General features: G+C 72.8%; 199 protein-coding genes, 3 tRNA genes and 2 riboswitches (2 of these 204 only partly in view). Of the genes, 107 read left to right on the forward strand and 95 right to left on the reverse strand.

The features are described 5' to 3' along the window. Positions 1 to 87 carry the beginning of an ATP-binding protein gene (locus tag HDA43_RS16740; protein WP_179821797.1) on the reverse strand. Its footprint begins 879 nt before the window's first position, so the window shows 87 of its 966 coding nt (coding positions 1-87); it begins with the start codon at positions 85 to 87; its stop codon lies off the left edge, out of view. Between the two features lie 105 nt (positions 88 to 192). On the opposite strand from HDA43_RS16740, the gene HDA43_RS16745 reads away from it, so the two are divergent. Further along, the gene (locus HDA43_RS16745) at positions 193 to 513 is read left to right on the forward strand and encodes a DMT family transporter (RefSeq protein WP_179821799.1); all 321 of its coding nucleotides are present in this window, start codon (positions 193 to 195) and stop codon (positions 511 to 513) included. A 10-nt stretch (positions 514 to 523) separates the two neighbouring features. On the opposite strand, the gene HDA43_RS16750 is transcribed toward HDA43_RS16745, so the two are convergent. The 5 genes from HDA43_RS16750 to HDA43_RS16770 form a co-directional block, all read right to left on the reverse strand. Next, the gene (locus HDA43_RS16750) at positions 524 to 940 is read right to left on the reverse strand and encodes an RrF2 family transcriptional regulator (RefSeq protein ID WP_179821801.1); all 417 of its coding nucleotides are present in this window, start codon (positions 938 to 940) and stop codon (positions 524 to 526) included. A gap of 4 nt (positions 941 to 944) precedes the next feature. Then, complete coding sequence (locus tag HDA43_RS16755; RefSeq protein ID WP_179821803.1) at positions 945 to 1,964, reverse strand: ABC transporter permease; 1,020 nt, start codon at positions 1,962 to 1,964, stop codon at positions 945 to 947. Further along, positions 1,954 to 2,682, reverse strand: coding sequence for an ABC transporter ATP-binding protein (locus tag HDA43_RS16760; RefSeq protein WP_179823336.1), 729 nt, complete (start codon positions 2,680 to 2,682; stop codon positions 1,954 to 1,956). Before HDA43_RS16760 ends, HDA43_RS16755 begins: the two co-directional genes overlap by 11 nt. A 197-nt stretch (positions 2,683 to 2,879) precedes the next feature. After that, positions 2,880 to 3,947 carry an ABC transporter substrate-binding protein gene (locus tag HDA43_RS16765; RefSeq protein WP_179821805.1) on the reverse strand — a complete coding sequence of 356 codons (1,068 nt, stop codon included), beginning with the start codon at positions 3,945 to 3,947 and terminating at the stop codon, positions 2,880 to 2,882. A 170-nt stretch (positions 3,948 to 4,117) separates the two neighbouring features. Next, on the reverse strand, positions 4,118 to 5,461 hold the full coding sequence (locus HDA43_RS16770; protein WP_246424007.1) for an LCP family protein: 1,344 nt from the start codon (positions 5,459 to 5,461) through the stop codon (positions 4,118 to 4,120). A 283-nt stretch (positions 5,462 to 5,744) separates the two neighbouring features. On the opposite strand from HDA43_RS16770, the gene HDA43_RS16775 reads away from it, so the two are divergent. Next, the gene (locus HDA43_RS16775; protein WP_179821810.1) at positions 5,745 to 6,749 is read left to right on the forward strand and encodes a hypothetical protein; all 1,005 of its coding nucleotides are present in this window, start codon (positions 5,745 to 5,747) and stop codon (positions 6,747 to 6,749) included. Then, entirely contained in the window at positions 6,736 to 8,196 is a 1,461-nt protein-coding gene (locus tag HDA43_RS16780; RefSeq protein WP_179821812.1) for an MFS transporter, read from the forward strand. The genes HDA43_RS16775 and HDA43_RS16780 overlap by 14 nt, the downstream gene beginning before the upstream one ends. 38 nt (positions 8,197 to 8,234) lie before the next feature. On the opposite strand, the gene HDA43_RS35080 is transcribed toward HDA43_RS16780, so the two are convergent. From HDA43_RS35080 to HDA43_RS16795, 3 genes are all read right to left on the reverse strand, one after another. Further along, positions 8,235 to 9,665 (reverse strand): sensor histidine kinase, encoded by a 1,431-nt coding sequence (locus HDA43_RS35080; RefSeq protein ID WP_179821814.1) that lies wholly within the window; start codon positions 9,663 to 9,665, stop codon positions 8,235 to 8,237. Positions 9,666 to 9,761: 96 nt separating this feature from the next. Then, positions 9,762 to 9,950 carry a helix-turn-helix domain-containing protein gene (locus HDA43_RS36720; RefSeq protein WP_218911753.1) on the reverse strand — a complete coding sequence of 63 codons (189 nt, stop codon included), beginning with the start codon at positions 9,948 to 9,950 and terminating at the stop codon, positions 9,762 to 9,764. A 94-nt stretch (positions 9,951 to 10,044) separates the two neighbouring features. After that, entirely contained in the window at positions 10,045 to 11,481 is a 1,437-nt protein-coding gene (locus HDA43_RS16795) for an LCP family protein (protein WP_312873322.1), read from the reverse strand. Positions 11,482 to 11,725: 244 nt separating this feature from the next. Between HDA43_RS16795 and HDA43_RS16800 the strand changes: the two genes are divergently transcribed. Both HDA43_RS16800 and HDA43_RS16805 read left to right on the forward strand, forming a co-directional pair. Beyond that, positions 11,726 to 12,238: a GNAT family N-acetyltransferase gene (locus tag HDA43_RS16800; RefSeq protein WP_179821816.1), complete on the forward strand. Its 513-nt coding sequence runs from the start codon at positions 11,726 to 11,728 to the stop codon at positions 12,236 to 12,238. 223 nt (positions 12,239 to 12,461) lie between these two features. Further along, the gene (locus HDA43_RS16805) at positions 12,462 to 14,222 is read left to right on the forward strand and encodes an ABC transporter ATP-binding protein (RefSeq protein ID WP_179821817.1); all 1,761 of its coding nucleotides are present in this window, start codon (positions 12,462 to 12,464) and stop codon (positions 14,220 to 14,222) included. Between the two features lie 148 nt (positions 14,223 to 14,370). Here HDA43_RS16805 and HDA43_RS16810 read toward each other — a convergent pair whose 3' ends face one another. The 6 genes from HDA43_RS16810 to HDA43_RS16835 form a co-directional block, all read right to left on the reverse strand. Then, entirely contained in the window at positions 14,371 to 15,165 is a 795-nt protein-coding gene (locus HDA43_RS16810) for a glycoside hydrolase family 16 protein (protein WP_179821820.1), read from the reverse strand. Between the two features lie 1,938 nt (positions 15,166 to 17,103). Then, positions 17,104 to 17,811, reverse strand: coding sequence for a hypothetical protein (locus HDA43_RS16815; protein WP_179821822.1), 708 nt, complete (start codon positions 17,809 to 17,811; stop codon positions 17,104 to 17,106). Between the two features lie 68 nt (positions 17,812 to 17,879). Beyond that, complete coding sequence (locus tag HDA43_RS16820) at positions 17,880 to 18,872, reverse strand: MinD/ParA family ATP-binding protein (RefSeq protein WP_179821824.1); 993 nt, start codon at positions 18,870 to 18,872, stop codon at positions 17,880 to 17,882. Between the two features lie 50 nt (positions 18,873 to 18,922). Then, positions 18,923 to 20,857: a hypothetical protein gene (locus HDA43_RS16825; protein WP_179821826.1), complete on the reverse strand. Its 1,935-nt coding sequence runs from the start codon at positions 20,855 to 20,857 to the stop codon at positions 18,923 to 18,925. Continuing rightward, positions 20,854 to 22,782 (reverse strand): hypothetical protein, encoded by a 1,929-nt coding sequence (locus tag HDA43_RS16830; RefSeq protein ID WP_179821828.1) that lies wholly within the window; start codon positions 22,780 to 22,782, stop codon positions 20,854 to 20,856. The genes HDA43_RS16825 and HDA43_RS16830 overlap by 4 nt, the downstream gene beginning before the upstream one ends. 63 nt (positions 22,783 to 22,845) lie before the next feature. After that, positions 22,846 to 23,772: a DUF8094 domain-containing protein gene (locus tag HDA43_RS16835; RefSeq protein ID WP_179821830.1), complete on the reverse strand. Its 927-nt coding sequence runs from the start codon at positions 23,770 to 23,772 to the stop codon at positions 22,846 to 22,848. A gap of 43 nt (positions 23,773 to 23,815) precedes the next feature. On the opposite strand from HDA43_RS16835, the gene HDA43_RS16840 reads away from it, so the two are divergent. Then, positions 23,816 to 24,181: a hypothetical protein gene (locus tag HDA43_RS16840; protein WP_179821832.1), complete on the forward strand. Its 366-nt coding sequence runs from the start codon at positions 23,816 to 23,818 to the stop codon at positions 24,179 to 24,181. 411 nt (positions 24,182 to 24,592) lie between these two features. On the opposite strand, the gene HDA43_RS16845 is transcribed toward HDA43_RS16840, so the two are convergent. Next, entirely contained in the window at positions 24,593 to 26,185 is a 1,593-nt protein-coding gene (locus HDA43_RS16845) for an MFS transporter (RefSeq protein ID WP_179821835.1), read from the reverse strand. Between the two features lie 219 nt (positions 26,186 to 26,404). After that, entirely contained in the window at positions 26,405 to 29,875 is a 3,471-nt protein-coding gene (locus HDA43_RS16850; RefSeq protein WP_179821836.1) for an AfsR/SARP family transcriptional regulator, read from the reverse strand. Between the two features lie 291 nt (positions 29,876 to 30,166). Here HDA43_RS16850 and HDA43_RS16855 point away from each other — a divergent pair, with 291 nt between their 5' ends. The 3 genes from HDA43_RS16855 (at position 30,167) to HDA43_RS16865 (ending at position 32,640) form a co-directional block, all read left to right on the forward strand. Continuing rightward, the gene (locus HDA43_RS16855; RefSeq protein WP_179821838.1) at positions 30,167 to 30,568 is read left to right on the forward strand and encodes a DUF7144 family membrane protein; all 402 of its coding nucleotides are present in this window, start codon (positions 30,167 to 30,169) and stop codon (positions 30,566 to 30,568) included. 64 nt (positions 30,569 to 30,632) lie between these two features. Beyond that, on the forward strand, positions 30,633 to 31,610 hold the full coding sequence (locus HDA43_RS16860; protein ID WP_179821840.1) for an NAD(P)-dependent oxidoreductase: 978 nt from the start codon (positions 30,633 to 30,635) through the stop codon (positions 31,608 to 31,610). A gap of 52 nt (positions 31,611 to 31,662) precedes the next feature. Then, the gene (locus HDA43_RS16865; RefSeq protein WP_179821842.1) at positions 31,663 to 32,640 is read left to right on the forward strand and encodes a DUF5996 family protein; all 978 of its coding nucleotides are present in this window, start codon (positions 31,663 to 31,665) and stop codon (positions 32,638 to 32,640) included. 137 nt (positions 32,641 to 32,777) lie between these two features. On the opposite strand, the gene HDA43_RS16870 is transcribed toward HDA43_RS16865, so the two are convergent. From HDA43_RS16870 to HDA43_RS16885, 4 genes are all read right to left on the reverse strand, one after another. After that, entirely contained in the window at positions 32,778 to 33,836 is a 1,059-nt protein-coding gene (locus HDA43_RS16870; RefSeq protein ID WP_179821845.1) for a glucose 1-dehydrogenase, read from the reverse strand. After that, entirely contained in the window at positions 33,833 to 34,444 is a 612-nt protein-coding gene (locus HDA43_RS16875) for a MarR family winged helix-turn-helix transcriptional regulator (protein ID WP_179821848.1), read from the reverse strand. Before HDA43_RS16875 ends, HDA43_RS16870 begins: the two co-directional genes overlap by 4 nt. A 154-nt stretch (positions 34,445 to 34,598) precedes the next feature. Continuing rightward, on the reverse strand, positions 34,599 to 37,637 hold the full coding sequence (locus HDA43_RS16880) for an FAD-binding and (Fe-S)-binding domain-containing protein (RefSeq protein ID WP_179821850.1): 3,039 nt from the start codon (positions 37,635 to 37,637) through the stop codon (positions 34,599 to 34,601). A gap of 5 nt (positions 37,638 to 37,642) precedes the next feature. Continuing rightward, positions 37,643 to 39,409 (reverse strand): thiamine pyrophosphate-dependent enzyme, encoded by a 1,767-nt coding sequence (locus HDA43_RS16885; RefSeq protein ID WP_179821852.1) that lies wholly within the window; start codon positions 39,407 to 39,409, stop codon positions 37,643 to 37,645. 143 nt (positions 39,410 to 39,552) lie between these two features. Between HDA43_RS16885 and HDA43_RS16890 the strand changes: the two genes are divergently transcribed. Together HDA43_RS16890 and HDA43_RS16895 are read left to right on the forward strand one after the other, a co-directional pair. Continuing rightward, a complete protein-coding gene (locus HDA43_RS16890; protein WP_179821855.1) occupies positions 39,553 to 40,647 on the forward strand; it encodes an enolase C-terminal domain-like protein in 1,095 nt (364 codons plus the stop codon). A gap of 79 nt (positions 40,648 to 40,726) precedes the next feature. Continuing rightward, positions 40,727 to 42,529, forward strand: coding sequence for a glycoside hydrolase family 15 protein (locus tag HDA43_RS16895; RefSeq protein WP_179821857.1), 1,803 nt, complete (start codon positions 40,727 to 40,729; stop codon positions 42,527 to 42,529). Between the two features lie 88 nt (positions 42,530 to 42,617). Here HDA43_RS16895 and HDA43_RS16900 read toward each other — a convergent pair whose 3' ends face one another. Continuing rightward, the gene (locus HDA43_RS16900; protein ID WP_179821859.1) at positions 42,618 to 43,478 is read right to left on the reverse strand and encodes a 3-methyladenine DNA glycosylase; all 861 of its coding nucleotides are present in this window, start codon (positions 43,476 to 43,478) and stop codon (positions 42,618 to 42,620) included. Positions 43,479 to 43,717: 239 nt separating this feature from the next. On the opposite strand from HDA43_RS16900, the gene HDA43_RS16905 reads away from it, so the two are divergent. Next, positions 43,718 to 44,089, forward strand: a complete 372-nt coding sequence (locus HDA43_RS16905; protein ID WP_179821860.1) for a hypothetical protein — start codon at positions 43,718 to 43,720, stop codon at positions 44,087 to 44,089. Between the two features lie 167 nt (positions 44,090 to 44,256). On the opposite strand, the gene HDA43_RS16910 is transcribed toward HDA43_RS16905, so the two are convergent. Next, positions 44,257 to 45,273: a YeiH family protein gene (locus HDA43_RS16910; RefSeq protein WP_179821862.1), complete on the reverse strand. Its 1,017-nt coding sequence runs from the start codon at positions 45,271 to 45,273 to the stop codon at positions 44,257 to 44,259. Positions 45,274 to 45,344: 71 nt separating this feature from the next. On the opposite strand from HDA43_RS16910, the gene HDA43_RS16915 reads away from it, so the two are divergent. From HDA43_RS16915 to HDA43_RS16925, 3 genes are all read left to right on the forward strand, one after another. Beyond that, positions 45,345 to 46,262: a LysR family transcriptional regulator gene (locus tag HDA43_RS16915; protein WP_179821864.1), complete on the forward strand. Its 918-nt coding sequence runs from the start codon at positions 45,345 to 45,347 to the stop codon at positions 46,260 to 46,262. Positions 46,263 to 46,453: 191 nt separating this feature from the next. Next, positions 46,454 to 47,668: an ammonium transporter gene (locus tag HDA43_RS16920; RefSeq protein WP_179821866.1), complete on the forward strand. Its 1,215-nt coding sequence runs from the start codon at positions 46,454 to 46,456 to the stop codon at positions 47,666 to 47,668. 19 nt (positions 47,669 to 47,687) lie between these two features. Then, entirely contained in the window at positions 47,688 to 48,431 is a 744-nt protein-coding gene (locus HDA43_RS16925) for a YoaK family protein (RefSeq protein WP_179821869.1), read from the forward strand. A 66-nt stretch (positions 48,432 to 48,497) separates the two neighbouring features. Here the strand turns inward: HDA43_RS16925 and HDA43_RS16930 are convergent, their stop codons facing one another. From HDA43_RS16930 to HDA43_RS16975, 11 genes are all read right to left on the reverse strand, one after another. After that, a complete protein-coding gene (locus HDA43_RS16930) occupies positions 48,498 to 48,755 on the reverse strand; it encodes a fluoride efflux transporter FluC (RefSeq protein ID WP_312873324.1) in 258 nt (85 codons plus the stop codon). Positions 48,756 to 48,849: 94 nt separating this feature from the next. After that, entirely contained in the window at positions 48,850 to 49,143 is a 294-nt protein-coding gene (locus HDA43_RS16935; protein WP_179821871.1) for a fluoride efflux transporter FluC, read from the reverse strand. Beyond that, positions 49,140 to 49,364, reverse strand: a complete 225-nt coding sequence (locus HDA43_RS16940; protein ID WP_179821873.1) for a FluC/FEX family fluoride channel — start codon at positions 49,362 to 49,364, stop codon at positions 49,140 to 49,142. The genes HDA43_RS16935 and HDA43_RS16940 overlap by 4 nt, the downstream gene beginning before the upstream one ends. A gap of 44 nt (positions 49,365 to 49,408) precedes the next feature. Continuing rightward, positions 49,409 to 50,296, reverse strand: a complete 888-nt coding sequence (locus tag HDA43_RS16945) for an urease accessory protein UreD (RefSeq protein WP_312873326.1) — start codon at positions 50,294 to 50,296, stop codon at positions 49,409 to 49,411. Between the two features lie 65 nt (positions 50,297 to 50,361). Further along, positions 50,362 to 50,997: an urease accessory protein UreG gene (gene ureG, locus HDA43_RS16950; protein ID WP_179821875.1), complete on the reverse strand. Its 636-nt coding sequence runs from the start codon at positions 50,995 to 50,997 to the stop codon at positions 50,362 to 50,364. A 25-nt stretch (positions 50,998 to 51,022) separates the two neighbouring features. Then, entirely contained in the window at positions 51,023 to 51,733 is a 711-nt protein-coding gene (locus tag HDA43_RS16955; protein WP_179821877.1) for an urease accessory protein UreF, read from the reverse strand. Continuing rightward, positions 51,730 to 53,451, reverse strand: coding sequence for an urease subunit alpha (gene ureC, locus HDA43_RS16960; protein ID WP_246424009.1), 1,722 nt, complete (start codon positions 53,449 to 53,451; stop codon positions 51,730 to 51,732). Before ureC ends, HDA43_RS16955 begins: the two co-directional genes overlap by 4 nt. Positions 53,452 to 53,457: 6 nt before the next feature. Then, positions 53,458 to 53,907, reverse strand: a complete 450-nt coding sequence (gene ureB / locus HDA43_RS35085) for an urease subunit beta (RefSeq protein ID WP_246424010.1) — start codon at positions 53,905 to 53,907, stop codon at positions 53,458 to 53,460. After that, entirely contained in the window at positions 53,897 to 54,727 is an 831-nt protein-coding gene (locus tag HDA43_RS16965) for a sirohydrochlorin chelatase (RefSeq protein ID WP_179821879.1), read from the reverse strand. Before HDA43_RS16965 ends, ureB begins: the two co-directional genes overlap by 11 nt. Next, complete coding sequence (locus tag HDA43_RS16970; RefSeq protein ID WP_179821880.1) at positions 54,724 to 55,032, reverse strand: urease subunit gamma; 309 nt, start codon at positions 55,030 to 55,032, stop codon at positions 54,724 to 54,726. The genes HDA43_RS16965 and HDA43_RS16970 overlap by 4 nt, the downstream gene beginning before the upstream one ends. A 34-nt stretch (positions 55,033 to 55,066) precedes the next feature. Then, positions 55,067 to 56,101 (reverse strand): urea transporter, encoded by a 1,035-nt coding sequence (locus HDA43_RS16975; protein ID WP_312873327.1) that lies wholly within the window; start codon positions 56,099 to 56,101, stop codon positions 55,067 to 55,069. A gap of 310 nt (positions 56,102 to 56,411) precedes the next feature. On the opposite strand from HDA43_RS16975, the gene HDA43_RS16980 reads away from it, so the two are divergent. Beyond that, positions 56,412 to 58,265, forward strand: a complete 1,854-nt coding sequence (locus tag HDA43_RS16980) for an APC family permease (RefSeq protein WP_179821881.1) — start codon at positions 56,412 to 56,414, stop codon at positions 58,263 to 58,265. A 209-nt stretch (positions 58,266 to 58,474) separates the two neighbouring features. Here the strand turns inward: HDA43_RS16980 and HDA43_RS16985 are convergent. Next, positions 58,475 to 58,560, reverse strand: a tRNA-Leu gene (locus tag HDA43_RS16985). A gap of 163 nt (positions 58,561 to 58,723) precedes the next feature. Between HDA43_RS16985 and HDA43_RS16990 the strand changes: the two genes are divergently transcribed. From HDA43_RS16990 to HDA43_RS35090, 3 genes are all read left to right on the forward strand, one after another. Further along, positions 58,724 to 60,031 (forward strand): M20/M25/M40 family metallo-hydrolase, encoded by a 1,308-nt coding sequence (locus tag HDA43_RS16990; RefSeq protein ID WP_179821882.1) that lies wholly within the window; start codon positions 58,724 to 58,726, stop codon positions 60,029 to 60,031. A gap of 111 nt (positions 60,032 to 60,142) precedes the next feature. Then, a complete protein-coding gene (locus HDA43_RS16995; RefSeq protein WP_179821883.1) occupies positions 60,143 to 60,763 on the forward strand; it encodes a hypothetical protein in 621 nt (206 codons plus the stop codon). 239 nt (positions 60,764 to 61,002) lie between these two features. Then, entirely contained in the window at positions 61,003 to 63,012 is a 2,010-nt protein-coding gene (locus HDA43_RS35090) for a chaplin family protein (protein WP_179821884.1), read from the forward strand. A gap of 369 nt (positions 63,013 to 63,381) precedes the next feature. Here HDA43_RS35090 and HDA43_RS35095 read toward each other — a convergent pair whose 3' ends face one another. Then, positions 63,382 to 63,567, reverse strand: coding sequence for a DUF5703 family protein (locus HDA43_RS35095; protein WP_189247016.1), 186 nt, complete (start codon positions 63,565 to 63,567; stop codon positions 63,382 to 63,384). A gap of 157 nt (positions 63,568 to 63,724) precedes the next feature. Between HDA43_RS35095 and topA the strand changes: the two genes are divergently transcribed. From topA to HDA43_RS17040, 8 genes are all read left to right on the forward strand, one after another. After that, complete coding sequence (topA, locus tag HDA43_RS17005; RefSeq protein WP_179821885.1) at positions 63,725 to 66,388, forward strand: type I DNA topoisomerase; 2,664 nt, start codon at positions 63,725 to 63,727, stop codon at positions 66,386 to 66,388. Between the two features lie 322 nt (positions 66,389 to 66,710). Continuing rightward, positions 66,711 to 68,081 carry a metallophosphoesterase gene (locus tag HDA43_RS17010; protein ID WP_312873329.1) on the forward strand — a complete coding sequence of 457 codons (1,371 nt, stop codon included), beginning with the start codon at positions 66,711 to 66,713 and terminating at the stop codon, positions 68,079 to 68,081. 233 nt (positions 68,082 to 68,314) lie between these two features. Then, entirely contained in the window at positions 68,315 to 70,399 is a 2,085-nt protein-coding gene (gene tmk / locus HDA43_RS17015) for a dTMP kinase (protein ID WP_179821886.1), read from the forward strand. A 21-nt stretch (positions 70,400 to 70,420) separates the two neighbouring features. Continuing rightward, positions 70,421 to 71,602, forward strand: coding sequence for a DNA polymerase III subunit delta' (locus tag HDA43_RS17020; RefSeq protein WP_179821887.1), 1,182 nt, complete (start codon positions 70,421 to 70,423; stop codon positions 71,600 to 71,602). Between the two features lie 772 nt (positions 71,603 to 72,374). After that, positions 72,375 to 73,118 (forward strand): hypothetical protein, encoded by a 744-nt coding sequence (locus HDA43_RS17025; RefSeq protein WP_179821888.1) that lies wholly within the window; start codon positions 72,375 to 72,377, stop codon positions 73,116 to 73,118. Next, on the forward strand, positions 73,115 to 74,269 hold the full coding sequence (locus HDA43_RS36420) for a glycosyltransferase family 4 protein (protein ID WP_179821889.1): 1,155 nt from the start codon (positions 73,115 to 73,117) through the stop codon (positions 74,267 to 74,269). Before HDA43_RS17025 ends, HDA43_RS36420 begins: the two co-directional genes overlap by 4 nt. A gap of 212 nt (positions 74,270 to 74,481) precedes the next feature. Beyond that, on the forward strand, positions 74,482 to 75,036 hold the full coding sequence (locus tag HDA43_RS17035) for a SigE family RNA polymerase sigma factor (RefSeq protein ID WP_179823347.1): 555 nt from the start codon (positions 74,482 to 74,484) through the stop codon (positions 75,034 to 75,036). Then, the gene (locus tag HDA43_RS17040) at positions 75,033 to 75,722 is read left to right on the forward strand and encodes a permease-like cell division protein FtsX (protein WP_179821890.1); all 690 of its coding nucleotides are present in this window, start codon (positions 75,033 to 75,035) and stop codon (positions 75,720 to 75,722) included. The genes HDA43_RS17035 and HDA43_RS17040 overlap by 4 nt, the downstream gene beginning before the upstream one ends. A gap of 108 nt (positions 75,723 to 75,830) precedes the next feature. On the opposite strand, the gene HDA43_RS17045 is transcribed toward HDA43_RS17040, so the two are convergent. After that, on the reverse strand, positions 75,831 to 77,042 hold the full coding sequence (locus HDA43_RS17045; RefSeq protein WP_179821891.1) for an RNA-guided endonuclease InsQ/TnpB family protein: 1,212 nt from the start codon (positions 77,040 to 77,042) through the stop codon (positions 75,831 to 75,833). A gap of 110 nt (positions 77,043 to 77,152) precedes the next feature. On the opposite strand from HDA43_RS17045, the gene HDA43_RS17050 reads away from it, so the two are divergent. From HDA43_RS17050 to HDA43_RS17060, 3 genes are all read left to right on the forward strand, one after another. Next, positions 77,153 to 77,995: a PSP1 domain-containing protein gene (locus HDA43_RS17050; RefSeq protein ID WP_179823349.1), complete on the forward strand. Its 843-nt coding sequence runs from the start codon at positions 77,153 to 77,155 to the stop codon at positions 77,993 to 77,995. Between the two features lie 178 nt (positions 77,996 to 78,173). After that, positions 78,174 to 78,950, forward strand: coding sequence for a class I SAM-dependent methyltransferase (locus HDA43_RS17055; protein WP_179821892.1), 777 nt, complete (start codon positions 78,174 to 78,176; stop codon positions 78,948 to 78,950). Positions 78,951 to 79,122: 172 nt separating this feature from the next. Continuing rightward, positions 79,123 to 79,977 (forward strand): alpha/beta fold hydrolase, encoded by an 855-nt coding sequence (locus HDA43_RS17060; protein WP_179821893.1) that lies wholly within the window; start codon positions 79,123 to 79,125, stop codon positions 79,975 to 79,977. A gap of 206 nt (positions 79,978 to 80,183) precedes the next feature. On the opposite strand, the gene HDA43_RS17065 is transcribed toward HDA43_RS17060, so the two are convergent. Further along, complete coding sequence (locus HDA43_RS17065; RefSeq protein WP_179821895.1) at positions 80,184 to 81,461, reverse strand: DUF4407 domain-containing protein; 1,278 nt, start codon at positions 81,459 to 81,461, stop codon at positions 80,184 to 80,186. 404 nt (positions 81,462 to 81,865) lie between these two features. On the opposite strand from HDA43_RS17065, the gene HDA43_RS17070 reads away from it, so the two are divergent. Together HDA43_RS17070 and HDA43_RS17075 are read left to right on the forward strand one after the other, a co-directional pair. After that, positions 81,866 to 83,380 carry an alpha/beta hydrolase gene (locus HDA43_RS17070; RefSeq protein ID WP_179821897.1) on the forward strand — a complete coding sequence of 505 codons (1,515 nt, stop codon included), beginning with the start codon at positions 81,866 to 81,868 and terminating at the stop codon, positions 83,378 to 83,380. Between the two features lie 257 nt (positions 83,381 to 83,637). Then, positions 83,638 to 83,714, forward strand: a tRNA-Thr gene (locus tag HDA43_RS17075). A gap of 12 nt (positions 83,715 to 83,726) precedes the next feature. On the opposite strand, the gene HDA43_RS17080 is transcribed toward HDA43_RS17075, so the two are convergent. After that, the gene (locus tag HDA43_RS17080; protein ID WP_179821899.1) at positions 83,727 to 84,071 is read right to left on the reverse strand and encodes a hypothetical protein; all 345 of its coding nucleotides are present in this window, start codon (positions 84,069 to 84,071) and stop codon (positions 83,727 to 83,729) included. Positions 84,072 to 84,223: 152 nt separating this feature from the next. On the opposite strand from HDA43_RS17080, the gene HDA43_RS17085 reads away from it, so the two are divergent. Continuing rightward, positions 84,224 to 84,490: a hypothetical protein gene (locus HDA43_RS17085; RefSeq protein ID WP_179821902.1), complete on the forward strand. Its 267-nt coding sequence runs from the start codon at positions 84,224 to 84,226 to the stop codon at positions 84,488 to 84,490. Between the two features lie 26 nt (positions 84,491 to 84,516). Beyond that, positions 84,517 to 84,684, forward strand: coding sequence for a hypothetical protein (locus HDA43_RS17090; protein WP_179821905.1), 168 nt, complete (start codon positions 84,517 to 84,519; stop codon positions 84,682 to 84,684). 106 nt (positions 84,685 to 84,790) lie between these two features. Here the strand turns inward: HDA43_RS17090 and HDA43_RS17095 are convergent, their stop codons facing one another. After that, the gene (locus tag HDA43_RS17095) at positions 84,791 to 85,873 is read right to left on the reverse strand and encodes an AF_0692 family protein (RefSeq protein WP_179821908.1); all 1,083 of its coding nucleotides are present in this window, start codon (positions 85,871 to 85,873) and stop codon (positions 84,791 to 84,793) included. 296 nt (positions 85,874 to 86,169) lie between these two features. Between HDA43_RS17095 and HDA43_RS35105 the strand changes: the two genes are divergently transcribed. Both HDA43_RS35105 and HDA43_RS17105 read left to right on the forward strand, forming a co-directional pair. Continuing rightward, positions 86,170 to 87,414, forward strand: coding sequence for a sensor histidine kinase (locus HDA43_RS35105; RefSeq protein WP_312873330.1), 1,245 nt, complete (start codon positions 86,170 to 86,172; stop codon positions 87,412 to 87,414). Positions 87,415 to 87,475: 61 nt separating this feature from the next. Further along, a complete protein-coding gene (locus HDA43_RS17105; RefSeq protein ID WP_312873331.1) occupies positions 87,476 to 88,162 on the forward strand; it encodes a response regulator in 687 nt (228 codons plus the stop codon). Between the two features lie 114 nt (positions 88,163 to 88,276). Here HDA43_RS17105 and HDA43_RS17110 read toward each other — a convergent pair whose 3' ends face one another. Further along, positions 88,277 to 88,945 carry a class I SAM-dependent methyltransferase gene (locus HDA43_RS17110; protein WP_179821910.1) on the reverse strand — a complete coding sequence of 223 codons (669 nt, stop codon included), beginning with the start codon at positions 88,943 to 88,945 and terminating at the stop codon, positions 88,277 to 88,279. 273 nt (positions 88,946 to 89,218) lie between these two features. Here HDA43_RS17110 and HDA43_RS17115 point away from each other — a divergent pair, with 273 nt between their 5' ends. Continuing rightward, positions 89,219 to 90,334: an alpha/beta hydrolase family protein gene (locus HDA43_RS17115; RefSeq protein ID WP_179821912.1), complete on the forward strand. Its 1,116-nt coding sequence runs from the start codon at positions 89,219 to 89,221 to the stop codon at positions 90,332 to 90,334. On the opposite strand, the gene HDA43_RS36725 is transcribed toward HDA43_RS17115, so the two are convergent. Together HDA43_RS36725 and HDA43_RS17120 are read right to left on the reverse strand one after the other, a co-directional pair. Beyond that, complete coding sequence (locus HDA43_RS36725) at positions 90,280 to 90,681, reverse strand: phosphotransferase (protein WP_376770479.1); 402 nt, start codon at positions 90,679 to 90,681, stop codon at positions 90,280 to 90,282. The two genes, HDA43_RS17115 and HDA43_RS36725, sit on opposite strands and share 55 nt — an antisense overlap. 4 nt (positions 90,682 to 90,685) lie before the next feature. Further along, the gene (locus HDA43_RS17120; protein ID WP_179821915.1) at positions 90,686 to 91,480 is read right to left on the reverse strand and encodes an SDR family oxidoreductase; all 795 of its coding nucleotides are present in this window, start codon (positions 91,478 to 91,480) and stop codon (positions 90,686 to 90,688) included. Between the two features lie 104 nt (positions 91,481 to 91,584). Between HDA43_RS17120 and sigJ the strand changes: the two genes are divergently transcribed. Next, positions 91,585 to 92,469: an RNA polymerase sigma factor SigJ gene (sigJ, locus tag HDA43_RS17125; RefSeq protein WP_179821918.1), complete on the forward strand. Its 885-nt coding sequence runs from the start codon at positions 91,585 to 91,587 to the stop codon at positions 92,467 to 92,469. A gap of 95 nt (positions 92,470 to 92,564) precedes the next feature. Here the strand turns inward: sigJ and HDA43_RS17130 are convergent, their stop codons facing one another. Further along, positions 92,565 to 93,341: a class I SAM-dependent methyltransferase gene (locus HDA43_RS17130; RefSeq protein ID WP_179821921.1), complete on the reverse strand. Its 777-nt coding sequence runs from the start codon at positions 93,339 to 93,341 to the stop codon at positions 92,565 to 92,567. Positions 93,342 to 93,517: 176 nt separating this feature from the next. On the opposite strand from HDA43_RS17130, the gene HDA43_RS17135 reads away from it, so the two are divergent. Next, positions 93,518 to 94,027 carry a COG4315 family predicted lipoprotein gene (locus HDA43_RS17135; protein ID WP_179821923.1) on the forward strand — a complete coding sequence of 170 codons (510 nt, stop codon included), beginning with the start codon at positions 93,518 to 93,520 and terminating at the stop codon, positions 94,025 to 94,027. A 66-nt stretch (positions 94,028 to 94,093) separates the two neighbouring features. Here the strand turns inward: HDA43_RS17135 and HDA43_RS17140 are convergent, their stop codons facing one another. From HDA43_RS17140 to HDA43_RS17170, 7 genes are all read right to left on the reverse strand, one after another. Continuing rightward, the gene (locus tag HDA43_RS17140; protein ID WP_246424012.1) at positions 94,094 to 94,462 is read right to left on the reverse strand and encodes a maleylpyruvate isomerase N-terminal domain-containing protein; all 369 of its coding nucleotides are present in this window, start codon (positions 94,460 to 94,462) and stop codon (positions 94,094 to 94,096) included. A gap of 127 nt (positions 94,463 to 94,589) precedes the next feature. Beyond that, positions 94,590 to 95,744 carry a C45 family autoproteolytic acyltransferase/hydrolase gene (locus HDA43_RS17145; RefSeq protein ID WP_179821926.1) on the reverse strand — a complete coding sequence of 385 codons (1,155 nt, stop codon included), beginning with the start codon at positions 95,742 to 95,744 and terminating at the stop codon, positions 94,590 to 94,592. Beyond that, positions 95,741 to 96,700, reverse strand: a complete 960-nt coding sequence (locus HDA43_RS17150) for an ABC transporter ATP-binding protein (RefSeq protein ID WP_312873334.1) — start codon at positions 96,698 to 96,700, stop codon at positions 95,741 to 95,743. Before HDA43_RS17150 ends, HDA43_RS17145 begins: the two co-directional genes overlap by 4 nt. Continuing rightward, positions 96,697 to 97,698 carry an ABC transporter ATP-binding protein gene (locus HDA43_RS17155; RefSeq protein ID WP_179821929.1) on the reverse strand — a complete coding sequence of 334 codons (1,002 nt, stop codon included), beginning with the start codon at positions 97,696 to 97,698 and terminating at the stop codon, positions 96,697 to 96,699. Before HDA43_RS17155 ends, HDA43_RS17150 begins: the two co-directional genes overlap by 4 nt. Then, positions 97,695 to 98,585, reverse strand: coding sequence for an ABC transporter permease (locus HDA43_RS17160; RefSeq protein ID WP_179821932.1), 891 nt, complete (start codon positions 98,583 to 98,585; stop codon positions 97,695 to 97,697). The genes HDA43_RS17155 and HDA43_RS17160 overlap by 4 nt, the downstream gene beginning before the upstream one ends. Beyond that, entirely contained in the window at positions 98,582 to 99,529 is a 948-nt protein-coding gene (locus HDA43_RS17165; RefSeq protein ID WP_312873336.1) for an ABC transporter permease, read from the reverse strand. The genes HDA43_RS17160 and HDA43_RS17165 overlap by 4 nt, the downstream gene beginning before the upstream one ends. Positions 99,530 to 99,584: 55 nt before the next feature. Continuing rightward, positions 99,585 to 101,231, reverse strand: a complete 1,647-nt coding sequence (locus HDA43_RS17170; RefSeq protein WP_179821935.1) for an ABC transporter substrate-binding protein — start codon at positions 101,229 to 101,231, stop codon at positions 99,585 to 99,587. Positions 101,232 to 101,419: 188 nt separating this feature from the next. Between HDA43_RS17170 and HDA43_RS17175 the strand changes: the two genes are divergently transcribed. Next, positions 101,420 to 102,457 (forward strand): LacI family DNA-binding transcriptional regulator, encoded by a 1,038-nt coding sequence (locus HDA43_RS17175; protein ID WP_179821937.1) that lies wholly within the window; start codon positions 101,420 to 101,422, stop codon positions 102,455 to 102,457. Positions 102,458 to 102,558: 101 nt separating this feature from the next. Here the strand turns inward: HDA43_RS17175 and HDA43_RS17180 are convergent, their stop codons facing one another. Both HDA43_RS17180 and HDA43_RS17185 read right to left on the reverse strand, forming a co-directional pair. Beyond that, on the reverse strand, positions 102,559 to 104,076 hold the full coding sequence (locus HDA43_RS17180; RefSeq protein ID WP_179821939.1) for a glycosyltransferase family 39 protein: 1,518 nt from the start codon (positions 104,074 to 104,076) through the stop codon (positions 102,559 to 102,561). A 206-nt stretch (positions 104,077 to 104,282) separates the two neighbouring features. Further along, positions 104,283 to 104,456 carry a hypothetical protein gene (locus HDA43_RS17185; protein ID WP_179821942.1) on the reverse strand — a complete coding sequence of 58 codons (174 nt, stop codon included), beginning with the start codon at positions 104,454 to 104,456 and terminating at the stop codon, positions 104,283 to 104,285. Between the two features lie 25 nt (positions 104,457 to 104,481). Between HDA43_RS17185 and HDA43_RS17190 the strand changes: the two genes are divergently transcribed. The 5 genes from HDA43_RS17190 (at position 104,482) to HDA43_RS35110 (ending at position 111,819) form a co-directional block, all read left to right on the forward strand. Continuing rightward, positions 104,482 to 105,048 carry a CGNR zinc finger domain-containing protein gene (locus HDA43_RS17190; RefSeq protein ID WP_179821944.1) on the forward strand — a complete coding sequence of 189 codons (567 nt, stop codon included), beginning with the start codon at positions 104,482 to 104,484 and terminating at the stop codon, positions 105,046 to 105,048. A gap of 152 nt (positions 105,049 to 105,200) precedes the next feature. Beyond that, positions 105,201 to 106,811, forward strand: coding sequence for an ATP-binding cassette domain-containing protein (locus HDA43_RS17195; protein WP_179821946.1), 1,611 nt, complete (start codon positions 105,201 to 105,203; stop codon positions 106,809 to 106,811). 145 nt (positions 106,812 to 106,956) lie between these two features. Beyond that, complete coding sequence (locus HDA43_RS17200; protein ID WP_179821948.1) at positions 106,957 to 107,760, forward strand: hypothetical protein; 804 nt, start codon at positions 106,957 to 106,959, stop codon at positions 107,758 to 107,760. 176 nt (positions 107,761 to 107,936) lie between these two features. Then, positions 107,937 to 109,673 carry a sigma-70 family RNA polymerase sigma factor gene (locus tag HDA43_RS17205; protein ID WP_179821951.1) on the forward strand — a complete coding sequence of 579 codons (1,737 nt, stop codon included), beginning with the start codon at positions 107,937 to 107,939 and terminating at the stop codon, positions 109,671 to 109,673. Between the two features lie 193 nt (positions 109,674 to 109,866). Continuing rightward, positions 109,867 to 111,819: a C40 family peptidase gene (locus tag HDA43_RS35110; protein ID WP_246424014.1), complete on the forward strand. Its 1,953-nt coding sequence runs from the start codon at positions 109,867 to 109,869 to the stop codon at positions 111,817 to 111,819. A 148-nt stretch (positions 111,820 to 111,967) separates the two neighbouring features. Here HDA43_RS35110 and HDA43_RS17215 read toward each other — a convergent pair whose 3' ends face one another. Then, the gene (locus HDA43_RS17215) at positions 111,968 to 112,459 is read right to left on the reverse strand and encodes an inorganic diphosphatase (RefSeq protein ID WP_179821953.1); all 492 of its coding nucleotides are present in this window, start codon (positions 112,457 to 112,459) and stop codon (positions 111,968 to 111,970) included. A 141-nt stretch (positions 112,460 to 112,600) separates the two neighbouring features. Here HDA43_RS17215 and dacB point away from each other — a divergent pair, with 141 nt between their 5' ends. From dacB to HDA43_RS17270, 11 genes are all read left to right on the forward strand, one after another. Further along, positions 112,601 to 113,947 carry a D-alanyl-D-alanine carboxypeptidase/D-alanyl-D-alanine endopeptidase gene (dacB, locus tag HDA43_RS17220; protein WP_246424015.1) on the forward strand — a complete coding sequence of 449 codons (1,347 nt, stop codon included), beginning with the start codon at positions 112,601 to 112,603 and terminating at the stop codon, positions 113,945 to 113,947. Between the two features lie 202 nt (positions 113,948 to 114,149). Then, positions 114,150 to 115,364, forward strand: coding sequence for an Rv3626c family coenzyme F420 biosynthesis-associated protein (locus tag HDA43_RS17225; protein ID WP_179821956.1), 1,215 nt, complete (start codon positions 114,150 to 114,152; stop codon positions 115,362 to 115,364). 61 nt (positions 115,365 to 115,425) lie between these two features. Continuing rightward, a complete protein-coding gene (gene tilS / locus HDA43_RS17230) occupies positions 115,426 to 116,439 on the forward strand; it encodes a tRNA lysidine(34) synthetase TilS (protein WP_179821959.1) in 1,014 nt (337 codons plus the stop codon). Between the two features lie 11 nt (positions 116,440 to 116,450). Continuing rightward, positions 116,451 to 117,008, forward strand: a complete 558-nt coding sequence (gene hpt / locus HDA43_RS17235) for a hypoxanthine phosphoribosyltransferase (protein WP_312873339.1) — start codon at positions 116,451 to 116,453, stop codon at positions 117,006 to 117,008. A 282-nt stretch (positions 117,009 to 117,290) separates the two neighbouring features. Continuing rightward, positions 117,291 to 119,267, forward strand: coding sequence for an ATP-dependent zinc metalloprotease FtsH (ftsH, locus tag HDA43_RS17240; RefSeq protein ID WP_179821962.1), 1,977 nt, complete (start codon positions 117,291 to 117,293; stop codon positions 119,265 to 119,267). Positions 119,268 to 119,269: 2 nt separating this feature from the next. Continuing rightward, positions 119,270 to 119,854: a GTP cyclohydrolase I FolE gene (gene folE, locus HDA43_RS17245; protein ID WP_376770480.1), complete on the forward strand. Its 585-nt coding sequence runs from the start codon at positions 119,270 to 119,272 to the stop codon at positions 119,852 to 119,854. A gap of 389 nt (positions 119,855 to 120,243) precedes the next feature. After that, positions 120,244 to 121,095: a dihydropteroate synthase gene (gene folP, locus HDA43_RS17250; RefSeq protein WP_179821965.1), complete on the forward strand. Its 852-nt coding sequence runs from the start codon at positions 120,244 to 120,246 to the stop codon at positions 121,093 to 121,095. Further along, on the forward strand, positions 121,092 to 121,532 hold the full coding sequence (locus HDA43_RS17255; RefSeq protein ID WP_179821967.1) for a nuclear transport factor 2 family protein: 441 nt from the start codon (positions 121,092 to 121,094) through the stop codon (positions 121,530 to 121,532). The genes folP and HDA43_RS17255 overlap by 4 nt, the downstream gene beginning before the upstream one ends. Next, on the forward strand, positions 121,529 to 121,915 hold the full coding sequence (gene folB, locus HDA43_RS17260; RefSeq protein WP_179821969.1) for a dihydroneopterin aldolase: 387 nt from the start codon (positions 121,529 to 121,531) through the stop codon (positions 121,913 to 121,915). Before HDA43_RS17255 ends, folB begins: the two co-directional genes overlap by 4 nt. Then, complete coding sequence (folK, locus tag HDA43_RS17265; RefSeq protein ID WP_179821971.1) at positions 121,912 to 122,409, forward strand: 2-amino-4-hydroxy-6-hydroxymethyldihydropteridine diphosphokinase; 498 nt, start codon at positions 121,912 to 121,914, stop codon at positions 122,407 to 122,409. The genes folB and folK overlap by 4 nt, the downstream gene beginning before the upstream one ends. Beyond that, complete coding sequence (locus tag HDA43_RS17270; protein ID WP_179821974.1) at positions 122,406 to 122,870, forward strand: DUF3180 domain-containing protein; 465 nt, start codon at positions 122,406 to 122,408, stop codon at positions 122,868 to 122,870. Before folK ends, HDA43_RS17270 begins: the two co-directional genes overlap by 4 nt. Positions 122,871 to 122,973: 103 nt before the next feature. Here the strand turns inward: HDA43_RS17270 and HDA43_RS17275 are convergent, their stop codons facing one another. Beyond that, a complete protein-coding gene (locus HDA43_RS17275) occupies positions 122,974 to 124,200 on the reverse strand; it encodes an NADH-quinone oxidoreductase subunit D (RefSeq protein WP_179821977.1) in 1,227 nt (408 codons plus the stop codon). Positions 124,201 to 124,217: 17 nt separating this feature from the next. Then, positions 124,218 to 125,576: an aminotransferase class V-fold PLP-dependent enzyme gene (locus tag HDA43_RS17280; RefSeq protein WP_179823366.1), complete on the reverse strand. Its 1,359-nt coding sequence runs from the start codon at positions 125,574 to 125,576 to the stop codon at positions 124,218 to 124,220. A gap of 205 nt (positions 125,577 to 125,781) precedes the next feature. After that, positions 125,782 to 125,897, reverse strand: a riboswitch (SAM riboswitch). 123 nt (positions 125,898 to 126,020) lie between these two features. Here HDA43_RS17280 and HDA43_RS17285 point away from each other — a divergent pair. Then, entirely contained in the window at positions 126,021 to 127,220 is a 1,200-nt protein-coding gene (locus HDA43_RS17285; RefSeq protein ID WP_179821979.1) for a cytochrome P450, read from the forward strand. A gap of 155 nt (positions 127,221 to 127,375) precedes the next feature. Here the strand turns inward: HDA43_RS17285 and HDA43_RS17290 are convergent, their stop codons facing one another. The 3 genes from HDA43_RS17290 to HDA43_RS17300 form a co-directional block, all read right to left on the reverse strand. Beyond that, positions 127,376 to 128,557, reverse strand: coding sequence for an NAD(P)/FAD-dependent oxidoreductase (locus HDA43_RS17290; protein WP_179821982.1), 1,182 nt, complete (start codon positions 128,555 to 128,557; stop codon positions 127,376 to 127,378). Between the two features lie 9 nt (positions 128,558 to 128,566). After that, positions 128,567 to 128,782 carry a sigma factor-like helix-turn-helix DNA-binding protein gene (locus HDA43_RS36425; RefSeq protein WP_312873340.1) on the reverse strand — a complete coding sequence of 72 codons (216 nt, stop codon included), beginning with the start codon at positions 128,780 to 128,782 and terminating at the stop codon, positions 128,567 to 128,569. A gap of 84 nt (positions 128,783 to 128,866) precedes the next feature. Then, positions 128,867 to 129,019 carry a hypothetical protein gene (locus tag HDA43_RS17300; protein WP_179821984.1) on the reverse strand — a complete coding sequence of 51 codons (153 nt, stop codon included), beginning with the start codon at positions 129,017 to 129,019 and terminating at the stop codon, positions 128,867 to 128,869. 168 nt (positions 129,020 to 129,187) lie between these two features. Between HDA43_RS17300 and HDA43_RS17305 the strand changes: the two genes are divergently transcribed. Beyond that, positions 129,188 to 129,922 (forward strand): SAM-dependent methyltransferase, encoded by a 735-nt coding sequence (locus tag HDA43_RS17305; protein WP_179821987.1) that lies wholly within the window; start codon positions 129,188 to 129,190, stop codon positions 129,920 to 129,922. A gap of 93 nt (positions 129,923 to 130,015) precedes the next feature. Here HDA43_RS17305 and HDA43_RS17310 read toward each other — a convergent pair whose 3' ends face one another. Then, a complete protein-coding gene (locus HDA43_RS17310; RefSeq protein WP_179821990.1) occupies positions 130,016 to 130,303 on the reverse strand; it encodes a hypothetical protein in 288 nt (95 codons plus the stop codon). A gap of 171 nt (positions 130,304 to 130,474) precedes the next feature. Then, complete coding sequence (locus HDA43_RS17315; protein ID WP_179821992.1) at positions 130,475 to 130,750, reverse strand: hypothetical protein; 276 nt, start codon at positions 130,748 to 130,750, stop codon at positions 130,475 to 130,477. A 779-nt stretch (positions 130,751 to 131,529) separates the two neighbouring features. Between HDA43_RS17315 and HDA43_RS17320 the strand changes: the two genes are divergently transcribed. Further along, on the forward strand, positions 131,530 to 132,309 hold the full coding sequence (locus HDA43_RS17320; protein ID WP_179821994.1) for a GntR family transcriptional regulator: 780 nt from the start codon (positions 131,530 to 131,532) through the stop codon (positions 132,307 to 132,309). Positions 132,310 to 132,458: 149 nt separating this feature from the next. Then, on the forward strand, positions 132,459 to 132,965 hold the full coding sequence (locus tag HDA43_RS17325) for a DinB family protein (RefSeq protein ID WP_179821997.1): 507 nt from the start codon (positions 132,459 to 132,461) through the stop codon (positions 132,963 to 132,965). Positions 132,966 to 133,130: 165 nt separating this feature from the next. On the opposite strand, the gene HDA43_RS17330 is transcribed toward HDA43_RS17325, so the two are convergent. The 3 genes from HDA43_RS17330 to HDA43_RS17340 form a co-directional block, all read right to left on the reverse strand. Then, on the reverse strand, positions 133,131 to 134,072 hold the full coding sequence (locus HDA43_RS17330) for a CU044_5270 family protein (RefSeq protein ID WP_179821999.1): 942 nt from the start codon (positions 134,070 to 134,072) through the stop codon (positions 133,131 to 133,133). After that, positions 134,069 to 134,692, reverse strand: a complete 624-nt coding sequence (locus HDA43_RS17335; protein WP_179823368.1) for an RNA polymerase sigma factor — start codon at positions 134,690 to 134,692, stop codon at positions 134,069 to 134,071. Before HDA43_RS17335 ends, HDA43_RS17330 begins: the two co-directional genes overlap by 4 nt. A 284-nt stretch (positions 134,693 to 134,976) precedes the next feature. Further along, a complete protein-coding gene (locus tag HDA43_RS17340) occupies positions 134,977 to 136,116 on the reverse strand; it encodes an SAM-dependent methyltransferase (RefSeq protein WP_312873405.1) in 1,140 nt (379 codons plus the stop codon). 214 nt (positions 136,117 to 136,330) lie between these two features. Here HDA43_RS17340 and HDA43_RS17345 point away from each other — a divergent pair, with 214 nt between their 5' ends. From HDA43_RS17345 to panD, 3 genes are all read left to right on the forward strand, one after another. Then, positions 136,331 to 137,221 carry a Rossmann-like and DUF2520 domain-containing protein gene (locus HDA43_RS17345; RefSeq protein WP_179822002.1) on the forward strand — a complete coding sequence of 297 codons (891 nt, stop codon included), beginning with the start codon at positions 136,331 to 136,333 and terminating at the stop codon, positions 137,219 to 137,221. Then, complete coding sequence (gene panC / locus HDA43_RS17350; RefSeq protein ID WP_179822004.1) at positions 137,212 to 138,069, forward strand: pantoate--beta-alanine ligase; 858 nt, start codon at positions 137,212 to 137,214, stop codon at positions 138,067 to 138,069. The genes HDA43_RS17345 and panC overlap by 10 nt, the downstream gene beginning before the upstream one ends. 177 nt (positions 138,070 to 138,246) lie before the next feature. After that, positions 138,247 to 138,684 carry an aspartate 1-decarboxylase gene (gene panD / locus HDA43_RS17355; protein ID WP_179822006.1) on the forward strand — a complete coding sequence of 146 codons (438 nt, stop codon included), beginning with the start codon at positions 138,247 to 138,249 and terminating at the stop codon, positions 138,682 to 138,684. 149 nt (positions 138,685 to 138,833) lie between these two features. On the opposite strand, the gene HDA43_RS35965 is transcribed toward panD, so the two are convergent. From HDA43_RS35965 to HDA43_RS17370, 3 genes are all read right to left on the reverse strand, one after another. Next, on the reverse strand, positions 138,834 to 139,391 hold the full coding sequence (locus tag HDA43_RS35965) for a TetR/AcrR family transcriptional regulator (RefSeq protein WP_179822008.1): 558 nt from the start codon (positions 139,389 to 139,391) through the stop codon (positions 138,834 to 138,836). Beyond that, entirely contained in the window at positions 139,384 to 140,247 is an 864-nt protein-coding gene (locus HDA43_RS17365; protein ID WP_246424017.1) for an alpha/beta fold hydrolase, read from the reverse strand. The genes HDA43_RS35965 and HDA43_RS17365 overlap by 8 nt, the downstream gene beginning before the upstream one ends. Before the next feature lie 188 nt (positions 140,248 to 140,435). Further along, a complete protein-coding gene (locus HDA43_RS17370; RefSeq protein ID WP_179822011.1) occupies positions 140,436 to 141,164 on the reverse strand; it encodes an SDR family NAD(P)-dependent oxidoreductase in 729 nt (242 codons plus the stop codon). 293 nt (positions 141,165 to 141,457) lie between these two features. On the opposite strand from HDA43_RS17370, the gene HDA43_RS17375 reads away from it, so the two are divergent. From HDA43_RS17375 to HDA43_RS17390, 4 genes are all read left to right on the forward strand, one after another. After that, positions 141,458 to 143,989, forward strand: coding sequence for an L-aspartate oxidase (locus HDA43_RS17375; protein ID WP_179822014.1), 2,532 nt, complete (start codon positions 141,458 to 141,460; stop codon positions 143,987 to 143,989). Between the two features lie 5 nt (positions 143,990 to 143,994). Beyond that, the gene (locus HDA43_RS17380; protein ID WP_179822017.1) at positions 143,995 to 144,777 is read left to right on the forward strand and encodes a type III pantothenate kinase; all 783 of its coding nucleotides are present in this window, start codon (positions 143,995 to 143,997) and stop codon (positions 144,775 to 144,777) included. A gap of 24 nt (positions 144,778 to 144,801) precedes the next feature. Beyond that, positions 144,802 to 146,304 carry a bifunctional lysylphosphatidylglycerol synthetase/lysine--tRNA ligase LysX gene (gene lysX / locus HDA43_RS17385; RefSeq protein WP_179822020.1) on the forward strand — a complete coding sequence of 501 codons (1,503 nt, stop codon included), beginning with the start codon at positions 144,802 to 144,804 and terminating at the stop codon, positions 146,302 to 146,304. Positions 146,305 to 147,091: 787 nt separating this feature from the next. Then, complete coding sequence (locus HDA43_RS17390) at positions 147,092 to 147,259, forward strand: helix-turn-helix domain-containing protein (protein WP_362799447.1); 168 nt, start codon at positions 147,092 to 147,094, stop codon at positions 147,257 to 147,259. Positions 147,260 to 147,345: 86 nt separating this feature from the next. On the opposite strand, the gene HDA43_RS17395 is transcribed toward HDA43_RS17390, so the two are convergent. Continuing rightward, on the reverse strand, positions 147,346 to 148,395 hold the full coding sequence (locus tag HDA43_RS17395) for a C40 family peptidase (RefSeq protein ID WP_312873342.1): 1,050 nt from the start codon (positions 148,393 to 148,395) through the stop codon (positions 147,346 to 147,348). Between the two features lie 5 nt (positions 148,396 to 148,400). Then, positions 148,401 to 148,554, reverse strand: a riboswitch (cyclic di-AMP (ydaO/yuaA leader). Positions 148,555 to 148,892: 338 nt separating this feature from the next. On the opposite strand from HDA43_RS17395, the gene HDA43_RS17400 reads away from it, so the two are divergent. From HDA43_RS17400 to HDA43_RS17420, 5 genes are all read left to right on the forward strand, one after another. Continuing rightward, entirely contained in the window at positions 148,893 to 149,486 is a 594-nt protein-coding gene (locus HDA43_RS17400) for an amino-acid N-acetyltransferase (RefSeq protein WP_246424018.1), read from the forward strand. A gap of 124 nt (positions 149,487 to 149,610) precedes the next feature. Next, positions 149,611 to 151,002 carry an RDD family protein gene (locus HDA43_RS17405; protein ID WP_179822025.1) on the forward strand — a complete coding sequence of 464 codons (1,392 nt, stop codon included), beginning with the start codon at positions 149,611 to 149,613 and terminating at the stop codon, positions 151,000 to 151,002. A 1,328-nt stretch (positions 151,003 to 152,330) separates the two neighbouring features. After that, entirely contained in the window at positions 152,331 to 152,660 is a 330-nt protein-coding gene (locus HDA43_RS17410) for a histone-like nucleoid-structuring protein Lsr2 (RefSeq protein WP_179822029.1), read from the forward strand. A gap of 289 nt (positions 152,661 to 152,949) precedes the next feature. Next, positions 152,950 to 155,457 (forward strand): ATP-dependent Clp protease ATP-binding subunit, encoded by a 2,508-nt coding sequence (locus HDA43_RS17415; RefSeq protein ID WP_179822031.1) that lies wholly within the window; start codon positions 152,950 to 152,952, stop codon positions 155,455 to 155,457. Positions 155,458 to 155,859: 402 nt separating this feature from the next. After that, on the forward strand, positions 155,860 to 156,810 hold the full coding sequence (locus HDA43_RS17420; RefSeq protein WP_179822033.1) for a sugar phosphate isomerase/epimerase family protein: 951 nt from the start codon (positions 155,860 to 155,862) through the stop codon (positions 156,808 to 156,810). Positions 156,811 to 156,825: 15 nt separating this feature from the next. Here the strand turns inward: HDA43_RS17420 and HDA43_RS17425 are convergent, their stop codons facing one another. Next, on the reverse strand, positions 156,826 to 157,701 hold the full coding sequence (locus tag HDA43_RS17425; RefSeq protein WP_312873343.1) for an HhH-GPD family protein: 876 nt from the start codon (positions 157,699 to 157,701) through the stop codon (positions 156,826 to 156,828). 112 nt (positions 157,702 to 157,813) lie between these two features. Here HDA43_RS17425 and HDA43_RS17430 point away from each other — a divergent pair, with 112 nt between their 5' ends. Beyond that, the gene (locus tag HDA43_RS17430) at positions 157,814 to 158,482 is read left to right on the forward strand and encodes a hypothetical protein (RefSeq protein ID WP_179822038.1); all 669 of its coding nucleotides are present in this window, start codon (positions 157,814 to 157,816) and stop codon (positions 158,480 to 158,482) included. A 45-nt stretch (positions 158,483 to 158,527) separates the two neighbouring features. Here HDA43_RS17430 and disA read toward each other — a convergent pair whose 3' ends face one another. Then, a complete protein-coding gene (disA, locus tag HDA43_RS17435; RefSeq protein ID WP_179822040.1) occupies positions 158,528 to 159,610 on the reverse strand; it encodes a DNA integrity scanning diadenylate cyclase DisA in 1,083 nt (360 codons plus the stop codon). Positions 159,611 to 159,695: 85 nt separating this feature from the next. Beyond that, positions 159,696 to 161,096 carry a DNA repair protein RadA gene (radA, locus tag HDA43_RS17440; protein ID WP_179822042.1) on the reverse strand — a complete coding sequence of 467 codons (1,401 nt, stop codon included), beginning with the start codon at positions 161,094 to 161,096 and terminating at the stop codon, positions 159,696 to 159,698. Positions 161,097 to 161,198: 102 nt separating this feature from the next. Between radA and HDA43_RS17445 the strand changes: the two genes are divergently transcribed. Next, complete coding sequence (locus tag HDA43_RS17445) at positions 161,199 to 162,455, forward strand: NACHT domain-containing protein (protein WP_179822044.1); 1,257 nt, start codon at positions 161,199 to 161,201, stop codon at positions 162,453 to 162,455. Between the two features lie 117 nt (positions 162,456 to 162,572). Here the strand turns inward: HDA43_RS17445 and trxA are convergent, their stop codons facing one another. The 3 genes from trxA to HDA43_RS17460 all read right to left on the reverse strand — a co-directional run bounded on the left by trxA (position 162,573) and on the right by HDA43_RS17460 (position 164,088). Then, complete coding sequence (gene trxA / locus HDA43_RS17450; RefSeq protein WP_179822046.1) at positions 162,573 to 162,887, reverse strand: thioredoxin; 315 nt, start codon at positions 162,885 to 162,887, stop codon at positions 162,573 to 162,575. Then, positions 162,884 to 163,279 (reverse strand): MerR family transcriptional regulator, encoded by a 396-nt coding sequence (locus HDA43_RS17455; protein WP_179822048.1) that lies wholly within the window; start codon positions 163,277 to 163,279, stop codon positions 162,884 to 162,886. The genes trxA and HDA43_RS17455 overlap by 4 nt, the downstream gene beginning before the upstream one ends. A 107-nt stretch (positions 163,280 to 163,386) precedes the next feature. After that, positions 163,387 to 164,088, reverse strand: a complete 702-nt coding sequence (locus tag HDA43_RS17460) for a class I SAM-dependent methyltransferase (RefSeq protein ID WP_179822050.1) — start codon at positions 164,086 to 164,088, stop codon at positions 163,387 to 163,389. Between the two features lie 229 nt (positions 164,089 to 164,317). Here HDA43_RS17460 and HDA43_RS17465 point away from each other — a divergent pair, with 229 nt between their 5' ends. From HDA43_RS17465 to HDA43_RS17490, 6 genes are all read left to right on the forward strand, one after another. Next, on the forward strand, positions 164,318 to 165,130 hold the full coding sequence (locus HDA43_RS17465; protein WP_179822053.1) for a sugar phosphate isomerase/epimerase family protein: 813 nt from the start codon (positions 164,318 to 164,320) through the stop codon (positions 165,128 to 165,130). A 27-nt stretch (positions 165,131 to 165,157) separates the two neighbouring features. Continuing rightward, on the forward strand, positions 165,158 to 165,820 hold the full coding sequence (locus HDA43_RS17470; protein ID WP_312873344.1) for a TetR/AcrR family transcriptional regulator: 663 nt from the start codon (positions 165,158 to 165,160) through the stop codon (positions 165,818 to 165,820). Positions 165,821 to 166,025: 205 nt separating this feature from the next. Continuing rightward, entirely contained in the window at positions 166,026 to 168,200 is a 2,175-nt protein-coding gene (locus HDA43_RS17475; RefSeq protein ID WP_179822055.1) for a (Fe-S)-binding protein, read from the forward strand. A 269-nt stretch (positions 168,201 to 168,469) separates the two neighbouring features. Next, positions 168,470 to 169,264 (forward strand): hypothetical protein, encoded by a 795-nt coding sequence (locus HDA43_RS17480; protein ID WP_179822057.1) that lies wholly within the window; start codon positions 168,470 to 168,472, stop codon positions 169,262 to 169,264. Beyond that, positions 169,261 to 170,409: a glycosyltransferase gene (locus HDA43_RS17485; RefSeq protein WP_179822059.1), complete on the forward strand. Its 1,149-nt coding sequence runs from the start codon at positions 169,261 to 169,263 to the stop codon at positions 170,407 to 170,409. Before HDA43_RS17480 ends, HDA43_RS17485 begins: the two co-directional genes overlap by 4 nt. An 18-nt stretch (positions 170,410 to 170,427) precedes the next feature. Then, positions 170,428 to 170,709, forward strand: a complete 282-nt coding sequence (locus HDA43_RS17490) for a metal-sensitive transcriptional regulator (RefSeq protein WP_179822061.1) — start codon at positions 170,428 to 170,430, stop codon at positions 170,707 to 170,709. 504 nt (positions 170,710 to 171,213) lie between these two features. Here the strand turns inward: HDA43_RS17490 and HDA43_RS17495 are convergent. Together HDA43_RS17495 and HDA43_RS17500 are read right to left on the reverse strand one after the other, a co-directional pair. Then, positions 171,214 to 172,602 (reverse strand): hypothetical protein, encoded by a 1,389-nt coding sequence (locus HDA43_RS17495; RefSeq protein WP_246424019.1) that lies wholly within the window; start codon positions 172,600 to 172,602, stop codon positions 171,214 to 171,216. A gap of 142 nt (positions 172,603 to 172,744) precedes the next feature. Next, positions 172,745 to 173,296, reverse strand: coding sequence for a gamma carbonic anhydrase family protein (locus HDA43_RS17500; RefSeq protein ID WP_179822065.1), 552 nt, complete (start codon positions 173,294 to 173,296; stop codon positions 172,745 to 172,747). 138 nt (positions 173,297 to 173,434) lie between these two features. On the opposite strand from HDA43_RS17500, the gene HDA43_RS17505 reads away from it, so the two are divergent. Then, the gene (locus HDA43_RS17505) at positions 173,435 to 174,718 is read left to right on the forward strand and encodes a coiled-coil domain-containing protein (RefSeq protein ID WP_179822068.1); all 1,284 of its coding nucleotides are present in this window, start codon (positions 173,435 to 173,437) and stop codon (positions 174,716 to 174,718) included. A 259-nt stretch (positions 174,719 to 174,977) separates the two neighbouring features. Here HDA43_RS17505 and HDA43_RS17510 read toward each other — a convergent pair whose 3' ends face one another. The 3 genes from HDA43_RS17510 to HDA43_RS17520 form a co-directional block, all read right to left on the reverse strand. Beyond that, positions 174,978 to 175,196 carry a hypothetical protein gene (locus HDA43_RS17510; RefSeq protein ID WP_179822071.1) on the reverse strand — a complete coding sequence of 73 codons (219 nt, stop codon included), beginning with the start codon at positions 175,194 to 175,196 and terminating at the stop codon, positions 174,978 to 174,980. A gap of 126 nt (positions 175,197 to 175,322) precedes the next feature. Next, on the reverse strand, positions 175,323 to 176,075 hold the full coding sequence (locus HDA43_RS17515) for a GntR family transcriptional regulator (protein WP_179822073.1): 753 nt from the start codon (positions 176,073 to 176,075) through the stop codon (positions 175,323 to 175,325). Between the two features lie 458 nt (positions 176,076 to 176,533). Then, positions 176,534 to 177,232, reverse strand: a complete 699-nt coding sequence (locus tag HDA43_RS17520) for a dienelactone hydrolase family protein (RefSeq protein ID WP_179822076.1) — start codon at positions 177,230 to 177,232, stop codon at positions 176,534 to 176,536. Between the two features lie 240 nt (positions 177,233 to 177,472). On the opposite strand from HDA43_RS17520, the gene kynU reads away from it, so the two are divergent. Beyond that, on the forward strand, positions 177,473 to 178,705 hold the full coding sequence (gene kynU, locus HDA43_RS17525) for a kynureninase (RefSeq protein ID WP_179822079.1): 1,233 nt from the start codon (positions 177,473 to 177,475) through the stop codon (positions 178,703 to 178,705). Positions 178,706 to 178,801: 96 nt separating this feature from the next. Here the strand turns inward: kynU and HDA43_RS17530 are convergent, their stop codons facing one another. From HDA43_RS17530 to HDA43_RS17545, 4 genes are all read right to left on the reverse strand, one after another. After that, a complete protein-coding gene (locus HDA43_RS17530; RefSeq protein ID WP_179822081.1) occupies positions 178,802 to 180,058 on the reverse strand; it encodes a hypothetical protein in 1,257 nt (418 codons plus the stop codon). A 263-nt stretch (positions 180,059 to 180,321) separates the two neighbouring features. Next, complete coding sequence (locus tag HDA43_RS17535; protein WP_218911757.1) at positions 180,322 to 180,702, reverse strand: MmcQ/YjbR family DNA-binding protein; 381 nt, start codon at positions 180,700 to 180,702, stop codon at positions 180,322 to 180,324. Beyond that, positions 180,695 to 181,762 carry a DUF2293 domain-containing protein gene (locus tag HDA43_RS17540; protein ID WP_312873346.1) on the reverse strand — a complete coding sequence of 356 codons (1,068 nt, stop codon included), beginning with the start codon at positions 181,760 to 181,762 and terminating at the stop codon, positions 180,695 to 180,697. Before HDA43_RS17540 ends, HDA43_RS17535 begins: the two co-directional genes overlap by 8 nt. A gap of 110 nt (positions 181,763 to 181,872) precedes the next feature. Next, positions 181,873 to 183,606 (reverse strand): pyruvate dehydrogenase, encoded by a 1,734-nt coding sequence (locus HDA43_RS17545; protein WP_179822088.1) that lies wholly within the window; start codon positions 183,604 to 183,606, stop codon positions 181,873 to 181,875. Between the two features lie 388 nt (positions 183,607 to 183,994). Here HDA43_RS17545 and HDA43_RS17550 point away from each other — a divergent pair, with 388 nt between their 5' ends. Next, entirely contained in the window at positions 183,995 to 184,351 is a 357-nt protein-coding gene (locus HDA43_RS17550; RefSeq protein ID WP_179822091.1) for an STAS domain-containing protein, read from the forward strand. A 190-nt stretch (positions 184,352 to 184,541) separates the two neighbouring features. Here HDA43_RS17550 and HDA43_RS17555 read toward each other — a convergent pair whose 3' ends face one another. After that, entirely contained in the window at positions 184,542 to 185,777 is a 1,236-nt protein-coding gene (locus HDA43_RS17555; RefSeq protein WP_179822093.1) for a DUF2795 domain-containing protein, read from the reverse strand. Positions 185,778 to 185,954: 177 nt separating this feature from the next. On the opposite strand from HDA43_RS17555, the gene HDA43_RS17560 reads away from it, so the two are divergent. Then, positions 185,955 to 186,048: transfer RNA gene (locus HDA43_RS17560), tRNA-Sec, on the forward strand. 134 nt (positions 186,049 to 186,182) lie between these two features. Here HDA43_RS17560 and HDA43_RS17565 read toward each other — a convergent pair. The 3 genes from HDA43_RS17565 to HDA43_RS17575 all read right to left on the reverse strand — a co-directional run bounded on the left by HDA43_RS17565 (position 186,183) and on the right by HDA43_RS17575 (position 188,286). Beyond that, a complete protein-coding gene (locus HDA43_RS17565; RefSeq protein ID WP_179822095.1) occupies positions 186,183 to 186,587 on the reverse strand; it encodes a YbaB/EbfC family nucleoid-associated protein in 405 nt (134 codons plus the stop codon). Between the two features lie 179 nt (positions 186,588 to 186,766). Beyond that, the gene (locus tag HDA43_RS17570; RefSeq protein ID WP_179822098.1) at positions 186,767 to 187,783 is read right to left on the reverse strand and encodes a hypothetical protein; all 1,017 of its coding nucleotides are present in this window, start codon (positions 187,781 to 187,783) and stop codon (positions 186,767 to 186,769) included. Beyond that, complete coding sequence (locus HDA43_RS17575; protein WP_179822101.1) at positions 187,780 to 188,286, reverse strand: hypothetical protein; 507 nt, start codon at positions 188,284 to 188,286, stop codon at positions 187,780 to 187,782. Before HDA43_RS17575 ends, HDA43_RS17570 begins: the two co-directional genes overlap by 4 nt. Before the next feature lie 258 nt (positions 188,287 to 188,544). On the opposite strand from HDA43_RS17575, the gene HDA43_RS17580 reads away from it, so the two are divergent. From HDA43_RS17580 to nrfD, 9 genes are all read left to right on the forward strand, one after another. After that, positions 188,545 to 189,459 carry an SseB family protein gene (locus HDA43_RS17580; protein WP_179822103.1) on the forward strand — a complete coding sequence of 305 codons (915 nt, stop codon included), beginning with the start codon at positions 188,545 to 188,547 and terminating at the stop codon, positions 189,457 to 189,459. After that, a complete protein-coding gene (locus HDA43_RS17585; protein WP_179823380.1) occupies positions 189,459 to 189,845 on the forward strand; it encodes a UCP033725 family protein in 387 nt (128 codons plus the stop codon). Before HDA43_RS17580 ends, HDA43_RS17585 begins: the two co-directional genes overlap by 1 nt. 243 nt (positions 189,846 to 190,088) lie before the next feature. After that, on the forward strand, positions 190,089 to 190,496 hold the full coding sequence (locus HDA43_RS17590) for a YbaB/EbfC family nucleoid-associated protein (protein WP_312873347.1): 408 nt from the start codon (positions 190,089 to 190,091) through the stop codon (positions 190,494 to 190,496). Between the two features lie 5 nt (positions 190,497 to 190,501). After that, the gene (locus HDA43_RS17595) at positions 190,502 to 190,855 is read left to right on the forward strand and encodes a hypothetical protein (protein ID WP_179822106.1); all 354 of its coding nucleotides are present in this window, start codon (positions 190,502 to 190,504) and stop codon (positions 190,853 to 190,855) included. Positions 190,856 to 190,955: 100 nt separating this feature from the next. Next, the gene (locus tag HDA43_RS17600; RefSeq protein ID WP_179822108.1) at positions 190,956 to 200,918 is read left to right on the forward strand and encodes a WXG100-like domain-containing protein; all 9,963 of its coding nucleotides are present in this window, start codon (positions 190,956 to 190,958) and stop codon (positions 200,916 to 200,918) included. Between the two features lie 44 nt (positions 200,919 to 200,962). Beyond that, a complete protein-coding gene (locus HDA43_RS17605) occupies positions 200,963 to 201,490 on the forward strand; it encodes a hypothetical protein (RefSeq protein ID WP_179822111.1) in 528 nt (175 codons plus the stop codon). Between the two features lie 63 nt (positions 201,491 to 201,553). Continuing rightward, the gene (gene fdh, locus HDA43_RS17615; RefSeq protein ID WP_246424020.1) at positions 201,554 to 204,742 is read left to right on the forward strand and encodes a formate dehydrogenase; all 3,189 of its coding nucleotides are present in this window, start codon (positions 201,554 to 201,556) and stop codon (positions 204,740 to 204,742) included. Then, positions 204,735 to 205,616 (forward strand): 4Fe-4S dicluster domain-containing protein, encoded by an 882-nt coding sequence (locus HDA43_RS17620; protein WP_179822116.1) that lies wholly within the window; start codon positions 204,735 to 204,737, stop codon positions 205,614 to 205,616. Before fdh ends, HDA43_RS17620 begins: the two co-directional genes overlap by 8 nt. Before the next feature lie 4 nt (positions 205,617 to 205,620). Further along, positions 205,621 to 206,622 carry an NrfD/PsrC family molybdoenzyme membrane anchor subunit gene (gene nrfD / locus HDA43_RS17625; protein ID WP_312873348.1) on the forward strand — a complete coding sequence of 334 codons (1,002 nt, stop codon included), beginning with the start codon at positions 205,621 to 205,623 and terminating at the stop codon, positions 206,620 to 206,622. Positions 206,623 to 206,638: 16 nt separating this feature from the next. Here the strand turns inward: nrfD and HDA43_RS17630 are convergent, their stop codons facing one another. Both HDA43_RS17630 and HDA43_RS36430 read right to left on the reverse strand, forming a co-directional pair. After that, a complete protein-coding gene (locus HDA43_RS17630) occupies positions 206,639 to 207,304 on the reverse strand; it encodes a response regulator transcription factor (RefSeq protein ID WP_179822118.1) in 666 nt (221 codons plus the stop codon). Beyond that, a complete protein-coding gene (locus tag HDA43_RS36430) occupies positions 207,301 to 208,497 on the reverse strand; it encodes a sensor histidine kinase (protein ID WP_179822121.1) in 1,197 nt (398 codons plus the stop codon). The genes HDA43_RS17630 and HDA43_RS36430 overlap by 4 nt, the downstream gene beginning before the upstream one ends. Positions 208,498 to 208,656: 159 nt before the next feature. On the opposite strand from HDA43_RS36430, the gene HDA43_RS17640 reads away from it, so the two are divergent. Then, entirely contained in the window at positions 208,657 to 209,349 is a 693-nt protein-coding gene (locus HDA43_RS17640) for a hypothetical protein (RefSeq protein WP_179822123.1), read from the forward strand. Between the two features lie 131 nt (positions 209,350 to 209,480). Here HDA43_RS17640 and selD read toward each other — a convergent pair whose 3' ends face one another. Continuing rightward, on the reverse strand, positions 209,481 to 210,554 hold the full coding sequence (gene selD, locus HDA43_RS17645) for a selenide, water dikinase SelD (RefSeq protein ID WP_179822126.1): 1,074 nt from the start codon (positions 210,552 to 210,554) through the stop codon (positions 209,481 to 209,483). Positions 210,555 to 210,705: 151 nt separating this feature from the next. On the opposite strand from selD, the gene selA reads away from it, so the two are divergent. The 5 genes from selA (at position 210,706) to HDA43_RS17670 (ending at position 217,052) form a co-directional block, all read left to right on the forward strand. Further along, positions 210,706 to 212,088, forward strand: coding sequence for an L-seryl-tRNA(Sec) selenium transferase (gene selA / locus HDA43_RS17650; protein WP_312873349.1), 1,383 nt, complete (start codon positions 210,706 to 210,708; stop codon positions 212,086 to 212,088). Continuing rightward, positions 212,088 to 214,022, forward strand: a complete 1,935-nt coding sequence (locus tag HDA43_RS35975; protein WP_179822131.1) for a SelB domain-containing protein — start codon at positions 212,088 to 212,090, stop codon at positions 214,020 to 214,022. Before selA ends, HDA43_RS35975 begins: the two co-directional genes overlap by 1 nt. A gap of 49 nt (positions 214,023 to 214,071) precedes the next feature. Next, positions 214,072 to 215,292 (forward strand): formaldehyde dehydrogenase, glutathione-independent, encoded by a 1,221-nt coding sequence (gene fdhA / locus HDA43_RS17660; protein ID WP_179822133.1) that lies wholly within the window; start codon positions 214,072 to 214,074, stop codon positions 215,290 to 215,292. A gap of 329 nt (positions 215,293 to 215,621) precedes the next feature. Then, positions 215,622 to 215,792, forward strand: coding sequence for a DUF3073 domain-containing protein (locus HDA43_RS17665; protein WP_179822136.1), 171 nt, complete (start codon positions 215,622 to 215,624; stop codon positions 215,790 to 215,792). 417 nt (positions 215,793 to 216,209) lie between these two features. Further along, on the forward strand, positions 216,210 to 217,052 hold the full coding sequence (locus HDA43_RS17670; RefSeq protein ID WP_179822138.1) for an SDR family oxidoreductase: 843 nt from the start codon (positions 216,210 to 216,212) through the stop codon (positions 217,050 to 217,052). 90 nt (positions 217,053 to 217,142) lie between these two features. Here HDA43_RS17670 and HDA43_RS17675 read toward each other — a convergent pair whose 3' ends face one another. Next, on the reverse strand, positions 217,143 to 218,432 hold the full coding sequence (locus HDA43_RS17675) for an endonuclease Q family protein (protein WP_179822140.1): 1,290 nt from the start codon (positions 218,430 to 218,432) through the stop codon (positions 217,143 to 217,145). A 282-nt stretch (positions 218,433 to 218,714) separates the two neighbouring features. Here HDA43_RS17675 and HDA43_RS17680 point away from each other — a divergent pair, with 282 nt between their 5' ends. Next, a complete protein-coding gene (locus HDA43_RS17680; protein WP_179822143.1) occupies positions 218,715 to 219,086 on the forward strand; it encodes a sensory rhodopsin transducer in 372 nt (123 codons plus the stop codon). 71 nt (positions 219,087 to 219,157) lie between these two features. Here HDA43_RS17680 and HDA43_RS17685 read toward each other — a convergent pair whose 3' ends face one another. After that, positions 219,158 to 220,069: an alpha/beta fold hydrolase gene (locus HDA43_RS17685; protein ID WP_179822145.1), complete on the reverse strand. Its 912-nt coding sequence runs from the start codon at positions 220,067 to 220,069 to the stop codon at positions 219,158 to 219,160. A gap of 301 nt (positions 220,070 to 220,370) precedes the next feature. On the opposite strand from HDA43_RS17685, the gene HDA43_RS17690 reads away from it, so the two are divergent. Genes HDA43_RS17690 through HDA43_RS17700 form a run of 3 tightly spaced genes read left to right on the forward strand, consistent with a single transcriptional unit; the run spans position 220,371 to position 222,182 of the window. Continuing rightward, the gene (locus HDA43_RS17690) at positions 220,371 to 221,093 is read left to right on the forward strand and encodes a CPBP family intramembrane glutamic endopeptidase (protein ID WP_179822147.1); all 723 of its coding nucleotides are present in this window, start codon (positions 220,371 to 220,373) and stop codon (positions 221,091 to 221,093) included. Positions 221,094 to 221,097: 4 nt separating this feature from the next. After that, positions 221,098 to 221,436, forward strand: coding sequence for a PadR family transcriptional regulator (locus tag HDA43_RS17695; RefSeq protein WP_179822150.1), 339 nt, complete (start codon positions 221,098 to 221,100; stop codon positions 221,434 to 221,436). Further along, positions 221,433 to 222,182 (forward strand): DUF2812 domain-containing protein, encoded by a 750-nt coding sequence (locus HDA43_RS17700; RefSeq protein WP_179822153.1) that lies wholly within the window; start codon positions 221,433 to 221,435, stop codon positions 222,180 to 222,182. Before HDA43_RS17695 ends, HDA43_RS17700 begins: the two co-directional genes overlap by 4 nt. 141 nt (positions 222,183 to 222,323) lie before the next feature. Here HDA43_RS17700 and HDA43_RS17705 read toward each other — a convergent pair whose 3' ends face one another. Beyond that, entirely contained in the window at positions 222,324 to 223,133 is an 810-nt protein-coding gene (locus HDA43_RS17705; protein ID WP_179822156.1) for a class I SAM-dependent methyltransferase, read from the reverse strand. Between the two features lie 126 nt (positions 223,134 to 223,259). Here HDA43_RS17705 and HDA43_RS17710 point away from each other — a divergent pair, with 126 nt between their 5' ends. Then, entirely contained in the window at positions 223,260 to 224,468 is a 1,209-nt protein-coding gene (locus tag HDA43_RS17710) for an amidohydrolase family protein (protein WP_179822158.1), read from the forward strand. A gap of 121 nt (positions 224,469 to 224,589) precedes the next feature. On the opposite strand, the gene HDA43_RS17715 is transcribed toward HDA43_RS17710, so the two are convergent. After that, positions 224,590 to 225,105, reverse strand: a complete 516-nt coding sequence (locus tag HDA43_RS17715) for a MarR family winged helix-turn-helix transcriptional regulator (protein ID WP_179822160.1) — start codon at positions 225,103 to 225,105, stop codon at positions 224,590 to 224,592. 622 nt (positions 225,106 to 225,727) lie between these two features. Between HDA43_RS17715 and HDA43_RS17720 the strand changes: the two genes are divergently transcribed. From HDA43_RS17720 to HDA43_RS17730, 3 genes are read left to right on the forward strand one after another with little or no spacing between them, the layout of a single operon-like run. After that, positions 225,728 to 226,600, forward strand: coding sequence for a DUF559 domain-containing protein (locus HDA43_RS17720; protein WP_179822163.1), 873 nt, complete (start codon positions 225,728 to 225,730; stop codon positions 226,598 to 226,600). 34 nt (positions 226,601 to 226,634) lie between these two features. Continuing rightward, positions 226,635 to 227,291, forward strand: coding sequence for a hypothetical protein (locus HDA43_RS17725; RefSeq protein WP_179822166.1), 657 nt, complete (start codon positions 226,635 to 226,637; stop codon positions 227,289 to 227,291). Beyond that, positions 227,288 to 230,587, forward strand: a complete 3,300-nt coding sequence (locus HDA43_RS17730) for an ATP-binding protein (protein WP_179822169.1) — start codon at positions 227,288 to 227,290, stop codon at positions 230,585 to 230,587. Before HDA43_RS17725 ends, HDA43_RS17730 begins: the two co-directional genes overlap by 4 nt. Positions 230,588 to 230,660: 73 nt before the next feature. Here the strand turns inward: HDA43_RS17730 and HDA43_RS17735 are convergent, their stop codons facing one another. After that, positions 230,661 to 230,686, reverse strand: partial view of a hypothetical protein gene (locus HDA43_RS17735; protein WP_179822171.1) — the 3' end only. The gene runs 181 nt beyond the window's last position; only the last 26 of its 207 coding nucleotides appear in the window; the start codon falls outside the window, past its right edge; it ends in the stop codon at positions 230,661 to 230,663.

Here is a 230,686-nt window from a genome sequence, read left to right on the forward strand (position 1 = left end):
CCCGCCCCTGGCGGCGACGTATCTCGCGAACAGTGCGGACAGGGTCGTCTTGCCGCTGCCGCCCTTACCGACGAATGCCACCCTCACGTCAACGATCCAATCATGATTATGAAAACCGTTTCACTCCGCTGGAGCATCATGCCACGAAGGGTGGGTGAGCGGGGGCAGAACCGCTGTGAGAGGCTCTGCCAGATGACGGTCGCATGGGTGGTGCTGGTGCTGTCGGGGCTGATGGAGACCGCGTGGGCGGTGGCCCTGGACCGGTCCCAGGGGTTCTCCCGGCCGGTGCCCAGCCTGATCTTCGTGGTGACGCTGGTGCTGAGCATGATCGGGCTGGGGTACGCGCTGAAGTCGATCCCGGTCGGTACGGCCTATGCCGTGTGGGTCGGGATCGGTGCGGTCGGCACGACCGTCGTCGGCATGGCGTGGCTCGGCGAGCCCACGTCGGTGGCCAGGATCGCCTGCCTGGTGCTGGTCGTCGCCGGGGTCGTCGGCCTGAAGGTCTTCCACTGAGCCGCGCGGCTCAGGGCACCGGTTCCCCGTGGCCGCCGGGGATGGCGTTCCGGGTGATGTGGGCGATGGTGATCTCGGAGAGCAGGGTCTCCTCGTGCTCGCGAAGCACACTCCAGACGTGCGCGATCGGCCGGGCGACGCCGGGGTAGTCGTCGTTCCTGAAGTGCTCGGGCCTGCCCTCGATCACCATGATCACGTCGGCCAGGGTGATCTTCTCGGGGGGCCGGGCCAGCCAGTAGCCGCCGTCCGGGCCGCGCTGGCTGTGGATCAGGCCGGCGCGGCGCAGCTGTAGCAGGATGTTGTCCAGGAACCTCCGCGGGATGTTCTGCGCCGCGGCGACCTTCTCCGCGGGCACGGGCCCCGGGCCGGTGGCGGCCAGCTCGGCGACGGCCCGCAGGGCGTACTGGGTCCTGGCGGAGACGCGCATGCCGTCAGGCGCTCGTCCGGGCGAGGCCCCAGCGGCGGCGCAGCGAGGTGTCGGCCGCCTCGAACAGCAGGTCCACCGCGATGCCGATGACCAGGATCACGATCATCGTGGAGAGCAGGCCGGCCGAGTCGGCGAGCTCGCGGTCGAAGAACAGCCGCTCGCCCAGCGACGACTGGTGAGCGATGATCACCACCAGCTCCCCGGCCATCAGCGACCGCCAGGCGAAGGCCCAGCCCTGCTTCAGCCCGGCCAGGAACGACGGCAGCGACGCCGGCAGGATCACGTGGCGGTAGAGCTGCAGGCGGCGGAAGCCGAGCACGTGCCCGGCGCGCAGCAGGATGGGCGGCGTGTAGTCCACCCCGGTGATCAGGCCGTTGGCGATGGACGGCGCCGCGCCGAGGATGACCACGAACGTGATCGCGCTCTCGGTCAGCCCGAACAGCAGGATGGCCAGCGGGAACCAGGCGATCGACGGCATGGTCTGCAGGCCGGTGATCAGCGAGCCGAAGGCGGCCCGCAGCACCCGGACCCGGGAGACCAGGGCGCCGACGACCAGGCCCGCCACCACCGAGACGGCGAAGCCCGTCACCGCGCGGCGCATGGTCACGCCGATCGCCTCCCAGTACTCGCCGGTGGTCAGCCGGTCGAGGAGGACCGGGGCGACGTCGGCGGGCCCGGCGAAGACGTACTCCGGCCAGAAACCGGCCCACACCACGCACTGCCACACCGCCAGCACGATGGCCACGGCCAGGGCCATCGGCCACAGGCGGCCCCAGACGCGGGCGGCCGGGCCGCCGGACGACTCGCCGCCCAGCTCCAGCGCGTCGAGTCCGGCGAGCTGCCGGGCGTGGGCGTCGGCGGGCGCGCGGTCCGCGCCGCCGGTGACCGCGGCACCGGAGGTGGTACCGGTGACCTCGCCGTCCGCGGTGACCGCGGTGTCCCCGGGAGGCGCGGCGCCGTCGGCGCCGATCGCGGTGTGACCGGTGTCGTCGACGCCGGTGGTGACTTCGGTGTCAGCGGCCATGGCGCATGACCTCCTCCCGGAGCCGGCCCGTCACGGCGCCGGCGATCTCCGCCACCTCGGCGGAGTCGGTACGGCGGGGCCGTTCGAGCGTGATGGGGAAATCCTCGACGACCCGCCCCGGACGGCTGCTGAGCAGCACGACGCGGTCGCCGAGCCGTACGGCCTCACGGACGTTGTGGGTGACGAACAGGACGCTGAGCCGGCGTTCCCGCCAGATCCGCTCCAGCTCGTCGTGGAGCAGGTCGCGGGTCATCGCGTCCAGCGCGCCGAACGGCTCGTCCATCAGCAGGACGTCGGCGTCCTGGGCGAGCGCGCGGGCCAGGGAGACCCGCTGGCGCATGCCCCCGGACAGCTCGTGCGGGCGCTTGCCGCCGAAACCGCCCAGGTGGACGGTCTCCAGGAGCGCCGCCGCCCGCTCACGCCGTTCCCGGGAGGCCACGCCCTGGACCCGCAGCGCCATCTCGACGTTGGCCGAGACGGTGAGCCAGGGGAACAGGGCCGGCTCCTGGAACATCATCGCGATCTTCCGGCCGCCGGTGCCGATCCGGCCGGCCGTGGGGGTGTCCAGCCCGGCGACCAGGGAGAGCAGCGTGCTCTTGCCGCAGCCGGAGGCGCCGAGCAGGCAGACGAACTCGCCCGGGGCGACGGAGAGCGTGACGTCGTCCAGGGCGTGCAGCCCCTTCCTGCCCTGACCGTAGACCTTGGAGACACCGTCCAGTCGGACGGCGGGCCCGGCGTCTCCGACGGCCCCGGTGCCCTCGGCGTCCCCCGGACGGGCGGTCCCGGGGGCCGAGGCGCCCGGGGCGCCCTCGGTGCCCTGGCCGTGCCGGCTGTTCCGGGCGCGTTCCCTGAGCGGAGTCCTCACGTCCTCCTCCTTCCGATCGGCGGTCGCGGTGGGTTCGACGGGCTCACAGCTCACCTGTCGGCGATCTCCGGGCGGCCCTTGGCCTTGTGGATCCGGTTGAGGACCGACAGGTCGTAGATGCCGTTCAGGTCGACCGGCTGGAGCAGGCCGATCTTGATCGCGTGGTCGGCGCTGGCGGTCAGCGAGGAGGCGATGGGGTCGTCGGTGAAGGTGATGTTGGCGAAGGCGCGGTCCAGGACCTCCTGCTTGAGCGGCTTGCCGGTCAGCTCGGCGAGGGCCGCGTTCACGGTCTTCGCGGCGTCGGCCGGGTCGGCCTCGATCGCCGCGTTGGCCTCGACGTGCCCTTCGAGGAGCTGCCGGACCGTCTCCGGGTGCTCGGCGGCGAAGTCCTGGCGGACGATGAGGTGGGTGATCACGAACTGCTTGTCCGGCCACAGGTCCCGCTCGTCGACGAGGACCCTGCCCTTGCTCTCCAGGACCAGCCGGCTGGCGAACGGCTCCGGCACCCACGCGCCGTCGATGTCGCCGGTGGCGAAGGTCTGCAGGGTCTGGGAGTTCTCCTGGGGGACGATGCCGACGTCGCCGCCGCCCTTGGTGTCGGTCTTCAGGCCCTTCTGCTGCAGCCAGTAGCGCAGGGCGACGTCCTGGGTGTTGCCGAGCTGGGGTGTGGCGATCTTCTTGCCCCGCAGGTCCTCGACGCTCTTGATCTCGGGCTTGACGACCAGCGAGACGCCGCCCGAGGCCGCCCCGGCGATGATCTTTATGGCCTTGCCCTTGGACTTGGCCCAGGCGTTGATGGCGGGGTTGGGGCCGATGTAGGTGGCGTCGACCGCGCCCGAGAAGATCGCCTCGATCGCGGCCGGGCCGGCGTTGAAGGTGCTGGTCGTGAGCTTGGTCGAGCCGAGATGCTTGGTGAAGAGGCCCTTCTCCACGCCGACCAGCGCCGTGGCGTGGGTGATGTTGGGGAAGAAGCCGAGCCGCACCTCGGCGAGCTTGTCCCCGCCACCGGAGGCGGTCGCGGTGCCCGCCGTCTCCGATCCCCCGCAGGCGGCCGACAAGGTCGTGAACGCCAGTGCGGCCAGCGCCGCCACCACCCCGCGAGCCCTGCGAGCCTTCATGGCCACTCCTAATTCCTACTAAACAAGTCGGCTATGCGTATATAAAGGCCGACTCTACCCACCTGTCAAGTAGGAAAATGGCACGCCCCGGTCACGCCGCTCTCCGGCGGGCGCCGGGCGCCGGGCGCGAGGGGTCGCGCGACGCCCGCCGTCCCGGACGGCCTCGCGGGTCAGCCGCAGACGGAGTCGAGGACCGTCGCGGTGTTCGGGCGGAACCGCTGGGAGTCGTCGCGGTGCGCGACGACGGGGGGAACCGGCCTGGCCAGGGTCGCCGCGATCTTGTGCTTGATCAGGTCGTAGTCGGGGTACGCGGTGTTGATCAGCGGCGGGACGAACTGCAGGGTCCGGATCTTCGACTGCTTCACCTTCTCCGCCAGCTCGACCAGGTTCGGCAGCAGCCCCTGCGGGATGTCGGTGGAGACGGCGTGCATCGTGGCGTCGGCCAGCTTCTCGAAGCTCCGCAGGACCGTCACCGGATCGGCCTGCTTGGCGACGGCGTTCATCAGGCACTTCTGCCGGCCCATCCGGACGTAGTCGTCACTGTAGGTGCGGGCCCTGCCGTACCAGAGGGCCTGCTCGCCGGTCAGCCTGCGGGTGCCGGCGGGGATCAGGCCCTCGTTCTGCCGGCCGTACACGATGGGGTCCCTGACGGTGACCCGCACGCCGCCCATCGCGTCGATGATGTCGGCGAAGCCGAACATGTCGACCATCGCGTAGTAGTGGACCGGCAGGCCGGTGATGCCGCTGACGGTCCTCTTCAGCAGCGTGGGGCCGCGGTGCCCCCGGGGAACGCCCGGGACGACGTCGGGGTGGTCCTCGGCGTACTGCCAGACCTCGTTGAGCAGGCCGGGGGTGTAGGGCGGCTCGCCGCCGAAGCCGTAGGGGAAGTGCTGGCGCGCCGGGCCGGGCGGCATCGGGACCTTCTCCAGGTTTCTCGGCAGGCCGAACAGCACGGTGTCGCCGGTATGGGTGTCGATGCTGGCCACGGTCATGCTGTCGGTGCGCACGCCGATCCGGTTGGCCGCGGCGTCGCCGCCGATCAGCAGGATGTTGATCCGGTCGCGGCCCTGCCAGGGGTCCACCGGGATGGGCGCGCTGTTGGCGGTGAAGATCGAGGTCACGACGTGCTGGGAGACGTAGGCGAGCCGGGCCGCGTACGCCATGGGGGCGACCACCAGGGCGCACAGCACGCCCACGGCGAGGGCCGACAGCAGCCGGGCCGGGCCGGACAGCGACTCCGGTCTGACGAGTTGGTAAGAGCGCACGGTCACGGTCACGGTCGCGGCGGCGAACAGCAGCGCGGCCAGCCCGAAGACCCACAGCCAGGCCGGCTGGACGATCAGGGCGAGCAGCTCGGCCCGGGAGGTGAGAAGGAGGATCGCTACCCCCCCGACGAGGGTGACGAAGGTCCCCATCAGGGCGATGCCGGCCGCGCGCCGGCCGGCCCACAGGTGGGCCAGACCCCACAGAACGGCCGACCCCAAGGTGATCGCCAGGCTCGGCCCAATGTTCAAACGACCCCGTTGACCTGCCATCTCTCTAACATCTCCCGTCCGTTGGCCCCAGGCGTCACAGGTTAGTAACGGTTTTCGGATGAATGCGCTATGAGGCGGTGCGACGCGCGGGGAAGTCCGAGTCAAGGTTCGTTGGGAGGTCCCTGCCGTTTCCGGTGATTGCCCTCATCCAAATCGCGGCCAAAAGAGAGACATATGCGGTTTTGCGCGGCGAATTCGGGGATTTCCCGCTAAGGGGCGGTGAGGGGGGCCGGTGCGGGGAGCGATCAGCGCTTTTTCGATCATGTTCGGTTGCGCGCTCACCCCGTTCGCGCTCGCCGGTTTCTGGGTGGCGGACGAGATATCCGGCTCCGGCCGCTACGTGGCGGACGTCGCGCCGACGGCGGCCGACCCCGCGGTCCGCGACGACGTCGCCGACCGCGTCACCGCCGCGATCTCCCGGTCGCTGCCCGGCATGGACCGTCCGGCCACCGCGGACCTCGTCCGCCGGTCCGTGAACGCGGTCGTCACCGGCGGCGACTTCCCCGCCGTGTGGGCCGAGCTGAACCGGGCGGCGCACCGGCGGTTGGTCTCCGTGCTGCGGGACGGACCCGGCCGGGCGGCTTCCGGATGGATCGTTCCCTGGCGGGCGGCTTCCGGTCCGGGCGGGAACACCGGCGACACCGGGAACGCCTGGGATGCCGGGGACAGCGTGGACCTCGACCTGACCCCGGTGTACGGCATGGCCCGGCGGGAGCTGGCCGCGGCCGGGCAGGCGGACGCCTCCCGCCTGCCCGACCTGCACCCGCGGATCGAGCTGCTCCCTGTGCGGGCGCTGCTCGGCGCGCGGACGGCCTGCGACTGGCTGGTCCGGCTGAAGTGGGCACTGCCGCTGCTGCCCCTGCTGCCGCTGGCGGCGGGGGTGGTCCTCGCGGGCGACCGCGAGGAGGCGCTCAGCGGCGCCGGGTTCGGGCTGGCCGCGAGCATGGTCGCGCTGGCCGCCGGGCTGGCCGCCGTCCGCTCGCTCTGCCTGCCCGTCCCGGCGGACGGCGGTCCCCCGTCCTCCGCCGTCTACTCGATCTTCGACGCGCTCGCCCTGTTCCCGAGGATCGGCCTGCGCGTCGTCTTCGCGGCGGGCCTGATCACGGCCGGGGTGGTCGCCATCGTCCGCGAGCACCGGTCCTCGCGCGAGCCGCCCCCGGCGCCGGACCCGGACCCGGACCCGGACCGTTCCGAGGCCTCCACCCTGGTCCGGGGTGGCATGAGATGTTCTTCACAGGGTAGCCGGTGGCGCCATGAGCGACGTTGAGACGGGGACGGTGACCACCAAGGTCCCCGCGCGGCTGGACCGGTTGCCATGGTCACGATGGCACTGGATGATCATCATCGGCCTCGGGACCGTCTGGATCCTCGACGGGCTCGAGGTGACCATCATCGGGAACCTCTCGGCGCAGCTCGCCAAGGAGGGCAGCGGCCTGGCGATCACCCAGGCCCAGGTCGCCGGTACGGCGGCGGCCCTCTACGTGGCCGGCGCCTGCGTGGGAGCACTCTTCTTCGGCTGGCTCACCGACAGGTTCGGCCGTAAGAAGCTGTTCATCATCACGATGGTGGTCTACCTGGTCGCCACCGCGGCGACCGCCTTCTCGTTCTCCGCGTGGTGGTTCTTCCTCTTCCGCTTCCTGACCGGGTTCGGCATCGGCGGCGAGTACGCGGCGATCAACTCCGCCATCGACGAGCTGATCCCCAGCCGCCACCGCGGCCGCATCGACGTCGTCATCAACGGCAGCTACTGGCTCGGCGCCGCCGGCGGCGCGCTGCTGACCGTCCCCCTGCTCAACGACCTCCCGGTCAACATCGGCTGGCGTGTCGCCTTCGGCCTGGGCGTGGTCCTCGGCCTCGGCATCCTCCTCGTCCGGCGGCACGTGCCGGAGAGCCCCCGCTGGCTGTTCATCCACGGCCGGGGCCGGGAGGCGGAGGAACTGGTCGACGGCATCGAGGAGCGCGTCGAGACCGAGAAGGGCGAGCGCCTCTCCGAACCCTCCTCCTCCATGACCATCCACCAGCGCCGGTCGATCGGATTCGGCCAGATCGCGCACACGATGGTCGCCCGCTATCCCAAGCGCACCGTCCTCGGCTTCTCGCTGTTCATCGGGCAGGCGTTCCTCTACAACGCCATCACCTTCGGGTACGCCCAGATCCTGTCGACGTTCTTCAAGATCGACACCAACACCGGCTACTTCTTCGCGGTCATCGCGGTCGGCAACTTCCTCGGCCCGCTGCTGCTGGGTCACCTGTTCGACACCGTCGGCCGGGTGCCCATGATCTCCGGCACCTACATCGGGTCCGGGGTGCTGCTGCTCGGCACGGCGTGGCTGTTCAACCAGGGCGTGCTGACCGCCGTCACGCTGACCGCCTGCTGGTGCGTCGTGCTCTTCTTCGCCTCGGCCGGGGCGAGCGCGGCCTACCTGACGGTCAGCGAGATCTTCCCGATGGAGACCCGGGCCATGGCCATCGCCTTCTTCTACGCGATCGGCACCCTCGTCGGCGGTGTCGCCGGGCCGCTGATCTTCTCGCACCTGGTCGAGAGCGGCAAGCCGGGTGACACGGCCCTGGCCTTCGCCATCGGCGCGGTCCTGATGATCGCGGCCGGGCTGGTGGAGGTGTTCCTCGGGGTCAAGGCCGAAGGCAAGAGCCTTGAGGACATCGCGGAGCCACTGACCAGCGCGTCGGCCAAGAACAGCACCGCGGCGGCCTGAACCGGCCTTCCGGGCCCGCCGTACGGCGGGCCCTTCGCCTAGCCTCGCCGGGCCCTGCCCGGCTTTCCCGGCCGGTGCGCGTCCCCCGTGCCGCCGGGCGGCATCTCCACGTCACCGGAAAGCGGCAGCCGCAGGACGAACCGGGCGCCCTCCCCCCGCAGCCGGTCCGTCGCGTACAGCCTGCCCCCGTGCGCCGTCGCGATCTCCCTGGCGATGGACAGGCCGAGCCCCGTCCCGCCGGCCTCCCGGCTGCGCGCGGTGTCCAGGCGGGTGAACCGCTGGAAGATCCGTTCCCGGTCGGCCTCCGGGACGCCCTGGCCGTCGTCGACGACCTCCAGCACGGCGTCGTCCCCGTTCTGGCAGACGTTGACCTCGATCATGCCCGCCGCGTGCCGTTCGGCATTGGCCAGCAGGTTGGTCAGGACCCTGCTGAGCTGGAGCCGGTCTCCCCGGACGACCACGCCCGGGTGCAGCCGCATGAGCACCTCGTGCCGGGACGGCCGCTGCTCCATCTCGCCGGTGACCAGCTCCGCCAGGTCGACGCGCCGGGGTTCGGGCCGCGCCCCGGCGTCGAGGCGGGCGAGCGTGAGCAGGTCGTCGATGACGGCCTGGAGCCGCTCGGTGTCCTTCAGCGCCGACCGCATCGTCAGCGCCGAATCCTCGTCCTCCGGGTCGGCCAGTGCCAGCTCCAGCTTGGTGCGCAGGCCGGTCAGCGGGGTGCGCAGCTCATGGGAGGCGTCGGAGGCGAAGCGGCGCTCCATCTCCCTGGCGTGCTCCAGCCGGTCGAGGGTCCTGTTGATCGACTCGATGAGCGTGTTCAGCTCGCTGCCGGAGGCGGGCACGGCTATCCGGTGGCTGAGGCCGGAAGCGGCGATCTCCGCCATCTCGGCGCGCATCCGCCGCACCGGTTCGAGGGCCCTGCCGACCAGCCACCAGGTGCCCCAGCCCACCAGCCCGAGGAGTACGAGGCAGAAGGCGGTCAGCACGCCCTCCAGGGTGTGGCCGACCAGCAGGGGCGGTCTCTGCTCGGCCGCGTAGACCATGACGTCGCCGTGCGGGGAGAAGCTGCCCTGCAGGCCGACGACGACGAAGCACGTCCGCCCGGCCCCGGGAACCGTCACGCAGGGCTCGTCCACCACGCGGGTGTCGTCCGGGCCGGGCCACACGCGGCTGATCGGCGGCATCCCCCGCATCATGGGGCTGGCCGCGACGACCCGGCCGGCGCGGTCGACGGCCTGGAGCCGGCCGACGGTGTTCGTGGGGATGATCCCGTCGGGCAAGCCCCGGCGGACCTCCCTGACCGCCACCCGGGCCGCCTGGGAAGCGTTGTCCGTCACGGTGCCCAGCGCCTTGTACCGCAGGCCCGCCGACATCGCGAGCACGCCGATCCCGAGCACCAGCGCGAAGATCAGAACGGTGATGAGCGTCGCCCGCCCCTGTAAGGAACGCGGACCTCGCCAAACGGCCACGGACCTCCTCCGGTCTCCTTCCGGTCGGACACTCACCGAACACTAGGAGCCGGGCATCCATCGGGGAGGTAAAGAGGGAATGCCTTTCGTGGCTTTTTACGCAAAAAGGACAATATCCCGTAATTCACCCCGGAAAGCGACGCCGAGCCTTGGATACGCCTTGCAGAGGTGGTATCCGACCGTGTGGGGGCTGAGGAAGAGCCGGGCGGCGATGTCCCGGTTGGACAGGCCACCGGCCGCCGGCCGTACGATCTGCAGCTCCTGGGGGGTGAGGCGGGCCGGCACGCCGGGGGCGGGAGCCTCGGGCGCGGCGGATCCGGTCGCGCCCAGCTCCCGTGCAACATGGGTGGAACCCTAGTTATTCGCCCGAATTGAGGGATCAGGCGCCCGCGCAGGAGTCATGGGTGGCGTCGAACCCCTTCAGGCTGTCGGTGTCGTTCGTCCTGAGGGGCTTGAGACCCTTCCAGTCGTCGCCGATGGTCAGGATGAGCCTCGACGTGGTCGCCCGGGGCACCGCCCGGCCGGTGGAGGCGAGCAGGTCGCGGCTGAGCGTGGGGACGCCGGGCTCACCGTTCGGCGAGTACGTGATCGTGGTCTTCGGGTACGGCTTACGCGGCGCGTCACCGATCTTGTAGATGTGGTAGCCCCGCTCCTCAAGCTGGACGGCCACCTGCGACCCCAGGCCGGAGCGGTTCGTCCCGTTGCGCACCTCGACCTGGATCTTCGAGCGGGAGACCTTGGTCTGCCCGCCCTTGATCCCGGACCCGGCGAACGTCCGGTCCCGCGCGACCATCTGGAACAGCGTCCGGCTCTGCGGCTGCACCCACTCCACCCGGCCCGGGTGAGTGGCCGAGTATCTCCAGGGCGTGGTGACGAAGTGGATCTGCCCGGCGGCCATGCCCTTGGCACTCGTCGCCAGGTCCTTCATGACGCCCGTGGTGAGGCCGGAGTCGGTGGTGACCGACTTGGTGGCCGCGTCCAGGAAGCCGAAGAGCCTGGTGGGATCGGTGAGCGTGTCGCCGCTCATCACCTTCTTGATCATGGAGGCGACGAACATCTGCTGCCGCTGGATGCGCCCGATGTCGGAGCCGTCGCCGAGGCTGTAGCGGACGCGGACGTAGCCGAGCGCCTGCTCGCCCATGAGGACCTGCCGTCCGGCGGGAAGGTTGAGCAGGGCCTTCACGTCGCGGATCGGCTCCGGGAGGCAGACCTCGACGCCGCCGACCGCGTCCACCATGCTCTTGAAACCGGTGAAGTCGACCTTCACGAAGTGGTCGATGCGGATCCCGGTGAGCGACTCGACGGTCTTCCAGGTGCAGCCGATCCCGCCGAAGTTGAACGACTCGTTGATCATGCCGATGTGCGCCCGCTGGCCCTGCAGGCCCCCCGTGGCCTTGCAGTCGGGGAGCTGCACCATGGAGTCGCGGGGGAAGCTGATGACCATGGCGTTGTCCCGCTTCGGCGAGATGTGCGCCAGCATGATCGTGTCGGTCCGCTCGCCGACCTCCCGGCCGTACTTGGCGTTCTTGCCGTTGCGCTGGTCGGAGCCGACCACCAGGACGTTCATCGCCTTGGTCGCGATCTTTGCGGGTCGCGCGCCCAGCTCCTCGGCTCCGACCTCGACCCGCTTGACGTTCCCGTTCAGCTTGACGTAGGCGGCGGCCGCCGTCCCGGCCACCGCCACCACGACGGCGGTGCCGCCGGCCACCGTCCACCGGAGCCACCGGCGGCGGCGCCGCCCGGCCCGCGCCGGGGGCTGCGCGGGCGCGGTCTGCGCGGAAGGTTCCGCGGGCGCGTCCATCGACCCGTTGCTCACGTGACTCCCAAGGGGACTGGCCGGGGCGCACGCCCTCGGCTGGGGCCGGATTCCGGCAGAGGGAGTGTACAGATCCCAGGTAAAAGTCAAGTAAGGATTGCGCATATACCCTTTTGACCTTTGGCTAGGCGTTCGTGAAGAACGAGGTGTTCTGGCCGGTCGCGGACCCGGGCGGAACGGGGGTGCCGAGGTGCGCCCGCCGGGGCGGTGGGGCCGGAGTGGGCGGCCTTGTTATGATCCGCCGATGATTATCCGAGTCGGCGGTCTTGCCGACGTCCCGGCGGTACTGGCGATGTTCGACGGCGCGGTGGCGTGGCTGACCGCACGGGGCCGTACCGGGCAGTGGGGCAGCGAGCCCTTCTCCACCAACCCCGTCCGTGTCGAGAAGGCCACCGCCTGGGCCGCCTCGGGCGGGATGCGCATCGCCGAGATCGACGGCCGGCCCGCCGGCTGCCTCGTCGTCGGGCCCGCGATGGAGTACGTCTCCCCGGCGGCCGAGCCCGAGCTGTACGTGCAGGTCCTGATCAACGACCGGCGGTTCCACGGCCGGGGCGTCGGCGCCGCGCTGCTGGAGCGGGCCGTGACCGAGGCGGCGGAGCTGGGCGTCTCGCTGGTCCGGGTCGACTGCTACGCCGGGGACGACGGCCGGCTGGTGCGCTACTACGAGAGCCAGGGCTTCACCAGGACCGAGACGTTCACGGTGGGCGAGTGGCCCGGTCAGATACTGGAGCGGAGGCTTCCCGTCGCGACGGGCTGACCGGGGCGGCCGCCGGGCACGGCAGGGTGCGTTCGCGGGGCGGCGCCGGGCACGGCAGGGCAGGGCCGGGTGCGTTCACGGGGCCGGATAGGGGCGTTCGCGGGACGGTACGGGGCGCGGCCGGGTGCCTCGCGGGCGCCATGCTTCGGTGGCGGGGCGGTCATATACAGGAAATATCGACAAGAGAGGATTGGGGCTGGGTTTACCGTCTTATGGGGGTTTCGTGAACACTGCTCTCGATCATTCCTATCGGGGCGAACATCCCGTCCGTACCCTCGCCTACCTCTTCAAGGAAGACCGGTTCAAGCTCGTCGTCGCGGTCTTCGCCTTCCTCTTCAAGCACAGCCCCACCTGGCTGCTGCCGCTGATCACCGCGAACGTCATCAACATCGTGATCGGCCACCGCCCCATCGTCGAACTGTGGGGCAACACGGCCGTCCTGCTCGCCCTGCTGCTCCTCAACCACCCCTTCCACCTCCTCTACGTCCGCTGCATGCACGGCGCGATCCGGCGGGTGGGCGTGAACCTGCGCTCCGCGCTCTGCCGCCGCATGCAGCAGCTCTCGATCGGCTACCACTCCCGGGTCAGCGCCGCCGTACTCCAGACCAAGGTCATCCGGGACGTCGAGAGCATCGAGCAGACCAGCCAGCAGGCGAGCGACATGGGCCTTTCGGCCCTCACCACGCTGGTCGGCGGCCTCGTGGTGATCGCCTTCCGGGTGCCCGCCGCGATCCCGGTCCTGCTGGTGGTCGTGCCGACCGCGGCCTTCCTGGTGATGCGGCTCCGCACCCGCCTGCGGGAGGACAACGAGAGCTTCCGCCGCGAGGTCGAGACGCTCTCCAGCCGGATCAGCGAGATGACCACCCTCATCCCCATCACCCGGGCGCACGGCCTGGAGCGCGACGCGCTGCACCGCGTGGACGGCACGCTGACCAAGGTGCTGCGCAAGGGACTCAAGCTCGACCTGCTCAACGGCAGCTTCGGCGCCCTCGCCTGGATCCTGCTCAACGCGCTGGGCGTCGCCTTCCTGACGGGCTCCGCGCTCATCGCCTACTACCAGGTCATCCCGATCACCGCCGGCGACGTGGTCATGCTGACCACCTTCTTCACCACCCTCACCTCCGCCGTCACCTCCCTGCTCAGCCTGACCCCGGTGATCAGCAAGGGGCTGGCGTCGGTCCGGTCGATCGGCGAGGTGCTCCAGGCCCCCGACCTGGAGCACAACGAGGGCAAGGTGAAGATCGACTCGGTGCGCGGCGAGGTGGAGTTCCGCGACGTCGGGTTCTCCTACGGCGAGCCCGGCGAACCCCCCGCGGTCACCGGCCTCACCCTCAGGGCGGTGCCCGGCGAGACGATCGCCCTTGTCGGACCGTCGGGCGCGGGCAAGTCGACCGTGCTCAACCTCGTCATCGGCTTCCTCCGGCCGACCTCCGGCCGGATCCTGCTCGACGGCCGCGACATGGAGACGGTGGACATGCGGACCTACCGCCGTTTCATGTCGGTCGTGCCGCAGGAGTCGATCCTGTTCGAGGGCAGCATCAGGGAGAACGTCACCTACGGCCTGGCCGACGTCTCCGAGGAGCGGCTGACGCGGGCCCTGCGGGACGCCAACGCGCTGGAGTTCGTCGAACGGCTGCCCGCCGGGCTCGACACGGTCGTCGGGGAACGCGGGGCCCGGCTGTCCGGCGGCCAGCGGCAGCGCCTGGCCATCGCCCGAGCCCTGATCCGCGACCCGCGCGTGCTGATCCTCGACGAGGCGACCTCCGCCCTGGACTCCCGGTCGGAGGCGCTCATCCAGCAGGCGCTGGCCCGGCTGGTCGCCGGCCGTACGGTCTTCGTCGTCGCGCACCGGCTGTCCACGATCCGGAACGCGGACCGCATCGCGGTCATGCGGGACGGCGGAATCGTGGAGGTGGGAACCCACGAGGAGCTGATGCGGCTGCGCGGCGTCTACGCGGGACTCCAGCAGGCCCAGCTCGCCTGACGCGGCGAAGCCGGGAAGAACGAAGCCGGGAACGGCGGAGCCTGTAACGGCGGGGCCGGAAAGCGGGAACGGCGGGGCCGGAAAGAAGGAAGGGCGCGGAACGGTCGTCGTCCCGCGCCCTATACCGGTCAGGTCGCCCGGCGGGGGATCAGCCCGTGCCGGCGGCGTTCAGCGGATAGACCCGCAGCCAGTCGACCTCCATCCACGCCTCTCCCTCGGTGCCTCCGCCGGGGAACCAGTCGAGCTGCAGGCACGGCTGCATCACACCGGTCGTATGCCTGGCCGAGCGGAACCACTCCTTGCCGTCGATGTAGCCGACCGTGCCCTGCGGGCTGACCTCGACCGCGTAGGTGTGCCAGGTGGTCACTTCCACGTCGGAGTAGGACTGCTCCTCGCCCTGCGGGGTCTGCAGGTAGAAGTTGGGGCGCCACTTGCCCGGGTGGTCGTACACCCCCAGGAAGTCGATCTCCTCGCCCGTGGTGCTCAGCACGTCGCCCCCGCCGTCCCGCGGCCACAGCAGGGCGAGGGGGCGGTAGGCGGTCGCCCCGCCCTCGTACATCCGGACCCGGGTCTCCCAGCGTCCGTACGTCTGCTCGTGGCGGGCGCCGATCCCGGCCGTGGTGCCGTCGGCGCGGCCGTAGAGGTAGAGCGAGCCGTTGCCGACGTAGAGCTGGTCGGGGGAGCGACGGCCCTTGCCGGCGTGGCCGGCCGAGTCGTAGATCACCCAGTCGGCCGGGTCGAGGACGCCGTCGAACTCCGCGCACCACGACGGCGTGCCCCAGCCGAGGGTCCCGGCCGCGCTCGCCTGGCCGGTGGGGGCCGGGCCGCAGACGGCCTTTGCGGCGCCGGACGCCGCCGCGCCGGGGGCGGCGGCGATCACGCCCGCCGCCAGCGCGGTCACCAGGCCGAGTACGGCCGTCCGCGCCGGTAATCGATGGTTCATGGCTGCTCCTTGGAACTGGCACAGAGCGCCGAGGGACTGAAGCCCCAGCAACCGGCCTTGACCGGTGTCACGGGCCGCGGGACGGACCCGCTCGGCGCGAGGGGAACGGAGTATGCGGGTGGCGCGAAGGCCCACCGGGGCGCCCAGGACGTCGCCTGAGGGTCGGTGGCCGGAAGCGGCGCGGCGGAGCCGATCGTACGGCCATGCCAGGGCGCGAGACTCCAACATGCCGAATCCCGCCACGACGCGCAGTCTCCGGAACCCGCGATCCCCGAGGTGAAGAAGGAGCGCGCCAGCGGGGGCAGCGGCAGAACCGGCCTGGTCGCGGGGACTCCGAGGATGGACGCGGGTGAGTCGGCGCCGGACTCGGCGGCCGGCTGACCGGTGGAGAACGCCGGGGTGGTGGGGGTCACAGCGGGGGTGGGGAAGGGCACCGCGGTCGGATCGGCCGTGGGCCACGCCGTACGCGCGGGCGGGACCGGGTCGGGAACGGCGGGCACGTCACCGGTGACGTCGGTTTCACCCGCGTCATCGGCGGTCGGGACGGGAGAGGGCCTCGCCGGGTCCTTCGGGGCCTTCCTGGACGCCTTTCCGGACCGGTCCGGGGCGCCGTCCCCGGGCGTGGCCTTCTTCGACGACTCCTTGGCGCCCTTCCCGGACGGTTCCTTCGCCGACTCTCCGGCGTCCTTCTTCCCAGAAGCCTTCTTTCCGGACTCCTTCTCGGAGGACTCCTTCGTTCCCTTACCGGCTTTTTCCCCTTTTTCCTGTGAGGTGTCCCTGGAGGTTCCCTTGCCCTTCTCTCCGGACTTGCCCTTCTCCTTCTCCGTGTCCTTCTTCCCCGAGTCGTCCTGCCCGGTGGAACTCTCGCCGCTCTGGGACGGCTTGGGCTCCGCCGGTTTCTGGGACTGCTCGGGCGTCTGCGGGGCCGGGGACTCACCTCCCGAGGACGGAGGCTGCGCCGTGGTCTCGGGCGTGGCGCTGGGAGCCGGGGCGGGGGAGTCCTTCTTGCCCCCGTCACCGGGGTCGGGCGCGTCCTTGCCCTTGTCGTCGGAGTCGGGCTTGCTCCTGGTGTCCGGCTGCGGCGCGGTGCTCCGGACCGCGGCACGAGCTCGGCCGGTTTCCGGAAGCGTCGAGAGGTGCGGCTCGGGATCGGAACTCCTGGACGCGTTCCGCTTCGGCGCGGACTTCTCCGTGGCGTCCCGCGTGGTGCTCCGTTCGGTCCGCTCGGTCTCCCGCCCGGCGTCGCGGTCGGCGTCACGGCTGGAAGGGCGGCCGGAGCCGTCCGTCGTCCTCCGGCCGGTGCCGGGGGAGCCCTCCGCCTTCCTCGGCGCGGATTCGGACCGGGTGGCCGGCCCGGACCGGGGCGCGGAGCGGGACTCGGGCGCCGGATCGGACCGCGGCGTCCGATCGGAGCCGGACCGGTGTGCCGTACCGGACTCGCGGGCCGGGCCGGACTCGCCGCTCCCGCGGGAGCGCGAGGACGTGCCGGTCTCCGCGCCGGAGGAGCCGCCCCCTCCACTCCGAGGCGCCCTTTCCGTTGTGGGTTCGTCGCGGGAGGAGCCGCCCCCTCCACTCCGGGGCGCTCTTTCGGTGGTGGGTTCGTCGCGGGAGGAGCCGCCCCCTCCACTCCGGGGCGATCCTTCTATGGTGGACGACTCGTCGCGGGAGGAGCCGTCCGGTGGCGCGGGCGCGCGTTCCCGGCCGCCGGGAGGGGGTTCACCCGGGGCGATGGCGGAACCGCCGGCCGGGTCGGATGACGACGCGCCGGTCCAGCCCTGGTCGGCCTTGGCGTACCAGGGCTGGGCGACGACCGCGCCGACCGCCGCGGAGACCCCTGCCAGGAGGAGGCCGGAGACCAGGGTGACGCGGCGGGGTGAGCTGCGTGGGGACATGTGCGGTCTTCCTCGTTCCGTGGGCGTTCTACGCGTTCCAGGCGTTCTACGGGGTGGAATCGGGATCGGGAGAGGGGTCGGGAGCGGACAGGGACTTCCAGCCCGCGGCGGTGAACTCCGGGGTTCCGGGCAGGGCGACGGCGGGCAGGGCGCCGGGGGACGGGTCCGGGATGTTGACCCAGTCGCCCTTCCCCCCGGCCCGCATGTCGGGGTGCCAGGTCATGATCAGGTTCATGGCGTACGGACTGGAGTAGATCGGGTCGGTGTCCTGGGTGCCCTTGGTGGCGGTCACCTGCACCAGCACGGACACCTGGATCTGGTCCTGGGCGCGGACCCGCCACTGGACCCCGATCGTCCGCGTCCGCATGGCGGCGCCGTCCGGGAGAGCGCCGGTCTTCGGCAGGCCGAGCGTCTCTCGCCAGCTCGCGACGGTGTCGCGGGCGCCGGCGCGGGCCGCCTCCTGCTGGTCGGGCGGGACGTACAGGACCGCGGCCTGCTCGGCCTGGGCGGCGTCCAGCGTCCAGGCCGCCTCCAGGGTCGCCGCCGCCGCCGAGACCGCGCCCAGCTCGGTGTGGGGGAACCCGACGGGGTAGCCGGCCTGACCCTCGTACCCGGAGGGGGTCGCGAGCACGACGGAGTCGGTGGCGGCGTTCGTCACCCGCACCGTCGGGGGCTCGGCCCCGGGCCGCAGCACGTGCCACGCCCAGACCGCGGCGAGGATCGCCCCGACGATCGAGACGACCACGATGATCATCCGTCGGGGGGAGCGGGACGGTGATCCCAGATCCCAGTCGAGATCGGCGTCCTCGGGAACGGGCGGCACTAGCGGCTCCGGTCGGGACGCTGGCCGAACGCCTGGCCGGCCGCCGCCGCCAGGCGCAGGTACGCCCCCCGGGTCGTGGGCCGCAGCCGGGCGAGATCGACCTCCGCGCCCTCCTTGAGGTGCGGGTCGTAGGGGATGCGGACCACCGCGCGGCAGCGGGAGGCGAAGTGCCGCTCCAGCAGCGACAGGTCGACGTCGGTCTTCGGCTCCACGGCGTTCAGCACGACGATGGCGTTCTTGACCAGGTCGGCGTGCCCGTGGGCGGTGAGCCAGTCGAGCGTGGCGGCGGCCGAGCTGGCCCCGTCCACCGCGACCAGGGTGACCAGCACGATCTGGTCGGCCAGCTCCAGCGTCGCGTCCATGGCGCCGTGCAGCAGGCCGGTACCGCAGTCGGTGATGCAGATCGAGTAGTAGCGCTCGATGATCCCGGCCACCGTACGGTAGTCGTCGGCGTTGAACGCCTCGCTCACCGCGGGGTCGGTGTCGGACGCGAGGACCTCCAGGCGGGCCGACGACTGGGAGGTGAAGGCGCGCGCGTCGGCGTAGCGGAGGATGTGCGGGGCCTCGGCCAGCATGGTGCGGATGGTCGCGGCCGTCTCCGACTTGACCTTCAGGCCGAGGGTTCCGCGGTCGGGGTTGGCGTCGATGGCGATGACCCGGTCACCGCGCAACGAGGCGAGCGTGTTGCCGAGCGCCACGGTCGTCGTGGTCTTGCCCACCCCGCCCTTGAGGCTCATGACCGCTATCCGGTGGTGCCCGCTCGCGACGGGCGTCTGGGCCTGGGCCATCAGCGTGCGGCGCTCCAGTTCGGCGGAGGATTCGGCCGGGGTGATCCGGCCACCGGAAAGCCTCCAGACGAGCCGCCGCCATCCGCCCGTGGGCTCGGGGCGGCGGTTGGTGAGCAGGTGTTCCGCGGTGAGCGGGATCACGTCGTGGAACTGCTCGGCCGGGCCGTGCGGCGAACGCTGCGTCCTCGGGGGCGTCTCCGTCATAGCCGGGGTCCTTTCGCGTAGAACTTGCATGAGGCTGGGGGACGGGGCGGTCAGCAGGTTCGCCAGCGCACCGTCGTGGTCACCGAGTCGTCGGGGCCGAACACGGTCAGGGGGGCGGAGACGGAGGCGGGGACCCCGCACCACTGGCGGACCCGGAGGGCGCGCAGCGCGATCACACTCGTCTCGCCCTGCCGCAGCGTGCCGCTGGACGGGGTCACGGCCAGTCCGGGAGCCGAGATCCGCCACTCCAGCGGCTCGCCCGTGAGGGTGAGGAGCAGGCTGCCCTGTCCGAACTCGTCCAGCGTCACGACGGGCGGCACGCGCAGCCGCCCGGCGAGCCCGCCCGAGGGTGCGGGGGCGGTGCCGGCGGCCGTGGGCGGGGCGGTCTCGGACCCGGTGGCGGCGGACGACTGCAGGGGACCCGCCGGGTCCTCGGAGCCGATGACCGGCCCGAGGAGGCTCATCCCGGTCAGCGTGCCGGCCGTGCCCGCGACCACGATGATGGCGACCTTGATCGTCGTGGTGCGGAGCCTCGTCCCGGCCCACGACATCGCCTCGGCGAACCGGACCCCGGCTCCGAACCGGATCCCCTCCGGCCCGTCGTCCGGTCCGTCGTGCGTCCCGGCGTCCGTCCCCGCCCGCGTGCCGCGCCCGCCCGGCGGGGTCCGGCCGGTGACCGCGGGCATGGAGGGGACGGTGGCCGCCGCGTCCTGCGTGCGGGTCTCCCGCGTCCACGACTGGGAGAGCAGGGCGTTGTAGAGCGGGGTGTCCTGGCCGGGTGGGGGCGGGGACGGCGGCCGGGTCTTCGGCGGTGACGGCGGCGCGGGTGTGGAGCGGTCCGGGAGGGCCGGCCGGTAGGGGTTCCTGGAGCGGTCCTGGCGCTCGGGACGCGGCGCGGCGCGGTCGGCCTGCTGCCGTTCGGGGCGGACCGGCATGTAGGGGGGCCTGGCGCGACCCGGCCGGGGACGCCGTACGGCGATGCCGGGCATGGTGTCCTCCTGCGACCTCGGCACCGGGCCGGGATCGGCCGCTCCGGCTCCGGCGGTCTCCGCGGACGGCGGCGCGACGGGTGCGGGGGGCACGGCGGACGCGGCGGACGCGGGGGGTGCGGCGGGCGCTGTGGGCGCGACCGGCGCGGGCATGGGAGCCGCGGGAGCGGTGGATGACGCGGGTGCCGCGGTTCCCGGGCCGGTCTCCCCGCCCGGTGGCGGGGTCGGGGCGGCGGAGGCGGCCCTCGGCGCCGGCGGCCGCGTGGCGGGCCGGAGGGAGTCCAGGAGTCGCTGCCTGACCTCGGCGGTCAGCGGCGTGACCCGGGGGTGGGCGATCATCTGCGGGACGGTGTAGCGGATGTTGATCGGCCGCGTGCACACGGTGCACCGCACCATGTGGGACAGCAGGTCCTCGCGGGCCTCCGCGAACTCCGTGGCGGGCGGGACCGTTCCCGCGCGGGGGAACACGCGCTCGGCCAGCGGGGCGAGGTCGGGGCAGGTGGAACGGCCGTGGGCGAGGGAGTCCAGCCCGCTCACGAGGGTCTCGATCAGGTCCTGGGTGCGGGTCGTGAGCCCGGGGACCTCCTCCATGGAGATCGACAGCGCGTGGACGAGGTCCTCGGTGGTCAGCTCGTGCCGGTACATCAGCCGGAGCGCCTCTGCGCCCAGCGGATCGACGATCGTCCAGGCGCGCTCGATCAGCCGGCGTTCCGGCATTCCCGGCATGTCAGCATCCGGCACGTACCCCGCCCGGTAGCCGGGCGAGATACGGCACTCCCGCCGGAGGAAGGCCAGCAGGCGCCCCCGGGGCGTGACACCCAGGGGCGCCGGTCCGCTCCGGCACGCGGCCAGCGCGGACGACGCCGCCGCCACCGCCCGGTCGGGCGGGAGGTGGCGGACGGCGTAGTCGATCAGGTGTGCGCCGTGCTCGCCCACCCAGGCCGCGGCCTGGCCGGGACCGAGCACGGCGCGCCCCGCTCCGGGGGACGTGCTCATGAGCCCGAGTACTCGCCCTGGTCCTGCTCGACCTGACCCGGTTCGACCTGGTCCTGCTCGGTCTGGCCCGGTTCGACCTGGCCGGTGCCGGGCTGAGCGGGCTGGACGTCGGACGGGTCGGTCACCACGAGCTCCAGGTTGCGTTCGGGAAGGCCGGTGAACTTGGTCCAGTTGCTGACCTGGCCGGGAGCCGGGTCGGCGTACAGCCAGCGGACGAACGCGGGCCACGCGCACGAGTCACGCGGTACCGCGAAGCCCCTCCGGGACGTGTCCAGGTTCGCGAGCTCGTCCTCGGAGTAGTTCCGGCACTCGGGGGTGCCGGGCGGGGCGATGTTGAGGTCCCACACGCCGTTCTCGTCGGTGTAACGCATGTTCTTGTCCAGCCCCAGGGCCTCCTGGGCCCGCCGCATGAGCTCCGGGTCCCGGAAGATCGGCAGGGTGGAGGCGGAGGGGTCGGGGGCCTCGCTTCGGGGCGCGGACCGGTCCGCCGGAGGCCGCGCGTCCTGGCCGGTCGGCGGGACGTTGTTCGGGTCGGCGTTCGGGTCGGTGTTCCGGTCGTTCGGCGGGACCGCGTCCTGGCCGGTGGGCGGGAGCGCGTTCTGGTCGACCGGCGGGAGCTGTGTGTCGTCGGCGGGCGGGAGATGGTCCTGGGGAGAGGGCAGGGGGACCGGGGTGATCCGGGCGGAGGGCCGCGGGTCCACCGGCTGCCGGGCGGAGCTCGCCGGCTGCGGGGCCGGGTTCGCCGGCGTCGACGGGCCCGCGGGAACGATCGGCCTCATGGTGCTGTTGGGCGCCGCCGGGGTGAGGACGCCGGTCGGCCGCGTGCCGATGGGCGCGTCGGAGGGCCGGTTCGCCGTGCGCGGGTCGGCCGGTGGCTGGGTCGCCATGCGGCGGTCGGCCGGTGGCTGGGTCTCCACCCGGGGGGCGCTCGGTGGCTGGGACGCCGTGTGGGGGTTCCCCGAGGGCCACGCCTTCACCCGCGGGTCGGCCGACGGCCGGCCGGATCGCCGGTTCCACCGCGACCGGTCGTTGGGCGAGGGCTGGGCCGTACGGATCGAATAGCCGTCACGCGGGGAGCGGCCCCGATGGTCGTGGTCGCCCTTCCGGGGGGAACGCGGGTACGCCGACGGCGGCGGGGTCCGGGAGCCTTCGGACGGCCGCGCCACGTCGGGCCCGTCCGAGGGAGGGGTGCCGGGTCCGTTCGAGGGAGGGGTGCCGGGTCCGTTCGAGGGGCGGGCGTCGTTCCGCGGGGAGGGAGGCGGCGGAGGAGGCGCGATGACCTCCTGCTTCTGCTCGGCGGCCGGCTGCTGGATCTTGCTGCCGTTCTCGGAGAGGTTGCGGCCCACCTGCTCCGTCGGGGCGGGCTTGGGAGGCGGCGGCGCTTTGGGGGCGGGGGCCTGCGGCTGGGCGGCCACCTGGCGGGTGTTCGCGGGAGGCTGCTGCACAGGGGCGGCGTCCTGCTGCTGCGCGCGCGGGGCGGCCGGCGGGTTCGGCACGGGCTGGGTCTTCGTCTTCTCGCTGGCCTTCGGCGCGGAGCTCTCCTTGGGGGGCGGAGCCGACTTGGCGGCGTTCTCCGGAGTGCCCGGGCGCAGCAGTGCACCGACCGCTCCCGCCACGGCCGGGAGCGCGACGCAGCCGCTCGCCCCGCCCGCGATCGCGTGTCCGTCGGTGGTCGCGGCCAGGCAGACCTTCGTGTTGCCGGTGGCGGCGCCCTGGGCGGCCTGGCCGCCTCCGGAGAGCCGGCCCGCGCCGGACGCCCCCAGGGCGGTCCAGGCACCGATCCGGTCGTCCAGGCGGTAGGTGCCCGCGACCAGGCGCATCCCTCCTGCTTCGGAGGGGCCCGCGGAGTCGGACCGAGTGGCGATGACGGCTCCCAGCCCGGCGCCGGCCCCGAACACGCCGATCGCGACACTGGCGGTGATCACCGTCGCGCGTGAGGCCCTACGTGAGGGTGTCATCATGAACGTTCCTCTTCTTTCGGTGGTACGTCAGTCGCCGTGGCCCTCCAGGACCTCGCTCCAGTCGCCCAGCACGCGGACGGGATCGGGGGAGCCGGCGGGGGGGATGTAGGTCACGTACATGCGGCCGTAGGAGGCCCGCGCCGAGTGCGCGAAGGACCTGTTGCCGGTGCGCACGGCCGCCGCCCCCTTCAGCGCGACCCGCGCCCCCGGCCGTTCGACCTTGCGCGTGTCGGTCGAGCGGGCCCCGTACCAGACCAGGGCGCCCCCGTCGGCGGTCCGCAACGCGCGCACCGGGCCCTCGGGCAGGTACGACAGCGTGAGGCTCCAGCCGGCGTCCTCCAGCTGGGCGCGCTCCTCCTGCCAGAACAGCGCGATGTCGCTGGTCCACGGCCCGTCGGCGAACATCGGGTCGATCTCGGCCCGCTCCATGCTCGCCAGGTGGGCGTCGACGACCTGGCGCGGGGTGGCGACCAGGCCCGTGGCGTTCTCGGACAGGCTCGTGGCGTAGCCGTCGTCGTCGGTCGCGATCACGGGGAACCGGTCGGGGGTGGGCCGCGTGTCGGCGGCGGAGGCCACCAGCCGCCAGCCGTCGGGGGTGGAGCTCATCAGGTCGGCGACCCGGCCCACTCCGGGCTTGGTGGAGATCGCCACGAACCAGTCGGGGCGGCCCGCGACGTGGCGGGGGATCCACACACGCGGGTTGGGCCATATTCCCGCGGCCACCGAGCTGCCTTCCATCTCCGCGGTTTTGAAACCGGCCCGGGTCATCTGCACCGCGAGACCGCCCTCCAACTTGCCCATCGCGGCCTGGTCGAGGTCTCGCTGGGCGGCCGACAGCCCGCGCTGGTAGTCGCTGTGGATGCGATACGCCTGTTTGGCGGTGAGCTGGGCCGAGCCGCCCTTGGCCGAGGAGTCGGCCGGGGAGGGGGAGGAGACCGGGGGAGGAGGCACCACCGCCCTGGTCTCCGTTCCCTCGCCGGCGTCGGTCTTGGGCGCCGTGGACGGCGGAACCGCGGGTTTCGTACCGGCCTTGCCGGGCTTGTCGTTCTTCTCGGGTTTCTCGGGTTTCTCCGGTGTGCCGGACGAGCTGGGAGCGTCCGGCTCGGGGGACGAGGCGGGGACGGAGGGAGAAGGGGACGAGACGGATTCCGACGGGGAGGCGGAGGCCGGGGAAGACCTCGGCCCCCAGTCCGCGTCGGGCGGCGCGGATGACGGATCCGCGGCCAGCGCGCCGGGGCGAGGGGTGTTCGAGGTGGTCAACCAGACCCCCGCGCCGATCAAGATCACCAGAATTGCACCGAACAGAATGAGCTTCCGTGGGTCGAATGCGAGCAGCCGCGACGGGTGCCAGTCCGACAGGTGATCGAATTCCTGTCCACGGGAAGATCCTGCGGGGTAGGCGGAACCAGCGTTCCTATCTGGGAAATCTGATGCGCGCCATGACATAGGTCCAAATATTAGACTGACCGTGATCCATAGGGAAGGTAAAGGGGGCGGGTAATCATCACTTATGGTTATTAGGTTTTAATTAGTTCTTAATTCTTATAAGTGACTGTCCGAAATCCCGGCCCGCTGGCCCGTTCCATGGGTGGCGGACGCGTCCGGGCCCCGCCGGCCGGCCGTGACGGGTGCGGCGTCCTGGGGGTTCGGCCTTTCTTGTTATCCAATGTTCATCTCCGGCGGGTTTGACGTTCCTCTTGTAGTGAATTGCCACTCTTGTGGGGGATCGCCGTACCGACGGGCGGCGCCGCATTCACGGTTCCGGCCTCGGCTCTCAGGCCGGCGACCGATATGAACGGCCTTCGTATTCCGGGCCGCCGGGGTGCGCCCCGCCTCGGTCGTCGAGGACCACCTCGGGGATCACCTTGGGGACACCGCGCAGGGCGAACAGCACCGCCACCGCGAGAAGCGCGAGAAGCGCGGCGGCGGTCAGCACCGTCAGCTGCATGGCGGTGACGAACGTCCGCCGTGCCGCCCCGGTGACCGCCCCGGCCAGCGCCGGAGGCAGGGCGGCCGCGGTCTCCAGCGCCCCGCCGAGCGACTCGCCGATCTGACGCGCCGCCTCCGGCGGCACCCCGGAGGGCAGTTCCAGGCGGCCACGGTAGACGCTGTTCAGCACACTTCCCAGTACGGCGATGCCCAGCGCGCCGCCCATCTCCTGCGCGGTCTCCGCGATCGCGGACGCCGCGCCCGCCCGTTCCCTGGGCACCGAGGCCAGGACGGTGTCATTGGTCACCGTGAAGGCGAGGCCCGTGCCGGTGGAGGCGACCAGCATCGCGGCCAGGAGGTACGCGTAACCGGTGCCGGCGTCCATTCGGCCGTACATGAGGAACCCCGCGGCGGTCATCGCCAGCCCCAGGGCGGCGACCCGGGCCCGGCCGACGGTCATGACCAGACCGGAGGCCAGGGTCCCGCCCAGCGCCGCCCCCAGGCCGCCGGGCAGGCTCGCCAGCCCGGAGACCAGCGGTGACCAGCCCCGGACGAGCTGGAAGTACTGGGCGAAGGTGAGGGACGACGCGAGCATCGCGAAGACCCCGATCATGTTGGCCCCGATCGCCCCGGAGAAGGCGCGGCGGCGGAAGAGCCGGACGTCGATGAGGGGCTCGGCCAGCCGCGTCTGGCGCCGGACGAACAGGATGAGCGCGGCGGCGCCGAACGCCCCCGCCCCCCAGACCTCCGCTCCGGTGACGCCGTCGTGGGCGGCGGTCTTCAACGCGTAGATCACGGCGACGACGCCCGCGGCGGACAGCGCCACGCTCATCGCGTCGATCCGGCCGGGGCGGGGGTTGCGCGACTCGGGGAGCACGAAGGCGCCGGCCACCACGACCAGCGCGGCCACCGGGACGTTGATCAGGAAGACCGAGCCCCACCAGAAGTGGTCGAGCAGGAGCCCGCCGGCCAGCGGACCGACGGCGAACCCCAGCGCCGAGACGCTGCTCCAGACGCCGACCGCGGTGGCCCGCTCCCTCGTGTCGGTGAAGACGTTCCGGATGATCGACAGTGTGGACGGCATGATGGTGGCGCCCGCGACACCGAGCAGCGCCCGGGCCGCGATGAGCCACGCCGGGGTCGGCGCGTACGCGGTCAGCGCCGAGGCCGCCCCGAAGGCGGCCATGCCGAACAGCAGCAACCGCCGCCGCCCGATCCGGTCACCGATGTTGCCCATGGTGACGAGGAGCCCGGCCAGCGCGAAGCCGTACACGTCGGCGATCCACAGGAACTGGGTGGCGGAGGGCCGCATGTCCTCGGCCAGCCTGGGCGCGGCCAGGTGCAGCACCGTGAGATCGACGGAGAGGAGCAGTATGGCGAGGCAGGCGATCACCAGCGTGCCCCACCTGCGTGACGGGGAGATCGTGGGGGAGGTCATGGACGCAGCGTCGCGGGTCTCTCCTACGGCCGGCTGACCGGACGCTGACGGGCCTCCGACGGCCCGTGGACCACGGTCCGGGCGACGGTGACCTCTGACCGCGGGTGGCTCGCGGTCCGGGCGGCGGCGATCCTTCGACCGTGAACGGCTCGCGGTCCGTGGGGCCTTCGGCGAGGCGCGAACCGCGGTCCGGCCGGCGGCCGGACCGCGGCGTGCGGGTCACCGCCCGGACGTGGACGGCAGCCCGCCGCCGGCGCGGATCCGGTCGAGGGCGGCGAGCGCCCGGCCGACGGTGAGGCCGCCGCCCCGCCGGTGGGCCGCCTCGAACCTCGCGTCACCGACCAGGGAGCGGGCCCCGGCTCCGACCCGGGCGATGTCCGGGTCGTTCGGGCCGTCCGGTGCGGAGGCGCCGCACAGGGCCACCCCGAGACCCAGCAGGAAGGCGGCCCGTTCGCCGTCCCCCTCCAGCAGGGCGACGCCCGCCAGACCTTCCGCGGCGAGGGCGGCCAGCGGCGGGTTGCGCCGCCATGCCGTGCCGGAGAGCACCGAGAGGTGCCGGTCCAGCGCCTCGCGGGCGTCGCCCTCCATCTCGGCGAGCCGGCCCAGGGCGATGCGAAGCCGCCCGCGCACCTCTTCGGCCAGGTGCCCCTCCAGGTCGCATCCGGCGAGAGCGGCCTTGTAACAGGCGCGGGCCTCGGTGAGGTCGCCGCGGATCCGGGCGACCTCACCGAGGCCGAGGCGGGCGCCGGCCAGTGCCGCCGGATCACCCGCCCGGCGGGCGAACCCGGCCGCGCGCTCGTATCCGGCCCGAGCGCCGTCCAGGTCTCCCGCCCGTACGTCCAGCTCGGCGCGACGGCACAGCAGGTCGGCCAGGTCGGTGGTGGCGCCCAGCTCCTCGGCGAGGGACATGGCCTCGCCGACCAGCCCGGCGGCTCTGCCGTCGTCCCTCCGCCAGATGGCGAGCTCGGCCAGCGAGGTGAGCGCGGTGACCGTTCCCCAGCGGTCGCCGATGGACCGGGAGTTCTCCAGGGCCGCCTCGAAACCACGCTCGGCCTCCACCGGCCGCCCGTTCGACCACCAGTGGTAGCCGAGTCCGAAGTTGATCAGCGCGCGGGTCCACGGGTCCGGGCCGAGCCGGTCCATCCGCCGGATGGACCGCAGGTGGTGGTCCTCGTCCGGCAGTCCGAGGACCACCGCCTGGACCACGAGGGCGAAGGGCTGCCGGGGCATCCCGTCGAGGCCGGCGAGGATCGACCGGGCGGCCTCGACGTGAGGCTTGAGCCCTGGGTCGTACCCGCCCGCCGACGCCGCGAGGAACACGCACAGGGCGTACTCCTCCTCCGCGCCGGCCGGGGGGTGAAGGCCGATCCGGCCGAGGAGCCGCCGGGCCGGGGCGGCCGCCTCGCCCCGCAACCCTCGCAGCCACCAGTACGGGGTCAGGGCCGACAGCAGCCGCAGCGCGAACACCGGATCGAAGGAGCCGCGGGAGCCGAGGGATCTGGAGGAGCCGGCAGGACCGGAGGTTTCCGGGGAGCCCGGGAACCCCGGGGCCCCCGGAGGGAGGACCGCCCGGTGCATCGCGGCGCGCAGGTCCTCGTACTCCCGGTCCAGCCGCCGCAGCCATTCGAGCTGCCCGGCGTCGCGCAGGTGCGGGTCGGCGGACTCCGCCAGGCCGAGGAAGTACTCGCCGTGCGCCCGGCGCAGCGCCTCCTCCTCTCCCGCCTCGGCGAGCCGTTCGGCGCAGAAGGCGCGGATCGTGTCGAGCATCCGGTAGCGGTCGCCCACCACCTCCACCAGCGACTTGTCCACCAGACCGGCCAGCAGGTCGATCGCGTCGGGCAGCCCGGTCACCCGTTCGACGGCCTCCAGCGTGGCGCCGCCCGCGAAGACCGTGAGGCGTCCGGCCATCGTCCGCTCGTCCTCGCCGAGCAGGTCCCAGCTCCACTCCACCGCCGCCCGCAGCGTCCGGTGACGTGGCTGGGCCGTACGGCTGCCGCGGGACAGCAGGCGGAAGCGGTCGTCCAGCCGTGCGGCGACCTCGGCGGCCGTCAGCGACCGCAGACGGGCCGCGGCCAGCTCGATCGCCAGCGGCAGGCCGTCGAGGGCCCGGCAGACACGCAGGACCGCGTCCGCCTCGGACTCCACCGCGTACCCGGGTCGTACGGCCGCCGCCCGCTCGGCGAACAGCCGGACGGCCGGGAAGCCGAGCGCCTCGGCGGCGGGGGTCTCCGGGGGCGGGAGCGCGAGCGGGGGGACGGGGCACAGCGTCTCACCGGTGATGCCGAGCGGCTCGCGGCTGGTGGCGAGGACTCGCAGCCCGGGGCAGCCGCCCAGGAGCCCGGCGGCCAGCGCGGCGGCGGCCTCGACCACGTGCTCGCAGTTGTCCAGGACGAGCAGCGTCCGCCGCTCGGCGAGCGCGGCGACCATCCTCGCGACCGGATCGGGCACGGCTCCGCCCGGGGTGGGCAGCATCCCGGGTTGGTGGAGTCCCAGCGCGCCGAGCACCGCGTGGGGCACGGCGGCGCCGTCGGTGAGCGGCGCCAGCTCGACGAAGCAGACATCGTCGTGACCGTGCGCGGCCGCCTCGACCGCCAGTCGGGTCTTGCCGGTGCCGCCGGGTCCGGTGAGTGTGACGAGGCGGGCCCCGGTGAGCAGCCCGCGGATCCGCGCCAACTCGTCCGCGCGGCCCACCAGGGGTGTGAGCTGCGCGGGCACGCCGGCCCGCGCGGTCACGCCGTCCCCGGAGGGTGGGCTCCGGTCTCCGGCCGAGGGGAGGTCGCCGGACGGACCCCGGTCCCCGGCCGGGGGGACGTCCGGTCCGGGAACGGGCAGGGCGGCCCGGAGGACGGACAGGTGGATCGCGCTCAGCTCCGGCGACGGGTCGGCGCCGAGTTCGTCGGCCAGCCGCGTGCGGACGTCCTCGTAGACCGCGAGCGCCTCGGCCTGCCGGCCGCACGCGTACAGTGCGCGCATGAGCTGACCGCGTGGTCGCTCGCGCAGTGGATGGGCCGTGACCAGCTCCCGGAGGTCCGTGACCAGCGTCCGGAGATCCGCGGTCGGCTCGCGGCGCCGGCCGAGGGCGAGCCGGGCCTCGGCGTGGTCCTCGGCGACGGCGATCCGCGCCTCCTCCAGACGGGCGGCCGCCGCGGCGGCGAACGGCGCGTCCAGGACGTCGGCCAGGGCGGGCCCCCGCCACAGGCCCAGGGCCTCGCCGAGCAGTACCCCGGCCCGCTCGTGCTCCCCCGAGACCAGGGCGGCGCGGCCCTGCCGGGCGAGCCGCTCGAAACGGTGCGCGTCCACGGCTTCGGGCGGTACGGCGAGCCGGTAGCCCGCGGGGTGGCGCGTCACCATCCCGCCGCCGCTGCCGTCCGCGGTGCCGTCCACATCGTCATCCGTGCCGCTGCCCGTGCCGCCGTCCGGGTCGTCGCCCACGGCTCCGGCCGTACCGCCGCCCGCGTCGGCGGCGTCCAGCAGGTGGCGGAGCCGGGAGATCTGCGCCTGGAGGGCGTTGCCGGCGCCCGCGGGCGGGTCGGCACCGTACAGGCCGTCGATGAGCCGGGCCGTGGTCACCACCCGGCCGGGGGTGAGGAGCAGGAGCACCAGTAGCGCGCGCAACCGCGGCCCGCCGACAGGCACGGGGCGCCCACCGGTGAGCCGTACCTCCGTCGGGCCGAGGATGCCGAACCGCACGACTCCGATTCTCCATCATGGGCGCCCGGACAGGGCGTTCCGGCGGCCGGAGGATCACCGGGACGCCCCGGAGCCGACGGCCCGCCGGGGGGACGCCGCTGATGCGCCGTCAGGGAATCGGAAAGAACCCGACAAAGCGGTGAAATGGCGAAAAACGGGGGAATTGTCTCTTGGGGGTGCTGTTCTTCGGCATCGAGTCTTCGGCGTGCCGAGGGGTGCCGAGGGGTGCCGAGGGATGGGCGCCGGCGCGGGGACGGCCCTCACGGCGACCCGCGGGAAACGGGGGTCGGCATGGCATACGGCGCGCGGGCGAGCGGCTGGCTCGGCTGGATATGGTTCGCCGCGGTGATGATGATCCTGGTGGGCGTCTTCAACGTCATCACGGGCCTGTCGGCCATACTCCGGGGAGCCCTCTACGTGCAGACGGGCGACCAGGTGCTGGTCCTCAACCTGCCGGCGTGGGGGTGGATCCACCTGATCCTCGGCGTTCTCCTGATCGCCGTGGGCATCGCCCTCATCGCCGGGCAGCCGTGGGCACGCGTCGTGGCGGTCGTGCTCGCCGCGCTGAACGCCATCGAGCACATGCTCTTCATCCCCGCCTATCCCTGGTGGTCCCTGATCGTCATCGCGATCGACATCCTCGTGATCTACGCCCTGGTCGTGCACGGGCACGAGATGGAGAGAACGGCCTAGCAGCCGTCGGCGGTCACGGCGCGACGGGACGGCCGCGGAACCGGCGGCCTGGGAGGAGCGGCACATGCGGGTGGCGGTGCTGGGAACGGGGCGGATGGGCGCGGCGCTGACCCGGCGGCTGCTCGCCCGCGAACACGTGGTGCGGATCTGGAACCGTACCCGGGGCAGGACCGGAGAGCTGGTCCGGGCCGGAGCCGAGGAGGCGTCCAGCCCCGAGGCGGCCGCCCATGGCACCGACGCCGTCCTGATGACGCTCACCGACGACCGGGCGTGCCGCGACGTCCTGGCCCGTCTCGCGGCGCACATGGGCCCCGACCCGCCGGTCGTCGTCGGCATGAGCACCGTGTCACCGGCCACGGCCCGGGAGTTGCGGGAGATGACGCCGGAGCGCCGGTTCGTGGCCGCCCCCGTCGTCGGGGGACCGGCCGCGCTCGCCGCCGGTCAGGCCATGGGGCTGCTGAGCGGGGATCGGGAGGTCATGGGCCGGCTTCGGCTCCTGTGGCCGGACGTCTTCTCGGTCCAGCGTTACTGCGGGGAGGACCCGGGCGCCGGCCTGGTCTACAAGGTCCTCAACAACCACCTGCTCATGTCCGGTGTGGCCCTGGTCTCCGAGGTGGTCGCCACGGGACAGGCGGCCGGGGTCGACGAGAGGATGCTGCACGACTTCCTCTACCAGTGGTCTACCGTCGCCCCCGGCATGCGCAACCGGCTCGACGACATCTTCCACGGCGACCACGAGGGCTGGTTCACGACGCGTCTCGGCGCCAAGGACCTGCGGCTCGTGATCGAGCTCGCCCGGTCGCTCGGCCTCGACCTGCCGATCGCCCGGACGGTCGAACGCCGTTACGAGGAGGCGGCCGCGAGCGGCTGGGGGGACGCCGACCTCGGCGCGGTCGTGGAACTGCTCCGCTCGGAGCACCACTCCGAACACCCCCCGGAACACGAGACCACGGAACACGGGACCGCGGAGCACGCGACCCCGGAACACGAGACCACGGAAGACGAAACCCCGGAACACGAGTCCCCGGAACACGGCACGTGACGACGCCCCGGACTCCGGGACGAGAAGACAAGAGGAAGAGAGGAGCGGTGTGATGGCCGAGCGTGGGAACGGATGGCCGGCGCTGCCGGTGAGCGGATGGCAGCACACCTACGACACGCTGCACATGTACGCGCAGGTGGTCGGGAAGATCTCGCTCGCCCTGCGACCGATGGTCAACCACTGGTGGCAGGTGGCGTTCCATCTCACGGCCCGGGGCCTTTCCACCGGCCCGATCCCGTACGGCGAGCGCACCTTCGAGATCTGCTTCGACCTGCTGGACCACTCCCTGCACATCGAGACCTCCGACGGAGGGAGCCGCACGATCGCGCTGGGCGGCGCGGTGCGCGACTTCTACGCCGAGGTCCTGCGCTCCCTGGCCCACCTCGGGGTGGACGTCGAGATCCGCACGATGCCGGTCGAGTTCGCCGACCCCGTACGGTTCGACCGGGACGACCGCCACTCCACCTACGAGGCGGCGCAGGTCCAGCGGTTCTGGCAGGTGCTCCTGCGGGTGGAGGAGGTCTTCGCCGAGTTCCGGGCCCGGTTCACCGGCAAGTGCAGCCCGGTGCAGTTCTACTGGGGGGCGTTCGACCTGTCCACCACCCGCTACTCCGGCCGGCCCGCCGAACCGCCGGCCGACGCCGACCCCGTCACCAGGCTGAGCTTCAACGCCGAGCAGAGCGACCTCGGCTTCTGGCCGGGCGGAACGTGGATCAACGGCGCGCGGATCGACCAGCCGGTGTTCTACTCCTACGCCTATCCCGAGCCTCCCGGCTTCCGCGACCGGTCCGTCCTGCCCGAGGCGGCCTACTATGACGACGCCTTCGGCGAGTTCGTGCTGCGCTACGACGACGTCAGGAACGCCCCCGACCCCCGCCGGGCGATCCTCGACTTCGCCCAGTCCACCTTCGAGGCCGCGGCGCGCCTGCAGGACTGGCCGGCCGAGGCGCTCCAGTGGGCCCAGCCCCCGCCCGCCGGCCGGGCCGCGGGCCGGGCGCCCGCCGCCTCGGGCTCCCGGAACGCCCGCTGACGGCACACCGCCCGCTGACGGCACACCGCCCGCTGGCGGCACGCCGTCCGCGCCGTGTCCCCGCCCGGTGGCACCCCGGCCGTGCCACCGGGCGGCCTCCGGACCCGGGCGTGCCCGGCCCGTGCGGCGTGCCCGGATCAGTCCTCGAAGGTGATGACCACCTTGACGTCGTCGGGTTCGGCGGTGAACGCCTCCGCGAACCGCTCCAGCGGCACCCGCCGGGTGATGAGCCGGCCGAGCCAGTCGCGGTCGGCCTTGGCCAGCGCCTCGGCGGCGGCGGCGTAGTGGTCGAGGTTGGCGTTGACGGACCCGATCACGGCGTCGTTCTCCAGGACGATCTCCCGGTTCAGGCCGCCCGCGTCGACCGTCAGCCGCCGCCCGGACGGGGAGACGCCCGTCAGGCAGACGATGCCGTAGGGCACCGTGGCGGTGATGGCGTCGAAGACGACCCGGCTGACCCCGGTCGCCTCGATCACGATGTCGGGCTTGACGGTGGCGGCCGCGTCGGAGAGGTCACCGGAGTGGTAGGTGGCCCCGAGGTCGGCCACGAGCCGCGGCTTGGGTCCCTCGGTGACCACGTCCAGGACGTGGACGTCCAGGCCGCGCTGCACGCCCAGCAGCGCGGCCAGCAGCCCGATCGGCCCCGCGCCGGTGACCAGCACCGCCTCCGGCTCGAACCACGACCGGCCGCCGACCTTCTCGACCTGCTCCCACGCCTTGGCGACCACGCTGGTCGGCTCCATCAGCACGCCGACCTCGCCGAGGTCCGGGTCGAGCTTGACCGCGTAGTCGGTCTCCACGGTCCAGGATCGGCTGCCGTAGCCGTCGAGATCCTTGATGCCGCGTTCGGTGTAGCGGCCGTTGCGGCACATGTCGAACTGGCCGCGCGCGCACGCGCCGCAGGGCACCGGGTCGGGGCGCCGCACCACGCCGACCACGAGGTCCCCCGCGGAGAAGCCGCTGCCGTCCGGTGCCCGCCGTACGCGGCCCAGGGACTCGTGGCCGATCACGAGGCGGTCCCGGCCGGCCGGCGCCGTGCCGTAGTCGCCGGCCGCGATCTCCCGGTCGGTCCCGCACACCCCGAGGGCGAGCGCGTCCACGAGGAGGTCGTTCTCGCCGGGCTCGGGGTCGGGGACGTCGGTCACCGCCAGCGAGTCCTTCCGCTGCGGTACGACGGTCAGGGCGCGCGTGGTCACTGGTTCCTCCTGGTGGTCCGGTCGGTGTACGGCGGGTCCGAGGCGTGCCCGGCGCCGGGTTCCTCATCGGTCCGCGCGGCGGGCTCCTCGCCGGTCCATGCGGCGCCGGGCTCCTCGTCGGTCCGCGCGGCGGCGGGTTCCTCGTCGGTCCGCGCGGCGGCGGTGAACTCGGTGAGGGCTCCGGCGAGCGCCCGCCGGGTGCCGGGCGGCAGGCGGGTCAGCGCGGCGGCGATACGGCGGCGGCGGGCGGCACGCAGGTGACCGATGGCCCGGCGGCCGGCCGCGGTGACGTCGATGCTGATCTCACGGCGGCTGTGCGGGGACAGCAGGCGGGTGAGCAGCCCGGCGTCGTCGAGCCGGGCGACCAGCCGGCCGGCGGCGGAGACCGACACGGCGAGGTGGGCGGCGAGCGCGCTGAGGTTGAGGGGGCCGTGCCGGTCGACCGCCAGCAGCACGCGCAGCTGGGTGACCGACAGGTCGCTGTCCTCGGCGACGGCGTTGAGCGTCATCTCCACCAGGGCGAGCGACGCCTCCTCGACCCGCCAGGCCTCCTCGGCCAGGCCGTTCCGGGGTCCGGCGGCGGTGTCGCGGGCTTCGTCGGTGTTCATCGCGCCTTTCTCGGGTGGGCCGCCGGTCGCGGACGCCGGGGGCTCCCGGCGGGTGCGGCCTCGGGTGACCGCCCGCGCGGCGCGTCCTCTCCGGTCCCGGGGTCGCGGCCCGCGACGGTCACCGACGTGGTGAGTTCCCCGTGCTCCACGGTTCTCACCTCCCGCCGCGAACCGGCCGCGTCCCGTCCGCCCCCGCCCGCGTCGCGTCCGCTCCCGCCTGGTCCGCACGCGTCCCGGACCCGTCCGCCCGTGTCCCCTCGGCCCGGTCCCGCCCGGCGGCGGCGAGGACCTCCGCCAGGTGCAGCGCCCGGCGGCCGGTCCCGGCCTGTTCGAGCTGGGTCCGGCAGCTGAACCCGTCGGCGAGGACCAGCGTGTCCGGCCCGGCCGCGCGCACGGCGGGAAGCAGCTCCTGCTCGGCGCAGGCCATCGACACCTCGTGGTGGCCGGCGGTGAAGCCGAAGTCCCCGGCGAGGCCGCAGCAGCCGCCGACCACGTCGAGACGGACCCCGGCGCGTTCCAGCAGGCGGCGGTCGGTGTCGTAGCCGAGTACCGAGTGGTGGTGGCAGTGCGGCTGGGAGACCGCCGTCCCGCCGATCCGCGGCGGCTCCCACCCCTCGGCGCCGGTGAGCAGCTCGGCCAGCGTGCGGGTCTGCTCCGCCAGCCGGGCCACGTCCCGGTCGTGCGGGAACAGCCCGGCGGCGTCGTCGCGGAACACGGAGGCGCAGCTCGGCTCCAGCGCGAGGATCGGCACGCCGCGGCGCAGCAGCGGGGTGAGCGCGCGCACGGTACGGCGCAGCACCCGCCGGGCCACGCCGAGTTGGCCGGTGGAGATCCAGGTCAGTCCGCAGCACAGCGTGCGGGGCGGGACGAGGACGCGGTATCCGGCCTCCTCCAGGACGTCCACCGCGGCGCGGCCGATCCGCGGGGCGAAGTTGTCGGTGAAGGTGTCGGGCCACAGCAGCACCGGCCCGCGCTCCCCGCCACCGCGCGGGCCGCGCCGCCGGTACCAGTCGCTGAAGCGGGCGCCGGCGAAGGCCGGCAGGGTCCTGGCCGGATCCACGCCGCCCAGCCGTTTGAGCAGCGCCGCCGTGCCGGGCCCGTGGGCCAGCGCGTTGGCCGCCCGCGGGGCGAGCGCGGCCAGGCGCGCCCACAGCGGCAGCCAGCCCATCGAGTAGTGGGCGGCCGGGCGGAGCCTGCGGGCGTAGTGGTGGGAGAGGAACTCGGCCTTGTAGGTGGCCATGTCGACGTTCATCGGGCAGTCGTGCTTGCAGCCCTTGCACGCCAGGCACAGGTCGAGGGCGTCCCGTACGGCCTCGGAGCGCCAGCCGTCGCCGACCGGCGAGTCGGCGTGGCCGCCGAGCATCTCGAACAGCAGCCGGGCGCGGCCCCGGGTGGAGTGCTCCTCCTCGCGGGTGGCGCGGTAGGAGGGGCACATGACGCCGCCGTCGTGCCTGCGGCACTGGCCGACGCCGACGCAGCGCATGACGGCGCGCTGGAAGCTTCCGTCGTCTTCGGGGTAGCCGAAGTGGACGCGCGGGTCGGCCGGGGTCCAGCCGGTGCCCAGCCGCAGGTTCTCGTCCACCCGGTAGGGGGCGACGATCTTCCCCGGGTTCATCCGGTCGCCGGGGTCGAACACCGCCTTGATCCGGCCGAACGCCGCCATGACCGTGTCGCCGAACATCCTGGGCAGCAACTGCCCGCGCGCCTGCCCGTCGCCGTGCTCCCCCGACAGCGACCCGCCGTAGGAGACGACCAGGTCGGCGGCCCGGCCGAGGAAGGAGGTGAAGGCGGCGATGCCGTCGGCGGTGACCAGGTCGAACGGGATGCGGGTGTGCACGCAGCCCTGCCCGAAGTGCCCGTACAGCGAGGCGGCGCCGTACCCGTGATCCTCCAGGAGCCCGCGCAGGTCCCGCAGGTAGCCGCCGAGCCGTTCCGGTGGCACGGCCGAGTCCTCCCAGCCCTCCCACGTCTCGTGCATGCCGGGGACGCGCGCGGTGGCTCCCAGCCCGGACTCGCGGAGCTCCCACAGCTGCTTCTCGGTCCTCTCGTCGTCGAAGAAGGCGACGTGCGGCTCGTGCTCGGTGCCGCCGAGGTCGTGGGTGAGGGCGCGGGCCCGCTCGTCGGCCTCGCGCTGGGAGCCGGCGCCGAAGGACACCATCAGCCAGCCGCCGCCCTCGGGCAGCCGCTTCACGGCGTCGGGGTGCATGCCCTTGCGCCGTTCGTAGTCGATCAGCTTGTCGTCCACGCCCTCCAGCTGCAGCGGACGGTGGGCGGCGATGCGCGGCACCGCGTCGGCGGCGGCGATGATGTCGTGGTAGCCGAGCAGGACGAGGCTCTCGGCGGCCGGGGCCGGCACCAGGCACAGCTCGGCCCGCAGTACGGCGACCAGCGTTCCCTCGGAGCCGACCAGCGCCCTGGCCAGGTGGAAGTCCCCGCCGGGCAGGAGCTGGTCGATGTTGTAGCCCGACACCCGCCGCGGGATGTCGGGGAAGCGGCGGCGGATCTCCCCGGCGTCGGCGGCGACGATCTCCCGCAGCTCGCGGTAGATCTCCGCCCGCCGGCCGCCCCCGGCGAGGATCCGCGCGTACTCCTCGTCATCGGTCGCGCCGACCCACATCCGCGTGCCGTCGTAGGTGAGGACCTCCAGGCGGCTGACGTTGTCGGCGGTCTTGCCGTACGCCTGCGCGGTCGATCCGCAGGAGTTGTTGCCGATCATCCCGCCGAGCGTGCACTGGGAGTGCGTGGAGGGCCGGGGCCCGAACATCAGCCCCGTCGGCGCCAGCCGCGCGTTGAGGACGTCGAGCACGATCCCCGGCTCGACGACGCAGGTCCGGGCGTCGGCGTCCACGGAGACGAGGCGGTCGCAGTACTTCGACCAGTCGATCACCACGGCGACGTTGCAGGTCTGCCCGGCCAGGCTGGTTCCGCCGCCCCGCGAGGTGACGGGCGCCCCGTGCTCCCGGCAGACCGCGATCGCCTCGGCGGCGGCCTCGACCGTGCGGGGCACCACCACGCCCAGCGGCACCTGCCGGTAGTTGGAGCCGTCGGTGGAGTAGGCGCCGCGGCTGCCGGGGTCGAACCGCACCTCGCCGTCCACCCGGGCGGTCAGGTCGCGCTCCAGGTCGCGCACCCGCACGTACGGCTGGGCCGGGCGGGCCGTGACCGGCGCCGGAACCGGGATGACCGGGCTCATCGCGCTCACCTCCCCAGTTGGGAGATCTTGTCCTTGAACAGGGTGGTGGCGATCGCCGCCCGGTGCGGCTGCCCCCTGAGGAACGCCTCGGCGAACTTGATCGCCTGGTCGTGACCGACCTTGCCGGGCATCGGCGGCTCGTTCGGGTTGACGTCCACGTCCACCAGGGCGGGACCGTCGTGCGCGAGTGCCTGCCGTACGGCCTCCTCGACGTCGCCGGGGGCCTTCACCTTGCGGCCGTAGGCGCCGCAGGAGCGCGCCCAGGCGGAGAAGTCGGAGGCCGGCTCGGCGAACCGCACGCCGTGTTCGGGGTAGCCGAGCACCATCTGCTCCCACAGGATCTGGCCGAGGGCGTTGTTGTTGTTGATCACGACTTTGATCGGCAGCCGGTGCTGCGCGGCGGTGAGGAACTCGGCCATCAGCATCGCGAAGCCGCCGTCGCCGACGAACGCGATCACCTGCCGGCCGGGGAAGGCGTGCTGCATCGCGATCGCGTACGGCAGGCCGGGCGCCATCGTGGCGAGGTTGCCCGACAGGTAGAACCGCCGGTCGCCCCGGATCGTCCAGTGCCGCGCCGCCCAGGTGGCGATCGTGCCGGAGTCGCAGGTGAGGATCGCGTCGTCGGCCGCGGCCCGGTCCACGCAGCCCATCAGGTACTGCGGGGCGATCGGGTCGCGGTCGGGCGACTCCAGGGCCGCCATGTCGGCGCGCCAGCGGTCCATCGCCCGCCGGTACTTCTCCAGGTGGCCCCGGTCGTTCTTGCGCCTCAGCAGCGGCAGCAGCGCGGCCAGCCCCTCCTTCGCGTCGCCGATCATCGGCACCTGGGTCGGCATGCGCACGCCGGCCCGCGTCGGGTCGGCCTCGATCTGCACCACGCGGACCTTGCCCGGCTCGGGCAGGTGCTTGGTGTAGGGGAAGTTGGTGCCGACCATGAACAGGGTGTCGCAGTCGTCGACGAGGTCCTCCCCGGGCCTGGTGCCCAGCAGGCCGATCCCGCCGACCGCGTAGGGCGAGTCGTCGGGGATGACGGCCTTGCCGGGCAGCGTCTTGATCACCGGGGCGCCCAGGACGTCGGCGACGGCCAGCACCTCCTCCCGCGCGTGCAGGGCGCCGGCCCCGGCCAGGATCGCCACCCGCTCGCCGGCGTTGAGCACCCGGGCGGCGGCCTCCAGGTCCTCGGGGCGCGGCATGCCGGGCGCGGGCAGGTAGACCGGCGCGGTCGCCGGGGGCCGCGCCGGGGCGACGTGCTGGTAGGGGTCGGCGTCGGCCGGGGCCACCTGCACGTCGTTGGGCAGGCACAGGTGGGCCACGCCGCGCCGGGCGTAGGCGGTGCGGATCGCGAGGTCCACCACCCCGGGAAGCTGCGCCGGGTTGTCCACGACGAGGTTGTACTCGGCGAGATCGGCGTACAGCCGGTCGAGGTGGACCTCCTGCTGGTAGCCGGTGCCCAGCACGCTGGTCTCCTGCATGCCGGTGATCGCCAGCACGGGCTGATGGTCGAGCTTGGCGTCGTAGAGGCCGTTGAGCAGGTGGATGCCACCGGGCCCGGAGGTCGCCAGGCAGACTCCGATGCGCCCGGTCGCCTTGGCGTGGGCGGTCGCCATGAACGCGGCGGCCTCCTCGTGGTGCACGAGGACGAACCGGACCCGGTCGGTGTGGCGGCGCAACCCTTCCATGATCCCGTTGATGCCGTCGCCGGGCAGGCCGAAGACGGTGTCGACTCCCCAGGCGGCCAGTCGTTCGATGAGCACTTCGGAGGCGATGTCGGTCATACATGCGAGCGTGCGCCGGGCGGGTGCCGCCAAACGTTCGCCGAATGGAAAGTCTCGCCTTTTGCCGAGATTTGCCGTTGATCAAATGTCCCGGGGATATGGCGGCCCGGCTTCCGGCGGGAGGCTACAGAGGGGGAGGCGTGATGACGGCGATCAAGGAGATACGCGCCGCGGCCTACCGGGTGCCGACCGACCGCCCGGAGGCGGACGGCACCCTGGCCTGGGACGCGACGACGCTGGTGGTGGTGGAGGCCGACGCGGAGAACACAACCGGCACCGGCTGGACCTACGCGCCCGCGGCCGCCGCGGTCTTCGTCACCGAGGCCCTGGCCGGTACGGTGGCCGGCGCCGACGCGATGGACATCCCCGCGACCTGGACGGCGATGACCCGCCGGGCGCGCAACGCCGGCCGCCCCGGGGCCGCCGGATACGCGATCTCCGCGGTGGACGTCGCCCTGTGGGACCTCAAGGCCCGGCTGCTGGGCACGCCGCTCACCCGCCTGTTCGGCGCCGCCCGCCCGGACGTGCCGGTCTACGGATCGGGCGGGTTCACCACCTACGACGACGACACCACCCGCGCGCAGCTCCGGCACTGGGCGCACGAGCTGGGCATCCCCCGCGTGAAGATCAAGATAGGTGAGTCCCGCGGCACCGCCCCCGGCCGCGACCTGCACCGCGTCGCCGTCGCCCGCGAGGCCGTCGGCCCCGGCACCGAGCTGTACGTCGACGCCAACGGCGGCTACACCGCCAAGCAGGCCGTACGGCTGGCCTCCCTCCTCGACGGCCAGGGCGTGAGCTGGTTCGAGGAGCCGGTCTCCTCCGACGACCTGGCCGGGCTGCGCCTCGTGCGCGAGCGGATCGGCGCCGACGTCGCCGCCGGCGAGTACGGGAGCGACCTGACCTACTTCACCCGGATGTGCCAGGCGGGCGCCGTGGACTGCCTGCAGATCGACGCCACCCGCTGCGGCGGCTACACCGGCTGGTTCGGCGCCGCCGCGATCGCCGCCGGGCACCATCTGGAGGTGTCCGCGCACTGCGCGCCCAACCTGCACCTGCCCGCCGCCGCGGCCACCCCCGGCCTGCGCCACGTCGAGTGGTTCCACGACCACGCGCGCATCGAGGCCGAGCTGTTCGACGGCGCCGCCGACCCCGCCGGGGGGACCGCGCGCCCCCGAGCCGACACTCCCGGCCACGGCCTGACCCTGAGGCCCGGCGCCGCCGGCCACCGCGTCGCCTGACCGGGAAGGCCACCGGGGATCGGCGGGGACACGGGACAGACCAGAAGGCGGCACGGGACGGACCGGCAGGAGGCACGGGATGCGGATCGAGGACTACGCGCTGGTCGGCGACATGCACACCGCCGCCCTGGTCGGGCGGGACGGTTCGGTGGACTGGCTGTGCCTGCCGCGCTTCGACTCCGGGGCCTGCTTCGCCGCGCTGCTGGACGGCCCGCGCGCCGGACGCTGGCTGCTGGCGCCGGCCGGCCGGGAGACCTGCACCGGACGCCGCTACCGCGGCGACACGCTGGTGCTGGAGACGACGTGGGACTCCCCGGACGGGTGCGTGCGCGTCGTGGACTTCATGCCGGCCCGCGGCGAGGCGCCCGACCTGGTGCGCGTCGTCGAGGGCGTCCGCGGCCGGGTCGAGATGCGCACCGAGCTGACACTGCGCTTCGACTACGGCCGCGTCGTGCCCTGGCTCCGCCACGAGGGCGGCCGGCTCGCCGTCGTGGCCGGCCCGGACGCCGCCTGGCTCCAGTGCCCCATCCCGCTGTGCCCCGACAAGAAGGCCCACCGGACCACCGCCGCCTTCACCGTCTCCGCCGGGGACCGGGTGCCGTTCGTGCTGACCTGGCGGGAGTCGTGGCTGCCCCGCCCCGACCGGACCGACGCCGAGGAGTCCCTGACCGCCACCGAGCGGATGTGGACCCACTGGCTCTCGGACTGCCGCTACGACGGGGAGTACGGCGAGGCCGTCCGGCGCAGCCTCCTCACCCTCAAGGCGCTGACCTACGCCCCCACCGGGGGCCTGGTCGCCGCCCCCACCACCTCCCTGCCCGAGCGGCCCGGCGGGACCCGCAACTGGGACTACCGCTACAGCTGGCTGCGGGACGCGACCTTCACCCTGCAGGCGCTGATGCACGCCGGGTACGACGACGAGGCCACCGCCTGGCGCGACTGGCTGCTGCGGGCCGTCGCCGGCGAGCCCGCCGACCTCCAGACCATGTACACCCTCGACGGCGGCCGCCGGATCCCGGAGTGGAACCCCGACTGGCTGGCCGGCTACGAGGGGGCGCAGCCGGTGCGGATCGGCAACGCCGCCTCCGCCCAGTTCCAGCTCGACGTCTACGGCGAGATCATGGACTGCCTGGAGCTGGCGCGCGACGCCGGGCTCAGGCCGAACGACGACGCGTGGGACCTCCAGCTCGTCCTCATGGACTACCTGGAGGGCGCCTGGCGCAAGCCCGACAACGGGCTGTGGGAGACGCGCGGCCCGCGCCGCGACTTCGTCCACTCCAAGGTCCTCGCGTGGGTCGCGGCGGACCGCATGATCTCCGCCGTCGAGAACCACGGCCGCGAGGGCCCCGCGGACCGCTGGCGGGCGCTGCGCGAGGAGATCCACCGGGACGTCTGCGCCCGCGGCTACGACCCCGGCCGCAACACCTTCACCCAGTACTACGGCTCGACGGGCCTGGACGCCGCGCTGCTGCTCATCCCCAGGCTCGGCTTCCTGCCGCTCGACGACCCCCGCGTCGCCGGGACGGTGGACGCGGTACGGCGCGAGCTGTGCGAGGACGGCTTCGTCCATCGCTACCGTTCCGGCACCGGGGACGTGGACGGCCTAATCGGGGGCGAGGGGGCCTTCCTCGCCTGCTCCTTCTGGCTGGCCGACGCGCTGGCCCTGCTCGGCCGCCGGGAGGAGGCCCGGGAGCTGTTCGACCGGCTGCTCGCGGTCCGCAACGACGTCGGCCTCCTCGCCGAGGAGTACGACGCCGTCCACCACCGCCAGCTCGGCAACTTCCCGCAGGCCTACAGCCACGTGTCGATCGTCAACACCGCGGTCGCGCTGGCCGGTGACAGTCGCACCCGCCGCGCCCGCGGACACCCGGGCGGCTCCTGACCCCGCCCCCGGACGGCCCGCCCCGGCCGACAGGACCGGTCCCACGTACGGCCGGCATCGGTCGTCCGGGCGCGCGGAGTCAGGGAAGTCAGATGCGGGCGGCGCCGGCCATCAGCCGTTCGCAGACGTCCAGCAGGCGGCGGCGCAGCGGCCGGGCCCGCTCGGCGAACCCCCGCTGCTCGGCGGCGTACTCGGCCCGGCCCTCGGCCGTCTCGATCCGGATGGGCCGGTAGCCCAACCGGCCCAGGTCGTACGGGCTGGCCCGCATGTCCACGGCGCGGACGTCGCGGGCCAGCTCGAAGCAGTCGGCGACCAGCTCCCCGCAGACCAGCGGCGACAGCTTGTAGGCCCACTTGTACAGGTCCATGTTGGCGTGCAGACAGCCCGGCTGCTCCAGTTCCGGCTGCCGTTCCCGCGTGGGCTGCAACGCGTTCAGCGGGCGCGCCTCGGGGGTGAAGAAGCGGAACGCGTCGTAGTGGCTGCACCGCACCCCGCGTTGCTCCACGATCCGCGCGATCTCCTCCCCGGGCAGCCGCAGCGGCCAGGCGCCGTGCCGTACCTCCTCCGCCCGGTAGACCATCGCCCACTCGTGCAGGCCGAAGCAGCCGAGGAACGCCGGCCGGGACGCGGTGGCGGCCAGCAGCCGCGCGATCCACTCGACGGAGGATCCGCGCCGGTCCATCAGCGCCGCCACGTCGAGCGTCGCCCCCTCGGGGGTGTCGACGTAGTCGCGGCCGAGGTCGCGCGCGCCCCTGAGCAGCACATCCGCGCCCGGATGCCAGCGCCGCAACCGTCCGGGCCGATGCCCGTAGTAGGTGAACAGGAAGTCCTCGACCGGGTGGGCCTCGCCCCGCGACCTGCGCGCCAGGTGCGGCGCCACCCACGCCTCGACGCGCCGCTCGTAGGCCGCCGCCCGGGCCCGCCACTCCTCCGGCTCCAGAACTTCCACCGCTGCATGGTATGCGCGCCCGGACGGCGTCCGCCGCACGGCCCGGATCCGCGCTCCCCGCGGGCCCGGGGCCCCGGCGGGCCGATGCCGCCGAGCGGGCCCTCCGGCGCCGCGCTCACGCGCCCGCGACCCCGTCATTGATTGCCGACCGTTGACCCACTCGCGTCCAGCTCCGTGATCAACGGTTCGATAACCTGGCGATCGTCACAGATAGTGACAGTGAGTGGACAGGAGGTCATATGACTGTGATCCGCCGGCTCCTTCTGGCCGGTTCCGTCTGTGCCACGCTCGCCGTCGCGGCGCCGGTCGCCGCCTCGGCGGCCGTCACCGCCCCGGCCCGTCCGACCGGCCTCACCCAGGCCGGTTTCACGGCGGGCGGCCCCGGTTGGGGCGTCCCCGGTGGTGGGTTCGTCCGTCCCGTCGGGGGCTTCTTCCCGCCCGGCGCCGGCTTCGTCCGTCCCTGGGGTGGGTTCGTCCGCCCCGTGGGCTACTGGGGTCCGCCGGTCGTCGGCGGCTACTGGGGCGGTACGGCCCTCGTCGGGGGCGTCTGCGCCCCCTCGTACTACCCCGGCTACGTCGGCTACACCGGCTACAACGCCGCGTGCTGCTGATCCGGGATCCGCTCGCGGATGACCGGAGCTGAGAAGTCCGCGTCGTCGCCCCTGTTCACCGGCGGTTCCCGCCGGTGAACAGGGTCTCCTGCCCGGTGTGCTCCGCCGGGGCGCCCGGACCGCGTCTCTCCGCCCATCCCCGCTCATCCCGGCCCACCCCGGGCCGGTCACGCCCCGGGTGTGAGGACCATCACGCCGCCGAGCGCCACCAGCGAGATGAGGACCGTCGACAGGGCGCCGAGCACGACGGCCCGGCGGCCGGTGCGCGTCAGCGCCCGCAGGTTGACCGCGGTTCCCATGGCGAACAGCGCGGCGGTGAACAGCAGGGTCTCGGCCGTCTTGAGCGGCGCCAGCCAGGCGGTGGGCAGGGCGCCGAGGCTGCGCAGCGCGACCATCGCGAGGAAGCCGGCCACGAAGAGGGGGACGATGGGCGGCTTCCCGCCCGTCCGGGGCCCGGCCGTACGGCGGCGCAGGACGCTGACGCCGGCGATGAGCGGGGCGAGCAGCACGACCCGGGTCAGCTTGACGACCACGGCCGTCGCGAGCGCCGCCGTGCCGGCCGTCTGCGCCGTGGCCACCACCTGGGCCACCTCGTGCACGCTCGCCCCGCTCCAGACGCCGAAGCTCTCCGCGGGAAGGCGCAGCATTCCCTGGAGCAGCGGAAAGGCGACGATGCAGACGGAGCCGAACAGGGTGACGAGGGCGATCGCGGTCATGACGTCCTCCTCCTCGCCGTCGGCCACCCCGTTCATCGCGGCGACCGCGGCCGCGCCACAGATGGCGAAGCCGGTGGCCACCAGCAGTGAGAGGTCGCGGCCCAGCCCGAGGCGGCGTCCGAGCCACCACGTGCCGGAGAAGGCGATGGCGACCGTCGCCACCACCAGGAGCACCACCGGAAGCCCGAGCGCGAGGACGTCCCGTACGGCGAGCTGCGCGCCGAGGAGCACGACGCCGAGCCGGAGCAGCCGTCTGGAGGTGAACGCGAGGCCGGGCCGCAGGGCCGCCGGGCACGCTCCGAGGTTCGCCATGAGGGCGCCGAGCACGACCGCCGCCATCAGCGGGCTCACGGTGGGTAGCAGGGCGTTGATCCCGGTGGCCGCCGCGACACCGGCGGCCGACACGGCGAGTCCGGGCAGGAGGGGGCGGATGCCGGTGGCGGGTGCAGGCGCGGTGGGCAGGGTCATGTCCGCATTTCTGCCAGGTGTGATGTTGGTCCGGTAGCCACCGATTTCGTGGCAGGTCATACGGTGACCGCATGAGCAACGCGCGATGGCCCGACCTGGCGAGCCTCGAACTCCTGCTCCTGGTTGCCGAGCAGGGCAGCGTCGGCAAGGCGGCCCGGCTGCACGGCATCACCCAGGCGTCCGCCAGCCGCCGGCTCGACACCCTGGAGCGGGAGCTGGGTCTGACCCTGCTGCGCCGCTCGACGACCGGCTCCCGCCTCACCCCGCAGGGCCGGATCGTCGCCGACCAGGCCCGGGTGGCGCTGGCCGCGGCGGACGGTCTGCTGGCGAGCGTCCGGGACCTCCGCCGGGAACGCGACGCGCTCGTGCGGGTGGCGGCGAGCATGACGATCGCCGAATACCTCATGCCGGGCTGGCTGGCCGCGCTCCGCCGTACCCTGCCCGGCGTCGAGGTGAGGCCGCGCGTGGTCAACTCGGACATGGTCTGCCGGCTGGCGCGGGACGGTGAGATCGACGTGGGCTTCATCGAGTCGCCGTTCCTGCCGCGGGGGCTGAGCACCCGGTACGTCGCCTACGACCGCCTCATCGTGGTGGTGGGACCCCGCCATCCCTGGGCGCGTCACCCGGTCCGTCTGCGCTTCGCCGATCTCGCGGCCACCCCGCTGGTGGTGCGGGAGCCGGGGTCGGGCACGCGCTCCGCCCTCGACCGCGTCATGGCCGGGCGGATCACCGTCCCGCCCGCGCTGGAGCTGTCCTCCAACGCCGCGGTGAAGGTGGCGGTGGAGGCCGGTGCCGCCCCGGCGGTGCTCAGCGCGCTCGCCGTCGCGGCCGAGCTCCGCGAGGGGCGGCTGGTCGAGGTCCCCGTCGCGGGGTTCGACCTGCGCCGGCCGCTGCTGGCGGTCTGGCGCAGGCGGACGCGCCTCCCCGGCGCCGCCGCCGAACTCGTCCGCCTCGCCGCCGCCTCCGGCCGGCCCGCACCATCCTCCTGACCGTGGAATCACGGGCCCGCCCGGAGTGAAAACCCTTGTTCCTCACGAAAGCCGGATAAAGCATTCGGAGGATATCGGGAAGGGTAAAGCCCCGATGGATGAAGCTTTGTTCGTGGCGCTTCAGGAAAATGTTTCGTGTGTCCATTGAATGCCCATGTCTAATGGTGTTGGCGGGGACCAGGAGCTTGGGCATGAAATATGGGCTGAACACCGGCGATTCCGCATGGGTGCTCGTCAGCTTCGCCATGGTGCTGCTCATGACGCCGGGCCTCGCCCTCTTCTACGGCGGAATGGCCCGGGCGAAGAACCTCGTCAGCGTCCTGTACATGAGCTTCGTCTCGATCGCGGTGGTGACCGTCATCTGGTTCGCCTACGGGTTCGGCCTGGCGTTCGGCGAGGACGTGGGAGGGCTCGGCCTGATCGGCTGGGGCGAGTGGGAGTTCTTCAAGACCACCCCGTCGGTCCTGCGGGGCGTCATCCCGATGTACGTCTTCTCGCTCTTCCAGCTCGTCTTCGCCATCATCACGCTCGCGCTGGTCAGCGGTTCGGTCGCCAACCGCGTCAGGCTCGGGCCCTGGATGGTCTTCGGTGCGGTCTGGGTGACCCTGGTCTACCTGCCGGTCGCCCACTGGGTGTTCTCCAGGGACGGCTGGATCAACAGGTGGGGGGTGCTGGACTTCGCCGGCGGCCTGGTCGTCGAGCTCAACTCCGGGATCGCGGGCCTGGCGCTGGCGCTGGTGCTCGGGCCGAGCCTGTCCTTCCGCCGTGAGGGGCCACCGGAGCCGAAGAACATCCCGCTGGTCATGGCGGGCATGGGGCTGCTGTGGTTCGGCTGGTTCGGGTTCAACGGCGGATCGGCCCTGACGGACGGCGCCCTGGCGGCGAACGCGGTGGTCAACACCATGATGTGCGGCTGCGTCGCGATGCTGGTCTGGATGCTGTTCGAACGGATCCGGTTCGGGCGGTTCTCCAGGCTGGGCGGCACGACCGGCGCGCTCGCCGGCCTGGTGGCCATCACCCCGGCCTGCGGGTACGTCAACCTCTTCGGCGCGACGATCATCGGAATCGTCGTCGCCGTCGTCTGCACCTACGCCGTGGAGGTCAAGACGACCGTCGGATACGACGACACCCTGGACGTCGTCGGCATCCACGGGGCCGGCGGCATCGTCGGCGTGGTGCTGCTCGGGCTCTTCGCCACCGGCAAGTACGCCAAGCCCGTCGCCGGTGTCCTCTACGGCGGCTCGGTCTCCCTGCTGGGCAAGCAGGTGGTCGCCGTCCTCGCCGTCGGCTTCTACACCTTCGTGCTCACCTACCTCATCGGCAAGGCCGTGGAAGTCCTGTTCACCTTCCGCCCGAGCCCCCGCGAGGAGACCGCGGGCCTCGACACCGAGCTGCGGATCGGATGAGACCGGCCGGCGCGGGGCCGTGACCGGCGACGGCACGCGGGGCGGCGGCCGGGCCGACGGGCCCCTGCCGTACGTGCTCGTCGCGCTCGCCTTCACGACCGGGATGATCGACGCGGTGAGCTTCCTGGACCTCGGCCAGATCTTCGTCGCCGCCATGACGGGGAACGTCATCATCCTCGGCCTCGGCCTCGGCCTCGGCCTCGGCCTCGGCCTCGGCCTCGGCCTCGGCCTCGGCCTGGCCGGTCACGGCACGCCGCTGCCCTCCGCGCTGTCGCTCATGTCCTTCGCGGCGGGAGCGGCCGGCGGCGGCAGAACCATCCTGTCGTGGCCCGGGCACCGGCACCGCGGCCTGCTGCTGGCCGCCGGCACCGCGGTCCAGACGGTGCTGGTCTGCGGCGCCTCGATCCTGGCCTCCCGGTACGGGTTCGCCGATCCCCGGGCGCGATGGCCGGTCATCATGATGCTCGCCTTCTCCCTGGGCTGGGAGTACGCGGTCGTACGTGGGATCAGGGTGTCCGACCTGAACACCACGGTCGTCACGACCACGCTCACCTCGCTGTTCGCCGAGTCCGTCGTGCCCGCCAGGCAGGGCCGGAGACTCGTCTCGATCTGCGCGCTGCTGGCCGGCGCCCTGGTCTCGGGCACGCTGCGGCGGTTGCTCTTCCCGGTGGCCCCGCTGTGGACGGCGGTCGTCATCCTCACCGGATGCACCCTGATCGCGTACGTCGCCGCCAGGCGTCCCGGCGCGGAGCGCTGGCGCTGAGGACGCCTTCCGCGGATCGGCGCGGACCCTCCTCTCCGGCGGCCGTCACACCGCCCGGCCCGGCCGTCACACCTCCCGGAACAAGACGTACAGGAGCGTGAGGACGACGAAGCCGAGCACCATGGAGACGAGCACGTTCGTCACGGCCCTGGCGTACTCACCGTCCTGGAAGAGGTGGACGGTCTCCAGCTCGAAGGTGCTGAACGTCGTCAGCGCGCCGCAGAAGCCCGTGCCGGCCAGGGCCTCCGCCCCGATCCCCACGCCAGCTCCGTGCAGCGCCCCCAGAATCCCCGCGCCCAGGAGGTTGACCGTCAGGGTCCCCACGGGAACGCCTTGCCGAACCGCCTCTTGACCGCCGCGTCGAGGACGTAACGCAGCACGGCGCCGAACGCCCCTCCGATGAGCACCAGCAGGAAGATCATGACGACGCGCCGCCTTCGGACCCGTCCGTGCGGTGCGGCACCAGCCCTCCGAGCAGGAGCCCCGCCACGATCGCGATCCAGCCGCCCACCACGCTGACCACCGCGTAGGTGACGCTCAGGTCCCAGCTCCCGGCGCGGCCGAGGGCGTGTATCCCGTCGATGAGATGGGAGAACGTGGTGAAACCGCCCAGGTAGCCGGTCACCAGCAGCGGGCGGGTGAAAGCATGCGGCCGGCCCTTGAGCAGATACGTCGTCAGCGCCCCCATGAACAGGCAGCCGAGGAGGTTCACCAGGAGGGTCCCCCAGGGAAAGCCTCCCTGCCCCCGGGCATCGCCTCGGTGATCAGATGACGCAGCAGGGCCCCGATCGCTCCTCCGACGGCGATGTCGAGGAGCGCGCCGGACCGGACCCCAGGATGGCGGGGCGGCCCCTCCTTGTGCCGGTCCAGGACGGACGCCTCGGCTCTTTCGCGGTGGAGCAGATGCCCCTCCGCCCTTCCCGGGGACTCCATGGCCTCCTCCAGGTCTTCTCGCCGTCGAGAGCGCCGGGCCGGCGTCAGCGTCCGCGCGGGGCGGGCGCCGACGCTCCCGGCAGCAGCCCGCGGACGGCGTCCAGGGCCTGCTCGAAGGCGGCCTCTACCTCGGGCGACCGCTCCCCGAGGACACGGGCCCAGGCGCCCCGCTCGCCCGGCAGGACACCGGCCCCGGCCCGCGACCCGGTGCGGGTGAGCACCTCGTGCATCGCGTCGGCCAGGACCCGCGCGGGTCGCGCCCCGGTGACGACGTACAGGGACGCCAGGACCCCGTACCGGTCCATCACCGCCGGTCCCGTCACCGCCCGTTCCCCCGGCACCAGGCGGAGCGGGTCGGCGAACAGCAGCCGCCCCGCGGTGTCGCGTACCTCGACGTCGCCGCAGTACGCCGTGTACGCGTGCCGTTCCCCCCGGGCGAGCCGGCCGGCCAGCAACGTCTCGCCCAGCACGACGGTGGAGTCGGGGTGGGCGGTGACGTCGATCCGCTGGTAGTACCGCGTGCCGCCGAACGGGATCGTCCTGTCCGGCAGGTATTCCAGGTGACCGCCGGGCCCCACGGTGAGGTGGACGAGCTGCGTGGCGTAGTCCTGCTCCATCCGGTAGAGCCGGGTGGCGCCCTGGGTGGTCAGGTGCACGGCCGCTCCCGGCCCGCAGGAGACGTCGACGCGGTAGCGGTCCCCCTGGAGGACCCCGCCTCCGGACGACATGATCATGACGTACGGCAGGCCCGGGACCTCGGGGTCACGGTAGAGCGGCCGGGTGATGTGCAGCGGCGCCTTCTGGTAGTGGCCGGTCAGCTCCGTCCGGTCACCGATCCGCTCGAACGCGAGGTCGAGGATCCCGACCTTGCCGGGACTGCCGACCGGCAGCATGTCCGGGGTGCCGGCGTGCCGCCGCACCGGTTCGGGCACCCAGCGGGGAAGGTACCACTCCGGTGAGAGGCGGTCGCCGGTCCTCCGTGAGCCGTCCACCGTCCCTACGCCGGCGAGCTGCACGCCGCTCCCGCCCGCGCCTCGATGAAGTCGACGACCTGGGGGACCCCGGTGCCGGTGAGGCAGTCGGTCAGCGCGACCGGGCCGTCGCCGCGCACCGCCCGCGCGTCCCGTTCCATGACCTTCAGGTCGGTGCGGACGTACTGAGCTATGTCGATCTTGTTGATGACCAGCAGGTCGGAGTCCGTGGTGCCCGGACCGCGCTTGCGCGGCATCTTCTCGCCCTCGGCGGTGTCCAGGACGAAGATGTACACGTCGGCCAGCACCGGGCTGAAGGTGAGCGTCAGGTTGTCGCCGCCGCTCTCGAACAGCAGCATGTCGAGGTCGGGGAAGCGGTCGAGCATCTCGGCCGCCGCCGCCAGGTTCATGGTCGGGTCGTCCCGGACCGCGGTGTGCGGGCAGGCCCCCGTCTCGACACCCACGATCCGCTCGGGGTCGAGCGTCCCGGCCAGCGTACGGCGGACGTGCTCGGCGTCCTCCTGGGTGTAGATGTCATTGGTGATCACGCCGATGCGGTGCCCCCGGGCCTGCAGGTGGGGGACCAGCGCCTCGATCAGCGCCGTCTTGCCGGATCCGACGGGGCCGCCGATCCCTACCTTGAAGACCTTCTCCAGCTCCATCTCGTTCCTCTCCCGTACGAACGGATCAGGTGGCGAACAGGCGGGCCTCCGCCCGCTCGTGCGCGGCCGAGACGACGTCGGCGAGGGGCACCGAGCCGTGCAGGTCCCGCGGATCCTCGGCGGCGAGCGCCGTCCGCGCGACCCGCGCGAGATCCGGGCGGACCTCGCGCAGCAGCCCCTGCGCGCGGCGGAAGTCGGTACGGCCCAGCCGCACCGCCGCCGCCGTCCAGCTCGCGGCGAAGGCGTACAGGTCGGCGGCGACCGCGTGCGCCACCGGCACTCCGAGCCCCGCGTAGAGCGCGCCGACCACGACCGCGTGATTGCCCGGTGTGGCCTTCTCCGCCACCAGCTCCGCCAGCCGGGCGGCCTCCGGCACCGGGAAGGCGAAGACCGCCGTGTCGAGGACCTGCCGGCCGGTCCGCACCGAGGCGGCCCGCTGCTCGCGGTTGAGCTTGATCGCGTGCAGCCGCCGGTCGACCTGGACCAGCCGCTCCCAGTCCCCCTCGCCGGCGGCGCGGTGCGCCAGCACCAGGGCCGCCGCGTCCGCCGGGCCCACCGCGTTGTACAGCAGGTCGGTCAGCAGCTCACGCAGGTTCTCCGGACCGGTGATCCGGAGCTGGACGTACCCTTCCAGCCCGTGCGACAACGTGTACATCCCGCTGGGGAAACCGGAGTCGGTGAGCTGGAACTGGGCCAGCAGCGGGTCCAGGTCGCCGGCGCCGGGAGATGCGCTCATGCCAGGAAGTACAGCCGGTTCAGCGGCAGCTTCTTGGCCGGCTCGATGTGCGCGGGCTCTCCGTCGACGGTCACCCGGTAGGTCTCGGGATCGACCTCGATCCGGGCGAGTGTGGAATTGCGAATCATGTGGCGCTTGTCGACGGTCCGGCACTGCCGTACGGGCCGGATCAGCCGCTGCAGGCCGAGCCTCTCCGGCACGCCCGCCTCGATCCCGGCGCCGGACATGAAAGTGACGCAGGTGCTCGACAGCGCCCTGCCGAAGGCCCCGTACGTGGGGCGGTAGTAGACCGGCTGCGGTGTCGGCAGGGACGCGTTCGGGTCGCCCATCTGGGCCCAGCTGATCAGGCCGCCCTTGACGATCATGGCGGGCTTGGCCCCGAAGGAGTGGATCGGCCACAGCACGATGTCGGCGAGCTTCCCGTCCTCCAGCGAACCGATCGTGTCCGCCATCCCGGAGGCGCGGGCCGGGTTGATGGTCACCTTGGCCAGGTAGCGCAGCACCCGGAAGTTGTCGTTGCGGGAGGAGTCCTCCGGCAGCGTCCCCCGCTTGTCCTTGTTGTGGTGGGCCACCTGGAAGGCCCGGGTGAACGTCTCGCCCACCCGGCCCATCGCCTGCGAGTCCGACCCGATGATGCTGATGATGCCCAGGTCGTGCAGCACGGTCTCGGCCGCGATGGTCTCGGCGCGCACCCGGCTCTCGGCGAACGCCACGTCCTCGGGCACGTCGTAGCTGAGGTGGTGGCAGACCATCGTCATGTCCAGCAGTTCGTCCACCGAGTCGGCGGTGTACGGCAGCGTCGGGTTCGTGGAGGCCGGGAGCACGTTGGGCTCGCCGGTGACCCGCAGGATGTCGGGGGCGTGCCCGCCGCCGGCGCCTTCGGAGTGGTAGGTGTGGATCGTGCGGCCGTTGATCGCGCTGATGGTGTCCTCGACGTAGCCCGCCTCGTTCAGCGTGTCGGTGTGGATGTTGATCTGGATGTCGAGCTCGTCGGCGACCGACAGCGCGCAGTCGATGACGGCGGGGGTGGTGCCCCAGTCCTCGTGCACCTTCAGGCCGCAGGCCCCGGCCCGGATCTGCTCCTCCAGCGGGGCCGGCAGGCTGCTGTTCCCCTTGCCATACACCGCGATGTTGATGGGGACGGCCTCGTAAGCCTGGAGGATGCGGGAGATGTTCCACGGGCCGGGCGTGGTGGTGCAGCCGCGGGAGCCGTCCGCCGGGCCGGTGCCGCCGCCGACCAGCGTGGTGATCCCGTTGCTCAGCGCGTGCTGGGCCTGCTGGGGGGTGAGGAAGTGGACGTGCGTGTCGATCCCTCCCGGCGTGGCGATGAGGTTCTCGCCGGAGATCACCTCGGTGCTCGCGCTGACGATCAGACGCCGGTCGACCCCGTTCTGGGTGTGCGGGTTGCCGGACTTGCCGATGCCGGCGATCTTCCCGTCCTTGACGCCGATGTCGCCCTTGACGATGCCCAGCACCGGATCCATGATCACCGCGTTGGTGATCACCAGGTCCAGGGCGACCGAGCTGTCCGAGGCCGGGTCGGCCGACATCCCGTCCCGGGCGGTCTTGCCGCCGCCGTACTGGGTCTCGTCCCCGTAGTGCCCCTCGGTGTAGTCCTTCTCCACCTCGGCGATGAGGTCGGTGTCCCCGAGATGGAACCTGTCGCCCACCGTCGGCCCGTACATCGTCGCGTACTGCTTGCGGCTCATCGTGGCCATGGCGGTTCAGCCCTTCTTCCCGGAGCTCGTGGATTTCGACTTCCCGGCCGGCTTCTCCCCGGACGCGCCGGACGTGCCGGACGCGCCGGGCTCGTCGTGGTAGCCGCGTTCGCGCATCCTCCTCAGCGCCCTGCGGTGCGCCTCGCCGGAGCGGATGCTGCCGTTGAGGAGTCCGCCGAAGCCCACCAGCCGCTGACCGCCGCCGTACTCGACCAGGGTCACCTGCTTGGTGTCCCCGGGCTCGAACCGGACGGCGGTCCCGGCGGGAATGTCCAGGCGTTTGCCGAACGCCTGGTCGCGGTCGAAGCTCAGCGCCCGGTTGACCTCGAAGAAGTGGAAGTGGGAACCGACCTGGACGGCGCGGTCGCCGGTGTTGTGGACCGTGATGGTCACCCTGGGCCGGCCGACGTTCAGCTCGATCTGTCCTTCGCCGTACATGTAAACGTCATCCGACATGGGATGCCGCCCCCTTCAGGTTCGCCGTCACCGGCACGGACGGGTCCCGATGACGATCTGTGTGGTCGTGCTCGTCGCGGTGGCCGTGACCGTGCCCGTGTTCACCGCCGTGTTCGTGGCTGTGGCCGTGTTCGTGGTGGACGGTCGCCAGCCCGTCGTCGCCGTACCGGTCCCACCGGTGTTCCGCCTCGGCCACCCGCTCGCGGACCAGCGTGGCGAGCGAGGCGGGCCCCAGGAGCGGGCCCGCGGTCCGGACGCCGGGCCGCGGGGCCACCGGAACGAACGAGGCGGGCACCAGCACGACGCCGTCGGCCCCCAGCCGCAGGCAGCGCTCCACGCCCTCGTCCACGTCCGGGTCACCGCCGATCAGCGCGACCTCCACCCAGCGCACGGAGGTGTACTGCCGCACCAGCCGCGCCACCCTGAACAGTTCCGCGTCCGGCTCGGGCCCGGCAGCGGGCGCCACCAGCAGCACCGCCTGCCGCGGCGGCCCGTCGCGCAGCGCCCGGGTCACCGCACCCCTGATCCAGCCGACCAGATGCCCGGTCGTGCCCAGCGGCCCGGCCAGCAGCAGGTCCCCCGGCGCACGCTCACGAGCCGCCCACCTCAGGGTCTGCGCGACGACGGCCGGCAGTTCCGGGTCCCGCCCGAGCGTCATCGGCACCGCCACGATCCGGTCGCGGCCGACGAGCGCGGCGTGCAGGTCGCGGCCCACGGCGCGGACCTCGGGACCTCCCGGTCCCACCGGGCCGGGCAGGCACCGGCCGTCCCGGCTCTCGTGCCCGCCGACCAGCAGGACCCTGCGACGGTCCGGCCTCACTTCCCGCCCACCGGGTCGTGGCAGGAGACCAGTTTGGTGCCGTCGTCGAAGACCGCCTCCACCTGGATCAGCTTCAGCATGCCGCGCACACCGGGCAGGACGTCGTCGGGCCCGACGATCTGCTTGCCCAGCTCCATGCACTCCGCGACGGTCTTGCCGTCCCGGGCCGCCTCCACGATCGCCGAGCTGATCAGCGCCACCGCCTCGGCGTAGTTGAGCTTCAGGCCCCGATCCCGGCGTTGCTGCGCCATCTGCGCGACGGTGAAAATGACCAGCTTGTCCATTTCCCGCGGTGTGAGGTTCATCGGTGGTCCTTTCCGCGCCCGCGGCCGTCGACGGTCATCCGGCGCGCTTGATCTTGTTGAGCATCGGGACGGCGACGAGGAACACCCAGGTCACAAGCACGAACGGCCAGGTGAGAGTGTGACCTCCGACCACCTCGAACAGATTGCCGACAGCGGCTGTCAGCCCCGCCGCCGACACGGTGCCGATCACGGCGTAGGCGGCGCTCGCCGGGGTGACCGCGATGAAGGTGCCGAACAGCGCGAGCCCGGTCAGCGTGGAGTTGTAGCCGTACAGTCCCGCTCCCAGGTCCGCGGCCTGCGCGCCCAGCGCCCAGCCGGTGAGCAGGCCGATCAGGCTGGACACGAACGCCACCAGTCCGGTCATCCATCCGCTGACGAACAGCCCGGCCAGGAAGACCACGCCGACGTACCACTTGTTCTGGAAGAACACCTGGCCGACGCCGTTGAACGTGCCCTGCCAGAAGTAGGTCCAGCTCATCGCGGTGCCGGGAGCGGTGGCGGACGGCGGGGCCGCGCCCGCGTGGCCCGCCCAGATCCGGTGGAAGGACGGCCCCCCGATCACCATCACCGAGGTGATCACACAGAAGGGCGCGGTGAGGGTCGGCAGGCGGTACGGCGTGAGGAGCACGTTCAGCGCCGAGGTGAGCACGCTTCCGGCGATCGCGCCGACGATGACGAGCGCGACCGTCATCCACCGGACGTCCAGATAGAGCACCAGGCTGACACCGATCAGCGTGCCGCAGAAACCCTCCAGGCCCGGCCAGACCCGGTCCGGCCATGAGACGCCGAGCAGATAGGCGGTGAGCGTGGCGACCACCGTCCCCAGCAGCCCGAAGACACCGAACCGCCAGCCCCCCACGAACAACGCGAGAAGGAACACCAGGCCGGTCCAGAGACTCGACTGGAAATCGACCTGTGCGACACCCTTCGGAACGGTGCGCAGAAAGTCGAGGCCCCGCGGTCTCTCCGGGTGGGTCGTCTGCTCCTCCGGATCCGGTGCTGCGGGTGCCGAGGACAAAGACGCCAACCCCTTGGACTCCGACGGTGTGACAGGACGCGGGGATCCCACGCGCTGCGGCGATGATTCCCGGACCCCCGGACCAGCAAAAACCGCAAGAGGTCACGCTCTGGTCAATCATTTTATTCATTGCATTGACCAGATATGCGGGTATTAACCACGACTGAGGTCGCCGGCGAATTCGGGGAATCCGGACGGACGTCGAAACGTAAGTGGGAAAATGTCAACCAGCGAAAAGCCAAGAACGCCCGTGCCGGCGGGAAACGGAAGCCCTTCCCGGCCCTTCTCCGCCGCAGGTCCCACGATCAGGAGAACGGCCGGCCGGAGGACGGGCTCCGGGGCGTCATGAAGGCCTCGTGACATGCCCTCACTCCCGCGGTGGAAGCGCCTGGGCTCCAGGGCCTCGGCCGCCCACCGCAGGCTCCAACTGCGCCACGGCGAAGGAGACAGGCAGCATCTGACCAGCCTGGAGGGACTGGCCGCGCTGTCGCTGGACGCGCTCAGCTCGGTCGCCTACGGACCCGAGGAGATCGCAATCGTCCTGGCGGGCGCCGGCGCGTTCGCGGTGGGCGGCACGCTGCCGATCACTTTGGTCATCGTGGGACTGCTCATGGTGCTCGTGCTCTCCTACCGCCAGGTGATCGCCGCGCATCCCCAGGGCGGCGGCTCCTACGGGGTGGCCAAGGAGAACCTGGGCGAACGGGTGAGCATGCTGGCCGCCGCGGCGCTCATCGTCGACTACGTGCTCACCGTGGCGGTCAGCCTCGCGGCCGGGGCCGCCAGCCTGGCCTCGGCCTTCCCCGTTCTGGCCCCGTACCTCACGGAGACCTGCCTGACGGGGCTGGCACTGCTGACGGTCCTCAACCTGTACGGGATCTCCGACAGCGCGCGGGTGCTGATGGCGCCGACCATCCTGTTCGTGGTGTGCATCGCCGGCGTCGTGATACTGGGGCTGGCCCGCTCCCGGCCGGTGGCGGTGGTGGGAGCGCCCATGGTCGTTCCCGTGACCGAGACGCTGGGAGCGCTGCTGATCCTGAAGGCGTTCTCCTCCGGCTGCTCCTCACTGACCGGCGTCGAGGCCATCGCCAACGGCGTTCCCATGTTCCGCGAGCCCAGGACCGTGCGGGCACGGCGGGCCGAGCTGGCCCTCGGACTGCTGCTCGGCTCGATGCTGCTCGGACTGGCGGTGCTCATCCACCGGGACCACGTGCTGCCCCGGGAGGGGGTCACCATCCTCTCCCAGCTCACGGCCGGCTCCTACGGCACCGGCTGGGCGTACTACATGACCAGCATCGTGGTCACGCTCGGCCTCGCCCTGGCCGCGAACACCAGCTTCGGCGGCCTGCCGGTCCTGCTGAGCCTGCTGGCCCGCGATGACCGACTGCCGCACCTGTTCACACTGCGGACCGAACGCCCCGTCTACCGCTACGGCGTCGCGGTCGTGGGGGTCCTGGCCGCCGTGCTGCTGATCGCGGTGGGCGGACTGACCCACAAACTCATCCCGATGTTCGCCATCGGGGTGTTCATCGGCTTCACCATCAGCCAGGTCGGCATGGTCAGGCACTGGTGGAGCCTGCGTCCGCCCCGCTGGCTCGGCAACGTGCTGCTCAACGGCATCGGCGCCCTGCTCACCTGCGTCGCCGCCCTGGTGCTGCTCGTCTCCAAATTCAGGGAGGGCGCCTGGGTGGTCGTCATCGTCGTCCCCCTGCTCATGCTGCTGTTCGTCCGGATCCAGCGTTACTACACCGAGGTCGGCGCCGAGCTGGGGACACACCGGATACCGGCCAAACCCGCCGGGCCCGCCGAGACGGCCGGCCGGGAGAAACTGGTCATCATCCCGGTCGGCGCCGTCACCGCCATGACGGAGCGGGCCCTGAGCGCGGGCCTGGCGCTCGGCGGAGAGGTCGTCGCCGTCACGGTGTGCTCCGACTCCGCGGGCGCGGACCGCATACGCGGGCAGTGGGCGAGGTGGGACCCGGGCATCCGGCTCGAGACCATCGTGAACCCCCACCGCACGGTGGTGCATCCCGTTCTGGAGTACGTCCGCGCGGCGGACGAAACGGGCAGGTGGGTGATCGTCCTCATCCCCCTCATCGAACCGAGGCATTTCCGCTACCGGATACTGCACAACCAGCGTGGTCTCTTCATGGCCCTCGTGCTGCGGGAGCACCTCGACGTGGTCGTCGCCCTGCTGCCCTTCCGGCTCAAGATGTGACCGGACGGCGAGCCGGCGGCACCCCGCCACGGACCGCCCCTCCCGGTGCGTCCGCCCCCGCCGGACGCCGCCGGAAACGCTCCGGGCGGCGGGCCTCGTCGGGAAGGTCACGACCTGCGGCATGCCGGATCCTCGATCGGTTCACGACCCGGGAAAGCACGAAGTCCTGGCCGCTCTTCCGGCGACCAGGACTCCTGAGCTATCGAATGTGTCCGAGGGGGGACTTGAACCCCCATGCCCCGCAAAGGGCACTAGCACCTCAAGCTAGCGCGTCTGCCTATTCCGCCACCCGGACGTGGTGCCTGCACGAGAGACCGTCATCGCTCGTCGGCGGATTTAGGTTAGCAAACTCTTGGGCGTGCGTCATATCGGTTGCCCGGCGGCCCTCCCGGTGATGCCCCGCGGCCCCGGCGGCGGCAGGATGGGAGGGCAAGCCGTACCAAGCGTAAGGAGTCGACATGACCGTGCTCAGTGGCGAGGACGAGGTCGCCGAGCTGTGTCGTGACCTGATCCGGATCGACTCGACCAACACGGGGGACAACACCGGCCCCGGCGAGCGGGCCGCCGCCGAGTACGTCGCCGGGAAACTGGCCGAGGTCGGGCTGGAGCCCCGGATCCTGGAGTCGGACGACCGCCGGGCGAGCGTGATCGCCCGCATCGAGGGTGAGGACTCCTCCCGTGGCGCGCTCCTCCTGCACGGGCATCTCGACGTCGTCCCCTTCCACGCCGAGGACTGGACCCACCACCCGCTCAGCGGGGAGATCGCCGACGGCTGCGTCTGGGGACGCGGCGCGGTCGACATGAAGAACATGGACGCGATGATCCTCGCGGTCGTCCGGCAGCGGCTCAGCGAGGGCCGCCGCCCGCCGCGGGACGTGGTGCTGGCGTTCACCGCCGACGAGGAGGCCGGCGGCGCGTACGGCGCGCAGTGGCTGTCCGAAGAGCACCCCGAACTGTTCGAGGGCTGCACCGAGGCGATCGGCGAGGTCGGCGGGTTCAGCGTCTCCCTCGACGACGACCGCAGGCTCTACCTCATCGAGGCGGCGGAGAAGGGCATCGCCTGGATGCGGCTGACCGCCCGCGGCCGGGCCGGTCACGGCTCGATGCTCAGCGCCGAGAACGCGATCACCGAGCTCGCCGAGGCCGTCGGCCGGATCGGCCGCTACGAGTGGCCGGTACGGCTCACGCCCACGGTCGAGACCTTCCTCGTCGAGACCTCCCGGGCGCTGGGGGTGGAGCTCGACCTGGACGACGCCGAGGCGACCGTGGCCAAGCTCGGCCCGCTGGCCCGGATGATCGGCGCGGTGCTGCGCAACACCGCCAACCCGACCATGCTGCAGGGCGGCTACAAGGCCAACGTCATCCCGCAGACCGCGACCGCGCACGTGGACGGGCGATTCCTGCCGGGCTACGAGGACGAGTTCTTCAAGACGATCGACGAGCTGCTCGGCCCCAACGTGACCAGGGAGTTCGTCTACCACGACATCGCCCTGGAGACCGGGTTCGACGGGCCGCTGGTGCGCGCGATGGCCGACGCGCTGGCCGCGGAGGACCCGGGGGCGCTGGCCGTGCCGTACACGCTGTCCGGCGGCACGGACCTGAAGGCGTTCAGCAGGCTGGGCATGCGCGGATTCGGCTTCGCGCCGCTGCGGCTTCCCGCCGACCTGGACTTCTCCGGGATGTTCCACGGCGTGGACGAGCGGGTGCCGGTCGACTCCCTGCAGTTCGGCGTACGGGTTCTTGACCGTTTCCTGGACGCCTGCTGAACCGATCCTCGGAAAAGCATTACGGTGACTCGGTGTAGTGCTAACGTAGCTTTCCGTTGATGGGGGCGGACCATGCGAAAAGCAGGTCCACCAGAGCTTCGAGGAGGCTGCGTGGCACGCGTGCCGTATGGGCGGTGGGGGGCGTTCTCGCCCGCCGTCCGGCGCGTGCCCGCGGCCGTCTCCGTTGACGGCGCGGTCTTCGCGCGGGATGACCGGATGGCGCGGTTCGCGGCCGGCTCCCGGCTGATCGTCAGGCGAGCGCTCTCCATCGGCGGCCTGCTGGCCGCCGGATGGCTGCTCGCGGTCGTCTTCGGGCTTCTCGGCGCCGCTCCGGCCGCCGCGGACACCACCGCGGCGGCCGGACCGGCCGGTTCGCGTGCCCCCGTCTCCGCCGCTTCCGGACCGGCCGTCAAGGCCGGTGTCTTCCCCGCGGAGAGCGGCACGCCTTCGGCGTCGGGCGACGCCGAAGCGATGGCCGGGCGAGGCGTGGACGGGCTCACCAGCCAGTCCGGGCCGGTGTCCCCGGCCCCCGCCGCCGTTGACCACGGCTCCGGCACCGATGGGTTCCTGCCCCAGGGCAACGGTGGTTCCGGCCCCTCCGGGCCGGGTGTGGGGGATGTCGCGAGGTTCGTCTACGACCCGCGGCCCATGGTGCGGCGCGCCCCGCTGGCGTGCGTGCTCCCCCCTGTCGTCCGCACAGCGGCGGACGACCCCTCCTTCTCTCCTGACTGACGCCGTGTCCCGCGTGCCCGGGTTTCCCCACCGGACACGCTCACCGGCCGCGGAGCGCGTCATGGCCTCCCCTCTCCGGGGAGTCGCTCCGCCCGCCGGACGACCGGTGATCTCCAGTTCCTCGTGACGGCCGTCGGGGCTTTCCGCTGCACGCGTTCCCGTCAGGTTCTCGCGCGGCCTCGCATGCCCGCCACGAGACGTCAGGCATTCCCCCCGAACAACCGCAAGGAGCATCAAACATGCGTACGTGGGTTAAGGGCTCGACCCCCGCGGCACTGCTCGCGCTGGGTGTCATGACACTCGGCAGCGGTACGGCTTTCGCGGACACCTCCGGTGACCATTCGGTCGGCGGTGGCAACCAGGTCAACCTCCCGATCACCCTGCCGATCGACATCAGCGGCAACGCCGCCGCGGTCGCCGGGAAGTCCCGGGCGGGCTCCACGGGCGGCGCCTCCGCCGGCGCCCCGAACACCACCGGCGCCACCGGCGGCGGCGTCCCCGGAGAGACCTCCGGCAGGGGCAGCGTCCTGGGCGGCAACCAGGTCAACGCCCCGATCACCGCGCCCATCGACGCCTGCGGCAACGCGCTCTCCCTGTTCGGCCGCTCCGAGGCCGGCTGCCGGGGCGGCGCGTCGGTCTCGCGGGGCGGTGGCGGCGGGGCGGGTGGCAACCGTACGAACGGTGACCACAGTGTGGTGGGCGGTAACCAGGTGGTCGCGCCGATCACCGCTCCGGTCGATGTGTGCGGCAACTCCGTCGCGGTCGTCGGCCGGGCGGCCGCGGGGTGCCGGGGTGGTGCGTCCGTTCACGGTTCCGGCGGGGGCAGCGGTGCGGGGGGCAACGTGACCTCCGGGCGCGGGTCCGTGCTGGGCGGTAACCAGGTGGTCGCGCCGATCACCGCTCCGATCAACATCTGCGGCAACTCCGTCGCCGTCATCGGCCGGGCCTTCTCCGGCTGCGCCGGCGGAGCCAAGGTCGGTGACGACGGTCCCGGCGGTCCCGGTCACCCGGGTGGTCCCGGTCACCCAGGTGGTCCCGGTCACCCCGGCGGTCCGGGCAAGCCTGGTTACCCGGGCGGTCCGGGCCAGCCCGGCGGTCCCGGTCACCCAGGTGGTCCCGGTCAGCCCGGTGGTCCGGGTAAGCCTGGTTACCCGGGCGGGCACGGTGATCCCGGTAAGCCGGGCGGCCACGGTCGTCCCGGGCAGCCGGGCGGACACGGCCGCCCCGACGGTCCCGGTCACCCGGGTCGTCCCGGCCACCCCGGTCAGCCGGGTGGCCCGGGTCAGCCCGGCGGTCCCGGTCAGCCTGGTGGCCCCGGTCGGCCCGGCGGTGACGGCGGTTCCGGTCCGCGTCCGGGTTCCACCGGAAACGACACCGACGGCCGGTTCAGCGTCGGCGGCGGTAACCAGGTGGTCGCACCGATCACCGCACCGGTCGAGACCTGCGGCAACGCCGTCGGCAATGCCGCGGCCGGTTGCCCGGGCGGGGTGTCCGTTCCCGGCTCCGGCGGGGGGCGCGGCACCGGGGGTGCGGGGGGCAATGTGACCTCCGGGCGCGGGTCCGTGCTGGGTGGCAACCAGGTGGTCGCGCCGATCACCGCTCCGGTCGATGTGTGCGGCAACTCCGTCGCGGTCGTCGGCCGGGCGGCCGCGGGGTGCCGGGGTGGTGCGTCCGTCCACGGTTCCGGCGGGGGCAGCGGTGCGGGGGGCAACGTGACCTCCGGGCGCGGGTCCGTGCTGGGTGGCAACCAGGTGGTCGCGCCGATCACCGCTCCGATCAACATCTGCGGCAACGCGGTCGCCGTCCTCGGTGACGCCGCCGCCGGCTGCCTGGGCGGCTCCCACGCCGGTGGGCCGGGGCACTCCGGGGCCTCCGCGATGCCCACCGCCGCCCGGGCGGGCCGTACCGCGCTACTGCCCGAGATCCCCGTCCTGCCGGGCGCCCGCGGGGCCGCCCAGCACTCGGGCCGCGGATCCGGTCAGAACGCGGGTCGCGAGTCCGGCCTGAACGCGGGTCGCGGGGTCGCGCAGCACCCGGGCCGCAAGGCCGGCGCTCCGGACGCGGTCACCTCCGCCCCGGTCGGCCGTGCGCTGCCCGCCGGCGACCTCGGCCTGATGAGCGCCGCCCGGCCCGCGGGTGTGGCCGGCATGAACTCCGGCGCCCTGGCCGCCCTTCTGGTCGGTGCCATGGCCGCTCTCTCCGCCACCCTGCTCGCGGCCACCCGCCGCTTCCGGCTCGGTCGGAAGTAACGCCGAGGCGGTCCGGAACCAGCCGGAGCGGCGATCCGGACCCGGGGCCGGACACAGAGTCGGGCCCGGGGCCGGACTCAGGGCCGGACACAGAGCCGGACCCCAGAGTCGGAAGTCGACCGCCGGACGACGGGGCGGGAAGCGAGACGGCAGGTAATACATCAGTAACTCTTTGGTCATGTCCCCTCAGAGCCGCTGGGGGAGACGCGCAGGCGCTCCGCCGCCGGTGAGAGGAACCGCGGGCCCAGGCGGCCCGGGTTCCGATCGCCGGGCGGAGCGGGAGTGCTTTGCCCGTTCCGGGGGCGCGGCCCGGGGCGGGCAAAGCCATGTCGGTCCGCCGCCTTCGCGGGTCACGGGGACCGCGGCCGGTCACATCGTCCTGGCCACACGTATGATCTTGCGACGCAACCGGACGTCCCTGCGGCCGTCGGGATACAGTCGCAGACGGTCGAGCTCCCAGCCGCCGTATTCTGCGTGTTCGGTCAGGATCTGGCGGGCCGTGTCCCGGGTCGTACCGCGCGGAAGGTGGAGAACCAAGTAGGAGTAGTCCAGCACAGCGATTAGTCTCCGAGGATGGGCTGGGGGACGTCAGCACTCATAGGGCTTTATTGTGCGTCCTTGCGGCTTTCCTTGGGAGTGCGCCCGATCTGGATCGGGTAACCCGAGGGGAAGTGAACGGGGAACGAATGCGAACAGCGAGGTAGGAAGCAGCGTGCCAGCCAAGAACGGCAACGCCGGCGGAACCCGCCTGGTGATCGTCGAGTCGCCTTCCAAGGCGAAGACCATCGCCGGGTACCTCGGCCGCGGCTACATCGTGGAGTCCAGCATCGGGCATATTCGCGACCTCCCCGAGAAGGCCGACGACATCCCTGAGAAGTACAAGGGCAAGTCGTGGGCCCGCCTAGGCGTCAACGTGGAGCATGAGTTCGAACCACTCTACGTGGTCAACCCGGACAAGAAGGCCCAGGTCAGCAAGCTCAAGCAGCTCCTCAAGGACGCCGACGAGCTCTACCTCGCCACCGACGAGGACCGCGAGGGCGAGGCGATCGCCTGGCACCTGCGCGAGGTGCTCAACCCCAAGGTCCCGGTGCACCGCATGGTGTTCCACGAGATCACCCCGCGGGCGATCCAGGAGGCGGTGGCCAATCCCCGGTCGCTGAACCTGCGGCTGGTCGACGCCCAGGAGACCCGGCGCATCCTCGACCGCCTCTACGGCTACGAGGTCAGCCCCGTCCTGTGGAAGAAGGTCAAGCCCCGCCTGTCCGCCGGTCGCGTGCAGTCCGTGGCGACCCGGCTGGTCGTCGAGCGCGAGCGTGAGCGCCTGGCCTTCACCAGTGCGACCTACTGGGACCTGCAGGCGCTGTTCGACACCGGCCGCGACGAGTCGCCGAGCGAGTTCACCGCCACGCTGACCGGCGTGGACGGCAGGCGCGTCGCCCAGGGGCGCGACTTCGCCTCCACCGGCACGCTCAAGAGCGCCGGCGTGGTCCACCTGGACGAGGCCGCCGCCCGCGCCCTGGCCGCGCGGCTGGACGGCGCCGCCTACCGGGTCGAGTCCGTCGAGCGCAAGCCGTACACCCGCAAGCCGTACGCGCCGTTCCGGACGACGACGCTGCAGCAGGAGGCCAGCCGCAAGCTGGGCTTCTCGGCGAAGTCGACCATGCAGATCGCCCAGCGCCTGTACGAGAACGGCTTCATCACCTACATGCGGACCGACAGCATCACGCTGTCGGAGACGGCCGTGGCCGCGGCGCGCAACCAGGCGATCAACCTGTACGGCGCCGCCTACGTCCCTGACAAGCCGCGCGTCTACACCAGCAAGGTCAAGAACGCCCAGGAGGCGCACGAGGCGATCCGTCCCTCCGGCGAGGTGTTCCGCACGCCGGGCGAGACCGGGCTGACCGGTGACATGTTCCGGCTGTACGAGCTGATCTGGCAGCGGACCGTCGCCTCGCAGATGAAGGACGCGGTCGGCGAGTCGGTCACCGTCAAGGTGGGCGGCACGTCCAGCGCGGGCGAGCGGGTGGAGTTCAGCGCCTCCGGCCGGACGATCACCTTCCACGGTTTCCTCAAGGCCTATGTCGAGGGCGCCGACGACCCGGCCGCGGCCCGCGACGACGCCGAGCGGCGCCTGCCCAACCTCGCCGAGGGCGACCGCCTCACCGCGGCCGAGCTCAAGGCTCTGGCGCACGCCACCAAGCCGCCGGCGCGGTACACCGAGGCCACGCTCGTCAAGGAGCTTGAGGACCGGGAGATCGGCCGTCCGTCGACCTACGCGTCGATCATCGGAACGATCCTGGACCGCGGCTACGTGTTCAAGAAGGGCACGGCGCTGGTGCCGTCCTTCCTGGCGTTCGCCGTGGTCAACCTGCTGGAGCGGCACTTCGGCCACCTCGTCGACTACGACTTCACGGCCGACATGGAGAAGGTCCTCGACGACATCGCCAACGACCGGGCGGAGCGGGTGCCGGAGCTGCGCCGCTTCTACTACGGCGACGGCGGAGAGGGCGACGAGGGGCTCAAGGAGCTGGTCACCGACCTCGGCGAGATCGACGCCAGGGAGATCAGCTCCTTCCCGATCTCCGGTACCGACATCATGATCCGGGTGGGCCGCTACGGCCCCTACCTGGACCGTGACGGCGTCCGGGTGAACGTGCCGGAGGACCTGGCGCCCGACGAGCTCACCGCCGAGGTGGCCGAGGAGCTGTTCTCCCGCCCGACCGGCGTCCGCGAGCTGGGCCGGGACCCGGCCACCGGCAACCTGATCGTGGCCAAGGACGGCCGGTTCGGCCCGTACGTGACGGAGATCCTCCCCGAGGAGCCCCCGGCCGAGGGCACGAAGAAGAAGACGAAGAAGGCCGACGCCCCCAAGCCGCGCATCGAGTCGCTGTTCAAGACGATGTCCCTCGACACCGTCACCCTCGACGACGCCCTGCGCCTGCTGTCGCTGCCCAGGCTCGTCGGCGAGCTGGACGGCGAGGAGGTGAGGGCGCACAACGGCAAGTTCGGGCCGTACCTGAAGAAGGGCTCCGACTCGCGGTCGCTGGCGTCGGAGAACGACCTGTTCACGGTCACCATCGAGCAGGCCAAGGAGCTGTTCTCCCAGCCGAAGACCAGGGGGCGCCGTGCCGCCGCCGCGCCTCCGCTGCGCGAGCTCGGCGCGGACCCGGTCTCCGGCAAGCCGATCGTGGTCAAGGAGGGGCGGTTCGGCCCCTACGTGACCGACGGTGAGACGAACGCCTCGCTGCGCAAGGGTGACGAGGTCGAGCAGATCACCACAGAGCGGGCCGCCGAGCTGCTGGCGGACCGCCGCGCCCGGGGCCCGGCGCCGAAGAAGCGCCCCGCCGCCCGCCCGAAGGCCAAGACCAAGACCTGACGGCCGGGGCCGTGCCGCTGGAGCCGCCGCGTACCTGAGGGAGCTCTCAGGTACGCGGGAACGCGCCGCCTGTGTCCGGCGTTCTCGAAAGCACGCCGGACATACCGGGCACGCCGGGTCGCGGCGCGGTCCGGCGTGAGTACAGCGGTCGCCCGATCACGGTGCGGCCCGGTGCGAGTACGGCGATCACCCGGGTCACCGTGCGGTCCGGTGCGAGCGCGGCGGTCGTGCCGGGGCGATGTGACCCGGCGCGGGCACGGCGGCGGAATACGGCGGGCGCGGCGGTGGGTATGGCGGGCGCGGAGAGCGAGCGGTGGCGGGCGTGGGTTTCATAGCGATGGTCCTGACGGTGGTCGTGCTGGTCCACTACTACCTGTGGCGCCGCCTGGTGAAGGACACCACCACCCCCGGGCGGGCGCGCGTCGTGCTCACCGCGGTGCTGATGGCCCTGGCCGCGCTCCTCATCGTGATGCGGGCCGGTGAACGGCTGGCGTGGGGCCACCTGCTGGCCTGGCCGGGTTACCTCTGGCTCGCCGTGATGTTCTACCTGTTCGTCTTCCTGGTGGTGCTGGAGATCCCGCGGGCGCTGGCCCTGCTGGCCGTACGGCGGGCCGGGCGGAGGGCTCCGGAGCCGGGGCGGGAACCGGAGCGCGTGGCCGTACCGGCGTCCGCGGGGTCCGCGGGGTCCGCGGTGGCCGTGCCGAGGGCCGCGGACGTCGCGGATTCCCCGGACGCGACCGGGTCCACGGGCGCGGAGGGCTCCCAGGACACGACGCGGCACCCCGGCGCGGCGGGCGCCTCGGACGCCGGGGGAGACCCGGCCGGACCGCGCGGTCCGGCCGGGGCGCCGGTGGGGCGCAGGCTCTTCATCGGCCGCACGGTCGCCGCCGTCGCCGGGGTGGGCGCGCTGGCCGCCGTCGGGAGCGGCGTCCGCACCGCGCTCGGCGACCCGGTGATCGAGTCGGCCGGGGTCAGGCTGCCCCGGCTCGACCCGCGGCTGAACGGGCTGCGCCTGGCCGTGGTCAGCGACATCCATCTCGGTCCGCTCACCGGGGTCGGGCACACCGAGCGCATCGTCCGCATGATCAACTCGTTGGAGGCCGACGTGGTCGCCATCGTCGGCGACCTGGTCGACGGGACGGTGGCCGAGCTCGGCCCGCAGGCCAAACCGCTGCGGAACCTCGAATCCCGCTACGGCTCCTACTTCGTCACCGGCAACCACGAGTACTACACCGCGGGCGGCCCCGGCGAGTGGATCGAGGAGCTCCGGCAACTCGGTGTCCGACCGCTGCAGAACGAGCGCGTCGAGATCGCCCACGCGGGGGCCGTGCTGGACCTCGCGGGGGTCAACGACATCTCCGGCGGCCCGGCGGACGGCGCGTCCGGCGGCCCGGACTTCGAGCGCGCGCTGGGCGGCCGGGACCGCTCCCGCTCCACGGTCCTGCTGGCCCACCAGCCGGTCCAGGCGGACGAGGCGGCCCGGTACGGCGTGGACCTCCAGCTGTCCGGCCACACCCACGGCGGGCAGATGGCGCCCTTCAACCTGCTCGTCTCCCTCCAGCAGCCGATCGTCTCCGGGTTCGGCCAGGTGGGCGACACCCGGGTGTACGTCACCCGGGGCGCGGGCTTCTGGGGGCCGCCGGTCCGGGTGGGGGCGCCGCCGGAGATCACGCTGCTGGAGCTGCGCGGCTGAGCGGCCCGGCGGGCGGACGAGGGCAGGGGACGCGGGCGAGGGCAGGGGGGCGTCCGCCGCGCCTCGTGGCCGCCGGACGCGAGACGGCGCGGTCCGGCGGGTGAGATGAAAGGTGGGGTGAAAACGGTCGGGGCGGGCGGGTGGTGCGTATCACCCGGCTCATCACTCGGATGGGCATATCGGCTCGACCGGTGTTCTCCCCAGCCAGGCGGGCGTCTCGATACGCTGAGACCATGACCACCCCTGGCCCGAGCACCGCACGACGCAAGCCGCCTCACGTGCTTGCCCACACACCGTTCCGCAAGCTGTGGACGGCGATGTCGGTGTGCAGCCTGGGAGACTGGCTCAACATCATCGCGCTGACCGCCCTGGCGGGTAACCTCACCGCCGGGCAGGGGTACACCACGCAGAGCCTGGCCATCGGCGGCGTCTTCGTCGCGAAGATGCTGCCGGCGGTCCTGCTCGGCCCCGTCGCGGGCGCGTTCGCCGACCGGTTCGACCGCCGCCTGACGATGTTCACCTGCGACCTGCTCAGGTTCGCGCTGATCCTGTCGATCCCGCTGGTGCTGTCGCTCACCTCGGTCGGCAACTACCAGTGGGTGATCATCGCCACCCTCCTCGTCGAGTGCGTCAACCTCTTCTGGGTCCCGGCCAAGGACGCCACGGTCCCCAACCTGGTGCCCAAGGACCGGCTGGAGTCGGCCAACCAGCTCAACCTCCTGGTCACGTACGGCACCGCCCCGGTCGCCGCGCTGCTGTTCGCGGTGCTGTCGGTCGCCGACGACGCGCTGGGCCGGTTCATCCCGTACTTCTCCGGCCGTGACACCTACCTGGCGCTGTTCATCAACGCCGTCGCCTACCTGGTGTCGGCCGTCATCGTCTTCACGCTCAAGGAGATCCGGAGGGTCCCCTCGGGGGACATCGTGATCTCCACGCCGTCGGTGCTGCGGCAGATCGTCGAAGGCTGGCGGTTCGTCGGCGGCAACCGGGCGATCCGGGGGCTGATCATCGGCATGCTGGGCGCGTTCGCGGCCGGCGGCGCGGTGGTCGGCGTGGCCAAGATATACGTGGGCGCGCTGGGGGGCGGCGACGCCGCCTACGGCGTGGTGTTCGGCGCGGTCTTCCTCGGCATGGCCGGCGGCATGTTCTTCGGGCCCAGGCTGCTGCGGGAGCTGTCGCGGCCGAGGCTGTTCGGGCTGTCGATCATCGTCGCGGGGCTGGTGCTCGCCGCGGTCGCGGTCGTCCACAACCTGGTGATCGTGGTGATGCTCACGGTGGTCCTCGGGGCGTGCGCCGGAACCGCCTGGATCATCGGCTACACCATGATCGGGCTGGACGTGGAGGACGGCCTGCGGGGCCGTACGTTCTCGTTCCTGCAGTCACTCGCCCGGGTCACCCTGCTGCTGGTGGTCGCGGTGGCGCCCACCCTGGCCGGCCTGTTCGGCAGGCACCTGGTCCGGGTGCGCGGCGAGACGGTGTACCAATTCGACGGCTCCAACCTGGTGCTGCTGGTCGGCGGGCTGCTCGCGACGGTCGTCGGGTTCCTCGCGCTGCGCCAGATGGACGACCGCAGGGGAGTCCCGATCCTGACCGACCTGCTGGCGGCGGTGCGCGGCGAGCGGTTCGTCCCCGAGGTCGCCGAGCAGCCGCGCGGGATGTTCATCGCGTTCGAGGGCGGCGAGGGGTCGGGCAAGACCACCCAGTCCCGCCTGCTGGCGATCTGGCTGCGCGACCAGGGTTACGACGTCGTGCAGACCCGCGAGCCCGGCTCCACCAAGGTCGGCATGCGGCTGCGCGCGATCCTGCTGGACGCCGTGCACCAGGGGCTGTCGGCCCGCTCCGAGGCGCTGCTGTACGCGGCGGACCGGGCCGAGCACGTCGAGAAGGTCATCCGCCCGGCCCTCCACCGGGGGTCGATGGTCGTCTGCGACCGCTACGTCGACTCCTCGCTGGCCTACCAGGGCGCCGGGCGGTCCCTGAAGAAGGAGGACGTGGCGAAGGTCAACGAGTGGGCCACCGGCGGACTGGTCCCCGACCTGACCGTGCTCATCGACACCCCGCCGTCCATCGGGCTGACCCGGCTCGGCGGGGCCGCCGACCGGATCGAGTCCGAGCCGCTGGAGTTCCACGAGCGGGTGCGCCGCGAGTTCCGCGCGCTGGCCGCCGCCCACCCGGACCGCTACCTCGTCGTCGACGGCACCCTCGACCAGAGGGTGATCTCCGAGATCGTGCACGACCGGGTGCGCGAGATCCTGCCCGACCCGGTCCCCCGGGAGGCGGAGGACGCCACCAGCACCATCCCGGTCATCCACGACTGATCCCGGCGGTAGGTTGGTCGGGTGGGAGTCTTCGATGACCTGGTGGGCCAGGAGCGGGCGGTCGAGACGCTCCGCAGGGCCGCCGCGTCGGCGGCCGAGATCCTGTCCGGAGGTCGCGGGGCGGGGATGACCCACGCCTGGCTGTTCACCGGTCCGGCCGGGTCCGGCAAGGAGGAGGCCGCGAGGGCGTTCGCCGCCGCGCTGTTCTGCCCCGACCAGGGGTGCGGCCACTGCGACATGTGCCACCAGGTGACCGTCGGCTCCCATCCGGACCTGGAGGTGGTCCGCCCGCAGGGGCTCTCCTACGGGATCAAGGACACCCGCCAGCTCATCCTCCGCGCGGCCGGAGCCCCGACGCTGGGCCGCTGGCGGGTCGTGCTGTTCGAGGACGCCGACCGCGCCACCGAGGGCGCCTCCAACGCGCTGCTCAAGGCGATCGAGGAGCCGCCGCCGCGGACGGTCTGGCTGCTGTGCGCGCCCTCCCCGGACGACATGATGATCACCATCAGGTCCCGCTGCCGGGTGGTCACGCTCGTCACCCCGCTCGCCGCGGCCGTCGCCCACATGCTGGTCACCCGGGAGAACGTGCCGCCGGAGACGGCGGAGTTCGCGGCCAAGGCCGCCCAGGGGCAGATCGACCGGGCCCGCAGGCTGGCCCTGGACGCCGAGGCGCGCCGGCGCCGCGAGGCGGTGCTGTCCATCCCCGCCTCGCTCGCCGGCGTGGCGGAGTGCGTGACGGCCGCCGAGCGGCTGGTGAAGACGGCCGAGGAGGAGGCCGCCGCCGTCACCACGGCGCTGAACGAGTCGGAGACCACCGAGCTGCGCAAGGTCTACGGCGAGGGCTCCTCGGGCAAGGGGCTCAACAGGGGGCTGATCCGCGGCGGCGCCGGGGCGCTCAAGGAGCTGGAGGACCGGCAGAAGTCCCGGGCCACCCGGACCAAGCGCGACGTCATCGACACGGCCCTGCTCGATCTGGTGGCGTTCTACCGCGACGTGCTGGCGGTGCAGTTCGGCGCCCCCGTCGAGCTGGCCAACGACGACCGCCGCGCCGACCTGGAGAGCCAGGCCCGCTCCGCCACCCCCGAGGAGACCCTGCGCAGGATCGACGCGATCATGCTGTGCCGGGAGCGGCTGGCGGCCAACGTCAACCCGCAGATGGCGGTGGAGGCGATGACCCTCTCGCTGCGGTGGCCCGTTTCCTGACCCGGTCCCGTTCCCGGTCCTGATCCCGGTTCGGGTTCCTCCGCTTCGTCCTGGGTTCTGTCGTTGACGCGGCTTCAGAGCCCGTTCTCCGGTTTCGACCCGGGTTCCGGTTTCCTTTCCGGTGCCGACGCGGTCTCCGGTTTCCGGGCGGTTCATTTTTTTCGTGATTTCGCTGCTTCCAGCGATGTTTTCACAGGTCAGCGGCCGGTACCGAGTGCGTGGCCGGGCGGGGTCCGTTTCTGGTCCGCCGAAGCATGCAACCTTATGGATGGCTTTTGAGTCTTTAAAGGTATGCAGTGTGATTTTCCGGGATTGTCGCACCGGGGAGCCGAGACCGCGGCCGGCGCGTTCCGTGCCGGGGACGCCGCCCGGCTCCGGGGCGAGGCGCCCGGTGGTACGGCGCCGCCCCGTGGCGTGACATCCGGCGGTGCGGATCGCCCCGGGAATCGGGGTGCGGCGCCCGGCGATGCGGGTCGCCTCGGGAGTCCGGGTGCGGCGTCCGGTGGTGCGGACCGTTCCAGGGGTCGGGGTGTGGCGCCCGGCGGTGTCCCGGGCCCCGCGACGGGCGCAGGGCGGGGCGGCGCTCGCGTCGCCGTACTGATCGGTGGCGTTTTTTCGCGTCAAATCCCCTCGAAGGGGAAGTGAAGATCGTTAGAATTCCCAGCGAATTTATACACACTTGTTGCCAATTTAAGTTCTATGCGTGCTCTACGGGGTGAGCAGGCAAGACGGGGGTTCCTCAGTGGGTACGGGAACGCAGGGCGGAGCGGCCGTGGCCGGAGGCAGGAGAGCCGTCACCGGCAGGGTGGACGGCGACGACGTCCTGAGGGTCGAGTGGCCGGACCCGGACGGCGGACGGTCCGGGGCGGAGGACGGGGACATCGTCCTGCGGCACGCCGAGACCGGCGAGGAGCACGCCGGCACCGCCCTGGCCGGGCTGGCGCCGGGCATCTGGGTGGTGTCGTACCGGGGCGAGCCCATCGCCACCGACGACCCGGGTTTCTCGCTGGACGGTCTGATGGCCTACGCCGCCATGCCCCGCGAACGGGAGATCCGGGCCTTCCGTACCTCGGTCGGCACGCTCGCGCTGACCGTCCGGGAGGTCCGGCCGTACGTCGAGGTGACCGGTGTCGTCTCCGACGACGGAGTGGTCGGGGTGACGGGCATGATCGCCTACGGCGAGCCGATCGAGGGCCCCGCCCGGCTGGTGGCCGTTCCGAGGAAGGGGGCCGAGCCGGTCGGCGGCCCGGGAGCGTTTCACGGGCGGAGCTTCGAGGGCGGCGTCCGGATCGAGCCGATGGCCGACGGGCAGCGCCGCCGCCGGACCTTCTGGGACCTGTACGCCGAGGCCGACGGAGCGCGGCTGCCGCTGGCGGCACGCCTCGACGACGTCACCGACAAGAAGACCAAGGTGCGCTTCCCCGCCCAGCACGTGGGACAGGTGCGGGTGCGGCCGTACTACACCGACACCGACTCCCTGGCCGTGGCCCTGACCATCGAGGAGGAGGGCACGTGAAGATCTCCTTTCTGATCCTCAACGCCTACGGCATGGGCGGGACGATCCGCGCCACCTTCGACCTCGCCACCGAGCTGTCCCTGCGTCACGACGTCGAGGTGATCAGCGTCTTCCAGCACCTCGACCGGCCCTTCCTGCGGCTCGGCCCCCGGGTGCGGCTGCGCTCGCTGGTGGACCTGCGGGAGGGGGCCCGGGTCCGCTGGCCGTACACGAAGCGGGCCGAACGGCTGAGTGGGCAGGAGAGCGCGCTGATCCACCCGGAGGAGCGCGCCTACGCCTCCTTCAGCGCCTGGAGCGACGACGTGCTCAGACGCGAGCTGCGGCGGCTCCGCACCGACGTGCTGATCACCACTCGGGCCGGGCTGAACATCATGGCCGCCAGGTTCGCGCGCCGGAAGGTCGTCACCATCGCCCAGGAGCACCTGCACTTCGAGGCGCACAAGCCCGGCATCTTCCAGGAGATCCGGGAGTGGTACCCCAACCTGGACGCGGTGATCACCCTCACCGAGGCCGACGAGCGGGACTACCGCGCCATGCTGGGCGGCGGGCGGACGCGAGTGATCACCATCGGCAACGGCCTGCCCGCCACGCCCCGGCCCCGCTCCCGGCAGGAGAACAGGATCGTGCTGGCCGCCGGGCGGCTGGTGCCGGTCAAGGGCTACGACCGGCTGCTGAAGGCGTTCGCCCAGGTCGTCCAGAAGCGGCCCGACTGGAAGCTGCGGATCTACGGCGAGGGCCGCTCCGGCGACAAGCTGGTCCGGCAGTCCGTCAAGCTGCGCCTGCACAACAACGTCACGTTCATGGGCCCGACCGAGGACATCGAGGGAGAGCTCGCCAAGGCGTCGATCCACGCGGTCAGCTCCCGGTTCGAGGGCTTCGGCATGACCATCATCGAGGCGTTCTCCTGCGGGGTGCCGGTGGTCAGCTTCGACTGCCCGAGAGGGCCGCGCGAGATCATCACCTCCGGTCACGACGGCTTGCTGGTCCCGGCCGACGACGTCGACGCGCTGGCCGAGGGGCTGCTCCGGATGATCGACGACGAGGAGGGCCGGCATCGGATGGCCCGCAACGCGCTGGAGACGGCCGCGCGCTACGACATGTCCGTGGTCGCCGAACGCTGGGAGCGGGCCTTCGCCGAACTGGCCGGCTGACGCGGCGCCGTACGGTGAGCCGCCGTGCCGTCGTGTCGCCGTACGGCGAGCCGCCGTGCCGCCGTACGGTGAGCCGCTGGGAATCCACCGGGGCCGCCCGAGGATCCGCCGGGCCGCCGGGGCTCGCTGAGGGATCCACCGGGAAGGTCGCCGGAAAATGTACGCCGGACCGAGCAGCAGACGGCCCGGTCCGGCGTCTCTGTGACGTGACCATGTCATTCTCGGGGACGACCCCGGAACCGAAGACCGAGGCTCCTCCCCGTGCGGAGCGCCCGGCGAGGGACCGCGTCGACGTCGCGGGACTGTTCGCCGAACACCACCTCGGCCTGGTGCGGCTGGCCCTGCTCATGGTGGGCGACCAGGCCACCGCCGAGGACGTCGTGCAGGAGGCGTTCGCCCGGACGCACGCGGGACGGCTCCGCCTGCGCGATCCCGGGCGCGCGCTGGCCTACGTCCGCTCGGCGGTGCTCAACGGGGCCCGGTCGGTGCTGCGGCGCCGGGCGGTGGCGTTCCGGCGGGCCGCGCCGTACGAGCCGTCCGTCTGGTCGGCCGAACACGCGGCGCTGCTCGGCGAGGAACGCCGAGAGGTCCTGACGGCGCTGCTCGGCCTGCCGAAGCGGCAGCGCGAGGCGCTGATCCTGCGCTACTACCTCGACCTGCCCGACCAGGAGATCGCGGAGGTCATGGGCATCAGGGCCGGAACGGCCCGGTCCACCATCGCGCGCGGGCTGGCCGCCCTCGCCCGGACGCTCGGGGAGGAATCATGAGCACCGACCGGAACATCACCGAGGACCGCCTGCGCGGAGCCCTGTCGGCCGCCGCCGGGACGGTCGCGGACGTCCGCCCGCTGGCCGTACCCGTCCGCCGGCGCACGCGGCTCCCGATGCGGGTCGCCGCCGCCGCGCTGGCCGTCACGGCCGTCGCCGTCGGCGTCACGAGCCTCGCCGCACCCTCTTCGCGGCCCGGGGAGGCGATGGTCGTCGCCATGGCCGCGGGCGGTACCGGGCCGTCGGGGATGGCCGACGTCTCGGTCTTCCTGTGCAAGGACCAGGACCCCTTCCCCAACTGCGGGGGTAAGGGGATCATTGAGGCGGAACGGGAGGAGCTGCGCCGGACGCTGGCAGGCCGGCCCGAGGTGGAGAGCATCACCTTCGAGGATCAGCGGACGAACTGGGAGAACTTCCGGCGACAGAACGCGGACAACACCACGCTCCTCAACGTGATCCGCCGCGAGGACATGCCCGAGGTATTCCGGCTCCGGGTCAAGCCGGGTACGGACTCCCTGGCCCTGACGCGGGCGGCGGGCGGGCTACCCGGTGTGTCCAACGCCGTCGACACCCGGTGCCTGCTCGAGAGGATCCCCCCGTGGGGGACGATCAAGCGCATGCTCCCGTGGGGGGACGACCCGCAGCAGTGTTCCTTCCCCGGCTTCACCCCTCCGGACGGGGAGTGACGGTTCGTCCCGGCTGAGCGGAGAATCCGGGGGTCCGCTGCGGTGGTCCGGCGCGTAGGGTGGCGGGGAGGGCGCCAGCCGTACCCCCTGCAGTTTGGAGCCTCTTGACTACTCTCCGCCCTGAGGGACGGGGACTCCGGCCCTCGCGGGCTGGAGTTCCTGCTTCACCGGCGACCGCACCCGGGAGGACCCGGAGTGTCTGACGTCACCTCCACAGGCCGACACGGCAAGACCTGCCGCCAGAATGTTCTTCGCGGCGTTGACGTCCCGGTCGTGCCGGGTGCCGCAGGACGGGCACTGCCACGTCCGGGTGCCGAGCGAGAGTTCGGCGAGCAGGTGCCCGCACGCCGAGCAGGTCTTGCTGGACGGGTACCAGCGGTCGATCACGATCAGGTGGCGGCCGTGTTTGGCGGCCTTGTACTCCAGCATGCGGCGGAAGGCGCCCCATCCGCAGTCGGAGATCGCCTTGGCCAGGCTCCGGTTGCGGACCATGTTCGCCACCGCGAGGTCTTCGATCACGATCACGTCGTGGTCGCGGACCAGCCGGGCCGAGGTGCGGTGCAAAAAGTCGGCGCGGGAGGCGCGGACCTTGCGGTGCGCGCGGGCGACCTTCGCCTTCGCTTTGGCCCGGTTGCTGCTACCGCGCTGTTTGCGGGCCATGCGCCGCTGGTAGCGGGCCAGGTTGCGCTCCCGCTCGGTCAGGTGGCGCGGGTTGGCGATCGTCTCGCCGTCGGAGGTGACGGCGAAATCCTTCACCCCGACGTCCACACCCACGACCCGGCCGGTCGCCGGGGCCTGCTCCGGGTCGTCGACATCGACGGCGAAGGAGGCGTACCAGCGCCCATCCGGGTCACACGAGATGGTCACCGTGGTCGGGTCGATGGTGGCCGGGTCGATGTCCGGCCAGGACCACACGAACGCCAGGGGCGCGTCCATCTTCGCCAGGAACAGGCGACCGTCGCGGTAGCGGAAGGCCGAGCGGGTGTACTCGGCGCTCTGGCGGCCGGTGCGGGACTTGTAACGGGGGTACTTGGCGCGTCCGGCGAAGAAGTTGGTGAAGGCGACCTGCTGGTGGCGGATGGCCTGCTGCAGCGGGACCGACGACACCTCGTTCAGCCACGCCAGCTCATCGGTGGCCTTCATCGCCGTCAGATGGGCGTTGGCCTGGGTGAAGTTCGTCGTGACCCCTTCGCCGTGGTAGCGGGCGTGCCGCCAGGCCAGGGTGCGGTTCCACACCACGCGTACGCAACCGAACGTGCGGCTCAGCGTGGCCGCCTGCTCGGGGGTGGGGTAGGCCCGCACCTTGTAGGCCGTACGCACATTCGAATCTTATTAGAAGTCGCTGTATCCGGTAAGCCGTTTGGCACTGTGCCGCGTTTCCTCCCGGCTCTGAAGGACCGGGTTTCCACGCTCAAGGAGTTTCGATGAGCATGATCATGGCGGTGAGTTTCACCCGCTACGGCCGTCTTTACTACCTCGACCCCGGCGAGCACAGCCCCAAGGTCGGCGACAAGGTGCTCGTGCCGACCGACGCCGGGCCCGAGGTGGCCGAATGCGTGTGGGCTCCGCAGTGGACCAGCGAGGAGATCGGTGACCTGCCGGTGTGCGCGGGCATCGCCGGCGAGGAGCACCTGACACGCGACGAGAGCAACAGGCGGCGGCGCGCCGAGGCCAGAAGCGTCTCCAAACGGCTCATCAAGCGGCACACCCTGCCGATGAAGGTCGTCGGCGTCGACTACCTCGACGCCGACAACGTCTACACCGTCTACTTCTCCGCCCCGCACCGCGTCGACTTCCGCGCCCTCGTCCGCGACCTCGCCCGAAACCTGCGCGCCCGGGTCGAGCTGCGGCAGATCGGCCCGCGTGACGAGGCCCGCCTGCAGGGTGGCATCGGCCCGTGCGGCCGCGACCTGTGCTGCGCGACCTTCCTGAAGGACTTCGAGCCCGTCTCGGTGCGGATGGCCAAGGACCAGAACCTCCCGGTCAACCCGATGCGGATCGCGGGGGCGTGCGGACGGCTGATGTGCTGCCTGAAGTACGAGCACCCCCTCTACATGGAGGCCAACCGCACGATGCCCCGGGTCGGGTCGAAGGTGGACACCCCCGAGGGGCCCGGCACCGTCGTCGGGCGCAACGTCCCCTCCGACTCGGTGACGGTACGGCTGGACGAGGGCGGCCGCCGCTGCGCCTGCCCGTCGGCCTCGGTCTGCTCACCCCGCAAACAGCACGACGCGATGTACGGCACGGCACCGGAGACCGCCTCCGGAGGTTAGACGGACTCCGGAGGCCGGGGCGGGTGCGGCGGGAGGTCGGCGCCGGCGCCGGGGCGGAGGCCGGCTGAGCCGCGAGACCGGGGTGGACGGCGCCCGCGCGATGACGGCGGGCCGGCGTGTGTTCCGACACGGGGAAATCCGTTGGACGATCCGCCCGGAGGGCTGTCAGCCTCGGAACATGGTTGCGGAGGCGGCGAAGCGATCGTTCGACGATCTGGTGGCGGAGGCCGAGTCGGTCTCGGTCGACGGCTGGGACTTCTCCTGGCTGGACGGCCGGGCGACCGAGGAACGGCCCTCCTGGGGATACTCGCGGCTGATGGCCGAGCGCATGGCGCGCGCCCACGCCGCACTGGACGTCCAGACCGGTGGCGGTGAGGTGCTCGCGGGCGTTCCGCGGCTTCCCGCCGTGACGGTCGCCACCGAGTCCTGGCCGCCGAACATCACCCGCGCCGCCGCGAGGCTGCGCCCGCGCGGGGTCGCGGTCGTCGCCGACGACGACGAGCCGAGGCTCCCGTTCCAGGACGGCGCCTTCGACCTGGTGACGAGCCGCCACCCGGTGACCACCTGGTGGGAGGAGATCGCCCGGGTGCTCCGGCCCGGCGGGACGTATCTCTCCCAGGAGGTCGGCTCGGGGAGCGTCGGGGAGCTGACGGAGTTCTTCATGGGGCCGCAGCCGCACGGCACCGCCCGCGACCCCGAGCGGGCCCGGGCCGCCGCCGAGGACGCCGGCCTGGAGGTGCTCGACCTCAGGTGGGAGCGGCTGTCCACCGTCTTCCACGACGTCGGCGCGGTGATCTACTTCCTCCGGAAGGTGATCTGGATCGTCCCCGGCTTCTCCGCCGGCCGTTACCGCGCCGAACTCCGGGAGCTCCACGACCGCATACAGGACGAGGGGCCCTTCGTCGCGTACGCGACCCGCTTCCTCATCGAGGCCCGCAAACCCCTTCCCGCCTGAGGCGCGTTCCGCTGAGCCGGGACCGGGCGGTCGGCCCTTGGGCCTCACGCCAGACGGTCCCGGACCCGGCGTGAGGCCAGGAGGCCGCCGGGCCTCACGCCGGGTCCGGAGTGCTCCGCTCCCGGTGAAGAAGGCTGGGCGGCGCGAAGGAGGGGCCGGTACGGTCCCGGGCATGACGAAGATCCGGATCAACGGGGCCGAGTTCGGATACGACGAGGCCGGCGACGGCCCGGCGGTCGTGCTGGTGCACGCCGGCTGCGCCGACCGGCGCATGTGGGACCACCAGTTCCGGGCGCTGGCGGAGACCCACCGGGTGATCCGCTACGACTGGCGGGGGTACGGCGAGACCGACGCCGCGACCGGTGACTTCTCCCACCATGACGACCTGCTCGCACTGCTCGACGCGCTGGGCGTGGAGCGGGCCGCGCTGGTCGGCGGCTCGGCCGGCGGCGGGATCGCCCTGGACACCGTGCTCTCCGCGCCCGAGCGGGTGACCGGGCTCGTCCTGGTCGCCCCTGCCGTCTCCGGTCACGAGTGGCCGGCGTCGATGCTCGCGCGGTACCGGGAGTGGGTGCACGACGTGATCGGAGTGGACCGGCTCCGGTGGTACCGCCAGGGGAAGGCCGAATCCCTCGACGAGGCGGAACTGGAGGCGTACTCGGCGGCGGAGACGGAGTTCCTGGTGGCCGGGCCGGACCGCGACCGCCACGACCTCACCCCCGAGGTGTGGGCGGCGGCGCTGGAGATGGACCGGCTGCTGAACCGGCGGTCCTGGACCGAGGGGCCGCCTGCCGCCTCCCGCAAGCTGGACCCCCCGGCGAAGGGCCGGCTCGATGAGGTCAGGGTGCCGACCCTGATGGTCACCGGCCTCGCGGACGGGCCGGAGATCCTGGAGCTGGCCGATCTGGTGACACGGGGGATCAAGCAGGCCCGCCGGGTCGACATCCCGGACACCGGCCACCTGCCGCCGCTGGAGCGCCCTGCGGAGTTCACCGCCGCCCTGAAGGACTTCCTGTCGGCGCTGTAGAGCGCCCCTGGGACCGGGACCGGGACCGGGACCGGGACGACGGCGACGGGAACCGCGGGAGGGGGCGGGGTCGCAGATGCGGGCCGTGGGACCGTAGCGGCAGGCCATGGGGTCGTGGAGGCGGGCCGTGGGGTTGTCGCGGCGGGCCGTGGGGGGAGGCCGGTGCCGTGGCCGTGGGTCGTGGAGGCCGCGCCGTACGGGCGGGGTCAGGGGAGGAGGCCGGCGCGGGTGCCGGCGGTGGCGTCCAGCGCGCGGTGTTCCCGGCGGCGTCGATCCGCGCCGCGCCGCGCGCGCAGCTCCAGTTCCTCCAGACGAGCCTCGGTGTCGAGCCGGACGCGCCTGTTGTAGACCATCTCCTGCGCCTGGTTCGTCCGGTCCACCATGCGGTCGTAGGCGGTCGTCCCGCTCATGATCTTGACGAGGACGGGCAGGCAGTCGACGAGGATCAGGAAGAAGCGGAGCAGCCACGTCGCCTGCCTGAGGTAGACGTTCGTCGCGGTGACCTCGTGCAGCGCCCGCATGCGCTCCAGCAGGCCGACGGGGTCGTCCTTGCCGGGCATCGCGGCCAGCCGTTCCTCGACGCGCGCGTCCAGCCGCCGTTCGAAGTCGGCCTGCCGCTCGGCGAGCGGGCCGCGCAGTGCCGATATCCGGCCCTCCAGTCTCTGGAGCTTCCGCTGGTTCTCCCCCAGCCCGCTGCGGTCCATGAAACGCTTGGCGGCGGCGTCGAGGCGTCTGCAGAGCGGCCCCATGCCCCTCCTGCCGCTCAGGCCCTCACCGCTTTCACCGGCGCATTCGGCCGTCGCCTGGTCCACCAGCCTGTCGTACCGATCCCGGTCGGCGGCGACCTGCGTCCGCAGCGTGCCGGCGTCGCGTTCCAGGCTGCTCAGCCGGTTGAGGTCGGCGTCGGCCGTCGAGGTCAGCAGCCTGGCGTTCGTGCAGTCCCGGTGGCCGGAGGTCCTGCCGGGCACCCGCGAGTTGCACTCCAGCAGCCGGTCGCGTTCCGCGATCAGCGCGGTCTCGCGGCCGTTGATCACGTGCTGGACCACGGCGGTCTCGAAGACCCGCAGGACCAGGGGCTCGGCGATGATGAAACCCAGCACCACCGCGACGAGCAGCCGGGGGACCAGCAGCATCAGCCTGGCCCGCCAGGTTCCGGTGACGGTCGAGACGAGCCAGCGGTCGAGGTTGAGCACGATGAGCGCCCACACCACGACGGGGATGAGCATGGCGACGTGGGCGCCGCCCAGGACCTGGCTCAGCGCGAACCACATCGAGATCCCGGCGACGACGGCCGTTCCCAGGACCACGCCGCCGAGGCCGACGTAGCGGGTCCGCTCCAGCGGTATGCGGCCCAGGACACCCTCGTCCACGCCCGCCAGCGTCCGCAGTCGCCTGCCCAGGCCGGGCCGTCCGGCGGCCACCTCGTCCGCGGCCCTCGAACCGCCCGGGGTGGCGAGGGGGCGTGTGAAATGGCTGCTTCCCATGGATTCTTTCCGGTTTCCCGCGCGTCGCCGCCGCTACCTGGTCGGAGTCACCCGGATGGGTGAGGGGCGGGACGTTCCTCGTCAGTGGGAATGCGTCCAGCCGGTTATGAAGAATGAGACTCAGAATGCATTGGTTCATGTTCGTACCACGCTCATCGCTATCGGCCGATGGTGACCCGCGCGGCTGGGGAAAACGTTACTTTGGGCCGAACAAGCGCCTCATGGATCGACAAACGGGGCGGTGCCGGATGCGCCGGTGGGTGTTCCATGGCGTGGCGGGTGGGGTTAGCGTGGTCCTCGCCGCCCGTCCGGGCGGGTGCGGACGCGGCGCGGCGACCCTCCTTCCCCAAGGGCGGGCGCGGTTCGCCGGGTGATCCGGGGCCCCAGGTCTGGAGGACGAAGCAGTGCGTAGACGTGCCGGGCACCCACCCTCCGAGGTTCCGGCCGCCTCCCGGGCCGTCACCGCCGTCGTCGCGGTCCTCACGGCGCTGGCCGTCCTCGCCACCGGTTGCACCGGGGTGACCAGGCCGGACACCGGGCTCGCGTGGAAGGACTGCGGCGACGGCTTCGAGTGCGCGAAGCTGCCCGTGCCGCTGGACCACGGAAAGCCGGACGGCGAGCGCATCGAGATCAGCGTGATCCGGCTCCCCGCCACCGGCCGCCGCATCGGCTCGATCCTCATCAACCCCGGCGGTCCGGGCGCCTCGGGCGTCGAGTACGCCCGCAGCGCGCGTTCCGTGCTGAGCGACGCGGTCCGCGCCCGGTTCGACGTGGTGGGGTTCGACCCGCGCGGGGTCGGCGGGTCCTCGCCCGTACGGTGCCTGTCGTCGGGCGACCTCGACGCCTATGTCGGCCTGGACGCCTCCCCCGACTCCCCGGCCGAGGTGGCCGCCCTGGAGGAGGGCTCGCGGAAGTTCGCGGCCGGCTGCCAGGCCAGGTCGGGGCGGCTCCTGCCACACGTCGGCACGGCCGACGCGGCCCGCGACATGGACCGCCTGCGCGCGGCCCTCGGAGACAGCCGCCTCACCTACCTCGGCAAGTCGTACGGCACGCAGCTCGGCGCGGTCTACGCCGACCTGTTCCCCGCCCGGGTCCGCGCCCTCGTGCTGGACGGCGCCGTGGACACCTCGCTGTCCCCGATGGCGATGAGCGCCGCCCAGGCCCACGGCTTCGAGGTCGCCCTCGACGCCTTCCTGGCCGACTGCCTCACCGCCGACGACTGCCCGTTCACCGGCACGGTGAAGTCCGCCCGGCGGGAGGTCGCCGACCTGCTGCGCCGTGCCGACCGGAACCAGCTCGCGAACCGGATCGGCGACGACCGCCAGGTCAGCGAGGCGTGGGCCACCCTGGGCCTGATCACTCCTCTCTATGACCGGCAGGCCTGGCAGGTGCTCCGCCAGGCGCTGGGCGAGGCGCTCAAGGGCGACGGGACCCTGTTGCTGCGCATGGCCGACCTGATGATCGACCGTAAGGAGAACGGCGACTACTCCAACCAGACCGAGGCCAACATGGCCATCAACTGCGTCGACGCCCGCTACCCCGCCGGTCCGGCCGGTTCCGCCGCCTTCGCCAAGGCGGCGGACCAGGCGGCGGAGAAGGCACCGCTGTTCGGCCAGTACGCCACGTGGGGATCGCTGCCCTGCGTCTACTGGCCAGTCAAGGGGAAGCCCCTGGACCGGACCGACGCCCCCGGCGCCGCCCCCATCATGGTCGTCGGCACCGAGCGCGACCCGGCCACGCCGTACGAATGGGCGAAGGCCCTGGCCGACGAGCTCTCCTCGGGCGTGCTGGTCGGCTTTGACGGCGACGGGCACACCGCCTACCTGACCGGCTCGTCCTGCGTCGACCGTCTGGTGGACGACTACCTGATCGACCTGAAGGTCCCCCGGGACGGGACCCACTGCCCGAAGATCGGCTGAGCGGGGCGGCGGCCGGCCTGAACGAGGGTCCGAACTAGGGGAGAACAGCCGGCCTGAGACACGGGAGCGGTCGGCTTGAGGTACGGGAGCGGTCGGCCTGAGCACGGAGGCGGTCGGTCGGGCGGGAGATGGCCGGCCGGCTAGGGGGAGCCGGATGGCAGGGACCGGATACGGGGGGGCGGATATGGGGCCGCTCGGGGGAGCGAACGGTCGCGGAAGCCTGTAGACTGCCATAGGCCGTGTGCACCACACGGCATGCCGCCTTAGCTCAGTCGGCCAGAGCACTTCACTCGTAATGAAGGGGTCTCGGGTTCGAATCCCGAAGGCGGCTCCAGGTCAGAGGCCCTCACCGGGATCCGGTGAGGGCCTCTGTCGTATCTATCTGCGTGACTACGCCCTCAGGCAAGGTCTTCGAGCGGCCGCTCCGGTTCGGTGAAAGGCCATCCTCAGGCTGCCGCTTCCGGGGCGTCCACTCCTTCGGATTCAGCTCATTGTTCTGGAGGACCTTCCGGAAGGCGCGTCGTACGTTGTGCGCGTCCAGGTGGGTGCCGACGTTCGGCGCGAACACAAGGCCGTGCTCCTGCCAACGCTTCCCGGCAGCCTCGCGCTCCAGCTCCCGGCGCTCCCGATGCTCTTGGAGCGAGACGTCCGCTCTGGTCACCGCCGGTTCTCGGATGCCCTCCACCTGCACGGACGTCGCCTCGACAAAGATCTTCCTCCGAGGTCCGTCAGATGATCCAGGGTGCATGCCCCGTTCTTCCCGCCCGTTGTCAATCTCCCTTGCGGGAGAGCCGGCCGGCCCTCGGGAGGTTCCGGATCCGGGGCTGTGCCATGCTCAGCGGCGTGACCTCGGTGAAGTCCCTCAAGGCCATGTGGTTCGGAATCGCTGCGCTGACTCCCTACATCCTGATGAAGACCTATTGGGCGTTCGGCGGGAACGTCGGCCGGCCGGCCGGTGATCTCGGCGCTGGGATGCGCGCCAACGGCGCGCCCGAGGTGCTGGTGTGGATGGAGCAGCACGGGATCGACTTCACCGTGCTGGGCGCCCTTGTCGGGGTGTTGCTGCTGGCGGCGCTGGCCCGGCCCTGGGGCGAGCGGCTGCCGCGCTGATCCTCGCCCCCTACGGTCTCGCCACCTTGATCGCCTCCGCTGTCGGCTTCACGATCGGCGACGCCGAAGGCTGGTCCTCCTGGGTCGGTTACGTGGGCGGACTCGCCTTCGCCGGCCTGGGCGTCTCGCTCGCCCTCTGCACCCGCTCCTACCAGCGCCGTACCCGCCCCTCGGCCGTCCTCGCGCACTCCTGAGCATCTTCGCCCCGTCCGCCCACAGAGGAAGCTGAGAGCAGGGACGCGAAGCCGTGTCGCGGCTCGCGAGGCGTCCATCGCCCGGGACCCGGGGTGTTCGGTGCCGTCACCGCGTACGCCGAGTGAGCAGGGCCAGCAGGCCGATCATGACGAGTCCGAGCGCGGCCAGCGACACGCGGTCGGTGGTGTTCTCGCCGTTGGCGATCACTCCGAACACGGTGTGCGCCACGAGCGCCCCGCCGGCCAGCGCCAGGCTGTGCCGGTCGTGCCACCCGCCGTGCGCCGTCCACCGGCGCAGCAGCATCCCCGCCGCCACCGCCAGGAGCGCCGCCACCACCATCGGGACCACCACCCAGCCGCCCTGGGTGAAGGCCGGGTGCCGGGCGCCGCCGAAGGGGAACAGCAGCGCGAGATATCCGAACGCCACCACCCCGGCCAGGCACGCGACGACGGGCGGCGTGGGAGCCGTCCGGGACGCGACGACCGATGGCACGGGAACCGCCCCGGGCGCGGCGCTCGGCGGCGTGGGAGCCGTCCGGGACGCGGCGGACGGCGGTGCGGGGACCGGCCGGGGTACGGCGACCGGCGGGCCCGGATGGCGGGGGGCGAACCGCAGCGCGAGTACCGCGAGCGCCGCGATCGCCGGCACGAATGCCGCCAGGGCCGCCGGCGGTGCCTGGTAGCCGGGGTCGATGAAGGCCGTCGTCCACCGCAGCAGCAGGGCGCCCAGCACGAACACCACCCCCGCCACGACCAGCCCGGTCCGCCCCAGATAGGGCCGATGGCGAAGATCCGAAAAGAGGAGATCCACCAGCAGGATCGGCAGCGCCACGCTGAAGACCGCGTGGTAGGGGATGTTCAGTTCGGTGTAGGCGCTGTTGAGGCCGAGGATCCTGGGCGCCCAGTCGGCCACGCCGTAGATGGTCGGGCTGGTGAGCGCCTGCAGCGCCAGCCCTTCCTCCACGATTCCGTACGCCGCCCCGAGCAGCAGGACGGCGGGCCAGCCCCGGCCGGTACGGCGTACCAGCTCGCGGATCAGTACGGTGCCGGCGCCGTAGATCGGCATCCACAGCAGGAGCAGCCACGCCTGGCGGAGAGGCGGATTGCCGAGCGTGAGCTCGGCGACGACCGGGGTGAGCCCGGCCAGCAGGAGCGCGGCCCACCGGCCGCGTGCTCGTGAGGTGACCATGCGCCCACGGTCTCCCGCGGCGGGTGCGGCGCGCTGCTGCCGCCAGACCGGTCCGTGACCTCTTCGGTCGCTTCCCGGCGGTGACTTTGGTTGCCATGGCGGGGGCGGCGACGGCGACCTTGGTCGCTTATCAGGCGGAAGGCCGGCGGATACGCTCTGCGGTTGTGTTCGCAGCACAGGGCCGGGACGGGGGCCGCCGCGACGGCGAGCCTCGGAGACACGGAGAAGCCGCAGACGGCGGGGGCCCGGGACGGGACCGCGCAACCGCAGGTGGCGACGGTCCGGGACAGGAGCGCGTGACCGCAGCCGACGACGGCCCGGGGCGGGACCGCGGAGCCGCGAGCGGCGGCGCGACCGGGAGCCGCCGGGGCCCGGGGGAGGACCGGCGGCCGGGTTCGGGGCGGTCGCGGCGAGACCGGGTGGTCGGGGCCGGCGGCGTCGTGCTCGCCGTGGCCGGGGCCGCCGCGGTGGTCTGGGGGGATCTGGTCCCGGGGGCGCCCGGCTGGTACCTGTGGGCCGACGTGGCCGGTGGGGTCCTGGCGTGCGCGGGGATATGGCTGTGCCGCCGGTGGCCGGTGGCCGCACCGCTGGCCGTCATCGCGCTGTCCGTCCCGGCCGCGGCCGCGTCGGTGGCCGCGGGGATCGCCACGCTCTTCGCGGCGCTGTACCGGCGACCGCCCGCGGCCGTCGCGGTGGGGATGGCGTGGGTGGCGGCGACACTGGTCAGGTTCGCCTGGCGGCCGTCCGGGCTGGCGCCGTACCCGGTGTGGGCGCTGGTCGGAGTGCTGTTCGGCGGGGCGATCACCGGCTGGGGCATCGTGGCCAGGACCCGGCGGGAGCTGCTGGCGTCACTGGCGGAACGGGCCCGCCGCGCCGAGGCCGACCAGCGGCTGCGCGCGGAGGAGGCCCGGCGCGCCGAACGCCTCGGCATCGCCCGCGAGATGCACGATGTGCTCGCCCACCGGCTGTCGCTGCTGGCGGTGCACGCCGGGGCGCTGGAGTTCAACGCCGGCGCCAGGCCGGACGAGGTCGCGGACGCGGCCGGGGTGATCCGGGCCAGCGCCCACCAGGCACTGCAGGAGCTGCGCGCGGTCATCTCCGTGCTGCGCGAGAGCCCGTCGGCCGAGCTTCCGCTGACCGGGCTCGCGCCGCTGGTGGAGGAGTCGCGGCGGGCCGGGATGCGCATCGAGCTACGTGAGCACGACGTGCGCTTCGCCGACCTGCCGGAGACGACCCGGCGCACCGCGTACCGCGTCGTACAGGAGGGGCTGACCAACGCGCGCAAGCACGCGCCCGGCCGGCCCGTCACCGTCGTGGTCTCCGGTGCGGCCGGCGGCGAGCTGACGGTCGAGGTGCGCAACCCGCCGCCCGCCGGGCGGGCGGCGGCGGGGCTGGCCACGACCGGAGCCGGGGCCGGGCTGGCCGGGCTGGAGGAACGGGTCTCGCTGGCGGGCGGGCGCCTGGAGCGGGGACGCACCGACGGCGGCGGGTTCCGGCTGGCGGCGCGGTTACCATGGCCACGTGAGCGGCCCCGTGAGTGAGCCGGCGAGCGGGTCCACGGGTCCGCCCGCGAGCAGGTCCGCGAGTGCGTCCGCGGGTGAGGTGGCGAATGCGTCCCCCGGTGGGCCCGGGAGCGCGTCCGCCGCGATCCGGGTGCTCATCGTCGACGACGACGCGCTCGTCCGCGCCGGGCTGACGCTGATGCTCAGGGGCGCGCCCGCCCTCCAGGTGGTGGGTGCGGTGGCCGACGGCGCGCAGGTCCAGGCCGCGGTCGGTGAGTACTCCCCCGACGTGGTGCTGATGGACATCCGGATGGCCGGCATCGACGGCATCGACGCGACCCGCAGGTTGCGTGCTCGTCAGAACGCGCCGGAGGTCATCATCCTGACCACGTTCGACGCCGACGAGTACGTCTTCCGGGCGCTGCGCGCGGGAGCCGGCGGGTTCCTGCTGAAGGACACGCCCCCCGAGGGGATCGTCGAGGCGATCCGGCGCGTCGCCGCCGGCGAGCCCAGCCTGTCGCCGAGCGTCACCCGGCGGCTGATCGCCCATCTGCTGCCCGAGGAGGAGGATCGGCGGCGGGCCGATGCCCGGCGGGTGCTGTCGGCGCTCAGCGACCGCGAGCGGGAGGTGGCGCTCGCGGTCGGGCAGGGCAAGACCAACGCCGTCATCGCCGGTGAGCTGCACATGAGCGTGGGAACGGTCAAGGGCTACGTCTCCCGCATTCTCACCAAGGCGGGCCTGGACAACCGCGTCCAGCTGGCCCTGGCCGTCCACGACGCGTCATAGACAGCGGCCGGTCCCGGTCTCGCGCCTGTGGCAGAGGCGGAGAGACGGGTCTCTTCCCGATCGGCGTGAGACATCAGCGGCCACGTACGACGACACCGTCTTTCGTCGGCGGCCTTATCCGGCGAAGTCCGGGCGGGCGATCACGACGTACCTCTCGTCGTCGATCGGCTTGCCCCACAGCGCCGGATCGGTGAGCTGCTCGACGTGGACGATGCGGGCCCGCTGCTCCAGCGTCTCGATCAGCCGCGCGGCGGGGACGCCGCCGAGCCAGGGCAGCGGCGGGGAGCCGGGCACGTAGGGGTCGTCGCCGCCCGGGGCGTTCCAGCGGCCCTCCACGAGGATGAGCCGCCCCCCGGGGCTGAGCAGGCCGAGCCAGCGGTCGAGGGCCTCCCGCGGGTCGGGAAGCGTCCAGACGAGGTGCCGGACGAGGATCACGTCGAAGGTGTCGTAGGCGGCGACGGGCGGATTGCCCGCGTCGCCGACCATGAAGGGCACGTCGAAGCCCGCCGCGGACAGCTTGCGCCCGGCCTGCTCGATCATCCGGGGTGACAGGTCGACCCCGGTGGGACGGTGCCCGAGTTCGGCGAGCAGCAGGGTCAGCGAACCGGTGCCGCAGCCCAGATCCAGGACATCGGCGGGGTCGCCGGGAAGCCATTCGGCGAGTCGTCGCGTCCACGCGGCACGCACCTGCCGATCCCGCAGGCCGTGGTCGGCTTCGTCGTCGAAGGCGTCCGCCACGGTGTCCCAGAAGGCGGCGATGGGTGCGAGGTCTGACGTCGGCATGGGGAGACCCTCGCAGGCGTCACCGACAAAATCGGGAGTCCGGCCGGGCGGACAGCCGGGGTTCCGGCGATGGGAGTGGACCGGCATCTGGACCGCGCAAGTAGAGCGCCGGCACGGCGCTCCACGATCCGGGGCGCCCGATCTCAAGAGGTATACGCCGTTAACCTACTGGTGTACGTTGTATACATAGGCGTCGCGGAATCGGAAGGCGCGCCGGGCCGGGCGAGCTCGTCTTCAGGGAGCTGTGCGAACGGGACGTACGGAGGATTCTCAATGGCCTCAGTGTTCAGGAAGGCCCTGGTCATCGTGCTTGTGCTGGTGGTGGGCGCGGTCGCGTCCGGTGCCTGGTTCGGCAGCGAAGCCGGCGTGAAGGTCGTTCGCTACGGCGAGAGCAACACCAACGTACTCGCCGTGGGGGATGGAACGGTCACACTGACCGAAACGCACGAGACGATCAAACCCGGCACCTATTGGCTGGGGTGGACGGGCGCGTACACCATGCTGGGCGGCATCGTGACGCGGTCGCCGGGAAGGGTCACGCGTCAGGTGCTGCGCGGGCCCATGCCTTCTCAGGGGACACCGGGATACTTCGGCAATGTCCCACCGGGTGATCCCAAAGTGGCCTGGGGCATCGACTTCTCCGAGATCATGATTCCGACGGAGCTGGGACCCGCCCCCGCCTGGTACGTACCCGGCAGAGGCACCACGTGGTTCGTGGCCGTGCACGGGCAGAACGGGCGGCGCAAGGCCGAACTCAAGGTCCTTCCCGTGGTGCACGACCTCGGACTGCCTTTCCTGGACATCAGCTACCGCAACGACGAAGGCGCGCCTGCCTCCCCCGACGGTCTGCTCCACCTGGGCGACTCGGAGTGGCGTGACCTGGAGGCCGCACTGCGCGAGGCGCGGCGGTTGGGGGCCAGGCGGTTCGTGCTGTACGGAACGTCGATGGGCGGACAGATCATCGGGCAGCTTCTGGCCAGGTCCGAACTGGCCGGTCTGGTCAACAAGGTGATCATGGACGCGCCGATGATCGACGTACGGATGACGGCCGAGCAGGGTGCGTGGAACCACCACCTGCCCGCGTTCGTCGCCTCGCTGTCGAACCAGGTCGTCCGGTGGAGGACCGGCGTGGAGGTGGACCGGCTCAGCCTCATCCGCCACCCGCCGAAGGTCAGGCCGCCGCTGCTGTTGATCCACACCACTCCGGACACCGATCATCCGATCGAGGAGGCCCGCGGCCTGGTGGCCACGGGCCGGCGACTGGGCTGGAACATCACCTTCGAAGAGTTCGCGCGGGGCGAGCACACCGAAGCGTGGAACGTCGACCGGGCCCGTTACGACCACGCGGTACGCGCCCACCTGGCGGCGGACCGGCCCGGCAACGGATGAACGGTCCGGTGCCGACCGGAGGCGATCAGCACCGTCCGGACGGCAGTGACGCCCTGCACGCCGACCCGGTGACCCCTCGGGCCGACACCAGGACCGCGCGTGTTCGTGGTCGGTGAGGACCTCGCCGATCGTGTGCCGGGCGAGTGCCGCAGGTGGTCGGCGGACGGGTTCTCGCCGTCGAGCCACCGGTGGACGGACCAGGGCCTCGGGAAGAACTCGGTGGGCTCACCCCTGCCGGGCGGCACCGGGACGTCCACGGGAAGGAGCGGGGCGAACCGCGGCAGCCACCGCAGATCCTTCTCGACCTGGGCACCGGACCCCGGCCTGCGGGGCAGCCGTACGGACATGCCGTCACCGGGCCTGGCCCGCCCGCTCCGCCAGGAAGTCCTCCCAGGTGCGGCGGCCGACGGCCCGGTCGAGGGCGAGGTTGGCGCCCTCCCGGTAGGCGGCCGCGGCCTTCCCGGGGGTCCTGACCTGCATGATCAGTCGGCGCTTGCCGGTGGCCCGCAGGTAGTCGCGGGCCAGTTCGGCCATGCCGTACACGCGTGGGCCGGCGATGTCGGGCACGAGGCCGGCCGGCTCGCCCAGCGCCAGTTCCACCAGCCGGTCCGCCACCTCGCCCGCGTCGACCGGCTGGAACCGGGCGCCGGCCCACAGCGGCATCACCGGCAGCTTGGCCATCTGCCCCAGCGTCGTCAGGATCCAGTCGTGGAACTGGGTGGCGCGCAGGGTGGTCCACGGCACGCCGGACCCGGCCACGACGCGCTCGGCCTCCCGCTTGGCGGCGAAGTAGCCGAACATGGCGCGGTCCACGCCGCTGACGACCGGGACCCGGTCGGCGCCGACGACCGAGATGTACACGAGGTGCCCGGCGCCGGCCCCGGCCGCCGCCCGAGCCAGGTTCCGGGCCTTGACCTCGTCGCCCTTGGCGCTCCCGGCGCAGTGCACGATGGTCTCGACCCCCTTCAGCGCCGCGTCGAGTCCCTCGCCGGTGCTCACGTCGCCGGTCACGTACTCGATGCCGTCCGTGGGCCCGTGGTCGCGGCGGCTCAGTACCCGCACGTCGCGGCCGGCGTTCCGCAGGAGCGGCACGACGAGGCGTCCGAGGGTGCCGGTGCCGCCGGTGACCAGGATGGGTGACGTCATGATCTCTCCACGTTCGTCCGGTCCGGGAGGTGATCTCCCAGTCGTTTCGACCCGTTTTCGGGGGCCTACTGTTGTGACACGCCGCGAGGAAGGAATGTGACACGGTGGACGAACGCAGCCTGCTGGCCGAGCGTTTCGAGGAGCATCGGGCCAGGTTGCGGGGGGTGGCCTACCGGATGCTCGGTTCGGTGAGCGAGGCCGACGACGCGGTCCAGGAGGCGTGGCTGCGTCTCGACCGCGACGGCGCCGACGGCGTGGAGAACCTCGGCGGGTGGCTGACCACGGTGGTGGCGCGGGTGTGCCTGAACGTGCTGCGCTCGCGCGAGCAGCGGCGCGAGGACCCCTTCGAGGCGCACATGCCCGACCCGGTCGTCAGCCCGGAGTCCGGGACCGACCCCGAGCGCGAGGCGGTGCTGACCGACTCGGTCGGGCTGGCGCTGCTGGTGGTGCTTGAAACGCTGTCACCGGCCGAGCGGCTCGCGTTCGTGCTGCACGACATGTTCGCCGTGCCGTTCGAGGAGATCGCCCCGGTGATCGAGCGGTCCCCGGCCGCGGCGCGGCAGCTCGCGAGCCGGGCGCGCCGCCGGGTGCGCGGGCAGGCCCCGGTGCCCGATCCCGACCTCGCCCGGCAGCGCGGCGTGGTAGACGCGTTCTTCGCCGCCGCCCGCGACGGCGACTTCGACGCGCTCGTCGCCGTGCTGGACCCGGAGGTCGTGCTGCGGTCCGACGGCGGTACGGCGCGCGCCCGCCACACCGTCACGTTCCGCGGCGCGCGGACCGTGGCCGGGCAGGCGGTCACCTTCGGACGGTTCTCCCCGTTCGTACGGCCCGCGCTGGTCAACGGGGCCGCCGGGGTGGTCGTCGCCGCGAACGGGCGGCCGCTGTCCGTCATGGCGTTCACCGTCACCGGCGGGCGGATCGCCACCATCGACGTGCTGTCCGACCCCGACCGCCTGAACCGGCTCGACCTGCCGCTCCTCGGCGGCTGATCCCCTGGATCTCCGGTAGCGACCGTGAGGTGGCGGCGAACCCCGGGGCGCCGCACTTCTCCAGGGACCCCAGGAGCGTTCCACGAATCGCCGTGTCAGGGTCTGCGGGCGATGAGGACGTCGGTGACGTCCTCCTCCTCCCAGTCCGCCCCGCCCGGGTTCGCCGCGGCCAGCGCCTCGCGCAGCGCCTCGGTGAACGCGGGCAGCCGGTCGCCGAGACGCGCGGGCGAGGAGTAGGAGAACGACAGCTGCAGGCCCACGATGTCCTCGGCGGAGCGGCGGATCACGCGGGTGAAGCACCGGGACTCCATCCGGCGGAACGGCGACTCGCGCAGCACGTCGTCGTGGTGCCGCCCGGTCTGCTCGTAGGACTCGCTGTTCGCCCGCCACTCCAGCCCGAAGTCCCGCCGTACGGCCTGCGCCACCGGCTCCCAGGGGGGTTCCTCCGGGTCGTGGACGGGACCGACGAGGACGACCGCGCCGTGCGCGGGCAGCAGCCGGTCGAGGTCGTCGAGCACCCGCTCGCGGTCCATCCAGTGGAAGGAGCGGCCCATGACGACGTGGTCGATCCGGCCGAGCGGCAGCTCGTCGAGCATCGAGGAGTCGCCTCGCACCCAGCGGATCCCGGGGACGCCGTGCCGGGCGCCCTCGGTGAGCATCTCCTCACTGGGATCGACGGCCACCACCTCACCGGCCCTGGCCGCGAGGGGGATGGCCAGGGTGCCGGGCCCGCAGCCCAGGTCCAGCACCCGCGACGCGGCGTCGAGGGCCAGCTCGCCGGCGATGTGCTCGACGACCTCTGACCCGTAGTCCGTACGGTGACGCGCGTAGTAGGTGGCGGCACCGGCGAACAACTCAGCCCGGGAGATCATGTCTTCAGGGTAGATGCGCGGGCCGTGCGGGTTGATTGCCGATTGCCGTATCAGCCGGGGAAGCGACGGCAGGGGCGGGTAAAGGCATGGCCAAGCGGTTCGTGTCGCGGAGCCGGATGCGGATGATCACCTGTGTCCTGGCAGGAGTGTCGATCACACTCTCCTGGAGGCCGGAGATGAAGAAAACACTCCCCATAGGCGTGCTCGCTCTCGGGCTGCTCGCGGCCGGCTGCGGCGCGGGCGAGGCGGGGGCGACCGGGCCGGTCGCCGCGGACCAGGTCAAGGCGTCACCCACCCACGTCGGGCCGTCCGTCTCGCCGACCACCCGGTCCCGGGTCGGGCTGGGCGAGACGAGGCTCGGGAAGGTGCTGACGGGCGCCGGGGGCCGCACCCTGTACCTGTTCGAGAAGGACCGGAAGGACAGGTCCAGGTGCTATGACGACTGTGCCGGGGTGTGGCCGCCGTACCTCACCGGGGACCGGCCGCGGGCCGGGAACGGCGTCAGGGCGTCGCTGCTCGGCACCGTCCGGCGGACGGGCGGCACGAGGCAGGTGACCTACGGGGGCCACCCGCTCTACTACTACGTCAAGGACCATCGGCCCGGTGACGTCACCGGCCACGATGTGGAGAGCTTCGGCGACGAGTGGTACGCCGTCGGCGCGAACGGCAGGAAGGCGGAGGACTGAGGTCGGCCCCGGGACCCCTGGCCGCCGGCTCAGGATGTCCCGGGGACTCTCCGGCCGCCCGCGGGCTCAGGCGCCGACGCCGAGCCGGGCGGGCAGCTTGTTGGGCGGGACGGGGACCGGGACCTCCTGCTCGTCCTCGCCGACCGTCGCCCAGGCGTCGGCGGAGGCCCGCATCGCCTCCTCGGCCACCGTCTCGGGGGAGGCGGCGAGCCTGCCGGAGGGCGCGAACGGGTTCTCGGCCGGGCCGGGCCCTCCGGTGATGAACGAGGCGAAGCCGATCTGGTCACCCGCGGCGTGCTGGAGCACCTGGGTGACGTTCCACTCCGCGCACGGGGTGGGCCGGTCCCAGTCCCCGGCGGCGACCCCGCGAACGGCGTCGCGCAGCGCCCGGTGGGCCTCGGCCAGCACGGTCCACGTGGTCGCGTTCTCGTTCATCTCGTTTTCCCGCTTCTCGGCTCCGGCCGGGCCGGCACCGCCTCTCCGGCGCGATCCGTTGCGTCGATCATATCAGAACGGAATGCTCCATTCCGTAAATCGGCCGTTCAGATCCGAGCGCCGGAGCTCACCCCGTGGGGACGGCGAGCGTCTCCCACGTCCCGGGCCCCGCCGTGCAGGGGCCGCCGTCGTGCACCTGGAACAGGCCCGCGGCCGGTTCCACCAGCACCGTGGCGAGGGTCGCCCACCGGGTGCCGAGCCGTCCACCGGCCGGGGCGTGGCAGCAGACCTCGGCCCCGTCACCGGGGTGGGCGGTGAGCAGGGCTGCGAGGTCGTCGGGGCCGGCGATCCCGTCGCGCCCGCGGACCCGCTCGCCCAGCACGCGCAGCCGGTCGTAGGTCTCCGGCTCCAGCCGCCCGCGGTGCTCCCCGGCGGCCAGCACCGGGTCCTGGAAGTGGTTGGTGCGGACCAGCCAGCCCTCGGCGTCCGGGTGTACCACCGCGGCGCCCGCCGGGCTGACCTCGACCGACGCGGCCCGGCCGGCGGTCACGACCGTCATCACGGTGGAGGCGGAGACCGGGGCGCCGGTGATGACGGCGATCGCCTCGTCGAACGACGTCGCGGAGCCGAGCGCCCTGCGGGCGACGAGGTGGACGGGCACGCCGCCCGCGCCGTCGCCGGCGTGGCCGAGGATGTTGAACAGCACGCCCACCCCGGCCTCGTTGAGCCCGATCTTCCCCAGGATGCCGTACTCGGTGATGCCGGTGAACGCCAGCGAGCCGCCGTCCGCCGGGTCACCCGCCGCGCCGCGGACCGACTGCGCGTGCCAGCCGTCGGCCAGCTCCTCGTGCCAGTCCCAGCTCTGACCTCCCACGGTACGGCCGGCCGCGCCGCTCGCCGTGCCGTCTCCGCCGGAGGTCCCGGAGCGGGAGGCCCCCACGTGGACCACCGTGGAGCACTCGCCCGCGCGGGGCGCGGCGGCCTCCGACAGGATCTCGGTCCGGGCGTTGAGCGCGGCGACGACCCACAGCGGCACGTCCGCGCCCTCGGCCACACCCTCCATCTCCTCGGCGAGGTCCGGCGCCCACGCGCGGGTGGCCGCGACGCTCGCCAGCGCGAGCGCGGGGACGTCGAGCGACCTGCCCCCGGCCGCGGCGGTCGCGTCGAAGAGCTCGGCGTACGTCCGCCAGGTCCGGGCGATCTCGGCGGCGGCCCGGCGGCCCCGCTCCCGGCCGCGGGCGCGGGGGCGGGTCTCCTCCAGCCGCAGGTGCGCGCGGTTCACGCCTCCACCTCCGCGGCGTCGCGGCCGATGGCGCGGACCGGCCGCCATCCAGGCCGGGGCGCGCTGTCGCGCAGCAGCCTGGTGTAGGGGTGCTGCGGGTCGTCCAGCACCTGGGTCGTGCTCCCGCGTTCCACGATGCGGCCCTGTCGCATGACGACGACCTCCTCGCTCACCTGCCGTACGACGGACAGGTCATGGGTGATGAACAGATAGGTGAGCCGGCGGTCCCGCCGGATCTCCGACAGCAGGTTCAGGACCTGGGCCTGCACCGACACGTCGAGCGCGGCCACGGCCTCGTCGAGCACGAGGACGCGGGGTTCGGCGGCCAGCGCCCGCGCGATCGCCACCCGCTGCCGCTGGCCGCCGCTCAGCTCGCCGGGCAGGGACCGGGCGTGCGCGGGGCGCAGACCGACCTGTTCCAGCAGCTCCTCGACGCGGCGGCGCGCCTCGGCGCCGGTGACCCGGTGGTGGGCCGCCAGTACCTCCGAGATCGCCGACCCGGCGGTGCGGCGGCGGTTCAGCGACCCGTTGGGGTCCTGGAACACCATCTGGATGTCCCGGGCGCGGGCCCGCCGCTCGGCCCGGCGCGGCCGCCGGGCCACCGGACGTCCGGCGAGGACGACCTCCCCGGCGTCCGCGGCCTCCAGCCCGACGAGGATCCGGGCCAGGGTCGACTTTCCCGATCCCGACTCGCCGACCACGGCCAGGCAGCTTCCGTCGGCCACGGTGAGGCTGACGTCGTCGAGGGCGTCGACCGTACGGCGCCCCGAGCCCCGGCCGGTGACGAACCGCTTGCACAGCCCGCTGATCTCGATGACGTTCCCGCCGGAACCGCCCGCGCCGCCCGGACCTTTCGCGCCGGAACCCCCGGAACCGCCCGCGCCGGCCGTACGGCGAGAGCCGCCGCCCGCGCGGCCGATGACGCCGCCGTCCGTGCCCTTCACGTCGTCGTTCACGCCGTCGCCTCCGTCCCCGTCGCGTGGGCCAGCTCGCCGGCCAGTTCCTCCTCGCGCGCGCACCGTACGGCGCGGTCCCCGTCCCGGACGAGCGGGATCTCGCCGTCGGTGCACCCGGGTTCCGACCAGGGGCAGCGGCCGGCGAACGCGCAGCCCCCACCGACCTCGTAGGCGGCGACCGGCCGCCCCGGGATGACGGGGAGCACCGGGGCCCGCGCGGTGAGGCTGGGCCGGGAGTCCAGCAGCAGGCGCGTGTACGGGTGCCGCGGCGCCGCGTGGAGCCGTTCCGGGGTCGAGATCTCGACGATCTCCCCGGCGTACATCACGGCGATCCGGTCGCACACCGCCGAGGCCAGCTCCAGGTCGTGGGTGACGAAGATCATCGACATGCCGCGTTCGCGCCGCTGCTCGTCGAGGATCGCCATGACCTCCGACTGCGTGGTCACGTCGAGCGCCGTCGTCGGCTCGTCGGCGAGCAGCAGCCGCGGCGAGCCCGCCACGGCGGCGGCGATGACGACCCGCTGGAGCATGCCGCCGGACAGCTGGTGGGGGTAGGAGTTCATGCAGCGGTCCACGTCGGCGATCCCGACCTGCGCGAGCAGGTCGCGGGCCCGGCGGGTGGCCGTCCGCTCGTCATCCCCGCGCGCGTCGCACAGCCCCTCGACGAGGAACCGTGAGACACGCAGCAGCGGGTTCAGCGCGGCCCGGGGGTCCTGACTGATCATCGCCAGGGACTCGGCGCGGACCCGGCGCAGCTCCGCCGGGCCGAGGCCGCGCACGTCGCGGCCGTCCAGCAGCACCCGGCCGGCGACGTGGGCGCCGCGCGGCTCGGTCCGCAGCACGGTCCGCAGCGTCATCGACTTTCCCGAGCCGGACTCGCCGACCAGGCCGAGCGCCTCGCCGGGCGCCACCGACAGGGAGACTCCGCGCAGCAGCGTCCGGTCCCCGGAGGGGTGCGGTACGGCGAGACGGACATCGTCGAGTTCGAGAACGCTCATGCCCTGCCTCCTGCGGCGCGGCCGCCGAGCCGTTCGCCGATGACGCTGAACGCGGCCACCGCGACGACGATGCACGTGCCCGCGAGCAGGCTCTGCTGCGGGTACCCCTGCAGCAGGGAGTCCTGCCCCTGGGAGACCATCAGTCCCCAGTCGGCGGTCGGCGGCTGGACGCCGAGACCGAGGAACGACAGCGCGGCCAGGTCGATCATCGCGTAGCCGAAGTTGATGGCGGCGCCGGTCAGGATCTGCGGCGCGATGTTGGGCAGCAGGTGCCGCCCGCTCACCGTGACCCCGGACAGGCCCTGCAGCTCGGCCGCCTGGACGTAGGGGAGCCGCCGTTCCCGCAGCGCGACGCTGCGCAGCACGCGGGCGGTGTAGGGCACGTACGCCATGGCGAGCGCGACCGTGGCCTGCGCCATGCCGGTCCCGAACACCGCGACGACGATGATCGCCAACAGCAGGTTCGGGAAGGCGAACAGCAGGTCCAGCACCCGGCCGATGAAGGCGTCGACGCGCCCGCCGAACCAGGTGGCGACGAGCGCCAGCAGGGTGCCGCCGACCCCGGCGATCACCACGACCGCGGCGGCGCCGAGCAGGCTGGTCCGCGCGCCGTACAGCAGCCGGGACAGCAGGTCGCGGCCGGACTGGTCGGTGCCGAGCAGGTGCTCGGGGCCGGGTGGGAGGTAGCGCTGGACGATGCTGCCGATGTCCGGCTCGTACGGCGCGAGCACCGGCGCGAGCAGCGCGGCCAGCACGAGCAGCGCCGCGACCGCGACCGCGGCGACGCCGAGCGGGCCCAGCCGCCCGGACAGGCCGCCGCCGGGCCGCCGTCGTCCGGCCGGGCCGCCGGGTCGCCGGGCGGGCGGGGCGGAGACTGCGGTTTTCACGCGCTCTCACCTCCGAGCTGGACGCGCGGGTCGATCACCGCGTAGAGGACGTCGATCACGAGGTTGACCACGCCGAACACCGCGACCAGGACGAGTGCGACGGCCTGGACGACGGCGAAGTCCTTCTGCTGCACGGCGTTGATGAGCAGCGCGCCGACGCCGTCGAGGGTGAAGGCGTGCTCGACGACCGTCGCGCCCGCGACGAGCGCCGCGATGTTCACCCCGACGATCGTCGTCACCGGCAGCATGGCGTTGCGGACGATGTGCCGGCGGGCCACCGTACGCCACGGGACGCCGCGGGCCAGCGCGACGGAGACGTGCTCGGTGTCGCGCTCCTCCACCACGGCGGTGCGGGTGATCCTGGCGACCACCGCCGCCGCGGGCAGCGCGAGCGCCACCGCCGGCAGCGTCAGGTGCAGTATCCGGTCGGAGAAGCCGGAGCCGGCCCCGAAGACCGGGAACCAGCCCAGCGTCACGGAGAAGACGCTCATCAGCAGCAGCGCCGCGAAGAAGGTGGGGACCGCGAAGCCCACGCTGGAGCCCAGCAGCACTGCCGTGTCGAGGAGGCCGCCGCGCAGTCCGGCCACCACCCCGGCCACGACGCCGAACACCACGATCAGCAGGGCGGCGTAGGCCGTGAGCCAGACGGTCGTGGGGATGCGCGAGGCCAGCAGCGAGGCGACGTCCTGGCGGGTGGTGAGGGACTCGCCGAGGTCGCCGGTGAGCACGCCGGTCAGCCAGTGCCAGTACCGCAGCAGGAAGGGGTCGTCCAGGCCGTACTGGGCGCGGATCGAGGCGAGGACCTCGGGGCTGACCGTCCGGCCCTGGACGAGGAAGCTCTCGGGGGTGCCGGGCGCGAGGTACATCGCCCCGTAGATGACGAAACTGGAGAACAGGAGGGTGACGGCCAGCGCGCCGAGCCGCCGGATCACGAAGCGTTGCACGAGGACTCCGTTACGAAGGCCCGGGGCGCGTCGCCGCGCCCCGGGCCGGTCGTGGTCAGGCCGCCCCCAGGCTCGCCGCCCAGGGGGAGTAGAGGTAGACGAACGAGGCCGGGACCCCGGTCACCCGCTTGTTGAGGAACAGCTGGACGGCCGGGGCCGCGATCGGGATCCAGGGCGTCTGCTCCATGACCTTCGACTGGATCTCCGTCGTGACCTTGGCGCGCTCGGTGTCGTCGGCGGTGGCCGCGGCCTTCCCGATGAGGTCCTGCACCTGCGGGTCCTCGTAGCCGTTGAAGTTCTGCGAACCGCCCTTGGCCGCGATCGTGCGCAGGAAGGCGAGCGGGTCGGGGATGTCCATGTAGTTCGTCGTCATGAACCCGTCGTATCCGGCGCGCGCCTTGGCGTCGGAGAAGAAGGCGCCGTACTGCGCGCTCGGCACGCCCTTGGGCTGGATGGTGAGGCCGAGCTCACGGCCGGCGTTGGCGACCTCCGACAGGATGTCGGCGTAGAACTGGCGCTCGCTGGGGTAGGCGATGACGATCGGCGCGCCGCCGGTCTTGCCCGCGACGAGCTTCTTCGCCTCCTCGATGTTCTTCCTGGTGTCCGGCAGGGCGTCGTAGGCGGGCCCGAACACCTCGTCGCCGTAGGACCAGCCGCCGCGCGGCACCAGCGAGCGCGACGCCTGGGCGGTCCCGGCGAACACGGTCTGGGCGATCGCCTCGCGGTCGGTGGCCATGGCCAGCGCGCGCCGTACCGCCGGGTCGCCGAGGAGGCCGTTGCCGGTGCTGATGACGGCGACCATCTGCAGTGACCTGCCGAGGTACAGCTTGCCGTTCTGCGACGCCGACAGCCGGTCCAGCGCGCCGACGGGCACGTCGTAGGACCCGTCGATGGCGCCGGTGTCGAGCGCGCTCGCGATGGCGCCCGGGTCGACGATGAACTGCAGGTCGAGCTGCTTGGTCTTGGCCTTGCGGGCCGCGTCCCAGTAGGCGTCGTTGCGGTCCAGCGTGATCTTGGAACCCTTCTGCCAGGAGGCGACCTTGAAGGGGCCGGTGCACATGACCGATCCCTCGGGCGTGCCGTATTTGGCGCCGGCCTTCTCCCGCTGGGCCTTCTCGACGATCACGCCGACGGGCGTGACCATGTAGGAGTTGAGCGTGGCGTCGGGCTGCTTCAGCCGGATCGTGACCTCGTGGTCACCGGTCTTCTCGATCGAGTCGATGTTGCCGGTGATCTGGTCGGACGCCCAGTAGCTGCCCTCGTCGGGGTCGAGGTGGCGGCGGAGGCTGAACACCACGTCGTCGGCGGTCATCGGCTCGCCGTCCCAGAAGGTCACGCCCTCGCGCAGGGTGTAGACCCAGGTCTTCGGGTCGGGGTTGGTGACCTTCTCGGCGAGGTTGGGCTTCACCGAGTAGTCGGGGTCGAGCCGCATCAGGCCCTCGCAGAGGTTGGCCACGACCGTGTTCTCGGGGTAGTTGAACGCCTTGATCGGGTCGAGCGACGCGGGCTCGCCGAACGGCAGGTTCCACGTGGCCCTGTCCAGCTCGCCCTTCGCCGCGGGGGTGGTGACGAGCAGGTCACCGGTCTGCCGCGCGGCCGCCGGGCCGGCGGGGGCGGCCGGGCCGCCGGCCGTTCCGCCGCCGCACGCGGACAGGCCCAGGCCGAGCGTGACGGCGAGGGCCGCCGTCGCACGTATACGCATCCTCAGTCCTCCGAACACTTCAGAAGGGGGTCGGCCCCGCAGCGGGGCGGTGGGTGATCGCTCGTCGCGGGGCAGTGAGTGGCCCCTGCGACGCGATCGGCGGCGGTACCACGCACAAAACGTTTTGGAAAATGGACGGTACCGGAGAAAAACCCCTAGTAAAAGGTTTTGTGTCCTACTCTTTACCTATGTCGAAGGAGGCGCCGCCCCCCGCCGCGCGCGCGACGATCAGAGACGTCGCCCGCGAAGCCGGAGTCTCGGTCACCACGGTCTCCCACGCGCTGAACGGCAAGGGCACGGCCTCGGAGGAGACCCGCCGGAAGGTGCTCGCCGTCGCCGAGCGGCTGGCCTACCGCGCCCACCCCATGGCGCGGGGCCTGCGCCGCGGGCGCACCGGCGTGCTCGGCCTCGACATGCGCCCCCTCGACGCCATCGGCTCCTACATCCCCGAGGGCGTCGACTACTTCGTACGGTTCGCCGGCGCGGCGGCGGTCACCGCGCTCGACCACGGCCTCGGGCTCATGCTGGTGCCCGACCTGACGCGCTCGGACGTCTCCCGGGCCGCCCTGGGCGTGGACGGCTACGTCATCGGCGACCCGACGCGCGACGACCCGGTCCTCACCCGGCTCCTCGACGCGTCCGTGCCGGTCGTCGCGGTGGGCCGCGACCCCGGACGGCCGGACTTCACCGACTGGGTCGGCACCGACGACGCCCGGGAGACCGAGCGCATGCTCGACCTGCTGCGCTCGCGCGGCGCCCGGCGCGTCGCCTTCCTGGCCGGTACGGACGACAACGCCTGGAACGTCGACGCCGAGCTGGCCTACCGGGAGTGGACCGCGCGCCACGCCATGCCGGCGCGGATACTGCGCGTCCCCGAGGCGGCCGGCGAGGACGGCGGGCGCGACGCCGCCCGGCGGCTGCTCACCGGCGCGGGGGAGCGGCCCGACGCCGTCCACTGCCAGACGGGCCGCCACGCGTCGGGCGTGCTGGCCGAGGCCCTGCGGCTCGGCGTGGCCGTGCCGGACGACCTGCTCGTGACGGCCGGGTCGGACGCGCAGCAGACCCGCATCGCCTCTCCCGCGATCACCGCGCTCGACCTCGCGCCGGAGGAGTCGGGCCGGGCGGCCGTCGAGCTGCTCATCGCCCGCCTCAACGGGGAGCCGGCCGACGGGCCGGTCGTCATCCCCGCCCGGCTGCACGTCCGCGCCTCGACCGGCCCCGCCTGACCGCCGTCCCCGGGCCATCGTGCCGGGCGGTCGCTTCGAGCAGGCTGGAGCGGTTACCGGGGACGGTCGCCGATCACCGCTGGCCGCGGCGCGGGCCAAGGTCAGCTGTAGTGGCGGGCCTGCGGCCACAGCCGGTCCCACGGGGCCACCGGGTCGCGGCAGACGAGGATCGGCAGGTGCTGCTCCTCGTTGGACAGGCCGACACCGTTGTCGATCCGGCCGCGCCGCTCGCACGAGGCGAACGACCGCGCGTAACCGGCCGGGTCGTCGGTCACGACCACCGCGACCCGCGCCGAGGTGGGCGGCGGGCCGTACCGGTAGAGCTCGTTGTGGCCGCTGTAGACGGCGGGCAGCCCGTACCGCCGGGCGTAGCGGGTCAGCGCGCCGGCCTCGCCGTAGTTCTCGGTGAGGAGCACGGCCCGCGCCCGGTCCGCGGGCGGCAGGTCCCGGACCACGGCGGCGACCCGCGCGGCGAACTCCGGCCAGCCGACCGACTCGCGCGCCACCTCGTTCAGCGCGGCGACCGGGGTCCCCTCCAGGGACGCGGGCGGGACGACCGGCAGCGCGACGACGGCCGACACGAGCGCGCCGGCGGCCAGGAACCCGCCGAGCAGCGCGCGCCGTCCCGCCCGCCCCGGCGGTCGCTCCGTCGCCCGTCCCGCCGCCCGCTCCGCCGTCTCTTCCGCCGGCCGTCCCGCCGCCCGCTCCGCCGTACGCCCCGCGCCGGACATCCAGCGTTCGGCGGGGCCGCAGCCCGCCGCGAAGAGCAGCACGAGCAGGCCCGCGACGTAGTCGGCACGCCCTCCCGAGTACAGCACCAGCGCGCAGGCCACCGGGTAGGCCAGGGCGAGGCACCGCAGGCGCGGCTCCCGCCACAGCCGTACGAAACCGGCCACCTGGAGCACGGCCTGGACCGGCCCGAGCAGCAGGATCTGCAGCGGCACGAACATGACCCGGTTCTCCGCGCCGTCGTCCGCCTCCAGCGCCGCGGCCATCTGCAGCTGCGGCCAGCCGTGCGTCGCCTGGTAGACCAGGTTGGGCGCGGCGAGCACCAGGGCCACCAGGACGCCGAGCCAGAGCCGGCGGTCCCGCAGCACGTCGCGCGGGCCGACGGCCAGGACACCCACGCCCACGGCGACCAGGAGCAGCACGACGAGCTGCCGGTTGTAGGTCGCGACGCCCGCGACGGCCCCCACCGCGAGCCACCAGCGGCCGTCGCCCCGCAGCGCCCGGACGCAGAACAGGATCGCCGCGACCCACAGCGGCAGGTCGGCGCTCAGGGTGAGCAGGGTGTGCCCGGCGACCAGGACCAGGGTCGTGGCGGCGACGCCCGCCGCGGCGACGATCCGGGCGGTCCGTCCGCCGCCCAGTTCCCGGGCCAGCAGGGCCGTCAGGACCACCACGAGGGCCGCGGACAGGGCGGGGAGGACGCGCAGCGCGGTCACGCCGTCCCCGAACAGCCCGATCGAGACGCGGGCGATCATCGGGGTCAGCGGCGGGGTGTCGAAGTATCCGAGCGCCGGGTGCTCGCCCAGCAGGCGGAAGTACAGCTCGTCACGGTGGTACCCGTAGCGGGGGCTCACCGCCAGCAGCGCGGCGAGGGTGGCCAGAGCGGTCACGGCGACGGGCACGCGAGCGGAACGGGGGGTTTCCGGCACCCCGCCATCATCTTCCTCCGGCGCCGTCATGACCATGGGGTACGGCCGGCCCGGCGGAGGCGCCCGGGAACCGCTCGGGCGACCGGGCCGTCTCCGGCCGTGCCGCCCACTCCCCGGAGCCTCCGCCGAGGCCGTCCCACGAGGAGACCCCGCTCCACGATGAAGCCTCACCCCATGGTGAAGCCGATCACCCGTCCGGCCAGCACGACCAGCCACCGGCCGCACCCGCACCGCGCGTAGCCCACCGTCCCCTCCGCGCTGCCGTGGGTGGAGGCCGTGACGCCCGCCCGCCCGCACGCCGGACAGTCGGGACCCGTTTCCGCCGCGATCTCGTCGATCATGCCACCAGCGTGATGTCATTGTTCAATGCATTTCAACCCTTACGGCGGCGCCGCCGCCCAGCTCGCCGCCGCGCTGGTGAACCTGGAGCCCGGCACCCCGCCTGAGACGATCACCGAGGTGCTGCGGGAGCACGACTACCGTCCCTTCCGGCAGGTGAACCCCACCGAGGCGGCGGAGCTGCTGCGCTGGGCCGACCGGCTGCGCCCGGTCTTCGCCGACGCCGACCTCGACCGCCGGGTGGAGGCGGTCAACGCCCTGCTGGCCGTCACCGTCAGCCGGCCGTACATCTCCCGGCACGACGGCCGCGCGCCGCACCTGCACTTCGCCCACGAGCGGGGGCCCATCGTCGACCGGCTGCGGGCCTACACCGCCTCCGGCCTGGCCCACGCGATCTGCGAGGACCACACCCGGCTGGGCGTGTGCGACCGCCCCGGCTGCGACGTGGCCTACGTGGACACCTCCCGCAACGGCCGGCGCCGCTTCTGCGGCGTCCGCTGCGCCAACCGGGTCTACGTCGCCGGCCACCGGAGCCGTACGGCCGGTGCGCCGACCGGGTCCACGCGGCCGGCCACCGGAGCCGTACGGCCGTGACCTCGGACGGCTTGAGCCGGCTGTGACCCGCCTTCCCTCCGCCGCGCACCGGGCACGACGGCGCGTACCAGATCGCCGTCACCCGAAATCCGGATGCCCGTCATCGAAACCGGCATGTACTCTTCCCGGGAGCTTGAGAGAGGGAAAACGCCGTGGGACACGTCGAGGTCGGGCATCTGACGTATGTGCTGCCGGACGGGCGGCCGTTGCTGAACGACGTGTCGTTCCGGATCGGCGACGGTGTCAAGGCCGCGCTCGTCGGCCCCAACGGCGCCGGAAAGACCACGCTCATGCGGCTCATCGCGGGCGACCTCCAGCCGGTCGACGGGAGCGTGGCGAGCTCCGGCGGGCTCGGGATCATGCGGCAGTTCATCGGCGGCATCCGCGACGGGCGGACCGTCCACGACCTCCTCCTCAGCGTCGCCCCCGAACGCGTACGGCAGGCCGCCGAGCGCCTGGAGGCCGCCGAGCTCGTGATGATGGAGCGCGAGGACGAGAAGGCCCAGATGCGCTACGCGCAGGCCATCACCGACTACACCGACGCGGGCGGCTACGACATCGAGGTGCTCTGGGACACCTGCACGATGGCCGCCCTCGGCGTGCCGTACGACCGGTGCAAGTACCGCGAGGTCAACACGCTGTCGGGCGGCGAGCAGAAGCGGCTGGTGCTGGAGGCGCTGCTGCGCGGGCCCGACCAGACGCTGCTGCTGGACGAGCCGGACAACTACCTCGACGTGCCGGGGAAGCTCTGGCTGGAGCGGGCGCTGCGCGAGACGCCCAAGACCGTGGTGCTGGTCAGCCACGACCGGGAGCTGCTGGCCAACGCCGCCGACCGGATCATCACCGTCGAGTCGGGCAACATCTGGGTGCACGGCGGGGGCTTCCGCACCTACGCCCAGGCGCGCCGGGAGCGCAACGAGCGCCTCGACGAGCTGAAGAGGCGCTGGGACGAGGAGCACGCCAAGCTGAAGCAGCTGGTCAACACGCTGAAGAACAAGGCGAAGTACATGGACACCATGGCCGCCGCCTACCACTCCGCGCAGACCCGGCTGCGCAGGTTCGAGGAGGCCGGCCCGCCCGAGGCCGCGCCCAAGGAGCAGTTCATCAGCATGCGCCTCAAGGGCGGCCGGACCGCCAAGCGGGCGGTGATCTGCGAAGGCCTGGAGCTCACCGGCCTGATGAAGCCGTTCGACCTGGAGATCTGGTACGGCGAGCGGGTCGCCGTCCTCGGCTCCAACGGTTCCGGCAAGTCGCACTTCCTGCGCCTGCTGGCCGGCGAGGACGTCCGGCACACCGGCGTGGCCAGGCTCGGAGCCCGGGTCGTGCCCGGCCACTTCGCCCAGACCCACGCCCGCCCGGAGCTGATCGGCCGGACGCCGTGCGAGATCGTCATGACCGAGCACGCCCGGCTGAAGAACGAGGCGATGAAGGCGCTGGCCCGCTACGAGCTGGCCGGGGACGTCGCCGAGCAGCGGTTCGGGACTCTGTCGGGCGGGCAGCAGGCGCGGCTGCAGATCCTGCTGCTGGAGCTGTCGGGCACGACGCTGCTGCTGCTCGACGAGCCGACCGACAACCTCGACCTCGCCAGCGCCGAGGCGCTGCAGGAGGGGCTCGACGCCTTCGACGGCACCGTGGTCGCGGTCACCCACGACCGCTGGTTCGCCGACGACTTCGACCGCTACCTGGTGTTCGGCTCCGACGGCAAGGTCTACGAGGCCCCCGAGCCGGTCTGGGACGAGAGCCGGGTGGTCCGCGCGCGGTAGGGCCGCCCGGACCCGCGGCCTGCCCGCCGATGCCGGGACGCAGGCCCGGGATCCGCCCCCGGCCACCGATCGGAAACGGTAAAGAATGCCGCCGTTCCCCGTGTGTCCCCTGGGGGACGTCCCGAATACGGGTTATCACCATGGGGTGACGCACAGCACCCGAATCGTCGGCGTTATCGCCCTGCTGCTCCTGGCCGGATGCTCCTCCGGCACGGAGAAGCGGCAGGCGGCCCCGCTCCGGCCGCTCACGGTCAGGGAGCAGGTCTCCTCCGTCGTCAAGGGCGACGACGGCTACGTCGTGAACTGGGCCGGGGTGCTCTCCAACGCCAACCCCTGGCACTTCGGGGAGCACGTGGTGGCCACGGTGGTCGCCAAGGACGCCCTGGGCCGGGAGATCGTGCGGACCGAGCAGCAGCTGGACGCGGTGCCGCCGGGCGGGACGCTCCCCTTCAGCGGCCAGACGACCGCCGCGCGCAAGCCCTCGCAGGTCACCGTCACCTACGGCTCCGCCCAGTGGCGCCCGGCCGCCCGGATCGTCTCGGCCTTCGAGGACTTTCCCGTCACCGGCGTCCTGACGGCCCGGCAGGACCACGGCTACCTCGTCACCGGGTACGTCGGCTCGCCGTACCGCCTGCCGGCCGGGAACCTGGTGGTCACCGCGCTACTGCGGGACCGGGACGGCAGGCTGCTCGGCGGGGGCAGCACGTTCGTGGACGACGTCCGGGCGAACGCCAAGCGCAGGTTCATCCTGAACATCCAGAGCGTCCAGGACACCGGGAAGATCGACCGGGCCGAGGTGCACGCCGGCACCTGGGGGTCGACCAGCCGCCCGTACGACGCGCTGGCCCTCGGCGGCATCGTCCCGGTCAACACGGCCAAGCCGACCACGGCGCCCTTCGCCAAGGACCGGGGCAGGCCCGCCACGCTCACCGCCGACGCCCGCCCCTGACGACCCGGCCGCGTCACGGATCCGGCGGATCACCGTGAACCCCCGCAGTCCAAAGGGACCCGTCCCCGAGGCCGGAGAGGACCGGTTGTCCGCTTCGCCGACGGAACGTTGACAACGGCCGTCAACGCGAAGGAATCGGTAGAACTTTCAGTTACCAATCGTTTACCGTCTGTCACATGGACAACGGTGTTCTGGTCGAAGCCCTCCGCGGGCGTGAGCCCGGCGCTCTCGCCGCGCTGTACGACTTCCACGCCCCGGGCCTCTACCAATACTGCTGGTTCATGCTGGGCGGCCCCGACGGGGCTCAGGTGGCGCTCCGCGACACCATGATCACCGCGGAGGCCCGCGTCCACGAGCTCGCCGACCCCGGCCTGCTGCGGGCGTGGCTGTACGCACTCGCTCGGGGGGAGTGCGTACGGCGACGCCCCGCGGCCGGCCCGGAGCCGGGGATGCCGGGCCCGGCGGCCGCGGACCTCGCGGCCCCCGGCCCGGAGGCCCCGGCTTCGGCGGCCCCGGCTTCGGAGGCCGCGCGGCCCGGCTCCCCGCGATCCGGAGCCGCCGCTCCGGCGTCCCCGGGGGACGGCGCCACCGGCCCGGCCGCGTCGGCGTGGCGCGCCGTCCGCAGCCTGTCCCCGCAGGACCAGGAGGTCCTCGAACTCCTCCACCGGCACGGGTTGTCCGTCGCCGACCTGGCAAGGGTGCTGGGGGTGCCGGTCAGGCGGGCCGGCGCGATGGACGACGCGGCGCGGGAGCGGCTCCGCGACGCGATCACGGTGGAGGTCCTCGCCCACCGGGGCCACCACGACTGCGCGGACCTGGCGCGGTCTCTGGACGGACCACCCGGCCGCCTCACCCCGCAGGCCCGGCGGCGGGCCGCCGGCCACGTGAGCGGCTGCGACGCCTGCGCCCCGCACCGGGCCCGGCAGGTCTCCGCGGGCAAGGTCCTCGCGGTCCTGCCGCCGGTCGTGCCGCCCGGGACGCTGCGCGTGCGGGTGATGAGCTGCTTCACCGACCCCGACCTCGTCCCCTACCGCCGCTACGTCGCCCGGAGGGCCGGTCTGCTCGACGCCGCCGGGTTTCCCCGCCGCCCGGACCACCGGAAAGGCCGCGGGGCTCGCGTTGTGGCCGGCGCGGTGGCTGCGCTCGCGGCGACGGCCGCCGTGGCGGTGATGTCCGTCCAGCTCATCGGTGAGTTCGGCGAGGACGCCGCCGGCGCGCCGGAGACGCGGCCGGTGACGGGGGAGCCGCCCGGCACCCTCCTGTCGCGGGCCCCCGGCCCGGCCGGTCCTCCGGCGGTCCTGAGATCCCTGGACGGGCGGGAGGCCGCACGATCGGCCGGGTCCGGGCCGCCCCGGCCGATCGTGCCGATCGCCTTCACCGGGCCCGGAGGGGCGGACGACCGGCACGTCGGGGGTCCCGTTCCGGAGCCCCTGCCACCACCGGTCCCCACTCCGGCCCCCACCCCGGGCCACGAGCCGGCCCCCACGCCCACGGCCGGACCCACTTCGGCACCCACCTCAGCACCCACCGCGGCGCCCTCCGCGCGGCCCACCCGGACCGGGGCCACCGGCGGAGGCCCGACCGGCGGCCCGATCATCGGGCCCGGTGGCACCGACGACCATGACGGCCATGGCGGGCATGGAGGCCCTGACGGCTCCGGCGGACGACCCGGTGGTTCCGGTGACCCCGACGGGTGGCCCGGCTCCCACCGGCCCGGCCCGCCCGCGTCCGAGTGGCGTCCTCCGCGGCGCGACGTGCCGCGGGAGCATCACTCGCGAGGGCATCACCACGCGGACCGGCCCGACCGGCCCTGTCCGCCCGGCTCCCGGCCCACCCCGGCCACCCCGGATCAGCCCGCCGTGCCCTCGGGGCCGGAGCGGCCCGCCGCTGCTTCGGAGTGGCAGCGTCCCTAGATCTCGCCGCGCGCCGCTGGACGCCCCGGCGGTTCCGGCGACCCCGACGGGTGGCCCGCCTGTCCGGCGGATCGCTCACGTTACGTGAGTTGAATGTGTGCGCAGAGTGACGAATGGGAATCCTGAGGCAATCAGTGATCACGCTGTGACGTGCATCGGCACAGTGCCACACGGTGATTCGGAGATTGGACGCATGCGTTCCGCGGGGAAGAAACGACGCCACTGCCACGCCGTGGCGATGGCGGGCCTGGCCTGCTGCCTGATCACGGGCGCGGGATTGCCCGTCCACGCGCGGCAGGGCAGGCCGGGCCCGTCCGCCGACGAGGTGGCGGAGGCCCGGTCCAGAGCCGTCGAGCGAAATAAACAGGCGCGCGCGGCCGCCGACCGGCTCGCGAGCGCCCGGAAGGGGGCGGCCGAGCTGGCCGCCAGAGTGAGGAGACTGACCGAGATCCATGACGGCGAGCTGGCCGAGGCGGCCCGAGCACGGATGCTGGCCGAACAGGCGGGTGAGCGGGCCCGCGAGGCCGAGGCCGAGCTGGAACGGGCCGGGTTCCCCGACCGGTACGGAGCCCTCGCCTCAGCGGTCCTCCCATCCCGGCCCCCCTTTCCGGTCCTCTCCCCGGCAGGTCCCCCTCCACCCCCGGCGGGACCCCCGCAGCACCCCTCCCTTCCCGCCCCGGCGGGCCTCTCACCGCGGCTCGCCCTCCCCGGGATGAACCCTCCGCCACCAGCCGGCTTCTCCGGTACGGAGCCCTCGCCGTGGCCGCCCTCCTCCGGTGCGGACCTCTCGCCACGGCCTCTCTCCTCCGGCGCGCGGTCCGTCCCCTCAGGCGCGGACCTCCTCACGCGTTCCCTCCCCGTCGGCGGGGGCCTTCCGGCGCCGTCCGCCGTTCCCCTCGCGGGCGACTTCCCGGCCGGGTTCACGGTCCCCTCACTCCAGGAGACCCTCGCCTACGGAGCGGAGGGAGCGCCGTCGACGGGCGAGAGGCTCGACGGGCTGCGGCGGGCCCGGGACTTCTTCCTCGCGCTCGGCGCCCGCGCCGAGGACGCCCGGGTACGGCATCAGGCGGCGGCGAGCCGGGCCGCCGCCGAGCGGGCGGTGGCCGAGGCGGACGCGGCCGCCCGGCTGGCCGAGGTGCGGCGGATCACGGCCGAGCGGACCCGTCTGTGGGACAGGGCTTCCGCGGCCAGGAGCGCCGCGGCCCGCCTCGCCGGACAGCGGCGCGCCACGCGGGGCCGTACCGGGCACGCCGGACATGCGCCGGCCGGCCGTACCGGGACCGTACGGCATGCGGCACGCGGCCGTACCGGGGGCGTGGGGCCGGTGGGTCCCCTGGGGTTCGTCCGGGGCGGGTCCGCCGGCCCGTGGGCGTACGGCGGGATCAGGCTCGTACGGCGCGCGGTGCTGGGTCGTACCGGAGGTCCGGCCGGATGGGCAGGGGCGGCCCGGTGGACCCGGCGGCCGGCGGGGGCGCTCAGGACGGGGCACCCGGCCGGAGCCCGTGTCGGCGGGAGTCGTTTCGCGGAAGGCCGCGTGATCGGGGCCCGTGCCGCCGGGAACCGCCTCGCCGGAGGCCGGGTGATCGGGGCCCGCGCCGCGGGAGGCCGCGTGGTCGGAAGCCGCCTCGCCGGAGGCCGCGTGGCCGGGGAACGTGTCGCCGGGGCCCGCGTGATCGGAGGCCGTACCCTGCGGGGGCGTTCCGGGGGCGACTCCTGGGGGAGGGGCGCGGGCGGCGGATGGCCGGAGCCGGACTGGTGGCTCGACCCCGCTCCGTGGCAGATGCCCGGCGACGTCGTCGCCGACTGGGCGCTCACGCAGCTCGACAAGCCGTACGTCTGGGCGGCCAGCGGGCCCCGCGGCTACGACTGCTCGGGGCTGGCCATGCGGGCGTGGGAACGGGCCGGGATCAGGCTGGACCACTGGACGGGCTCCCAGTGGACGTCGGGACGGCACATACGGCTCGACCGGCTCCACCGGGGCGACCTGCTGTTCTTCGGCCGGCTCACCGGAAACCCCGCGGACGTGCGGCACGTGGGGATCTACATCGGCGGAGGGCTGATGGTGCACGCCCCGCAGACCGGGGACGTCGTGCGGATCGCGCCGATGTGGCGCGGTGACCTCGTCGGCGCCACCCGCCCGGCGTGACGCCCGGTGGCCGTCCGTTCAGCCGTCGGCCCGGCCGCGCCGGCCAGACACCGCCTGCCCGGCGGTCGTCCGTCCGGCGGACACCCGCGCCGTGACCGCCGGCCCGGCGATCGCCCGTCTGGCGACCGCCGGGCCGGCGACCGTCCGCTCAGTGCTCGCCGGCGGTCTCCGCCCGCTTGATCGAGCGCGCGATCTCCTCCTCGGCCTCGACCCGGCCGACCCAGTTGGCGCCCTCGACGGACTTGCCGGGCTCCAGGTCCTTGTAGACCTCGAAGAAGTGCTGGATCTCCAGCCGGTCGAACTCCGCCACGTGGTGGATGTCGCGGATGTGCTCCATCCGGGGGTCGGTGGCCGGGACGCACAGGACCTTGTCGTCGCCGCCCTTCTCATCGGTCATGCGGAACATGCCGACCGCGCGGCACTTGATCAGGCAGCCGGGGAAGGTCGGCTCCTGGAGCAGCACCAGCGCGTCGAGGGGGTCGCCGTCTTCACCGAGGGTGTTCTCGATGAAGCCGTAGTCTGCGGGGTACTGCGTGGAGGTGAAGAGCAGCCGGTCGAGCCTGATCCGTCCGGTCTCGTGGTCCACCTCGTACTTGTTCCGCTGTCCCTTGGGAATCTCAACGAGAACGTCGAACTCCACCGCTGTTCCTCCGCTCAAGCCCCCGGGTACACCCGGATGGGCATTAGTGTCTCGTAGGCGTTGAACCTGTTGGGTACCGTTTGGCGAAAGGTCGGCGACGTGATGCGGCGCGAGCGGTTGGTGGCCTTGGTCACTCTCGTCTTGCTGCAGCTTTTCGTCGTCGCGGCCGGTGCCCACCTGCTCACCAGCGACCTGCTGACCAAGAAGGCGCCCGAGTCGACCGCTTCGGCCGAGCCGCCTCCCGTCCCGGTCGTCACCGCGGGTCCGGTGCTGGTCTCGGGGGGGAACGGACCTCTCCCTGCCAAGGGTACTTTGACCGGGGCTCTCACCAAGGCGCTGGGGGACCCCGCACTGGGCAAGAGGGTCGGCGGAGCGGTCCTCGACGTCCAGACCGGTGGTGTGATCTTCGCCGGCGACGCCGAGACGGGCATCACCCCGGCCTCCACCACCAAGGTCGTCACCTCGGTCGCCGCGCTGGCCTCTCTCGGGCCGGACGCCAGGCTGAGCACGCGCGTGGTGCGGGGGGCGACCGCGAACTCGATCGTCCTGGTCGGCGGGGGCGACCCCACGCTCGCCGGTCCCAAGCCGCTCGCCGGCCCGGTCTACCCCGTGCAGGCGTCCCTGCCGGTCCTCGCCCGGCGGACGGCCAAGGCCCTGAAGGCGGCCGGGATCACCAAGGTCTCCGTGACCTACGACGACAGCCTCTACACCGGCCCGCGCGTCCCTCCGTCCTGGAAGCCCAACTACATTCCCGACGGCGAGGCCGCCCCGGTCACGGCCCTCATGGTCGACGAGGGCAGGGTCACGCCGGGCGTCCGCCAGCGGGTCGCCGACCCCTCCCGGACGGCGTACCGGGTGTTCACCACCCTGCTGCCCAAGTACGGCGTCGCGGTCTCCGGCGGCGGCGCCACGCGGGGCAGGGCCCAGGCCGGCGCCCAGGAGATCGCCAGGGTCGACTCCGCGCCCGTCTACGCCCTGGTCGAGCGGGCACTGACGCTCAGCGACAACGACCTGGCCGAGGCGCTGGCCCGGCAGGTCGCCCTCAAGGAGGGCCTGCCGGCCTCCTTCGACGGCGGGGCGGCGGCCGTGCGGAAGGTGCTGGCCAGGCTGGGTGTGACCCAGGGCGTGCAGGTCTTCGACGGCAGCGGGCTGTCCCCTGACAACCGCATCGCCCCGGCGAGCCTGGCCCGGCTGGTCGCGCTGGCGGCCTCCCCGGCCAACCCCCACCTGCGTTCGGTGATCAGCGGCATGCCGATCGCCGGGTTCACCGGCACCCTCGGTCACCGCTTCACCAAGAACCAATCCGTCTACGGCCTGGTGCGCGCCAAGACCGGCACCCTCAACGGCGTCAACACCCTGACCGGGGTGACGACCACGCGGGAGGGCCGGCTGGTGGCGTTCGCCTTCATGGCGGACGACGTCCCGCCCGGGTGGGGCAAGGCGGAGGCGGCCCTCGACAGGCTCGCCGCGAGGGTCGCCGCGAGCTGACGCCCGCCATGGGCTGACGCCCGCCGCGGGCCGGTGCCCACCGCGCGTGCCGCGGCCGGGACGGCTCCGGCGCCCGCCGCGGAGCCGCTCAGGGGTGGCCGGACCGTCGCCGGCGGCCGATTCCCACGACTTCCCGCGGCTTCCCACGACGTGGACGACGCGGATGGCGCGATCGGGACGCTCACCACGTACGGTGGACGGTATGCAGGTGATCGACTGGGATCTTGCCGTAGCGACCGGAACGCGCCTGGTGCGCCCCGGGCCGCAAGTGAGCCGAGAGGAGGCCCGCCAGGCCGTCGCGCAACTGCGGCGGCTGTCCCGTGAGGCCGAGGGGCACGTCCGCGAGTTCACCCGAATCGACACCGAGACCGCGCCACAGCCGGCGACGATCGTCGACCGTCCCGGCTGGATCAAGGCCAACGTCGCCGGTTTCCGGGTGGTGCTGGAACCGCTGACCGACCGGCTGGCCGCCCGCGGGGCGCAGACCCCGGCGATCGTGACCTCGATGGGCGCGCGCGTCACCGGCGTCGAGGTCGGCGCGGTGCTGGCCTTCCTGGCGTCCCGCGTCCTCGGCCAGTACGAGCTGTTCCTGCCGCCGGATCCCAGGGGTGAGGCGCCCACCGGCCGCCTGACCCTGGTCGCCCCCAACATCGTGCACACCGAGCAGGAGCTCGACGTCAACCCGGACGACTTCCGTCTCTGGGTCTGCCTGCACGAGGAGACCCACCGGGTGCAGTTCACCGGCGTTCCGTGGCTGCGCGAATACGTCCGCTCCCAGACCACGCAGTTCCTGCTCGCCTCGGACATCGACCTGAGCACGCTCCTGGAGCGGTTCCGCTCGGCCGCCGACGCGGTGGCCGACGCCGTCCGGGGCGGCGAGGGCAACCTGATCGACGCGATCCAGACGCCCGAGCAGCGGGCGATCCTCGACCGGCTCACCGCGGTGATGACCCTGGTCGAGGGGCACGGCGACTACGTCATGGACGCCGTCGGGCCGTCCGTGGTCCCCTCGGTCGCCGAGATCCGCGGCAAGTTCCACCACCGCCGCGAGGGCGGTTCGCGGTTCGACCGCACGATCCGCAGGCTGCTCGGGATCGACCTCAAGATGAAGCAGTACGCCCAGGGCTCCGCCTTCGTCCGCGCGGTCGTCGACCGCGTGGGCATGGACGGCTTCAACAAGGTCTGGACGTCTCCCGAGACCCTCCCCACCACGGACGAGATCGCCCACCCCGAGCGGTGGGTGGCCAGGGTGGCCGAGGCGAAGGCCGTTCCCGGAGTCGGCGGCGGCACTCCCCTTCCGGCGGGTGGCGACGGCGCCGCCCCGAAGACGGGCGACGCCGGAGAGAGCGCCCCAGGCGCCGGAGACGGCACTTCGGACACCGGGGACACCCCGAAGCCCGACGGCGCCGAGGGCTGACGACGGGCCTCGGCGAGGCCGGTGGCGCCGACGGTCGCCCCGAGGCCGGACAATGGCGGGCATGGGTCCGCCTCCGGCCGTCGCCGACGTCCGCCGTGCCGTACGGCACGCGCTGGGTGATCTGGCGCCCGGTTCCCTCGTGCTCGTCGCGTGCAGCGGCGGCGCCGACTCCCTGGCGCTGGCCGCCGCCACGGGTTTCGCCGCGCCCCGCGCGGGCCTGCGCGCCGGCCTGGTGACCGTCGACCACGGCCTGCAGGAGGGCTCCGCCGCCCGGGCCGCCGACGTCGTACGGCTGGCGCACGCCCTCGGGCTCGACCCCGCCGAGGCGCCGGCCGTCCACGTAGGCACCGCCGGGGGACCTGAGGCCGCGGCCAGGGAGGCCCGGTACGGCGCGCTGGCGGAGGCGGCGGGGCGGCTGGGCGCCGCGGCCGTGCTCCTCGGGCACACCAGGGACGACCAGGCCGAGACCGTGCTGCTCCGCCTGGCCAGGGGCAGCGGCACCCGGTCGCTGGCGGGCATGCCGGCCCGTGCCGGGCTGTACCGGCGGCCGTTCCTGGAGCTGGGCAGGCGGACGACCGCGGCGGCCTGCGCCGCGCTGGGCCTCGTCCCCTGGGAGGACCCGCACAACGTCGACGACCGCTACGCCCGCGTCCGGGTCCGGCGGCGGCTGCTGCCCGCCCTGGAGGAGGAGCTCGGCCCCGGGGTGACCGAGGCGCTGGCCCGGACCGCGTCCCTGTGCCGGGACGACGCCGACGCCCTCGACGGCTGGGCGGACGAGGTCTACGCCCGCGCCGCCGTCGCCGATTGCGCTCTTAGCGATATCGGTGGGGTCGCGCTGGCCGTACCGGAGCTGGAGAAGGCGCCCGCGGCGGTCCGCCGGCGGGTGCTGCGGCGAGCCGCGGTCGAGGCGGGCTCGCCTCCGGGCACGCTGGCGGCCGGGCACGTCCTGCGGATCGACAGCCTGGTCACCGGCTGGCGGGGGCAGCGGCGCGTGGAGGTCCCCGGGGGGATTGGGGTGGTCCGCCGGTATGGCACCCTGGTGTTCGCCAGACAGCCAGCCAGTCCCGCTTCGTAAGGAAATCCCAGGTGGACGCAGCCGACATGGACAAGGATCTCGCTCGGGTCCTCATCTCCGAGGACGAGCTCCAGGCCAAGATCAAGGAGTTGGCGGCCCGGATCGACGAGGACTACGCGGGCCAGGACCTGCTGATCGTGGGCGTGCTCAAGGGGGCGGTCATGGTCATGGCCGACCTGGCCAGGGCGCTGCACCTGCCGGTCCAGATGGACTGGATGGCCGTGTCGTCCTACGGCGCCGGCACCAAGTCCTCGGGTGTCGTGCGGGTGCTGAAGGACCTCGACACCGACATCGCGGGGCGTCACGTGCTGGTCGTCGAGGACATCATCGATTCCGGCCTGACCCTTTCCTGGCTGGTCCACAACCTGAAGTCGCGCAACCCCGCCTCGGTGGAGATCTGCGCCGCGCTGCGCAAGCCGGACGCGGTCAAGGTTCCGATCGATGTGAAATACATCGGATTCGACATCCCCAACGAGTTCGTGATCGGGTACGGCCTGGACTACGCCGAGCGCTACCGGAACCTCCCTTTCATCGGGACTCTCGCGCCGCACGTGTACGGAGAGGCCTGAAAAGTACGCCCTGCGCGAAGCGGGCCGTCCGAAAAGGCGACATCGCCCGCTGCGGCAGGGAACACACACCCACCTGACGTACGTTGGTAGGGCAAAGCCGGTGCTGCCTGAGCGGTTACCCTGCGCGGCACGCCGGTGTACCTTCGGACTTCTAAGAGAAGGCCTACAGCGCCGTCTCTGGGTAGTCAGTTGGAAGCGGTTAGGGATGCCGCAACCCCGGGCTCGCCCGGGGTCTCCAGGCCATGGTCAGGAAGGGACGGGCCCGCCGGGGTTCCGCATCGGATGGATCTCAAGCGATTTACACGTGGGCCACTGCTGTGGATCCTGGGCATCGTCGTCTTGCTCTTGCTCGTCAGCACCATGTGGGGTGGCGACGGCAGCTTCGAGAAGAGGGACACGTCCCAGATCGTCAGCTGGATCAACGAGGGCAAGGTCTCCAACGCCAAGATCATCGACAAGGATCAGCGCATCGAGGTCACACTGGCCGACGGCAAGCGCTACTACTCCTCGTGGGTGACCGGCCAGGGAGTCCAGCTCGCCGACCAGCTCCAGACAGCGCAGAATGCCGGAAAGCTCTCCAAGGGCTACACCGTCGACGTGCCGAAGGAGAACATCCTCGTCGGCCTCGTGGTGAGCTTCCTGCCGATCATCCTCATCGTCCTGATCTTCTTGTTCGTCATGAACCAGATGCAGGGTGGCGGCTCGCGGGTGATGAACTTCGGCAAGTCGAAGGCCAAGCTCATCACCAAGGACACCCCCAAGACCACCTTCGCCGACGTCGCCGGCGCGGACGAGGCCATCGAGGAACTGCAGGAGATCAAGGAGTTCCTGCAGGCCCCGGCCAAGTTCCAGGCGATCGGCGCCAAGATCCCCAAGGGCGTCCTGCTGTACGGCCCGCCCGGAACCGGCAAGACCCTGCTCGCCAGGGCGGTCGCCGGTGAGGCCGGGGTGCCGTTCTACTCGATCTCCGGTTCCGACTTCGTCGAGATGTTCGTCGGCGTCGGCGCCTCCCGGGTGCGCGACCTGTTCGAGCAGGCCAAGGCGAACGCCCCGGCGATCATCTTCATCGACGAGATCGACGCGGTGGGCCGTCACCGCGGCGCCGGTCTCGGCGGCGGTCACGACGAGCGCGAGCAGACGCTGAACCAGCTCCTCGTCGAGATGGACGGCTTCGACGTCAAGGGCGGCGTGATCCTCATCGCCGCGACCAACCGGCCCGACATCCTCGACCCGGCGCTGCTGCGTCCCGGCCGGTTCGACCGCCAGGTCACCGTCGACCGCCCGGACCTGGAGGGCCGCAAGGGCATCCTCAAGGTCCACGGCCGCGGCAAGCCGTTCGCCGAGGGCGTCGACCTCGACGTCATCGCCCGCCGTACCCCCGGCTTCACCGGCGCCGACCTGGCCAACGTGATCAACGAGGCCGCGCTGCTCACCGCCCGCGCCGACCAGAAGCTGATCACGATGGAGACCCTTGAGGAGTCCATCGACCGCGTCATGGCCGGCCCCGAGCGCAAGTCCCGGGTCATGTCGGACCAGGAGAAGAAGATCATCGCGTACCACGAGGGCGGTCACGCCCTGGTCGCGCACGCGCTGCCCAACTCCGACCCGGTCCACAAGATCACGATCCTGTCCCGCGGCCGCGCCCTCGGTTACACGATGACGCTGCCCATGGAGGACAAGTTCCTCGCGACCCGCTCGGAGATGATGGACCAGCTCGCGATGCTGCTGGGCGGCCGCACGGCGGAGGAGCTCGTGTTCCACGAGCCCACCACCGGCGCCTCCAACGACATCGAGAAGGCCACCTCCATCGCCCGGCGCATGGTCACCGAGTACGGCATGAGCGAGCAGCTCGGCGCCCGCAAGTTCGGCACCGGTCAGGCCGAGGTCTTCCTGGGCCGCGAGATGGGCCACGAGCGCGACTACTCCGAGAAGATCGCCTCGGCGATCGACGAGGAGGTCCGCCGCCTCATCGAGTCCGCGCACGACCAGGCGTGGGAGATCCTCGTCGAGTACCGCGACGTGCTCGACAACCTGGTGCTGGAGCTGATGGAGAAGGAGACCCTCTCCCGCGAGCAGGTCCTCCAGATCTTCGCCCCGGTGGTCGTCAAGGAGAAGCGACCCTCCTACTCCGGTTACGGCAAGCGGCTGCCGTCCAACCGCCCGCCGATCCTCACCCCCAAGGAGCAGTCCGGCAACGGCGCGCTCCCGGCGGGTACGTCGGGCGTCTACCCGGACACCGCCCCGAGGGACGGTAGCTGAGCGTGGAAGTCGAACAGCCGGTGAGCGTCGACTCGGCCCGGATCGAGAAGGCCGTCCGCGAGATCCTCATCGCGATCGGTGAGGATCCCGACCGGGACGGCCTCCAGGAGACCCCGGCCCGGGTCGCCCGCGCCTACGCCGAGCAGTTCGCCGGACTGCGGCAGAGCCCGGAAGACGTGCTGACCACGGTCTTCGACGTCGACCACGACGAGATGGTGCTCGTCAGGGACATCGAGGTGTACTCCACCTGCGAGCACCACCTGGTGCCGTTCCACGGCGTCGCCCACGTCGGCTACATCCCCAACCAGAAGGGGCAGGTCACCGGCCTGTCCAAGCTGGCCAGGCTGGTCGACGTGTACGCCCGCCGCCCGCAGGTGCAGGAGCGGATGACCTCCCAGATCGCCGACGCGCTCATGCGGGTGCTGGAGCCCCGGGGGGTCATCGTCGTGATCGAGTGCGAGCACCTGTGCATGACCATGCGCGGTGTCCGCAAGCCCGGCGCGAAGACGATCACCTCGGCGGTGCGCGGCGACTTCCGCAACAGCGAGAAGACCCGCGCCGAGGCGATGTCGCTCATCATCCACTGAGCCCACCGAGCCCCCTGAGCCCACAGGATCCACCGGCCCGCCCGTCCACCGGGTCCGGGCCCCGAAGCCCCGCCGGAGCCGCCCCCGCGGTTCCGGCGGGGCTTCGCCGTACGGTACGGGCGAAAGGCTGTCGAGCCTCCCCGGATCGGGTTAGTATCGCCACACCTGCCGACCGTCCGGCATGCTCCGAGTTCCTGTTCCGAGCGCTTCCTCGATCGGCTGGCCGGGAAAGGCGACCCACGCGGAAGATGATCGCGAGAAGTGCCGTCCACCGCCCTCCGCGCCGTCCCGGCGCCTCCCGTCCCCCCGACCGGCCGGAACGGACCCGTCGTCCCGCAAGCCGGACCCACGATATGGGCGAAGTATGGGGAACGCCTAGGCTTGTCGGCATGACTACGTGGAAGGTGCCGGGGGTGCCCGGTCTCGGCCGGTGCCTGGTGATGGGCGTGGTCAACGTGACCCCCGACTCGTTCTCCGACGGCGGCCGCTGGTTCGACCCGAAGGCGGCCGTGCGGCACGGTCTGGAACTGGTCGAGCAGGGCGCCGACATCGTCGACGTGGGAGGGGAGTCCACCAGGCCCGGCGCGGCGCGCGTGCCGCTCGACGAGGAGCTGGCCCGGGTCGAGCCGGTCATCCGGGAGCTCAGCCGCGAGGGTGTCGCGGTCAGCGTCGACACCATGCGGGCCGAGGTCGCCCGGGCCGCCGTGGACGCCGGGGCCGTGCTGGTCAACGACGTCAGCGGCGGGCTGGCCGACCCGGAGATGCCGAGGGTCGTCGCCGCGACCGGCGTGACGTACGTGGTCATGCACTGGCGCGGCCACAGCCACGCGATGGAACGCCGCGCGGTCTACGACGACGTCGTGTCCGAGGTGCGCGAGGAACTGGCCAAGCGGGTGGCCTCGGTGCTGGCCGAGGGCGTCGCCGAGGAGCAGATCGTGCTCGACCCGGGGCTGGGCTTCTCAAAGAACGCCGAGCACAACTGGGCGGTGCTCGCCGGGCTCGACCGGCTCGCCGAGCTCGGCCACCCCCTGCTCATCGGGGCGTCCCGGAAGCGTTTCCTGGGGCGGCTGCTCGCCGAGCCGGACGGTACGCCACGGCCCTTCGACCGCAGCGACGACGCCACGCTCGCCGTGACGGCCATCGTCGCCCGGGAGGGGGCGTGGTGTGTGCGGGTGCACAACGTACGCCCGAACGCGGACGCCGTCCGCGTCGCCGCCGCCCTCCAGGGAGCGAGATCATGAGCGTCGACACCACCGCCGTCGAGACGGTCAACCAGGCGTTCTACACCGCGATCGAGAACGCCGACCTCGACCGGATGACCGAGATCTGGGCCGACGACATGGACGGCCGGCAGGTGAGCTGCGTGCATCCCGGGTGGCCGATCGTGTCGGGCCGCCCGGAGGTGCTGCGCTCCTGGGCGCTGCTCATGGCGAACACCCCCTACATCCAGTTCGTGCTGACCGACGTCCGGGTGATGGTGATGGGCGACGTCGCCATCCTCACCTGCGAGGAGAACATCCTCACCGCGGGCGACGAGGGTGATTCCAGCTTCGCCGCGGGCAAGGTGGTGGCGAGCAACACCTTCGTCAGGACGGCGGAGGGCTGGCGGCTCTGGCTGCACCACGGCTCGCCCGTGCTGCAGAGCGACGACGACGAGGAGGAGGACGAGGCGGCGTGACAGACCCGACCGGCACCGACCGGATCAGCGTGCGGGGGTTGCGGGCGAGAGGGCGGCACGGTGTGCTCGCGGCCGAGCGGGAGCTGGGCCAGGAGTTCGTGGTGGACGTCACGCTCTTCCTCGACACCGCCCCCGCGGCGGCCACCGACGACCTGACGAGGACCGTGCACTACGGCGAGCTCGCCCAGGAGCTGGTGAAGGTCGTGGAGGGCGAGCCGGTCGACCTGATCGAGACGCTCGCCCAGCGCCTGGCCGACGTCTGCCTGGCGTATGAGGCGGTGGAGTCGGCCGAGGTGAGCGTGCACAAGCCGGCTGCGCCGATCCCGCTGCCGTTCGACGACGTGGTCGTGACGATCAGGAGGAGCCGGGAGGGCCGCGGATGAAGGTCGTGCTGGCGCTCGGCAGCAACCTGGGCGACCGCTTCGACACCCTGCAGGGCGCGCTGGACGCGCTCTTCGACGCGCCGGGGTTCGGCTTCGTCGCGGTGTCGCCGGTCTACGAGACCGACCCGGTCGGCGGCCCCGAGCAGGGCCATTATCTCAACGCGGTGGTGATCGCCGAGAGCTCCCTGGACCCCCGGGCGATCCTCGAACGCGCTCAGAGCGTGGAGAACGCCTTCGGCCGGATCCGGATGGAACGCTGGGGGGCGCGCACCCTCGACGTCGACCTCATCATGGTGGGGGACGTCGTCTCCGGCGACCCCGAGCTGACGCTGCCGCACCCCCGGGCGCACGAGCGGGCGTTCGTGCTGGTGCCGTGGTCGCGGGTCGATCCGGAGGCGACGCTGGCCGGGCGGCGGGTCACCGACCTGCTGGCCGGGCTGGACCAGAAGGGCGTACGGCTGCGCGCCGATCTGACGCTGCAGAGGCCCGAGTGAAGCCCAGCCGCCCCGACGTGATCGTCGGGCTCATCGTCGTGTTCGGCGTCCTCACCTGGATCGCGCTGAAGCCGTTCTACTCGTCCCTGCCGACCGTGCCGTGGACGGCGATCCTGACGGTCTTCCTGCTGGCGATCGGCGAGGCGTACACCGGGTGGATGACCAGGGCCCGGATCAGGCGCAGGCCGGGCACCAAACCTGTCGAGCCGATGGCGGTGGCCCGCCTGGCGGCCCTGGCCCAGGCGTCGGCGTACGGCGGAGCCGTGTTCGCGGGTGTCTTCGCCGGGTTCGCCTTCTACACCGCCGACCTGCTGGAGCAGGGTGTGCCGCGCCGCGACTTCTTCATCGCCGGCGGCTCGTTCGTCGGGTGCGTGGCGCTGATCTGCGCGGCGCTGTACCTGGAGCACTGCTGCCGGGTGCCCAAGGACCCCACCGAGAAGGGCCAGGAAGCCGGGCGCTGAGATCCGCGTCCCGGCGACCGGCCGGGTCCGGCGTCGTGGTCCGCCGGTTCGCCGGGGCGCCGTCCGCCGGGCTACCGGAGACGCCGGGTCCGGCGCCGCGGCGTCACTTGTCGATGTCGCCGACCACGAAGAACATCGAGCCGAGGATGGCCACCATGTCGGAGACCAGGTGGCCGGGGAGCGTCTCGCGCAGCACCTGGACGTTGTTGTAGGAGGCCGAGCGGAGCTTCAGCCGCCACGGGGTCTTCTCGCCGCGTGAGACGAGGTAGTAGCCGTTGAGGCCGAGCGGGTTCTCCGTCCAGGCGTAGGTGTGGCCCTCGGGGACCTTGAGCACCTTGGGCAGGCGCTGGTTGATCGGTCCCGGCGGCAGATCGCGCAGCCGCTCCAGGCAGGCGTCGGCCAGGTCGAGGGATACCTTCACCTGCTCCAGCAGCACCTCGAACCGGGCGTGACAGTCGCCGGCCTCCCGGGTGACGACCCGAACCGGCAGCTCGCCGTAGGCGAGGTAGGGCTCGTCCCGGCGCAGGTCCATGTCCACCCCGGAGGCGCGGGCGATCGGGCCGCTCACGCCGTACTGCATGATCGTCTCGCGGTCCAGGACGCCCACCCCTCGGGTGCGGGCCAGGAAGATCTCGTTGTCCACGATCAGGTTCTCGATGTCGGGCAGCCGCCGCCGCACGTCGGCGACGGCCCGCGCGGCGCGGTCCGACCAGCCCTCGGGCAGCTCCTCCTTCAGGCCGCCGACCCGGTTGAACATGTAGTGCATCCGCCCGCCGGAGACCTCCTCCATCACGGCCTGGAGGGTCTCGCGCTCGCGGAACGCGTAGAAGACGGGGGTGATCGCGCCGAGTTCCAGCGGGTAGGAGCCGAGGAACATCAGGTGGTTGAGCACCCGGTTCAGCTCGGCCAGCAGTGTGCGGGTCCAGACGGCCCGGGGCGGCGTCTCCATGCCGAGCATCCGCTCCACCGCGAGCACCACGCCCAGCTCGTTGGCGAACGCCGACAGCCAGTCGTGCCGGTTGGCCAGCACGATGATCTGCCGGTAGTCGCGCACCTCGAACAGCTTCTCCGCGCCGCGGTGCATGTAGCCCACGATCGGCTCGGCCGAGCTGATCAGCTCGCCGTCCAGGGTGAGCCGCAGCCGCAGCACCCCGTGGGTGGAGGGGTGCTGCGGTCCGATGTTGAGGACCATGTCCTCGGTGGCGAGCTCCTTGCCCCGCGCGCCGGGAGCCGCCGGCCCGTCAACCGGGACCGGCCGTACGGCCTCCGCCCCGGCCCCGATGCCCACGTGCAGCTCCCGGGACGCCCCCTCGGCGTGACGCTCACTCATAGGGCCATGTTCCCACGTCAGCGCCGCGCGGCAATCTCCCGCAAAGCGGACACCAGCCGGTCCACGTGCTCGTCGGTGGTACCGATGCCGATCGACGCGCGGACGGCCGAGGCGGCCCCGTCGTCGCAGCCGCCGTCCGCGGTGTCCTGGACGTGGGTGTCCTGGACGTGGGCGTTCTGGAGGCGGGTGTCCGGGCGGTGGGTGTCCCGGGGGTGGGCCTCCGGGCGGTGGGCGTCCAGGAGGTGGCGGACGAAGGGGTGGGCGCAGAACTTGCCGTCCCGGACGCCGATGCCGTACTCGGCGGACAGGATCTCGGCGACCTCGCGGGCGGTACGGCCGGCCACGGTGAAGGAGACGATGCCGACGCGGGGGTGGGCGGGGTCCCACAGGGACAGCTCGCGCACGCCCTCGATCCCGGCGAGTCCGGCGCGCAGCCGGGCGAGGAGGCGCTCCTCCTCGTGGATCAGCGCGGTCCAGCCGGTGGCGGTCAGCGCGTCGCAGGCGGCGGCGAGGGCGACGGCGCCGAGGACGTTCGGGGTGCCGGCCTCGTGGCGGGGCTCGGGGTCGTCGTGCCAGTCGATCTCCCAGCCGTCCGCCTCACCCGTCTGGGGGACGTTCACCGCCCGCACCGCGCCCCCGCCGCGCAGGTACGGCTCGGCGCCGGACAGCCAGTCCGGGCGGCCGATCAGCGCGCCCGTGCCGAACGGGGCGTAGAGCTTGTGACCGGAGAAGACCACGTAGTCCAGGTCGAGCGCGGTCAGGTTGATCGGACGGTGCGGGACGAGCTGGGCGGCGTCCACCAGGACACGGGCGCCGTGCCGGTGGGCGATGTGCGCCAGCGCGGCGATCGGCCACAGCTCCCCGGTGACGTTGGAGGCGGCGGTCACGACCAGCAGCTTGGGGCCCTCGATCTCGGCGAGCGCCCGGTCCGCGCCACGGACCGCCTCGCCCGGGAACGCGGGCGGTGCCAGCCGTACGGTGTGCCGCCAGGGCAGCAGCGAGGCGTGGTGCTCGGTGTCGAAGACCACGACCGTGGTCCCCTCGGGCAGGCAGCGGGCCAGCAGGTTGGTGGCGTCGGTGGTGTTGCGGGTGAAGACCACCGCGTCGTCCGGGCGGGCCCCGGCGAAGGCGCGGACCGTGTGCCGGGCCCGCTCGTAACGGGCGGTGGTGAGCTGGGAGGCGTAGCCCGCGCCGCGGTGGACGCTGGAGTAGGCCGGGAGCGCGGCGGCGACGGCGGCGCTCACCGGCTCCAGACAGGGCGCGCTGGCGGCGTAGTCGAGGTTGGCGTAGGGGGCCAGCCGGCCGCCGCGGACCGGCACCTCAAGGTCCGCGCCGAGCACCGCGGGGATCCGCCGACCCTCGGGCGCGCGGGTCACGGGGACGGCGGCGGCCGGGGGCGTGACGGTTCCGGCGGTGGGGGCGGTGGTCCGCGTGGTGCGAACGGCATCGGCGACGTCGCCGGAAGCGGGGGTGGGGGTGGGGGTGGTGTCGGCGGGGGCGGTGGAGGCGAAGATCGTCAGTGTGGACACGCCGGCTCTCCTTCGAGGTCATCGGACCCCAAGCCACGGCGTTGGTGCGTGGAGCCCGCGCTTGCCCGGCGCACCTCGCGCCGGACCAGGTCCTCACCCGGGGCACCCCGCCGCGGACGCGAGGGTTGCCGGCCAGCTAGCCGGGGCTTGTCGCTGGCACTCATGACCTACCGGGGACTATAACCGACCACCGCGGTCCCGCCGCAAGCTCCGCGTCTCGGAATGCGGACATGCGTTCCCCGGATCTCCGGGGTCTTGGGGCCCGGCTACCTGGGACATTACGATGTCTACGTGCACTTTGATCCTTGGAATCCGGAATTCGTCGCCCATCCCTACGACGTCTACGACGAGCTGCGGCGTGAGCGGCCGGTCAGCTTCTTCGAGCCGACCGGCCAGTGGCTGATCGCCCGGCACGCCGACGTCAACGCGCTGCTGCGCGACCGCCGGCTGGGCCGGTCCTACCTGCACGTGGCCACCCACGCCGAGTTCGGCAGGCCGGACGACCCGGAGTTCCAGGACCCGTTCTGGCGGGTGGTCAGGGCCGGGATGCTCGACGTCGAGCCGCCGGTGCACACCCGGCTGCGGCGGCTGGTCTCCAAGGCGTTCACCCCGCGCATGGTCGAGGCGCTGCGCCCCAAGGTCGCCCGGATCGCCGGCGAACTGGTTGAGGCGTTCGCCGAGCGCGGCGGCGGCGACCTGATCTCCGAGGTGGCCGAGCCGCTCCCGGTGACCGTGATCGCCGAGATGCTCGGCGTGCCCGAGGCCGACCGGCACCTGCTGCGACCCTGGTCGGCCGACATCTGCGGGATGTACGAGCTCAACCCCTCGACCGAGGCCCAGCACACCGCCGTGCGCGCCGCCGAGGAGTTCTCCGCCTACCTCGTCGAGCTGGCGCGTGCCCGCCGTACCGACCCCGGCGACGACCTGATCAGCGCGCTGGCCCAGGTGGTCGACGAGGGCGACCGGCTCACCGAGGAGGAACTGGTCGGCACCTGCGTGCTGCTGCTCAACGCCGGGCACGAGGCCACGGTCAACGTCACCGGCAACGGCTGGTGGTCGCTGTTCCGCAACCCGGCCGAGCTGGAACGGCTGCGCGCCGACCACGGCCTGCTGCCCACCGCGATCGAGGAGCTGATGCGCTGGGACACGCCGCTGCAGATGTTCGAGCGCTGGGTGCTGGAGGACATCACCGTGGGCGGGGTGGACATCCCGCGCGGCACGGAGGTGGCGCTGCTGTTCGGTTCGGCCAACCGCGACCCCGAGGTCTTCGCCGACCCCGAGCGCCTCGACGTGGGACGGGTGGACAACCCGCACATCTCCTTCGGCGCGGGCATCCACTTCTGCCTCGGCGCTCCGCTCGCCCGGATCGAGCTGATCGAGTCGTTCGGCGCACTGCTGCGCCGGGCCCCGAAGATGGAGCTCACCGCCGAGCCGTCCTGGGGCCCCGGCTACATCATCCGCGGCCTCACCGCCCTCAACGTGACGATCTGACCCCGCCCGTGCGTCCCGCGGAGGTCGAATCGGCTCGCGTCTTTCGCGGAAGGGCGCGGACCGGTCGGCCCGGGTGGTTCGCTCGTGCTCGGAGGGCGGGCGGGCGAGCGGGTGGTCACGCTCGCCCGGCGGCTCCGCGTCGGTGGCGCTCTCCGTCATACCCGGGTGGGGAGCCGGGTCGCCGCCGTGTCGGTGGCCGTGAGGTGGCGGCGGCGGCTCGGCATCATCATGGTCGGGTGGGAGACGCTCCAGGCCGCGCTCGCGCAGATCATCTCCTTGATGCGGGCGGCGGTCCGGCCCGTGATGACGGTGGACGTGACCTGATCGTCAGGGGTCACGAACTGGAGGATCCCATCGCGGCGTCCGAGGCTGATGCACTGCCCGAAGTAGCCGATCGTGGTCTGGGGAACCGTGCGGCCGGTCAGGCGCGCGGCGATGACGTCGGCCGCCAGCCAAGCCATCGGGTTCCCTGAGGCACATGACATCCGCAGCGGCTTGCCGCCCGCTCCTTCGGCGAGCGCGGCGTCGCCGACGGCGTACACGTCGGGGTGGGAGACCGAGCGCATGCCGGCGTCGACGATGATCCGGCCCGTGTCGGACACCTCGAGGGTGGTGGCGGCCGCGATCGGGTGCGCGGTGAACCCCGCGGTCCACACGGTCACCTGGGCCGGGATCTTCGCGCCCGTGCCGGTGACCACACCGTCGGCTTCGACGCGGGTGATGTCGGCGCGGTCGTGGGCGGTGATGCCGAGCCGGTCCAAGGCGCCGCGCAGGTGGCGCTGGGCCTTGTCGCTGAGCCAGTCGCCGACGCGGCCGCGGGCGGCGATCGCGACCTTGAGGCCGGGGTGGGCTTCGGCGATCTCGGTGGCCGCCTCGATGCCGGTCAGGCCGCCGCCCACGACCAGCACGGTCCCGCCGGGCGTCACCTCGCTCAGGCGCGCCCGCAGCCGGAGGGCGGCCTGCTTGCCGGCCACGTTGTAGGTGTGCTCGGCGGCGCCGGGGACGCCGTGATCGGCGATGACGCTGCCCAGGGCGTACACGAGGGTGTCGTAGGCGAGGGTCTCACCGCCGAGATCGACGGTCTTGGCTTCCACGTCGACGGCGGTGACCCGTGCGGTCCGGACCTGTACGCCGGTGCCCGCGTAGAGGTCGCGCAGCGGGCGGGGCTTCAGGTCCTGTCCGCCGGCGAGCTGGTGCAGGCGTACCCGCTCGACGAACTCCGCATCGCCGTTGACCAGGGTGATCTCGACGTCGTCGCGGTGCAGCCGCCTGGCGAGGCGGCCGGCGGCGTTGGCTCCGGCGTATCCGGCTCCCAGGACGACGATGCGGTGCTTCATGGCTGGCTCCTATCCGGTTGCGTTCACCTCCTGAACCGGGCAGGTACGCCATCCCTGACAGTGAATGAGTGTGATCCGGGTCACCAGTTCTCCGCCAGCGGGTTTCGATTCGGTGATGTCCAGAATCTCCGCGATCTCGCGGTGCGCGTACCCGAAAGCCTCGCGCAGCACATACACCACGCGCTCATTGGGGGACAGCCGCTCCATGAGGGTGAGCATCGCCATGGAGAACGACCGCCTCCAGGCGGCCCCTGGAGCTCCCGAACAGATCGACCTCGTGCGTGCGGAGCGACATCGCCTCATGATCGGTCATGCGCGCAGACCACGTCCACCCGCCTCGACCGTGCCGGAGAGCGCTTCGACCGGTTCCAGGGTGAAGGCGCGGAACTCGTCCACAGACAGATGGCGAACCCAGGGGAAGACATCCGACGCGGCGATGGCCGGCGCGTGCGGTGGGGCCATGCTCGATCAACGTAAGGAACAGCCGCGGCACAGTGGCCGGCGTCCGTTCGCGTTCCTCTTCGCGGGCCGCCATCGGGCGGATCGCGTCCTGGAGGTGTCGGATCTCAGGGGTTTTCCGCGCGGAAAACCCTTCGCGGTGGTTCCGATCGATCTCCTACAGTGCGCTCCATGACCAACCCTCCCCCGCTGGCGGCGGGCACCCGGCTGGATTTCAACGGGCCGCTGTCCGCCGAACGAGCCGGCAGGCTGACGACCGTCCTCGCCGCCGCCAAGCCGTCGACCGTGCTCGATCTGGGCTGCGGATGGGGCCATCTGCTGCTGCGCGTGCTGGAGGCCGTGCCGAAGGCGCGCGGGGTGGGCGTCGACATCCGCGGACATGATCTTGAGCGCGGGCGGGCCGACGCCGCCGCTCGCGGTCTGTCCGACCGTGTCACCTTTGTCGAGGGCCCGGCCGAGGAACACCTCGGCAACGCCGACCTGGTGCTGAACGTCGGCGCCTACCACGCTCTCGGCGACGTTCCGGAAGCGCTGCGTACGTTGCGCACCCTGGTCAACCCGGGCGGCCGCCTGCTGTTCGGCGCCGAGTTCTGGGAGCGCGTCCCCACGGAGGGTGAACTGGCCGGAATGTGGCCGGGAACCTCCGTGGACGACTGCACCGACCTGGCCGGCCTCGTGGACCGGGCCACGGCCGCCGGATTCCGGCCGCTGCGCATCGAGACCGCCACCGGTGACGAGTGGGCGGAGTTCGAGTCGGGTTTCACCGCCGAGGTGGAGGAATGGCTCGTGGCCAACCCCGACCATCCCGAAGCCGAGGCCACCCGCGCCAAGGTGGACCAGCATCGCTCCTACTGGCTGCGGGGCTACCGCGACGTGATGGGTTTCGCCTTCTTCGTCCTGGGCTGACCCACGGCACGGTCCGGCGCCGCCTTCCCCGGTTTCACGGCCGGGCGCCGACCCCGCCGGCGGTCGCCCGATGTCCTCCGTACGGGCGCTGGACTAGGCGAAGAGTTCGTCGATGGTGTCGACCGTGCCGGCGCGGCGGCCCCATCGCTCGATCTGTGCCGGGTCGGTGCATTCGAGGATGCGGGCACGGGCGTCTTCGGGCACCTCGACTCCCCGCCCGGCCAGGACGTGCAGCAGCATCTTGGCTTCGCCTTCGGCGATGCCCTGAGCCTTGCCCTGTCCGAAGTAGTGGCGGGCGTATTCGCTCTTGTACTCGCGTGTGCCGGTGCGCATCATCGCCTTCAGGATCTGCCGGGCCGCTACCGGGAGCATGGCCAGCACTTCGTCAATATAACCTTGGGCCTGGTCGAACTCGATGTGGTCGAGTCCTTGTCGCCGACGGCGCAGCCGTCTCTTCAAAAGAGATCGTTTCCGAGGCCCGTTCCTGGAGGCATGGCGGTGTGGGACGGGGGCGCTCCGCGCCGCCATGCCGGTTCAGGGGGCGGTCACGTGTTACGGCGTGCCGCCGTACCGATCCTCGTGCCGACGCGGTGGGACGCCGGTTCGCGGACCGGGCGATCGGGCTACCTCTCCCATGGTGTCCTGCGGGCCGGGTCCCCGGGCCGCCTCCTCCTGCCGGATGACCTCGGCTCGGAGTTCCTCGAAGGTGTCGGCGTCCACGGTCCGGTACGGCGGGCCGTCCCACCGCGACCCCTCGACGAAGGGGAGCTCCCGGCTGGCCCAGAACCGTCCGGCGTCGCTGCGGATGATCCGCCACCCGGGAATCACCGGTCGGGGTTGTACGGTCTCGGGCTGTTCCACGGTTCAGACCTCCGTCATCGTGTCCAGGGCCTGTCCGTACGTCGGTGGCGTCGGACGGGTCGGTTCCAGGGGCCGCGCGGATCTCTCCGCTCGTTTCGGCGGTGATGCGGGTTCCACCGTTTGTGTCGGTGATCGCACGGTTTTCGCTGTTCGCGCCGATGCCGGGAGGAAAGGGGGCTGCCACGCCCCGGGGTTCCTGCGGGACGAGGCCCTGAGGGGCGAACCGCGCGTCCAGAGGGTGCCGGGCCGTGGGCTCCTGCCGTACGGAGGCCGGGGTCCGCCGGACGGCCGGGGCGGTCGGTCCGGGGCGGCGCTGGGTGGGGACCAGGGGGATCGCCTCGGCCGGCGCCACGGCAGTGGGCGGCGCGAAACGCGGCACACGCCTCGGCCCCAGCCGGTGGCGCGCCTCCATCCGCTCGGTCATCAGCTCGCCGGACGGCTGCGCGTAGTCGTGGTCGGTGATCCGGCCGGGGCAGCCGTGTTCGTACGGCGGGTGCCCGCACCGGGCACACCCCATCGGCATCGGCGGCTCGTCTGCGAAACAACCGCATCTACCGGCCACGGCCCGGTCGAGCACCGAAGCACTAGTGTTCGTCATGGGCCAGGAGTCACTTCCTGATCAAGGGCCTGTCAGGCGTTGCGAGCGTCCTGGCGGGTCCATATAAGTGTCGTAGGACACCCAAAGTTAGGGCTGGTCAGGCTTGTCGTCAAGGAAATGGCCTACGACACTTCGGTAGGGTGCCCATATGCACCCAGATCCTCAGTCACCCGCGCAGCGCATCGTGGCCGATCTGCGAGACGACATCGCGGCCGGTCGTCTGCCCGCCGGAGCGAAGTTGCCCTCCGTCCGGGATCTCGCCGAGCGTTACGACGTTTCCCGCAGTACGGCGAGCAAGGCACTGATCCTGCTCAGAAACGAAGGGTTGGTGGTCACCCGGCACGGTTCGGGCGCCTACGTGCGCGAGGCGTATCCGATCCGCCGATTGGGACCGGATCGCTACGCGCGGCACCGCTGGGAGCAGACCGGCGTCGAGGCGTTCGCCACCGGTGTCCCGGGCAGTGACTCCACCCGGCAGCAGGGGCACCAGACGCAGGACGTGTCCCTGGTCACCGCCGACGAACCGGTCGCCGCCGCGCTCGGTGTCGAGGTGGGATCTCCGGTGTACGAACGGGCACGTGTCATGACCCGTGACGGCATTCCCACTCACACGATGACCTCGTACTACCTCCCCGCCCATGTCGAGGGCACGCCTCTGGTCGATCCATCACCGGGGATCGCCGGACCGGGCGGCGGATTCCGTGTGCTGGCCGACCGGGGTCTTCCCCCGCATGAGATCACCGAGGACATCCAGGCGCGTATGCCCACCGCTGAGGAGACGCTCCTCCTCGATCTTCCGTCAGGGGAACCGGTCGTGGAGGTGCGGCGCGTCACCCGTACGGCCGGCGGGCAGGTGGTCGAGTACGCGCGTGGTGTGCACGCGGCGAGCCGGTTCGTGTGGTCGTACACCTACGCCATCCCCGACTGAACCTTCCGGAAGGCACCGGAACGGCGTCCGGGGTGTCCCGGGCGCCGACGGCGTGCCGCTATGTTCTCCAAGGGCGGCGTGGGCGCGTTCCGGTGTTCAGAGCCGGTACGGCCCGGCGCCGGGGAACCGGTGACCGGAAGGGGCGGGCAGTGACCACGGAGCGGATCGGGCCGCCGTTGACCGCGGGGGAGCGCGAGACGCTGCGCGCCTTCCTCGACTACCACCGCGCGACGCTGGCCATGAAGTGCGACGGCCTGTCCGACGAGGAACTGCGGCGGCGGTCGATGCCGCCCTCGACGCTCTCGCTGCTCGGCCTGGTGCGCCACATGGCCGAGGTGGAACGCACATGGTTCCGCAAGGTCATCAACGGCGAGGACATCCCGCTCGTCTGGTCGGACGAGGGCGACTACCAGGTGGCCTACGACGCGAGCACGGCCACCCGCGCCGAGGCGTTCGACGCATGGCGGGCGGAGGTCGAGCACTCCCGCCGGATCGAGCGGGAGGCCGAGTCGCTCGACGTGACGGCGTACAACCCCAGGTGGGGTGAGAAGGTTTCGCTGCGGCTGGTGATGCTGCACCTGATCCACGAGTACGCCCGCCACAACGGGCACGCCGACTTCCTCCGCGAGGGCATCGACGGGACCGTCGGCGCCTGAGGGACCACCGCACCCGCCACATCTGTCGCACCCGCCGTACGGGACGGACACGCCACACGGGACGGACATGACCGTACGGGACGGACGCGCCCCCGCCGTCCGACGCCGCCCCCGCGACCGTCGCGCCCGGCCGGGGCGCCCTTCACCGGTGTTCGTCGTGTCCGATCAGGGGGTCTGCCCGGGTTCGTCGACGACGCCGGAGCCCAGCACCGACATGGCGGCGGTGTCGTCGCCGGTCACGACCTTCGTGCCGAGGTAGCGGTAGTCCCGGGCGTCGAGGATGTAGTACCCCTTGCCCGCCGGTCCGAGGTCGAGCACGACGCCGATCCCCGGGCGACCGTCCCCGTCCGTGGCGTTCTCCTCGATCCTGACGTTCGGGATCTTCGCCAGGGCCCGGTACATCGCCGCGGTCTTCTCCGGAGGGATCATGGGACCGAATTTGAGGTACCACCCGATCGTCCCGAACGCCTTGACGTCCGTCTCGGTCCCGGCGGGGCAGTTGGGCTGGCAGATCGACAGCGGGGACATGTCCCGATCCATGCCGCGGAAGTGGGCGAGCAGCGCGTCCGGATCGGTCGGCAGGGCGTCCACGTCGCGCTGGGTCGTGGCGGGGTTCATCGGTCCTTTCTCCCCCTTTCCGATCTTGAGCTCCCCGCCCTCCTCCCGGACGGCCGTTCTCTGCCCGTCCATCCGGGCCCACATCTCGAACGTCGGCAGGTCACCGTGCGGGAAGTGCTGTGACTCCTTGCGGTAGACCCACTGGTCCGGGCGGATGTCGGCGGCTTCGGCACGGGCGGCGACGAGCGCGGCGTTCTCAAGGACAACGGCCGCGCTGGGCGGCCGGTCGGCTGACGGCCCGGCGATGGTCGGCCGGTCCTGCGGTTCCCCGATCCCGCCGGCCTGGACCGCGACCACGGCGCCAGCCGCGAGGACCGCCCCGGCCAGGGCGAGACCCCAGCGCGGGCGGAACGCCAGGCGAGCGGGCCGTCGGCCGGGGGACGGGGAACCGCCGCGGATCTCGGTGAGCAGGCGGCGCTCCTCCGCGTGCACGTCGGGCCGGTGTGGAACCTCGTCCCGCAGGTTCCTGACGATTTCGATCTCGTTCATCCGATCTTCCCCTCGCTCTCGATGGCCGGGTCCATGCCGCCGAGCGCCCGGCGCAGCCTCTCCCGGGCCCGGCTGATCCGCGAGCGCACCGTTCCCACCGGGACGCCGAGCGCCAGCGCGGCCTGCTCGTAGTTGAGGTCGCCCCAGGTCACCAGCAGCAGCGCGTCCCGGTACGGCCGGGAGAGGCCCGCCAGCGCGGCGGCGAGCCGGCGTCGCTGCCCGTCCGCGGTGACCCTCCGGTCGACCTCGTCGGTGAACGGCTCGACCACCGGGTCCATCCCCGTGCGGCTCAGCGCCCGGTACATGCTGATCTCCTGGCGGCGGTGGCGCCTCATGAGATTGGTGGCGATGCCGTACAGCCACGGCCGCGCGTCGCCGTAGGCCGGGTCGTACGACTCCCGGCGCTGGAAGGCCAGCGTGAAGGTCTCGGCGACGATGTCCTCGGCCGGGTCCTGGCCCAGCCGCCTGATGACGTAGCGCTTGAGCGCCGGCGCGTGGCGGGCGAACAGCACGGCGAACCGTTCGGGTTCGTATCGGGATCGTGCGATCGCCGCGGCGTCGTCGATCTCCTCCGGGTCCGGGGGCCGAGGTGGTGTCGCCGTTCGGCTCTCCTGTCGCATCTGGTGCCTCTCGCTGTCTGTCATGACACCGGTGATTGCCACGGGCCCGATCCCCGGTTCCCGGAAAAACCGAGGTTCCTGAAAATCGAGGTCCCTGGAAAGCCGGTCAGGCGGGACCGGAGGGGCCGGGTGACCCGGTCGGCACCGGAGGGGAGGGACGGCTCAGTCGACGCGACAGGATCGGCGGGGCCCACTCGGGGACGAGCCGGAGAAGGCCGGCACGCTCGGGGACGAGCCAGGTCCGACCGGCACGCTCAGGGGTGAGCCAGGGCCGATCGGCCCGCTCAGAGGCGCGACTGGACCAGCCAGCCGAAGTCGCCCAGACCGCCCGTGGCGATCAGCTCCGCCTCCTGGGACGCCCTGGTGAGGGCCTGGAGATAGCCGCGCGGGTCGGTGCGGGCGAGCTCGACGGGCGGGCGGGTCCCGGTGACGCCGAGATCCAGGAGGGCCCGGCGCTGGGTGGTCAGCGTCGTGACGACAGCCCCGACACCCTCAGCGTCTCCGACGTCTCCGACGCCCCCGACGCCTCTGACGTCTCCGACGCCCCCGACGCCCCCGACGCCCCCAGCGTCTCCGACGCCCCCGACGCCCCCGACGCCTCTGACGTCCCCGGCGTCTCCGGTGGTCTCGGCGCCGGCGTCTCGTGCTCCGGTGGCCCCGGCGCGTTCCCCGGCCGCCGCGCAGGCGTCCAGGGCCACGTGGGCGGTGATGTCGCACGACCCGTCCGGCACCGGCGGGACCAGGGATCCGTCGCGGTAACCGGTCAGCGTGCCGTACGGCGGGCGCCCGGCCTGGAAGTGCGCGTAGTCGATCGCGACGGCCTCCCCGGCGGCCAGCCGTACGATCACCGAGGCCCACGCCTCGTCGCGCGGCCTGCCGATCTCGGCCCGCTCACCGGGCGAGTGCATCGGCCACCAGCGGGCCAGCCAGGCGAGGTCGGCGTCGCAGGGGGAATCCCCGAGGCGTTCCGCGCCGCTCGCCGGGTCCACCATGACCAGCCGGGGACCGTCCGCCGTCTGCTCGGCGACGTCCAGGGGCACGTTGTCCAGCCATTCGTTGGCGATCACCAGGCCGCGGACGCCGCCGGGTACGGCGTGCGCCCACCGGATCTCCGCCGGGAGCGGGAGCGGCCGGGACGCGAGGTCCACCCCGGTCACCCGCAGTCGCTCGCGGAGGCCGGGCGGCGCGGCGGCGAGCACCCCGGCGGCCAGCTCACCCTCCCCGGCGCCGACGTCCACCAGGTCGACCACCGGCGGGTTGCCGAGCGCGTCGTCCACCGCCACCAGCCGGCGCAGCACCGCCTCGGCGAAGACGGGGGAGGCGCCGACCGAGGTCCGGAAGTGCCCGGAGGGGCGCTCCCGCAGGTAGAAGCCGTTCTCGCCGTAGAGCGCTTGCTCCATCGCGACGCGCCAGGTGAGCCACACGCTCACGACGCTACAGGTCCGGCGGGCTCCGTGGATCGATGATCACCGGGACGTGTGACGTACGGGTTCGGCGGACCGTGGCCGGTGATCCACTGAGCGTGCGGCCGTACGGCGCGGGCGTGCGGGCACGTGCCGGTGCGTGGGCGGGAAAGCCACGCCCGTTACTCTGGTCAACTGGACACGGAGCCCCCGATGCGGTCAAGGACGGGACAACATGGACGCAGGTGATCATCCGGCGCGCCTGGCCGTCGGGGTGGTCGGGGCGGGCCGGGTCGGCTCGGCGCTCGGCGCGGCCCTGGCGCGGGCGGGCCACCGGATCGTCGCGGCGAGCGGCGTCTCCGACTCCTCCAGGGAACGGGCGGCCGAGCGGCTCGGTGTCGCCCCGTCCCGCCCCGAGGAGGTGGTGGCGCGGTCCGACCTCGTCCTGCTGACGGTCCCCGACGACGTCCTGCCGGGCCTGGTCTCCGGCCTCGCCGGCACCGGCGCCGACCTGCGCGGCAAGATGGTGGCCCACACCAGCGGCGCGTACGGCCTGGCCGTGCTGGACCCGGCCGCCGAGGCGGGCGCGCTGCCGCTGGCGCTCCACCCGGTGATGACCTTCACCGGCCGGGACGACGACCTGCGCCGCCTCGTCGGCATCTCCTACGGGGTCACCGCGCCCGGTCCGCTCCGCCCGGTCGCCGAGGCGCTGGTCATCGAGATGGAGGGCGAGCCGGTCTGGATCGAGGACTCCGACCGGCCGCTCTACCACGCCGCCCTCGCCGGCGCCGCCAACCACATGGTCACCCTCGTCGCCGAGTCCGCCGACCTCCTGGGGCGGATCGGCGTGGAGCAGCCGGGCAGGATGCTCGGCCCGCTGCTGGGCGCCGCCCTGGACAACGTGCTGCGGCTCGGCCTCGCGGGGCTGACCGGGCCGGTGGTGCGCGGTGACGCCGGGACGGTGCGCAAGCACATCGACGCCCTCATCCTGGCCGCCCCCGAGGCGGCGGACGCCTATGTGGCGCTCGCTAGGCTCACGGCGGACCGGGCGCTGGCGGCCGGGCTGCTCAAGCCCGAGGCCGCCGAGCGCCTCCTGGACGCGCTGGGAGGCAACATATGGACGTGATCGTGGCGCGCAACCGCGCCGAGCTGGCCGAGGCGCGCCGGGCGCTCGGGGCGCACGGCGGGATCTCCCGGGGTACGGCCGAGCTGGCACTGGTGCCGACGATGGGCGCGCTGCACGAGGGGCACCGCTCGCTCATGCGGCTGGCCCGGGAGCGGGCGGACCACGTGGCCGTGAGCGTCTTCGTGAACCCCCTGCAGTTCGGCCCGAACGAGGACTTCTCCCGTTATCCCCGGACGTTCGACGCGGACCTGGAGGTGTGCGCCGCCGAGGGGGTGAGCCTGGTGTTCGCCCCCTCCGCCGACGACATGTACCTGCCGGACCGGCAGGTCGGCGTGTCGGCGGGGCGGATGGGCACGGTCGCCGAGGGCACCTTCCGGCCGGGCCACCTCGACGGCGTGCTGACCGTGGTGCTCAAGCTGTTCAACCTGGTACGGCCGGACGTGGCGGTGTTCGGCCAGAAGGACGCCCAGCAGCTCGCGATGATCCGCCGGATGGTCGCCGACCTCGACGTGCCGGTCGCGGTCGTCGGCGGTCCCACGGTCCGCGAGGCCGACGGCCTGGCGCTGTCCAGCCGCAACCGCTACCTGTCCGACGACGATCGGCGGGCCGCGCTGAGCCTGTCCCGGGCGTTGTTCGCGGGGGCGGAGCGGCGGACGCCCGCGGAGATCCGCGGGGCCGCGCGGGAGGTGCTGGACGGTGAGCCGGCGGTGTCCCTCGACTACCTCATCCTGGTCGACCCGGCCACCTTCGAAGAGGTCGGCGACGACCACGTGGGGGAGGCGATCCTGGCCGTGGCGGCGAAGGTGAGCTCCACCCGGCTGATCGACAACGTGACCGTCACGCTCTGACGCCGCCGTGCGCCTCCCGGGCGCGGGCCTCGGCGGCACCCCCGGTCCCGCCTCGCCGTGGGGGCCGGCCGGGAACGGGGCACGCGGCCGGGCGGAGCCCTGGGCGGGCTCGGATATATTCCGCATCAGGCGTGCACGCCACGGGGCGGCGCGACCGTACGGAAGGGCTTTCGAGGCATGCTTCGGACCATGCTCACCTCCAAGATCCACCGGGCCACCGTCACCCAGGCCGACCTGCACTATGTGGGATCGGTGACCATCGACGAGGACCTGCTGGACGCCGCGGGACTGCTCCCCGGTGAGCAGGTGCACATCGTCGACATCGACAACGGCGCCCGGCTGGTGACCTACACGATCCCCGGCCCCCGCGGCTCGGGGATCATCGGCATCAACGGCGCCGCCGCCCGGCTCGTCCACGTGGGCGACCTGGTGATCATCATCGGGTACGGCCAGATGGAGGACGCCGAGGCGCGGAGCTTCCGGCCCCGGATCGTCCACGTCGACCGCGGCAACCGGGTCACCGGCCTGGGCCACGACCCCGCCGAGGCGCCGGATCCGGTCGTCCCGGGGGCCGAGGACCTCCTGCGCGGCGACGAGCGGCACGTCCCGGCGTAGGCGTCTCGGCGGGCCTCGGGCTTCCGGTCACCGCGGATTCCGGGACCGGCCGTGGTCCGGGTCCTTCGACGCCGTGACGAGCCGTGCCTTCCGGCGTGGGCGTTCCGGCCGGCCTCGGGGTCCCGATCTCCGTACGGGACGTTCCGAGGTCAGGGCCGGGGCGCGCGCAGGCCGGCGGTGATCATACGGGTGAGCAGCTCGTAGGTGTCGTCGAGTGACTCGGGCAGGCCGAACGCGCCCGCGGCCTCCAACAGGACGAAGCCGTGTACGGCCGAGCGCAGGCAGCGGACCGCGTGGACCGACCCGGAGTCGGTCAGCCCGTAGGAGCGCAGGGCCGCGAACATGACGTCCACCAGGCGTTCTCCCGCCTCGGCCACGCCCGGCTGCGGGCTCTGGATCATGGCCTCGTAGCGGCCGGGGTGGGTCCGGACGTATGAGCGCCAGGCGGCCATCAGGGCGTGCAGGGCCTCGTCGCCCGAGCGGCCGAGCACGGCGTCGCCGATGCGGGCCGAGATCTCGCTCATCACGTGTGCGGAGAGGAGTTCGCGCAGCTCGGCCAGGTTCCGCACGTGCTTGTACAGGGACGGCGTGGCCACCCCGGCCCGGGCGGCCACCGCCGACAGGGTGAGGGCGGCGGGGCCCTCCTCGTCCACGACGCGCAGCGCGAGGCCGACGACGGTCTCTCGGGACAGGGAGGCCCTAGGCACGGGTGTGCTCCTTCAGGAAAGGCAGCATCGCGGCGGCGACCTCCTCGGGGAACTGGGCGTGCGGGTAGTGCCCGGCGCCTTCGATCATCACGTACGACCCCTGCCCCTCCGGCAGGGCGGCGACGATGGCGCGGGCCTCGGCCTCGGGGTCGGCCCAGTCGGGGTCGAGGTCGCCCATCACGACGAGGGCGGGACGCCGGAGTTCCGGCAGGGCCTCGCCGGCGTCGTTCGGGGCGGCGAAGCCCATCGACGAGACCACGGCCATCCGGCCCGGCCTGCGCAGGTCGGTCTCCAGGGAGGCGAGGTAGTCCGTCCAGTCGGCGGGCTTGACCCCGGGGACGGCCACATCGAGGTAGCGCTTCCACAGGCCGGGGCTTTTGAACATGGCCGCGCCCAGGAGCCGCAGCATGCCCGCGCGGTGGCGGCGGACCCGCAGGAGGCCGCCGAGGTCGAATTGCTGCGGGCGGGTGAACGGACCGATCTCGACGACGGCGCCGACCAGGTCGGGTCGTCGCGCGGCGGCGATGGTGGCCGCGCCGCCGGAGAACGAGTGGCCGACGATCACGGCGGGGCCGCCCAGGTGCTCGATCAGCGCGATCAGGTCGCCGGCGGTGTCGCTACGGGTGTAGGAGGACCAGCCGAGCGTGGACTCGCCGTGCCCGCGCAGGTCGGCGGCCGCGACCCGGTATCCGGCGGCGGTGAGCCGGGGGATGAGGAAGCGATACGCCTCCCTGCTGTCGCCCATGCCGGGCGACAGGACGACCAGCGGGCCCTCCCCGGCCACCCGGTACGCGATCTCGCCGCCGTCGATCTTCAGCGTCTCGACCATCGTCCGCCCCTCTCGGATAATCTTCATAGCCTGAAAGCTAATGCAATTAGCCTGCGGGGTCAAATGTCGGCTTCCGGGGGAGAATCCGCCCATGTCGGCGACGGCGACGACGGTGAGCGGATCCGGCCGGACGGGCCAGGTGGGACCGCCGGTACGGTCCCCGCCCGGCGCGCCGGTGATCTGAGGGTCGGTGGTGTTCGCCGGATCCGGGGCCCCTACATGCCTCCCGCCACCCGCAGGATCGCCCCCGTCGTGTAGGAGGCGTCGGCCGAGAGCAGCCAGGAGACGGCTCCGGTGATCTCCTCCGGCTGCCCGGCGCGGCCCATGGGGATGGTGCCGGCGAGCTTCGCCGGGCGCTGCGGGTCGGCGTGGAACTCCGTCCAGATGATGCCGGGGGCCACACAGTTGACCCGGATGCCGTCGGCGGCGACCTCCTTGGCCAGGCCGACGGTCATGGTGTCCACGGCGGCCTTGGTGGCGGCGTAGTGGACGTACTGGCCGGGGCTGCCGAGGGTGGCCGCGGCCGAGGAGATGTTCACGATCGCCCCGCCGCCGGTCCGCGACATGTCCCGTACGGCGCGGCGGGCGCACAGCAGGTAGCCGAGCACGTTGACCTCCAGCGCGCGGCGCATGCCTTCGGCGTCGGCGTCGGCGAGGCGGCCGTTGCCGCCGCTGATCCCGGCGTTGTTGACCAGCCCGGTGACCGGGCCGAGCTCGGCGGCGGCGTCGAAGAGGTGGTCCACGGAGGTCTCGTCGGCGGTGTCGGACGGGACCGTGAGGCAGCGGCGGCCGGCCGTGCGGACGGTCTCGGCGACGGTCTCGGCGGCGGTCGCGTCGGAGCGGTAGCCCACGACGACGTCGTGGCCGTCGGCGGCGAGACGGGCGCAGATCGCGGCGCCGATGCCGCGGCTGCCTCCGGTCACGACGGTGACGGGCTGGCGCATGACGGACCTCCAGGGGCGACGGGCCTCGCTCGGACCTTCCGGGGGGCCTCGATGAGAAATGATCATCTGATCATCCCATGAAAGACCCTCTGCGAGCCAGGGCCGGAGACGTCCCGGGGGCCCCAGGCCGGGGCCGGAGGCGTCCCGAGGGGTCTGCGGGCCAGATGCGGAGGCGCCCCGAGGAGGCCGCGGGTCGGCGTTGGGGGCACCCCGGGGAAGAAGCATCGCCCGGCACCCGTTATCGTCACATTGACGAAATCAGGTGCCTCTACCCATCCCACAAGGAGGCGGCAATGACGATCCCGGCCATCCCCCAGAGGCTGACCGCGCCCTCCCCGGGCTGGACGGTCGAGGCCGACGTGGTCGTGGTGGGCTCCGGCGTCGCGGGCCTGACCCTGGCCCTGCGGTACGCGGCCCTCGACCCCGCCGCCAGGGTCCTGGTCGTCACCAAGGACGTGCTGTCGTCGGGATCCACCCGCTGGGCGCAGGGCGGGATCGCCGCCGTGCTCGACCCCGGGGACACCCCCGAGGAGCACCTGTCCGACACCCTCCTCGCCGGCGTCGGCCTCTGCGACACCGAGGCGGTGCGGGCCATGGTGACCGAGGGCCCGGACGCCCTACGCCGGCTGATCGCCACCGGGGCGCGATTCGACACCGACTCCGCAGGCGGGCTCCAGCTCACCCGAGAGGGCGGCCACCGGCGTGACCGCATCGTCCACGCGGGCGGCGACGCCACCGGCGCCGAGGTGCAGCGGGCCCTGGTGCAGGCGGTCCGGGAGTCGGCGATCGAGGTCATCGAGCACGCCCTCGTGCTCGACCTTCTCAAGGACGCCGAGGGCCGGGCGGCCGGGGTCACCCTCCATGTCATGGGCGAGGGCGAGCGCGACGGTGTGGGCGCCGTCCGGGCCCGCGCCGTGGTGCTGGCCACCGGAGGCATGGGCCAGGTGTACGCCGTGACCACCAACCCCGTCGTCTCCACCGGCGACGGCGTGGCCCTCGCACTGCGCGCCGGAGCCGTCGTGCGCGACCTGGAGTTCGTCCAGTTCCATCCGACCGTGCTCTGGCTGGGCGAGGAGGCCACCGGCCAGCAGCCGCTGATCTCCGAGGCGGTCCGCGGCGAGGGCGCGGTGCTCGTCGACGCCGACGGCACCCGCTTCATGCAGGGTGTCCACGAGCTGGCCGACCTCGCCCCCCGCGACGTCGTGGCCAAGGCGATCATGCGGCGGATGCGCGAGACCGGCGCCTCCCACATGTACCTCGACGCCCGCCACTTCGGCGAGCACAAGTGGCGCACCCGCTTCCCGACGATCCACGCGGTCTGCCTGGAACACGGCATCGACCCGGTGACCCAGCCCATCCCGGTCGCGCCCGCCGCCCACTACGCCAGCGGCGGCGTCCGCGTCGACCTGCGCGGCCGTACCGACGTGCCGGGCCTGTACGCCTGCGGCGAGGTGGCCTGCACCGGCGTGCACGGCGCCAACCGGCTGGCCTCCAACTCGCTCCTCGAAGGGCTGGTCTTCGCCGAGCGGATCGCCGCCGACATCCACGCCGTACGGCCCGCGCCCGGCACCCCCGTCCCCGACGAGCGGCCGTCCGGCCTCGCCGACCCCCGGACCCGCCCCCGGATCCAGGCGCACATGAGCCGGGGCGCGGGCGTGCTGCGCGGCGAGGAGTCGCTGACCGAGGTCGCCAGGGCCCTGCTGGGCGCGCGGTGGACCCCGGTGGCGGTCGAGCCGTGCACCGAGTCGTGGGAGGCCACGAACCTGCTGACCGTCGCGTCGGCGCTGGTCGCGGCGGCCCGCAACCGGGAGGAGACCCGCGGCTCGCACTGGCGCGAGGACTTCCCCGACCGGAATGATGCCTGGTGGCTGGGCCACCTGGACCTGACCCTGACATCGGAGGGAATGACGATGACGTACGTGCCCCACGAGCGGCGCGCGACCGGGCTGCCGCCGCGGGTGGCGGCCGACCTGGCCGAGGCGGGCCTCGACCCGGCCGAGGCGGAGGCGGTCGTCACGGCCGCGCTGCGGGAGGACCTCCAGGAGGCCGGCGACGTCACCAGCGCCGCCACCATCCCCGCCGGCCGTACCGACACCGCCGACGTGGTGGCCCGCGCGGACGGGGTGGTCTGCGGGCTGGCCCTCGCCGAGGCCGTCTTCTTCCGCGTCGGCGGGGACGACGTCGTGGTCGAGCGCCGCGTCAAGGACGGTGAGCGGGTATCCCGCGGCGACGTGCTCATGACCGTCACCGGCCCCACCCGCGACCTGCTGACCGCCGAGCGGACCGCCCTCAACCTGCTCACCCACCTTTCCGGCATCGCGACCTTCACCGGTCGCTGGGTCGAGGCCGTGGCGGGCACCGGCGCGCGGATCAGGGACAGCCGCAAGACCCTGCCCGGCCTGCGGGCGCTCGCGAAGTACGCCGTCCGCTGCGGCGGCGGGGTCAACCACCGCATGTCGCTTTCGGACGCCGCCCTGATCAAGGACAATCACGTCGTGGCCGCCGGCGGGGTGGCCGAGGCGTTCCGGGCCGTCCGCGACGCGTACCCCGGGCTGCCGATCGAGGTCGAGGTCGACCGGATCGACCAGATCGAGCCGGTGCTCGCCGAAGGAGCCGAGGAGATCCTGTTGGACAATTTCAGCGTGGAAGACCTGGCGCGGGCCGTACGACTGGTGGGCGGCAGGGCACGACTGGAGTCCAGCGGGGGTCTGACCCTGGAATCGGCGCGCGAGGTGGCCGCGACCGGCGTCGACTACCTCGCCGTGGGCGCGCTCACCCACTCGGCGCCCGCGCTGGACATCGCCATGGACCTTCGAGGGAACTGATACTGATGCTGCTCGCCATCGACGTCGGCAACACCCACACCGTTCTCGGCCTGTTCGAGGGCGAGGAGGTCATCGAGCACTGGCGCATCGCCACCGACGCCCGGCGCACGGCCGATGAGATAGCCGTGGTGCTGCAGGGCCTGCTCGGCCAGTCGCCGCTGCTCAAGGGCACCGACGTCGACGGCATCGTCATCTGCTCCACGGTGCCGTCGGTGCTCAACGAGATGCGGGAGATGTGCCGCCGCTACTACGGCGACGTCAACGCCGTGATCGTCGAGCCCGGCGTCCGCACCGGCGTGCCCGTCAGGATGGACAACCCCAAGGAGGTCGGCAGCGACCGCATCGTCAACGCGCTCGCCGCCATCAACCTGTACGGCGGGCCCTGCGTGATCGTCGACTTCGGCACCGCGACCTCCTTCGACGCCGTCTCCGCCAAGGGCGAGTACGTCGGCGCGGTCACCGCGCCCGGCATCGAGATCTCGGTGGACGCCCTGGCGGCGGCCGGCGCGCAGCTGCACAAGGTGGAGCTGGTCCGGCCGCGCTCGGTGATCGCCAAGAACACCGTCGAGGCGCTCCAGGCCGGCATCATCTACGGCTTCGCCGGGCAGGTGGACGGGATCGTCGAGCGGATGACGGCCGAGCTGGCCGACGACCCCGACGAGGTCACGGTCGTCGCCACCGGCAGCGCGGCGCAGCTCGTGGTGGGGGAGGCCCACTCGATCGACGTCCATGAGCCGTGGCTCACTTTGATCGGGCTCAGGCTGATCTATAACAGAAACGTTTCCTAGCCGGACATCGGTACCCTTGGCTGTGTGACCGCTGACCTGACGAACCCAGCCGACGATCTGCCCGAGCAGATGCGCGTGCGCCGGGAGAAGCTCGACCGCCTCCGCGCCGAGGGTGTCGATCCCTACCCGGTGACCTTCCCGCGCACCGCGACCAACGGCGAGATCCGCGAAAAATACGCTGATCTCGCCGCTGACACCGCGACCGGCGACAAAGTGGGCGTCACCGGCCGCGTCATGCTGTCCCGGACGGGCGGCAAGCTCTGCTTCGCCACCATCCGCGACGGCTCCGCCGACCTCCAGGTCATGATCTCCCTGGACAAGGTGGGTGAGGAGTCCCTGGCCGCGTGGAAGCGCGACGTCGACCTCGGTGACCAGATCGGCATCGAGGGCGAGGTCATCACCTCCCGCCGGGGCGAGCTGTCCATCCTCGCCGACAGCTGGGCGATCACCTCCAAGTGCCTGCGCCCGCTGCCGGAGAAGCACGTCGGCCTGACCGACCCCGAGGCGCGGGTCCGCCAGCGCTACGTGGACCTCGTCGTCAACGACGAGGCGCGGAAGATGGCCTACACCCGCAGCGCCGTCGTGCGGGCGATCCGCGACTTCTGGCACGGCGAGGGCTACCTCGAGGTCGAGACGCCGATGCTGCAGCGCATCCACGGCGGCGCTTCGGCCCGGCCGTTCAAGACGCACATCAACGCCTACGACATGGAGCTCTACCTCCGCATCGCGATCGAGCTCTACCTCAAGCGGCTCGTGGTGGGCGGCATCGAGAAGGTCTTCGAGATCAACCGCAACTTCCGCAACGAGGGCGCGGACGCCACGCACAACCCCGAGTTCACGATGATGGAGGCCTACGGCACCTATCTCGACTACAACGGCATCGCCGACCTGACCCAGCGGATGATCCAGAGCGCGGTCGTGGCCGCGCTCGGCCACTCCGTGGTGGTCCACGAGGGGCAGGAGATCGACCTGAGCCTGCCGGAGTGGCCGCGGATCACCGTCTACGGGTCGGTCTCGGAGGCGCTGGGCGAGGAGGTGACGACCGAGACGCCGCTGGAGCACGTGCGCAAGCTCGCCGACGCGCGCGACCTCCGCTGGGACCCGAAGTGGGGTCAGGGCAAGCTCGTCCAGGAGCTCTTCGAGGAGCTGGTCGAGCACACCCTCATCCAGCCCACGTTCGTCATGGACTACCCGCTGGAGACCTCCCCGCTGGCCCGGACGCACCGGGACAACCCGCTGCTCACCGAGAAGTGGGACCTGATCGGGTTCGGCACCGAGCTCGGCACCGGCTACTCGGAGCTGAGCGACCCGATCGAGCAGCGCCGCCGCCTCACCGAGCAGTCGCTGCTCGCCGCGGGCGGCGACCCCGAGGCCATGCAGCTCGACGAGGACTTCCTCACCGCCCTGGAGTACGGCATGCCGCCCACCGGCGGCGTGGGGGTCGGCGTGGACCGCCTCGTCATGGCCTTCACCGGCAAGAACATCCGCGACACCATCCTGTTCCCGCTGGTCAAGCCCACCGGCTGAGCGTCGCCGGCCCGGTCGGGCCGGCCGGTCCCGCCGGACGAGCCCGCGGTCCCCATGGGCCGCGGGCTCGTTCCGTTGCCCGGGAGCCCCGGTCGCCCGGTGGTTTCCGGCGCACCTTCCTGCGCCTTCCCGCGTCTTCTCGCACCTTCCCCTGGCTTCCCGCGTCTTCTCGTGCCTGCCGTGGCTTCCCGTGGCGCGGAGGCGTCATTTCGCCGACGATCCGGATGACGGGCGATCCGCCCCCCCGGGAATGCCGGAAAGCCGGTTTCATCCGACATCCATTGCCCGGTGATTTTCTCGGCGCCGTCAGGGGAAGCGGCCGAGGGCCCGCGGTCGACGGGGATGCGCGACGCGCGCCGAGCAGGTCGTTTTTCCGGGGAAATGCGGAGTGCGGCGGCCGTACGGCTCGTCCCGGCGGCTGGCCCCGCGGCGTGGCCCGCGGCACGGTTCCGCAGGGCGGATCATGGCGATGACCTCGGATGCGACGGCGGTTCGGCGGCACGACTTCCGGGCCGGCTGCCTCTTAATCACAATGGGCCCGACATATCATGAGTACTTCATGTAACGCCTGCTCTGTCAATAGTGCGCATCACCTCTATGAAGAGCAGAGCTTGACGACCTTTGAACGGGGCGTTTACCGTTCCTGACGGGCGACATCGATTCCAGCGTGCTCACGCCTGAGTCCCGTTGCGGGGGGAGTGGCTAGATGGCATATCCGGAAGTGGATTCCCGCCGCGGCGAAAGCCTTCCGGGTACGGAGGATATCGATCTCAGCGAGGAGGATCTCGTGCTCCTGGCCGAGCTGGCCAAGGGCGTCACCGTCGACAGGGTGGGCCGCCGCCTCGACATCAGCGGCCGGACGGTCCGGCGCAGGCTGCGCGGGATCTGCGACCGCATCGGCGTGGCGACCGCGATCGAGGCCGTGGCCTGGGCCGCCCGCCGCCGCCTGATCTGACGTCCTACGCCCGGCCGGCTCAGCCGTGGACCCGGCCGAGTTCGGCCGTACGCCCGGCCGGGTTCAATCCGTATGTTCGGCCGGGTTCAGTCGGCGACGCGCACGCCCCCGGCGAAGGGCCGGTTGCCCATGGGCGCGATGCGGACCACGTCGCCGGTCTGCGGGGCGTGGACCATCAGGCCGGCGCCGACGTAGATCCCGACGTGGTGCAGGTCGCTGTAGAAGAAGACCAGGTCGCCGGGGCGCAGGTCGTCCCGGGAGACGTGGGTGCCGGCGGTCCACTGGTCACCGGTGTAGTGGGGCAGGCTGATGCCGACCTTCTGGTAGGCCCACATGACCAGGCCCGAGCAGTCGAAGGAGTTGGGCCCCTCGGCGCCCCAGACATACGGCTTGAGCTGCTGGGTGAGCGCCCAGCGCACCGCCTCGGCGGCCTTGCCCTGGCCCACGATCGGAACGCTGAGCCTGGTGGCCCGGCCGCGCATGTTCTCGGCGCGGTCGCGGACCTCCCGGTAGAGGCTGCTCTCCAACCTGCCGACCAGACGCTCGATCTTGGAGCGCTTGTCGCCGAGCTCCCCCAGGAGTTTCTTGACCTCGGCGGACCGGGCGGTGGCGCCGGCCCGGGCCTGCTCGGCGACCTTGAGCGCCCGGGCGACCTGGGCGACCTCCTCGCTCTGCCGCTGCTGGAGGGCGTAGCTGGTGGTGGCCTGGTCGAGGAAGGAGTCGGGGTCGCTCGACTGGGTGAAGGCGAGCGTGGAGCCCAGGCCCCCCGACATGTAGGCGCTCTGCGCGAGGAGGGTGGCCTTGGCGCGCCGGGACTCCAGCTCCGTCTCGCTGGCGGACAGGTTCTTCTTGGCCACCTCGGCGGCGCGCTGCGCCTGCTTGAGCTTCACCCGCGCGCCGTTGTACTGCTCGCTGAGCGTCTCGACCTCGACGTGGAGCTTCTCGACCTGCTTGGCGAGCTGCTGGAGGTCGGGCTTCGGGTCCGCGCCGGCGGACGTCAGGGGGGCGCCGACGGCGAGGAGGGTGAGCGCCAACCCGATGAACGCCGCCCGGCCGGGAAGGCGGCGGGAGGCGCGCTCCCGCATCGGGACGTGTCCGGCCGGACGCCTACTGCCACGGCTCGGCGTGCGCTTCACCAACAGGCTCCTCTCGTGGCCGCCTACCGGGTTAGCTGACGGGTTCGGGCCGGAGGCAGCCCTACCGAGCGCGCCGGTGGCGGCTCGGATTCACCCCTGGGGACGCGTGGAGGGTGGGTCCCCGGCTCCCCGGGTCCGGGGATTCGGCGGGTCAGCTTTTCGGGGGACGCTGACATCGAGCACGGACATTAGTGCAATTGGAGGTTCATGCTCAACCAGAACCACAAACTCGGTAGAGCTTTCACAACCGGAAAGTCACGGGCGGATCACATACTTTCATGATCCAGGTACCTGTCAACCTGGACCTATGCCGTTCCGAGCGGCATACCGCCTATGTCATCGCAGTTCCCGGTCCATGCCGAGGGTGAATGGCCGCCGTCACCGGCGTTTCCGGCCGGGCGGGACGGCGGTGACACCGTGCGCCGGGCGGTGCCGTTGTGACGGAAGTTACGGCTGGACCGTAATGGGGGTGCGCCGAGGACGTACGCTGATCGGTCATGGAGCAGGTTGCGGGACACTCCCCGGCGCCGGGGGCCCGGGAGCGCGAAACCGGGACGACGGCCGGGTCCACCGGGTCCGCTGGAATCACGGTCCGCCGCGCCCGCACGCCGGACGTGCGGGCGATCCGGCGGCTGGTCGACACCTACGGCGGCGCCGGGCCGCGGCTGCTGGAGAAGGCCACGGTCACCCTGTACGAGGACGTCCAGGAGTTCTGGGTGGCCGAGCGGGACGGGGCCGTCGTGGGCTGCGGGGCGCTGCACGTCCTGTGGGAGGACCTCGCCGAGATCCGCACCGTCGCCGTCGATCCGGAGTGCCGGGGCCGGGGCATCGGCCATCTGATCGTCTCGGCGCTGATCCGCACGGCCGGCGAGCTCGGCCTGCGGAGGGTCTTCTGCCTCACCTTCGAGGTGGACTTCTTCACCCGCCACGGTTTCCGGCGGATCCAGGGCACGCCCGTCTCGCCCGAGGTCTACGCCGAATTGCTCGCCTCCTATGACGAGGGCGTCGCCGAGTTCCTCGATCTGGAGCACGTCAAGCCGAACACCTTGGGAAACACGCGGATGTTGCTCCATCTGCCGCCCGAGCTCTGACCCGGTGACCCAGGTTACGACTGTGACAAAAGGTGACTCTCGGACGCCTATCTCGATACCTTGTGCTGCAACGTGCATGTGAGTCTTGAACGCGCCACATGCGTAGTCGAAGTGAGGTGACGCGGTGACCACCGGACAGCCGCCGTATCCGCAGGATGATCCCGACCGCGACCGCACACCGTCGGGACACTCCGGATACGGCTCGCACGACATGGGCAGAGGCCCCGACGAACACGATCCCGACGCGACAATCGTGGGATATCGGACGGACAACACCGGTCCGGGACAGGGCCAGCCCGGCTACGGTCAGCCCGGCGCCTACGGCCAGGGCGGACAGCCGGGGTACGGCGGTCAGCAGCCGTCGTACGACCAGGGCGCCTACGGCCAGCAGGGTTCCCAGCCGGGGTACGGCCAGCAGCCGTCCTACGACCAGCAGCAGGCGTACGGCCAGCAGGGCGCCCCGGGCTACGGCCAGCAGCCGTCCTACGGGCAGCAGGGCTCCCAGCCGGGTTACGGCCAGGGCGGGCAGCCCGGCTACGGCCAGCAGCCGTCGTACGACCAGCAGCAGTACGGCCAGCAGGGCGCCCAGCCGGGAGCGTACGGCCAGCAGGGTTCCCAGCCGGGGTACGGCCAGCAGCCGTCCTACGACCAGCAGCAGGCGTACGGCCAGGGCGCCCAGCCCGGCTACGGCCAGCAGCCGTCGTACGACCAGCAGCAGTACGGTCAGCAGGCCTCCCAGCCGGGGTACGGCCAGCAGCCGTCCTACGGCCAGCAGAACTCCCAGCCCGGCGGCTACGGCCAGCAGCCCTCCTACGACCAGGGCGCCTACGGCCAGGGCGGGCAGCCGCAGTACGGCCAGCAGCCCTCCTACGACCAGCAGCAGGCGTACGGCCAGCAGGGCTACGGCGCTCAGCCGGGGTACGGCCAGCAGCCCTCCTACGACCAGCAGCAGGCGTACGGCCAGCAGGGCTACACCCCGCAGTGGGGCGGCGGCCACGCCCCGGGCGTGTCGGCCCCGCTCGCCGAGTGGTGGCAGCGCCTGGTCGCCCGCATCATCGACGCCCTGATCCTGGCGATCCCCACGTTCGTCATCACGCTCGTGCTGACCGGGATCCTGGTCACCGCCCCGTCCTTCAACATGGAGACCGGGGAGTACAGCGTCGGGAGCGGGACGTTCCTCGCCACCTTCCTCACCGGCCTCGTCGGCGGGCTGATCTACTTCGTCTACGAGTTCCTGATGCTGAAGGCGAAGGGGCAGACCGTCGGCAAGATGGCCATGGGCATCAAGGTCGTGCCGGTCGGCGGGACGCCCCAGGCCGAGGGGCTCCCCTCGAACAAGGCCATGAGCCGGGCGGGCGTCCTGTGGGGCCCGTCCATACTGCGCGGCATTCCCTTCGTGGGCTTCATCATCGGGATCTTCTCCCTGGTGAACGTGCTCTGGCAGCTGTGGGACAAGCCGCTGCACCAGTGCCTGCACGACAAGGCCGCCGCCACGACGGTCGTGAAGACCAGGTAGTTCCGGCAGTTCCCGAAAAACGGGGCCGGCGGGTTGAACCGCCGGCCCCGTTTTTTCGTGTGTGGAGGGAAACGAGCGGGGTAACGGCACTCCGGAAGGGACGGTAACGGCGTCCGGAGGCGGTTGTGGCGGGGTGTGAACCCGGGCGTGTCCGTGCGGGGCGTTGTGGGCCTTCTTCCGGGCTTCCCCGGGGAGGGCGTTATGGAGCCTTCCAAGTGTGCGTCCGGTCACGACAAACCCCGTGGATCGGCCGTGCCGTCACGCCGGGTGCCTATCGGGCGTCAATGGGGTGACAGTTACCGGGGGAACTTCCGTGACGTCCGGCGAATGGCGGACGACGGGCGGGCCGTGCCGCGGCCGCCCGCGACTTCCCGCGTCTTCTCCCGGCCCGGCGGGGGAATGCCGGTGCGCCTTCCCGTCGCGCCCGGGAAGGCGTTCTCGCGGATCCGGCCCGGGTTAGCGGGGCGTCACCGGCCCGGCGGTTTGGTGGTTATAAGGGCTACGACTATGTTCCTTGCGCCCGGGGGGCCGTAGGCTTGGGAAGAAAGCGATGAAGATCCGTCTTGTTCCGCGGGACGAAGGCGTACCGCGGAACCGGCCGCGCACCGAAGAGGGCGAGGCCCGGCGGGGCTACCCGGGTGTTCCCGTCCTCTTGACATTACCGCCGCCGACCCGGCGATGATGATCCGGAGCTTCGGCAAGATCTTTTCTGTTACGGCCGGAAAACCCTTGTGAGCAGGGGGTTTCCGGGGTCGTCGGGAGGGGGTCGCTGTCAAGTGGCTGTAGTTGACATTGGTTTTTCGGCGGAGTGATCATCAGATGATCGTCCTGTCGGTTTTTTCCCCTCGGCTTTACGGACGGCAACCGGTAAGACGGCTGGAGAGAAGCATTAAGGTGGAGATGGGCGGTCCCGGGGGCCCGTGCCGCCCCCCGGTGACGCTAAGGTCGTCCCTGGGCGGGCGCCCACGGTCCCGGCGGCTTCCTGTCCGCGGGCGGGCCACGCCGTCCCGGGAATTCCACGGTCCCCAGAAAGTCACCCACGCTGCGGAGCGAGGACGAATGAACGACGTATTGTCCGCGTTGATACCCCCGGTGGTCGTCGGCGGGGCCTTCATCTACGGAGTGGTCAAGCTTCTTCGCAGTGAAGCCGCCGGCCGGCGTCCGGCAAAACGGGAGGAGACCGCCGGGTCCCAGGACGGATGATCGCGGCCGTCCGGTTCCGGTCGGGTTCCCAGGAGAATCGCCGGGGTCCCGGAATTGCCGCCCCCCGATGGCGGGTATATGTTTGGCTAGCGAATGAAACAATACTCCGCGAAAGGATTGCGTAGATGGCCAAGCAGATCCAGGAGATTCTCATCGACGACCTCGATGGGGGCGAGGCCAATGAGACGGTCGCCTTCGCGATTGACGGCACGAGCTACGAGATTGATCTCAGTGAAGTAAACGCGAAGAAGCTCCGCGACTCCCTGTCGCCTTTCGTGCAGAGCGCCCGCCGTTCCGGCGCGGCTCCGCGTCGCCGCCGCGCCGGCGGCAGCAGGGCTCTCACGCGGGAGAAGAGTGCCGACATCCGGGCTTGGGCGAAGTCGCACGGCCTTAATGTCAGCGAGCGCGGCCGTATCGCCTCCAAGATCGTCGAGCAGTACGAAGCGGCTCACTAGCGAGTGTCGCGCGACTGCTCGCGGGATCGTTGAATCATGCGGTTATGGCGGCCACGGTGGGGTCCGGTGGCGGCCATGACCGCATGGCGCGTTTGATCGTCTATAAACGTCGTTCGCTTGCGGCGTAGCGGGAACATCTCACCCCCGGTAAGTAGTTGGATGGAGGGTGAACGCCCTGCTCCCGGGGAACGTCTCGTTCATAGAGCGGTCGTCTGGGCGGGGCTACCATGCGGGATGACAGGGCCCGGATATCCCGGACCTGCCTGACCGCTCTGTGAGGAGCGACGAGATGTTCGAGAGGTTCACCGACCGCGCACGGCGGGTTGTCGTCCTGGCCCAAGAAGAGGCCCGGATGCTCAACCACAACTACATCGGTACGGAGCACATTCTTCTTGGCTTGATCCATGAAGGTGAAGGCGTTGCCGCCAAGGCTCTGGAGAGCCTCGGCATCAGCCTCGAAGGTGTGCGTCAGCAGGTCGAGGAGATCATCGGCCAGGGACAGTCCGCGCCTTCGGGGCACATTCCCTTCACCCCGCGCGCCAAGAAGGTCCTTGAGCTGTCGCTCCGAGAGGCCTTGCAGCTGGGACACAACTACATCGGCACCGAGCACATCCTGCTCGGCCTCATCCGTGAGGGCGAGGGCGTGGCAGCCCAGGTGCTGGTGAAGCTGGGGGCGGACCTCAACCGCGTCCGGCAGCAGGTGATCCAGTTGCTCCACGGTTACCAGGGCAAGGAGCCGGCCGCCGCGGGCGGTCCGCAGGAGTCGGCGCCGTCGACCTCCCTTGTGCTGGACCAGTTCGGCCGCAACCTGACGCAGGCCGCCCGTGAGGGCAAGCTCGACCCGGTCATCGGCCGCGACAAGGAGATCGAGCGGGTCATGCAGGTCCTCTCCCGGAGGACCAAGAACAACCCGGTCCTGGTGGGTGAGCCCGGCGTCGGCAAGACCGCCGTCGTCGAGGGCCTGTCCCAGAAGATCGTCAAGGGCGAGGTTCCCGAGACGCTCAAGGACAAGCAGCTCTACACCCTGGACCTCGGCGCGCTGGTGGCGGGCTCCCGCTACCGCGGTGACTTCGAGGAGCGCCTCAAGAAGGTGCTCAAGGAGATCCGCACCCGCGGCGACATCATCCTGTTCATCGACGAGCTGCACACGCTCGTGGGCGCGGGCGCCGCGGAGGGCGCGATCGACGCCGCCAGCATCCTCAAGCCGATGCTGGCCCGCGGCGAGCTGCAGACCATCGGCGCCACCACCCTCGACGAGTACCGCAAGCACCTGGAGAAGGACGCCGCGCTGGAGCGCCGCTTCCAGCCGATCCAGGTGGCCGAGCCCAGCCTCAGCCACACGATCGAGATCCTCAAGGGCCTGCGCGACCGTTACGAGGCCCACCACCGGGTCTCGATCACCGACGGCGCCCTCGTGGCCGCCGCGCAGCTCGCCGACCGCTACATCAGCGACCGGTTCCTGCCCGACAAGGCGATCGACCTGATCGACGAGGCCGGCTCGCGCATGCGCATCCGCCGCATGACCGCGCCGCCGGACCTGCGCGAGTACGACGAGAAGATCGCCAACGTGCGGCGCGACAAGGAGTCCGCGATCGACGCGCAGGACTTCGAGAAGGCCGCCGCGCTGCGCGACCAGGAGAAGCAGCTCCAGCTCAAGCGTGAGCGCCGGGAGAAGGAGTGGAAGGCCGGCGACATGGACGTCGTCGCCGAGGTCACCGAGGAGCTCATCGCCGAGGTCCTGGCGACCGCCACCGGCATCCCGGTCTTCAAGCTCACCGAGGAGGAGTCCCAGCGGCTGCTCCGCATGGAGGACGAGCTGCACAAGCGGATCATCGGCCAGGACGACGCCATCAAGGGCCTGTCCCGCTCGATCCGCCGCACCCGCGCCGGTCTGAAGGACCCGCGCCGCCCGGGTGGCTCGTTCATCTTCGCCGGCCCGTCCGGCGTCGGTAAGACCGAGCTGTCCAAGACGCTGGCCGAGTTCCTGTTCGGGGACGAGGACGCGCTGATCATGCTGGACATGTCCGAGTTCATGGAGAAGCACACCGTCTCCCGGCTGTTCGGCTCGCCTCCCGGCTACGTCGGATACGAGGAGGGCGGCCAGCTCACCGAGAAGGTGCGGCGCAAGCCGTTCTCCGTGGTCCTCTTCGACGAGATCGAGAAGGCCCACCCGGACATCTTCAACTCGCTGCTGCAGATCCTGGAGGACGGTCGCCTGACCGACGCCCAGGGCCGCGTGGTGGACTTCAAGAACACCGTCATCATCATGACGACCAACCTCGGCACCCGGGACATCTCCAAGGGCATCGGGGTGGGCTTCGCGAAGTCCAACGACACCGAGTCGAACTACGACCGGATGAAGGCCAAGGTGCAGGAGGAGCTCAAGCAGCACTTCCGGCCCGAGTTCCTCAACCGCGTCGACGACATCGTGGTCTTCCACCAGCTCACGCCGAAGGAGATCATCAGCATCGTGGACCTGATGCTGGCGCAGGTCGCCGAGCGTCTGAAGGACCGCGACATGGGCCTGGAGGTCTCGCCGGAGGCCAAGAAGCTGCTGGCCGACCGCGGTTACGACCCGGTGATGGGCGCCCGGCCGCTGCGCCGGACGATCCAGCGCGAGCTGGAGGACACGCTGTCGGAGAAGATCCTGTACGGCGAGCTCCGTCCCGGCCAGATCGTCAAGGTCTCGATCGAGGGCGAGGGCGACGCCGCCAAGTTCGTCTTCGTCGGCGAGGCCGCGCCGACCGACCGGGTCCCCGACTCGGCGGCCGCGATCGCGGAGCCGATCCAGCACTGACCCGGTCCGGATCGGCGCCGGCCCGGCGCCGATCCGGCGGTGGTGCGACGTGGTGGCACAACTCTGAGCGGACCCCCCGTGAGCAGTCTCACGGCGGGGTCCGCTCTTTTGTTCCGGAAGAAGGTATACCGCCACCGTAAGTAGTACTACACTCTGTAGAGTGATTCGGCCGGCTCATCGGCGTGACCTGGTTCGGCGGTCACGACGTCGTGACCGGTCCTGACGTCAGCCCGCCGACGTACCGACGTATCGGCTCCGGGGATGACGCGGGGACCGGGGCCCAAGCGGGAAGCTCGGCGGATCCGGTCGAACCCTCGGCGGCAAAGGACCCGCCGGCCCGCGGCTCGGGTTTCCGTGCGGGCGTCCGGGATCGCCGTACAGAGCACGTCTTGGAGGCATCGGATGCGTTTGCGGCACGAGGACGGGACGCTCGTTCACCTGTCCTACAACGCGGGCGTGCATCCCGCTGAAGACCTGGAGAACCTCATCGCCCACCTGACCCGGTACGCGGTGCCGGTGCGCAAGCGCCTGGGCGTCGACCGGATGGGCGTCGGCCTCTGGCTGTCTCCGGGGGTGGCCGACCACCTCATCGCCGACCGGATCGAACTGGTACGGCTGCGCCGCTCCCTGGAGGAGCGCGGCCTGGAGGTCGTCAGCCTCAACGGCACCGGCGGGCGCAACCAGGACGCCCCCGGCCCCGACTGGGCCAAGCCCGAGCGCTACCGCTACACGATGGCGCTGGCCAAGATCCTGGCCTTCCTGCTGCCGGAGGACGTCCGCTTCGGCAGCATCTCCACCATCCCCATCGGCTGGCGCCGCGACTGGCCGTCCGACCTGCACGCGATCGCCACCCGCCGCCTGGAGCGTCTCTCGCGTGAGCTGCGCGGCCTGTACAGCGTCACCGGCAAGACCATCAGGGTCGGCTTCGAGCCGTGGCCCGGCTGCGTGCTGGAGACCACCAAGCAGGCCCTCGACCGGGTCTGCGACATCGACTCCGAGCACCTCGGCGTCTGCCTGGACGCCTGTCACCTCGCCGGCGGCGCGGAGGAGCCGGGCACGGCGCTGCGCGGCCTGGCCGACGCCGGCGCCCCGGTGGTGAAGCTCGGTCACGTCCACAACCACGTGAGCGACGCCCGCCGGGAGCTCCCGAGCACCCGCTCGATCCTAGAGGACACCCTCACCGCGATGCTCTCCGGCGCGGTGAACGGCACCGCCCACATCGAGGTCGAAACCCACGACCTGGCCGTGCCGGTCCGTGCCAAGGGCCCCGGCGCGCTGGTCACCGCCCTCGCCGACGAGCTCGACTGGGCCCGCACCAACCTCACCGCGCTCGGCCTGCGCCTGGCCGCCTGAGCGCCGGTCGGCGGTTCAGCCGGGCAGGCGGTAGGTGCCGTCGTCCAGTACCTCGGCCAGCCCGTCGGCGACGAGGCCGTCCAGGGCGCGTTCCCGCTGTGTGTCGCTCTCCCAGACCGCGTCCAGGGCGGCCTTGGGGACCGGGCCGTGGGCCTGGCGCAGGACCGCCAGCAGGCGCCCCCGGCACTGGCGGTCGGTGCCCTCGTAGGACTGCCCCCGGCGGGCGGGCCCGTCGTAGGGCGGCTTGCCGGCCAGGCGCCAGGCGCACAGCGCGCTGACCGGGCAGTCGGCGCAGCGCGGAGCCCGGGCCGTGCAGACCAGCGCGCCCAGCTCCATGACGGCGACCGCCCAGACGGGCGCCTCGTCCGGGCCGGGCAGCAGCGACTCGGCGAGCCTGCGCTCGGGCGGCGTGGTCGCCTTCGGTGGATACTCCTCGCCCCGCACGGCCCGCGCCAGGACCCGCCTGACGTTGGTGTCCAGGACCGCGTGACGGCCCCCGAAGGCGAAGCTGGCCACCGCGGCCGCGGTGTACTCGCCGACGCCCGGCAGCGCCAGCAGGGTGGCGTGGTCGGACGGCACCTCCCCGCCGTGCCGCTCGGTGATCGCCCGCGCGCAGGCGTGCAGGTTGAGCGCCCGGCGCGGGTATCCGAGGCGTCCCCAGTGGCGCACGGCCTCGCCGGGAGGCTCCTTGGCGAGGGCGGCGGGCGTGGGCCAGCGCTCCATCCACTCGGTCCAGATGGGCAGCACCCGGACCACGGGCGTCTGCTGCAACATGATCTCGCTGACCAGGATCGACCAGGGGGAGGCCCCGGGGGCCCGCCAGGGGAGGTCGCGGGCGTGCTCGGCGTACCAGCCGAGCACGGGGTCCAGGAGAGGGTTCGACTCGGGCACGCTTCGACGATAGTGCGGGGCGGAGACCGCCTGCCCCCTTCCCGCCGACGCGAAACGCGTGACAGCGGCGGGTCTCCCCTGCCACCCCACCCACGGTCCCCATACTGTACGCATGGACCCGGACACTTTCCGTAGCGGAATAGGGGCGGACGTCTACTGGCGGCGCCGGGTGGTCGCGCTCATCGGCGTGCTCGTGGTGGTCGCCGTCGTGGCCTGGGCCTGCTCGTCGAGCAAGCCGGAGCGTCCGCGGAAGGAGGGCTCGGCCGACCGGCCGGCCGGTCCCGACGCGGTGTCGGCCGCCCTGCCGACCGTGACGGTCACCTCCTCCCCCGGGACGCCGTCCCCGCCGTCACCGTCCCTGTCGCCGTCGTCCTCAGCGGACGGGCGGCCCGGCGGCTCCTGCTCCCCGGCCGACCTCGTGCTGAGCGTGCGCGGGACGGGGGAGATCTACGGACCGGGCGTCCAGCCGAAGTTCCTGCTCACCCTCGTCAACACCGGCCAGACGCCGTGCCGGGCCGACGTCGGGCCGCGGGCCATGGAGGTGCGGATCACCTCCGGCGCCGACCGGGTGTGGTCCTCCGCCGACTGCGTCAGCGGCGGGGCCGACGACTTCCACCGGCTGGAGCGGGGCGTGCCGTACGTCCGGGAGGTCGTCTGGGACCGCCGGCGGTCGGGCGCCGACTGCGCGGTCGAGGGCGCGGCGGCCCGGCCGGGCACGTACGTCGCGGCGGTCGGCACCCCGAGCCTCAAGGGCGACAGGGCGGTCTTCCACCTGAGGTGACGGAAAAGCCCGGCGGGTTCCGGCCCGTACGGTTCCGCGACGGGGTCAGACGTAGCGCTCCAGGATGGAGGACTCGGCGAGACGGGAGAGGCCCTCGCGGATGTGGCGGGCCCGGGCCTCGCCGACGCCGCCCACCTCCTGGAGGTCGCCGATGCTGGCGGCCAGGAGCTTCTGCAGGCTGCCGAACTGGTCGACCAGGCGGTCGACGACCGTGCCCGGCAGGCGGGGGACCTTGGCCAGCAGGCGGTAGCCCCGGGGGCTCACCGAGGTGTCCAGGGCGTCGCTGCCCGGATGGCCGAGGACCCGCGCGACGACGGACAGGTCGAGCAGGTCGCTGGAGGAGAGCTCGTCGAGGTGGTGCAGGGCCTCGGCGAACCCGCGCCGGCGGCCCTCCGTGGGGAGGTAGTCGCGCACGATCAGCTCGCGGTCGGTCTCGGTGCCGGCCACCAGCTCGTCGAACTGCAGGGAGAGCAGGCGGCCGTCGGTGCCGAGCTCCACGACGTATCCGGCGATCTCCTCGGAGATGCGCCGGACCATCTCCAGGCGCTGGGCGACCACCGCGACGTCGCGGACCGTCACCAGGTCCTCGATCTCCAGCGCCGAGAGCGTGCCGGACACCTCGTCCAGGCGGTGCTTGTAGCGCTCCAGCGTGGCCAGGGCCTGGTTGGCCCGGGAGAGGATCGCCGCGGACTCCTCCAGCACGTAGCGGACGCCGTCGAGATAGAGGGCGATGATCCGCATGGACTTGCTGAGGGTGATCACCGGCAGGGACGTCTGCACGGCCACCCGCTGGGCGGTGCGGTGCCGGGTGCCGGACTCGTCGGTCGGGAGGGACGGGTCGGGCATCAGGTGCACGGCCGCGCGGACGATCCGTAGATCGCCGGAGTTGAGCACGATGGCGCCGTCCATCTTGGCCAGCTCGCGCAGCCGCGTCGCGGAGAACTCGACGTCGAGCTCGAAGCCGCCGCTGCAGATCTCCTCGACCGTGCGGTCGTAGCCCAGCACTATCAGGCCGCCCGTCTGACCGCGCAGGATGCGCTCCAGGCCGTCGCGGAGGGCGGTGCCCGGTGCGACGGCGGCCAGGACGGCTCTGCGGCGCTCGTCCAGTCCTTTGTACGTCGTTGCCACTTGACCCCCGTGGTCTGCGCGTCAGGCCCAGCTTACCCACGAAGCCTCACCGGAACCCGGAGAGAGCGGGTCCTCAGCCGGAGTCTCAGGTGACGTGGGTGAGCGCGTCCCAGACGTTCTCCGCCTCGATGACGTCGAAGCCGGGTGCGAAACCCGCGGCCCGGCCGCCGACCGGGACCAGGGAGCGGTCCGCGCCCTTGCGCCGCCCGCTGTCCAGGGAGCCGGCCGGGACGAGGGCGCGGGTGAAGCCCAGCCGGGCGGCCTCCGACAGGCGGCGCCGTACGTCGCGCACCGGGCGCAGCTCACCGGCCAGGCCCACCTCGCCCATCACGACCAGCCCGGACGGCAGCGCCTTGTCCCCGGCCGCGCTCGCCACCGCGAGCATCACCGACAGGTCGATCGCCGGGTCGTTGAGCTTGATGCCGCCCACGGTGGCGGTGAAGACGTCGCAGCCGCCCAGCTTGGCGTTGAGCCGCCGCTCCAGCACGGCCAGCACCATCGTGACGCGGTAGGCGTCGAGCCCCGAGGTGGAGCGGCGCGGCTGCTGGGCCTCGGTCCGGGCGACGAGGGCCTGGACCTCGGCGGGCAGCGGCCGGGTGCCCTCCAGGGTGACGGTGACGCACGTGCCGGGCACGGGGTCGGTGCGGTGGGAGACGAACAGGCCGCTGGCGTCGGCGATGCCCTCGATGCCGTCCTCGTGCAGGTCGAAGCAGCCGACCTCGTCGACGGGACCGTAGCGGTTCTTGATCGCGCGGACCATGCGGAGCCGGGAGTGGCGGTCGCCCTCGAAGTGGAGCACCACGTCGACCAGGTGCTCCAGCGTGCGGGGGCCCGCGATCGAGCCCTCCTTGGTGACGTGGCCGACCAGGACCGTGGACATGCCGCGCTCCTTGGCCAGCCGGACCAGGTTGCCCGCGACCTCCCTGACCTGGGTGACGCCGCCGGGCACGCCGGTCGCCTGGGCCGAGCCGATGGTCTGCACCGAGTCGACGACGAGCAGGTCGGGCCGGACCTTCTCGACGTGCGTGACCAGGGCGCCCAGGTCGGTCTCGGCCGCGAGGTAGAGGTGCTCCTGGATCGCGCCGATCCGGTCGGCCCGGACCCGCACCTGGGCGGCCGACTCCTCGCCCGTGATGTACAGCACGGTCTGCTGCCGGGCCATCTTCGCCGCGGCGTCGAGCAGGAGCGTGGACTTGCCGATGCCGGGCTCCCCGGCCAGCAGGATCACCGCGCCGGGCACCACGCCGCCGCCGAGCACTCGGTCGAGCTCGGGCACGCCGGTGCCGCGAGCGTGCGCCACCTCGGCCTTGACCTGCCCGATCGGGACGGCCGGGGCCGACACCGCCCCGGCGGAGGCGACGTGCACGCCGGCGCGCGCGGTCTCCTCCTCGACGGTGCCCCAGGCCTGGCACTCACCGCAGCGACCCACCCACTTGGCGGTCTGCCAACCGCACTCACCACAGCGATAGCCGACCTTCTTAGCCATGGCCGCACGCTACCGGCATCGACCGACAACTTTCACCCGTCCGCGGCGCGCGCCGGGCGGGAGGGACTGCCGCGGCCGGGCGGCGGCGCGTACGATCTGGCCATGTCCGGACGGTTGGTGACGATCGTGACGCTGGTCGCGCTGCTGGCGGCGTGCGGTACGGCCGGCCGGTCGCCCTCGGCCGGGGAGACGCCCGGAACGGCCGGTCCGGGCCGGGGATCGCCCGGCGTGACGACGGCCCCGCGCGCCCCGGTCGCGTCGCCGTCGCCCGACCCTTCCGCGCCCCCGTGGACCCAGACCGAGGTGAGCGAGTGGGGCGGATCGATGACGAGCGCGCTGGCGTTCGCCGCCGACGACGTCTGGGCGGCCGGCACGGTGGACGAGGGCGAAACCCTGATCACCCACTGGGACGGCCGCGCCTGGCGCGAGGTGGCCCCGCCCGTCCGGAGGCGGGAGGAGGTCTTCTTCCGGCTGCTGGCGGCGTCGTCCCGCGACGACCTGTGGGTGTTCTCCGACGACGGGCGCGCCTGGCGCTGGACGGGCACCGGGTGGGCCGCCCGGGGCGGCCTGGGCGGCACGACGGGCGCAGACGGCACGAGCGGTACGGCGGGCACGAACGGCACGGCGGGGCCGGACCGTACGAACGGCACGGGCACGGGCGGCACGGCCGGGTCCGGCGGGCTCCGGCTGCGCGCGGCGGCCGTCGCGGGGCCGCGCGACGTGTGGACGGCGGGCACGACCCGGGGCGACCTCGCGCGCCCGTTCCTCGGCCGGTGGGACGGCTCGGGCTGGTCGGAGCCGCCGCTGCCGCCCGGCGCGGAGGTGAACGACCTCGGCGCGCTGTCGCCCCGCGACGTGTGGGCCGTGGGCCGGTCGGGCGGCCAGGCCATGATCATGCACTGGGCGGGGGAGCGGTGGGACCCCGTACCGGCGCCGCCCGTGCCGGGCGCGCGGGGCGCGGTCCTGGACCGCGTGCTCGCGGTGTCGCCGGACGAGGCGTGGGCGCTGGGCACGGCCGAGGTGTCCGACCAGGAGAGGCGCCAGTTCCTGCTGCGCTGGGACGGGAGCCGGTGGAGCGAGGCCGGACCTCTCCCGCAGGGCACGCGCCTCACCGCCGTGGAGTCCGACGGGCACGGTGGGATCTGGGCCGGCGGCGAGAGCCGGGGCGCCGGGGACGGGGAAAGGACGATCCTCCACTTCGACGGCGCGGGCTGGACGTACGGGAGGACGCCCGGCACCCAGTCGGGCCCCGTGGTGAACGACCTCGCGCGGTCCCCGGACGGCGACCTGGTCGTCGCGGTCGGCGGCAACCCCGACTACGACGAGGACAGCGAGGCCTGGGTCTGGACCCGGCGCTGAGCCATCAGGCCCGCGCGGGACGCCCGGACCTTCCGGTCCCGGCGTCCGCGTGCCCCGGCCTCGACCCGGCTCCGTCCCGTGGGGGACCCGCCACCGTGAGGGTCCGCGGGGCGGAACCTAGATGTGGCCCTCCAGGTCGGCGAGGAGGAGGCGCTTGGGCTTGGCTCCGACGATCTGCCGGACCACCTCGCCGCCTTTGTAGAGGTTGAGCGTGGGCAGGCCCGTGACGCCGTAGCGGGCCGCGATCTCCGGGTGCTCGTCGGAGTTCAGCTTGGCGATCGTGAGGCGGTCGCCGTACTCGGCCTCGATCTGCTCCAGGACCGGCGCGATCATCCGGCACGGCGGGCACCACTCGGCCCAGAAGTCCACCAGGACGGGCTTGTCGCTCTCCAGCACCTGCTCGGCGAAGTTGTCGGTGGTCAGATTGATCATGATTCTCCCTCGTTCCGGTCGGGAGGCGGCCCGAACATGCATCCCGGGCACGCCGCGCCGAGCTGGGCGGCCACCTCGGCCCGGCGTGTGAGCAGCGTGTGGATCTCGCCGTCGATCTCGGCCAGCTTGCGCCGGTAGACCTCCACCGACTCCGGGCACGAGGCCCCCGACTCGTGCCCGGCCCGCAGGCACGCCACGAACGGCCGGGCGTCCTCCAGCGTGAAGCCGACGGTGAGCAGCGACCTGATCTCGGTGACCAGCCGCAGGTCCGCCTCGCTGTACTCGCGGTAGCCGTTGGCGGCGCGCCGCGCGGTGATCAGCCCCTGCTGCTCGTAGTAGCGCAGCGCCCGGGTGCTGACCCCGGCACGTCTGGCGAGCTCTCCGATCCGCATCCGGACCTCCTCACCCGTCACGGTAGGCGTTGACGTCAGCGTCAAGGTCAAGCCGTACGGCGGGCGATCCCGTTCCCGGCCCCCGGGCCCGCCCTCGCCGGCCGGGGTCAGAAGCGCCGCCAGCGCAGCACGTTGGGGTAGTCGATCTCCAGACCGGAGGTCTCGGCGACGGCCTGCTCGGCGACCTCGGGGGTGAACTCGATGCGCAGCACCGCCTCCAGGTCGGCGCGGCGATCGAAGGACATGCGCAGGTCCAGCGGCCGGCTGTGCCATCCCTGACGGGTCCAGAAACGCTCGACGGCCTCGGCGGAGTAGGAGGCGGGGACCGAGCGGCTGAACCAGCGGCCGAACGCGCCGCGGGTGGCGTCCAGGTCGATGACGAAGGCCGCGCCGCCTCGCCGTACGACGCGGGAGAGCTCGGCGAGGCCGGGTTCGCAGCCGGGGCCGAAGAAGTAGGCCCAGCGGGCGAAGGCGACGTCCACCGACGCGTCCGGGAGCGGCAGGGCCTGGGCGGTGGCCACGTGGACCTCGACGCCGGGCAGGGCCCGGCAGCGGCGCCGGGCGAGCTGGGCGAGGCCCTCGTGCGGCTCGACGCCGATCACGCGGGAGGCCGTGGCCGCCAGGGAGGGCAGGTGGTAGCCGGTCCCGCAGCCGATGTCGAGGACCGTCGCGCCGTCCCACGGCCGGATGGCGGCCATCGCCGCCTCGGCGCGCCCCTCCGGGTCCACGGCGCGGTTCTCCAACTCGTAGACGTGCGGGGTGTTCCAGATGTTCGGGCTGGGGATGGCGCCCCTCAACGGCCTCGGCATGCGTTCACGGTAGCGGTGTGTTCTCCGTCGCATCCGCGAGGCCGACTCCACAGGTCGCCCGGCGCGCTTAGGCTGGCAAGGTGAGCGAGCGAAGCGGATGGGACGCCGGGCGCGGGGAGGCAAGCCCGCGCGCGTCCCGGGTAGGCGGTCCGGAGACCCCGGCGGACGTGCGGACCGGTGGACGCCGCGACGCCCGTTCGTGCGAGCTCCGAACCGGAGGGAAAGACAGATGAGCGTTGTCCGGGAATCCAGTGCGAAGATCGCTTTGTCCACCGCGTCGGTTTACCCCGAACGCACCCCGGACGCCTTCGAGCTGGCCGCGCGTCTCGGATACGACGGTGTCGAGATCATGGTGGGCGCCGACCCCGTGAGCCAGGACGTCGACGTCCTGGAGCGTCTGTCCGACCACTACCAGCTGCCGATCCTGGCCATCCACGCCCCCTGCCTGCTGGTGACCCAGCGGGTGTGGGGCAAGGACCCCTGGGCCAAGCTCCAGCGGGCGCAGCGGGCCGCCGAGCGGGTCGGGGCCCGGACGGTCGTGGTGCATCCGCCGTTCCGCTGGCAGCGCGACTACGCGCGCGAGTTCGAGACCGGCCTGGCCCGGATGCGCGAGGAGACCGACATCGTCTTCGCGGTGGAGAACATGTTCCCGCTGCGGGCCAGGGGCAACGAGGTGGTGCCCTACTCGCCGGGCTGGAACCCGGTCGACTACGACTTCCCCCAGGTGACGCTGGACCTGTCGCACACGGCGGTGTCGGGCGTCGACGCCATGGAGATGTTCGGCAAGCTCGGCGACCGGGTCGCCCACCTGCACCTCGCCGACGGCCTCGGGACGGCGAACAAGGACGAGCACCTGGTCCCCGGCCGGGGGAACCAGCCGTGCGCGCCGATCCTGGAGCGCCTGGCGGGCAGCGGCTTCGGCGGTCTGGTGGTGCTGGAGATCAACACGCGTAAGGCGGCCAGCCGTACCGATCGGATCGACGACCTCACCGAGGCGCTGGCCTTCGCCCGCCGTCACCTCACCGCGCCCTCGAAGGCCTGAGGGACGCGGGGACGTAGGGACGTGGGCGTGAGGGACGCGGGACGCGCCGGTGACACGGCGGACACCGCGGGCGGGGCCGGTGGGACCGGCGGCGTGGAGGACGCGTCGGCGGTCAGGCGGCGTCCGGGGCGCAGGCCGGGGTCGGCGGACACCCGGGGGCAGATCCTGGCGGCGGCGCGTCAGATCTTCGCGGAGAAGGGGTTCGACCGGGCGACCGTCCGGGGGATCGCCCGGCAGGCGGGGGTGGACCCGGCGCTGGTCCACCATTACTTCACGAGCAAGGCGGGGATGTTCGTCGCCGTCATGGACCTGCCGCTGAACCCCGAGGAGGTCGTCCCGGTCCTCATCGACGGGCCGCGCGAGGAGGTCGGCGAGCGGATCGTCCGGTTCGTCCTGACGCTGACCGCGGACGCGGAGGCGCGCCAGCCGCTGCTGGCCATGATCCGTACCGCGATGACCAACGACCAGGTGGCCGCCATGGTGCGGGAGTTCTTCACCGAGGAGCTGCTGGACCGGGCCGCCCGGGGCCTCGGCATTCCGCGGATCCGGATGGAGGCGGCCTTCTCCCAGATGTTCGGCCTGATCGTGATGCGGCACGTGCTGCTGCTCGATCCGCTCGCCTCGGCCGGCGTCGAGGAGCTGGTCGCGCTGTTCGCGCCGGCGATCCAGCGGTATCTGGACGGGGACTGACCGGCCCGCCCGGGTCCGCCGTACGGCTCCCGCCGCGCCCGTAGAGCATTGTTCTGGACGCGGATTGACCGTATGGTGACCACGGTCACCGCGGGTCCGGGACGGACGACAAGTTACCGATGGGTAAGATCCGTGGTAACCCGTCGTCACCCTGGATGACCGGCGGTCGTACGCTGGCAGCCAAAGCCGTCTGTGGGAGGACCCCGTGCTCTGGGTAGCGGTCATCGGGCTGGTCATGACAGCCGTCGCGGTCACACTCGCCGCGCGTCGCGTGCTGTTCCTATACAACCTCGCCACCGCCGGGCCACCCGCGCCCGAACGGATCGAGTACGCCAGGAACAACGTGGGCGCGGAGATCAAGGCCCAGCTCGTCGAGGTCTTCGGGCAGAAGAAGCTGCTGAAGTGGACCCCTTCGGGCACCGCCCACTTCTTCGTCATGTGGGCGTTCTTCATCCTGGCCACCGTCTACCTTGAGGCGTACGGCGCGCTGATCCAGGGCGGCGTCACCGGCCGGCCCGACTTCCACATCCCGCTCATCGGGACCTGGCCCGTGCTGGGCTTCCTGCAGGACTTCATCGCGGTCGCCGCCCTGATCGGGCTGGTGGCCTTCACGGTCATCCGGATCAAGAACTCCCCCAAGAAGCTCGGCCGCAAGTCGCGCTTCTCCGGCTCGCACCTCGGCGGCGCCTGGCTCGTCCTCTTCATGATCTTCAACGTGATCTGGACGATGTTCCTCTTCCGCGGCGCCGCCTTCAACACCGGCAACCTGCCCTACGCCTCCGGGGCGTTCGCCTCCGAGGCGGTCGCCGCGCTGCTGCGACCGCTGGGCGCCACGGCCAACGAGGTGCTGGAGGGCGTCGGCCTGCTGCTGCACATCGGCGTCATGCTGGTGTTCCTCGTCATCGTGGTGAACAGCAAGCACCTGCACATCTTCACCGCGCCGCTGAACGTGATGTTCTCCCGCCGCCCCGACGGCAACGGCCCCGCCCAGCCGCTGCGGATCGACGGCAAGGTCGTCGACTTCGAGGACGAGGACCTCGACGGCGACCGGCTGGGCCGTGGCAGCCTCAAGGACGTCAGCTGGAAGGGCTTCCTCGACTTCTACACCTGCACCGAGTGCGGCCGCTGCCAGTCGCAGTGCCCGGCCTGGAACACCGACAAGCCGCTGTCGCCGAAGATGCTGATCCTCGACCAGCGCGACCACGCCTTCAAGATCGCGCCGTACCTCATGGCGACCGAGGAGCAGCGCGCCGACCTGCACGAGGACGTGCTCGCCCTGCTCGAAAAGCCGCTGGTCGGCGAGGACGGCGTCATCCACCCGGACGTGCTGTGGTCCTGCACCAACTGCGGCGCCTGCGTCGAGCAGTGCCCGGTGGACATCGAGCACATCGACCACATCCTCGACATGCGCCGCTACCAGGCGATGGTGGAGTCCAACTTCCCCACCGAGGCCGGCGTCATGGTCCGCAACCTGGAGAACAAGGGCAACCCCTGGGGGATGTCCGAGATGAAGCGGGCCGACTGGATCGAGGAGCTCGCCTCCCGCGAGGACGACCCCATCGAGATCCAGCTCGTCGACGAGAAGATGCCCGAGGACACCGAGTACCTCTTCTGGGTCGGCTGCGCCGGCGCCCTGGAGGACCGGGCCAAGAAGACCACCAAGGCGGTCGCGGAGCTGCTGCACGTCGCGGGCGTGAAGTTCGCCGTGCTCGGCCCGATGGAGGCGTGCTCCGGTGACCCGGCCCGCCGCCTGGGCATGGAGTACCTCTTCGACATGCTGGCCAAGCAGAACATCGAGACGCTGAACGAGGCCGGGGTCAAGAAGATCGTCGCGACCTGCCCGCACTGCTTCAACACCCTGGCCAACGAGTACCCGCAGCTCGGCGGGACCTTCGAGGTCGTCCACCACACCCAGCTGCTGGCCAGGCTGGTGGACGAGGGCCGGCTGGTGCCGGTCACGCCGATCGACGAGAAGATCACCTACCACGACCCCTGCTTCCTCGGCCGCCACAACAAGGTCTACTCCCAGCCGCGCGACATCATGGCCAAGGTGCCGGGCGTGCGGACCCAGGAGATGCACCGGCACAAGGACCGCGGCTTCTGCTGCGGCGCCGGTGGCGCGCGGATGTGGATGGAGGAGCGGCTCGGCAAGCGCATCAACACCGAGCGTGTGGACGAGGCGCTGACCACCGACCCCGACACCATCTCCACCGCCTGCCCGTTCTGCCTGGTCATGCTGGGCGACTCGATCAACGAGAAGAAGAACGCGGGCGAGGCCAAGGAGAGCCTGGAGGTCGTGGACGTCTCCCAGCTCCTGATCAGGTCCATCAAGGGACAGCCCGCCGAGCCGCCGGTCGAGCCGGCCGGGACGGCGGTCTGAGGCTCGGCGCCGCGGTTCCGAAGAGGTTCGGACCACGTTCCGGAGAGGCTCCGGAACGTGGTCCGGTGAGGCCCGGGACCCCGCTCAGGCGGGGCCCCGGGCCTTACTCCGTGGAGGCGGCATGACCACGGTCCGTGTTTGCCCGGCGCACTGACAACCGGTCAAGGTGGCGAGAAAAGGACATCGGGTCTGAAACTCTTTCTCCACATAACGGGTAAATCACGGTAACCTCAACGTCGCACAGCTCATTCGACGGGAGGGGGCCGGTGATGCGCGTCATCGTCACCGACGCCGAAGTCACCCTGGCCGACGTCCTGTCACTGCGCGTGGCGGCCGACGCGCCGCTCGCCGGTCACGCCGACCTGGTCCTGCGCCACCGGGCCACCGGGACCGAGCGCCGGGTGCCGCTGGGGCCCTTCGGGACCGAGGCGCGGGACGCGACACTGGCGGTCTCCCTCGCCCCGCTGTCGCTGGACCCCGGCCGCTGGGACGCCTACCTCGAACGCGGCGAGACACGCTCCCGGATCCACAGCGTCGATCCGGGCTTCTCCCTGGACCGCCTGGAGACCTACGCGCTGGGCCGCCGTACCCTGGCCTACCGCTGCTACCGCACCCGCACCGGCTTCCTGGCCCTGCGGGTGGACCGGGCCGCGCCCGCGGCCGAGGTGCGGGCGGTGTGGTTCCGGGAGGGACGCTTCGAGGTCACCGGAGTCCTGGCCTTCACCGGGCTCGACGACGACGAGTCACGGCACGAGGCGCGGCTCGCGCTGCGCCGCAGCCGGCCCGACGCCGCGCTGACGGTCGGCGCGACGGTCCAGGGGGTGCGCTTCCACGCCGCGCTGTCCCTGTGCGACGTGCTGGCCGCCGCGCCCGAGCACCCCGGCACCTGGGAGCCCTCGCTGGAGGTGGACGACCTGGCCGAGCCGCTTCGCCTGGGATCCTGGCTGGACGACGTGGACGGCAAGCGCCGCCGCCTGCACTACCCGGCCGCGCGGATCGACGGGGTGCCGATCCGGCCCCGCTACACGCTGGACGACGAGCTCAGGATCGAGGTCGGCGGGTGAGGATCTGCCTGCTCGTCCCATCCGTCTACGGCATGCGCGGCGACGCCCGGTCGGTCGTCAACCTCGCCGGGGAGCTCTCCCGGCGGCACGACGTGGAGATCCTCAGCGTCCGCCGCCACCGGGAGCGGCCGTTCTTCCCGGTGGCGGCGGAGGTGCGGCTGTCGTGGGTGGTCGACGACCGGCCCGGCGTGCGGCACCTGCTCCCGCCGGGGCAGGTCCGCACCGACGTCGCCCTGTGGCGGCGGCTGCGCTCCCTCAAGACCGACGTGCTGATCAGCACCAGGCCGGGCCTGAGCGTCCAGGCGGCCAGGCACGCGCCCCGCGACGCCGTACGGATCGCCCGCGAGTGGGGCCGCCCGCCGGTCACCGCGTCGATCAGGCGGTTCTACCCCAGGATGGACGCGGTCGTCACCGCCACCGAGACCGGCCGCGCCGAGTGGGAGCGCCTGGTCGAGGGGACGGTCGGGGTCACCACGATCCCGGACGCGCTTCCCGACGGCCCCTGGCCGCGCTCGCGGATGGACAACCGCCTCGTCGTGGCGGGCGGGCGCTGGGTGCCGGCCAAGGCGTACGACCTGCTGATCCGCGCGTTCGCCACCGTCGCCGACAAGCGCCCCGACTGGCGGCTGCGCCTGTACGGCGGGGGCCCCGAGGACCGGCGGCTGCGCACCCTGGTCGCCGACCTGGACCTGCACAACCACGTGTACTTCATGGGCACCACCCCCGACCTCGCCGGCGAGTTCGCCAAGGCGTCGATCGTGGCGACGACCGCCAGGGCCGAGGGGCTCGGGATGACCGTGATCGAGGCCCTGGCCAGCGGGGTGCCGGTGATCGGGTTCGACGGCCCCGGCGGGGCGGGGGAGTTCGTGACCGACGGCCGCAGCGGGGTCCTGGTCCCCCCGGGGCCGGGCGGGGAACGGGACGGCGCCGGGCCCGCCGGGGAGAGCGGGGACCGGGGCGGCGCCGGGTCCGCGGGGGAGAGCGAGGTCCGGGCGTACGCGTCCGCGCTGCTCGCCCTCATCGACGACGAACGGCGGCGCCGGGAGCTCGCGGCCGGCGCGCTGGCCGCCGCCGCCCCGCACCGGGCCTCCTCGGTGGCCGAGCGCTGGGAGAAACTGATCGAGGCCGCCGCTCGCCCCGCCTGACGCGGGTACCGTTGGGACATGCATGGGTACAGCGCAGACAAGCAGGCCTATCTGACCCGCCTGCGGCGGATCGAGGGGCAGATTCGGGGCCTGCAGCGGATGGTCGAGGAAGACTCGTACTGCATCGACATCCTGACGCAGGTCTCGGCGGCCACCCGGGCGCTCCAGGCGGTGGCGCTCGGCCTGCTGGAGGACCACGTCCGCCACTGCGTCGCCGACGCCATCAACAGCGGAGGCCCGGAGGCGGAGGAGAAGGTCAAGGAGGCATCGGCGGCCATCGCCCGTCTCGTCCGGTCGTGACTAGTCACCCGGCGGCCGGGAAGGTCACCCGGACAAGGGCGTCCCGGACCCCTTCGAGGGAGCCCGGGACGCTTTCCGGTCTTCCGGACGGTTGGTCATCCCAACGGCTTCAGCAGATCGCCGAAGCACTCAACCCGAGCGCGTTGTCGAGCTCCGCCAAGGTAAGCGGCCGTTCGCTGATGGCGACGGCGGTAAGCACCTCGGCATAGAGCGCGATCTCGTCCAACGCGACACGGTCGTGGACCCTAGAGTCCAGGTCGTCGTGCCCCACCGCGTCGTCCTTCCTTCCGCAGCCCACACCCACTTCGAGGTTACGGCGGAGGGTCCCCGCGTTCCCATGGCCCATCGGGACCATTCCTGGCGTCCCCACCACACCCTCGGAGGGGTCATTTCCCGGCTGCGAGATCACAATTCAGCCAATCGGCGGTACCGGCCGTCTGAGAACGCTATAAGCGGAGTAAGCGAAAAATAACTCCATTTGTGGTTTAACTGAATGGATCTTTGTCAGAAGTGACGGAACGGCGTCCCGGGGACGTTCGGTACCCCCGGGATCCCCGGGTCTCCGGAGTCCGCCGGGTCTTCCGGGACCGGATCGTCGCGCTCGTGGACCAGCCGGTGCACGACCGCCGAAGCCGTCGCGAACCCCCGCTCGGGAACCGGGGTCCCGGTGAGGCGGCACCAGGCGAGCCCGGCGGCGTAGGACGTGCCCAGCAGCGCCGCGGCCGCCGCCCGGTCCGGCGGGTGCAGGGCCGTGGGCAGCTCCCCGGCGCGGGGCCAGCACCTGCGCAGCGGGTGCGACGGATCGTCCAGCGCCACCCGCAGCATGTGGCGCAGCTCCGGCTCCAGCCACGGGTACAGCTCCTCGACCGCCCCCGGGGCGGCCTCGGACAGGTCGGCGGCGAGCAGCGAGGCCGCTATCGCCCGGGGATCGGCCCCCTTGGCGGCGACGAACCCCAGCGCCACGACCAGGTCGTAGACCACGTGCTGGAGGTGCTCACCGGGCGAGGTCTCCGGCAGCGTCACGTGGGGCGGGCAGCGCTCCAGCCACACCCGCCGTACGGCGTGGTCGCCGGCCTGGGCGGCTGAGGGGTCGGCGCCCGTACGGCGGAGCACCGGCTCCAGCATGGCCGACAGGGCGTCCGCCCGAGGCCGGAAGCGGGGGTCGTCGCGGATCACCCCCGCGGTGTCGGCCATGAGCGCCACCAGGCGGCGCCCGGCCTCCGGGTGCCCGGCCCTGACCCGCTCGCCGTACAGGGCGGCCAGGTCCTCAAGGGAGAAGGGGGACAGCCACCGGACCCACTCGTCGCCGGGCAGCGGGCGGGCCAGGAACTCGCCGAACATCGACAGCAGCACCTCGTTGCCGTCGAAGGCGGGGGCGTAGGCGCACCACATGAGCGTGCCCCAGACGGCGGCCACCGGGCTGGCCACCTCCTCGGCGAAGACCTCGGTGAACGGGCCGGCGAGGGGGAAGTCCTCGCGGCGCCTGCCGCGCTGGGCGGCCAGCAGCTCGCGCACCCGGCCGGTGATCCGGGGAGGCACGTCGGGGCCGACGAACCCCTGGACCGAGCCGCGGTCGGCGGTGACGTCCGGGCCGTGCGGGACCAGGTGCCGCGGGATCACGGACGTGTCGTGGGCGACCCGCGACGCGGCGCGGAACTCCGGGTCGACCGGGGGCGCGGCCGGGTGCCAGCGGCCGCCGGCCAGGTCGTGGCGGTGCCACCGGGCGTGCGCGCCGAACAGCCAGCGCCCGCCGTCGGGGGCGGCCAGGACGCGCGACGCGATGGCCTGGGCCCGCGCGGGCTCCGGAAGCGCCGCCCACCGTGGGTCGGCCACCATGGCGCGCACGTCGCCCTCGATGGCGTCGAAACAGTCCCAGCGCGACACGGCGGCCATGTTACCCGCGGCCTCCCCGGACGTCCCGGGCCTCGGGGCGGCCGGGGACGCGGTACGGCGCCGCGCCTCTCACGGGCCCGCGCTCGTCGGCGGGGACGGTCGGGCGGGACCGGGACCGGGACCGGGGGGACGGGGGTGGCGGTCAGGGGAGCCGGTCGGGCGGGGCCGGAACGGCGGCGCGGTGCCGTACCGCCTTGGCCACGTAGTTGTCCGGGGTGCGGGCGAAGGACGCGCGGTCGTCGTCGGTGAGCTCGCGGACGATCCTGCCGGGGACGCCCGCGACGAGCACCCCGGCCGGGATCTTCTTGCCGGGGCCCACCAGCGCCCCCGCCGCGACCAGGGAACCCGCGCCGATCCTGGCTCCGCCGAGCACGATGGCCCCGATGCCGACCAGCGCCCCGGTCTCCACGTGGGCGCCGTGCACCATGGCCTTGTGGCCCAGGCTGACCCGCGGTTCGAGCACCGTGGGCTCGCCGGGGTCGGCGTGCAGGCAGCACAGGTCCTGGACGTTGCACTCCTCGCCGACCTCGATCAGCTCGTCGTCGCCGCGGAGGACCGATCCGTACCAGACGCCGGCGGCGCGGCCGATCCGTACCCGGCCGACGACCACCGCGCCCGGAGCGACGTAGGCGTCCGGGTGGATGCTGGGGATCGCGGCACCGTCGAGGGAGGCGATGTACGGGTTGGTAGTCACGCGTCCGATGTTACGCGGCGTGAGCTTGCCCGATATTTCCGCAAGCAGGTGAGGCGTTCCGGTTGCGGACTTGGCCGGTAAGCAGGAAAGTCGTCTACCGACGTCTCCTTTCCGCCACCAACCTCCACGGGCAGCAGCATGACAAACGAGCACGACAGCTTTCCCGATCTGATGCAGGAGAACCTGTTCGAGGTCGCGATGCGCGGTTACAGCCGTCGCCAGGTTCACGAGTACATGAACCGCACCCGCGCGCAGATCCGCGACCTTGAGGAGCGGCTCACCCGGGCGGCCGAGCAGGTAGAACGGAGCCGGGTCGAGCTGGCCGACGCCCGGCGAAGGCTCTCCGACGCCCCCCAGGACTACGACGAGCTCGGCCAGCGGCTCAGCCAGATACTGAAGCTGGCCGAGGAGGAGGCGGCCGCCAAGCGCGAGGCGGCCATCGCCGAGGCGAGCAAACTGCGTGAGGACGCCGCGACGGAGGCGGAGCGGCTGGTGGGCTCGGCGCGGGAGCGCGCGGAGGCGATCCTGGCTGCGGGGCAGCAGGAGGCCGAGCGCAGGGTCGCCGAGGCCACCGCCATGGCCGAGAAGCGGCTCACCCACGCGGGGGCGGAGGCCGACGAGACCCTCGGCGCGGCCCGCGCCGAGGCCGAGCGGGTGCTCACCGCGGCGCGGAACGAGGCGGAGCGGATGGTCGAGGGCGCCCGCGCCGAGGCGGAGGCCACCGTGGGGAACGCCAGGGCCCAGGCCGAGGCGACCGTGTCCTCCGCCAACGCCGAGGCGCACTCGACGCTGACCGCGGCCCAGCAGCGGGCCGCGGCCCTGGACGAGACGACCGGCCGCCGGGTGACCTACCTCACCGACACCCACCGGGAGGTCGTGCGCCGTCTCACCGAGATGGGCGCCGTCCTGGGCGACCTGCTCCACCGGGAGGGCGCGGCCGGGCCCCTGGTCGACGAGGACGCCGTCCTGCCGCCCGCGCCCGTACGGCCCGCCCCGATCCCGGTCCCGGCGGGCCAGGAGACGCAGGCGCTCCCCGGGGCGCCCGTCCCGGCGCCGGGGGCCGTGCCCGGCTCCGATGACGAGGTCGTGGACGTCGCCGGCCCGGACGCGGAGAGCGGCGCCGACGGGGATGCGGGCATCGAGGCGGACGTCGAAGCCGTCCGCGTGATCGTGGCCGAGGACGACGAGGAGAACGAGGCGACCGGGGACGCCGGGGACGCCGAGGGCCGGGCCGGTGCGGGCGACGAGCACGGTCCGGACCGTGCGGACCACGCGGGTCGTGCGGACCACGCGGCTCGCGAGGACCGTGCGGACCACGCGGGTCGCGGGGACCGTGCGGACGGCGATGGCGAGGCGGATGGCGCGGACGACGGCCGCGCCGACGGCCATCGAACCCCGGCCGCGCCGACCGTCAGACTCTGATCCGGGGCACGGCCTCTGATCCGGCTCGGCTTCCGATCCGGCCCGGCCGGCCCGGTCGTGGGGACCGCTCCGCACCCGGACCGCTCCGCACCCGGACCGCTCCGCACCCGGACCGCTCCGCACGCGGACCGTGCGGAGCGGTCCGGGTGCGGCGGCCCAGGCGGAAACCCCCGCCCCCGATAGGGCCCGGGGGCTTCCGCGATTGGGGGCCCGGTGCCGGGACCGCGGAAATCGCTGGCCCCGGCACCGGGCGGCTCTCTCATCGGCACGTTCCGCCGGAACGTTCCTGTTGGTCGAGCAGTTGCTCGCGTAGTCCCTCGGGCTCGTCGGCGTCGATCGTCATCGCGCAGCCGGCCTCGCGTTGCGCGGACGTCAGCGGGTGGTGGCGGGTGGCCCACCACCGCCCCGCGTCACTCCGCCAGATCGTCCAGTCGGGAAACTCCCGGGCGATTTCCGCTAGATGCCGGTCGAATGACATCCCCGCACCTTCCCCGCGCCCGGTCCCGACTGTGTGACGCTCCACCTTCGACGGTGCGGCACCTCTCTAGAGAAATCAATGATCGTGAGGGACAGGTCAACCTACCGGTTGACAGATCGGCTTGATCTATGCGTCGAAGTCGTACTGGAGTACATAGGAGGCGGCGTCGAGGATCATCTCGTTGACCTCCAGGGGTCTGCCGTCCGCCGCGTAGGCGGTCCGGAAGATCACGATGACCGGGGTGCCGGCCGGCAGGTCGAGCAGGACGGTCTCGTGGGGGTGGGGCATGCGGGCCCGTACCTCCTCACTGAAGTGCGCGGGAGGATGGCCGAGGTCGCTCAGCCGCGCGTACACGCCGCCCTGTCCCGTGTCCTCCCGTGTGATCGAGGTGCCGTCCACCAGATCGGCGGGGAAGTGGGAGACCGACAACTGCACCGGTCTGCCGTCCACCGAGTAGCGTCGTCGCCGGACCCACACGTCCGCGCCGCCGAGCACGCGGGCCACGGCCTCCTCCGCGGTCTCCCGTTCGATGTTCATGTCGTCCACGGTGTAGGGACGGCCTCTGGTGTCGGACTCCCAGATGGCCTGCCCCCGTCCCCATTGTTCGTGGGACAGCCGGCGCGAACCGTGCCGTCTGATCGGCCGGAACTGCCGGACGTACACCCCCGAGCCGCGCCTGGGCACGGCCAGTCCTTCGTTGATGAGCACGGACAATGCCTGTCTGGCGGTCGCACGGGCTATGCCGTGCCGCCCCATGAGGGCGTTCTCGCCCGGAAGCCGGTCCCCGTCTCGGAGCTCGCCGGACAAGATCGCTTCGCGAAGCTCGTCGGCGATACGCCGGTAGATCGGGGGCTCGGGAGGTACCGGGGATTGCTGCACGTTTGATCACCCTCTGTCACCAACCGGGTTTGGCGTCTCCAGAGAACTTGCCCCGTCTTGTCCACGATCGCACAGATACAGAGGTTGGTCGCGTGCTTCTTTTGAGAGGAACGTGCCCGTGTGGCGATCTCCGTGCGTTTCGCCGGGCCGTTACCGAGGAACGGTCCGGGCCGCTATCCGGGATGCCCGCCACCGGCGGGTGGTCGTCGTCGCCGGAACGGCACCCGCCGTGTTCAACAGCACGTCGTCGGCGGGGTCACCCGGTCGGGGCGGAGGGCCGGCGGGCGGGCGGCCGTGAGGACCGGTCGAACCGCGGAAAGCGGAGCAACAGTGATATTTCACCATTGCTCCCATGCCTGCCGCATGGGGGCAATGGTGCCGGGTGTCGTCCCGGGTGGGCGATCCCCCGGATAGGGAAAGGTGGCCCTCCGGGCAGGCCCCGTTTCGGGGCGCCGCGCTCATCCCAGGTGGCGCCGGAGGAACTCCACGGCCCGCTCCCAGGCGACCGGCGCGGCCTCGGGGTCGTAGAACTGCGGGGCCTCGTGGTTGTGGAAGGCGTGCCCGGCCTTCTCCGCGACGTGCATCTCCACGTTCGGCCGTCCTGCGGCGGCCTGCTCCACGATGGCGACCTGATCGCGTGGGATGTAGGGGTCGGAGCCGCCGAACACGAACAGCAGCGGAGCGGTGATCTTCTCCATCATGCCGGTGGCCTCCGGCACGGCCGAGCCGTAGAACGACGCCACCGCGTCCACCTCGGCGGTCGCCGCCAGGAGGTAGCCGACCGAGCCGCCCAGGCAGAACCCGACCACCCCCGCCCCGTCCCGCGCCTCCGGCAGCGCCCGCAGGTGCGCCAGCGCGATCGCCGAGTCGGACACGCCCTGGGGGAGGTCGAACCCGGAGGCCAGTTCCAGCGAGGCCGCCGTGCCGGTCTCGCCGTGGTCGGACACCCAGTTGCGCCGCAGCCGCCAGAACAGGTCCGGTGCGCCGACGACGTACCCGAGCGCCGCCAGGTCCCCGGCGACCTTCCGGATGTACGGCCCGACGCCGTAGATCTCCTGGATCAGCAGGACGACCGGGCCCGAACCCCCCTCCGGCAGCCACAGGTGCATGTCGAACGAGCCGTCGGCGACGGTGACCGTCTCGGTGCGGGTCTCCATGGGTCCTCCTGCTTGTCGTCCCGATAAAGCGGTGTCCCGATAAAGCGGTGTCCCGATAAAGCGGTGTCCTGATGTGGTGCCCGGATGCGGCGGCGTCCTGACACAGAGGTGTTCCGCCGCAGAGGCCAGTGAACCGTATGCCCACCGGGACGCCCGGCCCACGGCCGGGGTGGCCGGTGTACCGGCGGGTGCCGATGGCCGATGATGGACGGACCGAAGGCCTCATCCCGGAGATGATTCATGACCATCAGCCGTGCGGACTGTCTGGCACTCGACGCCGACGACCCCCTCAGGCGTTTCAGGGACGAGTTCGTCCTCCCCGACGGGACCGTCTACCTGGTAGGGAACTCCCTCGGCGCGCTGTCCAGGACGGCCGCGGCCGCGACGGCGCGGGTCGTGGCGGAGGAGTGGGGCGGGCAACTGGTCGGCGGCTGGAACGCCTCGGGCTGGTTCGACCTGCCGCTGACCACCGGCGACCGGCTGGCCCCGCTGATCGGCGCGGGCCCCGGACAGGTCGTGGTGGGCGACACCACCTCGATCGCGATCGTCAAGGCCGTCTCTGCGGCCCTGCGCCTCCGCCCGGAACGCCGGGTGATCGTCTCCGACACCGCCAACTTCCCGACCGACCGCTACGTGGTCCAGGGGCTGGTCGGCTCGCTCGGCGGCTACGAGATCCGGGACATCGACGGCCCGGACGCCCTCGACGCCGCGCTGTCGGACGACGTCGCCTGCGTGCTGCTGTCGGAGGTCGACTACCGGACCGGGGCGCGTCTCGACACCGCCGAGGTGACCGCCCGGGTGCGGGGGGCGGGTGCGCTGATGATCTGGGACCTGTGCCACAGCGCCGGGGCCTACCAGGTGGACGTGGCCGAGGCCGACTTCGCGGTCGGCTGCACCTACAAGTATCTCAACGGCGGTCCCGGGGCCCCCGCGTTCCTCTACGCCAACCCGCGCCACCACGCCGACGCCGAGTCCATCCTGACCGGCTGGCACGGGCACGCGGCGCCGTTCGCCTTCGAGCCCGCCTACCGGCCCGCCGAGGGTGTCCGGCGCTTCTCCGTGGGCACCCCCCACGTGCTGTCGTTCGCCCCGCTCAACGCGTCGCTGGACATCTGGGAACGGGTGGACATGGCGCAGGTCCGCGCCAAGAGCGTGGCGCTGACCTCGCTCTTCATCGACCTGGTCGAGGAGTCGTGCGCGCCGTACGGCCTGGAGCTGGTCTCGCCCCGCGACCCGGAGCGGCGCGGCAGCCAGGTCAGCTTCCGGCACCCGGACGGCTATCCCGTGATGCGGGCGCTGATCGACCGCGGCGTCCACGGAGACTTCCGCGCCCCCGATCTGCTGCGCTTCGGCTTCGCCCCGCTCTACATCGGTTTCGCCGACGTCCACGACGCGGCCACCGCCCTGGCCGAGGTGCTCGGCAAGGAGCTGTGGCGGGACGAGCGTTACCGGCGGCGGCTGGCCGTCACCTGACCGCGGCCCGGTCGGCCGTGCCCGCCCGTGCCGTGCCGTACGGCGGCCGTACGGCACGGCACGGGTGGGGCGGACCTCGGGAGTGAAGGGGCGGGATCAGGGGTCGATTCCGCGCCGGCAGCCCTTCGTGTGGCAGTCCCACAGCACGCGGCCGTGGAACACCGGGCGGCTGGTCTCCCAGTACTTCCAGCCCTCCACCCTGGCGGGCACGTTGGCGATGCCGGCGACGACCTTGTGGAAGCGGCAGGTGCTGGTCCGGAACCAGGCCGAGAACCCGACCCGGTAGCCGAAGACGCGGTACCACAGGTGGCCGTACATGTCGTCGGAGATCTCGTGGGTGTACTGGTGCCCCGCCTCGACGATGTACTCCTCGGCGATCAGCGGGTTGAGGTTGTTCCGTATCAGGCGGAGGATCTCCTCCCGGTCGAGCCGCGGGCCCCTGGTGATCTCCAGGGCCCTGAGCCTGTGCTGGACCTTCTCCCGCTCGAACTCGACCTCGTAGTACACCCGGTGCTGCCGGGTCACCGTCGCGGTCACCGAGCCGCCCGGACCGTCGATGAAGTGGGTGCGGGCCAGGAAGAAGTTCCTCGGGTGGAACTGGTCGATCCTGAAGAGGAAGCGGGGCCGGCAGATGTCGTCCCAGCCGCGGCGCAGGTGGGGCCGCCCGGGCCTCGGGCTGGGGCTCACCACGGACCTCGACACGGCGAAGGAGGTGGCGGTGGCGCTCGCGCTCGCGCTGGCGGTGGCGCTGGGGGTGGCGCTGGACGTCTCGGAGACCGAGGGCGTGGGCGTGGCCGTGACCGTGGTCGTCACGGTCGGCGTGGGGACCGGGGTCGGCTGCCGGGCCTCGGTGGGTTCGGGGGCGAAGCCCAGCTTGATGAAACCGCCGCGCTTGCCCGGTGTGACGAACCGTTTGGTGGGGCTGACCGGCTTGTGCACCGGGCCGAGCGCGGCGGATCCGTCGTTCGCACGGGCGCCGTTCGCGCGGGCGCGATTCCCGTGAGCACCGTTCGCACGAGCGCCGTTCCCGCGGGCGCCGCTTCCGTGGGCGCCGTTCCCGTGGGCGGAGCCGTGCCCCGGCCGCCGGTCGTTCCTGAGCCCGCGCGGTGCGCCGGGGTCGTCCGCTCCGGCCCCCCTGCCCTGGGCGTGCCCGGACACCCGGGGGCCGGGCGAAACGGAAGGCCGCAGGTGGGCGGCGGAGGCCGGGGCCGCGCCGGAGGAGGGCTGGGCGATCGCGGCGACGGCCGCGACGAGCGACCCGGCCACCCCCAGCGCCGCCAGACCCCTCGCCGGGCGCTGCCCCCTCGGCCGGGCGGACGTGGCCGTGGCGTCTTCGGAGTTGGGCGTGACCATGGAGATACCGTTCCTTCTGGAACGCGGCCCTACGGCCGCGACTGACCCGTCGGCCGGAACAGCGGTTCCCGCCTACGCTGATCACTCAGCGTCGCATGAAAGATACTTACAGTCGCCTTATGTGGTTGTGTGGAGGCACGCCGACAGAATGCGGATCCGATCCGGTGAGTGGAGTATCGGCCCGATCGGGGGAAGACGGCGTCTCCACCGCCTCCAGGGGTTCGCTCATCGATCGAGCGTCGACCGCGGCGTGCCCCGGCCGGCTACAGCCCGCCGAGGGCGTCGAGCGCGGTCACGAGCCTCTTGGGGGCGACGGCGCGGTAGCTCTCCTCGACCCAGTCGAGCAGCACCTCGATCTCCGGCGGCGCGCCGCCGTCCAGCGGGATCGTCACCCAGAACGCCCGGCCGAGGCCGTACCGCGAGGGTTCGGCGCCCGCCACGCTGAGCGCGTGGCCGTGCGACTCGGGCAGTTTCAGCCAGACGGCGGGCCGCCGGTCCCCGGCCGGCTCCTCCGCGCCGAGGAACGCGAAGATCTTCTTGTTGACCTTGACGACGGTGTCGCCCCAGGGGTGGTCCTCGTACGCCTCGGGCAGGCCGAGGGCGAACTCGCGCAGTGTCCGGCGGGTCTCGCGCCACTCATCCATGGCGGTCATCATGGCCGGAACCACCGACGGTTCCGCGCCAGCCGCCGAGCACCCGGTCGATGTCCGGGCGGATCCGGTCCCTGGCCTCGGCGCGTGGCACACCGGACATCAGCAGGCGGTCGTAGTCGGTGTCGAGGTGCCGTACCGAGGCCACGACGGCCAGGGTGATCGCCTTCTCGTCCAGCACCTTGGCGGCGGCGGTGCGGCCAACCCGGCCGCTGCCCCGCAGACCGGCGTGCAGGGCGATGTCCCGGGCCCGTTCGGGCGGGCAGCCGGGGAAGATCCGCAGGATCGCCTCGGCCATCCGGACCTGGAACACCACGTCCTCGCCCGCCCGCCGTTCCCGGTCGCGCTCCCGGCGGCGCAGCCGTACCTCCTCGTCGGCCAGGCACAGCTCCTCGGCCAGTCGCAGAGCGGCCTCCTCGACCAGGATTCCCCGCCGCTCGTAGCGCCTGCGCCGCGCGTTGTACCTGACCACCACCGCGGCCAGCCCGCTCTCCTTCTTCGCCCGGCGGCTGAGTGCCGCGTCACCCGCCGGGAGGAAGACCAGGTGGTCCATGTCCGCGCAGGTCAGGCAGTGCGGACCGGCATCCTCCATGATCAGGTAGGGGCCGGTGTCGCCGCAGCCGGCGCACGTCCACGCCTTCTCCGGCTCGACCACCACCAGGTCGGGGGCCTTGCTCTGACGCTCGGCGAGCCGCCGCCGCCCGGCCTCCCCCATCTCCGGGGACACCCAATGGACCCGGAAGGCGCCGTCGTCACCGTCGGCGACGAACCGCAGCTCCCGGCGGTCGCGGCCACCGGAGAGGTAGGCGGTCTCGCCGGGGACGAGCCCCCGGGAGAGCGCCCAGCGCCGGAGCACCGCCACCGCGTCGGTCATCCTGGCGCCGTCGACGGCCGCGAGCTCCTCCAGCGTGGCGGCCCGGCCCTGCCGCCAGACGTCCACGTGCCGGGCGTGCAGCCAGCCGAGGCCCGTCAGGACGTCGATCGTGGTGACGAACCTCCGCTGCGCGAGCGCGGCCTCGGCGGCCGCCGTGATCCGGCGTTCAAGTCTGCTCACCCCGCAAGCCTGCCGCATCCGGCGTCGCGGTGGAACGGGACGGCGGAACGGCCCGCGGCCCGCCCGCGCCGGGCGCGGGAAAGGGCCGGGACGCCCCGGAGCCGGCGAGGTCAGGGGCGAGGGATGTGCCGCAGGTTGGTCCTGGCCAGGTTGATCATGCGGCCGACCCCGCCGTTGAGCACGACCTTGCCCGCGGCCAGCGCGAACCCCTTCACCTGCGCCTGGGTGACGCGCGGCGGCATGGACAGCGCGTCGGGGTCGGTGATGACGTTCAGCAGGTACGGTCCCGGCGTGGCGAGCGCGGTGGCCAGCGCCTGCTGGACCTCCGTTGGCTTCTCCACCGTCGCTGAGGGGATGCCCATCGCGGCGGCGACGGCCGCGTAGTCCACCGGCGCGGAGTCGGTGCCGAAGTCGGGGAAGCCGTCCACCAGCATCTCCAGCTTGACCATGCCGAGCGAGGAGTTGTTGAAGAGCACGACCTTCACCGGCAGGTCGTGCATCCGGACGGTCAGCAGCTCGCCGAGCAGCATGCTCAGGCCCCCGTCGCCCGACAGTGAGACGACCTGCCGTCCGGGGGCGGCGAACGCCGCGCCGATGGCGTGCGGGAGGGCGTTGGCCATGCTCCCGTGCCAGAAGGAGCCGATGACGCGGCGGCGGCCGTTGGGCGTCAGGTAGCGGGCGGCCCAGACGTTGCACATGCCGGTGTCCACCGTGAAGATCGCGTCGTCGTCGGCCAGCTCGTCCAGGACGTCCGCCACGTACTCGGGGTGGATCGGCACGTGGCGCTCGATGTTGCGGGTGTACGCCTCCACGACCTGGTCCAGCGTCCTCAGGTGCCGGTTCAGCATCCTGTCGAGGTAGCGCCGGTCGGACTTCTGCCTGACGGAGGGCAGCACCGCCCGCAGCGTCGCGCCGATGTCGCCGTTGACGCCGAGTTCGATCGGGGTCCTGCGGCCCAGGTGCGCCGGGTTCCGGTCGATCTGGACCGTCTTGCGGCCGGGCAGGAAGTCCGGGTAGGGGAAGTCCGTGCCCAGCAGCACCACCAGGTCCGCCTCGTGCATGGCCTCGTAGCAGGCGCCGTAGCCGAGCAACCCGCTCATCCCCACGTCGTAGGGGTTGTCGTACTGGATCCATTCCTTGCCGCGCAGCGCGTGGCCGACCGGCGCGAACGTGCGCCCGGCCAGCTCCATGACCTCGGCGTGGGCGTCCCGCACCCCGGCCCCGCAGAACAGCATGACCTTCTGCGCGGTGTTGAGCGTCGCGGCCAGCTCCTCCACCTGCTCCGGCGGGGGCGTGAGCGTGCCGGTCCGGGTGACGAAGCGGTGGTGCCCGGTCTCGTTCGGGGCCTGTTCGCCCGCGACGTCGCCGGGAAGGACCACGACCGACACGCCGCCGTCGCCGAGGGCCTGCTGGACGGCGACGCGCAGCACCCGGGGCATCTGCTCGGCCGTGCTGATCATCTCGCAGAAGCCGCTGCACTCGGTGAACAGCCGCTCGGGATGGGTCTCCTGGAAGAACCCGGTGCCGATCTCGGAGCTGGGGATGTGCGAGGCCAGCGCGAGCACGGGGGCGCCGCTGCGGTGGGCGTCGTACAGTCCCTGGATCAGGTGGGTGTTGCCGGGTCCGCAGCTTCCCGCGCAGACCGCCAGGCGGCCGGTGATCTGCGCCTCGGCGGCGGCGGCGAACGCCCCGGCCTCCTCGTTGCGCACGTGCGCCCACTCGATGCCGGGTGTCCTGCGGATCGCGTCCACCACGGGGTTGAGGCTGTCGCCCACCACTCCGTAGACCCGTTCGACGCCGGCCTGGCGCAGCACCTCGATGAACTGCTCTGCGACGGTTGCCATGGTCTCGTCTCCCCCTCGCTTCTCGCGTCACCGGATACCTCACCCGATTCGACCGGGTCACTCGTCGCGGCGGGCGATTCGTGACGGCGCCGGCCGTCCGTGATCGTTTCCGGCCGCGGACGGAGGCGATGCCGTACGGTGTCCGGAAGGAGTGCCGTACGACCTCGGGAAAGGGCGCCGTACGGCCGTACGGTCCCGGGAACGGGCGCCGTGCGGCCTCCGGAAAAGGCGCCGTACGCCTTCGGGAAGGCCGCCGTGCCGTCTCGGGAACGGGCGCCGATGTGTCTGAGCCGGTGATTTGTCTTATCTTGTGCGTGATAAATGCCTGATGAGGCGACTTCGCCGTGGGGAGCTTGAGCCGATGGTGCAACCACCTGAGGGAACTACCTTGAGTTCCGACCTCGAACCGCATGGCAGGATCGGCGTCATCCGGTTGGGCGACGCGCTGGACTGGAGCACCGCTCCGGATGTGCGGACCATGGTCTCCACGATGTGGGACGACCTCGCGGGCGGGTGCCTGGTCCTGGACCTCGCCGCGACGACCTTCTGCGACTCCACCGGGCTGGGGACGCTGGTGTCGATCTGCACCGACAGCGAGGAACGCGGGATCCGCCTCATCGTGGCCGCGCCTCCTCCGGGCGTGCTCCGCATGCTGCGCATCACCGGCCTGACCGCGTTCTTCGAGCTGTACGACGATGCGGAGGACGCCCTGCGGAGCGCGCGGACGGGCCGCCGACCCGGGTAGGCCCGTTGTGAAGGGGCCGCCGGGCGGCGGGTCCCGGGGCCGGGCCGGGGACGCGCGACCACGTCGGCCGCGATCTCCCGGCGGGCAGGAAAGCCCTGATCACCGGTGGTGACTCCGGGATCGGCCGGGTGCGCCGCGGAGCCGGGTTCCGCGGGTCCCCCGCCGCGACGGGGAAACCGCGGGATCGGCCCTAGTCGTCGCCGAACACGGCTTTGCTGACCGCGTTGGGCCCGTCGTACTCCCGGTCGGGGATCTTCTCCAGGGTGCCGACGAGGGCGTCGTCGGCGCCCTTCTCGCGGGCCACCCGCACGAGGTCGTCCCGCTTGGCCGGATAGTCGACGCCCGACAGGTGCTTCTGCAGGTCGATCGGGTTCGGTGTGTTCGCCATGATCGTGTTTCCTCCTTCCGCAGGCTCGCCTACCCGGCACTTTCGCGCGGCAGCCACCCGGTCTGCCCAAATCCCCGCTGGAAGTGGGTAAGCCCCGCCGACCGGGGAAGCGTCCAGCGACGCGCGGGCCGCCTCCACCCGCCACGGCGGCGTACGGCGGCGCGCCAGCGCCCGGGGCAGCCGGCGTGCGGCGTCCCGCAGGCCCCGCCGTCCCGCCGGGCCGCCGCGGGCGGCGGTGAGCACGGCGCGCGCCACCACCGGCCACGGGCGGCGCATGACGGCCGTCAGCACCGCGTTGCGGACGGCGAGGGCCCGGCGGCCCTCCGGGTCCCGGGACGGCGAGGGGTGGTGGTGGGCCACGACGTCGTCGACGTAGGCGAGCCCCCAGCCGGCGGCGGCCAGGTCCAGCGCGAGGCGTTCCTCCTCGCCGAAGAAGAAGACGACGTCGTCGAAACCGCCGGCGGCGAGGTGGGCGTCCCGGCGCACCACGGCCCCGCACGCCAGGAACCCCAGAACGCTCGGGCCGGGGAGGTCGGGTTCGGCGGGGAGAGGGGAGGCGGCCATGCCGTGGCAGGTCGGATCCGGGCGCTCCTCCGGTCCCACCAGCACCCGCCCGGCGAGCACCGCCAGGCGGGGGTGGGCGTCCAGCACGTCCGCGGCGCGGGCGAGCGCGCCCGGCGCCCACCAGGAGTCGTCGTCGGCGAAGGCGACATAGGGGGTCCGGGCCAGCCGGACGCCGAGATCACGCCCCGGCGCGCCGAGGTTGCGCCACGCCTCGACCACCTCGACGTGCGGGAACCGCTCCCGGACGAAGGCCGGGGTGCCGTCGGTGGAGCCGTTGTCGACCAGGATGACCGGCGCCTCGTGGCGCGGCAGCGACCGCTCCAGGTCGCGGCGGCGGTTCCGGGTGGCCACCACGACCGTCACGCGGCCGGCGGCGCCGTGATCGCCGCGCGGTCTTCTCTCCGCTCCCGCGGATTCGGCCGGCTGGTCCTCGGTCATGTGCTCGTCGGCCGGGTACGGCCTGCTCCTCCGCATACGTCGGGTCCGTCACGCGCGGGGGAGCTCCGGCCGCCCGCCGCCGCACCCGGCGGCGTCGCCGTCCCGGACATCGTAACCAGCGCGGTCCGGAACACTCCTTTCCCACGCGTGTGTCGCCCGGCCTGAGCCGGGGCGGCGTGAGCGGGGGCGCCGGAGGCCGGTAGCATCGCCCGCGGAGGCGTCAAGGTGTCTGGTGGCCCTCCCGGTCTTCAAAACCGGTGGCGTCGAGCATCTCGGCGCGGCGGGTTCGATTCCCGTCCGCCTCCGCTGGCGATGCCCCGGGGCCACGCGCCCCGGGGCCGGCCCGGGTTCACGCGCCTGGGCGGGGTCTTCCCGGGTCGGGGCCGGCCCGGGGCCCGGGGCGGGGGAGTCCTCGAAGCGCCCGCGCCGGTCGCCCCCGGGTCAGAACCGGTCCAGGTTTCCCAGCCGGCGGGCGAGCTCGGCCTCCTGCTCGGCCATCGACCGTTCGAAGTCCCGGCTCATCCTTTCCAGCCCGTTCCAGAACCGCGCGTGGTCGAGGGGCTCCCCGGGGGCGCCGCCGGACCCCGCCGGGCCGAGCGTGCCGTCGACCAGCTCCCTTGCCCTGCGTTCGCCGTCCTCCTGTGCCCGCCGTACGGCGGCGCCGACCTCCCGGGCCAGCTCGTGGCTGTCCAGGCGCATGACGCGCGGGTCGAAGACGATGTCCAGCAGGCGGCCGGACGGTCCGGTGACGGCGCGGACCAGCCCGCCGGCCGCCTCGCCCGTGCCGGTGATCTCGCCCAGCTCCTCTTCCATCCGGCGCAGGGCCGCGTCGTCGGGGTGTCGCACGGGTCGTCCTCTCGTGTTCGTGCCCGGATCCCGGTCGGTCCGGCTCGTGTCCATGCCCGGATCCCGGCCGGTCCGGCTCGTGTCCGCGTCCGTGTTCGTGTCCGTGCCCGGCCTCCGGCGACCGGCCGGGCGGCGGGGGCTCACCGGAGCCCGGCGGAGCGCCGGGTCCCCGGCCGCGCCTACCTGAACTTCCAGCCGGGCGGGAAGATGGCCGCCCGCAGGCCGTGCCCGGTCAGCTTGGCCGCCCACTGCTCGGGCGTGGTCAGGACCTCCCCGCCGTCGTCGCTCATCAGGTTGTACGCGGGGGTGTAGCCCAGGCCGGAGCCGGTCAGGCGGGCGATCAGCTCGGTGGCGCGGGTGGGCGCCACCCCGCGCAGGGCCGTCGCCTTGACCCCGTCGTAGACGAGGGCGTAGGCGCCGTTCGCCGCGGCGATCCTGCCGTACTCGGTGGCGTTCTCCCCGGCGGAGCCCGTCGGCAGGCCGTGCGACGCCTGGACGCTCCTGGTGATGCCCAGCGAGACGGAACCGTAGGCCGCGCCGTCCAGGATCATGTAGAGGAGAGTCGTCATGGCGTACTTCGGGAACGTCATCGCCATGATCCTCCCGGCGCTCAGCGCGAAGGCGGACTTCATGCCCTGGGCCACCTTGACCAACGCGGCGATCCGGGCGGCGGCGAAGCCGTAGAGGGCCGTGGTCATCGGCTGGAACATCACCAGCCACAGGATCTGCAGGAGCAGGTCCTCGATGTCGGCGAGGTTCTTCCGGGTGGTCTCGACGAGCTGCGCGTACGCCTCGCAGCCGGCGGCCACGACGCGGCAGTCCCTCGCGAGCTGCGGCGCGTAGCCCCGGACGACCCCCTGGTACAGGGTCTGGAACGCCTCGACGGCCTCGCCGCCGTTGCGGGGGTTGTTCCACACCGCCTCGGCCAGGGCGTCGGCCCGGCCGGCGATGCCCTCGCCCGAACCTTTCCCGCCCGAGCCGTTCCTGCCCGAGTCGTCCCCGCCGTCGATGTCGTCGGCGAGCCGGTTGAAGATCCGCGCGATCTCCCGCAGCCGCTCCGGCGGGATCTCCGGGGCGGTCACCCCGGCGTAGATCTTCAGCGCGGCCAGGGCGGCGGTGCCCGTCCCGAGGAGGAGCATCATGCCGCGGGTGGGGGACACCGCCGACACCGGCGAGAGCGGCAGCGGCGGCGTCATCGGCCGTTCCGGTCGGGGATCGGACCGGGGGTCGGTCCGGGGGCGGACGTGGGAGCCCGGCCGGAGGGCGGCGCCGCCGGGGGAGCGGGCGCCGGACCGGGGACCGGACCGGGTGAGGCCGTGCCCGGCGGCGGTCCCAGCGGCGGGCCGTCGGCCGTGTAGTCGGGAACCTTCGCCAGGTCCTCGGCGAGGCCCCAGTCGACGTTCCAGACGTTCCGCCCCGTCATGAGCAGCCCCTCCCCGATGTCGCCGTAGGCGCCGGCGAGGTCACTGGTGAGCTCCAGCATCTGGTCGCGCTTCGGGGTGAACCACTGGAGGAACCGCCGGTCCGTCTCCTCGTCGGCGGGCAGGGGCCCGAGGGCCGCCAGGGCGCTCGCGGCGCGGGTGACCGCCTCGCGGAGGTCACCGCCGGCCACCTGGAACCCGGGGGCGACCACGTTCTCCAGCTGGTCATGGTCGACCTTCATGGGGACGACCGGACGGCCGGGAGATGGCTCCGTCAAGCAACGGCTCCTAACCGGGAACGGAACGCGGATGTCGGAAAGATGTCGGGTGGTGAGAGCCTCGTCCGTTGATGTTCCTAATTGAATAATCTTCGGTTAAGGCCCTATTAATACATTGATGCCCGGGATCTTGTACATCGTCACCGAGCAGGACATACGGCCCCTGGCGGATCCGGCTCTTCCGCGCGGCCCGGTTCTCCGATGATCTCCCGTACGGCCCCCGCGCCCGGCGGCGGCGGACGTCCTATGGTGGTCGTCGTGCAGGAGTGGCGGCCTGAGAGCCCGTTCGAGAAGCGTCTCCAGGCGGCGTTCGCCGCCGAAGACCTCCCGGTCTGCCTGGGGTTGTTGCGGCAGGCCGAGATCGGCCTGCCGGTCACCCCGGCCGCCGCGGAGGGGAGGGAACCGACCGCCTGGCCGACGTTCACGGGCGGCGGACGCACCTGGATGGCCGCCTACACCTCGATCGACGCCATGCGCGCCGTTCTCGGGGACACCGCCGAGCACGTCCGCGTCGTCACGTTCGCCGAGCTGGCCGCGGGCTGGCCCGACCCCCGGTGGGGGCTGGCGGTGAACCCGGGCCTTACGACGTCCTTCTTCCTGGAGGCCGGTACGGTGGCCAGGCTCGCCGTGCCGTCCCTGGTCCAGGAGCGCCTCGCCGAGCCCGGCTCCGGGCCGCCGATCATGCAGAAGCTGCTCCGGCCCGCGGACCTGTACGCCCATCTCGCCGAGGGCGAGTCCCGGGTCTCCGGATACTGCCACCGGGCCCGGGACGTCGCGCACATCGCGACCCCGGCCGTCCTGGCGGACGCGCTCGGGCGGGCGCACGAGGAGGGGGTGGTCACCGACGAGGGGTCGGTGAACATCCTGCGATGGCGCGCGGTCGGCCTCGACCTGTACCGCACCCCCTACGGCGGCGTCGACGAGGCGTCGCGGACCGCGGTGGCCGGGTGGGTGATCGAGGAGCCGCCGTTCGTGGGCATGGGGCTCGTGCCGAACGCCGACCAGGTCATCCGCGAGTACAAGGTGGACGGCGTCGGCCTGCCCCACGGCACCGAGATCTGGGAGCTGACCGTGGACGGCGTAGAGTACCGGCGCGCGGTGTACGACGGCGACCTCGGACGCTGGTTTCTGGTCGACGCCGTACCGGTGGGCGGTCCGGGAGGGGCGGCGTGATGTGGCATTCCTACCGGGCACGCTGGCGGGGGACGGAGTACGCCGCGAGCCCCGATCCGCGTCCGGACGCGGTGTGGGTACGGCTGCGCGTCACGGAGCCCGCCGAGGGCTTCGAGGAGGTCGAACCGCACTGCTTCGTGCGGCCGGTGCGGGCCGAGGAGTGCGAGTCGATCTCCTTCGTCACGACCGTCTGCGAGTGGCGCGGCGCGCCGTTCCAGGTGCGTGACCGGCGCGGTGACACGCTGCTCCTCGAATACGTCGGGGGCCTGTTGCCGGTCGCCCGCGAACTGGAACTGGAGCGGGTCGAGCGCGGGGTCCACCGGCGCTGGGTGCCCGGACACGAGGTGACCGATCTCCGGGAGAACGTCGTCTTCCTGGAACCCTGACCCGCGTCCCCGGCTTACGGGTCCGCGACGCCGCGTCCTTCCGCAGGACGACGTCGCTTATGGCGTTGTATGAGCGTTTTCAGTGGCATTTGGTGCTTGCCGTACCACAGCGGCGGATGTCAGGATGATCGATAATTCACGAAGATTTAACGTGCGAATCGTCCAGGGGGCGGCGGGGGTACGGGGGGCAGGGTGGTCGCGGCGGCCACCGCCACCGGTCCCGCGCTTCGAGGGGAGGTCGATGTGGAACCTTTCGCGGTCTCGGATGAGGCGAGGAGCATGCAGGCCTACGCCGAGGAACTGCGCGCCACCTTCACCCGCCTGCAGGAGCGGGGGCCGGAGATCCACCGGCAGGCGCGGGCCGTACAGGTGACCGAGAAGTCGCGGGACGGGCTGGTGTCGGCGACCGTCGGCGCGCGCGGCGACCTGATCAGGCTCGACCTCGATCCCCGCATCTACCGGCGGCAGGACTCCCGGGAACTGGCCGACGTCATCACGGACACCGTCCACCGGGCCACGGAGAAGGCCCGGGCCAGGGTCGTGGAGCTGTTCGAGCCGCTGGTCCCCGGCGAGCAGATGAAGGAGCACCTGGAGGGCGACCTCGAAAGCGTGCTGGAGCGGATGGCGGCCCAGATGCTCGGGAAGCGGTGACCCCGGTGAGCGAGTACGGCGGTTACGAGGAGGGCGTCGGCGTCCACTACCAGGGCGTGGCGCACGGCCTGGTCCGATGGGACACCGTGTCGGACGACGTCCACACCCTGTGGACGGAGAAGGTGGAGCGGATCCGGGCGCTCAACGCCCTCGAGCCCTGGGGCCGGGACACCGCCGGCTCCGCGTTCTACGCGGCCTACATGAACGGCGGCGGCCCGGAGAAGATGATCGAGTACGGCGACGGCATCGTGAAGACGGTCACCGAGGCCGGGCTGAAGGTGCGGAACAACATCGGCACCACGCGGGCCACGGACGACCGCGAACGCGCGGCCATGAACAGGCTCATAGAAGAGGTGTGACCGGCACCGAACCGTCCTTCCGCGCCGCCGGCGCGAGGAGGACCCGGACGCGCCGGACGCCCGTCCGGTGACCTGACAGCACCACAACGGGGGAGATGGCGTGGCCGTCAACACGGATTCCGCCGGAAGCCGCACCGGGATCAACCCCAGTGCCGCCGGGGGGACTCCGCCCGACGTCGCGGGCGGCGCCGCCCCCGACGTCACGCCCGCCTGGGGCGAGAGCCTTCCGGCCTGGGCCAACACCCTGATCTCGTATCTCGCCTCGGGCCAGAACTGGCCGGAGTCGAGCGAGCGGCTGCTGTGGCAGATCGCCACGGCCAACCGGGAGCTGTACGAGGGCCTGGACACCTCCGTCGAGCCGGGCGTCACGGCCGGCGGCATGATCCTGCAGTCGTGGACGGCGCCGGCGAGCGAGAAGTTCGCCGAGGACTTCATCCAGGCGTACTCCGAGGACTCGGGTGTGCCCGCGCTGGCGCGGCAGGCGGCGACCTACTTCCAGCAGGCCGACAACTTCGCGCGCGAGGTGCAGTACTCCAAGATCTCGATCAACGTCGCGTTCTGGATCGCAGTGATCGCGACGTACATCGCCCTGCTCGCCGCCTTCTTCAGCGCCGGCGCGACCACCTCGGCGCTCGGCCCCATCGCCGCGGCCGCGCGGTCCAACATCGGCCGCATCCTCCAGCGGCTCGCCGTGGTCGCCGGGCGCACCCCCGAAGGCGCGGTCACCCGGCTGGCCGCCCGCGGGGCGGCCACCCACGGGGCGACCGCCGCGGGTGGGGCCGCGAAGGGGCTCCGGACGCTCCTCACCGGTCACATGGGCCGGGAGATCATCGAGGAGATGGGTGAAGAGGGCGCGATCGACTACTTGACCCAGAAAAAGCAGATGGATATGGGCACCCGCACCAGCATGGACTGGCAGCGGTTCCTGGCCTCGGAAGTCGGCGCGGCCGGTGGCGCGATCATCGGCATGAAGGCCGCCCCCATGCTGAACAGGTTCTCCAACAGCATGCCGGTGCTGCGGCGGCTGAACGAATTCGGCGGCACGGACCCGGGGATCATGAACGCCGTCAAGCGGTTCCCCGCCCGCGCGGTGCAGACGGGCCTGAACAACATGGTCGCCTCGCCGGGCGGAAGCATCATCGCCAACACGCTCGTCTACGGGCAGAACCCGCTTGAGTCGCTGCCGAACGGGGAGGCGCTCCTCGGGGCCGCGCTGGGCGGCGCCGGCCGGACGAACACGATCAGCCCGTTCAACCCCGACGTCTTCCACGCGGTCACCCACCCCCGGGCAGCCCTCGACAGCGCCTACGCGGCCGCCGCGGCCGCCGACGCCCGCCTGGCCGGCGGCGACCCGCCCGCCGGGTCCGGCGGCCCGGCGGCGACGCCGGGGAACCAGCCCGACCCGGGGAGCGGCGGCACCAACCTCGCGAACGCCCCCGCGCCGGACCCCGCGACGGTCGCGGCCGCCGGCAACGGCGGGAACGGCGGGAACGGCGGCAACGGCGCGAACCAGTCCGGCGCCCCCGCCGGGAACGGCCAGGCGGCGGGCGGGGCGCAGAACCCGCAGGTCGCGGGCACCGTACCGGTGACCCCCGTCGGTACGGCCGGCACCCCGTCGGCAACCCCCGCCCCGAGCGCCGCCCAGCCCGGTTCCGCCCCGGCCGCCTCGTCCCCGAGCGCGCCGGGCACCCCGAGCACGCCGGGCACGCCGGCGTCCCCCGCCCAGGGCGCACCGTCCCCGGGCACGCAGGCGGCTTCCACGCCGGGTGGTACGGGTGCGGGCGCTCCGGCGGCCGCTTCCGGCACCGGGGCCTCCGGCGGACCGAACACCGCCTCAGCCGGGCCCGCCACACCGGACAACGCCGCCCAGCCTCCGGCGGGCACGCCCGGAGCCCAGGGCGCGCCGTCCGCACCGGCCACCCCGGCGCAGGGCGGGACACCGGCGCCCGCGAGCGCGCCGGAGGCCGCGTCCGGGAACGTCCAGGGTGGCGCGCCCGCGTCCGGGAACGCTCAGGGGGCCGCGTCCGGGACCGGGAACGTCCAGGGTGGCGCGCCCACGTCCGGGAACGCTCAGGGGGCCGCGCCCGGGACCACGCCGGCGGGCGCACCCGCCACGTCGGGAGCACCGGATCCGCAGGCCGCCTCCGCTTCCTCCGGAGCATCCTCTTCCTCGACGCAGGGAGCCGCGCCGGCATCGGGAACGGATCCGGGAGCGGCGCCGTCGCCCGCCCAGAGCGGCGCGGGAACCGCCCAGGGCGGCGCGGTCACCCCCGCGACGCCGGTCGCCCCGGTGACGGGCGCGGCGCCGGCCAACCCCGCCGGAGCCGCCCCCTCCCAGACGCCGAACCAGCAGGCGACGTCCGGCCCCGCCACGGCGGCCGCGCCCGACCCGGCGGCGACCCCCGCGCCCGCCCCCGCGGCGGCGCCCGACCCCGCCGCTCCGGCCTCCGCCGTGGCCCCGGACCCCGCGGCCACTGCCGGAACGGCCCCCGACCCCGGGAACGCGTCGCGACTCGCCGGCACGGCGCTGGACGAGGTCCTGAAGATCGTGGCCCCCGACGCGATGCTGCTGCGGAACGGCGACCTGCGGCTGACCGGGCCGAGCGGCGAGATCGTCCACCTCTCCGCCGACTTCCTCGGCGGTGTGCGCGGGAGGCTGACGCTCCGGGCCGCGGACCGCGCCACCTCCGAACGGCTGCGTGCCGAGGCGGCGGCCTGGCTGGGCGCCGGGATCGCCGACGTCGAGGGCCGCAACCACACCGAGGGCGCGGTCGCGGCGCTCCACCGGTTGACCGAGGCGGCGCCCGAGACCAACGACGCGGCCGTGCGGGTGACGCTGGAGCTGATGGTCGACACCGCCGGTCAGTGGGACCCCGCCCGGCTGGGTGACGGCGAGCGGCGGCTGATGCGCGACGCGGCCGACCACCTCAGGAATCCGGAGGACTCCTACGCCGATCTGCGGTCCGGCACGCAGGCCCGGACCGCGGAGGAGATCGCCCGGCTGGCGGAGGCACTGACCCCGGACCCCGCGACGTCGAACGCCACAGGACCGAGCACCGGCGCGAATCCCGCCACCTCGCCCGAGCTCTCCGAGCTGTCGGGCCGGGTGCGGGAACTGGGCGAGTCCCTCGCCGGCGCCAAGACCGGCCTGGAGGAGCGGGTGAAGTCCCATCGGGACGCCTCCCGCCAGGCCGGGAAGAACATCGCGGAAAAGCTCAAGGAAGCGGAGAAGGCGAAGAAGGAGCGCGACCGGGGAGCCCGGAAGCGGCACCGCGATGCCCTGGCCGAGGTCCGGGTGGAGCGGGACACCGGGGCGCGCCACAAGCGGGTCGCCGTCCGCTACCAGGAGGCCCGCGTACGGGCGGAGAAAGCGCGCGCCGCCGTGGCGGAGGCGTCACGCGCCCTGGACGCCCTGGCCGCCGAGGAGCCGGCGGGCCGTACCGCCCAGCGGGTCGCCGAGGTGGCCCGGCTCGCCCGGGAGGCCGCCGACGCCGTCGCCGCCTACGACGAGGCGATGAAGGCGGCGCTGCCGCCGCGCGACGCCATGACCGGCAGCGTGCCCGCCGATCGGCTGCCCCACATGACCAAGCTGACCGGCGTGGTCAACCGGGTGCTGGCCGGCCACGGGGTGGACCAGACCTTCTCCCCCGACGAGCTGGAGCACGTCCTGGGGGCCCGGTTCCGCCGGGTGACGTCGGACGACGGCGTCGTCCTGCAGGTCGGCGGCGCGACGCGGGGCGAGCTGCGGATCAAACTGCGGATGGGCGACCTCGCGGAGATCGTCGATCCGAAGGTCAAGGGTTCCGAGACGATGATCGGCGCGCTCCCCCAGGGCGGCCGGTCGGTGGGCACCAGCGGCGGCCGGAACAAGGGCATGTCGTTCGGCCTCAACGCCATCGCGCTGGCCAAGACCCTGGCCGGGATGTTCCTGGCGCCGCACAACGGGGTGCGCAGGTTCATCGAGGACGTGCTGGACCCGTTCTTCAAGCTTGAGGGCAGCCACAGCAGGTCCCGGTCGAGGGGCGAGGGCGGCAGCGCCTCCGAGTTCGCGCTGTTCGGCGGGGTCGAGGACAACCGGGGCGAGTCGATCCTGCTGGACATCGCCGACGTCGCCTGGGACGTCGAGTTCCGCCCGGCGGGGAAGACGGACTGGACCGCGACCGAGACGGTCGACGCCCGTTCCGGCAGCGAGGCCGAGGTCATCGCGTCGGCCGGGGACGCCAAGCGGCTGCGGGTGCTCGTCTCGCACGCCTACGCCGACCACGCCCCCGCCGAGACCGTCCAGCAGTCCGCGAACCACCGCGATCCGAACGGCCGGTTCCCCGAGCACGTGGTGATCTCGATGAGCGGGGCGGACGAGCGGGTCGACCGCACGGTCGAGCTGCTCGGCGGGTCCGCGGTGGGCGACGTGGCCCGCCGGCAGATCCGCACCTTCATGGCCGAGGACCTGCCGGGGCGGATGTACGAGGCGTTCAACCGCCCGCGCGGGCTCAGCCGTACCATCACCGACGGCGGCCGGCCGCTCGGCACGGTACGGGTCCGCAGTCGGATCGAGTGGGTCCCCGCCCCGGACGGGGCGCCGGCGCCCTCGATGGAGCCGGTGGGCTCGGCCACCAACAAGCACCACCAGGAACGGCTGCGCGTCCAGTTCTCCGGCACGTCGGGTTCGACGTCGTCGAGCCGGTCGAGGAACACCGGCGTCACCGTGGGCGGCCAGGGCGCCCTCCCCGGGACGTCGTCCCTCGGCGGAAAGACCAAGCTCAAGGGGGCGTTCGGCTACACCCGGGGACGATCCAGGTCGACGGGCGCGAACACCGGGGGCACCGAGATCCACCCGGGCGTGTACCGCTACTCCGGTGACACCCAGGGATACGTGGCCGTTGTGGTCCACGAGGTCACGGTCCACCGGTTCGGCGAGGCCGAGCCCCGCCCCACGTTCGTCCAGCGCGCCCGGGCGCTGATGCGGATCCCGCTGACGCACGCCTACGACTATGGCGCCGAGGTCGACGCCAACGCGATCGAGCGGGACGACTCCGGCGCGCCGCGCCGCAACCCCGACGGCTCTCCGGTGTTCCGGGACGACCGCAAGCCCGGGCCGCCGCCCGGCCGGAAGGCGGCCCCGTCCGGCTGGCAGACCGGCGATCCGGTCAGGGTCCGCGGCGCGGGACCGTCGGAGGTGCAGGAGTTCACCCCGATCGACCGGGCGGAGGTCGAGGCGTACCTGCGCGAGCGCGGCATGCTGGCCCCGCTGGACGCCGACGGCAACGAGATCCCGTCGAACGACCCGCTGGAGTGGGCCAGCCACGAGGCGAACGCCCGGGAGCTGGAGGAGCAGCTCGACGAGCGCCGGGTGGCGGCCGCCTACGACCAGGGCGCCCAGGACGGCATCCCGATGACCTTCAGCCGGCACCGTACCGGCCATGCCTCCCAGACGGTCACGCTGGTCCTGACGATCGACCAGCACGAGGTGGACTCCTGGGAGCACACCGACGCGGAGGTCCCCGTCGACCTGGACATCGACTCCGAGACGTCCGGGCTGTCGAGCGGCGAGTCGGCCGGCCACGACATCAGGTTCGAGGGCGGACGCGGCGACACGAACGCCGACGAGGAGGTCGCGGCCTCACGAGGCGGGGGCTACACCTACAGCAGGGGCGTCAACGCCGGAGCGACCCAGGGCGGCACGGTCAACCAGGTGATCCTCGGGGAGAACAACGATCTGACGGCGGTCGCCCGGCGGAAGCACACGGTGAGGATCGCCGACATCTCGTCCATGGCGGACCCCATCACCACCCAGCAGGGCAGCTCCCTGCTGATGACGCCCGCGGGGCTGCTGCCCGAGGACGACTCCGGAAACGGCCCCGCGCGGACCCCGACGCCGCACCCGACCTCCCGCGCCACGCTGCGCCGCGCCACGCTGCGGGCCGTGGACGCCGGTGACCTGCTGCAGCGGGTCCTGCCCAAGCTGCCGCGGTGGGTGCGGTCGCACCCGGTCATCGTCAACATGCTGGCGGCCTTCCTCAACGTCCGCAGCTTCATGGCGCAGCCGGACCGGCTGTTCGGCCGGGCCGGCATGGAGCTCGCCGTACGGTCCCGGGGCACGCGCCGCTTCCGCTCACCGGTGTGGGTCAGCGGCCGCGCCGGGGAGTCGGAGTTCGTCACCGCGGTCGACTACGTGAGCGGCGACATCAACCTCACCCTGGGCAGCCAGTCCGCCTCCGCGGGCCGGACCCGCGGCCACGCGGGTGACGGCTCGCTGTCCGGTGGGCTCAGCCAGGCGGCGCCGCCCAAGGGCGGCGCCGGGCTCAGCGGATCGGCGTCGCGGACCACCGGGCTCTCCGCGCAGGAGCTGGGCATCTGGGGCCGGGAGCGGCTGGTCATCGAGACCGGCAAGCACTACGTCTTCCGGATGAGCGCCGACTTCGACGTCACCGTCGGCGTCCCCGGCGCCGCGAACGCCAAGGTGGTCAGCGCGCCGGGCCGCCCCGTCGTCTACATGGTCCCCGAACGCGACGCCCTGCGCCTGTACGCCCAGGGAGAGCTGCGGCTGCCGCTGGACCAGGTGGCGGACGTGATGGAGCGGTTCCTCGACGGCAACCTGAAGATCGCCCCGGACGTCGCGGCCCCGCTGGTCGGCCGCTACCTCAGCGAGCAGAGTGCGGCCCGCGACTCCGGCGCGCCGCTGCCCGTCCTGACCGCCGACCACACCGCCGAGCGGATGGTCGGGAAGCTCACCGAGGCCGCCGACGGCCGGTACGGCGGGCTCGGGCACACCCGGAACCCGGGCCGCCGCCTGGCCCGCATGATCGCCTACGAGCGCGCCCGGGCCGCGGTCCTGGAGAAGCTGCTGGACGATCCCGACGCGAAGCTGAGCAGGCGCGAGCGGGCGGTGGCCCCGGAGGTGGCCACGCTCCCCGAGCACCTCAGGGACGCCATGGGCCAGACCGGCGTCGAGGAGCTCGTGCTGAAGCGGAACGGCGCGGAGACCGAGCTGTTCGACGAGGTGCTCGCCGCGGTCGAGAAGAAGGCCCCCGGGGCGCTGCGCAAGAACCGGGCGCTGTGGCGCAGCCTGTTCCGCGACTTCAGCGGCAAGCGGTGGCACGGCAAGCTCGACAGCATGCTGGACCCGGACGGGGCGCCGCACACCTACACCGCGCGCGTCCGGGGGAACGACGGCCGGCCGCTGACCGTCCGGGTCAAGATGGAGTTCGTCGGCCCGCCGAGGCTGCTGAACCGGACGGACGAGGCCGGCGTGATCGTCCAGGACTACGCCTACCGGGACAGCTCCTGGTCGGAGGCGTTCAACATCGCCTTCGGCGGCGGCGTGAGCGGCGAAGGCGCGCCCGCGGCCCTCAAGGGCGCGGTGGGCGGGGACGCCAAGGTGCAGGCCGGCGTCAACCACTCCACCTCCGGGACGGCCGGCGAGCAGCTGACCGGGATCCAGCGGATCGCCTCCTTCAACGGCATGGACCGGGTCGCCCACGCGGTGAAGGTCACCGTGGAGGTCGACCGGCCGGGCCGCCGCGGGCGCGGCGGACGCCGGCCCGTCGTGACGGAGCTGACGGGCCGGATGACGCGGCTCGTGCCGTCCGAGCTGGTGGAGGCGGCGAAGGCGGCGGAGGCGTCGGCGTCGACGGACACCCGGCCGCTGGCGTTCCCGAGGACGTTCTTCACCGAGTCGACGCGCGCCGCCGGGCTCTTCCAGGCCGCGTACGACGGACTGTCCCGCTCCGACGTCCTCGGCCGCCGGGGCGCCCGCCGGTACCGGAACGATCTGGAGCACGCGCTCACCGCCATGGCGCGCAACGCCAACCTGCGGAGGATGGCCGGGCCGAACGGACACCGGATCGCCCGGTTCCCCGTGCCGGGCCGTCCCGGCCGGGTGGTGGAAGTGCGGGTCCGGGCGGTCCCCTCGCAGGTGCGCGTCCTCGCCGCGGGGCGTGCGGACGTCGAGCTGGGCGACGTGGAGCGCTTCCAGGCGACCTCGGGCGGGGCCGTCGAGTCGGGCCAGTCGCTGGGCGTCTCCGGAGGGAGCGGCTACGGCCCCTCCGGGGTGAACGTGCACGGCTCGACCGGGCGGTCGACCTCCGAGCGGATCTCCGAGGGCGGCGGCAACCGTGACGAGACGAGCGGTTTCCGCAAGGGCGACGTCACCACGGTCCGGACGCGGATCGACTACCACATCACGTACGAGATCAAGTCGGTCGTCCCCGGCAGGCCGTTCTACCGGCGGGTCGAGATGCTCAACGCCGCGACCGGCACGGCCGACGTGACCCTGTTCGAGGAGGGCATGGCCGAGGCCCGCCGCGAGCAGGAGGCGCCCCCGGTCCGCGGCGGCGGCTGGCGCTTCGGCGAACCGGCGGTCCGGCGCGAGCCCGGACGCGGCTGGCGGGCCCGATGGGGGCACGGGAGCGGCCGGCCCACGACCCGGTTCTCACTGGACGAGCTGTCCCGGCAGTCGCAGAGCAGCCGGGACTTCGACCCCGTCGCGCCGTACCGGTCGCTGGCCGAGCACACGCTACGGAGGGCGCCGGGCATCCGGAGGTCCGGCACGCCGCTCCTGCTCACGGTCGACGCCGGCCCGGAGTGGCAGGCGGCGCGGGTGAACGAGGCGCGGGCACTCGCCCGGGAGCTGGGCGTCCCCGTCCACCTGGAGGTCCGCGAGCCCGGCGGCGTCGCGCGTCCCTACCTCGCCACGCCGGACGGCGGGCTGCTGAGCGCCGCGCTGGACCCGTCGGGCCGGCGGGTCGTCGGGGTGCCCGACGGCGGGTTCGCCGCCGCGCTCGCCGCGCTCCCCCCGGGGCTGGTGGCCGCCGCGAACGGCAGGATCGACCTGCGCGCCCTCCACGGCCGGCTGCCGGAGGGCGGCGACTTCACCGCGCTGGTCGACCAGGAGCTGACCCCGCCCGGCGTTCCGGCGGCCCCCGCGACGAGCGCCGCGCCGCACGCCGGGAGCCAGGCCCAGCCGGTCGGCGGCACCTACCAGGGCTCCGTCAACTCCGCGCCGGGCGGCGCTCCCTCCGCGGGGGGCGGCTCGTTCTCGGTGACGGCTCCGCAGATCCCCGGGACGGCGTTCGCGGTGGACATCCGGGCGCCGCACCTGGCCGACCTGACCACGGCCGAGGTCCAGACGGCGCTGCGGCAGGCCGGGCCGTCCGTCCTCGGCCGGGGCGTCCGGGACCACCGCTGGTCGGCCGACGGCTCGACGCTGATCGTGGAGCTGCGGAACGGCGACACGCACCACTTCCGGGTCCGGATCGGCCGGCCCAGGCGGCGGCTGAGCTGGGACCGCTCGGCGGGGATGCCGGTGGTGCACTTCGGTCCGTCGTCGCGGCTGATGGCGCGGACGAAGCTGCGGACGGGCAGCGCCGAGGACCCGTCCGAGATGGTCCTGACGAGCCGGCCGGACCCGAAGACGGTGGCGCGGATGGTGGGCCACGAGGTCGGCCACGCCCTGCAGCGGAAGGCCGCCGCCGAACACCGGGCCGGTCCGGCCCCGTTCCGCCGGCTGCTGGCCGCGGTCGACGAGATCGCGCGCCACGACTACTGCATGGACGCCCGTTACGACGAGTACGGGCACCTCGCGGACGGCTGGCGGTCGGCCCGCACCGACGACGAGCGCGCCTACTACGCGCACGAGATGAACGGGCTGCGGCAGCTCATGCTGTTCGAGGGCCACGTCCCGCCCGTGCCGCCCTGGGAGGCCGGCGGGGCGGGGCGGATCGGCTCCGGCCTCGGACTGGACGGCTTGCTCAACCACTCCGAGCCGCGGGTCGAGACGAGGGACGAGTACTGGGGGCGGATGCGCCGGCTCACCAACACCACCGGCTGGATCCCGCCGGAGGAGTGCACCTGCCCGTCCGACGAGCCGTGCGTCTGCGGGCGGCGCGCCCAGACGCCGGGGGGCGGCACGTCCCCGTCTCCCGGCACCGTGCCGTCGGCGCCGTCCCCCGGCACCGCCTCACCGGCCCCGGAGGCGCCCGCGCCGTCGACGCAGGTCGCGGCGGGCCGTGCGAACGGATCGACGCCGGTCGCGGCGGGCCGTACGGACGGGAGAACCGGGTGAACGGGAGGGCCGCGGTCCCGGGAGGCGGGCCGGGGAGTGACGCGATGCCGCTCCCGGTGGCGCGGAGCAGGGACGAGGCGTTCCTGTACCTCGACCTGAGCCCGTGCGCCTGCGGGTCGGCCGACACCGCCTGGGAGAGCGGGCTGGTGACCGTGGCGGGCGAGCCGGTCTCCCGCTACACCGGGACCTGCTCCGGCTGCGGCGCCGCACGGGAGTTCCTGTTCGGGCTGCCCGAGCGGGAGGTGGCGCCCACGCGGTTCCCGGCGTTCGGCGGACCGGAGCCGTCGCGGCTGCTGGACGCCGGGGAGTGGCTCTGGGTGGCGGACACCGTCGCCGGGAACGCCCCGGCGGGCGGCCCGGACGAGGCCGCGCCCGTGCTGGCGGTCGCCGTGGCGGCGATGGAGGAGGTCGTCAAGTTCGTCCCGCCCGGCCAGGACGAGGTGCCCGGGGAGGCGTTCTGGACCGAGCGCGGCAGGCGGGTGCGGGACGCCGGTCCGGGGCGGTTCCGCCTGGACCGGCTGCTGGTCGTCCGCGACGCCTACCGCTCCCTGGCCACCCAGAAGACGACATGACAGCAAATACGAAGAAAACCTAAAAGCCGGTTAGGCCGCTGAGGCATGGGTAACAAGAGGCGCATGACACGGGAGAGGGGAATCCTCCGCTGGCCGGTCCTCCGGCAGCTCAGAGGAGAGGATCCCCGGAGCGACGCGGCGCGGTCGGCGCGGACCGACGCGCTCCGTCCCCGTGTCGAGCAGGCGGACAAGGTCGCGCGGTCGGTGTGCCCGTACTGCGCGGTCGGCTGCGGCCAGCTGGTCTACGCCAAGGAAGGCCGGGTCACCCAGATCGAGGGCGACCCCGACTCCCCCATCTCCCGGGGGCGCCTGTGCCCCAAGGGCTCGGCCAGCAAGCAGCTCGTCAACCACCCGGACCGGCAGACGACGGTGCTCTACCGGCGCCCGCACGGCACGGAGTGGGAGCGCCTCGACCTCGACACCGCGATGGACATGATCGCCGACCGGGTGGTCCGCACCCGGCGGGAGACCTGGCAGCAGGAGGAGGACGGCAAGGTCGTCCGGCGCACCCTGGGCATCGCCAGCCTGGGCGGAGCGACGCTGGACAACGAAGAGAACTACCTGATGAAGAAGCTCTACACCGCCCTCGGCGCCATACAGGTGGAGAACCAGGCCCGTATTTGACACTCCTCCACCATCCCCGGTCTGGGGATCAGCTTCGGGCGTGGCGGCGCCACGGACTTCCAGCAGGATCTGGCCGAGTCCGACTGCATCGTCATCCAGGGCTCCAACATGGCCGAGTGCCACCCGGTGGGCTTCCAGTGGGTGATGGAGGCCAAGGCCCGGGGGGCGAAGGTCTTCCACATCGACCCGCGCTTCACGCGGACCAGCGCGCTCGCCGACCGGTACCTGCCGATCCGCGCGGGCACCGACATCGTGCTGCTCGGCGCGCTGATCAACCACGTGCTGACGAACGGGCTCGACTTCCGCGAGTACGTCCTGGCCTACACCAACGCCTCGACGATCATCTCGGAGGACTTCCGCGACACCGAGGACCTCGACGGGCTGTTCTCCGGCTACGACGCCGAGGGCCGCAAGTACGACCCGTCGAGCTGGGCCTACGAGGGCGCGGAGGAGGAGGCCGCGGCCGGGCAGCGCCGGGAGCAGCTTGAGGGCGGGGCCCAGCACGCCGAGGCGGCCGGCCCGCACGAGTACGGCTCGGGCGGTCCCGCCATGCTGGCCACGCCGTCCACCGACCCGACGCTGAACCATCCGCGCTGCGTCTACCAGATCCTCAAGCGGCACTTCGCCCGCTACACCCCGGAGATGGTGGCCGAGGCGTGCGGCATCGAGCCGGAGGCGTTCGCCGAGCTGGCCGAGGCGATCACCGCCAACTCCGGCCGGGAGCGCACCACCGCCTGGGTGTACTCGGTCGGCTGGACCCAGCACTCGGTGGGCGCGCAGTACATCCGCGCGGGGGCCATCCTGCAGCTGCTGCTCGGCAACATAGGACGGCCCGGCGGCGGCATCCTGGCGCTGCGCGGCCACGCCAGCATCCAGGGCTCCTCCGACATCCCGACGCTGTTCAACATCCTGCCCGGCTACCTGCCGATGCCGCACGCCCACCGGCACGAGGACCTCGACGGCTACCTCGCCGCCGCCGGCGCCGACACCGGCTTCTGGGGCAGGAAGCGCTCCTACATGGTGAGCCTGCTCAAATCGTGGTGGGGTGACGCGGCCACCGCCGACAACGACTTCCGCTTCGACCACCTGCCGCGCCTCACCGGCGACCACGGCCACTACACGACCGTGCTGGGGCAGATCGACGGCACCGTGAAGGGCTACTTCGTGGTGGGCGAGAACCCCGCGGTCGGCTCCTCCTCCGGCAGGCTCCAGCGTCTCGGGCTCGCCAACCTGGACTGGCTGGTGGTGCGCGACCTGCGGCTGGTGGAGACCGCCACCTTCTGGAAGGACGGCCCGGAGCTGGAGACCGGGGAGATGCGCACCGAGGACATCGGCACCGAGGTGTTCTTCATGCCCGCCGCCAGCCACGTCGAGAAGGAAGGCACCTTCACCAACACCCAGCGGCTGCTGCAGTGGCGCGAGAAGGCGGTCGACCCGCCGGGCGAGGCCCGCAGCGACCTGTGGTTCTACTACCACCTCGGCAAGCGGATCAGGCGGCGGCTGACCGACGACGACATCGACCTGCCGCTGCGCGAGCTGACCTGGGACTACCCCGAGCACGGCGAGCACGCCGAGCCGTCGGCCGAGGCGGTGCTGCGCGAGATCAACGGCACCGGCCCCGACGGGCGGGCGCTGTCGGCCTACACCGAGCTGGAGCCGGACGGCTCCACCCGGTGCGGCTGCTGGATCTACTGCGGCGTCTACGCCGACGAGGTCAACCAGGCCGCCCGCCGCAAGTCCCGCCACGAGCAGGGCCGGATCGCCCCGGAGTGGGGCTGGGCCTGGCCGGCCAACCGGCGCGTCCTGTACAACCGGGCCTCCGCCGACCCCGAGGGCCGCCCGTGGAGCGAGCGCAAGAAGCTCGTCTGGTGGGACGAGGAGAAGGGCGAGTGGACCGGCCACGACGTGCCGGACTTCGAGAAGGACAAGCCGCCGCACTACCTGCCCCCGGACGAGGCCAGGGCCGAGGACGCGATCTCCGGCAGCACGCCGTTCATCATGCAGGCGGACGGCAAGGGCTGGCTGTACGCCCCGGCGGGCATGGCCGACGGACCGCTGCCCACGCACTACGAGCCGCACGAGTCGCCGGTGCCCAACCCGCTGTACGGCCGGCGGGCCAACCCCTGCCGGAAGGTCTACGACCGTCCGGAGGTGCCCTACAACCCCGCGGGGTCGTCGCGCTTCCCGTACGTGCTGACGACCTACCGGCTGACCGAGCACCACACGGCGGGCGGCATGAGCCGGTCGCTGCCGTACCTCGCAGAGCTCCAGCCGGAGCTGTTCTGCGAGGTGTCGCCCCGGCTGGCCGAGGAGCTGGGCCTGGTCAACGGGGGCTGGGCGACGATCGTGACGACGCGCGCCGCGATCGAGGCCCGCGTCCTGGTGACCGGCCGGATCCGCCCGCTGCGGCTCGACGGCCGCCGGATCGAGCAGGTCGGCCTGCCGTACCACTGGGGCTGGAGCGGCGGCGTGGCGACCGGCGACGTGACCAACGACCTGATGCCCATGGTGCTCGACCCGAACGTCTACATCCAGGAGGGCAAGGCCGCGACCTGCGACGTACGGCCCGGCCGGCGTCCCAGGGGGCAGGCGCTGCTCGAACTGATGGAGGAGTACCGCCGTGGCTGAGCGGGTGGGGTTCTTCACCGACACGAGCATCTGCATCGGATGCAAGGCGTGCGAGGTGGCCTGCAAGGAGTGGAACGACGTCCCCGACGACGGGTTCGTCTTCCGGGCGACCTCCTACGACAACACGGGCGGCCTCGGCGCGAGCACCTGGCGGCACGTGGCGTTCATCGAGCAGCGCGTCCCCGCCCCGGGGAACGGCGGGCCCGGCGGCCCGTCCGGCGCCGGCGAGCTGCCCGCCGACTCCGTGGGCCCCGGCGTCGAGACCGGCGCGGACGGCGAGCGGCCCGGCGCCGTGGTGGGCGAGCCGGTGGACCGCTGGCTGATGGCGTCCGACGTGTGCAAGCACTGCACGCACGCCGCCTGCCTGGACGTCTGCCCCACCGGAGCGCTGTTCCGCACCGAGTTCCACACGGTGGTGGTGCAGGCCGACGTGTGCAACGGCTGCGGGTACTGCGTGCCGGCCTGTCCCTACGGCGTGATCGGCCGCCGGGAGGACGACGGCCGGGCCTTCAAGTGCACGATGTGCTACGACCGGCTGCGCGGCGGGCTGGAACCGGCCTGCGCCAAGGCGTGCCCGACCGACTCCATCCAGTTCGGCCCGCTGGACGAACTCCTGGAACGCGCCGAGCGGCGGGTCACGGACCTGCACGGGCAGGGCAGGACCGAGGCCCGGCTGTACGGCGCCGACCCAAACGACGGCGTGGGCGGCGACGGCGCGTTCTTCCTGCTGATGGACGACCCCGAGGTGTACGGCCTGCCGCCCGACCCGGTGGTCACCACCCGCGACCTGCCCGCGATGTGGGGCTGGGCCGCGGGCGCGGCACTGTCCATGGCCGGGGTCATGGCCGCGGCGTTCCTGCGGAGAAGGCGGTAAAGCAGTGGCAAGGCGTGAGGACGCGATGGTGCCGGAGGCCGAGTTCCGGTCCTACTACGGGCAGCCGGTGATCAAGGCCCCGGTCTGGCACGTGCCCCACATGCCGCTCTACCTCTACCTGGGCGGGCTGTCCGGCGGGGCGTCGCTGATGTCGGCCGCGGCCCGGCTCGCCGGGCACGACCGGCTCGGGCTCACCGCCCGGGTCACCGCCGCCGCCGGGGCCACCCTCGGCGCGGGCTTCCTGGTCGCCGAGCTCGGCCGGCCCGAGCGGTTCCTCAACATGCTGCGGATCTTCAAGCCCACCTCGCCGATGAGCGTGGGCTCCTGGATCCTGGCCGCGCACAGCGGGCTGAGCGCGCTCGCCACGGCCTCGGCGGTGATGTCCGCCGCGCCCGCCTCGGCCGTCGCCGCCCGGCTGCCCCGGAGGGTCGCCGCCGCGCTGCCCGCCGCGGGCGACGCCGCGGCCGTGGCCACCGCCCTGACCGGCCCGCTGATGGCGACCTACACGGCCGTGCTCGTCGCCGACACCGCCGTGCCGGCCTGGCACGAGGCGCACCGGGAACTGCCGTTCCTGTTCGCCGGGAGCGCGCTGGCCAGCGCGGGCGCCATGGGCATGCTGGCCACCCCCCGCGCCCAGGCGGGTCCGGCCCGCGTCGCCGCCGCGGCGGGGGCGGCCGTCGAACTGGCCGCGGGCGCGGTGATCGAACGCCGGCTCGGCCTGGTCGGCGAGCCGTACCGGGAGGGGAGGTCGGGCCGCCTGATGCGGGCCGCCCGCGCCCTCACCGCCGGCGGCGGCCTGCTCGCCACGGTCGCCGGCCGCAGTCGCGCGCTGACCGCGCTGTCCGGCCTCGCGCTGACCGCCGGCGCCCTGTGCACCCGGTTCGGAGTCCTGGAGGCCGGCCGGGCCTCCGCCGCCGACCCCAAGTACACCGTGGTGCCCCAGCGGCAACGCCTGGAATCAGGCGACCGCGCCTCCACCGCGGCCCCCGCCCGCTCCTGGCCGTAGGCCGGCGGACGTCCCTTCACCGGTCGCGCGTCTCACGCCGGGGCCGCACCACGCCGGCCTCGTACGCGAGCACCACCGCCTGCACGCGGTCCCGCACACCGAGCTTGGCGAAGATGCGGTTGATGTGCGTCTTCACGGTCGCCTCGCCGAGATGCAGTTCCCCGGAGATCTCGCGGTTGGACAGCCCCCGAGCCAGCAACCGCAGCACCTCGGTCTCCCGGGCGGTCAGGTCGGCCAGACCGGGAGCGGTGACCGGCGGCGCCTGGGAGGTGTAGTGGTCGATCAGACGGCGGGTGATCTCCGGTGAGAGCAGCGCGTCTCCACGGGCGACGGCGTGCAGCGCACCCGCCAGTTCCTTCGGCGGGGTGGTCTTGAGCAGGAATCCACAGGCACCCGCGCGCAACGACCGGTAGACGTACTCGTCGAGGCCGAACGTGGTGAGCATGACGACGCGACGGTCGGGGCGGTCCGCGAGGATCCGCTCCGTCGCGGCCACGCCGTCAAGCCTCGGCATGTGGATGTCCATCAGCACGACGTCCGGCTCTTCCCGGATGGTCAGCCTCAGCGCCTCCTCGCCGTCCGTGGCCTCCGCGACCACCTCGATGCCGGGCTGAGCGCCGAGGATCATCCGCAGGCCGGTGCGTACGAGCGCCTCGTCGTCCGCGATGAGGACGCGCGTCACGCCGACGCTCCCGTATGCGACGGCACGGGGGCCGCGGAATTTCCGCTCAGGGGCAGTTCCACCCGCACCTCGAACCCACCGCCTTCCCGCGGGCCGGCGGCGGCCGTGCCCCCGAAGAGTTCCACGCGCTCGCTGATCCCCATCAATCCGAGGCCGCTGCCGTCGCCGTGGCGGACGATCCGCGGGCCGTCGTTGACGGCGTGAATCCTCAGATCGGTGCGCCCGACATCGATCGCGACCGAGACCGTGGCCCCCGGCGCGTGTTTGACCGCGTTGGTCAGGGCCTCCTGCAGCACCCGGTAGCCACTGACGTCGACGGCCGCGGGCACCCTGCCGAGGTCGCCGTTGACGGCGACGTCGACCCGTCCACCGGCGGTCCGGACTCCGGCCAGGAGCGGCTCGATGTGCCGTAGCGAGGGCAGCCGCTCCAGACTCCCCTCACCGCGGAGGATGACGAGCAGGCGACGCAACTCGGTGACGACGTCACGACCGACCTCCTGCACCGCGTCCAGCGACTCATGGGCCTGCCGGACGTCGGAGTCGAGCATGACCTGGGCGGCTCCGGCCTGCAGCACCATCACGGCGACGCCGTGCGAGACGATGTCGTGCAGCTCCCGGGCCATCCGGAGCCGTTCGTCGGTGCGGGCGGCGGCCTCCCGCTCGGCGGCCAGCGCGACCAGACGTTCCGCCTGGGCACGCCGCATGCGTACGGCGTAGGCCGGTCCCATGACCGCGAGCGCGACGAAGACGATGAAGGCCCAGTCCGGGTCGTCCGCGACCGTGGTCTCGATCCCGAGCGAGACGAAGTAGGAGACACCGGCGATCACCGGGCCGTGGCGGCCGGCCACGGCGACGCACGCGAAGCAGACGACGACCAGTGCCAGAAGCGGCACGACCGGCCATTCGGGGAGGACCGGCGTGAAACTCTGCGCGACGAAACAGGCGCCGACCAGGACCACCGCGGCCCGTGGGTACGACCCGCAGGCCGCGACCGCGAGGCAGTGGCCGGCGAGCAGTACGGTCAGCACGGCCAGCCAGCCGGCGGGCAGCGCGGCGAGATCGAGGCTCTCGCCCTCGACGTACGGGGCGAGTGGCACGTAGAGCTCAAGCGAGCCGAACCCGAACAGCGCGAGGCCCGCCGCGACAGGCCCGAGGTCACGCCGACGCCGTCCAACGCCCCGGAGCCATCCCATGGCGGGGAGCATATTCGAGCCGCCCGCCGCCTGACATCCACCCACGGGTGGAGCGGCGTCCTGCGGCGTCAACCCGTCGATCAACGTCTCGGCCGACGACCTGAGCGGTACGGCGCTCCTAGCCTCTGCATCGTCAACGGATCACGACGGGAGATGTCGATGGATGACCAGGCCGCCAGGCCGTACGGCCGGCGTTTCGCAGCGATCGCGATGGCGGGTGGCGGCGTTCTCTACGCCGTCGCCAACGCCTTCTACTGGGTGATGTTCCCCGACGAGGTGTCCGAGACCGCGGCGAACGTGGACGTGGCCGCGTCCGACCTCGGCGCCTGGCGGATCGAGACGATCCTCTTCGCGCTGGCGCACCTGCTGCTCCTGCCGGCGGTGGCGGGCCTGATCGTGGCGGTCGGCCGCCGCAGGCGCCTGGTCGCCACCATCGGCGGAGCCTTCGCCGTTCCCGCTCTCTACTTCTCGGCGATCCACCTGTGGCACTACAACGCCTTCTTCGGGGCCCTCGCCGGAGGGGGCGTGAAGGTGGGGGCGGTCCGGCCGGTCGTCGACGCCCTCGACAAGGACCCGCTGGTGATGGCGTCGTTCGCGGTCTGGATCCTGGGCTGGATGATCGGGCTCCTGGTCCTGGCCTTCGGTGCGTGGCGAGCCGGCCTGGTGTCCCTGTGGGTGCCACTCGCGCTCACCGGCGGCCAGGTGCTCGACTTCGTCTCCAACGGCGTGGCGCCCAAGCTCGTGGTGAGCGTACTGATGGCCGCCGGACTGATCGGGCTGGCGCGGGGCGTCCGCCCGGGACGCGTGGAGAGCGTGGCCACGGCCGTGCACGGTACCGAGATCACCCGATGACGGATGATCACCACTCGTGATCCCGGCCCACCGCCGGCGCGAGCAGTCCCACACGACGCCGCACCAGGCCATTGACCTGCGACCTCAGGATGAGACGAACTCGCCGGAAGCGTTCACCCGCATCCTCACGGTCAGCGCAGCCGCAGGGCCGCGCCGTCGAAGGGGACGAGTTCGCCGACGACCGGTGCGCCGGGCACCTCGCCCGCCACCAGCAGGCCGCCGGAGGTCTGGGCGTCGGCCAGCAGCAGCACGTCCTCCTCGGCCAGGCTCCCGGCGTCCAGGTGCGGCTCCACCCAGGCGAGGTTGCGCCGGGTGCCGCCGCTGACGTGGCCGTCGCGCACGGCCTCGCGGGCGCCCTCCAGGTACGGCACGGCCGCCGCGTCCACCACGGCCGTGACGCCGCTCGCCCTGGCCAGCTTGTACAGGTGGCCGAGCAGGCCGAAGCCGGTCACGTCGGTGGCGCACCGGGCGCCCGCGGCGAGCGCCGCCCGGGAGGCGTCCCGGTTGAGGGTGGTCATCGCGGCTATCGCCTGCGGGAAGACCTCGCCGGTCGCCTTGTGCCGGGTGTTGAGCACCCCGACGCCGAGCGGCTTGGTCAGCGACAGCGGCAGCCCGGCCCGGCCGGCGTCGATGCGCAGCAGCCGCTCCAGGTCGGCCAGGCCGGTGACGGCCATGCCGTACTTCGGCTCGGGGTCGTCCACGCTGTGGCCGCCCGCGACGTGGCAGCCCGCGGCGCGGGCCACGTCCAGGCCGCCGCGCAGCACCTCCTTCGCCAGGTCCATCGGCAGCCGCTCGCGGGGCCAGCCGAGGAGGTTGACCGCGACGAGGGGCTCGCCGCCCACCGCGTAGACGTCGGACAGGGCGTTGGTCGCGGCGATCCGCCCCCAGTCGTAGGGGTCGTCCACCACGGGCGTGAAGAAGTCGGCGGTGGCGACCACGGCCCGGCCGCCCTCGATGCGGACGACGGCGGCGTCGTCGCCGTCGTCCAGGCCCACGACCAGCTCGCCCAGCGGCGCGGGCGAGCCGTCCGCGGACCCGTCCGCCGTGGGCCGCCGCACGAGGCCCGCCACTATGGCCTCCAGCTCCCCGGGCGGGATCTTGCAGGCGCATCCGCCGCCGTGCGCGTACTGCGTCAGCCGGATCCTCCCCGGCGCCGGGGTGCCGGGGTCCGTCCCGAGGCCGGGCTCCGCCGTCGTTCCCGTCATGCCGTGTCCCTCCCGGTGCCCGTGGCGCGCCGGTCGGCGCACCGCCCTTCCCTACCCGGCTCACCGTACGCTCACCCGCCTGCGGCCACGCGGCGGGCCGTGGCGGCAGGGCGGGTGGGGTTCCCTTCCGGTCCGGCTCTATTTTCGTTACGTGGACCCACGAAGGCACGTGCCGCGCACCGACACCGTCCTCGCCGACCCGCGGCTCGCCGCGGCGGAGCGCAGACTCGGGCGGACGGTGGTCAAGGAGGCCGTCGCCGAGGCCCAGCGGCGGGTACGGCAGGGCGGCCTCGCCCCCGCCGAGGTGGCCGACGCCGCCGTGGCGGCGCTGCCCCGGTACGCCGCCGGCCTCCGGCCGGTGCTCAACCTGACCGGTGTGCTGGTCCACACCAACCTCGGCCGGGCGCCCCTGTCGCCCGCCGCGGTGGAGGCGGTCACCGCGGCGGCGGGCTGCACCGACGTGGAGTTCGACCTGGTCGCCGGGGGCCGCGCCCGCCGCGGACGGGGCGCGCTGGAGGCGCTCGCACGGGCGGTGCCCGCCGCCGAGGGCGTCCACGTGGTCAACAACAACGCCGCCGCGCTGGTGCTGGCGGCCACCGCGCTCGCCGCCGGGCGGGAGATCGTGGTCAGCCGGGGCGAGCTGGTGGAGATCGGGGACGGCTTCCGCATCCCGGACCTGCTGGTGTCCACCGGGGCGAGGCTGCGGGAGGTGGGCACCACCAACCGGACCTCCTACGCCGACTACCGGGACGCCGTGGGGCCGGAGACGGGGTTCGTCCTCAAGATCCACACGTCGAACTACCGGATCGAGGGGTTCACCGGGTCGGTGGAGGTGTCCGCGCTCACCGGGCTGGGCGTGCCCGTCGTGGCCGACATCGGCTCGGGCCTGCTGTCCCGGGAACCGCTGCTGCCCGACGAGCCCGACGCGGCGGACGCGCTGCGGGACGGGGCCGACCTGGTCACCGCCAGCGGCGACAAGCTGCTCGGCGGACCGCAGGCGGGCCTGCTGCTCGGCCGCCGTGACCTGGTCGAGCGGTGCCGGCGGCACCCGCTGGCCCGTGCGCTGCGGGTGGACAAGCTGACCCTGGCCGCGCTGGAGGCCACGCTGCGCGGTCCCGAGACCCCCGTACACCGGGCGCTGCACGCCGACCCGGCGGTCCTGCGGGAGCGGGCCGAGGCGCTCGCCGTACGGCTGGCCGCGGCCGGGACGGACGCGCGGGCGGTGCCGAGCGAGGCCACCGTCGGGGGCGGCGGGGCACCCGGTGTGACGCTGCCCAGCGCCGCTGTGAGCCTGCCGGCGCGGCTCGCCGTACCGCTGCGGACCGGCGAGCCGCCGGTCGTCGGGCGGATCGAGGGCGGCAGACTCCTGCTCGACCTGCGGGCCGCCCCACCGGAGGCGGACGACGAGGTGGCGCGGGCGGTGCTCCGGGCCGCCGCCCCCGCGGGGGAGAACGGCTCCGCGGACGACGGGATGGCCGGTTCCGGGGGCGGCGGGGCGAACGGTTCCGGGGCCGGGCGCGGGGGGAGGCGCTGATGCACGTCGTCGCCACGGCCGGGCACGTCGACCACGGCAAGTCCACGCTGGTACGGGTCCTCACCGGGATGGAGCCCGACCGGCTGGAGGAGGAGCGGCGGCGGGGCCTGACGATCGAGCTGGGCTACGCCTGGACCGCCCTGCCCTCGGGGGAGCGGCTGGCCTTCGTCGACGTGCCCGGCCATGAGCGTTTCCTCGCCACGATGCTGGCCGGGGTCGGCTCCGCGCCCGCCGTCATGTTCGTGGTCGCCGCCGACGAGGGCTGGATGCCGCAGTCGGAGGAGCACCTGACCGCGGTCGAGGCCCTCGGCGTACGGCACGGCCTGCTCGTGGTGACCCGCGCCGACCTCGCCGACCCCGCCCCGGCCATGGAGACGGCCAGGGCGCGCCTGGCGGCCGGCGGGCTCGCCGGGGTCGAGGCGCTGGCGGTGAGCGGGCGCACCGGGCGGGGCCTCGACGAGCTGCGCGGGGCGCTGGACCGGCTGGTGGCCGGCCTGCCCGCGCCCGACCCCGGGGCGCCGGTGCGGCTGTGGATCGACCGGGCGTTCAGCGTCCACGGCAGCGGCACGGTCGTGACGGGCACGCTGCCCGAGGGCCGGATCGCCGCGGGCGACGAGCTGGAGCTGCCCGGCGGGCCGGTGCGGGTCCGGGCGCTGGAGTCCCTGAAGGAGTCGCTGCCCGCGGTGACCGGCGTGGCGCGGGTGGCGCTCAACCTGCGCGGCCGGGCCGTCCCCGAGCGGGGGCAGGCCCTGGTCACGCCGGGCGCGTGGACCGTCACCGACCTCGTCGACGTACGGCTCTCCCCGGTCGGGGCGGACGGCCGGGGCGCGGGGCCGGGCGGTCAGGGGGCAGGGCCGGGCGTGCCGGGAAGGGGCCTGGACGTGCCGGGTGGCCGGGGAGCGGCGGAGGGACGGGAGGGGCCGGGCGCGCCGGTGGACCGCCTGCCGGCCCGGCTGACCGCCCACATCGGCTCGGCGGCCGTGGTGTGCTCGGTGCGTCCGCTCGGCGGCCGTGTCGTGCGGCTGCGCCTGGCCCGGCCGCTGCCGCTGCACGTGGGCGACGTGCTGCTGCTGCGCGACCCGGGCCGTGAGCGCGGTGAGGTGCGGGTGCTGGCGGGGGCGAGCGTGCTCGACGTGCGGCCGCCGTCGGTGAGCCGCCGGGGCGCGGCCCGCGAGCGCGCGGCCGAGCTGGCCGGGGCCGTGCCCGGCGCGGCGGCCCTGCTGCGCACCCACCGGCTGCTGCGCGCCGGCGAGCTGCGGGCGATGGGCTGCCCGCCCGCGGACGAGCCGGTGTGCGGCGACTGGCACGCCGACCCGGAGCACTGGTCGCGGCTGGTGGCGCGGCTGCCCGAGGCGGTGCGGCGGTACGCGGCCGGGCATCCGCTGGAGCCCGGCATGCCGGTCGAGGCCGCCCGGCACGCGCTGGGGCTGCCCGACCGGCGGCTGGTGGCTGCGCTCGTCCGGCCGCCGCTCTCCGTCGCCGACGGGCGGATCTCCGGCGGCCGGCCCGCGCTGCCCGCCCCGGTGGCCCGCGCGGTCGCCCGGCTGGGTACGGAGCTGTCCGCGCGCCCGTTCCTGGCGCCGGAGGCCGGACGGCTGGCCGAGCTGGGGCTGGGGCCCCGGGAGCTGGCGGCGGCGGTGGCGGCGGGGGCGCTGCTGCGGGTGGCCGACGGGATCGTGCTGCTGCCCGGCGCGGACGTCCGGGCGGCGCGGGTGCTGGCCCGGCTGCCGCAGCCGTTCACGGTCAGCCAGGCCCGGCAGGCCCTGGGGACCAGCCGCCGGGTCGCGGTGCCGCTGCTGGAGCACCTCGACCGCCGGGGGCTGACCGAGCGGGACGGCGACCACCGCCGGTGCCGCCTCCCGGCGCCCGGCACCGTACCCCCAAACCATCGGAAATCTGGTCAAACTTCGCATAGGCGCACATCTCCATATTGAGCCGCGGGTATGCCCCGGAAGAGAAGCGGGAACCGCCTGGGGGTGCGCCATGGCCGGAAACAGGGGCGTCGTCTACGAGGGGCCGGGCAGGGTCGTGGTCGAGGACTTCGACTACCCGGTGTTCGAGCTGAAGGAGGGGCCGGGGGTCAACCCGGCGAACGTCGGCCGGAAGGTCCCGCACGGCTCGATCGTCAAGACCGTCGCGACGAACATCTGCGGCAGCGACCAGCACATGGTCCGCGGCCGCACCACCGCCCCCCACGGCCTCGTCCTCGGTCACGAGATCACCGGTGAGGTCGTCGAGAACGGCCCCGACGTGGAGTTCATCAAGGTCGGCGACCTGGTATCGGTGCCGTTCAACATCTCCTGCGGGCGCTGCCGCAACTGCAAGGAGCGCAAGACCGGCATCTGCGAGAACGTCAACCCCGACCAGCCGGGGTCGGCGTACGGCTACGTCGACATGGGCGGCTGGGTCGGCGGGCAGGCCAGGTACGTCCTCGTGCCCTACGCCGACTGGAACCTGCTGAAGTTCCCCGACCGGGACAGGGCGATGGAGAAGATCCTCGACCTGGCCATGCTGTCGGACATCTTCCCCACCGGCTACCACGGGTGCGTGACCGCCGGGGTGACCACGGGCTCCACCGTCTACATCGCGGGCGCCGGCCCGGTGGGCCTGGCCGCCGCCGCCTCGGCGCTCCTCCTCGGGGCCGCCGCGGTGATCGTCGGTGACCTGAACGCCGACCGCCTGGCGCAGGCCCGCAGCTTCGGCTGCGAGACCGTCGACGTCTCCCAGGGGGATCCCCGCGACCAGATCGAGCGGATCCTCGGCAACTCCGAGGTGGACTGCGGCGTGGACGCGGTGGGCTTCGAGGCCCGCGGCCACGGGACCGAGGCCGCCACCGAACACCCGGCCACCGTGCTCAACACGCTCATGGGCGTCACCCGGGCCGGCGGCGCGCTCGGCATCCCCGGCCTGTACGTGACCGGGGACCCCGGGGCCGCCGACGAGGCCGCCAGGGAGGGGACGCTGTCGATCCGGCTGGGCCTCGGATGGGCCAAGTCGCTCGCCTTCTTCACCGGCCAGTGCCCGGTCATGCGGTACAACCGGCAGCTGATGATGGCGATCCTGCACGACCGGGTGCAGATCGCCAAGGCGGTCAACGCCACGCCGATCCCGCTGGAGGAGGCGCCGCGCGGCTACCGGGAGTTCGACCAGGGAGCCGCCCGCAAGTACGTCCTGGACCCGAACGGGATGCTCGGCACGTCCTGACGCTCGCGAGAGTTCGCCGTGTCGATGTGTTTTCTCCGCCCGGAAGTGATTTACATGGTGCAGGAGAAGATCATCGATTGCCATTCCCGGGAATGGCGGAGTTTTTCACATTGAAACGATCTTGGGTAGGATAATGGTAATGGCCTGTTCTCCCGTACCGCCCGGCCAGCTCCGAGCCCGTTCCGGTCGGGGACGAGGCGGGGCGCCGCCGAGGACGGCCATGGCGAGCGCGCCCTGCCGACCGCGCCAGGCCGTGCCGGGCCGTGTTCGCCGCTGAACGCAACCGGTGACAAGAGGTCGAGCAGGACCTGCGTGAGGGAGTACAGCCAATGGGCCGGGGTCGAGCCAAGGCGAAGCAGGCGAAGGTGGCGCGCGAGCTCAAGTACGGCAGCCACGGGATGGATCTCGATCGGCTGCGCGAGGAACTCGTCGCGGCGGGCGGCTCCCGGACGGAGTCCCAGGCCGAGGACACCGCCGACGACTACTTCGCCGACCGTTAGAGGGCGCCGGTCGGAAACCGGAACCGTTCCGCGGATCGCCGGCTTTCGGGTTCGTCCCGCGGCACCGTGCCGCGGGACGGCGAGCCGGGTCCGCCGGCTCCGCTCCGCGGGCCCCCGTCGTCACGGCGAGGGCCCGCGAAGCGGGTCTGGCGGCCGTGCGGGTGTGGCCCCGTGACCACCCGGCCGGCGGGTGCGACCCGCGGCCACTCGCCCGAGCCCGGCTCCGACAGCCGACGGCTCGCGGCGGCTTTGTGCCCCGAGCCGATCTTGGCGTCCCCCGGGGCGGCGTGCTCCGACCGGTGGCCCTTACACCGCTCCCGTACGGCCGGCCGGACCCGGGGCGAGTAGGGATCCCACCCCGGGGGTACGCGCGCTTCGGGAGGGGCGCCGGGGGCGCGCCCGGGAAAGGAAGCGGCGATGGCCGGAACGTCACGGGCGGGCTCCCCGCCCGGCCGCGCGGGAGGCGGCGACTACGACCGGGTGGCGATCGTCACCGGAGCCGACTCCGGCATGGGCCGGGCGACGGCCGTGGCCCTTGCCGAGCAGGGCTTCGACGTGGGGATCACCTTCCACTCCGACGAGGAGGGCGCGGAGGGGACCGCCGGGGAGGTGCGCGGCCACGGCCGGAACGCGGCCGTGCGCCGGCACGACCTGACCGACCCGGAGGCGGCCGCCGCGGTCGTGGACGAACTGGCCGACGAGCTGGGGGGCCTCGGCGTCCTGATCAACAACGCCGGGACCGGCAGCAGCGAGCCGCTGCTGGAGATGGACTTCCGGCGGTGGCGGTCGGTGATCGCGGTCGATCTCGACGGCGCCTTCCTGTGCTCCCAGCGGGCGGCCCGGCGCATGGTCGCCGCCGGCCGGGGAGGCCGCATCGTCAACGTCACCAGCGTCCACGAGGAGTACCCGCGCGTCGGCTCGGGGCCGTACTGCGCGGCCAAGGGCGGCCTGCGGATGCTGAGCCGGGTGCTCGCGCTGGAGCTGGCGCCGTACGGGATCACGGTGAACACCGTCGCCCCGGGGGAGATCGCCACCCCGATGACCGGCCAGGACGACCAGCCACCGCAGCCGGGCAGCCGCCCCGGCTACCCGATCGACCGGCCCGGCGACGCCCGGGAGGTCGCCGCCGTCATCGCCTTCCTGGCGAGCCCCGGAGCGTCCTACGTCACGGGCGCGTCGGTCTTCGTGGACGGCGGGCTGGGGCTCATGGGCCCGCAGGCGGCCGGAGCCCTGGAGTCCGGGGACTGGCGTCAGGGCTGACCCGCCCGGACACGCATCCGGCCCCGGACACCCATCCGCCTCCCGCCTCCCGGCTTCCCCGGCTCCCGGGAGCCGGGGAAGCCGGAGAGGCTAGAAAAGCGTCGGGGCGGCGGCCTCCGCGGCCACCCGGTCCAGCTCACCGGGCCGGAAGAACCGGATCGAACCGAACACCCCGTCGTAGCCCGGGTCCCGGATCACCTCGCCGCGGCGCAGCCGCCCGACCGCCTCGGCCAGCGGCGGCGAGTGAGCCGCGATGTCGTCCATCGGCACGTCCTGGAGGATCGCCAGCTCCGGGCCCAGGGCGGCGGTGAGGTCGTCGATCTCCCGGGCGACCTTCTTGGTCTTGGGCCCCGCGCCCAGGACCTCGCCCACGATCTCCGGCAGCGGGACGAGGCTGCGGAAGCCGGGCACGCCGGCCGGGCGGGCGCCCTCGGGCCGGTCGGCCAGGTCCTCGACCCGGCTCAGCACGCCCACCGTGAGCGGCCTGCCGCACACCGGGCACCGTCCACCGCGCTCGCGGGTCTCCCGCGGGGTCATCCGGACGCCGCACCCGCGGTGCCCGTCGACGTGGTACTTCCCCTCCTCGGGGAAGAACTCGACGGTCCCGGCGTAACCGTCGCCGGTCCGCAGCGCGTCGAGGACGGCGAAGTAATCGAGCTCCGTCTCGAACACCGTGGTCTCGCGGGCCACCATGGGCGGCGAGTGGGCGTCGGAGTGGCTGACCAGCCGGTAGCGGTCGAGGGCGGAGACCCGCCAGTTCATGGCCGGATCGCTGGACAGCCCGGTCTCCAGCGCGAAGATGTGGTCGGAGAGCTCGCCGTAGCACTCCTCCACGGTGTCGAAGCCGGACTTCGAGCCGAACACGCCGAACCACGGCGTCCAGACGTGGGCGGGCACCAGGTAGGCGCCCTCACCGCTGTCCAGGACGGTCTCCAGCAGGTCGCGGGAGTCCAGGCCGAGGATCGGCCGGCCGTCGGCCGCGAGGTTCCCGACCTTCGCGAGCTCGCGGTTGAACCTCTCGGCCGCCGCGAAGTCCGGCATGTACACCAGGTGGTGGATCTTCCTCGTACGGTCGCCGCGCCGGTAGATCGTGGAGACCTCGGTGGAGAGCATGAACCGCACCTCGGCGGAGGCCAGGCTGGGCGGCAGCGTGCGGGCGACGTCGCGGTCGATCTCCTCGCGCAGCCGGAACAGCCCCGGCTCGGCCGGGACGAGGCTCTCGCTCAGCCGCTCGAACCACACCGGGTGCGTGAGGTCGCCGGTGCCCATCAGCGTGACGCCCTTGCGCCGCGCCCACCACGCCAGGTGTTCGAGGTCGCTGTCCCTGCTGCAGGCCCTGGAGTACTTCGAGTGCATGTGCAGGTCGGAGTGGAACCGCATCGGCGGCCGTCCCGTCACCGGTCGCGCGGGTCCGGGCACGGCCCGGCGGACCCGGTCGGCTGGGGGGAACCGGGCCGGTGGCCGCGGCCGTACCGGGGGGAACCGGGCCGATGGCCGCGGCCGTACGTCGTCAATGGAGTCATGCGGACTCGTTTCCCTGCGTGACGGGGGGTACACACGCACGCGAACCGGGAATGGCGGGGGTGACGACGGACGCACGGAGGTCCGGAGAGCGGCGAGGACGGCGACGGACGCGTGCCGGACGCGAGGGCAGGAGGCGCGATGACGGCGGTGGGCACCACCACATGGGCCATCCCGGAGGGCTACATCCCCTCGGGCGGCACCGGCCCCGAGCCGGAGATGCTCAGTCACGAGACCGCGTGCATCCTCAACGCGGCGGACGAGGACGCGCACGTCGAGATCACGCTGTACTTCGCCGACCGCGAGCCGGCCGGGCCGTACCGGGTGACGGTGCCCGCGCGGCGCACGGTGCACCAGCGGTTCAACGACCTGACCGACCCCGAGCCCGTGCCGCGTGACACGCCGTACGCCTCGGTCATCCGCAGCGACGTCCCCGTGGTGGTCCAGCACACCCGCCTGGACTCGCGCCAGGCCGAGAACGCGCTGCTGTCGACGATCGCCCACCCGACGTGACCGGCCACGGCGCGCGCCGTCCCACGCGATCGGGTACGGCGCGCGGTCCAGTGTGATCGGGTGCGGCACGCTCACCCGGCGGTGGGCGGCGCCGCGTCCTCGGGGGCGAAGAACCCCAGCAGCAGGCGGTTCAGCGCCTCCGGTCGCTCGGTCGGGATGCCGTGGTGCGACACCTCCGGCAGCACGGCCGTTTCGGCGTGCGGCATCAGCCGCCGCGCACCGGCGACGACCGCTTGGGCGTCGTGCGCCCGGCTGCGCTCCGCCGCCACGACGAGCGTCGGTACGGCCGAGGCCCGCAGCCGGGCGGCGTCCGGGCGGCGGATGGTGATGATCTTCGATCGTGGGAAGTCCGTCGAGCCCGAGACGTAGAGCTCCAGCCAGTCCTCGTCCACGGGCGTGCCGCCCGACTCCCAGGCGGTGAAGGCTCGCACCCGCCCGGGGGTCGGGCGCAGCAGCATCGGCAGGGCGCGCAGCAGGTAGCGCGGGCTGAACCCGGTGAAGAACCGGGTGGGGTCGAGGAGCGCGAGACGGCGCACCCGGTGCGGCGCGCGCAGCGCGAACGCGAGGGCCAGCTCGGCCCCGTACGAATGTCCGCACAGGTCCGCCCGGTCGAGGCCGAGGCCCGTGAACGTCGTCTCCAGCCAGTCGAGCAGGTCGTCCTCGTCACGGATCGGCCTGTCGCCCCGCGTGCCGCGTCCCGGTTCGCCGATCCGGTCGATCGCGTAGACGCGGTGCGTGGTGGCCAGGGCCGCGACGTTGGCGAACCAGACCGCCGAAGTCGCCCCGCCGCCGTGTGACAGCACCAGCGGGGGCGCGTCCCCGGGCCCGTAGGCCAGCACCCGGGCGATGCCGTACTCCGAAGGGACGTCGATCTCCTCGGGGGTGACGGGCCACCGCGCGAGGACGCGCCCGTAGGCGGCGGAGAAGCGCCTCTCGGCCTCGGGGGTCCGGAAGGCGGGTACGGGGGGTGCGGCCTCGGGCATGCGATCCCTTCCTGTTCGGCGCGGAACTTCCGCGCGGAGCGGAGAACGCCTCCCGCACCGGCTCCCGGGAGATCTCCCGCGCCGGCTCCCGGGGGAGGGAGGGCCCTTCCTGCGTGGATCCCGTTCGACCCGGAGAGACCGTCCCGGCGGGGCGGCGGCCGGTCGACGGAGATCCACGACGAGTCTTCACCCTGGGGTCGGCGGGTCCTCATCCTCCCCGGCGGTCGTCCACCTACATAGGTGGCATTTCTAACTAGGTTGCTCTATCGTTTAGGTGGCGGAACAACGAAAGGAACCTCCCATGCCCCCCCTGGTGCTCGCCGCGGCCCTCGTCATCCATCTCGCCCTCGTGAGCCCCTGGCTCGGCAGGCGCTCCTACGCGCGCCTGGAGCGCGAGCGCGACCGGGACGGGAGGATCCTGACCCGGATGTTCACCGCCTGGACGACGGAGCTGTGGGCGCTGGCGGCGGTGGCCCTCCTGGTCGTCGGTCTGTCCCCGGAGATCGACCTGGCCGGTGTGGGCTTCGTCCTCCCGGCCGACCCGGGGACCACCGCCGGGATGCTGGTCGGCGCCGCGATCGGGTTGGCGGTGGCCGTTCTGGTGGCCGTCCGGATGAACAGGGCGGGCAGGCCGGTGCCCGGCCAGGCCGCCTTCCGGGCGATGCTGCCGCGCACCCCGGCCGAGCGGCGGGGCGCCCTGGTGCTCTCCGTCAGCGCCGGGATCTGCGAGGAGATCGTCTACCGGGGGCTGCTCATCGCGCTGGGCACGCGCGTGCTCGGCCTGCCCCTTCCCGTCGCCGCCGGTCTGGCCCTCGCGGTGTTCGTCGCCGGTCACCTCTACCAGGGGTGGCGAGGCATGGCCATGGTGACGCTGGCCGGGTTCGGCCTCACCATGCTGTACCTCAGGACGGGCAGCCTGCTGCTTCCGATCCTCCTGCACGCCGTCGTCGACATCCGCTCGCTGCTCCTCGTCCCGGCGGGTAAGCGTGACACGCTAGATGGCGTCGCTACCGTGCGAGGATGAGGTCATGTCGACCGACCGACGCGCGAGCTGGCTCAAAGGCGTCCTCGACCTGCTGGTGCTGGCCAGCCTGACCGAGGACGAGAGCTACGGCTACGAGATCTCCAAGACGCTCGCCGAGGCGGGTCTGGGCCAGATCAAGGGCGGCACCCTCTACCCGGTGCTCAACCGGCTGGAGGAGGCGGGTCTGCTCGCCGCCGAGTTCCGGGTCACCGAGCGCGGCCCCGGCCGCCGTTACTACCGGCTCACCGAGCGGGGCCGCGAGACGCTGACCGAGCAGAGCGGGCTGTGGCTCGCCTTCGACGAATCCGTACGGGCCATGCTGACCAAGGGGGCGGCCGGATGAGCGACTACTTCGACGAGCTGGCCGCGCTGCTGCGCGACAGGGGCGTCCCGGCGGAGCGGGTGGCCTCCACGATCGAGGAGCTGGCCGGGCACGTCGCGGAGAGCGGCGCCGACCCGGAGGAGGAGTTCGGCCCCGTCGCCGCCTTCGCCGACGGCCTCGGCGGGGACACCGGGGCCACCGGGGACGACGGGACCGCCGGCGACGAGCGGACGGCCGCCGCCGGGGAGAGCTGGTCGTGGACGGCCGACATCTTCGCCGACGAGCGGCGGCTCAACGAGTTCGGCGAGCAGGGCTGGGAGGTCGACCGGGTCGACCGGCGGGGAATGTTCGTCAGCCACCGGGACCCCGAGCGACCGCAGCGCTGGGAGTACCGCCGGGAGACGGTGTGGCCCGAGGGCAGGCGCGCCGTGGCCGAGCGGCTCGCCCCGGACGGCTGGGAACCCTGCGGCACCTGGTTCCTCTACGAGTACTTCAAGCGTCCCGGGGCCGCCTCGGTGGGCCCGGCGGCCGAGATCGGCTCCCCGCCCCCGGCGCCCGGCGGGCGGCTGTTCTTCAGCGCGCGGTTCCTGCTGATCCTGGCCGTCTGCGTGCTCCTCGCGGTCGTGAGCATGTGGGCCGTGGCGGGCTTCGGCGGCTCCGGCGACGACGGCGCCGGGTTCGCCGCCGGCGTGGCGACGGGCGCCGGTGTCGGGGCGGTCGCGGGAGCCGCCGCCGCCCTGTGGAGGCTCACGCGCCGCGACCGCTGACCGGCCCGCCTTCCGGCGGTCCGCGCCTCCCGGCTCTTCCGGACGAAGACCCTCCCCGCGCCGTGGCCGGGGAGCCCGGGACCGCCGTGGCCGCGAGAGAACCGGCGAAGGCGGTCCACCGTACGGGGCCTCGGGAGCGCGTCAGAAGTCCAGCCGGTAGTAGACCGACATCCGCCGCACCGCCGGCAGACGCCGGGCGACCGCCGCGAGCGTCCGGTATCCCCGGCTCAGCTCGGTGTAGCCGGGGTCGTCGAAGACGCTCTCGGACGCCGTGCACCGCAGCCCGGGGGCGATCGTCTCCAGCTCCGCGCAGCCGTCGATTCCCCAGTGGAGGGTGGCCCCGGCCTTCCGGACGATCCGGTTGGCCCACTGCATCCGGACACCGAGCCCGCTGAAGCCGTCGAAGACGAACCGCCCGGAGGGGAAGCGGTCCACGACGCGCCGGAAGAGCGCCCGGCCCTCGTCCTCCTCCAGGTACATGGTCAGGCCCTCGGCGACGACGAGGACCGGCCGGTCGGCGGGCACCTCCTCCAGCCAGGCGGGGTCCGTCACGGATGCGGCCACCAGCTCGTAGCCGTCGCGCGCCGGGTAGAGCCCCCGCTTGAGATCGATCACGGCGGGCCGGTCCACGTCGTACCACCGCACGCCCGGACCCGGATCGACGCGGTGCACCCGGCTGTCCAGGCCGCAGCCGAGGTGCAGCACGGTCGCCTCGGGGTGGCCGGCGAGGAAGTCGCGGGTCCAGGAGTCGAGGAACCTGCCCCGGAGCGCGATGGTGACATGGTCGCCGCGGCGGACCCCCGTGTCGGCGGGATCGAACTCGATCTCCCGCAGGGCCGCCACGGCCAGCGTGTCACCCAGGATCGGACGCGGCGACCGGGCGTCCAGGGCCCTGCAGTACAGCGTGGCCAGCATGGTGGCCTCCGCACCGGAAAGGCGCGCCTTCGACATGGATTCACCGTAACTCCGCTCCCTTCGAGGCGCGTGGGTGCCCGGGACGATGTTTGACCCAAGATAGTTTGACGTCTTACTATCCGATCGCTAACCAAAAGTGCGAGGCCGAGAAGAGAGATGCCGATGCGAACCCTCATCCGCGATGTCCGCGTCTTCGACGGTGAACGGACCGTCCCCCGCGCCGACGTCCTGATCGACGGCGCCCTGATCGCCGAGCCCGACGGCCGCCCGGCGGACGTCGAGATCGACGGCTCCGGCAGGACCGTCCTTCCGGGCCTGATCGACGCCCACACCCACGTCTTCGACGGCGACCTCGCCCAGGCGCTGACGTTCGGGGTGACCACGGAGCTCGACATGTTCTGCCTGCCGCAGAACCTCGCCCGGCAGCGGCGGATCGCCGCCGAACGCGACGACGTCGCCGACCTCCGCAGCGCGGGCGTCCTCGCCACCGCCCCCGGCGGGCATCCGAGCCAGCTCATGGCCGCGGAGGGGATGGCCGCCCTGGGCGACGCGGTCGGGCCGTTCGAGACGGTGGCGGACGCCGGCCAGGCCCGGGCGTTCGTGGCGGCGCGACTGGCCGAGGGCGCCGACTACCTGAAGATCGCCATCGACGGCGGGACGGTGTCCGGGACGCCGCTGCCGGTCCTCGGGCCCGACGTGGTGGCCGCCCTGGTCGAGGCCGCGCACGACGCCGGTCTCCAGGCGATCGCCCACGCGGTCACCACGAAGGACGCCCTCGTCGCCCTGGACGCGGGTGTCGACGGCCTGGCGCACGTCTGCTTCGACGCCGACCCGCTGGACTCCGCGGCCGATGATCTCGCGGCCCGGATCGCCGCCCAGGGGGTCTTCGTCGTCAGTACGCTGAGCTACTTCGAGGCGATCACCGGCAGCCCCGGCGGCGCGGAACTGATGCGGGACGAGCGCATCCGGTCGCGGCTGCCGGAACACGCCCGGGTCGCCGGCGACCGCGACACCGACGCCCTCCCGGTCTACTCCGAGGGCGTGGCAGGAGCCCTGCACGCCGCCCGGGCGCTGCACCGGGCCGGGGTGCCGTTGCTGGCCGGAACGGACGCGACCCCCTTCGCCCCGCTGCACGGCGCCGGCATGCACCGGGAAATGGTGCTCCTGACCGAGGCGGGGCTCACCCCGGAGGAGACCCTCGCCGCCGCCACCGCCGTACCGGCCCGCTGGTTCGGGCTGACCGACCGCGGGCGGATCGCTCCGGGGCTCCGCGCGGACCTGGTACTGGTGGAGGGCGACCCGACCGGTGACATCACCGCCACCCGGGCCGTCATCGACGTCTGGCGCCGCGGCGTCCGGCAGTCACGCTGACGGCCGGGCCGGCGTCCGGTCGAGCCGGTGCTCACAAGGGCCGCGTCGCCGGACCGGCACCCACGCGGTCACGCCGACGCTGACGGCACCGACGGCGCCGACGGTGCCGTCGGCCCCGCGGTCATGACGGCGTGCGGGCCGCCAGCATGGCGCGCAGGATCCGGTCGAGCTCGGCGGCGTCCTCCGGCGGCAGGCCGGCCGCCAGCCGGGCGAGGCCGGCCGCGTGGTCGGTGACCGCGGCGTCGATGACCTCGCGGCCCGCGTCGGTCAGGGCGACGCGGAAGCTGCGGCGGTCAGCGGGGTCCAGGCTCCGCCTGACCAGCCCCGCGGCCTCCAGCCGGTCGAGTCGGTTGGTCATGCCCGCGCGCGACGTCATCAGCACCGCGGACAGCTCCGAGGGGATCAGCGTGTACGGCGGGCCGGAACGGCGCAGCGCGGCCAGCACGTCGAACTCGCCCTGCCGCAGGCCGTGCCGCGCGAACACCTCCTCGACCGCCGCCTCCAGGAGCCGCGTCAGCCGGGAGAGACGGCCGAAGACCCCCATGGCCGACAGGTCGAGGTCGGGCCGTTCCCGGCGCCACTCCTCGATGACCAGGTCGATCGCGTCCGGAGCTCGTTCCGCCGTCTCACCGCTCATGAGGCCACTTTATTCGGCACGAGATAGTCAGACCGCGTACCGTCCGTCGCCGGGCACGGCCCGCGACGGTGACCCTGACACGAGCCCGGCTCTTCGCGGTGAGCAGTGGCGAGCAGCGGTGAGCAGCGGTGGGCGGTGCGGCCGGCTCCGGACAACGTGAGCCGGCCGCGAGGCGGGAGAGCCGGTCATCGGGCCGCAGAAGTGGAACCGGTGGAATTTCCACGACAATTCACTGAAAACGCATGCGTAACCTTGTTCGCTCCCCTAACCTCTGCAAGGTCGAAGCGTCCATATGTCAAAGGAAAACGGCGTGGCGCAGTCGTGGACCGAAGTGCCGATGCGACATGTCGTCCGGGTGCGCCGAGCGGATTCCGCGCCCGTGGAGGTGCCGGCGGACGCGCTTCCCGAAGGTCTTCCCGCCGTTCTCACCTGTTCCGCAGACCGGGAACGGATCGCCTGTTCCCCAGGAGGGGAACAGGCCGCCTGTTCGGCCGGCCGGGAACGGGCAGGCCTTTTCGTCGGTGGGGCACGGACCACGAGTGAGATCGTCGGCGCCGTCCTCGACGAACTGGAGCGGGCCGTCGTCGCACTCTTTCCGGCGTGGCCGCCCGGCGCCGAGGGTGTGGGCGGGGCGGGAGGCGCCGCGGTGCTGGCCGTACGGGAGCTCGCCGGGCGGTTGGCGTCCGGCAGGCGCGGCCTCGCCCCCTTCCTGGCCGACCTCGCCGCGCGCTCGCTGACGGATGGAACGTTCCGAAACCCTCCCCGGACGCCCGCCGAAGTGCGCGCCGCCGGTCTGGCCCTGGCGTACGCCGCGAGCTTCGGGCGTCCATGCGCGGCGATCCTCGTCCGGGTCCCCGAGGGGCTGTCCTCCGCCGGGGAGGAGAGACTGCTGGGAGCCGGGGAATGGCTCATCCGCCACGGTGACCTGGGGTTCTGGATCACCGGAGCGGGCCCCGCGGCCCCGGGCCGGATTCCGGTGGTGACCGTGGAGCCGGTGCCGTCACCATCGCGGAGGACGCCACCCGCACGGCCCGCGCCGACCGCGCCACCCGCGCGCCCCGTGCCGTCTCCGGGCCCCGGACGGTTCCGCGACCCGGGGGAGACGCCCGTACGGCCCGCGCTACCGGCCGGATCCCCCGCCGAAGGGCGCACGCACCCGGGAAGCCCGGTGGAGTCCGCGCTGGAGCGGGCGCTCGGCTCCTGCGCCTGGGCCGCGGGCCGGGCCTGGAACCAGACGTACCAGCCGAGCCCGCTGACCGGCCCCATCCGGGTGGACCTGCTGTGGCGGGCGGAGCGCTGCGTCGTCGAACTCGACGGCCCGGAGCACCGCAGCCCGGAGAACCGCGTCAGGGACCGGGCGCGGGACGCGCGGCTCCGCGGCGACGGCTACGCGGTCCTGCGATTCGACAACGACCGCGTCATGAACGACCTGCCCTCCGTGCTCCGCGAACTGAAGAAATTTCTCCAAGCCCGCCGTGGCCCGTCAGAAGGATGAGGACATGCCCGAAACAGGATTCTCGCTTCCGGAAATGTCGGTTCTGGTGGTGCTGATGGCCGAGGCGGATGGAATTTCCAATCCCGAACTCAAGGAACGTTACGGCCTCAAACTCGACGGCCGATCACGCGAGAAACTGAACGGCCTCAAACTCGTCGAGAGCCGCAAGGAAGGCCGTGCCTTCGTCCACACCCTGACCGACACCGGCTGGGCCCGGATGGCGGAGATGATCGAGGCGGGCATCCCGCTGCCCAGCGGCTCGGCCGCGGCGATGTGCCGCGCCCTGCTGACCGGGCTGAGCCGGTTCCTGTCGCGGACCGGGCAGCGGCCGGCCGACTTCTTCCACCCCGGAAGCGACACCGTCCCCGACACGGCTCCCGGCACTGTGGGGGAGACGGCGGTGTCCGCCGGACCTCCCGCCGCGGAGGCGGACGTCACCGAACGCATCCGCGCCGCCTACGCCGAACTCGCTCCCGAGGCCGGCGCCTGGGTCGGCCTGGCGCGGCTGCGCCCGCTGCTCGGCGGGTTCACCCAGGCCGAGGTGGACCGCGCGCTCAAGGGGATGATCCACCTGCCGGAGGTGAGCATCGTGCCGGAGCACAACCAGAAGGTACTCACCCCCGAAGCCAGAAAAGCAGCGGTGAGCGTCGGTGGAGAGGACAAGCACCTCATCTCGATCGAGGCGCGATGAGCGGCCGGGAACTGGAGGTCCTCCAGACGCTCAGATTCAACTGGGCAGAAGGGCCGGAGGACGTGTGGAGCCCATCGGCTTTCCACGTGGAGGGCCTGAACCCGGCGGTGGAGCGCGCAATCACCAGTGGGCTCGATGACGTGGTCGGCGGCGGTGCCGTCAACCCGATCGGGTTGGTCCTGCGCGGACAGCGAGGTACGGGCAAGACCCATCTGCTCGGCTGGGTCCGTGAGCGGATCCAGCGGGAGGGCGGTTACTTCTTCCTGGTCGGCCTGCTGGACGCGCGGACCTTCTGGGAGAACACCCTGATCTCCATGCTCGACGGTCTCTCCCGGGACGGCAGTGAGGGCGAGAGCCAGCTCAAGATCCTGCTGCGGAGACTGTCCGAGCTGACCGGTGTGCCGCGCTGGGTGCAGCGAGAGGTGATCGGAAATCGTGCCGTGACGCGCGATGGACTCGACGCCTTCTCCGACGCGCTGCGCCGGTTCAACCCGCACGTCGGGAAGGACGCCAAGGACACTCTGCGTGCCCTCGTTCTGCGCGCGAACACCGACTACCGCGTGCAGGACGTCGGCGATGGATTCCTGCTCGCGCTCCCAGAGGAAGAACCAGGCGGACGTGCGGCCTGGGGCATCCGGCACCTTCCGAAGACGCCGCAGGAGATCGTCCGGGATCTTTCCCGTCTCCTCGCGCTGACCGGGCCGTCAATCATCGCCGTCGACCAGATCGATGTCCTCGTCGCGCAGTCCCCGGTCACCGGTGAAAGTGCGGCGGCGCACGACTGGCGTGAGCTGATCGTGATCGATCAGGTGGCGGGTGGGTTGATGGCGCTACGCGAGATCACCCGCAGGACCTTGACCATCGTTTCCTGTCTGGACCAGACCTGGGTTCTCGTCGAGAAGTACGCTACCGGCACCGCTCGTGACAGGTTCCGCGTAATGCCCAGTCTCAAGCCGCTGCCGGATGCCGATACCGCTCGTGCCTTGGTCGAGAAGCGGTTCGCCACCAGGTTCGTCGAATCCGGTTTCACCCCGCCTTATCCGACGTGGCCTATACGGACGGCTGCGTTCGGAGCGGCTGGTGAGTACACCCCGAGGCGACTCCTGATCAAGATTGATGAGCATGTCACAGCTTGCCTGGACGATGGGGAAGCACGTGAGCTGGAATCCTTCGACCGGACAGCGGATCCGCATCCGGCTCGTGTCCGCACCCCCTCTCGATTTACCGACATCGATACCCGGTTCGCCGAGCTCCGGCAGAAGGCCCATGTGACGGACGCCCTGGACGCCGACATCGAGGACGCGGTGATGCCCGCGCTGCTGGCGGCGGGGCTGTCGGCGTGGATCGACGGGCTCGGTGACGCCGGGCGCCGGTTCAGCGTCGATCCGCCGCCCAGCAAGAGGCCGCCGCTGCACGCCCGTCTCCGGCTCACCCTGGACGAGGAGACCGAGGACGAGGCGCACTGGGCGTTCCGCGCCATCGCCGCTCCCCACCCGGTGGCCGCGCTGAGCCGTCTGCGCGCCGCAGCGGTGATGGCCGGGCTGACCGCGGAGGTCCCCCGGAGGCGGCTGTTCGTGCTGCGCGGGATCCCCTGGTCGAAGGGGCCCCGTACGGTCGCCGCCCTCGCCGAGTTCGAGCGGTCGGGCGGCAGGGTGCTGGACGTGGACGACGAGGACCTCAGGATCCTGGCCGCGCTGCGGGAGCTGTACGCGGAGAACCCGCCGGACCTGCGGGCCTGGCTCGCCGCGCGGCGACCGGCTCAGGAGGTCAGGCTGCTGGCCGAGACCCTGGGCGACGCCGGGACGGCGCACCCCGGGCGGGTGGCCTCCGAGCCGGTGACCATCGGTTCCGCGGCCCCGGCATCCGTGGTCTCCGAACCGGCGACCACCGGTTCCGTGGTCCCGGCACCCGTGACCGCCAGGCCCATCGTGACCAGCGGGACCGCCGCCGGGGTCACCGTGATCAGTGGGGCCACGACCGTCACATCCGCGCTCACCGGGACCCCGCTCACCGCCCCCGCGGCCGACGGACCCGTGACCGGACATGTGGCCAACGGGATCGGGGGCGGCGCGCCGTACATCCCGCTCGGTGTCACCGTCCTCGGCGGGCGGCCCGTCGGGATCGAGCTGGAGGCGCTCAGGAAGCACGCGGTGATCTTCGCGGGCTCCGGCTCGGGCAAGACCGTCCTCATCCGCCGTCTGGTCGAGGAGTGCGCGCTCCAGGGCGTCTCGGCGATCGTGCTCGACCCGAACAACGACCTGGCGCGGCTCGGGGACGGCTGGCCGGAGCCGCCGGAACGGTGGGGCCCCGGGGACGCGGAGAAGGCGGCGGCGTACCTGGCCGCCACCGACGTCGTCGTCTGGACGCCGGGCCGCGTCGCCGGACGGCCGCTCAGCTTCCAGCCCCTCCCCGACCTGGCGGGCGTCGCCGGGGACGCCGACGAGTTCGCCGCCGCGGTGGACGCGGCCGTCTCCTCCCTCGTGCCGCGCGCCAAGCTCGACTCCAGGGCGAAAGGGGCACTGATCGGGCAGGCCGTCCTCCGGGAGGCCGTCGCGCACTACGGGCGCGCGGGCGGGCAGGGACTGCCGGGCCTCATCGAGCTGCTGGCCGACCTGCCCGACGGGGTGAGCGGGCTCGGCGACGCCGGGCGCGTCGCCGCCGGGCTGGCCCAGACGCTGAAGGCCGCGATGGTCAACGACCCGCTGTTCGCCGGTGCCGGGACCCCGGCCGACCCCGGTGTCCTGCTCACCCCGCCGCCGGGCAGGCGGGCGCGCGTGTCGGTGATCAGCTTCGTCGGCCTGCAGTCGGACGAGCAGCGGCAGGGGTTCGTCAACCAGTTGCAGATGGCGTTGTTCGCCTGGATCAGGAGGCATCCGGCCGGTGACCGTCCGCTGGGTGGGCTGTTCGTGATGGACGAGGCCCAGACCTTCGCGCCGTCGGGCGCGATGACCCCCTGCACGCGGAGCACGCTGGTACTGGCCGCCCAGGCGCGCAAGTACGGGCTCGGGCTGGTGTTCGCCACCCAGGCGCCCAAGGGGTTGCACAACCAGGTCCCGGGGAACGCGGCGACCCAGTTGTTCGGCCTGCTCAACGCCCCCGCCCAGATCGAGGCGGCCAAGGAGATGGCGCGGGCCAAGGGCGGGCAGGTCACCGACGTCTCCCGCCTGACGGCGGGGCAGTTCTACCTGGCTCCCGAGGGGAGCGCGTTCACCAGGACGCGGGTCCCGATGTGCCTGACCCACCACCCCAGAGCCCCCCTCACGGCGGAGGAGGTCATCGCCAGGGCGAGCGGCTGAGAGCCGGTCCCTCGTCGAGGACGTGCGGGCCCGCCGCCCGGACCACCGACCCGGGAGCCGCGGGCGGGCCGGCTCACTCGAAGTCGTCGGGGTTGAGCT

This window comes from Streptosporangium sandarakinum (assembly GCF_013409935.1).
GTDB classification, from domain to species: domain Bacteria; phylum Actinomycetota; class Actinomycetes; order Streptosporangiales; family Streptosporangiaceae; genus Streptosporangium; species Streptosporangium nondiastaticum.

Coding starts and splice junctions, on each gene's coding strand:
- HDA43_RS16745 (WP_179821799.1), top strand. CDS start 193: ATGACGGTCGCATGGGTGGTGCTGGTGCTGTCGGGGCTGATGGAGACC.
- HDA43_RS16750 (WP_179821801.1), bottom strand. CDS start 940: ATGCGCGTCTCCGCCAGGACCCAGTACGCCCTGCGGGCCGTCGCCGAG.
- HDA43_RS16755 (WP_179821803.1), bottom strand. CDS start 1,964: ATGGCCGCTGACACCGAAGTCACCACCGGCGTCGACGACACCGGTCAC.
- HDA43_RS16765 (WP_179821805.1), bottom strand. CDS start 3,947: ATGAAGGCTCGCAGGGCTCGCGGGGTGGTGGCGGCGCTGGCCGCACTG.
- HDA43_RS16775 (WP_179821810.1), top strand. CDS start 5,745: ATGTTCGGTTGCGCGCTCACCCCGTTCGCGCTCGCCGGTTTCTGGGTG.
- HDA43_RS16780 (WP_179821812.1), top strand. CDS start 6,736: ATGAGCGACGTTGAGACGGGGACGGTGACCACCAAGGTCCCCGCGCGG.
- HDA43_RS16800 (WP_179821816.1), top strand. CDS start 11,726: ATGATTATCCGAGTCGGCGGTCTTGCCGACGTCCCGGCGGTACTGGCG.
- HDA43_RS16810 (WP_179821820.1), bottom strand. CDS start 15,165: ATGAACCATCGATTACCGGCGCGGACGGCCGTACTCGGCCTGGTGACC.
- HDA43_RS16815 (WP_179821822.1), bottom strand. CDS start 17,811: ATGATCATCGTGGTCGTCTCGATCGTCGGGGCGATCCTCGCCGCGGTC.
- HDA43_RS16820 (WP_179821824.1), bottom strand. CDS start 18,872: ATGACGGAGACGCCCCCGAGGACGCAGCGTTCGCCGCACGGCCCGGCC.
- HDA43_RS16825 (WP_179821826.1), bottom strand. CDS start 20,857: ATGAGCACGTCCCCCGGAGCGGGGCGCGCCGTGCTCGGTCCCGGCCAG.
- HDA43_RS16845 (WP_179821835.1), bottom strand. CDS start 26,185: ATGACCTCCCCCACGATCTCCCCGTCACGCAGGTGGGGCACGCTGGTG.
- HDA43_RS16855 (WP_179821838.1), top strand. CDS start 30,167: ATGGCATACGGCGCGCGGGCGAGCGGCTGGCTCGGCTGGATATGGTTC.
- HDA43_RS16860 (WP_179821840.1), top strand. CDS start 30,633: ATGCGGGTGGCGGTGCTGGGAACGGGGCGGATGGGCGCGGCGCTGACC.
- HDA43_RS16865 (WP_179821842.1), top strand. CDS start 31,663: ATGGCCGAGCGTGGGAACGGATGGCCGGCGCTGCCGGTGAGCGGATGG.
- HDA43_RS16875 (WP_179821848.1), bottom strand. CDS start 34,444: ATGAACACCGACGAAGCCCGCGACACCGCCGCCGGACCCCGGAACGGC.
- HDA43_RS16880 (WP_179821850.1), bottom strand. CDS start 37,637: ATGAGCCCGGTCATCCCGGTTCCGGCGCCGGTCACGGCCCGCCCGGCC.
- HDA43_RS16885 (WP_179821852.1), bottom strand. CDS start 39,409: ATGACCGACATCGCCTCCGAAGTGCTCATCGAACGACTGGCCGCCTGG.
- HDA43_RS16890 (WP_179821855.1), top strand. CDS start 39,553: ATGACGGCGATCAAGGAGATACGCGCCGCGGCCTACCGGGTGCCGACC.
- HDA43_RS16895 (WP_179821857.1), top strand. CDS start 40,727: ATGCGGATCGAGGACTACGCGCTGGTCGGCGACATGCACACCGCCGCC.
- HDA43_RS16905 (WP_179821860.1), top strand. CDS start 43,718: ATGACTGTGATCCGCCGGCTCCTTCTGGCCGGTTCCGTCTGTGCCACG.
- HDA43_RS16910 (WP_179821862.1), bottom strand. CDS start 45,273: ATGACCCTGCCCACCGCGCCTGCACCCGCCACCGGCATCCGCCCCCTC.
- HDA43_RS16915 (WP_179821864.1), top strand. CDS start 45,345: ATGAGCAACGCGCGATGGCCCGACCTGGCGAGCCTCGAACTCCTGCTC.
- HDA43_RS16920 (WP_179821866.1), top strand. CDS start 46,454: ATGAAATATGGGCTGAACACCGGCGATTCCGCATGGGTGCTCGTCAGC.
- HDA43_RS16940 (WP_179821873.1), bottom strand. CDS start 49,364: ATGGAGTCCCCGGGAAGGGCGGAGGGGCATCTGCTCCACCGCGAAAGA.
- ureG (WP_179821875.1), bottom strand. CDS start 50,997: ATGGAGCTGGAGAAGGTCTTCAAGGTAGGGATCGGCGGCCCCGTCGGA.
- HDA43_RS16955 (WP_179821877.1), bottom strand. CDS start 51,733: ATGAGCGCATCTCCCGGCGCCGGCGACCTGGACCCGCTGCTGGCCCAG.
- ureC (WP_246424009.1), bottom strand. CDS start 53,451: ATGGCCACGATGAGCCGCAAGCAGTACGCGACGATGTACGGGCCGACG.
- ureB (WP_246424010.1), bottom strand. CDS start 53,907: ATGTCGGATGACGTTTACATGTACGGCGAAGGACAGATCGAGCTGAAC.
- HDA43_RS16970 (WP_179821880.1), bottom strand. CDS start 55,032: ATGAACCTCACACCGCGGGAAATGGACAAGCTGGTCATTTTCACCGTC.
- HDA43_RS16980 (WP_179821881.1), top strand. CDS start 56,412: ATGCCCTCACTCCCGCGGTGGAAGCGCCTGGGCTCCAGGGCCTCGGCC.
- HDA43_RS16990 (WP_179821882.1), top strand. CDS start 58,724: ATGACCGTGCTCAGTGGCGAGGACGAGGTCGCCGAGCTGTGTCGTGAC.
- HDA43_RS35090 (WP_179821884.1), top strand. CDS start 61,003: ATGCGTACGTGGGTTAAGGGCTCGACCCCCGCGGCACTGCTCGCGCTG.
- tmk (WP_179821886.1), top strand. CDS start 68,315: ATGACCACCCCTGGCCCGAGCACCGCACGACGCAAGCCGCCTCACGTG.
- HDA43_RS17035 (WP_179823347.1), top strand. CDS start 74,482: ATGTCATTCTCGGGGACGACCCCGGAACCGAAGACCGAGGCTCCTCCC.
- HDA43_RS17040 (WP_179821890.1), top strand. CDS start 75,033: ATGAGCACCGACCGGAACATCACCGAGGACCGCCTGCGCGGAGCCCTG.
- HDA43_RS17050 (WP_179823349.1), top strand. CDS start 77,153: ATGATCATGGCGGTGAGTTTCACCCGCTACGGCCGTCTTTACTACCTC.
- HDA43_RS17055 (WP_179821892.1), top strand. CDS start 78,174: ATGGTTGCGGAGGCGGCGAAGCGATCGTTCGACGATCTGGTGGCGGAG.
- HDA43_RS17060 (WP_179821893.1), top strand. CDS start 79,123: ATGACGAAGATCCGGATCAACGGGGCCGAGTTCGGATACGACGAGGCC.
- HDA43_RS17065 (WP_179821895.1), bottom strand. CDS start 81,461: ATGGGAAGCAGCCATTTCACACGCCCCCTCGCCACCCCGGGCGGTTCG.
- HDA43_RS17095 (WP_179821908.1), bottom strand. CDS start 85,873: ATGGTCACCTCACGAGCACGCGGCCGGTGGGCCGCGCTCCTGCTGGCC.
- HDA43_RS17110 (WP_179821910.1), bottom strand. CDS start 88,945: ATGCCGACGTCAGACCTCGCACCCATCGCCGCCTTCTGGGACACCGTG.
- HDA43_RS17115 (WP_179821912.1), top strand. CDS start 89,219: ATGGCCTCAGTGTTCAGGAAGGCCCTGGTCATCGTGCTTGTGCTGGTG.
- HDA43_RS36725 (WP_376770479.1), bottom strand. CDS start 90,681: ATGTCCGTACGGCTGCCCCGCAGGCCGGGGTCCGGTGCCCAGGTCGAG.
- HDA43_RS17120 (WP_179821915.1), bottom strand. CDS start 91,480: ATGACGTCACCCATCCTGGTCACCGGCGGCACCGGCACCCTCGGACGC.
- HDA43_RS17130 (WP_179821921.1), bottom strand. CDS start 93,341: ATGATCTCCCGGGCTGAGTTGTTCGCCGGTGCCGCCACCTACTACGCG.
- HDA43_RS17135 (WP_179821923.1), top strand. CDS start 93,518: ATGAAGAAAACACTCCCCATAGGCGTGCTCGCTCTCGGGCTGCTCGCG.
- HDA43_RS17140 (WP_246424012.1), bottom strand. CDS start 94,462: ATGAACGAGAACGCGACCACGTGGACCGTGCTGGCCGAGGCCCACCGG.
- HDA43_RS17155 (WP_179821929.1), bottom strand. CDS start 97,698: ATGAGCGTTCTCGAACTCGACGATGTCCGTCTCGCCGTACCGCACCCC.
- HDA43_RS17170 (WP_179821935.1), bottom strand. CDS start 101,231: ATGCGTATACGTGCGACGGCGGCCCTCGCCGTCACGCTCGGCCTGGGC.
- HDA43_RS17175 (WP_179821937.1), top strand. CDS start 101,420: ATGTCGAAGGAGGCGCCGCCCCCCGCCGCGCGCGCGACGATCAGAGAC.
- HDA43_RS17185 (WP_179821942.1), bottom strand. CDS start 104,456: ATGATCGACGAGATCGCGGCGGAAACGGGTCCCGACTGTCCGGCGTGC.
- HDA43_RS17190 (WP_179821944.1), top strand. CDS start 104,482: ATGCATTTCAACCCTTACGGCGGCGCCGCCGCCCAGCTCGCCGCCGCG.
- HDA43_RS17205 (WP_179821951.1), top strand. CDS start 107,937: ATGGACAACGGTGTTCTGGTCGAAGCCCTCCGCGGGCGTGAGCCCGGC.
- HDA43_RS35110 (WP_246424014.1), top strand. CDS start 109,867: ATGCGTTCCGCGGGGAAGAAACGACGCCACTGCCACGCCGTGGCGATG.
- HDA43_RS17225 (WP_179821956.1), top strand. CDS start 114,150: ATGCAGGTGATCGACTGGGATCTTGCCGTAGCGACCGGAACGCGCCTG.
- tilS (WP_179821959.1), top strand. CDS start 115,426: ATGGGTCCGCCTCCGGCCGTCGCCGACGTCCGCCGTGCCGTACGGCAC.
- ftsH (WP_179821962.1), top strand. CDS start 117,291: ATGGATCTCAAGCGATTTACACGTGGGCCACTGCTGTGGATCCTGGGC.
- folP (WP_179821965.1), top strand. CDS start 120,244: ATGACTACGTGGAAGGTGCCGGGGGTGCCCGGTCTCGGCCGGTGCCTG.
- HDA43_RS17255 (WP_179821967.1), top strand. CDS start 121,092: ATGAGCGTCGACACCACCGCCGTCGAGACGGTCAACCAGGCGTTCTAC.
- folK (WP_179821971.1), top strand. CDS start 121,912: ATGAAGGTCGTGCTGGCGCTCGGCAGCAACCTGGGCGACCGCTTCGAC.
- HDA43_RS17275 (WP_179821977.1), bottom strand. CDS start 124,200: ATGAGTGAGCGTCACGCCGAGGGGGCGTCCCGGGAGCTGCACGTGGGC.
- HDA43_RS17290 (WP_179821982.1), bottom strand. CDS start 128,557: ATGAAGCACCGCATCGTCGTCCTGGGAGCCGGATACGCCGGAGCCAAC.
- HDA43_RS36425 (WP_312873340.1), bottom strand. CDS start 128,782: ATGGCGATGCTCACCCTCATGGAGCGGCTGTCCCCCAATGAGCGCGTG.
- HDA43_RS17300 (WP_179821984.1), bottom strand. CDS start 129,019: ATGGCCCCACCGCACGCGCCGGCCATCGCCGCGTCGGATGTCTTCCCC.
- HDA43_RS17305 (WP_179821987.1), top strand. CDS start 129,188: ATGACCAACCCTCCCCCGCTGGCGGCGGGCACCCGGCTGGATTTCAAC.
- HDA43_RS17320 (WP_179821994.1), top strand. CDS start 131,530: ATGCACCCAGATCCTCAGTCACCCGCGCAGCGCATCGTGGCCGATCTG.
- HDA43_RS17330 (WP_179821999.1), bottom strand. CDS start 134,072: ATGAACGAGATCGAAATCGTCAGGAACCTGCGGGACGAGGTTCCACAC.
- HDA43_RS17335 (WP_179823368.1), bottom strand. CDS start 134,692: ATGCGACAGGAGAGCCGAACGGCGACACCACCTCGGCCCCCGGACCCG.
- HDA43_RS17345 (WP_179822002.1), top strand. CDS start 136,331: ATGGACGCAGGTGATCATCCGGCGCGCCTGGCCGTCGGGGTGGTCGGG.
- panC (WP_179822004.1), top strand. CDS start 137,212: ATGGACGTGATCGTGGCGCGCAACCGCGCCGAGCTGGCCGAGGCGCGC.
- panD (WP_179822006.1), top strand. CDS start 138,247: ATGCTTCGGACCATGCTCACCTCCAAGATCCACCGGGCCACCGTCACC.
- HDA43_RS17365 (WP_246424017.1), bottom strand. CDS start 140,247: ATGAAGATTATCCGAGAGGGGCGGACGATGGTCGAGACGCTGAAGATC.
- HDA43_RS17370 (WP_179822011.1), bottom strand. CDS start 141,164: ATGCGCCAGCCCGTCACCGTCGTGACCGGAGGCAGCCGCGGCATCGGC.
- HDA43_RS17375 (WP_179822014.1), top strand. CDS start 141,458: ATGACGATCCCGGCCATCCCCCAGAGGCTGACCGCGCCCTCCCCGGGC.
- HDA43_RS17380 (WP_179822017.1), top strand. CDS start 143,995: ATGCTGCTCGCCATCGACGTCGGCAACACCCACACCGTTCTCGGCCTG.
- HDA43_RS17400 (WP_246424018.1), top strand. CDS start 148,893: ATGGAGCAGGTTGCGGGACACTCCCCGGCGCCGGGGGCCCGGGAGCGC.
- HDA43_RS17410 (WP_179822029.1), top strand. CDS start 152,331: ATGGCCAAGCAGATCCAGGAGATTCTCATCGACGACCTCGATGGGGGC.
- HDA43_RS17415 (WP_179822031.1), top strand. CDS start 152,950: ATGTTCGAGAGGTTCACCGACCGCGCACGGCGGGTTGTCGTCCTGGCC.
- HDA43_RS17420 (WP_179822033.1), top strand. CDS start 155,860: ATGCGTTTGCGGCACGAGGACGGGACGCTCGTTCACCTGTCCTACAAC.
- HDA43_RS17430 (WP_179822038.1), top strand. CDS start 157,814: ATGGACCCGGACACTTTCCGTAGCGGAATAGGGGCGGACGTCTACTGG.
- radA (WP_179822042.1), bottom strand. CDS start 161,096: ATGGCTAAGAAGGTCGGCTATCGCTGTGGTGAGTGCGGTTGGCAGACC.
- HDA43_RS17445 (WP_179822044.1), top strand. CDS start 161,199: ATGTCCGGACGGTTGGTGACGATCGTGACGCTGGTCGCGCTGCTGGCG.
- trxA (WP_179822046.1), bottom strand. CDS start 162,887: ATGATCAATCTGACCACCGACAACTTCGCCGAGCAGGTGCTGGAGAGC.
- HDA43_RS17455 (WP_179822048.1), bottom strand. CDS start 163,279: ATGCGGATCGGAGAGCTCGCCAGACGTGCCGGGGTCAGCACCCGGGCG.
- HDA43_RS17460 (WP_179822050.1), bottom strand. CDS start 164,088: ATGCCGAGGCCGTTGAGGGGCGCCATCCCCAGCCCGAACATCTGGAAC.
- HDA43_RS17465 (WP_179822053.1), top strand. CDS start 164,318: ATGAGCGTTGTCCGGGAATCCAGTGCGAAGATCGCTTTGTCCACCGCG.
- HDA43_RS17480 (WP_179822057.1), top strand. CDS start 168,470: ATGCGCGTCATCGTCACCGACGCCGAAGTCACCCTGGCCGACGTCCTG.
- HDA43_RS17490 (WP_179822061.1), top strand. CDS start 170,428: ATGCATGGGTACAGCGCAGACAAGCAGGCCTATCTGACCCGCCTGCGG.
- HDA43_RS17495 (WP_246424019.1), bottom strand. CDS start 172,602: ATGGCCGCCGTGTCGCGCTGGGACTGTTTCGACGCCATCGAGGGCGAC.
- HDA43_RS17505 (WP_179822068.1), top strand. CDS start 173,435: ATGACAAACGAGCACGACAGCTTTCCCGATCTGATGCAGGAGAACCTG.
- HDA43_RS17510 (WP_179822071.1), bottom strand. CDS start 175,196: ATGTCATTCGACCGGCATCTAGCGGAAATCGCCCGGGAGTTTCCCGAC.
- HDA43_RS17520 (WP_179822076.1), bottom strand. CDS start 177,232: ATGGAGACCCGCACCGAGACGGTCACCGTCGCCGACGGCTCGTTCGAC.
- kynU (WP_179822079.1), top strand. CDS start 177,473: ATGACCATCAGCCGTGCGGACTGTCTGGCACTCGACGCCGACGACCCC.
- HDA43_RS17530 (WP_179822081.1), bottom strand. CDS start 180,058: ATGGTCACGCCCAACTCCGAAGACGCCACGGCCACGTCCGCCCGGCCG.
- HDA43_RS17535 (WP_218911757.1), bottom strand. CDS start 180,702: ATGGATGAGTGGCGCGAGACCCGCCGGACACTGCGCGAGTTCGCCCTC.
- HDA43_RS17545 (WP_179822088.1), bottom strand. CDS start 183,606: ATGGCAACCGTCGCAGAGCAGTTCATCGAGGTGCTGCGCCAGGCCGGC.
- HDA43_RS17555 (WP_179822093.1), bottom strand. CDS start 185,777: ATGCGGAGGAGCAGGCCGTACCCGGCCGACGAGCACATGACCGAGGAC.
- HDA43_RS17570 (WP_179822098.1), bottom strand. CDS start 187,783: ATGACGCCGCCGCTGCCGCTCTCGCCGGTGTCGGCGGTGTCCCCCACC.
- HDA43_RS17585 (WP_179823380.1), top strand. CDS start 189,459: ATGTGGCATTCCTACCGGGCACGCTGGCGGGGGACGGAGTACGCCGCG.
- HDA43_RS17605 (WP_179822111.1), top strand. CDS start 200,963: ATGCCGCTCCCGGTGGCGCGGAGCAGGGACGAGGCGTTCCTGTACCTC.
- HDA43_RS36430 (WP_179822121.1), bottom strand. CDS start 208,497: ATGGGATGGCTCCGGGGCGTTGGACGGCGTCGGCGTGACCTCGGGCCT.
- HDA43_RS17640 (WP_179822123.1), top strand. CDS start 208,657: ATGGATGACCAGGCCGCCAGGCCGTACGGCCGGCGTTTCGCAGCGATC.
- selD (WP_179822126.1), bottom strand. CDS start 210,554: ATGACGGGAACGACGGCGGAGCCCGGCCTCGGGACGGACCCCGGCACC.
- HDA43_RS35975 (WP_179822131.1), top strand. CDS start 212,088: ATGCACGTCGTCGCCACGGCCGGGCACGTCGACCACGGCAAGTCCACG.
- fdhA (WP_179822133.1), top strand. CDS start 214,072: ATGGCCGGAAACAGGGGCGTCGTCTACGAGGGGCCGGGCAGGGTCGTG.
- HDA43_RS17665 (WP_179822136.1), top strand. CDS start 215,622: ATGGGCCGGGGTCGAGCCAAGGCGAAGCAGGCGAAGGTGGCGCGCGAG.
- HDA43_RS17670 (WP_179822138.1), top strand. CDS start 216,210: ATGGCCGGAACGTCACGGGCGGGCTCCCCGCCCGGCCGCGCGGGAGGC.
- HDA43_RS17675 (WP_179822140.1), bottom strand. CDS start 218,432: ATGCGGTTCCACTCCGACCTGCACATGCACTCGAAGTACTCCAGGGCC.
- HDA43_RS17680 (WP_179822143.1), top strand. CDS start 218,715: ATGACGGCGGTGGGCACCACCACATGGGCCATCCCGGAGGGCTACATC.
- HDA43_RS17685 (WP_179822145.1), bottom strand. CDS start 220,069: ATGCCCGAGGCCGCACCCCCCGTACCCGCCTTCCGGACCCCCGAGGCC.
- HDA43_RS17690 (WP_179822147.1), top strand. CDS start 220,371: ATGCCCCCCCTGGTGCTCGCCGCGGCCCTCGTCATCCATCTCGCCCTC.
- HDA43_RS17695 (WP_179822150.1), top strand. CDS start 221,098: ATGTCGACCGACCGACGCGCGAGCTGGCTCAAAGGCGTCCTCGACCTG.
- HDA43_RS17700 (WP_179822153.1), top strand. CDS start 221,433: ATGAGCGACTACTTCGACGAGCTGGCCGCGCTGCTGCGCGACAGGGGC.
- HDA43_RS17705 (WP_179822156.1), bottom strand. CDS start 223,133: ATGTCGAAGGCGCGCCTTTCCGGTGCGGAGGCCACCATGCTGGCCACG.
- HDA43_RS17710 (WP_179822158.1), top strand. CDS start 223,260: ATGCGAACCCTCATCCGCGATGTCCGCGTCTTCGACGGTGAACGGACC.
- HDA43_RS17715 (WP_179822160.1), bottom strand. CDS start 225,105: ATGAGCGGTGAGACGGCGGAACGAGCTCCGGACGCGATCGACCTGGTC.
- HDA43_RS17725 (WP_179822166.1), top strand. CDS start 226,635: ATGTCGGTTCTGGTGGTGCTGATGGCCGAGGCGGATGGAATTTCCAAT.
- HDA43_RS17730 (WP_179822169.1), top strand. CDS start 227,288: ATGAGCGGCCGGGAACTGGAGGTCCTCCAGACGCTCAGATTCAACTGG.